This is a genomic window from Mesorhizobium sp. CO1-1-8 (genome assembly GCF_020164875.1).
Classification (GTDB): Bacteria; Pseudomonadota; Alphaproteobacteria; order Rhizobiales; family Rhizobiaceae; genus Mesorhizobium.
In genome coordinates this window covers 400,748-631,433 of record NZ_JAIUGZ010000002.1, presented here as the reverse complement: position 1 = coordinate 631,433, position 230,686 = coordinate 400,748, and the positions used below count along the sequence as shown (strand labels likewise).

200 protein-coding genes, 2 tRNA genes, 3 pseudogenes and 1 riboswitch (1 of these 206 only partly in view) are annotated in these 230,686 nt (G+C 61.6%); of the genes and pseudogenes, 89 read left to right on the top strand and 116 right to left on the bottom strand.

Annotation, left to right across the window (positions count from 1 at the left end):
- Both LB558_RS06325 and LB558_RS06320 read right to left on the bottom strand, forming a co-directional pair.
- Nucleotides 1–473: the 5' portion of a DMT family transporter gene (locus LB558_RS06325; protein WP_224696760.1), read on the bottom strand. It extends 430 nt beyond the left edge of the window; 473 of the gene's 903 nt are visible here — the first part of the coding sequence; its start codon is at nucleotides 471–473; the stop codon falls past the left edge of the window.
- A 71-nt stretch (nucleotides 474–544) separates the two neighbouring features.
- Entirely contained in the window at nucleotides 545–2,851 is a 2,307-nt protein-coding gene (locus LB558_RS06320) for a xanthine dehydrogenase family protein molybdopterin-binding subunit (protein WP_224696713.1), read from the bottom strand.
- A gap of 156 nt (nucleotides 2,852–3,007) precedes the next feature.
- Between LB558_RS06320 and pepN the strand changes: the two genes are divergently transcribed.
- From pepN to LB558_RS06300, 4 genes are all read left to right on the top strand, one after another.
- Complete coding sequence (pepN, locus tag LB558_RS06315) at nucleotides 3,008–5,653, top strand: aminopeptidase N (RefSeq protein ID WP_224696712.1); 2,646 nt, start codon at nucleotides 3,008–3,010, stop codon at nucleotides 5,651–5,653.
- 173 nt (nucleotides 5,654–5,826) lie between these two features.
- Nucleotides 5,827–8,148 (top strand): PAS domain-containing sensor histidine kinase, encoded by a 2,322-nt coding sequence (locus tag LB558_RS06310; protein WP_224696711.1) that lies wholly within the window; start codon nucleotides 5,827–5,829, stop codon nucleotides 8,146–8,148.
- 55 nt (nucleotides 8,149–8,203) lie between these two features.
- Nucleotides 8,204–8,515, top strand: coding sequence for a type II toxin-antitoxin system prevent-host-death family antitoxin (locus LB558_RS06305; RefSeq protein WP_224696710.1), 312 nt, complete (start codon nucleotides 8,204–8,206; stop codon nucleotides 8,513–8,515).
- The gene (locus LB558_RS06300; protein WP_224696709.1) at nucleotides 8,512–8,949 is read left to right on the top strand and encodes a type II toxin-antitoxin system PemK/MazF family toxin; all 438 of its coding nucleotides are present in this window, start codon (nucleotides 8,512–8,514) and stop codon (nucleotides 8,947–8,949) included. Before LB558_RS06305 ends, LB558_RS06300 begins: the two co-directional genes overlap by 4 nt.
- A 58-nt stretch (nucleotides 8,950–9,007) precedes the next feature.
- Here LB558_RS06300 and LB558_RS06295 read toward each other — a convergent pair whose 3' ends face one another.
- The 13 genes from LB558_RS06295 to LB558_RS06235 all read right to left on the bottom strand — a co-directional run bounded on the left by LB558_RS06295 (nucleotide 9,008) and on the right by LB558_RS06235 (nucleotide 24,342).
- Nucleotides 9,008–11,956: a bifunctional [glutamine synthetase] adenylyltransferase/[glutamine synthetase]-adenylyl-L-tyrosine phosphorylase gene (locus LB558_RS06295; protein ID WP_224696708.1), complete on the bottom strand. Its 2,949-nt coding sequence runs from the start codon at nucleotides 11,954–11,956 to the stop codon at nucleotides 9,008–9,010.
- On the bottom strand, nucleotides 11,956–13,431 hold the full coding sequence (locus LB558_RS06290; protein WP_224696707.1) for a sensor histidine kinase: 1,476 nt from the start codon (nucleotides 13,429–13,431) through the stop codon (nucleotides 11,956–11,958). The genes LB558_RS06295 and LB558_RS06290 overlap by 1 nt, the downstream gene beginning before the upstream one ends.
- A gap of 131 nt (nucleotides 13,432–13,562) precedes the next feature.
- Nucleotides 13,563–14,237, bottom strand: coding sequence for a response regulator transcription factor (locus LB558_RS06285; RefSeq protein WP_023812818.1), 675 nt, complete (start codon nucleotides 14,235–14,237; stop codon nucleotides 13,563–13,565).
- 349 nt (nucleotides 14,238–14,586) lie between these two features.
- The gene (locus tag LB558_RS06280; protein WP_224696706.1) at nucleotides 14,587–16,140 is read right to left on the bottom strand and encodes a Do family serine endopeptidase; all 1,554 of its coding nucleotides are present in this window, start codon (nucleotides 16,138–16,140) and stop codon (nucleotides 14,587–14,589) included.
- Between the two features lie 341 nt (nucleotides 16,141–16,481).
- On the bottom strand, nucleotides 16,482–16,946 hold the full coding sequence (locus tag LB558_RS06275) for a cytochrome c-type biogenesis protein (protein ID WP_127257305.1): 465 nt from the start codon (nucleotides 16,944–16,946) through the stop codon (nucleotides 16,482–16,484).
- Entirely contained in the window at nucleotides 16,943–18,934 is a 1,992-nt protein-coding gene (locus LB558_RS06270; RefSeq protein ID WP_224696705.1) for a heme lyase CcmF/NrfE family subunit, read from the bottom strand. Before LB558_RS06270 ends, LB558_RS06275 begins: the two co-directional genes overlap by 4 nt.
- A gap of 32 nt (nucleotides 18,935–18,966) precedes the next feature.
- Nucleotides 18,967–19,410 (bottom strand): cytochrome c maturation protein CcmE, encoded by a 444-nt coding sequence (gene ccmE / locus LB558_RS06265; protein WP_224696704.1) that lies wholly within the window; start codon nucleotides 19,408–19,410, stop codon nucleotides 18,967–18,969.
- Nucleotides 19,411–19,417: 7 nt separating this feature from the next.
- Entirely contained in the window at nucleotides 19,418–20,557 is a 1,140-nt protein-coding gene (ccmI, locus tag LB558_RS06260; RefSeq protein ID WP_224696703.1) for a c-type cytochrome biogenesis protein CcmI, read from the bottom strand.
- A gap of 93 nt (nucleotides 20,558–20,650) precedes the next feature.
- Nucleotides 20,651–21,088 carry a hypothetical protein gene (locus LB558_RS06255; RefSeq protein ID WP_224696702.1) on the bottom strand — a complete coding sequence of 146 codons (438 nt, stop codon included), beginning with the start codon at nucleotides 21,086–21,088 and terminating at the stop codon, nucleotides 20,651–20,653.
- Nucleotides 21,089–21,272: 184 nt separating this feature from the next.
- Nucleotides 21,273–22,706, bottom strand: coding sequence for an ATP-binding protein (locus tag LB558_RS06250; protein ID WP_318011610.1), 1,434 nt, complete (start codon nucleotides 22,704–22,706; stop codon nucleotides 21,273–21,275).
- Nucleotides 22,690–23,355 carry a response regulator transcription factor gene (locus tag LB558_RS06245; RefSeq protein ID WP_127292569.1) on the bottom strand — a complete coding sequence of 222 codons (666 nt, stop codon included), beginning with the start codon at nucleotides 23,353–23,355 and terminating at the stop codon, nucleotides 22,690–22,692. Before LB558_RS06245 ends, LB558_RS06250 begins: the two co-directional genes overlap by 17 nt.
- A 101-nt stretch (nucleotides 23,356–23,456) precedes the next feature.
- Nucleotides 23,457–23,759 carry a hypothetical protein gene (locus LB558_RS06240; protein WP_224696758.1) on the bottom strand — a complete coding sequence of 101 codons (303 nt, stop codon included), beginning with the start codon at nucleotides 23,757–23,759 and terminating at the stop codon, nucleotides 23,457–23,459.
- 175 nt (nucleotides 23,760–23,934) lie between these two features.
- On the bottom strand, nucleotides 23,935–24,342 hold the full coding sequence (locus LB558_RS06235) for a DUF3168 domain-containing protein (RefSeq protein ID WP_224696701.1): 408 nt from the start codon (nucleotides 24,340–24,342) through the stop codon (nucleotides 23,935–23,937).
- A 281-nt stretch (nucleotides 24,343–24,623) separates the two neighbouring features.
- On the opposite strand from LB558_RS06235, the gene LB558_RS06230 reads away from it, so the two are divergent.
- Nucleotides 24,624–25,412, top strand: a complete 789-nt coding sequence (locus LB558_RS06230; RefSeq protein WP_224696700.1) for a 2-keto-4-pentenoate hydratase — start codon at nucleotides 24,624–24,626, stop codon at nucleotides 25,410–25,412.
- Here the strand turns inward: LB558_RS06230 and LB558_RS06225 are convergent.
- From LB558_RS06225 to LB558_RS06205, 5 genes are all read right to left on the bottom strand, one after another.
- On the bottom strand, nucleotides 25,409–26,212 hold the full coding sequence (locus LB558_RS06225; protein WP_224696699.1) for an ABC transporter permease: 804 nt from the start codon (nucleotides 26,210–26,212) through the stop codon (nucleotides 25,409–25,411). The genes LB558_RS06230 and LB558_RS06225 overlap by 4 nt on opposite strands.
- Nucleotides 26,212–27,045: an ABC transporter permease gene (locus tag LB558_RS06220; protein ID WP_224696698.1), complete on the bottom strand. Its 834-nt coding sequence runs from the start codon at nucleotides 27,043–27,045 to the stop codon at nucleotides 26,212–26,214. Before LB558_RS06220 ends, LB558_RS06225 begins: the two co-directional genes overlap by 1 nt.
- A 25-nt stretch (nucleotides 27,046–27,070) precedes the next feature.
- Nucleotides 27,071–28,186, bottom strand: a complete 1,116-nt coding sequence (locus LB558_RS06215; RefSeq protein WP_224696697.1) for an ABC transporter substrate-binding protein — start codon at nucleotides 28,184–28,186, stop codon at nucleotides 27,071–27,073.
- Nucleotides 28,187–28,256: 70 nt separating this feature from the next.
- Entirely contained in the window at nucleotides 28,257–29,351 is a 1,095-nt protein-coding gene (locus LB558_RS06210) for an ABC transporter ATP-binding protein (protein WP_224696696.1), read from the bottom strand.
- Nucleotides 29,352–29,471: 120 nt separating this feature from the next.
- Entirely contained in the window at nucleotides 29,472–30,368 is an 897-nt protein-coding gene (locus LB558_RS06205; RefSeq protein ID WP_224696695.1) for a LysR substrate-binding domain-containing protein, read from the bottom strand.
- Between the two features lie 84 nt (nucleotides 30,369–30,452).
- On the opposite strand from LB558_RS06205, the gene LB558_RS06200 reads away from it, so the two are divergent.
- The 6 genes from LB558_RS06200 to LB558_RS06175 all read left to right on the top strand — a co-directional run bounded on the left by LB558_RS06200 (nucleotide 30,453) and on the right by LB558_RS06175 (nucleotide 38,385).
- On the top strand, nucleotides 30,453–32,048 hold the full coding sequence (locus tag LB558_RS06200) for an amidohydrolase (protein ID WP_224696694.1): 1,596 nt from the start codon (nucleotides 30,453–30,455) through the stop codon (nucleotides 32,046–32,048).
- Between the two features lie 28 nt (nucleotides 32,049–32,076).
- Nucleotides 32,077–33,009: a dimethylarginine dimethylaminohydrolase family protein gene (locus LB558_RS06195; RefSeq protein ID WP_224696693.1), complete on the top strand. Its 933-nt coding sequence runs from the start codon at nucleotides 32,077–32,079 to the stop codon at nucleotides 33,007–33,009.
- Nucleotides 33,010–33,282: 273 nt separating this feature from the next.
- A complete protein-coding gene (locus LB558_RS06190; protein WP_224696692.1) occupies nucleotides 33,283–34,722 on the top strand; it encodes an FAD-binding oxidoreductase in 1,440 nt (479 codons plus the stop codon).
- A 242-nt stretch (nucleotides 34,723–34,964) separates the two neighbouring features.
- Nucleotides 34,965–37,118: a transglycosylase domain-containing protein gene (locus tag LB558_RS06185; protein ID WP_224696691.1), complete on the top strand. Its 2,154-nt coding sequence runs from the start codon at nucleotides 34,965–34,967 to the stop codon at nucleotides 37,116–37,118.
- A gap of 120 nt (nucleotides 37,119–37,238) precedes the next feature.
- Nucleotides 37,239–37,823, top strand: a complete 585-nt coding sequence (locus tag LB558_RS06180; RefSeq protein ID WP_224696690.1) for a DUF1214 domain-containing protein — start codon at nucleotides 37,239–37,241, stop codon at nucleotides 37,821–37,823.
- Nucleotides 37,816–38,385 (top strand): DUF1254 domain-containing protein, encoded by a 570-nt coding sequence (locus LB558_RS06175; RefSeq protein ID WP_224696689.1) that lies wholly within the window; start codon nucleotides 37,816–37,818, stop codon nucleotides 38,383–38,385. Before LB558_RS06180 ends, LB558_RS06175 begins: the two co-directional genes overlap by 8 nt.
- A 37-nt stretch (nucleotides 38,386–38,422) precedes the next feature.
- Here LB558_RS06175 and LB558_RS06170 read toward each other — a convergent pair whose 3' ends face one another.
- The gene (locus LB558_RS06170) at nucleotides 38,423–38,611 is read right to left on the bottom strand and encodes a hypothetical protein (protein ID WP_224696688.1); all 189 of its coding nucleotides are present in this window, start codon (nucleotides 38,609–38,611) and stop codon (nucleotides 38,423–38,425) included.
- 210 nt (nucleotides 38,612–38,821) lie between these two features.
- Between LB558_RS06170 and LB558_RS06165 the strand changes: the two genes are divergently transcribed.
- Nucleotides 38,822–39,859: a hypothetical protein gene (locus tag LB558_RS06165; RefSeq protein WP_224696687.1), complete on the top strand. Its 1,038-nt coding sequence runs from the start codon at nucleotides 38,822–38,824 to the stop codon at nucleotides 39,857–39,859.
- Here the strand turns inward: LB558_RS06165 and LB558_RS06160 are convergent.
- From LB558_RS06160 to LB558_RS06150, 3 genes are all read right to left on the bottom strand, one after another.
- Nucleotides 39,837–40,184 (bottom strand): DUF1491 family protein, encoded by a 348-nt coding sequence (locus LB558_RS06160; protein ID WP_224696686.1) that lies wholly within the window; start codon nucleotides 40,182–40,184, stop codon nucleotides 39,837–39,839. The two genes, LB558_RS06165 and LB558_RS06160, sit on opposite strands and share 23 nt — an antisense overlap.
- A gap of 199 nt (nucleotides 40,185–40,383) precedes the next feature.
- The gene (locus LB558_RS06155; RefSeq protein ID WP_224696685.1) at nucleotides 40,384–41,181 is read right to left on the bottom strand and encodes a peptidoglycan-binding protein; all 798 of its coding nucleotides are present in this window, start codon (nucleotides 41,179–41,181) and stop codon (nucleotides 40,384–40,386) included.
- The gene (locus LB558_RS06150) at nucleotides 41,156–42,889 is read right to left on the bottom strand and encodes an MFS domain-containing histidine kinase (protein WP_224696684.1); all 1,734 of its coding nucleotides are present in this window, start codon (nucleotides 42,887–42,889) and stop codon (nucleotides 41,156–41,158) included. The genes LB558_RS06155 and LB558_RS06150 overlap by 26 nt, the downstream gene beginning before the upstream one ends.
- A 535-nt stretch (nucleotides 42,890–43,424) precedes the next feature.
- On the opposite strand from LB558_RS06150, the gene LB558_RS06145 reads away from it, so the two are divergent.
- Together LB558_RS06145 and LB558_RS06140 are read left to right on the top strand one after the other, a co-directional pair.
- The gene (locus LB558_RS06145; protein WP_027035810.1) at nucleotides 43,425–43,778 is read left to right on the top strand and encodes a DUF5330 domain-containing protein; all 354 of its coding nucleotides are present in this window, start codon (nucleotides 43,425–43,427) and stop codon (nucleotides 43,776–43,778) included.
- A 101-nt stretch (nucleotides 43,779–43,879) separates the two neighbouring features.
- Entirely contained in the window at nucleotides 43,880–44,308 is a 429-nt protein-coding gene (locus LB558_RS06140; RefSeq protein WP_127257435.1) for a SufE family protein, read from the top strand.
- A gap of 98 nt (nucleotides 44,309–44,406) precedes the next feature.
- Here LB558_RS06140 and LB558_RS06135 read toward each other — a convergent pair whose 3' ends face one another.
- Nucleotides 44,407–44,832: a MucR family transcriptional regulator gene (locus tag LB558_RS06135; RefSeq protein WP_224696683.1), complete on the bottom strand. Its 426-nt coding sequence runs from the start codon at nucleotides 44,830–44,832 to the stop codon at nucleotides 44,407–44,409.
- 444 nt (nucleotides 44,833–45,276) lie between these two features.
- A complete protein-coding gene (locus tag LB558_RS06130) occupies nucleotides 45,277–45,645 on the bottom strand; it encodes an SH3 domain-containing protein (RefSeq protein WP_224696757.1) in 369 nt (122 codons plus the stop codon).
- 180 nt (nucleotides 45,646–45,825) lie between these two features.
- Here LB558_RS06130 and LB558_RS06125 point away from each other — a divergent pair, with 180 nt between their 5' ends.
- From LB558_RS06125 to LB558_RS06115, 3 genes are all read left to right on the top strand, one after another.
- Nucleotides 45,826–47,949: a S9 family peptidase gene (locus LB558_RS06125; protein WP_224696682.1), complete on the top strand. Its 2,124-nt coding sequence runs from the start codon at nucleotides 45,826–45,828 to the stop codon at nucleotides 47,947–47,949.
- The gene (locus tag LB558_RS06120) at nucleotides 47,946–48,572 is read left to right on the top strand and encodes a LysE family translocator (RefSeq protein ID WP_224696681.1); all 627 of its coding nucleotides are present in this window, start codon (nucleotides 47,946–47,948) and stop codon (nucleotides 48,570–48,572) included. Before LB558_RS06125 ends, LB558_RS06120 begins: the two co-directional genes overlap by 4 nt.
- Before the next feature lie 158 nt (nucleotides 48,573–48,730).
- Nucleotides 48,731–49,138: an SET domain-containing protein gene (locus LB558_RS06115; RefSeq protein ID WP_224621034.1), complete on the top strand. Its 408-nt coding sequence runs from the start codon at nucleotides 48,731–48,733 to the stop codon at nucleotides 49,136–49,138.
- Here LB558_RS06115 and LB558_RS06110 read toward each other — a convergent pair.
- The 4 genes from LB558_RS06110 to LB558_RS06095 all read right to left on the bottom strand — a co-directional run bounded on the left by LB558_RS06110 (nucleotide 49,135) and on the right by LB558_RS06095 (nucleotide 52,272).
- Nucleotides 49,135–50,085, bottom strand: coding sequence for a cytochrome c (locus tag LB558_RS06110; protein WP_224696680.1), 951 nt, complete (start codon nucleotides 50,083–50,085; stop codon nucleotides 49,135–49,137). The genes LB558_RS06115 and LB558_RS06110 overlap by 4 nt on opposite strands.
- A 9-nt stretch (nucleotides 50,086–50,094) precedes the next feature.
- Nucleotides 50,095–50,532, bottom strand: coding sequence for a c-type cytochrome (locus tag LB558_RS06105; protein WP_224696679.1), 438 nt, complete (start codon nucleotides 50,530–50,532; stop codon nucleotides 50,095–50,097).
- Nucleotides 50,533–50,687: 155 nt separating this feature from the next.
- Nucleotides 50,688–51,287, bottom strand: coding sequence for a superoxide dismutase (locus LB558_RS06100; RefSeq protein WP_013532667.1), 600 nt, complete (start codon nucleotides 51,285–51,287; stop codon nucleotides 50,688–50,690).
- Between the two features lie 106 nt (nucleotides 51,288–51,393).
- Nucleotides 51,394–52,272: a branched-chain amino acid aminotransferase gene (locus LB558_RS06095; RefSeq protein WP_224696678.1), complete on the bottom strand. Its 879-nt coding sequence runs from the start codon at nucleotides 52,270–52,272 to the stop codon at nucleotides 51,394–51,396.
- A 157-nt stretch (nucleotides 52,273–52,429) separates the two neighbouring features.
- Here LB558_RS06095 and LB558_RS06090 point away from each other — a divergent pair, with 157 nt between their 5' ends.
- Together LB558_RS06090 and LB558_RS06085 are read left to right on the top strand one after the other, a co-directional pair.
- Nucleotides 52,430–53,092 (top strand): haloacid dehalogenase type II, encoded by a 663-nt coding sequence (locus tag LB558_RS06090; RefSeq protein ID WP_224696677.1) that lies wholly within the window; start codon nucleotides 52,430–52,432, stop codon nucleotides 53,090–53,092.
- Nucleotides 53,093–53,260: 168 nt separating this feature from the next.
- Nucleotides 53,261–54,085 (top strand): L,D-transpeptidase, encoded by an 825-nt coding sequence (locus LB558_RS06085; RefSeq protein WP_224696676.1) that lies wholly within the window; start codon nucleotides 53,261–53,263, stop codon nucleotides 54,083–54,085.
- A 63-nt stretch (nucleotides 54,086–54,148) separates the two neighbouring features.
- Here the strand turns inward: LB558_RS06085 and LB558_RS06080 are convergent, their stop codons facing one another.
- Both LB558_RS06080 and LB558_RS06075 read right to left on the bottom strand, forming a co-directional pair.
- The gene (locus tag LB558_RS06080) at nucleotides 54,149–56,662 is read right to left on the bottom strand and encodes a CoA transferase (protein WP_224696675.1); all 2,514 of its coding nucleotides are present in this window, start codon (nucleotides 56,660–56,662) and stop codon (nucleotides 54,149–54,151) included.
- 16 nt (nucleotides 56,663–56,678) lie between these two features.
- Entirely contained in the window at nucleotides 56,679–58,376 is a 1,698-nt protein-coding gene (locus LB558_RS06075) for a GMC family oxidoreductase (protein ID WP_224696674.1), read from the bottom strand.
- Between the two features lie 191 nt (nucleotides 58,377–58,567).
- On the opposite strand from LB558_RS06075, the gene LB558_RS06070 reads away from it, so the two are divergent.
- Nucleotides 58,568–59,494, top strand: a complete 927-nt coding sequence (locus LB558_RS06070; RefSeq protein ID WP_224696673.1) for a LysR family transcriptional regulator — start codon at nucleotides 58,568–58,570, stop codon at nucleotides 59,492–59,494.
- Nucleotides 59,495–59,654: 160 nt separating this feature from the next.
- Here the strand turns inward: LB558_RS06070 and LB558_RS06065 are convergent, their stop codons facing one another.
- Nucleotides 59,655–61,202, bottom strand: coding sequence for a helicase HerA-like C-terminal domain-containing protein (locus tag LB558_RS06065; RefSeq protein ID WP_127415752.1), 1,548 nt, complete (start codon nucleotides 61,200–61,202; stop codon nucleotides 59,655–59,657).
- 310 nt (nucleotides 61,203–61,512) lie between these two features.
- Between LB558_RS06065 and LB558_RS06060 the strand changes: the two genes are divergently transcribed.
- The 3 genes from LB558_RS06060 to LB558_RS06050 are packed head-to-tail and all read left to right on the top strand — an operon-like array spanning nucleotide 61,513 to nucleotide 65,360.
- The gene (locus LB558_RS06060; protein WP_224696672.1) at nucleotides 61,513–62,955 is read left to right on the top strand and encodes a methylmalonyl-CoA mutase subunit beta; all 1,443 of its coding nucleotides are present in this window, start codon (nucleotides 61,513–61,515) and stop codon (nucleotides 62,953–62,955) included.
- Nucleotides 62,952–65,075 carry a methylmalonyl-CoA mutase gene (gene scpA / locus LB558_RS06055; RefSeq protein ID WP_224696671.1) on the top strand — a complete coding sequence of 708 codons (2,124 nt, stop codon included), beginning with the start codon at nucleotides 62,952–62,954 and terminating at the stop codon, nucleotides 65,073–65,075. Before LB558_RS06060 ends, scpA begins: the two co-directional genes overlap by 4 nt.
- A gap of 60 nt (nucleotides 65,076–65,135) precedes the next feature.
- Nucleotides 65,136–65,360 (top strand): AbrB/MazE/SpoVT family DNA-binding domain-containing protein, encoded by a 225-nt coding sequence (locus LB558_RS06050; protein WP_224696670.1) that lies wholly within the window; start codon nucleotides 65,136–65,138, stop codon nucleotides 65,358–65,360.
- 32 nt (nucleotides 65,361–65,392) lie between these two features.
- On the opposite strand, the gene greA is transcribed toward LB558_RS06050, so the two are convergent.
- On the bottom strand, nucleotides 65,393–65,866 hold the full coding sequence (gene greA / locus LB558_RS06045) for a transcription elongation factor GreA (RefSeq protein ID WP_224696669.1): 474 nt from the start codon (nucleotides 65,864–65,866) through the stop codon (nucleotides 65,393–65,395).
- Between the two features lie 121 nt (nucleotides 65,867–65,987).
- Between greA and LB558_RS06040 the strand changes: the two genes are divergently transcribed.
- On the top strand, nucleotides 65,988–67,364 hold the full coding sequence (locus LB558_RS06040; protein WP_224696668.1) for a TIGR03808 family TAT-translocated repetitive protein: 1,377 nt from the start codon (nucleotides 65,988–65,990) through the stop codon (nucleotides 67,362–67,364).
- Between the two features lie 7 nt (nucleotides 67,365–67,371).
- On the opposite strand, the gene LB558_RS06035 is transcribed toward LB558_RS06040, so the two are convergent.
- Nucleotides 67,372–68,376, bottom strand: coding sequence for an asparaginase (locus LB558_RS06035; RefSeq protein WP_224696667.1), 1,005 nt, complete (start codon nucleotides 68,374–68,376; stop codon nucleotides 67,372–67,374).
- Between the two features lie 124 nt (nucleotides 68,377–68,500).
- A complete protein-coding gene (locus tag LB558_RS06030) occupies nucleotides 68,501–69,667 on the bottom strand; it encodes an acetyl-CoA acetyltransferase (protein WP_224696666.1) in 1,167 nt (388 codons plus the stop codon).
- A 203-nt stretch (nucleotides 69,668–69,870) separates the two neighbouring features.
- Here LB558_RS06030 and betI point away from each other — a divergent pair.
- The 5 genes and pseudogenes from betI (at nucleotide 69,871) to betB (ending at nucleotide 76,153) form a co-directional block, all read left to right on the top strand.
- Nucleotides 69,871–70,460, top strand: a pseudogene (gene betI, locus LB558_RS06025) (choline-responsive transcriptional repressor BetI).
- Nucleotides 70,457–71,986, top strand: a complete 1,530-nt coding sequence (gene betC, locus LB558_RS06020) for a choline-sulfatase (protein WP_224696665.1) — start codon at nucleotides 70,457–70,459, stop codon at nucleotides 71,984–71,986. The pseudogene betI and the gene betC overlap by 4 nt, the downstream one beginning before the upstream one ends.
- Complete coding sequence (locus LB558_RS06015) at nucleotides 71,986–72,987, top strand: threonine/serine dehydratase (RefSeq protein WP_127257244.1); 1,002 nt, start codon at nucleotides 71,986–71,988, stop codon at nucleotides 72,985–72,987. Before betC ends, LB558_RS06015 begins: the two co-directional genes overlap by 1 nt.
- Complete coding sequence (gene betA / locus LB558_RS06010; protein WP_224696664.1) at nucleotides 72,980–74,632, top strand: choline dehydrogenase; 1,653 nt, start codon at nucleotides 72,980–72,982, stop codon at nucleotides 74,630–74,632. The genes LB558_RS06015 and betA overlap by 8 nt, the downstream gene beginning before the upstream one ends.
- Nucleotides 74,633–74,689: 57 nt before the next feature.
- Entirely contained in the window at nucleotides 74,690–76,153 is a 1,464-nt protein-coding gene (gene betB / locus LB558_RS06005; RefSeq protein WP_224696663.1) for a betaine-aldehyde dehydrogenase, read from the top strand.
- Nucleotides 76,154–76,162: 9 nt separating this feature from the next.
- On the opposite strand, the gene LB558_RS06000 is transcribed toward betB, so the two are convergent.
- Complete coding sequence (locus LB558_RS06000) at nucleotides 76,163–78,403, bottom strand: mannose-1-phosphate guanylyltransferase/mannose-6-phosphate isomerase (RefSeq protein WP_224696662.1); 2,241 nt, start codon at nucleotides 78,401–78,403, stop codon at nucleotides 76,163–76,165.
- An 11-nt stretch (nucleotides 78,404–78,414) separates the two neighbouring features.
- The gene (locus LB558_RS05995) at nucleotides 78,415–79,935 is read right to left on the bottom strand and encodes a phosphomannomutase/phosphoglucomutase (protein WP_224696661.1); all 1,521 of its coding nucleotides are present in this window, start codon (nucleotides 79,933–79,935) and stop codon (nucleotides 78,415–78,417) included.
- 191 nt (nucleotides 79,936–80,126) lie between these two features.
- Between LB558_RS05995 and LB558_RS05990 the strand changes: the two genes are divergently transcribed.
- The 5 genes from LB558_RS05990 (at nucleotide 80,127) to LB558_RS05970 (ending at nucleotide 82,447) form a co-directional block, all read left to right on the top strand.
- A tRNA-Pro gene (locus LB558_RS05990) sits at nucleotides 80,127–80,203 on the top strand.
- A 565-nt stretch (nucleotides 80,204–80,768) separates the two neighbouring features.
- A complete protein-coding gene (locus LB558_RS05985; RefSeq protein WP_224696660.1) occupies nucleotides 80,769–81,059 on the top strand; it encodes a hypothetical protein in 291 nt (96 codons plus the stop codon).
- 188 nt (nucleotides 81,060–81,247) lie between these two features.
- On the top strand, nucleotides 81,248–81,463 hold the full coding sequence (locus LB558_RS05980) for a hypothetical protein (protein ID WP_224696659.1): 216 nt from the start codon (nucleotides 81,248–81,250) through the stop codon (nucleotides 81,461–81,463).
- Between the two features lie 6 nt (nucleotides 81,464–81,469).
- A complete protein-coding gene (locus tag LB558_RS05975) occupies nucleotides 81,470–81,913 on the top strand; it encodes a hypothetical protein (protein WP_224696658.1) in 444 nt (147 codons plus the stop codon).
- Nucleotides 81,914–82,102: 189 nt separating this feature from the next.
- Complete coding sequence (locus tag LB558_RS05970; RefSeq protein ID WP_224696657.1) at nucleotides 82,103–82,447, top strand: hypothetical protein; 345 nt, start codon at nucleotides 82,103–82,105, stop codon at nucleotides 82,445–82,447.
- A gap of 33 nt (nucleotides 82,448–82,480) precedes the next feature.
- Here the strand turns inward: LB558_RS05970 and LB558_RS05965 are convergent, their stop codons facing one another.
- The 4 genes from LB558_RS05965 to LB558_RS05950 all read right to left on the bottom strand — a co-directional run bounded on the left by LB558_RS05965 (nucleotide 82,481) and on the right by LB558_RS05950 (nucleotide 87,915).
- The gene (locus LB558_RS05965; RefSeq protein WP_224696656.1) at nucleotides 82,481–84,100 is read right to left on the bottom strand and encodes an ABC transporter ATP-binding protein; all 1,620 of its coding nucleotides are present in this window, start codon (nucleotides 84,098–84,100) and stop codon (nucleotides 82,481–82,483) included.
- Between the two features lie 17 nt (nucleotides 84,101–84,117).
- The gene (locus tag LB558_RS05960; RefSeq protein ID WP_224696655.1) at nucleotides 84,118–85,242 is read right to left on the bottom strand and encodes an ABC transporter permease; all 1,125 of its coding nucleotides are present in this window, start codon (nucleotides 85,240–85,242) and stop codon (nucleotides 84,118–84,120) included.
- On the bottom strand, nucleotides 85,235–86,158 hold the full coding sequence (locus tag LB558_RS05955) for an ABC transporter permease subunit (protein WP_013532691.1): 924 nt from the start codon (nucleotides 86,156–86,158) through the stop codon (nucleotides 85,235–85,237). Before LB558_RS05955 ends, LB558_RS05960 begins: the two co-directional genes overlap by 8 nt.
- A 164-nt stretch (nucleotides 86,159–86,322) precedes the next feature.
- Nucleotides 86,323–87,915: a peptide ABC transporter substrate-binding protein gene (locus LB558_RS05950; protein ID WP_224696654.1), complete on the bottom strand. Its 1,593-nt coding sequence runs from the start codon at nucleotides 87,913–87,915 to the stop codon at nucleotides 86,323–86,325.
- Between the two features lie 369 nt (nucleotides 87,916–88,284).
- Here LB558_RS05950 and LB558_RS05945 point away from each other — a divergent pair, with 369 nt between their 5' ends.
- Both LB558_RS05945 and LB558_RS05940 read left to right on the top strand, forming a co-directional pair.
- On the top strand, nucleotides 88,285–88,740 hold the full coding sequence (locus LB558_RS05945) for a TadE/TadG family type IV pilus assembly protein (protein ID WP_224696653.1): 456 nt from the start codon (nucleotides 88,285–88,287) through the stop codon (nucleotides 88,738–88,740).
- A complete protein-coding gene (locus tag LB558_RS05940) occupies nucleotides 88,741–90,522 on the top strand; it encodes a TadG family pilus assembly protein (protein WP_224696652.1) in 1,782 nt (593 codons plus the stop codon).
- Nucleotides 90,523–90,533: 11 nt separating this feature from the next.
- Here LB558_RS05940 and LB558_RS05935 read toward each other — a convergent pair whose 3' ends face one another.
- The 10 genes from LB558_RS05935 to LB558_RS05890 form a co-directional block, all read right to left on the bottom strand.
- Nucleotides 90,534–92,156, bottom strand: a complete 1,623-nt coding sequence (locus LB558_RS05935) for an alpha-glucosidase family protein (RefSeq protein WP_224696651.1) — start codon at nucleotides 92,154–92,156, stop codon at nucleotides 90,534–90,536.
- Complete coding sequence (gene glgX, locus LB558_RS05930) at nucleotides 92,143–94,158, bottom strand: glycogen debranching protein GlgX (protein ID WP_224696650.1); 2,016 nt, start codon at nucleotides 94,156–94,158, stop codon at nucleotides 92,143–92,145. Before glgX ends, LB558_RS05935 begins: the two co-directional genes overlap by 14 nt.
- Before the next feature lie 151 nt (nucleotides 94,159–94,309).
- Nucleotides 94,310–95,938: an alpha-D-glucose phosphate-specific phosphoglucomutase gene (locus LB558_RS05925; RefSeq protein WP_224696649.1), complete on the bottom strand. Its 1,629-nt coding sequence runs from the start codon at nucleotides 95,936–95,938 to the stop codon at nucleotides 94,310–94,312.
- Between the two features lie 3 nt (nucleotides 95,939–95,941).
- Complete coding sequence (gene glgA / locus LB558_RS05920) at nucleotides 95,942–97,387, bottom strand: glycogen synthase GlgA (protein ID WP_224696648.1); 1,446 nt, start codon at nucleotides 97,385–97,387, stop codon at nucleotides 95,942–95,944.
- A 3-nt stretch (nucleotides 97,388–97,390) separates the two neighbouring features.
- The gene (glgC, locus tag LB558_RS05915; protein ID WP_224696647.1) at nucleotides 97,391–98,656 is read right to left on the bottom strand and encodes a glucose-1-phosphate adenylyltransferase; all 1,266 of its coding nucleotides are present in this window, start codon (nucleotides 98,654–98,656) and stop codon (nucleotides 97,391–97,393) included.
- A 52-nt stretch (nucleotides 98,657–98,708) separates the two neighbouring features.
- Entirely contained in the window at nucleotides 98,709–100,922 is a 2,214-nt protein-coding gene (gene glgB / locus LB558_RS05910; protein ID WP_224696646.1) for a 1,4-alpha-glucan branching protein GlgB, read from the bottom strand.
- 105 nt (nucleotides 100,923–101,027) lie between these two features.
- Entirely contained in the window at nucleotides 101,028–103,496 is a 2,469-nt protein-coding gene (locus tag LB558_RS05905) for a glycogen/starch/alpha-glucan phosphorylase (RefSeq protein WP_224696645.1), read from the bottom strand.
- 237 nt (nucleotides 103,497–103,733) lie between these two features.
- Nucleotides 103,734–104,543: an ATP-binding cassette domain-containing protein gene (locus LB558_RS05900; protein WP_224696644.1), complete on the bottom strand. Its 810-nt coding sequence runs from the start codon at nucleotides 104,541–104,543 to the stop codon at nucleotides 103,734–103,736.
- Nucleotides 104,519–105,580: an ABC transporter permease gene (locus LB558_RS05895; RefSeq protein WP_224696643.1), complete on the bottom strand. Its 1,062-nt coding sequence runs from the start codon at nucleotides 105,578–105,580 to the stop codon at nucleotides 104,519–104,521. Before LB558_RS05895 ends, LB558_RS05900 begins: the two co-directional genes overlap by 25 nt.
- Nucleotides 105,581–105,739: 159 nt before the next feature.
- Nucleotides 105,740–106,717 carry a sugar ABC transporter substrate-binding protein gene (locus LB558_RS05890; protein WP_395316708.1) on the bottom strand — a complete coding sequence of 326 codons (978 nt, stop codon included), beginning with the start codon at nucleotides 106,715–106,717 and terminating at the stop codon, nucleotides 105,740–105,742.
- Between the two features lie 267 nt (nucleotides 106,718–106,984).
- Between LB558_RS05890 and LB558_RS05885 the strand changes: the two genes are divergently transcribed.
- From LB558_RS05885 to LB558_RS05870, 4 genes are all read left to right on the top strand, one after another.
- Nucleotides 106,985–108,211 (top strand): ROK family transcriptional regulator, encoded by a 1,227-nt coding sequence (locus tag LB558_RS05885; protein ID WP_224696642.1) that lies wholly within the window; start codon nucleotides 106,985–106,987, stop codon nucleotides 108,209–108,211.
- Nucleotides 108,211–108,657 carry an RbsD/FucU family protein gene (locus LB558_RS05880; protein ID WP_224696641.1) on the top strand — a complete coding sequence of 149 codons (447 nt, stop codon included), beginning with the start codon at nucleotides 108,211–108,213 and terminating at the stop codon, nucleotides 108,655–108,657. The genes LB558_RS05885 and LB558_RS05880 overlap by 1 nt, the downstream gene beginning before the upstream one ends.
- Nucleotides 108,654–109,577: a carbohydrate kinase family protein gene (locus LB558_RS05875; RefSeq protein ID WP_224696640.1), complete on the top strand. Its 924-nt coding sequence runs from the start codon at nucleotides 108,654–108,656 to the stop codon at nucleotides 109,575–109,577. The genes LB558_RS05880 and LB558_RS05875 overlap by 4 nt, the downstream gene beginning before the upstream one ends.
- A 260-nt stretch (nucleotides 109,578–109,837) precedes the next feature.
- A complete protein-coding gene (locus LB558_RS05870; RefSeq protein WP_224696639.1) occupies nucleotides 109,838–110,980 on the top strand; it encodes a DegT/DnrJ/EryC1/StrS family aminotransferase in 1,143 nt (380 codons plus the stop codon).
- A 14-nt stretch (nucleotides 110,981–110,994) separates the two neighbouring features.
- On the opposite strand, the gene cysQ is transcribed toward LB558_RS05870, so the two are convergent.
- Genes cysQ through cysD form a run of 3 tightly spaced genes read right to left on the bottom strand, consistent with a single transcriptional unit; the run spans nucleotide 110,995 to nucleotide 114,642 of the window.
- The gene (cysQ, locus tag LB558_RS05865) at nucleotides 110,995–111,786 is read right to left on the bottom strand and encodes a 3'(2'),5'-bisphosphate nucleotidase CysQ (RefSeq protein WP_224696755.1); all 792 of its coding nucleotides are present in this window, start codon (nucleotides 111,784–111,786) and stop codon (nucleotides 110,995–110,997) included.
- Between the two features lie 10 nt (nucleotides 111,787–111,796).
- Nucleotides 111,797–113,734 carry a sulfate adenylyltransferase subunit CysN gene (cysN, locus tag LB558_RS05860; RefSeq protein ID WP_224696638.1) on the bottom strand — a complete coding sequence of 646 codons (1,938 nt, stop codon included), beginning with the start codon at nucleotides 113,732–113,734 and terminating at the stop codon, nucleotides 111,797–111,799.
- A 2-nt stretch (nucleotides 113,735–113,736) separates the two neighbouring features.
- Nucleotides 113,737–114,642, bottom strand: coding sequence for a sulfate adenylyltransferase subunit CysD (gene cysD, locus LB558_RS05855; RefSeq protein ID WP_027035869.1), 906 nt, complete (start codon nucleotides 114,640–114,642; stop codon nucleotides 113,737–113,739).
- A gap of 487 nt (nucleotides 114,643–115,129) precedes the next feature.
- On the opposite strand from cysD, the gene LB558_RS05850 reads away from it, so the two are divergent.
- On the top strand, nucleotides 115,130–116,455 hold the full coding sequence (locus LB558_RS05850; protein ID WP_224696754.1) for an O-antigen ligase family protein: 1,326 nt from the start codon (nucleotides 115,130–115,132) through the stop codon (nucleotides 116,453–116,455).
- On the top strand, nucleotides 116,452–117,387 hold the full coding sequence (locus LB558_RS05845; RefSeq protein WP_224696637.1) for an NAD-dependent epimerase/dehydratase family protein: 936 nt from the start codon (nucleotides 116,452–116,454) through the stop codon (nucleotides 117,385–117,387). Before LB558_RS05850 ends, LB558_RS05845 begins: the two co-directional genes overlap by 4 nt.
- A 32-nt stretch (nucleotides 117,388–117,419) precedes the next feature.
- Here LB558_RS05845 and LB558_RS05840 read toward each other — a convergent pair whose 3' ends face one another.
- The 3 genes from LB558_RS05840 to LB558_RS05830 form a co-directional block, all read right to left on the bottom strand.
- On the bottom strand, nucleotides 117,420–117,959 hold the full coding sequence (locus tag LB558_RS05840) for a sugar transferase (RefSeq protein WP_224696636.1): 540 nt from the start codon (nucleotides 117,957–117,959) through the stop codon (nucleotides 117,420–117,422).
- A 122-nt stretch (nucleotides 117,960–118,081) separates the two neighbouring features.
- Nucleotides 118,082–119,017: a glycosyltransferase family 2 protein gene (locus LB558_RS05835; protein WP_224696635.1), complete on the bottom strand. Its 936-nt coding sequence runs from the start codon at nucleotides 119,015–119,017 to the stop codon at nucleotides 118,082–118,084.
- Between the two features lie 33 nt (nucleotides 119,018–119,050).
- Nucleotides 119,051–121,039 (bottom strand): nucleoside-diphosphate sugar epimerase/dehydratase, encoded by a 1,989-nt coding sequence (locus LB558_RS05830; RefSeq protein ID WP_224696634.1) that lies wholly within the window; start codon nucleotides 121,037–121,039, stop codon nucleotides 119,051–119,053.
- A gap of 319 nt (nucleotides 121,040–121,358) precedes the next feature.
- Between LB558_RS05830 and LB558_RS05825 the strand changes: the two genes are divergently transcribed.
- The 12 genes from LB558_RS05825 to LB558_RS05770 all read left to right on the top strand — a co-directional run bounded on the left by LB558_RS05825 (nucleotide 121,359) and on the right by LB558_RS05770 (nucleotide 131,867).
- Nucleotides 121,359–122,246, top strand: a complete 888-nt coding sequence (locus LB558_RS05825; protein WP_224696633.1) for an ABC transporter permease — start codon at nucleotides 121,359–121,361, stop codon at nucleotides 122,244–122,246.
- Between the two features lie 134 nt (nucleotides 122,247–122,380).
- Nucleotides 122,381–122,953 carry an ABC transporter ATP-binding protein gene (locus tag LB558_RS05820; RefSeq protein ID WP_224696632.1) on the top strand — a complete coding sequence of 191 codons (573 nt, stop codon included), beginning with the start codon at nucleotides 122,381–122,383 and terminating at the stop codon, nucleotides 122,951–122,953.
- Between the two features lie 100 nt (nucleotides 122,954–123,053).
- The gene (locus LB558_RS05815) at nucleotides 123,054–124,073 is read left to right on the top strand and encodes a glycosyltransferase family 2 protein (protein WP_224696631.1); all 1,020 of its coding nucleotides are present in this window, start codon (nucleotides 123,054–123,056) and stop codon (nucleotides 124,071–124,073) included.
- Nucleotides 124,074–124,697, top strand: coding sequence for a class I SAM-dependent methyltransferase (locus LB558_RS05810; protein WP_224696630.1), 624 nt, complete (start codon nucleotides 124,074–124,076; stop codon nucleotides 124,695–124,697). It begins immediately after the preceding gene.
- Nucleotides 124,698–124,797: 100 nt separating this feature from the next.
- On the top strand, nucleotides 124,798–125,634 hold the full coding sequence (locus LB558_RS05805) for a hypothetical protein (RefSeq protein WP_224696629.1): 837 nt from the start codon (nucleotides 124,798–124,800) through the stop codon (nucleotides 125,632–125,634).
- Between the two features lie 22 nt (nucleotides 125,635–125,656).
- Nucleotides 125,657–127,012, top strand: a complete 1,356-nt coding sequence (locus LB558_RS05800) for a hypothetical protein (protein WP_224696628.1) — start codon at nucleotides 125,657–125,659, stop codon at nucleotides 127,010–127,012.
- 126 nt (nucleotides 127,013–127,138) lie between these two features.
- Entirely contained in the window at nucleotides 127,139–127,378 is a 240-nt protein-coding gene (locus LB558_RS05795) for a hypothetical protein (protein ID WP_224696627.1), read from the top strand.
- Nucleotides 127,359–128,291 carry a glycosyltransferase gene (locus LB558_RS05790; RefSeq protein WP_224696626.1) on the top strand — a complete coding sequence of 311 codons (933 nt, stop codon included), beginning with the start codon at nucleotides 127,359–127,361 and terminating at the stop codon, nucleotides 128,289–128,291. Before LB558_RS05795 ends, LB558_RS05790 begins: the two co-directional genes overlap by 20 nt.
- 29 nt (nucleotides 128,292–128,320) lie before the next feature.
- Nucleotides 128,321–128,722 (top strand): GtrA family protein, encoded by a 402-nt coding sequence (locus LB558_RS05785; protein ID WP_224696625.1) that lies wholly within the window; start codon nucleotides 128,321–128,323, stop codon nucleotides 128,720–128,722.
- A gap of 2 nt (nucleotides 128,723–128,724) precedes the next feature.
- A complete protein-coding gene (locus tag LB558_RS33105) occupies nucleotides 128,725–129,453 on the top strand; it encodes a methyltransferase domain-containing protein (RefSeq protein ID WP_412033438.1) in 729 nt (242 codons plus the stop codon).
- Nucleotides 129,454–129,473: 20 nt separating this feature from the next.
- Nucleotides 129,474–131,336, top strand: coding sequence for a hypothetical protein (locus tag LB558_RS05775; RefSeq protein ID WP_224696624.1), 1,863 nt, complete (start codon nucleotides 129,474–129,476; stop codon nucleotides 131,334–131,336).
- Between the two features lie 378 nt (nucleotides 131,337–131,714).
- Nucleotides 131,715–131,867 carry a hypothetical protein gene (locus LB558_RS05770; RefSeq protein ID WP_224696623.1) on the top strand — a complete coding sequence of 51 codons (153 nt, stop codon included), beginning with the start codon at nucleotides 131,715–131,717 and terminating at the stop codon, nucleotides 131,865–131,867.
- Here LB558_RS05770 and LB558_RS05765 read toward each other — a convergent pair.
- From LB558_RS05765 to LB558_RS05725, 9 genes are all read right to left on the bottom strand, one after another.
- Nucleotides 131,859–135,329 carry a glycosyltransferase family 2 protein gene (locus LB558_RS05765; protein WP_224696622.1) on the bottom strand — a complete coding sequence of 1,157 codons (3,471 nt, stop codon included), beginning with the start codon at nucleotides 135,327–135,329 and terminating at the stop codon, nucleotides 131,859–131,861. The genes LB558_RS05770 and LB558_RS05765 overlap by 9 nt on opposite strands.
- Nucleotides 135,326–136,228 carry a dTDP-4-dehydrorhamnose reductase gene (gene rfbD / locus LB558_RS05760; protein ID WP_224696621.1) on the bottom strand — a complete coding sequence of 301 codons (903 nt, stop codon included), beginning with the start codon at nucleotides 136,226–136,228 and terminating at the stop codon, nucleotides 135,326–135,328. The genes LB558_RS05765 and rfbD overlap by 4 nt, the downstream gene beginning before the upstream one ends.
- Complete coding sequence (rfbB, locus tag LB558_RS05755) at nucleotides 136,225–137,295, bottom strand: dTDP-glucose 4,6-dehydratase (protein ID WP_224696620.1); 1,071 nt, start codon at nucleotides 137,293–137,295, stop codon at nucleotides 136,225–136,227. Before rfbB ends, rfbD begins: the two co-directional genes overlap by 4 nt.
- A 22-nt stretch (nucleotides 137,296–137,317) precedes the next feature.
- Complete coding sequence (gene rfbC / locus LB558_RS05750; protein ID WP_224696619.1) at nucleotides 137,318–137,872, bottom strand: dTDP-4-dehydrorhamnose 3,5-epimerase; 555 nt, start codon at nucleotides 137,870–137,872, stop codon at nucleotides 137,318–137,320.
- Complete coding sequence (gene rfbA / locus LB558_RS05745; RefSeq protein WP_224696618.1) at nucleotides 137,873–138,754, bottom strand: glucose-1-phosphate thymidylyltransferase RfbA; 882 nt, start codon at nucleotides 138,752–138,754, stop codon at nucleotides 137,873–137,875.
- Nucleotides 138,755–138,898: 144 nt separating this feature from the next.
- Nucleotides 138,899–140,230 carry an O-antigen ligase family protein gene (locus LB558_RS05740; RefSeq protein ID WP_224696617.1) on the bottom strand — a complete coding sequence of 444 codons (1,332 nt, stop codon included), beginning with the start codon at nucleotides 140,228–140,230 and terminating at the stop codon, nucleotides 138,899–138,901.
- Entirely contained in the window at nucleotides 140,227–141,486 is a 1,260-nt protein-coding gene (locus LB558_RS05735) for a hypothetical protein (protein WP_224696616.1), read from the bottom strand. The genes LB558_RS05740 and LB558_RS05735 overlap by 4 nt, the downstream gene beginning before the upstream one ends.
- Nucleotides 141,374–143,752, bottom strand: coding sequence for a GumC family protein (locus LB558_RS05730; RefSeq protein WP_224696615.1), 2,379 nt, complete (start codon nucleotides 143,750–143,752; stop codon nucleotides 141,374–141,376). The genes LB558_RS05735 and LB558_RS05730 overlap by 113 nt, the downstream gene beginning before the upstream one ends.
- A gap of 29 nt (nucleotides 143,753–143,781) precedes the next feature.
- Nucleotides 143,782–144,387, bottom strand: a complete 606-nt coding sequence (locus LB558_RS05725; RefSeq protein ID WP_224696614.1) for a polysaccharide biosynthesis/export family protein — start codon at nucleotides 144,385–144,387, stop codon at nucleotides 143,782–143,784.
- On the opposite strand from LB558_RS05725, the gene LB558_RS05720 reads away from it, so the two are divergent.
- Nucleotides 144,380–144,538, top strand: coding sequence for a hypothetical protein (locus LB558_RS05720; RefSeq protein WP_224696613.1), 159 nt, complete (start codon nucleotides 144,380–144,382; stop codon nucleotides 144,536–144,538). The two genes, LB558_RS05725 and LB558_RS05720, sit on opposite strands and share 8 nt — an antisense overlap.
- 25 nt (nucleotides 144,539–144,563) lie before the next feature.
- Here LB558_RS05720 and LB558_RS05715 read toward each other — a convergent pair.
- The 14 genes and pseudogenes from LB558_RS05715 to LB558_RS05650 all read right to left on the bottom strand — a co-directional run bounded on the left by LB558_RS05715 (nucleotide 144,564) and on the right by LB558_RS05650 (nucleotide 158,535).
- Nucleotides 144,564–145,312: pseudogene (locus tag LB558_RS05715) on the bottom strand (tyrosine-protein phosphatase).
- Between the two features lie 181 nt (nucleotides 145,313–145,493).
- Entirely contained in the window at nucleotides 145,494–145,985 is a 492-nt protein-coding gene (locus tag LB558_RS05710) for a hypothetical protein (RefSeq protein ID WP_224696612.1), read from the bottom strand.
- 158 nt (nucleotides 145,986–146,143) lie between these two features.
- The gene (locus LB558_RS05705; protein WP_224696611.1) at nucleotides 146,144–146,470 is read right to left on the bottom strand and encodes a hypothetical protein; all 327 of its coding nucleotides are present in this window, start codon (nucleotides 146,468–146,470) and stop codon (nucleotides 146,144–146,146) included.
- A gap of 696 nt (nucleotides 146,471–147,166) precedes the next feature.
- Entirely contained in the window at nucleotides 147,167–148,273 is a 1,107-nt protein-coding gene (locus LB558_RS05700) for a Fic family protein (RefSeq protein WP_224696610.1), read from the bottom strand.
- A gap of 98 nt (nucleotides 148,274–148,371) precedes the next feature.
- Nucleotides 148,372–148,806 (bottom strand): hypothetical protein, encoded by a 435-nt coding sequence (locus tag LB558_RS05695; protein ID WP_224696609.1) that lies wholly within the window; start codon nucleotides 148,804–148,806, stop codon nucleotides 148,372–148,374.
- Nucleotides 148,807–148,863: 57 nt separating this feature from the next.
- Nucleotides 148,864–150,006, bottom strand: a complete 1,143-nt coding sequence (locus LB558_RS05690) for a glycosyltransferase family 4 protein (protein ID WP_224696608.1) — start codon at nucleotides 150,004–150,006, stop codon at nucleotides 148,864–148,866.
- Nucleotides 150,003–151,160, bottom strand: coding sequence for a glycosyltransferase (locus LB558_RS05685; protein ID WP_224696607.1), 1,158 nt, complete (start codon nucleotides 151,158–151,160; stop codon nucleotides 150,003–150,005). Before LB558_RS05685 ends, LB558_RS05690 begins: the two co-directional genes overlap by 4 nt.
- A complete protein-coding gene (locus tag LB558_RS05680) occupies nucleotides 151,138–151,947 on the bottom strand; it encodes a class I SAM-dependent methyltransferase (RefSeq protein WP_224696606.1) in 810 nt (269 codons plus the stop codon). Before LB558_RS05680 ends, LB558_RS05685 begins: the two co-directional genes overlap by 23 nt.
- A 5-nt stretch (nucleotides 151,948–151,952) precedes the next feature.
- Entirely contained in the window at nucleotides 151,953–152,729 is a 777-nt protein-coding gene (locus tag LB558_RS05675) for a class I SAM-dependent methyltransferase (RefSeq protein WP_224696605.1), read from the bottom strand.
- A complete protein-coding gene (locus LB558_RS05670) occupies nucleotides 152,722–153,990 on the bottom strand; it encodes a hypothetical protein (protein WP_224696604.1) in 1,269 nt (422 codons plus the stop codon). The genes LB558_RS05675 and LB558_RS05670 overlap by 8 nt, the downstream gene beginning before the upstream one ends.
- A complete protein-coding gene (locus LB558_RS05665; RefSeq protein WP_224696603.1) occupies nucleotides 153,987–154,799 on the bottom strand; it encodes a glycosyltransferase family 2 protein in 813 nt (270 codons plus the stop codon). The genes LB558_RS05670 and LB558_RS05665 overlap by 4 nt, the downstream gene beginning before the upstream one ends.
- A gap of 115 nt (nucleotides 154,800–154,914) precedes the next feature.
- The gene (locus tag LB558_RS05660; RefSeq protein WP_224696602.1) at nucleotides 154,915–155,940 is read right to left on the bottom strand and encodes an NAD-dependent epimerase; all 1,026 of its coding nucleotides are present in this window, start codon (nucleotides 155,938–155,940) and stop codon (nucleotides 154,915–154,917) included.
- Nucleotides 155,940–157,214: a nucleotide sugar dehydrogenase gene (locus tag LB558_RS05655; RefSeq protein ID WP_224696601.1), complete on the bottom strand. Its 1,275-nt coding sequence runs from the start codon at nucleotides 157,212–157,214 to the stop codon at nucleotides 155,940–155,942. Before LB558_RS05655 ends, LB558_RS05660 begins: the two co-directional genes overlap by 1 nt.
- Before the next feature lie 43 nt (nucleotides 157,215–157,257).
- A complete protein-coding gene (locus LB558_RS05650; protein ID WP_224696600.1) occupies nucleotides 157,258–158,535 on the bottom strand; it encodes a sugar transferase in 1,278 nt (425 codons plus the stop codon).
- Nucleotides 158,536–159,045: 510 nt separating this feature from the next.
- Between LB558_RS05650 and ppdK the strand changes: the two genes are divergently transcribed.
- The 3 genes from ppdK to LB558_RS05635 all read left to right on the top strand — a co-directional run bounded on the left by ppdK (nucleotide 159,046) and on the right by LB558_RS05635 (nucleotide 163,855).
- Entirely contained in the window at nucleotides 159,046–161,724 is a 2,679-nt protein-coding gene (gene ppdK, locus LB558_RS05645) for a pyruvate, phosphate dikinase (protein ID WP_224696599.1), read from the top strand.
- 118 nt (nucleotides 161,725–161,842) lie between these two features.
- The gene (locus LB558_RS05640) at nucleotides 161,843–162,946 is read left to right on the top strand and encodes a glycosyltransferase family 9 protein (RefSeq protein ID WP_224696598.1); all 1,104 of its coding nucleotides are present in this window, start codon (nucleotides 161,843–161,845) and stop codon (nucleotides 162,944–162,946) included.
- A 168-nt stretch (nucleotides 162,947–163,114) separates the two neighbouring features.
- A complete protein-coding gene (locus tag LB558_RS05635) occupies nucleotides 163,115–163,855 on the top strand; it encodes a polysaccharide deacetylase family protein (protein WP_224696597.1) in 741 nt (246 codons plus the stop codon).
- 39 nt (nucleotides 163,856–163,894) lie between these two features.
- Here the strand turns inward: LB558_RS05635 and LB558_RS05630 are convergent, their stop codons facing one another.
- A complete protein-coding gene (locus tag LB558_RS05630; protein WP_224696596.1) occupies nucleotides 163,895–164,284 on the bottom strand; it encodes a DUF427 domain-containing protein in 390 nt (129 codons plus the stop codon).
- Nucleotides 164,285–164,426: 142 nt separating this feature from the next.
- The gene (locus LB558_RS05625; RefSeq protein ID WP_013532740.1) at nucleotides 164,427–164,783 is read right to left on the bottom strand and encodes a hypothetical protein; all 357 of its coding nucleotides are present in this window, start codon (nucleotides 164,781–164,783) and stop codon (nucleotides 164,427–164,429) included.
- Nucleotides 164,784–164,966: 183 nt separating this feature from the next.
- On the opposite strand from LB558_RS05625, the gene LB558_RS05620 reads away from it, so the two are divergent.
- Both LB558_RS05620 and LB558_RS05615 read left to right on the top strand, forming a co-directional pair.
- Nucleotides 164,967–166,595: a fatty-acid--CoA ligase gene (locus LB558_RS05620; RefSeq protein ID WP_224696595.1), complete on the top strand. Its 1,629-nt coding sequence runs from the start codon at nucleotides 164,967–164,969 to the stop codon at nucleotides 166,593–166,595.
- An 81-nt stretch (nucleotides 166,596–166,676) separates the two neighbouring features.
- Nucleotides 166,677–167,462: a DUF1499 domain-containing protein gene (locus tag LB558_RS05615; RefSeq protein WP_224696594.1), complete on the top strand. Its 786-nt coding sequence runs from the start codon at nucleotides 166,677–166,679 to the stop codon at nucleotides 167,460–167,462.
- Between the two features lie 31 nt (nucleotides 167,463–167,493).
- On the opposite strand, the gene LB558_RS05610 is transcribed toward LB558_RS05615, so the two are convergent.
- The gene (locus tag LB558_RS05610) at nucleotides 167,494–168,402 is read right to left on the bottom strand and encodes an MBL fold metallo-hydrolase (RefSeq protein ID WP_224696593.1); all 909 of its coding nucleotides are present in this window, start codon (nucleotides 168,400–168,402) and stop codon (nucleotides 167,494–167,496) included.
- A 124-nt stretch (nucleotides 168,403–168,526) separates the two neighbouring features.
- Here LB558_RS05610 and LB558_RS05605 point away from each other — a divergent pair, with 124 nt between their 5' ends.
- The 5 genes from LB558_RS05605 to LB558_RS05585 all read left to right on the top strand — a co-directional run bounded on the left by LB558_RS05605 (nucleotide 168,527) and on the right by LB558_RS05585 (nucleotide 173,511).
- A complete protein-coding gene (locus LB558_RS05605) occupies nucleotides 168,527–169,117 on the top strand; it encodes a biotin transporter BioY (RefSeq protein WP_224696592.1) in 591 nt (196 codons plus the stop codon).
- Between the two features lie 490 nt (nucleotides 169,118–169,607).
- On the top strand, nucleotides 169,608–169,952 hold the full coding sequence (locus tag LB558_RS05600; RefSeq protein WP_024503642.1) for a VOC family protein: 345 nt from the start codon (nucleotides 169,608–169,610) through the stop codon (nucleotides 169,950–169,952).
- A gap of 126 nt (nucleotides 169,953–170,078) precedes the next feature.
- Nucleotides 170,079–170,153, top strand: a tRNA-Gln gene (locus LB558_RS05595).
- A 225-nt stretch (nucleotides 170,154–170,378) separates the two neighbouring features.
- On the top strand, nucleotides 170,379–172,469 hold the full coding sequence (locus LB558_RS05590) for an O-antigen ligase family protein (protein ID WP_224696591.1): 2,091 nt from the start codon (nucleotides 170,379–170,381) through the stop codon (nucleotides 172,467–172,469).
- 169 nt (nucleotides 172,470–172,638) lie between these two features.
- On the top strand, nucleotides 172,639–173,511 hold the full coding sequence (locus LB558_RS05585; protein WP_224696590.1) for a phytanoyl-CoA dioxygenase family protein: 873 nt from the start codon (nucleotides 172,639–172,641) through the stop codon (nucleotides 173,509–173,511).
- An 86-nt stretch (nucleotides 173,512–173,597) separates the two neighbouring features.
- On the opposite strand, the gene LB558_RS05580 is transcribed toward LB558_RS05585, so the two are convergent.
- Complete coding sequence (locus LB558_RS05580; RefSeq protein WP_224696589.1) at nucleotides 173,598–174,497, bottom strand: LysR family transcriptional regulator; 900 nt, start codon at nucleotides 174,495–174,497, stop codon at nucleotides 173,598–173,600.
- Between the two features lie 128 nt (nucleotides 174,498–174,625).
- Between LB558_RS05580 and LB558_RS05575 the strand changes: the two genes are divergently transcribed.
- The 5 genes from LB558_RS05575 (at nucleotide 174,626) to LB558_RS05555 (ending at nucleotide 179,935) form a co-directional block, all read left to right on the top strand.
- Nucleotides 174,626–176,263: an ABC transporter substrate-binding protein gene (locus LB558_RS05575; protein WP_224696588.1), complete on the top strand. Its 1,638-nt coding sequence runs from the start codon at nucleotides 174,626–174,628 to the stop codon at nucleotides 176,261–176,263.
- A gap of 650 nt (nucleotides 176,264–176,913) precedes the next feature.
- On the top strand, nucleotides 176,914–178,116 hold the full coding sequence (locus LB558_RS05570; protein ID WP_224696587.1) for an alpha-2,8-polysialyltransferase family protein: 1,203 nt from the start codon (nucleotides 176,914–176,916) through the stop codon (nucleotides 178,114–178,116).
- A gap of 77 nt (nucleotides 178,117–178,193) precedes the next feature.
- Nucleotides 178,194–179,075 carry a hypothetical protein gene (locus LB558_RS05565; RefSeq protein ID WP_224696586.1) on the top strand — a complete coding sequence of 294 codons (882 nt, stop codon included), beginning with the start codon at nucleotides 178,194–178,196 and terminating at the stop codon, nucleotides 179,073–179,075.
- A gap of 91 nt (nucleotides 179,076–179,166) precedes the next feature.
- Nucleotides 179,167–179,535, top strand: a complete 369-nt coding sequence (locus tag LB558_RS05560; RefSeq protein WP_224696585.1) for a hypothetical protein — start codon at nucleotides 179,167–179,169, stop codon at nucleotides 179,533–179,535.
- Between the two features lie 184 nt (nucleotides 179,536–179,719).
- Complete coding sequence (locus tag LB558_RS05555) at nucleotides 179,720–179,935, top strand: hypothetical protein (protein ID WP_224696584.1); 216 nt, start codon at nucleotides 179,720–179,722, stop codon at nucleotides 179,933–179,935.
- A 257-nt stretch (nucleotides 179,936–180,192) separates the two neighbouring features.
- Here the strand turns inward: LB558_RS05555 and smc are convergent, their stop codons facing one another.
- The 3 genes from smc to LB558_RS05540 all read right to left on the bottom strand — a co-directional run bounded on the left by smc (nucleotide 180,193) and on the right by LB558_RS05540 (nucleotide 185,167).
- A complete protein-coding gene (smc, locus tag LB558_RS05550) occupies nucleotides 180,193–183,654 on the bottom strand; it encodes a chromosome segregation protein SMC (protein ID WP_224696583.1) in 3,462 nt (1,153 codons plus the stop codon).
- A 105-nt stretch (nucleotides 183,655–183,759) separates the two neighbouring features.
- A complete protein-coding gene (locus LB558_RS05545) occupies nucleotides 183,760–184,503 on the bottom strand; it encodes a DsbA family protein (RefSeq protein WP_224696582.1) in 744 nt (247 codons plus the stop codon).
- A gap of 163 nt (nucleotides 184,504–184,666) precedes the next feature.
- Nucleotides 184,667–185,167: a DUF721 domain-containing protein gene (locus LB558_RS05540; protein WP_224696581.1), complete on the bottom strand. Its 501-nt coding sequence runs from the start codon at nucleotides 185,165–185,167 to the stop codon at nucleotides 184,667–184,669.
- Between the two features lie 53 nt (nucleotides 185,168–185,220).
- On the opposite strand from LB558_RS05540, the gene mutY reads away from it, so the two are divergent.
- Both mutY and LB558_RS05530 read left to right on the top strand, forming a co-directional pair.
- Complete coding sequence (mutY, locus tag LB558_RS05535; RefSeq protein ID WP_224696580.1) at nucleotides 185,221–186,378, top strand: A/G-specific adenine glycosylase; 1,158 nt, start codon at nucleotides 185,221–185,223, stop codon at nucleotides 186,376–186,378.
- Nucleotides 186,371–186,982 carry an HAD family hydrolase gene (locus tag LB558_RS05530; protein WP_224696579.1) on the top strand — a complete coding sequence of 204 codons (612 nt, stop codon included), beginning with the start codon at nucleotides 186,371–186,373 and terminating at the stop codon, nucleotides 186,980–186,982. Before mutY ends, LB558_RS05530 begins: the two co-directional genes overlap by 8 nt.
- 66 nt (nucleotides 186,983–187,048) lie before the next feature.
- Here LB558_RS05530 and LB558_RS05525 read toward each other — a convergent pair whose 3' ends face one another.
- Nucleotides 187,049–188,182, bottom strand: a complete 1,134-nt coding sequence (locus LB558_RS05525) for a site-specific DNA-methyltransferase (protein WP_023808585.1) — start codon at nucleotides 188,180–188,182, stop codon at nucleotides 187,049–187,051.
- Between the two features lie 175 nt (nucleotides 188,183–188,357).
- Between LB558_RS05525 and LB558_RS05520 the strand changes: the two genes are divergently transcribed.
- The gene (locus tag LB558_RS05520; protein WP_224696578.1) at nucleotides 188,358–189,047 is read left to right on the top strand and encodes an HAD family hydrolase; all 690 of its coding nucleotides are present in this window, start codon (nucleotides 188,358–188,360) and stop codon (nucleotides 189,045–189,047) included.
- Nucleotides 189,048–189,201: 154 nt separating this feature from the next.
- Here the strand turns inward: LB558_RS05520 and LB558_RS05515 are convergent, their stop codons facing one another.
- On the bottom strand, nucleotides 189,202–189,663 hold the full coding sequence (locus tag LB558_RS05515; RefSeq protein WP_224696577.1) for a cupin domain-containing protein: 462 nt from the start codon (nucleotides 189,661–189,663) through the stop codon (nucleotides 189,202–189,204).
- Between the two features lie 109 nt (nucleotides 189,664–189,772).
- Between LB558_RS05515 and LB558_RS05510 the strand changes: the two genes are divergently transcribed.
- Entirely contained in the window at nucleotides 189,773–191,335 is a 1,563-nt protein-coding gene (locus LB558_RS05510; protein WP_224696576.1) for a winged helix-turn-helix domain-containing tetratricopeptide repeat protein, read from the top strand.
- 103 nt (nucleotides 191,336–191,438) lie between these two features.
- Here LB558_RS05510 and LB558_RS05505 read toward each other — a convergent pair whose 3' ends face one another.
- Nucleotides 191,439–192,164: a hypothetical protein gene (locus LB558_RS05505; RefSeq protein ID WP_224696575.1), complete on the bottom strand. Its 726-nt coding sequence runs from the start codon at nucleotides 192,162–192,164 to the stop codon at nucleotides 191,439–191,441.
- A gap of 129 nt (nucleotides 192,165–192,293) precedes the next feature.
- On the opposite strand from LB558_RS05505, the gene thrC reads away from it, so the two are divergent.
- From thrC to LB558_RS05485, 4 genes are read left to right on the top strand one after another with little or no spacing between them, the layout of a single operon-like run.
- Entirely contained in the window at nucleotides 192,294–193,691 is a 1,398-nt protein-coding gene (gene thrC, locus LB558_RS05500; protein WP_224696574.1) for a threonine synthase, read from the top strand.
- Between the two features lie 14 nt (nucleotides 193,692–193,705).
- On the top strand, nucleotides 193,706–194,998 hold the full coding sequence (locus LB558_RS05495; protein WP_224696573.1) for a M16 family metallopeptidase: 1,293 nt from the start codon (nucleotides 193,706–193,708) through the stop codon (nucleotides 194,996–194,998).
- A 15-nt stretch (nucleotides 194,999–195,013) separates the two neighbouring features.
- Nucleotides 195,014–195,610, top strand: a complete 597-nt coding sequence (locus LB558_RS05490) for a GNAT family N-acetyltransferase (protein WP_109662289.1) — start codon at nucleotides 195,014–195,016, stop codon at nucleotides 195,608–195,610.
- A gap of 3 nt (nucleotides 195,611–195,613) precedes the next feature.
- Complete coding sequence (locus LB558_RS05485; protein WP_127257114.1) at nucleotides 195,614–198,502, top strand: EAL domain-containing protein; 2,889 nt, start codon at nucleotides 195,614–195,616, stop codon at nucleotides 198,500–198,502.
- 10 nt (nucleotides 198,503–198,512) lie between these two features.
- On the opposite strand, the gene LB558_RS05480 is transcribed toward LB558_RS05485, so the two are convergent.
- Nucleotides 198,513–199,121, bottom strand: a complete 609-nt coding sequence (locus LB558_RS05480; protein WP_224696752.1) for a YqgE/AlgH family protein — start codon at nucleotides 199,119–199,121, stop codon at nucleotides 198,513–198,515.
- 170 nt (nucleotides 199,122–199,291) lie between these two features.
- Here LB558_RS05480 and LB558_RS05475 point away from each other — a divergent pair, with 170 nt between their 5' ends.
- The 3 genes from LB558_RS05475 to LB558_RS05465 all read left to right on the top strand — a co-directional run bounded on the left by LB558_RS05475 (nucleotide 199,292) and on the right by LB558_RS05465 (nucleotide 201,222).
- Nucleotides 199,292–200,098, top strand: a complete 807-nt coding sequence (locus LB558_RS05475) for a protein-disulfide reductase DsbD domain-containing protein (RefSeq protein WP_224696572.1) — start codon at nucleotides 199,292–199,294, stop codon at nucleotides 200,096–200,098.
- A gap of 85 nt (nucleotides 200,099–200,183) precedes the next feature.
- Nucleotides 200,184–200,666, top strand: a complete 483-nt coding sequence (locus LB558_RS05470) for a peroxiredoxin (RefSeq protein ID WP_224696571.1) — start codon at nucleotides 200,184–200,186, stop codon at nucleotides 200,664–200,666.
- Nucleotides 200,667–200,745: 79 nt separating this feature from the next.
- Nucleotides 200,746–201,222, top strand: coding sequence for a DUF2938 domain-containing protein (locus LB558_RS05465; protein WP_224696570.1), 477 nt, complete (start codon nucleotides 200,746–200,748; stop codon nucleotides 201,220–201,222).
- 135 nt (nucleotides 201,223–201,357) lie between these two features.
- On the opposite strand, the gene rnhA is transcribed toward LB558_RS05465, so the two are convergent.
- The 12 genes from rnhA to coxB all read right to left on the bottom strand — a co-directional run bounded on the left by rnhA (nucleotide 201,358) and on the right by coxB (nucleotide 210,929).
- On the bottom strand, nucleotides 201,358–201,888 hold the full coding sequence (rnhA, locus tag LB558_RS05460; RefSeq protein ID WP_224696569.1) for a ribonuclease HI: 531 nt from the start codon (nucleotides 201,886–201,888) through the stop codon (nucleotides 201,358–201,360).
- A gap of 11 nt (nucleotides 201,889–201,899) precedes the next feature.
- Nucleotides 201,900–202,862 carry a homoserine kinase gene (locus LB558_RS05455; RefSeq protein WP_224696568.1) on the bottom strand — a complete coding sequence of 321 codons (963 nt, stop codon included), beginning with the start codon at nucleotides 202,860–202,862 and terminating at the stop codon, nucleotides 201,900–201,902.
- 5 nt (nucleotides 202,863–202,867) lie between these two features.
- Entirely contained in the window at nucleotides 202,868–203,878 is a 1,011-nt protein-coding gene (gene ispH, locus LB558_RS05450; protein ID WP_224696567.1) for a 4-hydroxy-3-methylbut-2-enyl diphosphate reductase, read from the bottom strand.
- 88 nt (nucleotides 203,879–203,966) lie between these two features.
- Complete coding sequence (locus LB558_RS05445; RefSeq protein ID WP_224696566.1) at nucleotides 203,967–204,722, bottom strand: SURF1 family protein; 756 nt, start codon at nucleotides 204,720–204,722, stop codon at nucleotides 203,967–203,969.
- A complete protein-coding gene (locus LB558_RS05440; RefSeq protein WP_224696565.1) occupies nucleotides 204,719–205,123 on the bottom strand; it encodes a DUF983 domain-containing protein in 405 nt (134 codons plus the stop codon). Before LB558_RS05440 ends, LB558_RS05445 begins: the two co-directional genes overlap by 4 nt.
- Nucleotides 205,124–205,126: 3 nt before the next feature.
- The gene (locus tag LB558_RS05435) at nucleotides 205,127–205,618 is read right to left on the bottom strand and encodes a L,D-transpeptidase family protein (protein WP_224696564.1); all 492 of its coding nucleotides are present in this window, start codon (nucleotides 205,616–205,618) and stop codon (nucleotides 205,127–205,129) included.
- A 90-nt stretch (nucleotides 205,619–205,708) separates the two neighbouring features.
- Nucleotides 205,709–206,590 carry a cytochrome c oxidase subunit 3 gene (locus tag LB558_RS05430; RefSeq protein ID WP_127257091.1) on the bottom strand — a complete coding sequence of 294 codons (882 nt, stop codon included), beginning with the start codon at nucleotides 206,588–206,590 and terminating at the stop codon, nucleotides 205,709–205,711.
- A gap of 1 nt (nucleotide 206,591) precedes the next feature.
- Nucleotides 206,592–207,224, bottom strand: a complete 633-nt coding sequence (locus tag LB558_RS05425; RefSeq protein WP_224696563.1) for a cytochrome c oxidase assembly protein — start codon at nucleotides 207,222–207,224, stop codon at nucleotides 206,592–206,594.
- Complete coding sequence (locus tag LB558_RS05420; protein ID WP_013532777.1) at nucleotides 207,224–207,382, bottom strand: hypothetical protein; 159 nt, start codon at nucleotides 207,380–207,382, stop codon at nucleotides 207,224–207,226. The genes LB558_RS05425 and LB558_RS05420 overlap by 1 nt, the downstream gene beginning before the upstream one ends.
- A gap of 2 nt (nucleotides 207,383–207,384) precedes the next feature.
- Nucleotides 207,385–208,329, bottom strand: a complete 945-nt coding sequence (locus tag LB558_RS05415) for a heme o synthase (protein ID WP_224696562.1) — start codon at nucleotides 208,327–208,329, stop codon at nucleotides 207,385–207,387.
- Nucleotides 208,330–208,404: 75 nt separating this feature from the next.
- Complete coding sequence (gene ctaD / locus LB558_RS05410; RefSeq protein ID WP_127257087.1) at nucleotides 208,405–210,057, bottom strand: cytochrome c oxidase subunit I; 1,653 nt, start codon at nucleotides 210,055–210,057, stop codon at nucleotides 208,405–208,407.
- 38 nt (nucleotides 210,058–210,095) lie between these two features.
- The gene (coxB, locus tag LB558_RS05405; RefSeq protein WP_224696751.1) at nucleotides 210,096–210,929 is read right to left on the bottom strand and encodes a cytochrome c oxidase subunit II; all 834 of its coding nucleotides are present in this window, start codon (nucleotides 210,927–210,929) and stop codon (nucleotides 210,096–210,098) included.
- On the opposite strand from coxB, the gene LB558_RS05400 reads away from it, so the two are divergent.
- The 4 genes from LB558_RS05400 (at nucleotide 210,847) to LB558_RS05385 (ending at nucleotide 214,341) form a co-directional block, all read left to right on the top strand.
- On the top strand, nucleotides 210,847–211,344 hold the full coding sequence (locus LB558_RS05400) for a hypothetical protein (protein WP_224696763.1): 498 nt from the start codon (nucleotides 210,847–210,849) through the stop codon (nucleotides 211,342–211,344). The genes coxB and LB558_RS05400 overlap by 83 nt on opposite strands.
- Before the next feature lie 27 nt (nucleotides 211,345–211,371).
- Entirely contained in the window at nucleotides 211,372–211,926 is a 555-nt protein-coding gene (locus LB558_RS05395; protein WP_013532781.1) for an invasion associated locus B family protein, read from the top strand.
- Nucleotides 211,927–212,083: 157 nt separating this feature from the next.
- Nucleotides 212,084–213,496 (top strand): metalloprotease TldD, encoded by a 1,413-nt coding sequence (gene tldD, locus LB558_RS05390; protein WP_224696561.1) that lies wholly within the window; start codon nucleotides 212,084–212,086, stop codon nucleotides 213,494–213,496.
- Nucleotides 213,497–213,681: 185 nt separating this feature from the next.
- Nucleotides 213,682–214,341, top strand: a complete 660-nt coding sequence (locus LB558_RS05385; protein ID WP_224696560.1) for a transglutaminase-like cysteine peptidase — start codon at nucleotides 213,682–213,684, stop codon at nucleotides 214,339–214,341.
- A 17-nt stretch (nucleotides 214,342–214,358) separates the two neighbouring features.
- On the opposite strand, the gene LB558_RS05380 is transcribed toward LB558_RS05385, so the two are convergent.
- A complete protein-coding gene (locus tag LB558_RS05380) occupies nucleotides 214,359–215,600 on the bottom strand; it encodes a class I SAM-dependent RNA methyltransferase (protein WP_224696559.1) in 1,242 nt (413 codons plus the stop codon).
- Nucleotides 215,597–216,361 carry a TlyA family RNA methyltransferase gene (locus LB558_RS05375; protein ID WP_224696558.1) on the bottom strand — a complete coding sequence of 255 codons (765 nt, stop codon included), beginning with the start codon at nucleotides 216,359–216,361 and terminating at the stop codon, nucleotides 215,597–215,599. Before LB558_RS05375 ends, LB558_RS05380 begins: the two co-directional genes overlap by 4 nt.
- 326 nt (nucleotides 216,362–216,687) lie before the next feature.
- Here LB558_RS05375 and LB558_RS05370 point away from each other — a divergent pair, with 326 nt between their 5' ends.
- Both LB558_RS05370 and LB558_RS05365 read left to right on the top strand, forming a co-directional pair.
- The gene (locus LB558_RS05370) at nucleotides 216,688–217,683 is read left to right on the top strand and encodes a sterol desaturase family protein (RefSeq protein WP_224696557.1); all 996 of its coding nucleotides are present in this window, start codon (nucleotides 216,688–216,690) and stop codon (nucleotides 217,681–217,683) included.
- Complete coding sequence (locus LB558_RS05365) at nucleotides 217,680–218,831, top strand: GNAT family N-acetyltransferase (protein WP_224696556.1); 1,152 nt, start codon at nucleotides 217,680–217,682, stop codon at nucleotides 218,829–218,831. The genes LB558_RS05370 and LB558_RS05365 overlap by 4 nt, the downstream gene beginning before the upstream one ends.
- 88 nt (nucleotides 218,832–218,919) lie before the next feature.
- Here the strand turns inward: LB558_RS05365 and LB558_RS05360 are convergent, their stop codons facing one another.
- The 6 genes from LB558_RS05360 to LB558_RS05335 form a co-directional block, all read right to left on the bottom strand.
- Nucleotides 218,920–219,213 (bottom strand): hypothetical protein, encoded by a 294-nt coding sequence (locus LB558_RS05360; protein WP_224696555.1) that lies wholly within the window; start codon nucleotides 219,211–219,213, stop codon nucleotides 218,920–218,922.
- Between the two features lie 148 nt (nucleotides 219,214–219,361).
- Nucleotides 219,362–221,275, bottom strand: a complete 1,914-nt coding sequence (gene dxs / locus LB558_RS05355) for a 1-deoxy-D-xylulose-5-phosphate synthase (RefSeq protein ID WP_224696554.1) — start codon at nucleotides 221,273–221,275, stop codon at nucleotides 219,362–219,364.
- A 142-nt stretch (nucleotides 221,276–221,417) separates the two neighbouring features.
- Complete coding sequence (locus tag LB558_RS05350) at nucleotides 221,418–222,338, bottom strand: pirin family protein (protein ID WP_224696553.1); 921 nt, start codon at nucleotides 222,336–222,338, stop codon at nucleotides 221,418–221,420.
- A 40-nt stretch (nucleotides 222,339–222,378) separates the two neighbouring features.
- On the bottom strand, nucleotides 222,379–222,645 hold the full coding sequence (locus LB558_RS05345; protein ID WP_027035955.1) for a DUF2277 domain-containing protein: 267 nt from the start codon (nucleotides 222,643–222,645) through the stop codon (nucleotides 222,379–222,381).
- A gap of 110 nt (nucleotides 222,646–222,755) precedes the next feature.
- Nucleotides 222,756–223,007 (bottom strand): exodeoxyribonuclease VII small subunit, encoded by a 252-nt coding sequence (locus tag LB558_RS05340; RefSeq protein WP_013532792.1) that lies wholly within the window; start codon nucleotides 223,005–223,007, stop codon nucleotides 222,756–222,758.
- Nucleotides 223,008–223,010: 3 nt separating this feature from the next.
- On the bottom strand, nucleotides 223,011–223,937 hold the full coding sequence (locus tag LB558_RS05335) for a histone deacetylase family protein (protein WP_224696552.1): 927 nt from the start codon (nucleotides 223,935–223,937) through the stop codon (nucleotides 223,011–223,013).
- A gap of 178 nt (nucleotides 223,938–224,115) precedes the next feature.
- Nucleotides 224,116–224,298: riboswitch (cobalamin riboswitch) on the top strand.
- Nucleotides 224,299–224,300: 2 nt separating this feature from the next.
- On the opposite strand from LB558_RS05335, the pseudogene bluB reads away from it, so the two are divergent.
- Nucleotides 224,301–224,927, top strand: a pseudogene (bluB, locus tag LB558_RS05330) (5,6-dimethylbenzimidazole synthase); the annotation flags it as partial.
- A gap of 170 nt (nucleotides 224,928–225,097) precedes the next feature.
- On the opposite strand, the gene LB558_RS05325 reads toward bluB, so the two are convergent.
- Both LB558_RS05325 and LB558_RS05320 read right to left on the bottom strand, forming a co-directional pair.
- Entirely contained in the window at nucleotides 225,098–226,081 is a 984-nt protein-coding gene (locus tag LB558_RS05325; RefSeq protein WP_224696551.1) for a hypothetical protein, read from the bottom strand.
- A 288-nt stretch (nucleotides 226,082–226,369) separates the two neighbouring features.
- Nucleotides 226,370–226,978, bottom strand: a complete 609-nt coding sequence (locus LB558_RS05320) for a TetR/AcrR family transcriptional regulator (protein WP_127257063.1) — start codon at nucleotides 226,976–226,978, stop codon at nucleotides 226,370–226,372.
- Nucleotides 226,979–227,099: 121 nt separating this feature from the next.
- On the opposite strand from LB558_RS05320, the gene LB558_RS05315 reads away from it, so the two are divergent.
- A complete protein-coding gene (locus LB558_RS05315; protein ID WP_224696550.1) occupies nucleotides 227,100–228,323 on the top strand; it encodes an MFS transporter in 1,224 nt (407 codons plus the stop codon).
- Nucleotides 228,324–228,364: 41 nt separating this feature from the next.
- Here LB558_RS05315 and ribB read toward each other — a convergent pair whose 3' ends face one another.
- Both ribB and aroC read right to left on the bottom strand, forming a co-directional pair.
- Nucleotides 228,365–229,465: a 3,4-dihydroxy-2-butanone-4-phosphate synthase gene (ribB, locus tag LB558_RS05310; protein ID WP_127268178.1), complete on the bottom strand. Its 1,101-nt coding sequence runs from the start codon at nucleotides 229,463–229,465 to the stop codon at nucleotides 228,365–228,367.
- 111 nt (nucleotides 229,466–229,576) lie between these two features.
- The gene (gene aroC, locus LB558_RS05305) at nucleotides 229,577–230,677 is read right to left on the bottom strand and encodes a chorismate synthase (protein WP_224696549.1); all 1,101 of its coding nucleotides are present in this window, start codon (nucleotides 230,675–230,677) and stop codon (nucleotides 229,577–229,579) included.
- Nucleotides 230,678–230,686 lie beyond the last annotated feature (9 nt).

Below are 230,686 nucleotides of genomic sequence, written 5' to 3'. Positions count from 1 at the left end.
GCCGCGACAAGAGCGGCCATGACGCCAAGCACTTCCTGGTCGTCGAGCGCTTCGTCGGAACTCAGCAACGTCAATTCCGGCCAGGAGATGATCAGCACGCCGACCAGGCCGACCGCGACCGCACTCCAGCGATAGACACGGATGGCCTCGCCGAGGAAGATGGAGCTGAACACCACCACCAGCAGCGGCTGCGCATAGTTCAGCGTGATCGCTTCCGGCAGCGGCAGCCGGGTCAACGCGAAAAAGCCGAGCCCCATGGCGCAGACGCCGACCAGGCCGCGGGCGATGTGGTTGAACGGACGCTTGGTGGTGAAGGCAGTGCCGAGTTCTTTCCTGAAGGCCAGGAAGGCGATGATCGGGAAGATGGCGAAGAAAGAGCGGAAGAAGACAATCTGGCCGGCAGGAACCGTGCCTGCGGCTTTGATGCAGGTCTGCATGCCGACGAAGACCGCCACCGACACGATCTTGAACATGATCCCGGGAAGCGTGTCGTGCCGGCCGGCATCATCGCTGGCTGTGGCCGAGGGGCTGCCGGGGCCTGCTGTCACGCTCCCGACGCTTCCCGGATCGTCGCCCAGATACGCGCCGGCGTTGCCGGCATGTCGATGTGTTTGACGCCATAAGCGCGCCAGAGCGCGTCGGTCACCGCATTGAGTGCCGCCGGGGTCGAGCCGATGGTGCCAGCCTCGCCCGCGCCCTTGATGCCGAGCGCATTGGTGGTCGAAGGCACGTTGCGGGTCTCGAAATGGAAGAACGGGAAATTGTCGGCGCGCGGCATGGCGTAATCCATGAAACTCGCCGTCAAAAGCTGTCCGTCCTCGCCATAGATGGTGTCCTCGGTCAATGCCTGGCCGACACCTTGCACGACGCCGCCATGCACCTGGCCGGCGAGCAGGATCGGGTTCACGGTGACGCCGAAATCGTCGACGATGGTGTAGCGGACGATCTCGGTCGCGCCGGTGTCGGGATCGATCTCGACCTCGCAGATGTGGGTGCCGTTGGGATAGGTGCATTCGTCCTGCACGAACTCGCCAAAGCCCTTGAGATCGTCTGATGTCTTGGCGGCCTTGGCGATGGAGGAAAAATCAATCGAGCGATCGGTGCCGACGATGCGGGCAACGCCGTCGGACAATTCGATGTCGCCGGCAGAAGCCTCCAGTTCGTCGGCTGCGATGCGCTTGATCTTGTTGGCCAGATCCTCGCCCGCGCGGGAAGCCGATACACCCCCCAGCGGAATGGAGCGCGAACCGCCGGTGCCGCCGCCGGCCTTCAATTCATCGGTATCGCCCTGGCGGACATGGATCTTGTCGATGTCGAGATTGAGCTTTTCCGACAGGAACTGCGCATAGGCGGTGGCGTGCCCTTGTCCGTTGGTCTGGGTGCCGATCTTCAGCGTCACCGTGCCATCGCCATTGAGTTCGACGAAGGCCGGTTCGGAGCCCGGAAAGGCACAGGCCTCGATATAAGTCGCCATGCCGAGGCCGCGGATTTTTCCGCTGGCCTTCGATTGCGCCAGCCGCTCAGGAAACGCTTTCCATTCGGATTGCTCAATGGCGCGCTCCATATGGCCTTCGAATTCACCTGTGTCATAGAGGCGGCCGGTTTGCGTCCGGTAGGGAAATTGCTCCGGCCGGATGAAGTTACGGCGGCGTATCTCCTCGACAGGCAGGCCGAGATCGTGGGCGCAGGCATCTACAAGCTTTTCCAGCAGGAACGCTGCTTCCGGTCGGCCGGCACCGCGATAGGCATCGACCGGGCAGGTGTTGGTGTAGAGGCCGGTCACCGAGACGTCGAGCGCCTGGATATCGTAGACACCGGTCGACATGGTGACGCCGATATAGGGGATGAACGGGCCGTATTGCGAGATATAGGCGCCGATGTTGGCGAGCAGGTCCACCTTCATACCGAGAAAGCGGCCGTCCTTGTCCAGCGCCATCTCGGCCGTGACGAAATTGTCGCGGCCTTGCGCGTCGGTCAGAAAGTGTTCCGTGCGGTCGCCGGCCCATTTCACCGGGCGGCCCAGCCGCTTTGCCGCTTCCAGCACCAGCGGATATTCGCGGTAGACGAAGCTCTTCGGCCCGAAACCACCGCCTACATCAGGCGTGATGACGCGCAACTGGCCTTTCTTGATCTTGAACACGCTGGCCAGGATATACTGCATGGAGTGCACGCCTTGCGACCCGGTGGTCAGCACGAAGCGCTTCTCCTCGACGTTCCATTCGCCGATCGCGGAGCGCGGCTCCATGTAGTTGCACACCAGCCGGTTGTTGACGAACTCGATGCGGGTGACATGGGCGGCCTTGGCGAAAGCCGCTTCGGTCTTTTTCTTGTCGCCCATGTGGTAGCTGAAGGCGCGGTTGGAACCAAGCTCCGGCCAGACCAGCGGCGTGCCTTCGGCCAATGCCGTTGCCGTCCCGGAGGCCGCGTCTTCGCCGTCATAGTCGACGTCGATCAGTTCGGCGGCATCCTGCGCCAAGGCTCGGCTGTCGGCGACGACGAAGGCAACGGCATCGCCGACATAGTTGACGCGGTCGCGGCATAGGATCGGGATGTCGCGCGTCGGAGCCTTGGTGCCGTCCGGCTGTTCCTGCATGACGCCGGACTTGAGATCGCCGAGATGAGCCAGGTCCTTGGCGGTCAGCACCAGATGGACGCCAGGCGCTGCCTTCGCCGCCTCGGTCGAACCGATGGTGAAGCTGGCCTTGGCGACCGGCGAGCGCAGGACATAGCCATGCAGGACGCCAGCCGGCTGGATGTCGTCGGTATAGCGGCCCTGGCCCTGGATGAAGGCGGCATCCTCGCGCCGCAGCACGGATGCGCCCATGCCGAATTTCGGTGTGACGACGGTCATGGATGCCTCGTGATGATGACAGGAGAAGGAACGCCTGAAATAGGCATTGCCTCAGTTTTGTCGAGGGGCCGTTTCGTGTAAAGAGCGCGGACTTCAAATTTCTTGGACCAGCGGACACAATCCGCCGCCAACGCAATCGACAGGAAAACCCACGGAATGCGCACGGACACCGGCCAGGTCTTCAAACTCGAAGACTATCGCCCCAACGACTACCTCATTCCGAAAACCGACCTCACCTTCCGCCTTTCGCCAGACGCGACGCGTGTCACCGCCGTACTCACGATAGAGCGCCGTGACGACGTCTCCGTGTCGGCACCGTTGGTGCTCGACGGCGACGGGCTGACGCTCAAGCGCATCGAGATCGACGACAAGAAGGTAAAACCGGCGGATCTGCTGGCAACGCCTGACCAACTGACCATCCTCAAGCCGCCGGCGGCGCGTCGCTTCCAGTTGCTCATCGAGACCGAGGTGGCACCGGCGGGCAACGAAGCCCTGATGGGCCTCTACCGCTCAAGCCATGTCTACTGCACGCAATGCGAGGCCGAGGGCTTTCGCCGCATCACCTATTTCCTCGATCGTCCCGACATCCTGTCCGTCTACACGGTGCGCATAGAGGCAATGCGTGACGAAGCGCCGCTCCTCCTGTCCAACGGCAACTCGGTCGACAGAGGCGACCTCGGCGACGGCTGGCACTATGCTAGTTGGCACGACCCTTTCCCCAAGCCATCCTATTTGTTCGCGCTGGTCGCCGGCAATCTCGGCCAGCTTGCAGATAGTTTCGTCACGCTATCGGGCCGCACCGTCGAACTCGGCATCTATGTCGAGCCCGGCAAGGAGAAGCTGGCCGGCTACGCGATGGATGCTCTGAAGCGGTCGATGAAATGGGACGAGGAGGCGTTCGGCCGCGAATACGATCTCGACGTCTTCAACATCGTCGCCGTGTCAGACTTCAACATGGGCGCGATGGAGAACAAGGGCCTCAACATCTTCAACGACAAATATGTGCTGGCCGACCGGGAGACCGCGACGGACGCCGATTTCGCCAATATCGAGGCGATCATAGCGCATGAGTATTTCCACAATTGGACAGGCAACAGAATCACTTGCCGCGACTGGTTCCAGCTCTGCCTGAAGGAAGGCCTGACGGTCTTCCGCGACCACGAATTCTCCGCCGACCAGCGCTCGCGCGCGGTCAAGCGCATCGCCGAAGTGCGCACCTTGCGCGCCCACCAATTTCCCGAGGACCAGGGCCCGCTGGCCCATCCGGTGCGGCCGCGCCGCTACCGCGAGATCAACAATTTCTACACCGCGACGGTGTACGAGAAAGGCTCCGAAGTGGTGCGGATGATCCGCACAATTCTCGGTGCCGACGTCTTTCGCGCCGGCATGGACCTTTATTTCGAGCGGCACGACGGTGACGCGGCGACGATCGAGGATTTCATCAAGGTGTTCGAGGATGTGTCCGGCCGCGACCTGTCGCAGTTCGCGCTCTGGTATCATCAGGCGGGAACGCCGAACCTGACGATCAGTTCGACGCACAATCCGGCGGCGCAGGAGTTCACGCTCGAAATCGAGCAGTCGGTGCCGCCGACACCCTCCGAAAGCCGCAAGCGGCTGATGCACATCCCGCTCGCTTTCGGCCTGATCGGCGCCGGCGGCAAGCCTGTGCCGTATAGTGGCGTCGAGGGCGCCAGCGTCGAGGACGGCGTCATCCATATCCGCAAGCGGCGCCACATGGTGCGGTTTTCAGGCGTCACTGAGCGCCCGGCCGTGTCGCTCAACCGCGGCTTTTCGGCGCCGGTGACATTGTCCGTCGAGCAGAAAGCCGACGACCAGTTCTTCCTCGCCCGCCATGACAGCGACGCCTTCTCGCGCTGGCAGGCCTTCAACACATTGCTGACCGATGCATTGATCTCGGCCTTCCGCGAGATCCTCGGCGGCAAGCAGCCGGCCTTTGCGCCGCGGCTGATCGACCTCGCCGGCAGCATCGCCGGTGACGAGGCGCTGGAGCCGGCCTATCGGGCGCTGGCGTTGGCCCTGCCCGGCGAAGCCGACATTGCCCGCGACATCGGCAGGAACATCGACCCCGATGCCATCTATGCGGCTCGCGAGGCACTGGCGTTGGCGATCGGCAGTGCGAACCGGGACGTTTTTTCGGGCCTCTACCGCGGCCTTGCCGACAAAGACGCGTTCAGCCCCGACGCGGCGAGCGCCGGACGACGCGCCTTGCGCAACACCTTGCTGGATTATCTGTCGCTGCAGCCAGGCGGTGCGGCCCTCGCCGCCGGGCATTTCCAGTCCGCGACCAACATGACCGACCGCGCGGCAGCACTTGCCGTGCTCGCGCATCGTCACCACGGTTCGCCCGAGGCGGTCGAGGCGCTGGCGGCTTTCGAGGCGACCTATGGGTCCGACCCGCTGGTCATGGACAAATGGTTCCAGATCCAGGCCAGCGTTCCGGGGCCACAAACCGTCGACACCGTGAAGGCTCTGACCAATCACCCGGCCTTCTCGATGGGCAATCCGAATCGAGTTCGCTCGCTGATCGGCACCTTCTCCAGCGCCAACCAGACCGGCTTCCATCGTGCTGACGGCGAAGGCTACTGGTTCTTTGCTCAGACTGTGCTTGAGGTTGAAAAGCGCAACCCGCAAGTGGCGGCAAGGCTGGCGACGGCGCTCAGATCCTGGCGTTCGCTCGAACCTTTGCGGCAAGCCAAGGCCAGGGAAGCGCTGCTGTCGATCGCCGGCGCCGAAAGCCTGTCGGCGGATCTGCGGGATATCGTCGAGCGCACGCTGGCATAAGCGAGCGCCCGGCAAGAGGCATTGGCCGCTTCGGCGTTATTTTAGTCTATTTTTAATCTTTTTTGGCCGGACCACTGGACAAGGCGAATCACCTTTGATTCTTTACTGACGATTCGGAAGTGCGGCGTTTGCCGGATCACCAAGCAGCATAGGCAATTCGGGGAGTGCCATTTATGGCGAAGGCGGACGCGTGGGGCGCGCCCGGAGGGACGGTTTTTGCGCATCGCGAGACGCGCGGCGACGGTCTTGCCGGGAATACGCGGCTCATCGCCGAACCGGCCTACCGGCGGCTCCTGGCCGCCGAGCCGTTGCTGCGCCGATCGATACCCGTCCTCATCATCACCTTCCTGATCGTCATCGCGGCGCTGCGCGTGCTGTCGCTGATGAACGAGCGCGACGATGTCGAGCGCAATGCCAAGGCGATCCTGACGCTGGCGGCGGGCCAGCTGGCCAGTTCGCTCGCCACCACTTCGGAAACAGTGCCCGGCGCCATACAGGATCTGCTGGAGACCACCAGCCGTCAGGGCGCGATGGGCCGCAGCCATGTGCTTGTCATCACCGACAGCGCTTTCAAGATCGTCGCGGTGACGCCTCGCTCCATGCCATGGCAGGGCCATTCGCTCGACGGCCTCGTCGAGGGCGGCCAGCCCTTGTTCATGTTCGGTGATCGTGCCGGCGTCATGGATGTTAACATCGACGGACGGGATTGGTACGCAGCGGTCAGCCTGGCGAATGGCGGAAAGGGCGCATCGGCGGCCCTGGTGCCCCAGGACGCGGTTTTCGATGCCTGGCGCAAGACTGTTTCGCTGAACGTCACCCTGTTCGTGCTGACGGCCGGTGTGCTGATCGTCATCCTCTATGCCTATTTCGGCCAGGCGGCACGTGCGCAGGCGGCTGACCGCATCTACCTCGAAGCGCATCAGCGCATCGACATGGCCCTGGTTCGCGGCCGCTGCGGCCTGTGGGACTGGGACATGGTGCGCGGCAAGATGTACTGGTCGCGCTCGATGTATGACATGCTCGGCTACAAGCCCTGCGAAACGATGCTGTCCTTCGGCGAGGTCGACCAGATCATCCATCCCGAGGACGGCGACCTGTTCGAGCTCGCCAACAGAATCGTCGCACGCGAGATCGATCACATCGACCAGGTGTTCCGCATGCGCCATGCCGACGGCCAATGGGTATGGATGCGCGCGCGGGCACAGGTCATCGATCCGGAAGCCCCGGAGATCCAGCTGATCGGTATCGCCGTCGATGTCACCGAACAGCGTCATCTGGCGCTGCGTTCCGAGGCTGCCGACCTTCGCCTCAGAACGGCGATCGAGAACATCAACGAATCCTTCGTGCTGTGGGATTCGGCGCAGCACCTGATCATGTGCAATTCCAAATACCAGCAGGACAACGGGCTTTCGGACCGCGACGTGATGCCGGGTACCGCGCGCGCGGCGCTGGAAGAACGCATGCTGGCCTTTGCTTCCGAACGGCGGCTTGCCCACACCAGCGGCCTGCAGGGCGGCGCCACTTTCGAGCGGCAGCTGGCCGATGGCCGCTGGCTGCAGGTCAACGAACTGAAGACCCGGGACGGCGGCATCGTCTCGGTCGGTTCCGACATCACCCAGATCAAGCTGCACCAAGAGAAGCTGGTCGACAGCGAGCGACGGCTGATGGCAACGATCCACGACCTCAGCCTCGCCCGCCGGGCCGAAGAGGAGCGTTCGCGCGAACTGGTCGACCTCAACCGCAAATACATGAAGGAAACCGAACGGGCCGAAGCGGCGAACCGGGCCAAATCCGAATTCCTGGCCAACATGTCGCATGAGTTGCGCACGCCGCTGAACGCGATCATCGGCTTCTCCGAACTGATGGAACAAGGGCTGTTCGGCCCGCTCGGATCGGAGCGCTACGAGGAATATGCCACCGACATCAACAGTAGCGGCAAATATCTCCTGGGCGTCATCAACGATATTCTCGACATGTCCAAGATCGAGGCCGGCCAGTTCTCCCTGGACCGGGAAGAGATCGACCTCGGCCCGCTGATCAGCGAAACCGTACGCGTCGTTTCGCTGCAGGCGGCGCAAAAGGCCATCACCGTGGAAACGCGCATTGCCGATGCGCTGACGCTGGTCGCCGATCGCCGTGCGATCAAGCAGATCGTCATCAACCTCTTGTCCAATGCGGTGAAGTTCACCGGCCAGGGCGGCCACATATCGGTCAGGGCCCGCAACACATCCGGCGCGCTGGTGCTGACGATCGAGGACAATGGCTGCGGCATCCCCAAGGAGGCGCTCGGAAAGCTCGGACGGCCCTTCGAACAGGTGCAGAACCAGTTCTCCAAGAGCCATGCCGGGTCCGGCCTTGGCCTTGCCATCTCACGTTCGCTGGCCGAGCTTCAGGGCGGCGCGCTGAAGATCCGGTCGAGCGAAGGTGTCGGCACGATCGTGTCGGTGCGCATCCCGGTGAAGAAGGCCGCGCCGGCGATCAAGGTTGCAGCGTGAATATTCATCACCATTCCAGGCTGGATCACTCCTCACAAGCACGAGGCGAAGTGTTTTGACAAAACTATCTATTTTATCTATCTTGGATAAGAAAGAGAGAATTGTCATGCGAGTGACTTCAACAGAATTTCAGCAGAATGTCGGGCGCTTTCAGGACGCGGCCCAGCGCGCGCCGGTTGCAATCACAAAGAATGGCCGGACCCACACGGTACTTCTGTCGGCGGCGATGTTCGAGGTGTTAGTCAAGGGACGAGTCGCCCGTAACGCGGAAGAGCTGGACGATGAGACGCTGAACGCCATCGCCGAAAGCGCCGTACCGAGCGAATATGCCGGGCTCGATGCGATGCTCAAAGACTGGACACCGTGAGCCTGCCCAAACCTATCCCGGGTCTGATGATTTCCTATTCGTACCTTTGGGTGAGAGAACACCAAAAAGGTACGGAGGAAGGCCGCAAAAGCCGGCCATGTGCCATTGTCGCCGCTCGCCGGGTCGTGGAGGGCCGTGAAGTCATAACGGTCGTTCCGGTCACACACTCGCCACCGGCTGATCCTGCCGATGCAGTAGAAATACCTGCGTCACTCAAAGCCCATCTCGGTCTCGATGACGCGCCATCATGGGTTGTCGTCACCGAAACCAATGATTTCCTCTGGCCGGGTCCCGATCTCAGGCCCGTAGCGGGGAGCAAACCGTCCCGGTTCGACTATGGCATGCTGCCGCCGCGTTTCTATGCCTATCTGCGCGACCGGATTTTGCAGTCTCACGCAAGCCGAGCGCTCCAGCAGATTCGGCGAACAGAGTAGCTGCATGAGACTGGAAGACCACGAACGTCTTCGATTCCAACGGACGATCGCTTCACCGTCATCCCGCACGAAGCAAAAGGTCGAAGTCCTTCCTGACCTTCTGCGATGTCTCCTTGAGGTGTGCTTCCAGCACACCGAAATCCGGCAGGTCGGTCACCGCCAGAAGCAGATCCGAAAGCCCCGGCGGAACATCGTCACGCTCAAAGGCTCCGGTGAGGCACAGCCGCGTCATCTGGGTCAGCGCCAGATAGAGTGCGTAGGCGTCGCCAAGCTCTTGCCTGATCCCGGCATCGGCGAAGCCCGGTGCGAGGCGCGACAGGATCTCGGCCGTGCCGGTAACACGCGGCCCGGCCCCCACCTGCCCGGTGATGACAGCCACCTGGGCGATGAATTCGAGATCGATCAGGCCGCCGGGGATCAGCTTGATGTCCCACAGGTCGCGCGGCGGCTTTTCCTTCTCGATCATGGTCCGCATGTCCGCGGACTCGGCTTTCACTTTTGCCGTATCGCGCGGCTGGTCCAGCACCGCCGCCACTTCCGCTTCAACCTCGCCGCACAGGCTGGCATCGCCGGCAATGGCGCGGGCGCGGGCCAGCGCCATGTGCTCCCAGGTCCAGGCCTCCTGGCGCTGGTATTTCTTGAAGGCATCGATATGGGTGGCCACAGGACCCTTGTTGCCGGATGGCCGCAGGCGCAGGTCGAGTTCGTAGAGCACGCCCTCCGCCGTCGGCGCCGACACGGCCGCGATCAGCCGCTGCGTCATGCGGGTGTAGTAATGCGAAGGCGCCAGCGGCTTGTCGCCATCGGACTCTTCGGCATCCGGCGCGTGGTCGTAGAGCAGGATCAGGTCGACATCCGATCCGGCGGTCAGCTCGCGGCTGCCGAGCTTGCCCATGCCGAGCAGCGAAACCACGCCGCCGGCAATGGTGCCGTGGCGCGCCGCGAACTCGGCCGTCACCGCCTGCAACGCAGCCTCGATGGTGAGATCCGCCAGATCGGAAAAGGCGCGGCCGGCGCGCGCCGGATCGATCGAGCCGGCGAGCAGCCGGACGCCGATCAGGAATTTGTGCTCGGAGGCAAAGATGCGCAGCCGGTCGAGCACGTCTTCATAGAGCCGGTCACCCTCGACAAAAGCGGAAAGCCGCGCCGACAGATAGGCGCGGTCCGGTAGCTCCGTCAGCAAGGCCGGGTCGAGCAGACCATCGAAGACATGCGGCCGGCGGGTGATGATCGCCGCCAGCCGGGGCGCGGCACCCATGATCGTCGCCATGAGCTTCAGCAGGGCGGGATTGGACTGCAGCAGGGAAAACAGCTGGATGCCGGCCGGCAGGCCGGCGAGAAACTCGTCGAAGCGCATCAGCGCTTCGTCGGCCCGGCGCGTCTGGCCGAAGGAGCGCAGCAGCGCCGGCGTCAATTCCGTCAGCCGCTCGCGTGCCTCCGCCGACTGCGTGACACGATAGCGGCCGAAATGCCAGCCTCGGATGACGCGGCAGATGTCGCTTGGCCGCTGAAAGCCGAGGCCGTGCAAGGTCTGCAGCGTATCGGGATCGTCGACATCGCCGGTGAAGACGAGATTGCCGATGCCTGTCGAAAGTTCGGGGGCTGTTTCGAACAGTGCCGCGTAGTGGCGTTCGACCTGCTGCAGCGAGGCGCGGAACGCTTGGGAAAAGGCAGAGGCATCGGCAAAGGCGAGCATGCGGGCGATGCGCTCCAAGCCTTCATCATCCTCCGGCAGCGTGTGCGTCTGCTCGTCGGCAACCATCTGCACGGCATGTTCGACGCGGCGCAGGAACCAATACTGGCGGGCCAGCGCGTCGCGCGCCTCAGCGGTGATCCAGCCCCGTGCGGCGAGCTGGCCGAGCATCGGCACGGTCTCGCGGCCACGCAATTCAGGGAAGCGTCCGCCGGCGATGAGCTGCTGGGTCTGGACGAAGAACTCGATCTCGCGAATGCCGCCGCGGCCGAGCTTGACGTTGTGGCCCTTGACCGCGATTTCGCCATGGCCCTTGTGGGCATGGATCTGGCGCTTGATCGAATGGACGTCGGCAATCGCCGCGTAGTCCATGTATTTGCGCCAGATATAGGGCTGGAGTTCCTTGAGGAAGGCAGCGCCCGCAGCCAGATCGCCGGCCACCGGACGTGCCTTGATCATGGCGGCGCGCTCCCAGTTCTGGCCGCGCGCCTCATAGTAGCGCAGTGCAGCCTCAACCGGGATCGCCAGCGGTGTCGAACCGGGGTCGGGGCGCAGCCTCAGATCCGTGCGGAAGACATATCCATGCTCGGTGCGGTCCTGCAGGATGCGCACCAGGCGGCGCGTCAGGCGCGAAAACAATTCGGTGCCGTCGAGCGGGTCGACGACCGCTGGTGCTTCCGGATCGAAGAAAACCACCAGATCGATGTCCGAGGAGAAATTCAGCTCATGCGCGCCGAGCTTGCCCATGCCGAGCAGGATCCAGCCCGACTGTTTCGACGGATTGCCGATGTCCGGCAGTTTGAGTTTGCCCTGGCTATCCGCGTCGCGCAGCAGGAAGTCGACGGCCGCACGGGTGCAGGCGTCGGCGAGGTCGCTCAACCGCCGCACCGTCAGCGCCGTTTCGGCCTCGCCGGCAAGATCGGCCAGCGCGATCAGGAAATGCGCCTCCGCCTTCCACTGGCGCAACTCCATTATCAGGCCGGATTCCGAAAGGGTCTCTGCCAAATGCGCCTGGTCGATGGCGGCGCCGATCGCTTTCAGCCGAGCCTCGACGGGCTGGTCGAACAGCCCATCCAGGATTTGCGGACGGCGACGTGCCATATCGCGCAGGAATGGCGACAGATCGAAGACGGCGGCGAGGAAATCCTGGCCCTCCCCTTTGCCGGCCATGAACTTGGCCAGCCGCGTCAACCCTTCTTCACGTGCGGCGGAAGCGATCTCAGCCAGTTCCAGCCGCGCACGGTCTTTGTCGAGCGGGGCAAGCCTGGCAGCCGGCTTCAGCAGCCAATCTTTCGCCCTCGCAGCCGTGCTCATCAGTGACCCTCCCGTGCTGGGAAACTCATGACCACGGATAATCCAGGATTGCCAGGCAAGAGTTCAAGCCGGCCATTGTGGAATGTCATGACCGCTTTGGCGAGGCTGAGGCCAAGACCGGAACCTGGCTGCGAACGGCTCTTCTCCAGCCGCACGAAGCGTTCAGTCGCACGCGCGCGGTCACCATCGTCTGATATGCCGTGGCCATTGTCGGCAACCGACAGGCGGACGTCCGCACCGGCTCGCTCAAGCGTGACGCGCACCGCCGGCTGGGCGGTGGCGCCGGTCGAATATTTGATGGCGTTGTCGACGATGTTCGACAGCGCCTGGCCGATCAGTTCGCGGTTGCCGTTGACGGACACTGCCTCGCGCACGTCTGCTTCCAGCGACACACCTGCCTCTTCCGCCACCGGCTCGTAGAGTTCAACGACATCGCGCACGGCCTCCGCCAGATCGACGCGGTTGGTGTTCTCCGAGGAGTAGCCGGCCTCCAGCCGGGAAATCATCAGGATGGCGGTAAAGGTTTTTATCAGTTGGTCCGACTCGGCAATGGTGCCTTCCAGCGCCTGCCGGTAGTCGGTGGGCTTTTGCTTGCCCGAAAGCGTCGCTTCGGCCCGGTTGCGCAACCGGGTCAGCGGCGTCTTCAGATCATGCGCGATGTTGTCGGAAGCCTGCTTCAAGCCGTCGTTGAGCGTGGCGATCCTGGCCAGCATGGCATTGAGATTTTCGGAGAGCCGGTCGAACTCGTCGCCAACCCCCGTCACCGGCAGCCTGCCCGACAGATCGCCGCCCATGATGCGACGGCTGGCTTCCGACACGCTGTCGATGCGCTTCAGCGCGGCGCGGCCGACAAAGAACCAGATCAGCAATCCGCCCAGCCCCATCATGCCGAGCGCCAGCATCAGCGCACGGCGGATGACCGCACGAAACCGTTCCGGCTCGCCGAGGTCGCGGCCGACCAGCATGATCATCTGGTTCGGCAGCCGCAGCACCAGCGCAATGGCGTTGTGACCCTTTTCGCCCTGCGCCTGCGCATCGTTCTGCTCGGATGGGGCACTGCCCTGCTCGGCGGGCAGATTGCGCAGACGCTCGAGTTCTCCCTCGCCAAAGCGCTGGTAGGAGAAAGGGCTGCTGGTCCAACCTTCGGTTTCGAGAACGCCCGGTTCCAGGCTCTGCACATTGCCGGTCAGAATCTGGCCGTTGGCGTCGGCGATCAGATAGAGGTTGGCGCCGGGCTGGCGCGAGCGCGCCTCGACCACACGGACCAACACCGGCAGGCCGCCGCGTTGATAGGCGCGGGCGAGGCCGAGCACCTCGTCATTGATGGTGTCCTGGGTCTGCGCGGTCAGCATGCGCGCCGACAGCGAGGTCATGTAGAAGACGAGCGCCACCGCGCAGAGCGCGAAGAGCAGGAAGTAGAGCGCCGAAAGCCGCGCTGCCGTCGTCTTCATGATGGCTGGCACGGAAAGAGCCATGCTGCCGCCTAGATCAGCATGGCGTCTGGTTGAAACGTCATTCTGACCCATCTCTTTGTTGGATCATGATCTCTGGACAAACGGAACCCGTTTGTCCGAGAAAACCGGTTCCCACTTTTCGGGATCATACTCTAGCCGCTCTTCAGCATATAGCCGGCGCCGCGAACCGTATGCAGGATGGGCTTGTCGAAGCCCTTCTCGATCTTGCCGCGCAGCCGGGAGACATGGACGTCGATGACATTGGTCTGCGGATCGAAATGGTAGTCCCAGACATTTTCCAGCAGCATTGTGCGCGTCACCACCTGGCCGGCATGCCGCATCAGATATTCGAGCAAGCGGAATTCACGCGGCTGCAGCGTTATCTCGCGTGACGCACGGCGGACCGAATGCGACAGCCTGTCGAGTTCGAGATCGCCGACGCGGTAGACGGTTTCCGCTTCCTTGGCACTGGCGCGCCGGTTCAGCACCTCGACGCGGGCCAGAAGCTCGGAGAAGGCATAGGGCTTTGTCAGGTAATCGTCGCCGCCGGCGCGCAGACCCGTGACCCGGTCATCGACCTCGCCGAGCGCCGACAGGATCAGCACCGGCGTCGTGTTGCCCCTGGACCGGAGACCGGCAATGACCGACAGGCCGTCGCGACGCGGCATCATCCGGTCGATCACCATCACGTCGTAGTCGCCGGCGTCGGCGAGCGCAAAGCCGGTTTCGCCGTCACCGGCGACATGCGCGGTGTGACCGGCCTCGGCAAAGGCTTTCTGCAAGTAATCCGCAGCCTCGCGATCGTCTTCTATGACGAGAATCTTCATAGGGCTGTTATACGCGATTTCGCCGGAAGGTTGAGTGGCAGACATCTGCATTGTGGCCTTTGCCAAAGCGCATCGCGATCAAGATCGCTCGAAGCAGTGCGCGATAAAGCTGCTCGCCGCCGATGTCGTTGGCATCGGATCGCTGAAGCGCTTTTGAAAGTGTGCGGCAGCGGGCGATGGGAAGCCCGCTGCCGCCGGGGGAAGACGCGATGACTGACTAACGCGCGCTCCTCCATGCTTTCCCGTACGGCGGTTCGGGGTGTTGAAACCGGCGTACTGGAAAAGTCCAACTTGCCGCCGGAACGCCCTCACCCACCTAGGAAGGGCCGAGAACGCTCCGGTGCCGACCTCAGCCCTTGGCGACGGGCAGCGCGACGAAACGATTGGTGTCGTCGCGGGTGATCTGCATCAGCACTGCCTTGCGGCCGGATTTGACCGCTTCGGTCATCGCCTTGGTGACGTCGTCGGTGCCGTTCACTTCGGTCGAATTGACCGATGTGATGACGTCGCCCGGCTGGATGCCGCGATCGGCGGCATCGCTGTCGGGATCGACGTCGGTCACCACCAGTCCCTTGCCGTTTTCGGACTTGGTGACGGTCAGGCCGAGATCGGCCAGCGTGTCGGGCTTTGCCGGGGCGGCAGGCTGCGACTGGTCGACAGAGGCCTGCTTGTCGCTCAAGGGCAGTTTGCCGAGATCGACCTTGACCGTCTGGCTCTTGCCGTCGCGCCACACGGTGACATCAACCGACTTGCCAGGCGAGTAAGCGCCGATCAACCGTGCCAGTTCCTTCGGCGAAGCGACGTCCTTGCCGTCGACCTGGGTGATCACGTCACCGGCCGTGATGCCCGCCTTCTTGCCGGGACCATCGTCCTGGGCGCTGGAAACCAGTGCGCCGTTATTGGACTTCAGACCAAGCGACTCAGCGATGTCGGAGGTGACAGGCTGGATTTCGACACCGAGCCAGCCGCGCTGCACGGAACCGCTCTTCATCAGGTCCTGAACGACCTGCTTGGCGGTCGAAGCGGGAATGTCGAATGCGATGCCGACGCTGCCGCCGGACGGCGAGAAGATCGCGGTGTTGATGCCGACGACCTGGCCGTTGAGGTTGAAGGTCGGGCCGCCCGAATTGCCGCGGTTGACCGATGCGTCGATCTGGATGAAGTCGTCATAAGGGCCAGCGCCGATGTCGCGGCCGCGGGCGGAGACGATGCCGGCGGTGACGGTGCCACCAAGGCCGAACGGATTGCCGACGGCCACCACCCAGTCGCCGACGCGAACCTTGGAGTCATCGGCGAAGTCGACATAGGTAAACTTGCCGACGCCGTCGACCTTGAGCACGGCGAGATCGGTGCGCGGGTCGGTGCCGATCAGCTTGGCGTCGAGTTCCTTGCCGTCATTCATCACTACGGTGAAGGCCGAGCCTTCCGAAACGACGTGGTTGTTGGTGACGAGATAGCCGTCATCCGAGATGAAGAAGCCCGATCCCTGGGCAACCGGCCGCGGCTGGTCGTTGTTGCGGTCGCGGTGGCTGAAGCGCCTGTTGCCGCCACCCTGGCCGTCCTGGTCACCAAAGCCACGGAATTCCTTGAAGAAGCGGCGCAGCTGCGGATTGTTGGGCAGGTTGTTCATGCCATCCTGGTCGTCGGACGGGTCGGAGCCGTCATCGGCGGCCGGGCTGATCTTGGCCTTGACCTTGACGCTGACAACAGCGGGAGAAACGCGCTCGACGACATCGGCGAAGCCAGGTACCTGCGGCGCCTCGACGCGCACGGCATCGGCCAGAACAGGGCTGGTTCCGCTGGTCAGCGCGCCGACGCCGATCGCACCGGCCACAGCGACAGATGCGACGGCAGCCAGGAGACGCTTGCGGGTGACGGAATATGAATTGGGGGCAATGTTCATGGATTCTATCCTCTTTCAAACGGACGCTGCTTGATCGGCATCCTCAGGAAAAGAGAATTAGAGCGGCACACATTACAGCGCCATTTCCGACGCATGAAACTTTGGTAATGTTTGGGGGGCAGCGGACGCACAAACTCCCTGGCTGCGATGTCCGATGTGCTATCTTGTACACAACTCAGCACAAGGCTTTCATAAATGACGGCAAGCAGGGCCTTGGCGACGGCCAGGCCGAATAACAGGCACCTATGGGAAGTTCATCGGCCGCCTGCCCTACATCATTGCCTATGAGTTGCGCCCGATCGCGTCACGTCGCGGGACTGGCCCTCGGAGGAATGGCCGAGCTAATTGCCTAGTATCTTGTCCAGCGCCGCCTGTTCCTCAGTGGTCAGCGCATTGGTTGCCGTCGAGCGGCGCGACCTCGCGGTCAGCACGATGAAAACGCCTCCCACCAGCAACAGCAGGACCGGCGTGCCCCACAGCAACGCATTGCGCAGGTCGAAACGCGGCTTCAGCAGCACGAACTCGCCGTAACGCGACACCACGTAATCCATCACCTGCTGGTCGGTGTCGCCGGCGACGAGGCGCTGGCGCACAAGGACGCGCAGGTCGCGAGCAAGGTCGGCATCGGATTCGTCGATCGACTGGTTCTGGCAGACCATGCAGCGCAAGCCTTCCGACAGCGCCCGAGCCCGCGCCTCAAGCGCTGGATCAGGCAGCATCTCGTCAGGCTTCACCGCCAAGGCCGTGCCGGCAAAAAACAGCGCCAGCAGCAGGATAATGGAGGCCAGCGACAGCCGTGCGTTCATGGCAGGGTCGCGGATGGCACCGCGCTCGCCTGCTTGCGCCGCCGCGACGGCGCGCCGACGCGCAGGCGCCGGTCCATCAGCGACATCGCCGCGCCCGCCATCATCATCAGGCCGCCGCCCCAGATCAACGTCACCAGCGGCTTCCACCACAGACGGACGACGACGGAACCGTCCTTGCCCTCGTCGCCGAGCGAGATGTAGAGCTGCGAGAAACCGATCGTCCTGATGCCGGATTCCGTCGTCGTCATCTGCCGCACCGGATAGAACCGCTTGGCGGAGCTGATTTCGCCGACCGGACTGCCGCTGACGCCGATCAGCTCGAAGCGGCCGCGATCCTCGCTGTAATTCGGTCCCTGGGCCGGATAAAGCCCGACGAAACGCAGCGTATGGCCGGACAGTTCTACGGTCTCACCGGCATGCATCGACAGGATCTTCTCGGTGCCGAAGCAAAGTGTGCCGACGATGCCGAGCGTGGTCAGGCCGAGACCGAGATGAGCGAAGGCGGTGCCGAAGACCGAGCGCGGCAAGCCGAGCAAGCGCCGGACCATGATCCCTGCTGCGACGGTCCGAAAGCCGGATTTGACGGCAAGATCGGTGAGCGCGCCAAGGATCAGCCAGACGGCAAGGCCTACGCCAAGGGCTGCGAACACCGAGGCGCCGTCGATGAACAGAGCGGTGACCAGCGTCGCCAGCAGCGCCGCTGCAAAGGCCACCATCAGGCGCTGCGCGACGGCGAAGACATCGCCGCGCTTCCAGGCCAGCAACGGCCCGAACGGAACCACGAGCAGCAACGGCACCATCAGCGGTCCGAAGGTGAGATTGAAGAACGGCGCGCCGACCGAGATCTTGTCGGCTGAAAAGGCTTCGACGGCGAGCGGATAGAGTGTGCCGACGAGGACGGTCGCCGTCGCCGTCGTCAGGAACAGATTGTTGAGGACGAGCGCCCCTTCTCGGGAAATCGGGTGGAACAGGCCGCCGGTCGTCAATCGGGAAGCACGCAGCGCAAACAGCGCCAGCGAGCCGCCGATAAACAGCGTCAGGATGCACAGGATAAACACGCCCCGCGTCGGATCGGTGGCAAAGGCGTGCACAGAGGTCAGCACGCCTGAACGCACGAGGAAGGTGCCGAGCAGCGACAGCGAAAAGGTCAGAATGGCGAGCAGCAGCGTCCAGATCTTCAGCGCCGAGCGCTTTTCCATGACGATGGCCGAATGGAGCAGCGCGGTGCCCGCCAGCCATGGCATGAAGGACGCGTTCTCGACCGGATCCCAGAACCAGAAACCGCCCCAGCCAAGTTCATAGTAGGCCCAGTACGATCCCATGGCGATGCCGCCGGTCAGGAACATCCAGGCGACCAGCGTCCACGGCCGCACCCAGCGCGCCCAGGACGCGTCGATGCGGCCTTCGATGAGGGCGGCGACCGAGAAGGAAAAGCAGATCGAGAAGCCGACATAGCCGAGATAGAGGAACGGCGGGTGGATGGCGAGGCCGAGATCCTGCAGGATCGGGTTGAGATCGCGGCCTTCGATGGGCGCCGGGTTGAGCCGGATGAACGGATTGGACGTGGCCAGGATGAACAGGAAGAAGGCGGCGCCGATGGCGCCTTGCACCGCAAGCACATTGGCGCGCAGCGTCGCCGGCAGGTTGGAGCCGAAAGCTGCGACAAGGGCGCCGAAAAAGGTCAGGATAAGCACCCAGAGCAGCATCGAGCCTTCATGATTGCCCCAGGTTCCGGTGATCTTGTAGATCAACGGCTGCAAGGAATGCGAGTTTTCCCACACGCTTGCCACCGAGAAATCGGAGCTTGCATAGGCACTCGCCAGTGCTGCGAAAGACAGCGCCGTCAAGGCAAAGCCGGTCACGGCGACCGGACCGCCGACGGCCATGAGGCGCTGGTTGTTCAGGCGCGCGCCGAACAGCGGCACGACCGTCTGCACCAGCGAAAGCGCAAACGCCAGGACGAGGGCGAAATGTCCGGTTTCAACCATGCCCGTGATCCACTGTCGCTCTCCTGCCGGAGCTATTCACGCTTGCTCTCCTGCCAGACGCCCTTGGCCTTGAGGCCGTCCGCAACCTCCTTGGGCATGTAGCGCTCATCATGCTTGGCCAGCACGCTATCTGCAACAAAAACCCCGTCCGGGCCGAAAGTACCCTCGGTGATGACGCCCTGCTCCTCGCGGAACAGGTCGGGCAGGATGCCGGTGTAGGTGACCTTGACCGATTTGTGCGTGTCGGTCACGGAAAAGGCGACCGTGGCCCCCTGCCCGCGCTGGATCGTGCCTTTTTCGACCAATCCACCCAACCGGATGCGCTGGCCAGGCTGGACACTGGCGGTGGTGAGATCGGCCGGCATATAGAAATAGGAGGCCTTCTGGCCAAGCGCGTAGAAAGTCAGCCCGGTCGCGGCACCCAGGAAGACCAGCCCGCCCGCGATCACCGACAATCGTTTCTGCTTGCGCGTCATGTCTGTTCTACTCCGTCGCCGCAAGCCCAAGCGAAGCGGCAAAGGCGGTGAATTTCTTTGCCTGGTCACTGTCGGCTCCAAAGACGGCAATGGCGCGACCGAGCGCCTCACGCGCCTGATCGGCCTTGCCGAGCACGACATAGGAACGAACGAGCCGCATCCATCCTTCCGGGTCGCGCGGATTTTGCCGCAGTTTGTCGTCGAGGCCGGCGACCATCGTATTGATCATGATCTCCCGATCCTGCGGCGACATCGAGGATGCGGCGTCGACATCGCCGGCATCGGGACCGTTGGTGGCGCCTCCGGAAGCGACGTCGGAGCTTCCGGATTTAGCGAGCGCCTGCTCGACGGCACCGCGCCATGGCGAGTCCGGCGGCAATCTGCCCAGCATCGCCTGCCATGCCGTGGTCGCTTCCTTGGCGCGCCCCTCCTGCGCCAACGCCATGGCCAGGTAGAAACTCGCCTTCGCATTGGCCGGATCGAGCTTCAAGGCTGCCTCGAAAGCATCCTGGGCATCGGCCGAGACAATGCCGCCTGCCGCGCTGGCGATCGCCTCGCCGAGACCGGCCTGGCGAACGGCGCTGTCGCCATCGAGCCGAATGGCGTTGCGATAGGCTCCCGCCGCGTCGGAAAAGCGCTGCATGCGCAGATAGACCGGTGCGAGCACGTCCCAGCCCCTGCCGTCGGCAGGATTGGCGGCCAGGTGGGCTTCGGCCCGCGCCACAAGCTCGTCGACCGAACTGTCGGCGGGATTCTTGGCCAACCGCTCGCTGAGCGGTTGCGACGGCAGGTCGGGAGAGCCAAGCTTGACATAGAGCCCCCAGCTGACCAGCGGCACCGCCAGCACGGCTACGGTTGCCACCAGCCTTGCGGTGGCCGACGCGCGGCCCGCGGTTGCGCCGCCGACGGTACGCGCATTGTCAAGGCGAAGGATGCGGCGAGCGATCTCGGCGCGGGCCTCGGCGGCTTCTGCCGGCTGGATCAAGCCACGCGCGGCGTCGCGGTCGAGCTCGGACAACTGGTCGCGATAGACTTCGAGATCATGTTCGCCGCTGGAAGACGCGCCCTTCACGCTGGCGGCCAGCGGCAACAGCACCGCCAGGCTTGCACCCAGCGTGAGAATGGCGGCTATGACCCAGAACAGCATGGTTCTTCCAATAACGGCAGAGCTCTGCCGTGCCAACAGATGCATGCTGCGACGCTTTGACGACGCCAGCCGCCAACCATCGGCAGACGGTCGTCAGGTCAGCGGCGTCCAGCTGCCATCGGCGTTGCGGCAAGCGGTTCCGCGCGCCGTGACTCCGGCGCCGCCGGAAAACACCGTCTGCGTGTACTGGCGGCAGTCCTGCGAACCGACGCGATAGGGCTGGGCCGGAACCACCTCGCCGTAGCGCGAAGCCTGGGAGCCCTTCCACGTCACCTTCTGGCCGCTGGTCGTGTATTCCAGCGCTTTGTACTCAGCCTCGAGCGCGCTGCGCTTCTCGGTCTCGCTGAGACCGTTGCCGATCGCCCCGCTGATGAGGCCGCCGCCCATCGCCGAAATGATCGTCGTGGTCACCTTGCCGCTGGAAGGAGGTGTCGAGGCCGGTGTCGCAGCCACGGTTGGACCCTTGCCGCTCAAGGTGGTGCAGCCGGAAACAGCCAGCAATGCGGAAACAAGAGCGACGCGAATCTTCATGCCAACAACCGGTTTTCTTGAGTTGGAGCCTGCCATGGATGCGCCGGGGGCCGCGTCATCGAGAAGTCGGCGTGGCCATAGTATTGATATTTGTCGGAAATTTGGCCGCCGGCCGCTGCGGGACCAATGGACATGCCGCCAATAACATCTCCCGTCCCTCTATGTCGATTGGCTCCGGTCAACATCACTGAAGGCTCCGCAATCGCACCACCGCCTTCAATCCGCCCATACCGGACCGTTCGAGCGCCAGAACGCCTCCATACTCGTTGACGAGGTCTGCGACAATGGCCAGGCCCAGACCTGTTCCGGGCTTTGTCTCGTCCAGACGCCGTCCGCGCTTCAGCGCCTCGCGCGCCTTGTCCTCGGGAATACCCGGACCGTCATCCTCTATGCCGATCTCGAACAGGCCGGCCGGGTCGTCCTTGCCGGTCAAGGGCACGACCGAGACCTGCACCGCGCTCTTTGCCCATTTCAGCGCGTTTTCAAGGAGATTGCCCAGCAGTTCCTCAAGGTCCTCGCGCTCGCCGGCGAAGACGATCTCGGCCGCCGGCAGCGACAGCGACAGATTTGTCTGCGGATTGAGCTTCTGCAGAACCCGCACCATGCGCTGCACCAGCGGCGTCACCGGCGTGCGGTAGACGACGCTGTCGCGTTGCGCCGCGACACGGGCGCGCTGGAGATAGTGCTCGACCTGCTTCTGCATGGAAGCGGCCTGTTCGGCAATCAGCTGTCCTTTGGCGCCGCCAAGCGCCCGGCCCTCGTTGAGCAGTACCGCCAGCGGCGTCTTCAGCGAATGGGCGAGATTGCCGACCTGGGTTCGAGACCGCTCGACGATGCGCCTGTTGTTTTCGATCAACGCATTGGTTTCGTTGGCAAGCGGTTCGATCTCGGCCGGGAAGCGGCCGTCGAGCCTCTGGGCGGTGCCTTCGCGCACCATGGCGAGCGCATTCCTGACCCGGCGCAGCGGCTGCAGGCCGAGCAGGATGGCGATCGCGTTGATGGCGATCATGCCGACGCCGAACAGGCTGAGATAGGTCAGAAGCCGGCGCTGAAAGGTAGCAATTTCCTGTTCTAGCTCGCTCTGGTTGCCCATGACGCGGAAACGCGCGGCCCGGTTCTTGGCGTCGAGAACGAATTCGCTCTCGAACACTTCGAGTTGCTCGCCGTCGATGCCTTCGGCCGCGTAGCTGCGCTGGAAGCTGGCGTTGAACGGCACCTCGGCAACGCTCGGTGACGGGATCGTCGTGGTCATCGACGACGAGTGGAGATCGCCATGCACGCCCTCCGAAGCGGGCTCGACCGACCAGTACCAGCCTGAATTCGGCTCCGAGAACCGAAGGTCGCCGAGATCTGGCGCACCAGTCAGCGCACCGCTGTCGGAGATGCCGATCGAACCGATGAGGTTGAACAGATGCGCCGAAAGCAGGCTGTCGAAGCCGCGCTCGCTGGCCTGGCGGTAGAGCGTGGTGATCAAGGTGAAGATGACAACGAGCGTCACGATCGCCCAGACCGTGGAAAAGGCGATGACGCGGAACGTCAGCGAACGCGGCCACAAACGCAGCGAAAGCGGCGTCCTTGCGGTTGGTTTGAGCGGTTCCGAGTTACGCCTCCGGCTCACGCATGCGGTAGCCCATGCCGCGCACGGTTTCGATCATGTCGATGCCCATCTTCTTGCGCAGCCGCCCGACAAACACCTCAATGGTGTTGGAATCGCGGTCGAAATCCTGATCGTAGAGATGCTCGACCAATTCGGTCCGCGAGACGACCTCGCCCATATGGTGCATCAGATAGGCAAGCAGGCGAAATTCGTGCGACGTCAGTTTCAGCGGCATGCCGCCGACATCGGCCTTGGAGGCCTTGGTGTCGAGGCGCAGCGGCCCGCAGGTCAGTTCGGACGAGGCATGGCCGGCAGCGCGCCGGATCAAAGCCCGCAACCTTGCCAGCACCTCCTCGATGTGGAACGGCTTGGTGACGTAGTCATCGGCGCCTGCATCGATGCCGGAGACCTTGTCGCTCCAGCGGTCGCGCGCCGTCAGGATCAGCACCGGCATCTTGCGGCCGCCGCGTCGCCAGCGCTCGACCACACTGATGCCGTCCATCTGCGGCAGGCCGATATCGAGCACGACGGCGTCGTAGGGCTCGGTGTCGCCGAGGAAATGGCCTTCCTCGCCGTCGAAGGCGCGGTCGACGACATAGCCGGCGTCGACCAGCGCATCCGATATCTGCCGATTGAGATCCTTGTCATCTTCGACGACGAGTACGCGCATGCGGAGTTCGATACCTGTTGAAGAGCTTTGTCAGATTGAAGACCGGGGCAGATATAGGCCGATTCCGGCGGCCTGGGAAACGTAGCCTAAGGTTGATTGGATCAGTTCAGCGGAACGACGATTTCGGAACGGCGCGGACGTTGTCCGTCCTTGCCCGGAACGAGCACGACGATGACACAGACAGGCTGACCGCCGCGCGTCGATTGCGAGGCTTTGGCCAGCGTTCCGCCATTCTGCTCGGCCACCTGCTGGCCGATGGCGTAGCAATCGGACGCCGCCAGTACGATCGGACTGGCCAGCTCGGGCGGCGCGATGACCGGCATCGCCATCGCCTGCGACGCGAACAGCCCGGCAGCACAAAGCGCCAGTTTCGCGGTTCGGAAGTGGGAGCGAAGCGTTTTCATGACCGGCGTTGTAACGCATCGGTGCTGAACGTGAAATGAACGGTGAACGCCGCTGGAAACATCCTCGCCACACCCCTGCAACACGAGACAGTCAACCTGGAATTTCACCGCCTCGAACAGGTGAAATCCCGCGAAAGTCCAGTCTAGACTCCGTTTTGACCATATTGAAAGCGCATCAGGCATTTTCCTGCGTTATCGCGCGAAAACGCAGCAGCCCGTGATGCACGAGCAGATCCTCGTCGTGGCGAGCTTCGGCAAATTCCAGCGACAGTCGTGTCTGGCCGCGCGGGCCAATCACCAATGCTGCGTCGGCAAGGCGCGCCTGGATGGCGGCCATGATGGCAAGCGTTTCGGCATCGCCATGGGCTTTCGACCAGACATGCAGCGTAATCAACTGATCGTCGGTGTTCTCGGTGCCCGTATCCCAGTTAAAAGCGGAGGTATGGCCCCAGGTCACGTACGGAAAAGCGGCATTGTCGGTTGGCCGTTCGAGCAATCCGGCGCCGCCCAGCAAGGCCGACAGCGATGCATCGCTTTTCAGCCTGAGAAACAGTGCCTGCTGTAAATCGCCTGGCGCGGTCATCGTCTTTTCCTCCGGTTCCTGCGCTTTTCGGAAGCCTGTCCGCATGCTGCATGTTCTGACAGATATAGCCATTCGACGCGCGGAGGCGATGGCGATTCGTCACCGGAATGATGGATGCCGATGATCTCGAAGGGGCGACTTTGCCAACACCATCGTCGGCGGGCACCGCGCCGTGAACATGGACTCTCGATTCCTGGTTACATATTCTCGCTCCGTACAGCGTCGCATGACGCAATGTTCCTTGCCGTTTTTGATCCACGAAGCAATTTCGGAAGCTGATGATGCTCGATGCAGAAAAGACCAGGGCTGCGTCGCGGTTGTTGGTAAGCCACTGGGACAAGGGCACCCGTCTCGACGCCATACCCGAGGAGTTGCGCCCACAAACACGGCTCGAAGGCTACGCCATCCAGTCGCATGTCATGGATCGCTCGGCGGCCCCACTTTTCGGCTGGAAGATTGCCGCGACCAGTCTGGCCGGACAAAGGCACATCAACGTCGACGGCCCGATGGCCGGACGTCTCCTGGCCGAGAAAGCGGTGGAGGTCGGCGGGACCGTTTCCCTGGCGACGAGCAAGATGCGCGTGGCCGAGATCGAGTTCGCTTTCCGCTTCGGCCGCGAGCTGCCGCCTCGTCCGGCACCCTATGAAATCGCCGAGGTGATGGAAGCCGTGGCGACCTTGCACCCGGCGATCGAAATTCCGGACTCACGGTATGACGATTTCTGCGCCGTCGGGGCGCCGCAGCTCATTGCGGACAATGCCTGCGCCAATCTGTTTGTCATCGGCGAGGCGGCAGAAGACGACTGGCGCGACGTGGATCTTGCAAAGCACCCGGTGGCCGCGTCCGTGTCCGGAGGGTCGCAACACAGCGGATCGGGAGCAGCCGTATTGGGCGATCCTCGCATCGCGCTTACCTGGATTGTCAATGAACTATCGGGGCTGGGCATAGCACTCCAGCCAGGACAGGTGGTGATTACGGGAACCTGCGTGACGCCGATAGGCGTCGAAGCCGGCGACGAAGTCACCGGCGATCTAGGCAGGTTTGGCCGCGTCTCGGTTCGGTTTGTCTAGGCTCCGCGCTGCCTGGCCACGAAACTGCGCACCGCCAGCACCAGAACGGTTATGATGATCAGGATCACCGAGAGCGCGGCGATCGCCGGGTCGATGTTGTCGCGCAGGCCCATCCACATCAGCCTGGGCAGCGTGATGGCGTTGACCGAGGTGATGAACAAAGTGACGCCGATTTCTTCCCAGGACAGGACGAAGGAGAGAAGTGCGGCGGTGACGATGCCGAACTTGATGTTGGGCATGATGATGCGGGTGGCGCGCTCCCACACAGTGGCTCCTAAGCCCCGGGCGGCAAGGTCGATGCGGCGGTCGAGCTGGCTGAGCGAGACCAGCATCAGCACGGTGGCGAAAGGGACGGTCATCACCGAATGGGCCATGGCGACGCCCAGCCAGGTGTCGTAGCCGAAGAACGCGCTGAAGCCCGAGATCGAGGTCAAAAGGAAGTAGAGCGTGATCGCCGAGACCACCGGCGGCACGACCATCGGCAGCAGCACGAAGCCGACAAGGGCCGCGGTGAAGCGCGGCTGGAACATCCACACGCCGAGGCTGAAACACAGTGCGAGCACGGTTGAAAAGGCGCTGCTGACGACACCGATACGGATCGAGAGCAGGATCGATTGGAGCCAGCGCGGGTCCTCGACCAGCGCCCGGTAGTGGCGCAGTGACAATTCGCCTGATGGCATAGCCAGCATGCGGCTCGGCGTCAGCGACACCGGGATGACCGCGAGCAATGGCATCAGCAGGAAGAGCGCCACGAAGGCGGCGATGATCAGCGAGACAGGACCGGGGCGGTAGGTCGGCATCAGATCAACTGCTTTGGTCTGACATAACGGAACAAAAGCGCCATCAGCGCGCCGACAAACAGCACCAGCACGACGCTGATCGCCGCCCCCAGGCCCCAGTCCGGGCTCTGGAAGATCCTGAGATAGATCAGCTCGGCGATCATGACGCTGCGGCCGCCGCCGAGGATCGCTGGCGTGACGAAGAAGCCGAGCGAGAAGACGAACACGATCATCGCCGCGCCGATGATGCCGGAGCGCGTCATCGGCACGAACACCGTCCAGAAGGTGCGCATGCGGCTGGAGCCGAGCCCGCGCGCGGCCAAGAGCACGCGGTCGTCGAGGCTGCGCATGGCCGATGCCAGCGGGAAGACGGCGAAGGGAATGAGGAAATGCGTCATGCCGACGATGACGCCGAATTCGTTGCGCACCAGCGCCAACGGTTCGGAAATGAAGCCGATCGCCTGCAGCCAGGTGTTGATCAGGCCGCGGTTGGACAACAACGCCACCCAGCCGAAGGCACGGGTCAGCACGGAAATCCAGAAGGGAACGAGAATGCAGAACTCGGCGATCAGGCGCTGTGCCGGGGTTCCACGCACCCAGACGACGGTGATGGCGTAGGCAGCGGCCACCGAAACCACGGTGACGACCGCGGCGATGCGCAGCGTGCGAATGAAGACCGATTGCACCAGATCGTCGGTGATCAGAGCGTTGTACTGGCCGAGCCCCGGCGTCGGCAGCGTAAAGCTCCATTTGACGACGCCGAGGAACGGCCAGGCATAGGCCAGGACAAGAAACAGGAGCAGCGGCGCCACCAACAGCGCCGCGCCCATCCTGTCGGAGAGATAGGATCTCATTTCGACCCGACCATCCCAGCCCTGGTCAGGCCGAGATGATCTTGGTGTATTCGTCGAGCGCCGGCCCGTAGTTCTTGGCGTACCAATCCATATCGAGCGCGATCTGCTTCTTCATGTTCTCCGGATCGACCGGGTTGATGCGCTTCTTGTCGGCGGGGATCAGCGCGTCGGCAGCCGGGTTGGCGGGACCCTGGCCGAGCTTGTCGAACATGACCAGCTGCTTTTCAGGGTCTTGGGCGCTGGCGATGAACTTCATCGCCGCGTCCTTGCCGCCGGGGTTGTTCTTGAGCACGGCCAGCGCGCCGGGCGAGATCAGACCCTGGTCCCAGATGAATTTGATCTTGCCGCCCGAATCCTGCTCGATCAGTGAAGCGCGGGTCGACCAGACGATCGCCATCGAGGCCTCGCCGTTGAGCAGCACGCTCTGGCTTTCGGCGCCGCCGCCCCAATAGGCAACGACGTTTTCCTTGAAGGCGGCGATCTTGTCATGGGCCCGCTTGAGGTCGAGCGGGTAGAGCGAGGCAGGCGCGATGCCGTCGGCCAGCAGCGCCGCTTCCCAGCTCGACACGCCCCATTTGTAGAGCGAGCGCTTGCCGGGGAATTTCTTCACGTCAAAGAAATCGGCCATGCCGGTCGGCGCGTCCTTGCCGTACTTCTCGGAATCATAGGCGATGACATAGGAGAAGAAATAGGTCGAGGCGGCGTATTCCCAGCCAAAGCCGGGCCGCATCTTCTTCTTGTCGACGATGTTGTAATCGATCGGCTCGAGAGCCCCTTGGGCGCCGAGCGTGATGGCCGAGAAAGGGTCTACGTCGACGAGATCCCAGGTCGGCGCGCCGCTCTTGAACTGCGCGGCGATGGCGCCTTCGGTCGGGCCTGAGCCGTCCATCTTGACGGTGATGCCGGTGTCCTTGGTAAAGGCCTGGCCGTAAGCGGCGTCATAGGCGGTGATGGCGTCACCACCCCAGTTGACCAGCACCAGTTCCTTGGCCTGCGCAAAGGCACCGGTCGAGCGCAGCAGCATCGGCGTGCCGGCCAGCACGAGTGCCGCCAACTGCGTGAACTGCCGGCGCGAGATTTCGCCGCGACCCGCCCTGGCGGACAGGCTTTCGATGACTTGTTTCTTGGTGTCGTTTGTCATGTCAGTTCCCCTTTTTTGTCGTTGATAATACCGGAAAGGCGGTGCTGCTGATATATCGCCGCACCGTTCGTCATTGCCCTCCATGCGGAAGGAGGAAACCCTTTTCCGCCGGCCAGGTGAGCCAGACGGAGTTGCCCTTGCTCAACGCCGCGGCAGCCACCTCGTTGGGCACAGAGACCGTGACCTTGGCGCCTTGCCGAGTCGTCAGGTCGAGCCGCGTTGCCGCGCCGAGATAGGTGGAGTTGGTGGCGGTAGCGGCGATGCCATTCTCACCATCTGCCGCCTCGCCCGATATCGACATGTATTCGGGCCGGATCGCCAGGATGGCATCGCCGCGCACCAGTTCGGCCTTGCACGCCATGCTGATCGCGCGGTCTTCGCACAGGCCGGTCGAGCCGTTGCCGGCGGGCTCAACCCCCTTCAGCGGCAGCATGTTGATCTCCCCGAGGAACTCGGCGACGAAGCGGTTGTCAGGCCGGTCGTAGACCTCGTCGGGCGCTCCGACCTGCAGCAGTTTGCCGTGGTTGAAGATGGCAACGCGCGACGACAGCGCCAGCGCTTCGCTCTGGTCGTGGGTGACGAAGACGAAAGTGGTGCCGGTCTCCTGGTGCAGCCGCTTCATCTCGGCCTGCATCTGCCCCCGCAGGCCCTTGTCGAGTGCGGAAAACGGCTCATCGAGCAACAGCACGCCCGGCTCGAACACCAGCGCACGGGCCAGCGCCACGCGCTGCTGCTGGCCGCCCGACAGTTGCGCCGGTAGTTTTTTCTCGTGGCCCTTGAGGCCGACACGCTCGATCATCTCGCCGACACGGCGCTTGATCTCGGCGGCCGATTTCTTGCGCACCTTGAGTGGGAAGGCGATGTTGGCTTCGACACTCATATGCGGAAACAGCGCGTAGCCCTGAAACACCATGCCGGCGGCGCGTTGCTCGGCCGGTCGGTCAGTGATGTCGACGCCGTCGCTGAACAGCTTGCCCTCGGTCGGCGGCACGAAGCCGGCAAGGATCATCAGGAAGGTGGTCTTGCCCGAACCGGACGGCCCGAGCAGGGTCAGGAACTCGCCACGACCGATATCGAGCGACAGATTGTCCAGCGCACGGAACGAGCCGAAGCTCTTGCCGATCCCGATTGCCTTGATCTCTGCGGCACGGCCGGGTTGCTGCATACTGCCCTTTCCCTAACGCTTGTCGAAATCGTAGGCACGGTGCCGGCTCACCGCAACCGAATAGTTTTCGCGTGATCGGCAAATTCCATTCATCTATGGCGAGATGGCGCCGCCCTGCCCTCAATATGGCAGAATGCGGTTCTCCTGGAGTTTCGACCGCAGCCATCCCGCGAATGCTTCCAGCACCGGATGCGAAGCCTTGGCGTGTTCGGAGACCAGGAAATAGGAGCGCGGCGACTTGATCGCGATATCGAACGGCCTGACCAGCCGGCCCTCGCTCAGTGCCCGACGGCTGGTCAGTTCGTCGCCCATGGCGATGCCCTGGCCGGCAATCGCCGCCGAAAAGACGAGGTTCATGTCCGAAAAGAAGATGCCGCCCTCAATATCGGGGTTTTCCACTTTGGACAGCGCCAGCCAGCGCGCCCAATCCTCGGTGTCATCGAGATGCAGCAGGTTGGCGCGCAGCACGTCCGACGGCCGGGAGAAACCGCCGATCTTGTTGAGCAGCGTCGGGCTGCAGAGCGGCGTGAACGAGATTTCGCAGAGCGGTTCGACCGCCCGGTTCGGCCAATTGCCGACACCGAACGCAATGAAGGCATCGGCATCGGCGTTGCTGACATCGTCGAGCCGGCGCGGCGTCAGGATGCGCAGCGCCACGTCAGGATACATCTGCCGGAACTCGCCGATATGGGTGCACAAGAACAGCGAGGCGAAGCCGGGCGTGCAACTGATGGCGAACGAGCCGCCGACTCCCGTGCCGGCATCGCGCGTCACCGCATCGCCAAGAACGGTGAGCGCCTTGCGCACGTCGCTGGCGTAGCGCTGGCCGCGCGGCGTCAGCGCCACGCCCTTGCCGATGCGTTCGAGCAGGTCGAAGCCGAGGTCGCGCTCCAGCAGGCGAAGCTGATGGCTGACGGCGCTGCGGGTCAGGTGCAACTCGTCGGCGGCGCGCCAGACGCTGCCGTGGCGGGCGAAGCTGTCGAGCGCGCGCAGCGCTTGTGTCGATGGTATACGCAAGGAGCCTCAGGTGAACCGAATTTGCACGAACCGGGAAAACATATCACTTTTTAGCGAACCGCTTCACTGCTTTCTTCTCATGCCATGGAGAAACCGGTGGCCACCTCGGCGCAAGCAACCGCCCTTGCCTGTCTCGACGGCATCCAGCCGTTGTTGTCCGCGTGGACACGCACCATCTTCGATTACGGCGAGACCGCGTGGCGGGAGTATCAATCCGCCGCCTGGTATGTCGAGCGACTGAAACTCGAAGGCTTTTCCGTCGAAGAAGGCTCCGGCGGCATGCCTACCGCTTTCTGCGCGCATTGGACCAACGGCCCCGGCCCGACCATCGGCATGTACGCTGAATACGACGCGGTGCCGGGCAATTGCCAGGATGCCGCTACGGTCGAGCGTCCGCGCCGGGGACTTGGCAACCAGGCCGGCGGCCACACCGACCCGCATTCCGGGCTGGGCATTTCGAGCCTCGGCGGGCTGCTGGCGACCAAGGCGGCGATGCAGCGCCACGGCATATCCGGCACGCTGCGCTTCACCGGCGAGCCGGCGGAAAAGGTGCGCGGGTCGAAGCCGATCCATGCCGCCAAGGGTTATTATGACGGCCTTGCCGGCATGATCTCCTTTCATCCGTTCTACATGCTGCCGCTCTGCAACACGGCGCGCTGGGACACGCATTGCGGCGCGGCCTACGCGATGATCTATCGCTTCATCTGCGACCAACCGGAGCGCTGGGCGCTGGCTCCGGGTGCCGCACCCATTCCGCAAGCACATTCGGCGGCGCGCGCCCCAGGCGCCAACGACGCATTGATGATGATGTACATGGCCTCCAAGGCTCTGCGCGATTCCATGCTGCCGCACCAGGGCGGCTGGTCGATCAGCGAGGCGATCCTGACTGCCGGTCAGGCGACCGCCGACAATTTGCCGGCGGGGTTGGCCGAGATCCAGTACATGATCCGCGTGCCGACGCTTGCCATGGCCGAGCAGGTCACCGCGGTACTCGACCGCAATGCCGAGGCGGCGGCAGCGATGAGTGGTTGCCGCACCGAGCGGCATTGGGTGTCGAAGTCACGACCGGGACTTGCCAATCATGCGATGGCCGAGATCGCCTATGAAGCACTGTCGACGGTCGGGCCGCCGCGCTGGGACGAAGACGCCAAAGCCGTCGCGCGCGAAATACAGGTCAATGCCGGACGCATGGCGAGCGACGAGCCGTTTATCGAAGAGCTGGAGCGCCTGATCGAGCCGCAGGCAGCGGAAGCGATCCTGCGCCGCGACCTGCCGCCCTCGCAGGTCAATTCGACCTCCGACGATTATACCGATATGAGCTGGCATACGCCGACGGCGCGCTTCTATGTCGCCCGCCCGGCGCTGCGTTCGGAGACCGGCTACCCCTACCCGTCATGGGCAATGAATGCGTTGGGCGGTATTCCCGCCACCATCGACCCGATGGTGGCTTGCGCCTCCCGCACGATTGCGTTCGCCGCCCTTCGCCTGCTGGAAGACCAGACCGCCCGCGATGCGGCGATGAATGAATTCGTCGCTCGCACCGGCGGCGGAATCGGTGGCTCGAACTGGATCGCGCCGCTCTGCGATTACGAACCACCGATCCATTTCCGTTGGCCGGAATATGTCACCACCCCGCGCGGACGGGACTGGTGGATACCGAGCATTCCCCAAGCCAAATGACCGCTGATCTGATCACAAGGAGCACCCCATGACCGTTCATGACCGCATTGTCGCCGAGCCGTTTTCGCTGCAGCGCCGGAACCCCGCCGGCGGCACCAAGCCGCTGACCGTCTGGGGCTTCGCCAACGAGACCGACGTCCTGACGGACGTGCTGCTCGGCTCGCCCAATTTCCTGCGTCATCTGTCGACCAGTTCGCTGTCGCGAAAGCATCTGCGCGAGGCGCCCTGCAACGTCCAGATCGCACAGGCGCAGCATAAGGACCTTGTCGCCGCCTACGAGCATTTCGGCGTCAACATCCACTGGCACGAGCCGACGCCGGAACTGCCGATGCAGGTCTATTCCCGCGATTCCAGCGTCATGACGCCCTACGGCGCCTTTATCACCGCCATGGCCAACTGGTGGCGGCGCGGCGAAAACTATGCCGCGATCCGCACTTATGAAAAGCTCGGCATCCCGATCTACGACATGGTCACGGCGGGTACGTTCGAGGGCGGCGACTTCAACGTCATCGAGGATGGAGTCGTGCTGATCGGCTGCGGCGGCGCCCGCACGCAGGAAGAAGGTGCGCGCCAGGTACAGGCCTGGTTCGACAAGGAGGGCTGGGAAACCCGCATCGCCTTCATCGACGAATATTACGTCCATATCGACCTGATGGTGGTGCCGATCGCCGAAAAGCTGACCGCCGTCTGCCTCGCCTGCACCGAACCCGGTATTGTCGACTGGCTGAAGGGCAAGGGCCACGAAATCATCGACGTGCCGTTCCAGGACACGATGGCGCTCGGCTGCAACTTCATGTCGCTTGGAAAAGACCGGGTGATCGCGCCGACCTCCAGCCAGTCGCTGATCGGCCAGCTCAAGGCCCGCGGTTTCGAGGTCGCGGCCGTCGACATGAGCGAGATTTCGAAGACCGGCGGCGGCATCCACTGCATGGCGCAGGCGCTGAAGCGCGAACCGGCCTGAGGAGTGAGATAGCGCACGCTGCTTCGTTCACATTCGCATCGGCATGATCGGCATCCTGGCTGCCGAGTGTGCAAGGTGCGCGTGCAAACCGGCTGAGATGGCCGGCTGGCGGTACTATGTGGCCGAGCCAATGCAATTCACTACATCGGCTGCGGACGCCCGCTTGAGTGCCGCAACGCTGGCCGATGCGAAACTTGCACGATAGCTAATATAAGCGCACAGTAACAATGTTTTTTGGGAGGGGACAGCTCATCTGCAAATCGGGAGGAAACCATGAACACCATGAGCCTCACCACGCTTGAACGCGGCAAAACGACAATCGACGCCGCAGCCCTGGAAGCCTTTTCGGCACAATTGCGCGGCAGAGTGCTGAGCGAAGGCGATGCCGCTTACGACGAAGCACGGACTGTCTGGAATGCCACGGTCGACCGACGGCCCGGGCTGATCGTGTGCTGCGTCGGCGCTTCCGATGTCGTCAGTGCCGTGAATTTCGCCAGGGAGAACAGGCTTCTCGTCTCCGTGCGCGGCGGCGGCCACAACATTGCCGGAAGTGCGGTCTGCGACGGTGGCCTGATGATTGATCTGTCGTTGATGAAGTCGGTGCGGGTCGATGTCTCGGCGCGGCGGGCGTGGGTCGGTCCTGGCGCGACGCTTGCCGATGTCGACAAGGAAACGCAGGCCTTCGGGCTGGTGGTACCGACCGGCATCAACTCGACCACCGGCATATCCGGCCTGACACTGGGAGGCGGCTTCGGCTGGATCACCCGCAAATTCGGCCTGACCATCGACAATCTTGCCTCCGCCGATGTGGTCACCGCCGACGGTAAACTGCTACGCGCCAGCCAGACCGAAAATCCGGACTTGTTCTGGGCGCTGCGCGGCGGCGGCGGCAATTTCGGCGTCGTTACGGCATTCGAGTTCCATCTCCATGAGTTTGGACCGCAAGTGTTGGCGGGGCTTGTCGTCCATCCCTTCGCCGATGCCGAAAAGGTGCTGCGGGAATATCGCAAGGCGCTCGAAACCGCTCCTGACGAGTTGACCTGCTGGGTGGTCATGCGGCAGGCTCCGCCGCTGCCCTTCCTGCCCGCGGAGTGGCATGGCAAGGAGGTTCTGGTTCTCGCCATGTGCTATTGCGGCGACATCGACGCAGGCGAAAAGGCGACGCAAAAACTTCGAGCCATCGGCACGCCCATTGCCGACGTGGTTGGCCTTAACCCATTCACCGGCTGGCAGCAGGCGTTCGATCCGCTGCTCACGCCCGGCGCCCGTAACTACTGGAAGAGCCATGACTTCACCGAGTTTTCCGAGGAGGCGGCTGCGGTCGTCACGGGGGCAATAGCCAAGCTGCCGGGACCCGAATGCGAAATATTTATCGGCCAAGTCGGCGGCGCGGCAGGTCGAGTCAAGGCGGACGCAACGGCGTTTCCACAGCGCAGTTCGCATTTCGTCATGAACGTTCACGCCCGCTGGCGCGAACCGGCGATGGACAAAGCCTGCACCGACTGGGCTCGTGCAATCTACGAGGCGGCCAAACCTTATGCCGCCGGCACCGCCTATGTGAACTTCATGCCGGAGGACGAGGTCGACCGGGTCGAAGCGGCCTATGGTGGCAACCATCGGCGGCTTCTGGAAATCAAGCAGCGCTACGACCCATTGAACCTGTTCCGCATGAACCAGAACTTGCGTCCGAAGGAAGGCCTGCGAGCTGCTTGAGGCGCGCCCGTGCTGCAGTCATAAAAAGCTCACGTCGCCGCTGGAGGCGCGGGCTTTTGCTGTCACATACTGTTGGCGCCGGGTTGTATCCCCGGCCGGACCCATCAGCAACAAACCCGCCGCTGTGTCTTCGACGCCCTTGTGAGTGCTGAAAAAATGGAGGAATAGTCTTGCGGAATGCATCGCCCTGAATTTGCCGGTTTGCGGTTCTCAGGTCGTGCAATTGCCTAGCCGGATTTCGAATGGCCAGTCCTGAACCGCGCAAGAGAAGAGGTCCGATCGCCGCCCGGCTGCTGGCGCTCGACGCGTGGATCGATTCCTCGCTCTACGAGATCGGTTTCAAGGCGCGCCAGTTCTGGGAATCCGCGACGATCTTCTCGCGGCGCTTCCGCGTCAACGGCTGGCGCCGTGGCATCATCGAACTGTTGAGCGAAGGTTTTACGCTCGGCGCCGGCGGCATCGTGGTGATGCTGGCGCTGGCCATTCCGGCTTTCCAGGACACGGCCGGCGACTGGCGCGCCCAAGGCGACTTCGCCGTCACCTTCCTCGACCGCTACGGCAACGAGATCGGCCAGCGCGGCATCATCCAGCGCGATTCCGTGCCGGTCGATGAGATGCCCGATCACGTCATCAAGGCGGTGCTTGCCACCGAGGATCGCCGCTTCTTCGATCACTACGGCATCGACGTACTGGGCCTTTCACGGGCGATCTTCGAGAATGTGCGGGCGAATTCCGTCGTCCAGGGCGGCTCGAGCATCACCCAGCAGTTGGCCAAGAACCTGTTCCTCACCAATGAGCGCACGCTGGAGCGCAAGATCAAGGAAGCTTTCCTGTCGCTGTGGCTCGAGGCCAATCTGTCGAAGAAAGAGATCCTGCAGCTCTATCTCGACCGCGCCTATATGGGCGGCGGCACGTTCGGCATCGAGGCTGCCGCCGACTTCTATTTCGGCAAGAGCGTCAAGGACCTGAACCTGGCCGAGGCGGCGATGCTGGCCGGCCTGTTCAAGGCGCCGACCAAATATGCGCCGCACATCAACCTGCCGGCAGCGCGCGCGCGCGCCAATGTGGTGCTGTCCAACCTTGTCGATGCCGGCTTCATGACCGAGGGGCAGGTCTTGCAGGCAAGGCTGCACCCGGCCGATGTCGTTGACCGCGGCGAACAGAAAAGCCCTGACTATTACCTCGACTGGGCATTCGACGAGGTCAAGAAGATCGCCAAGCCGGGCCAGCACTCGCTCGTCGCCCACACGACCTTCGACGCCAACATCCAGAAGGCGGCGGAAGAATCGGTGGAGTTCCACCTGCGCCAGTTCGGCAAGGAGTATAACGTCACCGAGGGCGCGGTCGTGGTCATCGAGACCAACGGCGCCGTGCGCGCCATCGTCGGCGGCCGCGACTATGGTGCCAGCCAGTTCAACCGCGCCACCAAGGCGCTGCGCCAGACCGGCTCGTCATTCAAGCCCTATGTCTACGCAACGGCGATGGAACACGGCTTCACTCCCAACTCCATTATTTCCGGCGGCCCGATCAGCTGGGGCAGCTGGTCACCGCACAATTACAATGGCGGGTCGGCGGGTAACGTCACCTTGATCATGGCGATGGCCAAATCGATCAACACCGTGCCGGTGCGGCTGGCCAAGGACCATCTCGGCATCGGCCCAATCAAGGCCATGGCCGAGGCGATGGGTGTGGAATCGCCGATCGAAGCACATAAGACGATGGTTCTCGGCACCTCGGGCATGACCGTGATGGACCAGGCGACGGGCTACAGCGTGTTCGCCGAAAATGGCTTTGCCGGCTCCCGGCACGGCATCAGCCAGCTCGTCACCCGCACTGGCGAGGTGGTCTATGATTTCGCCAAGGATGCGCCGCCGCCGCACCGGGTGCTGTCGGAACAGGCGCTGAAATCGATGAACACCATGCTGGCGGCAGTGCCGGTGATGGGCACGGCGCGGCGGGCTCAGCTTCCCAACATCGTCGTCGCCGGCAAGACGGGCACGACGCAATCCTACCGCGACGCCTGGTTTGTCGGCTTCACCGGCAACTACACGGCGGCGGTATGGATGGGCAATGACGACTTCACGCCGACCAAGAACATGACGGGTGGCTCGCTGCCGGCGATGGTGTGGCAGCGCCTGATGGTCTACGCGCATCAGAATATCGACCTCAAGCCGATCCCGGGCATCGACAAGCCCTTCGTCGATGAGGAGATCGCTGCAAAGGCCGAGGAAGCACAGAAGAAGAGCGACGATCAGGCTGCGGCCGATGCAGCCGCCGAACGGCCGCCGGTGCTGTCCAGCCGCACGACCCAGACGCTGCGGGACATGACCGGGCTGTTCCAGTCGGCGCCCGTCCTCAGTACGCCTCAACCGCCGGAGACGCTGTCAGCGCTGTGATCTTTCCGACTGGGCAGGTCTTTCCGACTGGTCCGGGGCGGCAAATCCATCGGCCCGCTTGCCACAAGCCCCCACGCCGCGATATCCCCGAACGGCAACTCTTCGTGTCCCCGGCCCCTCATGCTCAAAACTGCCTTCCTGACGCTGCTTTCGCTTGCCATAGCCATCGTCGGCGGTGGCGGCAGCGTCTGGTATGCGCTGAAAGTCCAGGATGGTGTTGGCGCCATCAGGATCGGCCAATGGACGGCCTTTCCTGATATCGGCACACCGTCCGCCGATCCCTATTCCAAGGCCCGCGTGGCGCGCGAGGGTGTGCTTGCGCTCGGCCGCGCCGAGGGGCTGTCCTTCGTCGCCGAGCGAGACGCGGCCGGCGCCGAGCTCAAGCGCGAATGCACCTACACAATCGAAGGTGGATTTCCGACGGCGCGGTTCTGGACGCTCTATGCCGCCGACCAGTCGCTCAGCGTGGTCGAGACCGGCAAACCCCGGCTGGCTGCCCTGCAATCCTATGGCGTAGTGCGCCAGGCCGACAATTCGGTGATCATTTCCGCCGGCCATCACCCGATGCCGGGCAATTGGCTGCTGACGGACGGCTTCGGCAGGATGTATTTCGTGCTGACCTTCTACGACACGCCGATCGCCAGCAGCACCGGCCTGTCGGACGTCTCGCTGCCGCGGATCGTAAAGGTCGGCTGCGATGCGTAGTTTCTATGCTGCAATGCGCGGACTTTTGCATGCTGTCCTGCTCGGCCTGCTCGGCGGCGGCATCGTGCACATCGCCGTGCTGCTTCTGGTGCCCGAGTTTTCCGAACGCGACGCCTGGTCGCGGCTGTCCATGGCGTCGGATCTATACAAGATGACGCGACTCGATGCCGAGGCCGGTGACGCGCCCGTGGTGAAATCCGTCGACCCGCTGTTTTACGCGACGGCCTGCCGGTTCGATCTGGGCGAAGGCATGGTCCGCGTCAAGGCACCTGGACATGTCCCGTTCTGGTCGGTGTCGGTCTATGACCGCAGCGGCCACAACATCTATTCCTTCAACGACCACACAGCGACCGGCGGCGTTCTGGATGCCGTCGTGCTGACGCCGGCGCAGATGATCGACGTGCGCAAGGACCTTCCCGAGGACCTTCAGGGAGCGATCTTTGTCGAAGCGCCGATCGAGGAAGGCATCTTCGTCATCCGCGCCTTCGTGCCCGATGACAGCTGGAAGCCGATCGTATCGCGCTTCTTCGAGCAGAGTTCCTGCCAGCTGCAGGACTTCTAGAGACGATCCCGGACTGTTGGTCCGTGGCCGCCGAAACTCAGTGATGCGGAACCGGTTTCGTGTGCGGTGATCCCGGCTTGTCGGGGTCGACCGGCCGCACGTCGCCGGCGCTTGACCGCTCATAGCGGATGCCGGGAAAGATGATCACCGCCGCCGGCATTTCGGCGGTTTGCTTTGCTCTGGTGTTTGGTGCCGTACGCGGCACGAAAGACAGTACCATGCCCATGGTTCGCGCATTCCTCTCGGTTTCCCCGGAGCACAACGCAACGCCTCCAAATGTCATTAAGGCCGGCAGAGGGTTAACGGAACGCTAACGGATCGTCGCTAACTTGATCTTTGTTCTAAGGTCAGGAAGTCCTGACCGGGGCGCTCGCGAAACCGGCACAGTCCCGGTCGAGCGCGGCCAAGTTTTGTGTCGAGTACAGGCGTATCCTTCGTGTCATCTTCGGACTTCAGGCAAATCGCGGTACGAAAAGACTCGGGTAAGGCCGAAAGGCTGTTCCGCGCCGCGGTGTCGGCGTTCTGCTCGCTCACCCGCCCTTCACGCCGCGAGATCGGTCAACTCGAAGACCTGACGCTGCCACTGTTCAATGACGTGTCCGTCGAATCTCGCCGTTACGTGGCAGCCGCCCTTTCCGAATGCGAATACGCACCCGCCGCCCTGGTGCGCCGTCTTTGCGAGGAACCGGTCGACATTGCCGCGCCGCTGCTCATCCGCTCACGCGCCGTCAGCGACATCGATCTCATCGCCCTGATCGGGCGGCATGGCCTGCCGCATGCCCGTGCCATCGCGCGCCGCAAGGGCTTGAACCCGACCATTGCCGACCTGATCAGGGCCCTCGAGAGGCCAACCCTGGTGCGCGCGCCGGACCCGGATGCGAACGCCGCCGCGGCAGACAAGATCGCGCCAGCGAGCGCGGAAACCGCCTCCGGCGAGCCCGCCCGGGAACAGGCGCTCGGAATCGCGGCCGAGAATGCACGGAGCAGGCTGCGCTCGATGATGCGCACCGGCGACGAGGCGACAGCGACGGGCGCCGACCCTTTCAAGGGCGCCGACACCTATGTGAAATTGCGCGAGACAGCTCTGACGGGAAACGCCGCGTTCTTCCAGACCGCGCTCGCCGATGCACTCGATATCGATTTCAAGATCGCGCGATCGCTCACAGCCAACCAGAATTATGCCTCGCTGCTTGCCGCCTTGCGCTCGCTCGACCTTAGCGAAGACAGGGCCTTCCTGATCGCGGTTGCCGTCTATCCCAGCCAGTTCCCGCATCCGCAGGCCATCCGGACTTTCCTCGACCGCTACCGGCTGCTGCATCTCGAGGCGGCCCAGGACAAGATGCGGTCGTGGAGAGCGGAAACCCTTTCAAGGGTGGTTCGCGGCCCAGCACCTGCCAACAGCGATACACGCACCGCTTCGAACAGCGACGATGCGGCGGCTTCGTCCGACCTCAGGGCGTCTTCACGGAAATAAGCTCCTCGACGGGCACGGTGCCGGCCTCGATCTCGACCACCCAGATGTCGGGATCGAATCTTTTCTCCCTTTCCAGCCTGGCGTCGAGCACCGCGGCATCCTCGCCGGCTCCGAGCAGAGTGAAAAACCGGTCGTCGGGCTTGGCCGAATCATAGCTTGTCTGCGGCGCCGGCCCGAACAGGGCAACCTCACCCAGCCTGCCCCGCGCCAGGACGAACACCGCGCCGGCCTCGGTCGCGCCGCGCTTGACCACGGCGGCAAATCCACCGGCGCTGAAAACCCGGCGCAACAGGGCCGAGACCCACAGATCCGATGTGACACGCATGAGAAAACTCCGCGAATGCATGCCGCCCAAAAGTGGGTCCCGGTTTTGGGACAACGGCATGCATGAAAACAAGGCAGGCGGCTTCTCTAAAGTAGTTTGCCGTTTCAAGGAAACGCGATTCCGGACGAAACACCGTTTCACACTTTCCTGGAATTGCTTTGTCGATATTTCCGCCGCTGGGCGAGCCGTCGTTCAGCCGTCAGTTGGTCAGGCCGATCTCGCGCATCTTGACGTAGACGATCTCATCGGGCTCGCCGGTCTGCGGCAGCCCGAACAGCGACTGGAATTCCTTGATCGCCGCTTTGGTGCGCGTGCCGACGACACCATCCAGCTGCATGTCGTCATTGCCGAACGCCTTGAGCCCGGCCTGGATTTTGACGATGCGGGCATCGGGCGCTTGCGTCGCGGCATCCGCCTGCCCGGAATTTGTCTGTCCTGAACCTGTCTGCAAAGACACCGGAACGGCGGCCGGCATATCCGGGCGCGGCTGCGGCCTGGGTACGACGGAAGCGGTCTTCGGCGTCGCGCCCAGTTGATCGAGCAGAAGGGCGTCGATCTCGCCGGACGTGTTGAGCCCGACCTTCTGCTGATAGTCCTGGATGGCCTTGCGGGTGTTGGGTCCGGAAATGCCGTCGACCGTTCCCGAATAGAAATCGAGATCCTTCAATATGCCCTGCACCTGCTCGACAACCGGATCGCCCTTGATCGGCGCCGGCGCGCCGGATGGCCGCACGATGTTGAATGTCGTCTCCGGTTCGTCGGGCGTCGCGTGCGGAAAGCCCGCAATGCTGCGGGTCGCGAAAAATGCGCCGGCATGCGGGAAAGGCTGGTACCACAGGGCATTTGCGGAGACGTAGAACAGCGTCACCAGGAATGCCGTCGAGCCGCCCACCAGGACAGGATTGCGCGAGATCATGCCGCCGACGGCGACAGCGCCGTCCTGAAAGGCATTGCTGCGGCGCTTGACCGCCTTAGCCGGTTTTGCGGAGCGAGCCATCTCTGTCCCCTTTCGCCATCGCCACAGGCATGATCAGCACGCCGGCCTTCTCCGCCTGATGTCCCTTCGGTCCGTTCACCGGCAGGCTGATGGTCACCGTGGTGCCCTCGCCCGGCATGCTTTCGATGGACATCGTGCCTTCGTGCAGCGCCACCAGGCCCTTGACCAGTGAAAGGCCAAGACCTGTCCCCTCGAAACGGCGGGTATAGTCGTTCTGGATCTGCATGAAGGGCTTGCCGAGATTGGCGAAATCCTCCTCGGCGATGCCGATGCCGGTGTCCCTGACCCAGAAATGCAGGCGCGAACCGATCCGCTTGGCACCGACGACGACGTCGCCGCCGTCGGGAGTGAACTTGATCGCGTTGGAGACCAGGTTGATGAGCATCTGCTGCACGGCGCGCCGATCGGCATTGATGTCGCCGGCGTCCGGCGCGATCTGCGCCTGCAGATCGATGTTCTTGGCCTGCGCCTGCAGTTGCATCATCGACTGGCACATGTCGACCGCTTCCGCGAAGCGGAACGGCTCGGGTTCGGTCGCATAGACGCCCGATTCAATCCTGGACACGTCGAGTATCGAGGTTACGACGGCGAGCAGATGCTGACCCGAATCCCGTACCAAGCCGACATATTCCTTCTGACGCGGATCCTTGAAGGCGCCGAACATCTCATGCAGCAGCATATCCGAGAAGCCGATAATGGCATTCAACGGCGTGCGCAGTTCGTGGCTGACCACTGCCAGGAAGCGCCCCTTCGCCACCTCGGCGGATGCGGCCGCCTCATTGGCCGCCGCGAGATCCTCGCGCAGCCGGGCGATCTCGTCATTCTCCCGCAGGACGAGCGTGAAGACGTCACCCTGTTCCTCACCACGCACCAGATCAAGCGAGAACGGCCGGTAATTGTCGGCCGTCAGGCTATTGCCATTCTGAGGCAGCCGGATGCGCAATTCGAGCCGGCGCGACAGTGCGCCGTCACGCATGTCGGCCATTGCGCTGAGATAGGAAACGCGATCCGACAGATGGACGCGATCGAAGAGGCCGTTTCCGGACAGCAGTTCGGGCGGCAGTTTCAAAAGCGTGCGGGCCTTTGACGACGCGTCCAGAACCTCGCCATGACGGGCAACGCGCAAGACCACCGCATCGATGATGTCTTCGAGCCGGTCGGCAGTGTCGAGCACATCAGCCGCATGGGCCGTGTTTCGAAATGCCGACGCGCGCGGGATCAGTGTAAGCGTCCAGGCCAACGGCACCAGCCAGTGCCACGTCGCGATCTGTGCTCCTGCGAACGGGAACACGGTTCCAGCCAAAGGCTGAGCCAGGATGGCGACAGCGGCCGATACGGCTCCCCACAGTGCTGCACGCCGCGAGGTGCCTATCCACCAGGCTTCGAAAGGCAGCGCCACGACAAGCATGGCGACAGGCGAACTCAGCCCCCCTGCGGCGGCAATGAGACTGCCGAGAGAAATGCCGGCCAGCACCAGGGCGACCCAACTCGCTATCGCCATCTTGCCGGTCGCCGCCACCAGCAGGGCGACGAACCAGCACAGGCCGAAGGCGGCGAAGATGGCGGCCATTGTGACGGCGACGCCCATGCCTGACGTGACCAGCGTGACCGCAGCGCCGGCGACAAAGAAAGGGGCGGCGAGCATGACGCCGATGAAGCGGCGCTGGCGCTCGCGGTCGCTCCGCCCAAGGATGGACGGATGGACCATACGTTCGCAACCGGCGGCAATCGCACCAGGCAATTCAACGTATCTGGCCTTGATTGAACTCAACTCAACGCACTCGCACTTGTCGTGGACAGCTCTGCTTTGCAGATGGTTCTGGTTGGCTTTGAAACTCGCATCCAGCGTTTAAGGAATGGATAAGGCAGGGCCGCCCAAGGCTCGGCCTGCGGCAAATATCGGGATGCCGGCGGCCGAAAGCACGAGCAAATGCAGCCATAGTAAACGGAGAGTTATCCGGCGACGGCACCCATCGGCTGGGCGCACACGGCATCTGGATTTCCGTATTTCAAGAAAAATACAGGAAAATCATGGGGATATATGGTTATTTGTTGTTAAGGAAAATCACTCGGATTTGAGACAAATCGATTGCAGAACGGTTCGTTTCGAATTTGCCTAAAATTTGAGGAAAATTCTCTCTTTGCCCGCAAGCCGTCCTTTGCGCCTGTGTGCCAAGATCCTGCCTACAAAAGAGGTCATGCCATATGGATGCATGATCCGGTCACGACGAGAGGGCAAGGGCATGGTCTTCCTCATAAGAATGGCTTTCTGGTTTTCCCTGGTGCTGCTGGCGCTGCCGCTGGCTGTCGGCCCCGATGAATCGGGCCGCGAAAGCGTCGGACCGATCCAGGCCTTGTTTGCGGCACGCGAAGCGGTTGGCGATATCGCCGGCATTTGCGAACGCAAACCCGATGTCTGCGAGACCGGCAAGTCGGCGATGCACACCATCACCGCCCGCGCCAAGGAGACCGCCAAGATCGCGGCAGCGATGATGGACGACAAGTCCGCTGCCGGCCCCGACACGTCGACGATGACCGGCAGCCTGCCCGAAGAAATCGTCTTGCCCGAGACCGTCAACCTGCCGCCTCAGAATTAAGCCGTCTCGACGGCGCGCCGCGGGCTGTCTGCCCTATCGGGGCCCGCGGTGTCCTTGTTTTTTCCGTGACGCGGAGCCGCCGCGTGACTATATCCGGCATTATGGCCACGACGATCCAGACGATCCGCGACGATTTTTCGTTCCTTGAGGAATGGGAAGACCGCTATCGCTATGTCATCGAACTCGGCGAGGCGCTGCCGCCATTTCCCGACGAGCAGCGCAGCCCCGCCAACAAGGTGCCGGGATGCGTCAGCCAGGTCTGGTTGACCACGGAACGCGGAACTGGAGCCGACCCAGTCATCACCTTTACCGGCGATTCGGACGCTCACATCGTGCGTGGGCTGGTCGCGATCATGCTGGCGCTGTTTTCCGGCAGGACCGCCAGCGAAATCCAGAAGACCGATGCGGAAGCCACATTGAAAGAACTCGGCCTCGACGAACATCTGTCGCCGCAGCGCGCCAACGGCCTTCGCTCAATGGTCAAGCGCATCAAGCGCGACGCCGAGGCAGCGCTCAAACAGACCGCCTGACGCTTCCAGACCCGATTCGTGCGTCGCGGCTCGCAAAATCAAACGGCGCCCGAAGGCGCCGTTGATGTCGATCCGATCTGGAATTGCTCTGGCAGCGATTACCGCGCTTTGCGCTTGCGGCCGAGACCCATCTTCTTGGCGAGCTGAGACCGGGCAGCCGCATAGTTGGGTGCGACCATCGGATAGGTCGGATCGAGGTTCCACTTTTCGCGATACTGATCCGGCGTCAGGTCATAGTGGGTCATCAGGTGGCGCTTCAGCGATTTGAACTTCTTGCCATCTTCAAGGCAGACGATGTAGTCGTCATGAACCGACCGCTTCGGGTTGACCGCCGGCTTCTGCTTGTCGGCAGGCGGCTGTTCGGCGGTTCCGCCCACACGCCCAAGCGCAGCATGGACATCGGATATCAGGCTCGGCAATTCGCCGACCGGCACGGGATTGTTGCTGACATAGGCGGCCACCACATCGGCGGTCAATTCGATCAGCGCATCGCTGTTTCTGGAAGGTGTTTCGACAATATCCATGGTCTTCTGGCCCCAACAAGAGTTACATCGATCTGCGCCCTTTTTTACAAACAGGGCATCGCACGAATTTTGTGCAGGTAGAGTTTCTACGATTCGTGTCGCGGGCACATCAATGAGCGTGCAGACCAAGTAAGTCAATTCTCCCCTTGCGCTATATTGAACGATATTGATCAATTATTCCGAGATCAGCTTCAATCTTTCGTGCATTGTGTAATTTATCGATATTTCGCGCTCCCGCCGGCGGTGGCTGACGCTACGTCAGCTCGCCGTTACATTCGTGGCAACTCACGAAACGGGTTTTAATGTTTGATCTTGCTTCGCTATCGCTCGAGCAATATTGGTTGTTGACATTTGTCAACAAAACCACAGGTTGTCGTGGTCATACGCAAGCAATCAGGCGACATTCCTGTCATCCAACCGATCGGCTGATTGCCGCCGCGTCAATCAATGCGGGGTGATGTATTTGCCATAGGCCCAGCCGGTGACGAAATTGCCGTTCTGGGCCGGATCATGCCAGACTTCGCACCAGCGATAGCGAATCTTTTGTTCCTGCTTCCATGCCGGCTGGGTGGCGATGTCGAGCAGGTTTATTCCGCCGGTGCATCGCCCGGTCATCTGCAGAGCGGTCCCGTTCGGATATCCCGCCTGCTTCTGGGATGTTCCCGAAGGGTATTTGCGTACATTGAGCGTGTCGCCGAACGGCACATTGGCCACTTGCCAAGCCGCGAATACGGTCGCATGAGACTGGCCGGCAAAGGCCAGAGTTAGCGAAGCAACGGCGAAAGCCGCAGCAGTGCGAGACCAAATAGTCATCATCTCTCCTCCCGGCTCATCTCCTGGAGCCGACACAACCCATACGCGCCGGCTCTTGAACCTGCCCTGATCGGCGTGTTCATTTGCCATTCAAGATATTTCTCCATTCGAGATGCTCCATTCAAGATACTGGCCCTTCAAGATACTGGCCCATTGAAGATACTGGCAAAGCGAGACGCAATGACCAAGACATCCATATTTCCGATCGTCAGCCCGCCAACGCCCGAGAAGCGGCCGGTTTCCGACACGCATCACGGCATCACGCGAACCGACGACTATGCCTGGCTGCGGGCCGACAACTGGCAGGAGATGTTCCGCGACCCGTCATTGCTCGATGCGGCGATCCGTGCAGAACTCGAGGCGGAGAATACATACCAGTCGAAGCTGATGGCCGACACGGTCGAACTGCAAAAGCAGCTTTTCAAGGAGATGAAGGGCCGTATCAAGGAAGACGATTCTTCCGTGCCGATGAAGGATGGACCCTATGCCTACGGCTCGTCCTTCAAGCTTGGTGGCGAGCAGCCGCGCTATTTCCGCATGCCGCGCGACGGCGGTGCCGAGCATATTCTGCTCGATGGCGACGCGGAGGCCGCGGGCAAGGCCTATTTCCGTCTTGGCGGCGTCGACCATTCGGCCGACCACGCAAGACTGCTGTGGGCATTCGACGACAAGGGCTCCGAATTCTACACGCTTCGCGTGCGTGACCTTGCCGACGGCAGGGAACTTGCGGACCAGATTCCCGACACTGGCGGTTCAGGTGTCTGGAACGCCGGCAATGACGGCTTCTTCTATACACGTCTCGACCCCAACCACCGCCCGTCAAAGGTGCTGTTCCATGCACTCGGCGACAGCCCGCAAAGCGACCGGCTGATCTATGAAGAAACCGATCCCGGCTTCTTCATGAATGTCGACGGCACCCGCAACAACGAGTGGATCATGATCGGCATCAACGATCACGAGACCTCGGAATACCGCCTGATGCGCGCCGACGATCCGTTTGCCGAACCGAAACTGGTGTCGCCGCGCGAGATTGGCCTTCAGTACGAGCTGGAAGAAGGTGGCGATATCTTCTTCATCCTGACCAACGCCGACGGCGCCAAGGATTTCAAGATCATGACGGCACCAGCGAGCGATCCCGTGCGCGCCAACTGGCAGGAACTGGTGCCGCACGAGCCCGGCCGGCTGATCCTGTCGGTAATCGGCTTCAGGGACCACATGGTCCGGCTCGAACGCAAGGAAGGCCTGCCGCGCATTGTGGTGCGCGACCGTATTAGCGGCGAGGAGCATCTTCTGTCCCTCGACGAGGAGGCCTTTTCGCTCGGCCTGTCGGGTTCCTATGAGTACGACACCGAGATCATGCGCTTCTCCTACTCGTCGATGACGACGCCGGCGCAGGTGTTCGACTACAATATGCGCACCCGCGAGCGGGTGCTGCTGAAGACCCAGGAAGTGCCGTCCGGCCATGATGCGGACCACTATGTCACGCGGCGCCTGATGGCGCCGGCCAGCGATGGCGAACTGGTGCCGATCTCGCTTTTGCACCATCGCGACACGCCGCTGGACGGATCCGCACCTTGCCTGCTTTACGGCTACGGCTCCTATGGCATCACCGTGCCGGCCGCCTTCAACACCAACTGGTTCTCGCTGGTCGACCGTGGCTTTGTCTTCGCTATTGCTCACGTTCGCGGCGGCAAGGACAAGGGCTATGGCTGGTACGATGATGGCAAGCGGGAGAACAAGATGAACACGTTCACCGATTTCATCGCCGTCGCGCGCCATCTGGTCACGGAGCGTTACACGGCGCATGACCGTATCGTCGCGCAGGGCGGTTCGGCCGGCGGCATGCTGATGGGTGCCGTCGCCAACATGGCGCCGGATTGTTTTGGCGGCATCGTCGCCGAGGTTCCCTTCGTCGATGTGCTCACCACCATGCTCGATGCGACCCTGCCACTGACGCCGCCGGAATGGCCCGAATGGGGCAACCCGATCGCGTCCGCCGACGACTACCGGACCATTGCCGCCTACTCGCCCTATGACAATGTCGCCGATCATGACTATCCGCCGATCCTGGCGCTGGCCGGTCTCACCGATCCGCGCGTCACCTATTGGGAACCGGCCAAATGGGTGGCCCGGCTGCGCGATCGCAAGAGCGGGAACAATCCGGTTCTGTTCAAGATCAACATGGATTCCGGCCATGCCGGCGCTTCCGGCCGGTTTTCGCGGCTGGAAGAGATCGCCTACACCTATTCCTTCGCGCTGAAAGTGATGGGCAAGGCGCAGCTTACGGGAGCAACCAACAAATGATCGACCTCACCACCCTGATCGCTTACATCGCGGTCGTGCTCGGCTTCGTCTTCATTCCAGGTCCCGCCACCCTGCTGACGATCGCCCGGGCAACGAGTTCCGGAACCAAGGTCGGCATCGCAACGGGCGCCGGGATCGCTGCCGGCGATGTTTTTCACACCGTCATGGCGATGATCGGCATATCGGCGATCATCGCCGCGTCGGCGACGCTGTTCAGCGTCATAAAGTACATCGGCGCAGCCTACCTGATCTATCTCGGCGTTCGCGCGATCATGGAGAAGACACCAGCCAACCCGGCCGCCGGCGCGCTTGCGATCTCTGCCGGCAAGGCGTTTCGACAGGCTGTCCTGACCGAAGTGCTCAACCCCAAGACCGCTCTGTTCTTCCTCGCCTTCCTGCCTCAGTTCGTGCGGCCTGAAAACGGAACGGTGATGCTTCAGATGGCCGCGTTGGGGGGCATCTTCGTCGTACTGGGCCTTTCCAGCACGGTCGTCTTTGCCGTGAGCGCTGGCCGGCTCGGCACGTTCCTGCGCCGAAATCCGTCGGTGTTACGATTGCAGGGCAAAGTTGTCGGTGGCATCTACTGCGCTTTGGGCGTTCGTCTGGCGCTGCAGCAACGCTGACTCCAGACGATGATCGACGCGCCCTTTCCGAAGGGCTGGGTGATCAGGATTTTTTGAAGTTCCCGTTGCTCATTTTTTCTCGCAATTGCGATGACCGCGCGCTACCCAGTGCGCGGCTTTTCCCGGCCTGACAGCCTCCAATCGCGTAAGGGTCCATTATGCTGCTCGTCGACGTCTATCTCGACAAATCGCCTATCCAGGGGATCGGCGTCTTTGCCAAGAACCACATTCCTCGCGGCACTCTGATCTGGAAGCTGGACCCAAGGTTCGATCGGCTCATCGAGGTCGAGACTTATGAGCGCGCGGCCGGCCCGGTGAAGAGTTATCTCGATCGCTATTCCTATCCCGACCGCCGCGATCCGAACTACATCGTCTTCGAAGCCGACGACGCGCGCTATATGAACCATGCCGACGAGCCGAACTGCGACGTCTCCTCACCCGAGGAGAGTTTTGCGCTGCGCGACATCGCGCCTGGCGAAGAGCTGACCTGCAACTACAACCATTTCTTCGAAACGGGCTTCGATTTTCTCGGCGACCGCCACCTGTCATCCGCAGACTCGGTCTAGTTCGCCGTCTTCTTACGGGCCGGATAACCGTTTGGATGCGCCGGGATCGTCTTGAGATAGGCGGCGATGGCCGCACGGTCCTGCGGCGTCAGTTCGGCTATATTCCGCTGGACGTCTACCATGGCGCCGCCGACGGAATCGAAATCTGGCGTGAAGCCGGTTTCGAGATAGTTGGCGATGTCAGCCTCCGACCAGTCGCCTAGACCGCCCTCGCCCGACGTGATGTTTGGCACGACGCCGCTGCCTTCGGCGGCCACGGCGCCCGCCAGCCACTCGTTCTTCTTCGTGCCGCCGGCAAGATCGCGCGGCGTGTGGCATTCGCCGCAATGGCCTGGCCCCTCGACCAGGTAGCGGCCTGATATCACAGGATCAGGCGTGCCTTCGGGGAAGGCAACGACCGGCTGATCGCTGAGGTAAAGCAGTTTCCACAGGCCGATGCCGCGGCGAATATTGAAGGGAAAACCGAGCGAATTTGCAGCAGCCTTGCCAGCGACGGCCGGCAGCGTCTTGAGGAAGGCATAGAGATCGCCAATGTCGGCCGGATTCATGCGCGCGTAGGAGGCATAGGGAAACGCCGGATAGAAGTGTCGGCCCGAAGGCGACACGCCCTTCAGCATGGCATTGGCGAGGTCCTCGACAGACCATGCGCCGATGCCGTCCTTGGTATCTTGCGAAATGTTGGGCGGCACGAAGGTTCCGAACGGCGTCTTGAGTTCGAGGCCGCCCACGAGTTGAAGCCGCGCGTCGCCCTGTGAGCCCGGCTTTGCATGGCAGGATGTGCAACCGCCGGCATAAAAGATGCGCTTGCCCCTGGCTGCGTCGCCAGGACCAAGCTTGGCCAGGGTTTCCCTGTCGACCCTCACCGGCGCCGACAGGACCCACCCGGCAACCGCGCCGACGCCGCCCAGAATGACGACGGCGCCGACAAGTTTTTTCAGCCATGCCATGGCTGGTGATCAGCCCTTCTTAATTCTGTAGCCTTGATGGCAGGTGCCGCAGTCGGAGCCGATAGCGCCGACTTGCGCCTTCAGCGCGTCGGCATCGGCGGGAGCCGCAGCGACTGCAGCCTTGACGTCGGCGAGATATTTGTCCTCGGCTGCCTTGAAGCCAGTCATGTCTTCCCAGATCTTCGGCGAGGCCGTGGTGTCGCCGGTGTCGCTGCCGGCCGGGAACAGCGCATCGGCATCGAATTTCTCGGCATTCGCCTGCAGCGCCTGAAGTTGCGTCAGCACAGCCGCCGCATCAAAGGGCTCCTCGCCCTTGACCACTTTCGACAGGCCGCCGACAATCTTTCCGCGTTCCTTCATCAGTGCCTGCCGGTCGAGTATCGGGTCGGCAAAAGCCGCCGAGGCCGCGAGTGCGAGCATAGAGATGGCGATAACAAGCTTTCTCATTCAGTTGGCTCCATGATGAAGGCATTTCAGGACAGGACGTTAACGGATGCCGTAGGAAGAAAATTCCCTTCCCCGGACGACTTTTGCCGGACCTTTGCGCTTAGGGGACGCAGAAAAGAAAAGCCCCGGGTGCTACCGGGGCTTCTGGAAATTGATCACTTCGCCTTTTCGTACAATTCCAGCACGTGATCCCAATTGATCAGGCTGTCGACGAACGCTTCGAGATATTTCGGCCGGGCGTTGCGATAGTCGATGTAGTAGGAGTGCTCCCAGACATCGACGCCAAGGATCGGCGACGCGCCATGAACGAGCGGGTTCTCGCCGTTCGGCGTCTTCGAGATCGCCAGCTTGCCATCCTTAACCGAGACCCAGGCCCAGCCGGAACCGAACTGGGTCGTGCCGGCGGCAATGAAGTCGGCCTTGAACTTGTCGTAGCCACCGAGATCGCTATCGACTGCCTTCTGCAGGGCGCCCGGCAGCTTGTTGCCGCCGCCGCCTTTCTTCATCCACTTCCAGAAATGGATGTGGTTGTAGTGCTGGGCGGCATTGTTGAAGAGGCCGGCATTCTTGCCGAACGACTGCTTGACCACCTCTTCGACCGACAGATCGCCCAAACCGGCCTCGGCGGCGAGCTTGTTGCCGTTATCGACATACGCCTTGTGGTGCTTGTCGTGGTGATATTCCAGCGTCTCTTTCGACATGTAAGGCTGCAGGGCCTCATAGTCGTAAGGCAGAGCGGGCAATTCAAAGGCCATGGATAGTACTCCCTCGTGGAAAAATCCGGTGTCGATACCGGACTAAGATAGGTCTGGAATGGGTTGGGACAACTCCGGATGAGGCGTCGATCGCCTTTTTATCCGCTCAAGCGGCGGAAGTCGAATGCGCCCAATCCCAATAGAGTTCGCGCGCCTTCTTGGCCACCGGCCCGGGTTGCAGATTGCGATCCTCGATACGCGTGACCGGCACCACCTTGGAATGGTTCCCGGTCGAAAAAATTTCGTCAGCTTCGAGGAAATCACGCACCGACAGCGTCTTTTCCGTGGTCTTGAAGCCGTACTCGCCAAGCAGCGTTATGGTGCGCGAGCGGGTGATGCCAGACAGGAAGGTGCCGTTCGGCGCCGGTGTAAAGACGTGACCGTCCTTGACCAGGAAGATGTTCGAGGTTCCGGTCTCGGCGACATTGCCAAGCATGTCGAGCACCATTGCGTTGTCGAAGCCGCGCATCTTGGCTTCGAGAATGGCACGACCGTTGTTGGGGTAGAGGCAGCCGGCCTTGGCGTTGGTCGGCATGGTTTCGATGGTCGGGCGCCGGAACGGCGACACCGTCACCGAAAAGCCGGTCGGCGGGATCATCGGTGATTCATAGAGGCAAAGGCAGAAGCGGGTCGAGGCGGGATCGGCCGGCACGCCCATATAGCCGCCATGCTCGGCCCAGTACATCGGCCTGATATAGACCGCCGTCTTGCCGTCGAACTTCTTCAACCCATCCCACGTCAGCCCAACGATCTTGTCGGCGGTCATGTTCGGCTTGAGGCCGAGCGCAATCGCCGAGGAATTCACCCTGGCGGCATGAAGCTCGAGGTCGGGGGCGACACCTTCGAACCAGCGGCCGCCGTCGAACACGCTGGTGCCGAGCCACATGGCGTGGCTGCGCGGCCCCAAAATGGCGACGTTGCCCTCGTGCCAATCACCATCGACGAAAGTCCATGTCGCGGATTGTGCCGCAGCCGCCAGTGTCATCGTGTCGTCCCGTCTCAATCGGTCTCGTGTGACAGCCATTGGAAGATGCTTTGGCGGGCGCCGTCAACCGGCATCATGGAGTTTTGTTGAGGCCAGCGCCGGGGCGCGATGCAATCAAAGCTTGCACCTTGTCGCGCCTGCCCTCAAAACTGTTGTCATGCAATACGCCGCCTATGTCTTCGACGCCTATGGCACGCTGTTCGACGTGCATGCCGCCGTGCGCCGCCATGCCGACCAAATCGGACCGGACGGCCAGTTGTTGTCTGAGATCTGGCGTGCCAAGCAGCTCGAATATTCCTGGGTACGCACGCTGATGGGCGCCTATGCCGATTTCTGGCAGCTGACCGAACAGGCGCTCGATTTCGCCTTGCGCAAGGTTCCTTCGGCAGACCCCGGCCTCAAGGCGACATTGCTGGACGCCTACTGGCGGCTGGATTGCTATCCGGAAGTGCCGGCCGTGCTCAAGGCGCTCAAGGCTTCGGGAGCGAGGCTGGCGATCCTGTCCAACGGCTCGCCCGAAATGCTGCAAGCCGCAGTCAAGTCCGCCGCGCTCGACCAGGTTCTGGACGATATCTATTCCGTCGATACGGTGCGGCGCTTCAAGACCGATCCGGCGGTCTACGACATGGTCGCCACTGGCTGGCGCCTCTACCCCGGCGCGGTTTCCTTTCAGTCCTCCAATCGCTGGGACATTGCAGGCGCCACCAAATTCGGCTTCCGCACGGTGTGGATCAACCGTTCCAACCAGCCCGAAGAATACCGGGACTTCCCGCCGACCCTGATTCTCCCCTCACTGGAAGCTCTGGTGCCGGGTAGCTAAGACCTGTGGCTCTTGCGCCACAGTGGCGGCACAGTCACAGCTTCGCCTTTGTTTGTCCACCTTCAGGCCAGAATCGGAACCGCCTATCGCCCCAGGTGTTGTCAGCCACCAGCGCAACGGTCGGCGCATTGACGCTTTGTTGCGATTTGAGACTTAAAGAAGGCAACCATGTCCACAACCGAAATCGAATCTTTTCGCCTGAGCCGTCGCGGCTTTCTCAACGCCGCAGCCCTGGGCGCCGCTTCGATCGCGGTTTCGGCATGCGCCACCACCGGGTCCGGGCCGGTCGAGCCGCCGCCGCCAACCTATATCGAGCCCCCTCTCGCCGACTATGTGACGATGTACGCCGCGGTCAATGATGGCGGCTTCGATTTGCCGGCCATCCCCGTCGACAAGATCGATCCGCAGTTCCTGCGTCAGATCGTTCCCGACCCGACGGGACAGAAGCCGGGAACCATAGTCGTCGATACCACCGGCCACTTCCTTTATCTGGTCCGTCCAGGCGGTCAGGCGATACGCTACGGTGTCGGCCTTGGCCGTGCCGGCTTCGAATGGTCCGGCGACGCCGTCGTCCAGTGGAAGCAGAAATGGCCGAAGTGGACGCCGCCGGACGAAATGATAGCCCGCCAGCCGGAACTGAAACCCTACAGCGCCGACAATGGCGGCATGCCCGGCGGCCTGAAGAACCCGCTCGGCGCACGCGCGCTCTATCTGTTCCAGGGCAATGTCGACACGCTCTATCGTCTGCACGGCTCGCCGGAGTGGCGGTCGATCGGCAAGTCGGTCTCGTCAGGCTGCGTGCGTCTGATGAACCAGGACATTATCGACCTCTATGACCGCGTGCCGTCGAAGACGCCGGTCGTCGTGACCAGCGACGCCAGCCAACCGATGGTGGCGACGGCCAACCGACAGGCGATCCCGATCGACGCCGGCGTGCCGGACGGTTCGGTGCTGCTTGGACCGGTCAAGGCGATAACGAATTCGATTTTCTGAGCTGGTCGAGATCCAAGGCGGCGAACCACGCCGCCTTGAGGTTTGAGCCGTTGGTGTCTGTTTTCAGCCTGGCAAATAGGCTCTGCTCCAGGAAAGACTGGCGGCACCTGACTTCAGCATTCTGTCGATTGCAGCATCGTCATAGCCGACGGCAGCGAGAACGGTGCGTGTCGAGGCGCCGTATTTCTCGGCCGACGCAAGCGCATAGACCTTCCCCTCGCTGGGCCGGACGGCGAAGGGATCAAGTTGGGTCACCGTGTGACCGCTCGGGTGAGCCGGGAAGACGGAGAATGAGTAACTGCCATATTCGGTACCAGGACTGCCGTCCGCCATCCTTGCGTTCTGGCTGCGGATCGTCTCAATGTTCTCGCAAGGCGATGCACCGATATCAGCGTCGACAAGGCGCTGTTGCCAAATCTCGGCCGGTTCGGTCATGAATATCTTGGCCAGATGGGCCTCCCGGTCGGGCTTCGGTATCGAAGCCAGCCCTGTCAACCCCTCTACCGTCTCGAAGCGCGGCAAGTCTGCGTCCGACGCACATAGCAGGATCGAACCACCGGATGCCGTCTCGTAAAGCCGGGACAATGGGTCAAAACCTTTTGTTTCGCGGCCCGCAGGCTCGTCGAATGGTCGGCGGCCCTCATAATCGTAGCAGAAGGGGATTTGTGCCAGCCCTGTCAGCGCCGATAGCGACGTGCGTGGCCGGCCAACAACGCCGGTTGTGGATTTCTGGAAAAGCGCGGCTGCCACGCCGAGAGCGGCGCCAAAGCCGCACATGACATCGATGGTGCCGACATGGGCATGTTCTTCCGGCGTCTGCATCGATCCCCCAAACCGAAGCATGATGCCGGTCGCCGCCTGGACCAGGTCGTCATAGCCAAGATAGTCGGTGCGCGGTCCGACGCGGACGCCACTGAAGCAATCGAGCTGACAGAAAATTGCGTCGGGGTTGAGCGCTCTCATCCCGTTGAGGTCGAGTCCCATGACCTCGACCTGACGGTCGGTGGCGTTCCAGACGACGATATCCACGGACCTGAGCAGCCTCTCGAACGCCTCGCGCCCCTCAACCGTTGCGATATCCAGCAGCGCGGATTTCTTACCGCGCATGTGGGACATGCCAAAAATCACCGTGTTCCAGCAGTCGTAGAACGGTTTTGCCGGATCGATCTTGATCACCTCCGCGCCGAAGCGAGCGAGGTAAGCGACCGAGTGCGGGCCTGCGATGACGTTGCAGAGGTCGAGTATCTTGATGCCGTCGAGCCAGCCGACCGAGGCATTGGCGGTTGGGACAGGCGGTGGCGGCCGTTTCACTTCAGCCAGCCTTGCCCGGGCCTCGGCCACGGTTACCCAACTGCGCGGCATCGGGTTCAGCATGGCTTGGGCACTTTCCTGCAGCCACACCATCGGCCCCGGCTGGATCATGCGGCCGAGTATGGGATCGTCGACCTCGATCATCAGGCCAGCTGCCCTGGCATGATCGTCTGCGATCCATTCCTGCAGCCAACGCTGCGGCGCTCCCGGAAACAGCCCCTCGCCGAAAATGTGCTCCCATTGCGCCGCGGTGCGGGTCAGGAAAACCGCCTTCATCCTTGCGGCAATCTTGTCGGCCCAGAACTTCGGCAAGGGATAGACGCCGAGCGACACGTCCGATGACCATTCCGAGACGGAAAGATAGGTGTCGTCTTCCTCGCGGAGCCCTTCACTCACGAGTTCATCGTAAAGGCCGAGAGTCTGCAGGCAGCGTTTGGCGTGGTTCTTGTGGCTTGGGCAGACGACGTAGAACATCCGCCCGTCGCCGCACATGTAGCTGCGATAGAAGGGGTCGAGGAATTCCTGCAAGTCGCCGTAGGACATGTCCATCGGTAGACCTTCCTCGCGGCGCCGTTCGATCTCCCGTTCGCGCTGCGTCTGATAGCGAAGCGGATAGTCTTCGATCCTGATGGAGTTGTAGGACAGTCCCTCCATCACTGCGCTGGCGAGCGGCACTTCGATATGGTCGCCGTGTCCGGTCCGCTGGCGGCTTTGAAGAGCCAGAACGGTTGCGGAAGCCGCGAGCATGCTGCCATAGGCCGAGGCTAGGGGCAGTGGCGAAAAGGACGGATTGATTCCCATCAGCACCCGGTTGAGGCCCATGTCCGTGAAGACGCCTGACGAGGCCGCGATAACGGTCTCGAAGGCGCGCCAGTCGGCGCGCAGTTGATCGTTCGAGGCGAAGCCGGGGATCGATACCGTGATCAACTCGGGGCGGGCTTTTCGCAGCGCTTCGAAGTCGATGCCGAGCCGGGCCAGGACCTTGGGCCTGAAATTCTCGATGACGATGTCGGCCTCGGCAACCAACGCATTCGCCTCGTTCAAGCCCGCAGCGGTTTTCAGGTCGATCGTGACGCTCAACTTGTTGCGGTTGAGAATTGCATTGGCCGGATTGTCCCAGAGCGGACCCTCGGGGGGATCGACATGAACGACACTCGCGCCGAGATCGCCCAGGATCATCGCCACCGCAGGACCAGCGATATACTGCCCGAAGTCGATGATCCTGATGCCGGACAGCGGCAGTGCCGAACGCGAAATCGATGTCATGGCGGTGATCTCTTGCTCAGTGTCCGTATCGCTGCGCGTCGTCGATGATCCAGCGCGCCGCCTTTTCGGCGATCATCATCGTGGGAGCACTGGTGTTGCCGCTGGTGATCGTCGGCATCACGCTGGCGTCGACGACCCGCAAACTCTCGATGCCGCGGACACGCAGCCGACTGTCGAGAACAGCCATCCCGTCATCGTTACGCCCCATCCTGGCGGTTCCCACGGGATGGAAGATAGTGTTTGCGATGTCGCCCGCGAGTTTCGCGAGATCTTCATCGCTCTGGAATTTCACGCCGGGCTTCCATTCGACCGGATTGTATCTTGCAAGTGCCGGCTGGCCGACGATCGACCTGATCTGCCTGATGCTGTCGGCGGCAATCTTGCGATCTTTCTCGGTGCTCAGATAATTCGGGGCGATGGCGGGCGCTTCCCCGCGCTGAGCGGAGCGGACCCGCACACTGCCGCGACTGGTCGGATTGAGATTGCAGACGCTGGCGGTGAAGGCCGGGATGGTGTGCAGAGGTTCGCCGAACGCGTCGAGACTAAGCGGCTGCACATGATATTCGAGATTGGCATGCGCCTCGCTTGGATCGGAGCGTGTGAACGCGCCGAGCTGCGATGGCGACATGCTCATCGGTCCGGTGCGCTTCAAAGCGTATTCCAGTCCGATCATCGCCTTGCCGGCAAGACTGTTGGCAAGCGTGTTGAGCGTTCTGGCATTGGTGACCTTGAAGACGGCGCGTATCTGCAGGTGATCCTGCAAATTTTCTCCAACACCTGGGAGATCGAGCTCGACATCGATACCGGCACCGCTAAGAAGCGCGGCCGGACCGATGCCCGAGAGCTGCAATATGTGCGGAGAGCCAATCGCCCCGGCCGACAGAATGACCTCACATTTCGCCTGGGCCGACACTTGCTGGTTGCGCCTGTGGAGGAACAGCCCCGTGCACCGCTTGCGCCCATCCGGCGCGGTTTCGATGCACAGCCTGTCGACTTCGGCCTCGGTCCAGATCACTAGATTGCGGCGATGGCGGATCGGCCGCAGGAAAGCTTTCGACGTGTTCCACCGCCAGCCGGACTTCTGGTTGACCTCGAAGTAACCGACACCCTCGTTGTCGCCGCCGTTGAAATCGGAAGATCGGGGGATGCCCGCCTGAACGGCGGCGGCGGTGAAGGATTCGAGAATGTCCCATTTGAGACGCTGCTTTTCGATGCGCCACTCACCGCCGTGGCCATGCATGTCCGAGAACCGGCTATTGTCACCGGTGGCGGGGTCGGCGCCGTTGTCGAGGCGATAGTGATCCTCATGCGCCATAAAGTCCGGCAGCGACTTCTCCCATGACCACTCGCCGTCGCCGGTGACTGCAGCCCATTGATCGTAGTCCCGAGACTGGCCGCGCATGTAGATCATGCCATTGATCGAGGAGCAGCCACCCAGGACCTTGCCCCGGGGATAACGCAGGGAGCGGCCGTTGAGACCCGCCTCGGGCTCGGTGTTGTAAAGCCAGTCGGTACGCGAATTGCCGATACAGTAGAGGTAACCCACGGGAATGTGAATCCAAGGGTAGCTGTCGTTCCGGCCAGCCTCGATCAACAGGACCCGCCTGGCGGGATCGCTGCTGAGACGGCTGGCAAGCAGGCAACCCGCCGACCCGGCGCCGACCACTATGTAGTCGAAAACGTCAATATCCGAGCGAACGCCGCGCGCCTTCATTCCCGTCAACCCTCAGCGAAATGCGATGAACAGCAGCGCCGCGCCGCGTTCACAAGGGCACAATAAGCCGGATGTTTCTTATAATTCTCGTCGCTCGCGACCATCATCATCATGCCTCCCATGCCAAAATGCGGCTATCCGCTTGTTGAATCCAATGATAAATTGAAGAAACGATTATAACGGAAATTTATATGGACCATCTGGATTTCAGGCTGGTGAAAGCGTTCGTCACTGTGGCGCAGGAAGGTAACGTTACCAAGGCGGCCGAACTGCTGAATCGCACCCAGCCTGCCGTCAGCCTTCAGCTCAAACGGCTCTCTCAAGACGTCGGAGTGACATTGTTCCATCGGACCGCCGGCGGACTGGAATTGACGCGCGATGGGGCGCTGCTTGCGGCTAAAGGCCAGCAGGTGCTGGCTCAGGCGGCCGAGTTCAGACAGACCGCCAGGCATCTCAGCACGAAGCTGCGTGGCAAACTCAGGATCGGTACGATCATCGACCCTGAATTCACCCGCCTAGGCGCGTTTCTGCAGGCTCTCGCCGAAAGCGGCCCGGGCATGGACACGGAACTTCGGCAAGGCATGAGTGGCGAGGTCGCCATCCGGCTGAAGCGAAACGAACTGGATGTCGGCTTTTTTCTCGGCGATCTCGATGATTTTGGCACCAGCACCTATGCCGCCGATACGCAATCCGAGGCCCAGTTCTTCATCAAACCATTGTCACGCATGACATATCGCGTGGTGGCGCCGCCCGGCTTTGCCGGCATGGTGGCAGGGCGGGACTGGAAGGAGCTTGCTGAGCTTCCTTGGATCGGCACTCCATCGGAATCGGTCCATAACAGGCTGCTCGCGAAACAATTTGGCGGCCTCAAGCAGAATATCGTCGCCCTGGTCGACCAGGAAACCTCGATGCTGGCGATGGTTCGTACCGGCCTCGGGCTAAGCCTCTGCCGGGAATCGATCGCGCTTAATGAACGACAGGCGAACGGCCTGGTTATCGCAGACAGGGTCAAGCTGGAGACCAGCCTGGGTTTTGCCTGCTTGTTCGCGCGGCGATCCGATCCAAATGTCTCCCTGGCCTTTGACGTCATCGGGCGAATCTGGCGCGATGAACATTAGACGCACCAACTCCAGCTCAGCGCCCAAGCAGCCGATCGTCTTGAGCCGGTTGACGTGATCCTACACCCACGTTCGGCTGTCTTGCCGACGGCCTTGAAGCCGCCGGTCCGGTCGCCTTCGAAGGCGACCGGCCGACATGGGCCACGCGTCCGAGCGCTGCTTACCGACCCCTCGACAAGCTCCCCAATATCCCGCGCACGATTGCCCGGCCGACCGATGAGCCAACCGAGCGCACCACCGACTTGATCGCCGCCTCGGCCACGGTCTGGCGGTTGGACGGGCGCGGTGCAGATGTGCGCCTGCCACCGGATTGCGGCGCGGGATCGTCATTGCCGAAGCCCGGAATGGTCCAGCGCGAGCCGCCGCTGCCGGCCTGCTGGGCCTGCTCTTCGGCATCCTGCGCGTCCTTGGCCTTTTTCTGCAGCATTTCGAAAGCCGATTCGCGATCGACGGCCTGATCGTACTGGCCGGCGACCGGGCTTTCCTGGATCAGCTTTTGCCGCTCAGCGGCTGTTATGGGTCCAAGCCGCGAGGATGGCGGGCGGATCAGTGTCCGCTGCACCATGGACGGAACACCCTTGGCCTCCAACGTCGAGACCAGCGCCTCGCCAGTGGCAAGCTGTGTAATGGCGGTCATGCAGTCGAAATCGGGATTTGGCCGGAACGTCTCGGCTGCCGTCCTCACTGCCTGCTGCTCACGCGGCGTATAGGCGCGCAGCGCGTGCTGGACGCGATTGCCGAGCTGGGCCAGGACTTTTTCAGGGATATCCAAAGGGTTCTGCGTGACGAAATAGACGCCGACGCCTTTCGAGCGGATCAGGCGGACCACTTGTTCGACGCGATCGATCAGCACTTTAGGTGCTTCGTCGAACAGAAGATGCGCCTCGTCGAAGAAGAACACCAGCTTCGGCTTGTCGGGGTCGCCGACTTCCGGCAGCACCTCGAACAGTTCGGACATCAGCCATAGCAGGAAGGTCGCGTAGAGCCGCGGATTCATCATCAGCTTGTCGGCGGCAAGCACGCTGATGGCGCCGCGTCCGTCGCGGGTGGTGCGCATGATATCGGCGATACGCAATGCCGGTTCGCCGAAGAAGTTTGCGGCCCCCTGCTGTTCGAGGACCAGCAGCGTGCGCTGGATAGCCCCGACCGATGGCTTCGTCACGTTGCCATAGCGCGAGCCGATCTCGTCGGCGCGCTCGGCGATGTTGGCCAAGAGCGCCTGCAGGTCCTTCATGTCGAGCAGCAGCAGGCCCTCCTCGTCCGCAAGGCGGAAGGCGATGTTCATGATGCCTTCCTGCGCCTCGGTCAGGTTCATCAGGCGCGACAGCAACAACGGCCCCATTTCCGAGACCGTGGCGCGGATCGGATGACCCTGCTCGCCGAACAGGTCCCAGAAGATAACGGGGAATTCCTGGAAGTCATAAGGATCGAGCTTGACCTGCTCGGCCCGCTTGACGAGGAAATCCTGTGCCGTGCCCATCATCGCGATGCCCGACAGATCCCCCTTGATGTCTGCGCAGAACACCGGCACGCCAGCGTTGGAAAATCCTTCGGCCAGGATCTGCAAGGTGACTGTCTTGCCCGTACCGGTGGCGCCGGTCACCAGGCCATGACGATTCCCATATTGCAGCAACAGTTGCTCGGCACGCTGATAGCTGTCGTCGGGCTTGCGGCTGGCGCCGATGAAAATGCTGGTGTCGTCAGCCATATGTCCGGTCTCCGCAAACTGATGTGTCTAAAGCCAGTGGCCTTGCCGCAGGTATAGTGAGGCCATTGCACAGCGACAATGCCATTCATCCAAATCGGGGGCCATTCGTCCAAATCCAGGCCATTCGTCCAAATCGGGTTTTTGGAGCTTGCGGATTTTGCCGCTGTTTGGCAATCGTCGTCCACGCGGACCGACCTATATCTGATGGATCGAAGCCGGTCTCTGAAAGCGATTGCATTGCGATATCGGACCGGGGACCGTAGACTGAACCACTCCCGGCTGGTGCGGCCGCATGAAACGAGGAGGACGGATGGGCGCCGGAGCCTTGATCCAGGACGTGGAACCCGAGAACGCCGAGCGTCAGCGATGGCTCGCCTTGGCGCAAAAGGCATTGGCAGGCGCTTCCTTCGAGGAAAAGCTGGTCTCGCACAGCGACGACAACATCCGTATCGAACCGCTCTACGACCGCAGCACCGCGGCGGAACCGATCGTACGCGCAAACCCGAAATCGCCATGGATCGTCAGCCAGCGAGTCGACGATCCGGACATCGACCGCGCCAGAAACCAAGCGCTGGAGGATGTGGCACAGGGCGCCACGGGATTGTCGCTGGTCTTCGAAGGGGCGCCGAACGCGTTCGGCTACGGCTTGCCGAGAACGGCGGAGGCGTTGGAGGCGGTGCTGGACGGCATACCGCTCAACCGCATCCAGGTTCGCATCGACGCCCATCCCTGGAGCCGCGCCGTGGCCGACTGGCTGGTCGCGTTCCTGAGCAAGCGGCGGTCGGACCCGGCAAAACTCAACCTCTCCTTCGGCATCGATCCGGCGGCGATCTTCGCGGGAACCGGTCGGCTGCGTATGTCGATCGAGGCGCTGCAGGCCTCTATGCCGCAGTCGCTGGCGCATTTCTTCGCGATGGGCGTTCCGGGCGTGCTGCTGGAAGCTGACGGGCGCGTGTTCCACAATGCCGGCGCCACGGAAGCGCAGGAACTTGGCATCATGCTGGCTTCAGCTGTCTCCTATCTCAGAATGTTCGAGACGGCGCGGCAGCCGCTTGTCTATGCTGCGCCTCATATCGGTTTTGCGCTCAGCGTCGACCAGGACCAGTTGCTGTCGACGGCCAAGATACGGGCACTGCGCAGGCTATGGGCGCGGGTGCAGGAGGCTTGTTCGATCCCGACATCCACCGCCAATATCCATGCCGAGACGTCGTTTCGCATGATGACGGCGATGGATTCGGAGACCAACATCCTGCGCACCACCATTGCATGCTTTGCCGCGGCATTCGGCGGCGCCGATTCGATCTCCATCCTGCCGCACACGATCGCGCATGGTCTCCCGGCTGGCTTTGCCCGTCGTGTTGCCCGCAACGCGCAGCTGATCATGGCCAATGAAAGCCATATCGATCATGTCACCGATCCCGCCTATGGTTCCGGCGCTGTCGAGGCGCTGACCGCGGAATTGTGCGAGTTGGCCTGGGCGGAATTGCAGACGATCGAAGCCGAGGGCGGTGTCCTGTCCAGCCTTCAGGACGGACACATCCAGAAGCGCGTCCACGCAGCGGCGGAGCAGCGCAATGCAGCCTACCGCACAGGCGAACGGGCCATCATCGGCACCACGCTCTACCCATCGAAAGACGAACGCCCGGTCGAGACGCTGGCGGCGGAACGGCGACCGGCCTTCACCGAAGGCGTTGCCGTCTGCGAGGCTCTGTTTCCAGTCCGCATCGACCAGGCGATCGGAGCCACCTCTTGATCCCGGATTTCGGCCAGATCGGCTGGGTCCCGCCACGCCGCGCTCCCGTGGAGGTCAAAGGCCAGCGGACCACGCCGGAAGGGCTCGTCGCCAAGCATCTGTACAATCAAAGCGACCTCAAGGGGTTGCCGCATCTCGACACCTATCCCGGCCTGCCACCCTTCGTGCGCGGCCCCTACCCGACCATGTATGTCCAGCAGCCCTGGACGATCCGGCAATATGCCGGTTTCTCGACCGCCGAAGATTCCAACGCCTTTTACCGGCGCAACCTTGCCGCTGGCCAGAAGGGGCTGTCGGTCGCCTTCGATCTCGCGACGCATCGCGGCTATGACAGCGATCATCCGCGCGTTGCCGGCGATGTCGGCATGGCGGGCGTCGCCATCGATTCCATCCTCGACATGCGGCAGCTCTTCGAGGGCATTCCGCTCGGCGAGATGACGGTATCGATGACGATGAACGGCGCGGTGCTGCCTATCATGGCGCTTTACATCGTCGCGGCGGAAGAACAGGGCGTTGCGCAGAAGGATCTCGCCGGAACCATTCAGAACGACATTCTGAAGGAGTTCATGGTCCGCAACACCTACATCTATCCGCCGAAACCCTCGATGCGGATCGTGTCGGACATCTTCTCGTACACGTCGAAGAACATGCCGAAGTTCAATTCGATATCGATCTCCGGCTATCACATGCAGGAGGCCGGCGCGACGGCCGACCTTGAGCTCGCCTACACGATCGCCGATGGTATCGAATATGCCCGCGCCGGCGTCGCGGCGGGCCTCGACATCGATCGCTTTGCGCCGCGCCTGTCCTTCTTCTGGGCGATCGGCATGAACTTCTTCATGGAAGTCGCCAAGCTGCGGGCTGCGCGCCTGCTGTGGGCGACCTTGATGGAGAAGAATTTTTTGCCCAAGGACGAGCGTTCGCTGTCGCTGCGCACCCATTGCCAGACCTCGGGCTGGTCGCTGACGGCGCAGGACCCCTACAACAACATCGTCCGCACCATGATCGAGGCGATGGCCGCTACGCAGGGGCACACGCAGTCGCTGCACACCAATTCCTTCGACGAGGCGATGGCGCTGCCGACCGACCATTCGGCGCGGATCGCCCGCAACACGCAGCTCATCCTGCAGAAGGAATCCGGCACCACGCGCATCATCGATCCGTGGGGCGGCTCGGCCTATCTCGAACGGTTGACGCATGACCTGGCGGCGCGCGCGCTTGCCCATATCGAGGAGGTCGAGGCGCTCGGCGGCATGGCCGCCGCGACTGAACAAGGCATTCCCAAGCTGCGCATCGAGGAAGCCGCCGCGCGCACGCAGGCGCGCATCGATTCCGGCGAGCAGATGCTGGTCGGCGTCAACGCCTATCGCCCCGAGACCGACATCGAGGTCGACGTGCTGAAAATCGACAATGCCGAGGTCAGGGCCCGGCAATTGTCGAAGCTGCAACGGCTGAAGGGCACACGCGACGTCGGCGCGGTCGAGAGCGCGCTCGATGCGCTTACCCGTGCCGCGCAAGGCAATGAGAACCTGCTGGAGTTCGCCATCCGCGCCGCGCGTGCCAATGCTACGGTCGGTGAAATCTCGTTTGCGCTGGAGAAAGTCTTTGGCCGCCACGTCGCCACGGTGCAGACCATTTCCGGCGTCTATCGCAAGGCTCTCGGCGATAATTCCGTCGTCGACGGCCTGCAGGACAAGCTTGAAGCCTTCGAGAAGAAAACCGGCGGCAAGCCGCGCATTCTCGTTGCCAAGATGGGACAGGACGGCCACGACCGTGGCCAGAAGGTCATCGCCACGGCCTTCGCCGATCTCGGCTTCGACGTCACCGTCGGCGCGATGTTCCAGACACCCGACGAGATCGCCAGGCTGGCGGTCGCACAAGACGTTCATATCGTCGGCGCCTCGTCGCTGGCGGCGGGACATCTGACGCTGATCCCCGAACTGCGCGACGCGCTGAAAAAGCTCGGCCGAGGCGACATGCTGATCGTCGCCGGTGGCGTCATTCCACCGCAGGACTATGATGCGGTGCTGCAAGCAGGCGCGGCGGAAATCTTCCCACCGGGCACGGTCATTCCGGAGGCGGCGGACCGTTTGCTGGAACGGCTGCTGGCCAGGGAGTAGGGATGCTGCATCTCTAGAAAGGTTGTGCTAGACTAAACATGCAACCAAGGCGCAGTAACCGTGAAGACGATCATCCACAAACTCGACGACGGATCAGACGCCCTGATCTTGCCACGGGAAATGCTGGACAGCTTGAACCTGCAATCGGGCGATCAGCTCCAGATCATCGAAACTGATGACGGCATCATTTTAAGACCGGTCGCCGGCAGGTTCGAACGGCAGATGAAGGCCGCACGTGAGGTCATGGACAAGTATCAGGTCGGGCTTCAGAAACTCGCCAAATGACCCGCCAATCAATGCTGCGGATTTGAGACGTTCTAGCTCTCGGAGAGCTTGACGATTTCCCATTCCTTGCCGTTGACGCTGGCCACGTCGCCGACCTTCTTGCCGAACAGGGCCACGGCCATCGGCGACACATGCGAAATGCTACCCTTGGCGGGATCAGCCTCGTCTTCGCCAACGATTTTCCAGTGCACCTTCCTGCCGTCGTCGCCCTCGATCGTGACGCCCATGCCGAAGCGTACCAGGTCGCTGCCCGGCTCCGGCACGGAGAGCTCGGCGCTTTCACGCCGGGCGGTCCAATAGCGCAGGTCGCGCGACACGACCGCGATACGCTCGCGGTCGGCTTTCCGTTCGGCCTTCGCCAGGAGATCGCGCAGATCGGCCAGATTTTCCTCGATCTGCGCCAGGCCGCGTTCCGTCACCAGATTGCGATGCTGGCTGACCGGCCGCTCACCGACACCGGCGATGGCATTTTCGCTGTCTTCCTCACGGGTGAAAGCTCTGCTCATTTCCTGAACTTAGGCGCGGAAAGGCTGCTCGACAAGCCATTGTCGTTTCCGTCGAGAGGAGAGGCAGACCGTCTGGCACGATTCCTGCGACGCCAAGGTTGAACGCTGGGATTCTGTGCCGATGTTGAACAGACGAACGCTGCTGACCGGAACCGCCGGCTTCGCCGTCATGGGCCTTGCGCTCGGCAAGGCGGGCGCTGCCAGCCTGACCGGCATCGAGAAAGCCTCGATGCGCGGCTCGATCAATGCCACCGAACTCGGCGTGCAGCCCGGCACATCAGACGATCAGAGCAGGGCCTTCGCCAAGCTGGTGCGCGATGCGAACGATCGCGACATGCCGGTGTTCCTGCCGCCCGGCACCTATGTCGTGTCCAACCTCTCGCTGCCCAGCCGCGTGCGTCTTTCCGGGGTGCCGGGCGCGACGCGCATCGTTTACGGCGGTGACGGCCACCTGTTCATGACTGAGCAGGCCGACCATATCGAACTTAGCGGGCTGGTCTTCGACGGTGCAAGCCGTTCGATGGGCGATTATGCGCAAGGGCTGCTCGATCTGCGCCGTATCGCGCACCTCGTCGTCGACAATTGCCAGATCACCGGCAGCGGCAAGAACGGACTGGCGCTGGAACACGCGGCGGGCCGGGTCGAGCGCTCGGACATATCGGGGGCTGCCGATGCCGGCATCTATTCGGTCGAGGCCGGCGGACTGGCGATCACGGGCAACGCCGTCTCCGACTGCGCCAATGGCGGCATCCTCGTGCACCGCTGGCAAGCGGCGGAAGACGGCACCATGGTCACTGGCAACCGCGTCCAACGCATCCAGGCGCGCAGCGGCGGAACCGGACAGAACGGCAATGGCATCAATGCATTCCGGGCCGGCAATGTCGTCATCTCGGGCAACATCGTCTCGGACTGCGCCTTTTCGGCGATCCGGGCCAATAGCGCCAGCAATTTGCAGATATCGGGCAACACCTGTTCGCGCTCGGGCGAAACAGCGGTCTATTCCGAATTCTCGTTCGAAGGCGCCATCATCAGCAACAACATCGTCGACGGTGCCGCCAACGGCATCTCGATCGTCAATTTCAACGAAGGCGGCCGTATGGGCGTCTGCTCGGGCAACATCGTGCGCAATCTGTCGACCAGCGGCCCCTACCCCGCCGACTCGCCGGGATTTGGCGTCGGCATCGGCGTCGAAGCCGACACCACCGTTTCCAACAACGTCATCGAGAACGCGCCGCTCTATGGCATGCAGATCGGCTGGGGCCCGTATCTGCGCAATGTCGTGGCCACCGGCAACATAATCCGCAAGGCAGGAACCGGCATCGTCGTATCCGTCGTCGAGGGTGCAGGCACGGCCATCATCTCCGACAATGTCATTGACGGCGCGCAGAATGGCGCGGTTGTCGGCCAGCGCTGGGCGGAGCCGGCGACAGGCGATCTCGCCTCGTCAGACGGTAGCGGCTATGCGCATCTGACCGTCGAGCGCAATCACATCAGTTGAGGCCGGTTTAGTTCAAGGCCGCGGTGGGCCTCAGCGCCCCGACCTTGGCACCGTTCCGGCTTTCGATCGGCGTGTTTGCCAATTCGAGCAGCTTCGCCGCCAAGACCTCGTCGGCACGAAACAGTTTGGCAAGGACGGCGGCAACCATGGCTTCGCCAGCGCGGCCGGCGCCATCATCGCATTTGAGCGCAATGCCGAGGCCAAGTTCCGGAATTGCGGCACAATGGACGCCTTCGGCGCCGCCCTTCGTGAAAATCCGCCCTGGTGCGGCCTCCATCAACGCGACGTCTTCGCGGCCGCTGCCGGCAACGAAGAAGGGCTCGGCCATGCAGGCGGAAAGCAGCCGCTTTGCAGCCTTGGCTCGCTCTGGGCCAAAACCTGATGTCGTGGCCATGCGGGCAAAGCCGAGCGCGAAGCTCCTGAGCGGCACCGCATAGGTTGGGATCGAACAGCCATCGATGGCACGCTGGTCCGCGCCATGGACAGCGCCCGTCACCGATTGCATGGCATCGCGGACCATCTCCTGCAGGTCGTGTCCCGGCTTGACATAGCCGCGGTGGGCAATGCCGGCGTGGACGCATGTGCAGAGGAAGCCGGAATGCTTGCCGGAACAATTGTTGTGCAATGCGTTCGGCGAGCCGCCGGCGCGGGCGAGTGCAATCTCGGCGTCATGATTGGACGGCCAATGCGTGCCGCATTCGAGCGCTGATCCGTCCAGCCCGGCCTTGGCCAGCATGGATCGCGCAAGGTCGACATGTGCCGGCTCGCCCGAATGAGACGCACAGGCAAGCGCCAGCTCGCGGTTGCCGAAACCATAGGCATCCGCCGCCCCGCTTTCGACCAGCGGCAAGGCCTGGATCGCCTTGACCGCCGAGCGCGGAAATACCGGCTTGGCCGTATCGCCGATCTCCCAGACCGGTTTGCCGTCGGCATCGAAGACCGCGACCGAGCCGCGATGCGCGCTCTCGACGATCGCGCCGCGCAACACTTCGATCAGAACCGGATTTGTCATGAACCCTCCCGCTAGCGCATGACCTCAAAAATCGGACCCGATTTTCGAGGTCATGCGCAAAATCAAAGTGTTACAGCGTCCTTTGCGCGCCCCAAAAGGCGCGCGGCGCTGTAGTGCGGGCGGTTTATCTGATCCGGTCGAGAATGGAAACGTAGTTGGCGACCGCTGCACCGCCCATATTGAAGATGCCGCCAAGTTTTGCACCCTGCACCTGGATGCCGCCGGCCTCGCCGACAAGCTGCATGGCGGTCAAGACATGCATCGATACGCCTGTGGCGCCGATCGGATGGCCCTTGGCTTTCAGCCCGCCGGATGGATTGACCGGCAGGCGACCATCCTTGGCCGTCGTGCCGTCGAGCGCCAGTCTGGCGCCCTCTCCCGGCTTGGCCAGACCCATCGCCTCATATTCGATCAGTTCGGCAATGGTGAAGCAGTCATGCGTTTCGACGAAGGAGAGATCGTCGAGCGTCACGCCGGCGTTCTTAAGCGCCCGAGTCCAGGCCTGCTCGCACCCTTCGAAGGTCAGGATGTCGCGCTTCGACATCGGCAGGAAATCCTGCACATGCTCGTTGGCGCGGAACGCAACGGCACGACGCATCTTCAGCGCCGTCGCGGTGTCAGCGAGGATAAGGGCAGCGGCACCGTCGGAGACCAGCGAACAGTCGGTGCGCTTCAGGGGACCGGCGACGAACGGGTTCTTCTCGCTCTCCTGGCGGCAGAACTCATAGCCGAAATCCTTGCGCATCTGCGCATAGGGGTTGTCGACGCCATTCTTGTGGTTCTTGGCGGCAATCATCGCCAGCGCGTCCGACTGGTCGCCATAGCGCTGGAAATAGGCCTGCGCGATCTTGCCGAAGACGCCGGCGAAACCCGCCGGCGTATCGCCGTCCTCGGGCAGATAGGACGCCTTGAGCAGGTTCTTGCCGATCTCTGGCCCCGGCGTCGTCGTCATCTGCTCGGCGCCGACCACCAGCACGATGCGGGCGGCATTGGCGTCGATGGCGCGGATGCCTTGGCGGACCGCCGCCGATCCGGTGGCACAAGCGTTCTCGACGCGCGTCGCCGGCTTGAAGCGCAGCCGGTCGTCGGCCTGAAGCACCAGGCTGGCGGTGAAATCCTGCGCCGAAAAGCCGGCGTTGAAGTGGCCGAGCACGATTTCGTCGACCTCGTCGGGACCGATGCCGGCATGGTCGAGCGCGTCCGTGGCCACCTTGACGATGAGGTTTTCGAGCGTTTCGCCCTCGAGCTTGCCAAAGCGCGAATGCGCCCAGCCAACGATGCATGCGGTCATGGCGGTCTCCATCCTTGGCGCCAGCCTAGCCGTGTGGGCTCAGGGCGCACGTCGCGTCTATTGTTCAAAGATAAACAATCGTGTCGGCTTCGTGAAGGGCTTGAGGCGGACAATCGCTTGGTACAGCCGAGATCGCGGCCGATTTTTTTGTTGATTGACGCGTCAATAAAAAATAATCCTGTTTCTCAAAGGATCATGGCGAGATGCCGAAAATCGGAATGGAACCGCTGCGCCGCAAGGCGCTGATCGACGCGACGATCTCGGCGATCGGCGAGCGCGGCTCGCTCGACGTGACCATGTCCGAGATCGCCGGACGCGCCGGGGTTTCGTCGGCCCTTGCCCATCACTATTTCGGCGCCAAGGACGAGTTGTTGCTGGCGACGATGCGGCCATCCTGGCCGAACTGACCATCGACTTGCGACGCGCCCTTCAATCGGCTGCCACCCCGCGCGAAAGGGTCTCGGCGGTGGTCGCCGTCAACTTTTCCGACATCCAGTTCCAGCCGGAAACCATCGCCGCCTGGCTCGCCTTCTACGTCGAGGCGCAGAAATCATCGGCCTTGCGCCGGCTGCTCAAGGTCTACGCGCGGCGGCTGCATTCGAACCTGATGAGCGGGCTGACCGGCATCCTGCCCAGAGCCGAAGCCGACCGCGCCGCCGAAGCGACCGCGGCGATGATCGACGGGCTCTACATCAGGCGGGCGCTGAAAGACGGCGTGCCTGATGCCGCGACCGCGATCGCGCTGGTCGAGGACTATCTTGAAACCAAACTCGGCGAGCGGCGCAAAAAGTGACAATTAAGCGACCCAATTTTCTGATCGTCATGGTCGATCAGCTCAACGGAACCCTGTTTCCGGACGGCCCGGCGGAGTTTCTGCACACACCGCACCTGAAAGCGTTGGCCGCGCGTTCGGCGCGCTTTGCCAACAACTACACGGCCTCGCCGCTCTGCGCGCCGGGCCGTGCTTCGTTCATGAGCGGACAGTTGCCGTCGCGCACCGGCGTCTATGACAATGCGGCCGAATTCGCCTCATCGATCCCGACCTTTGCCCATCATTTGCGCGCCGCCGGCTACTACACCTGCCTGTCGGGCAAGATGCATTTCGTTGGGCCGGACCAGTTGCACGGTTTCGAGGAGCGGCTGACCACCGACATTTATCCTGCCGATTTCGGCTGGACGCCGGATTACCGCAAGCCCGGCGAGCGTATCGACTGGTGGTATCACAATCTGGGCTCGGTGACCGGCGCAGGCGTCGCCGAGATCACCAACCAGATGGAGTATGACGACGAGGTCGTGTTCCTTGCCACGCAGAAGCTCTATCAACTTTCGCGCGAACAGGACGATGCGAACCATCGGCCCTGGTGCCTCACCGTCTCGCTGTCGCACCCGCACGATCCCTATGTCGCGCGCAAGCAATATTGGGATCTCTATGAGCATTGTCAGGCGCTGGACCCGGAAACCGGGTTCATCGCGCATGACGAGCAGGATGCGCATTCCCGGCGGCTGTACCACGCCAGCGACTATCCTTCTTTCGAGATCACGCCGGAACAGGTGCGTCGTTCGCGGCGCGGCTATTTCGCCAACATCTCCTATGTCGACGACAAGCTCGGCGAGATCCTGGACGTTCTCGAGCGCACCCGCATGGCCAACGACACAATCATCCTGTTCTGCTCGGATCACGGCGACATGCTCGGCGAGCGCGGCCTGTGGTTCAAGATGAGCTTCTTCGAGGGCTCGGCGCGGGTGCCGCTGATGATTGCCGGCAAGGGCGTTCACGCCGGGCTGATCGAGACGCCGGTTTCCAATCTCGACGTGGCGCCGACGCTTTGCGACCTCGCCGGCATCGACATCGCTGCGATCGCGCCGTGGACCGACGGCCAGTCGCTGCTGCCGCTCACCGAGGGCGTTGAACGCACCGCGCCGGTGTTGATGGAGTATGCAGCCGAAGGGTCCAACGCGCCTTTGGTGGCGATCCGCGACGGCAGATACAAATTCGTCCATTGCGAGCTCGATCCGCCGCAACTGTTCGATCTCGAAGCCGATCCGCTCGAACGGGTCAATCTGGCCGACGACCCCGCCAATGCGGGCCTGGTGGCGGCCTTCATGGACAAGGTCGAGGCGCGCTGGGACATGGCCGGCTTCGATGCTGCCGTGCGCGAAAGCCAGGCGCGCCGCTGGGTCGTCTATCCGGCGCTGCGCAACGGCGCCTACTACCCCTGGGATTTCCAGCCGCTGCAAAAGGCGTCCGAGCGTTACATGCGCAATCACATGAACCTCGACAATCTCGAAGAGAGCAAAAGGTATCCGCGAGGCGAATGATGTCAGACCTTCTCGTCCCCTCCATCGACCACCTCAAGCAGGCCTATGCCGTCACATCCAGGGCAACGCAGATCACGCCGCTGCTGGAATCGACAGCACTGGCCAGGGAGACGGGGGCGGCCCGCGTCTTCATCAAGCCGGAATCGCTGCAATGGGCCGGCTCATTCAAGGTGCGCGGCGCGTATTGGCGCCTGAAGCAGCTTTCAGCTGACGAAGCGAAGAAGGGCGTCGTTGCCTACTCCTCCGGCAATTTCGCGCAAGGGCTGGCGGCCGCCGGCCAGGCGCTCGGCATTCCCGTCACCATCGTCATGCCGATCGACGCACCGGCCGCCAAGCGTGACGCCACAGCGGGCTATGGCGCGCGCGTCGTGCTAACCGACCATGGCGAGCGCGCGCGAGAGGAAGTCGCCGCCGCCAAGGCACGTGAGATCGCTGAAACCGAAGGCTTGGCCCTGCTGCATCCCTTCGACGATCCGGAGATCGTCGCCGGCCAAGCGGGCGCCGGCCTCGAGGCGCTCGACCAGCTCGCCGCCAAGAACGCCAGCGCCGACCTCTTGTTCTGCTCGGTCGGGGGTGGTGGGCTGATCGGCGGCGTTTCGCTCGCGTTCCACTATCTGTCGCCCGTCACTGAGATCATCGGCGTCGAGCCGGAGGGTTTCAATGGCATGGGCTCCTCGCTGGCACATGGCAGCATCGAGACGATGCCGATCGGGCCGAAATCGATCTGCGACGGTTTGATGTCGCGACGGCCGGGCGATGCTCCGTTTGCCGCGGTGCAGACGGCAGGTGTTCGCGGCATCACCGTCGATGATCAATCGGTGCGGCGCGCCATGCGGATCGCCTTCGAGCGCATGAAGCTGGTGCTCGAACCATCGGGGGCGGCATCGCTCGCAGCACTGCTCGGCGGCAAGGTGGATGTGAAGGACAAGACCGTCCTTGTTGTTGCTACCGGCGGCAATGTCTCGCTCGCCGATTTTATGGCGCATATGAACCATGCTTGAAGCAGATTTCGTCATCATCGGCTCCGGCTCGGCCGGCTCGGCCATGGCCTATCGCCTGTCCGAGGACGGCAGGCATTCGGTCATCGTCATCGAATTCGGTGGCACCGATATCGGACCGCTGATCCAGATGCCGTCGGCGCTGTCGATCCCGCTCAACATGAGCCTCTATGACTGGGGCTTTGCCAGCGAGCCGGAACCGCATCTCGGCGGCCGCGTGCTGGCGACACCGCGCGGCAAGGTCATCGGCGGCTCGTCCTCGATCAACGGCATGGTCTATGTGCGCGGCCACGCCCGTGACTTCGACCATTGGGCCGAAGAGGGTGCGGCCGGCTGGGGCTTCGCCGACGTGCTCCCCTATTTCAGGCGCATGGAAGACTCGGACGGTGGCGAGGATGGCTGGCGGGGCAAAAGTGGTCCGCTGCATGTACAGCGCGGCTCGCGCCGCAATCCGCTCTACGGCGCCTTTGTCGAGGCCGGCCGCCAAGCCGGGTTCGAACTGACCGACGACTACAACGGCTCCAAGCAGGAAGGGTTTGGGCCGATGGAGCAGACCATCAACGGCGGCCGCCGCTGGTCGGCGGCATCAGCCTATCTGAAGCCGGCGCTGAAGCGCAAAAATGTGAGTCTGGTCAGGGGCTTTGCGCGGCGGGTGATCATTGAGAATCAGCGCGCCATCGGCGTCGAGATCGAAGCTCACAAACAGATTCAGGTCGTTAAGGCGCGACGTGAGGTGATCGTCGCCGCGTCGTCGATCAATTCGCCCAAGATCCTGATGCTGTCCGGCATCGGCCCGGCCGAACATTTGCGCGAAAACGGCATTCCGGTGGTGGTCGACAGGCCCGGCGTCGGCCGCAATTTGCAAGATCATATGGAACTCTACATCCAGCAGGAATCATTGCTGCCGATCACGCTCAATTCGGTGCTGAATCCGTTCTCGAAAGCGCTCATCGGGGCGCAGTGGCTGTTCCTCAAGACCGGGCTTGGCGCTACCAACCATTTCGAAGCGGCGGCCTTCGTGCGCTCACGTGCAGGCATCGACTACCCCGACATCCAGTACCATTTCATCCCTGCCGCTGTCCGCTATGACGGCAAGGCGGCGGCAAAGTCGCACGGCTTCCAGGCGCATGTCGGGCCAATGCGCTCGAAGTCGCGCGGCTCGGTGACGCTGCGCTCGCCGGACCCGAAATCGAAGCCGGTGATCCGCTTCAACTACATGTCGCATTCAGACGACTGGGCGGAGTTCCGCCACTGCATCCGGCTGACGCGCGAGATCTTCGGCCAGTCGGCGTTCGACCTCTATCGGGGCAAGGAAATATCTCCGGGCAGCCACGTGCAGTCGGACGACGATCTCGACATCTTCATCAGGGATCACGCAGAGAGCGCCTACCATCCTTGCGGCACCTGCAAGATGGGCCGCGCCGACGACATGATGAGTGTCGTCGATCCGGAGTGCCGGGTCATCGGCGTCGAAGGATTGCGGGTCGCCGATTCCTCGATCTTCCCGCGCGTCACCAACGGCAATCTCAATGGACCCTCGATCATGACCGGCGAGAAGGCTTCCGACCACATCCTGGGCCGCACGCCGCTGGCGCCGTCCAACCAGGAACCATGGATCAATCCGCGCTGGCAGGCGTCGGACAGATAGAGCATGATCGTGTGACTGCACGATCCGCATGCCGCGAAAGACAATCTGGAGACTTCCATGCGCGCTCAGCCCACGGCATCGCACTATGTCAACGGACGCTACATCGAGGACGAAGGCGGCGCGCCGCTGCCGGTCATCTATCCGGCAACCGGCGAGATCATCGCCATGCTGCGTTCGGCGACGCCGAACGTGCTGGAGCTCGCCGTCGAGGCAGCCCGCGCCGCGCAGCCCGCCTGGGCGCGGCTGAAGCCGGTCGAGCGCGGGCGCATCCTGCGCCGCGCCGCCGACATATTGCGCGCCCGCAACGCCGACCTCGCCCGCATCGAGACGCTGGACACCGGCAAGGCGATCCAGGAAACGCTGGTGGCGGACGCCCCTTCGGCGGCGGACTGCCTTGAATATTTCGGCGGTGCGGTTGCCGCCTACAATGGCGAGTCGGTCGATCTCGGCGGACCCTTCGCCTACACAAGGCGCGAAGCGCTCGGCGTCTGTGTCGGCATCGGCGCCTGGAACTACCCGATCCAGATAGCCGGCTGGAAATCGGCACCGGCACTCGCCATGGGCAATGCCATGGTGTTCAAGCCATCGGAAAACACGCCGCTTTCAGCACTCGCACTGGCGGAGATCTACAGCGAGGCCGGGCTGCCCGACGGGCTGTTCAACGTGGTGCAAGGCTATGGCGATGTCGGCGCCGGCCTCGTCGGCCACGATGTCGTCGCCAAGGTCTCGGTGACCGGCTCGGTGCCGACCGGCCGCAAGGTGCTGTCGCTGGCTGGCTCAAGAATGAAGCACGCTACGATGGAGCTCGGCGGCAAGTCGCCGCTGATCGTCTTCGACGACGCCGACATCGAGAACGCCATCGGCGGCGCCATGCTCGGCAATTTCTATTCGACCGGGCAGATCTGCTCCAACGGCACGCGGGTCTTCGTGCAGAGCGGCATCCACGACCGTTTCGTCGAGCGCCTGATAGAGCGGACCAAGAAAATCCGCATCGGCGACCCGCTCGATCCCGAAACCCAGATAGGGCCGCTGGTCTCCAAGGCGCAGCACGACAAGGTGGTCGGCTATATCGAGGTCGGCAAGCAGGACGGAGCTGTTCTCGCCTGCGGCGGCAACGTGCCTTCGCTGCAGGGTTTCCAGGGCGGCTTCTTCGTCGAGCCGACGGTGTTCACCGGCGTCACCGATGGCATGCGTATCGCCCGTGAAGAAATTTTCGGACCAGTGATGAGCGTGCTGAAATTCGACGGCGAGGATGAAGTGATCGACCGCGCCAACGACACCGAATTCGGTCTTGCTGCCGGCGTCTTCACGCGCGACCTGCCGCGCGCCCACCGCGTCATCGCCGAGTTGCAGGCCGGCACCTGCTGGATCAACGCCTACAATCTGACGCCGGTCGAAATCCCGTTCGGCGGCTTCAAACAGTCAGGTATCGGACGTGAGAATTCACTGGCGGCGCTGGCGCTCTATTCGCAACTGAAGTCGATCTATGTCGAGACGGGCGACGTGGCGAGCCCCTACTGATCGAGCCCTCTACGCCTTCGGATCGGCCGTGCTGTCCAGATACTGGGTCAGCGCGCAGACCAGATGATAAAAGATGCTGGCCGGCACGTCCGATGCAAGCGAGCGGCCGCGCTCATCGATGCGGTCGATCCACAGGCCGAGCGGCGCCGGATCGATGTGCCAGCGGAACAGCCGGCCGACGCGCGCTTCGATCTCAGGCTTGAGATCAGGGCCGCCCGAACCGTCCAGCGCGATCGCCGCCTTCACCGCTTCGGCCTGCGGCCAACTGCGCGATATCAGGTCGAGCGGCAGGGCCTGCCTGGAGACGGCGCCATAGGCAAGGCCGGTGGCGCGGTTGAGCCCATTGGCGACGGCTGAGGCGTAGAGTTTCCTGGCAAAGCCGCTCAACTCGGCCTGCCCGCTACGCGCGGCGAAATCGACCAGCAGCGAGGCCCATTCGAAGTGATGGCCGGGTTCGGTCCATGAGCCTTTCTCTCCGGCGGAGGGTTTCCATTCGGCGTCGAAATACTCGCCAAGCGTCCAGCTTTCCGGATCGAAGAAATGACTGCGGAAGAGGTCGATGATACGCGCCGCGCGGCGCAGGTGCGCGCGCTCGCCGGTCGCCTGGTGCCAAGCGAGGAAGGCCTCGAGCAGGTGCATATGCGGGTTGGAGCGGCGCTCGCCTTTGCCGTCCGATGTCTCAAGGAAGCCGGTCATGCGGCTGTCTTCGAGATGCGCATCGAGAAAGGCGAAGGTTTCCTCGCCGAGGCGCAAGGCGTCGGCATTGCCAGACATATGCGCATGCGCCAGTGCCAGGAGGACGCAGGAATGATCGTAGGCATCCTCGGTGGCGTCGGCGACCGAACCGTCGACATTCAGCGTCCGAACCCAGCCGCCTTTGTCGGTGCGGCCCTTGCTGGCCATGAAGGCGATGCCGTGGCTGATCAGCCGGTCGGCCGGACCGTCCCAACCGCGCGCCCGGGCGACGGCGAAGGCATAGACCTGCCTTGCCATGGTGCGCATGCGCTTGGGCTTCATCAACGGCGAAGCGTCCAGGCCAAGCGCTTCGTGAAAACCACCATGGCGTTCGTCGACGCCCGATGTCGACCACAGCGGCAAGGTCTCCTGAAACAGCCAGTGGTGCACGCGCCGCCGCCAGGCCCCGCTTTCGATGACGCGGTCATGCGCCGGCGTGAACCTGGTTTCCAGGCGACCCGATTTTTCAAGCTGCTCGACGATCTTCTTGACGTGTTGGCTGTGGCTGACGGGAGCGACGAAGGTGGCATCCGATGTCGAAACGATGGCGATGTCCTTCATGCCGATCGCCGACAGCAGGCGGCCGTCGCTGCGGATGTAGGAATTCTGGCAATCGATGGCGACGACATCGCCGATGATGACATTGCCCCGGTCGTCCGCGGGGCCGACATCGAGCAGCGACTGCCATGAGCCGAGATCGTTCCAGCGGAAGCCGGCCGGCACCATCGCGATGTCTTTTGCCCGCTCCATTATGGCGTAGTCGATCGAGTTCGACGGAATGGCGGCGTAGAGTTCCAGCGGCATGTAAAGGCCGGACAGATCCGATGTCGCTGCCTTGTAGGCTGCTTCGGTGGCCTGCCAGATATCCGGCTGGAACGCTATGAAAGCGTCACGCATGGTGCTGGCGCGAAACAGGAAGATGCCGGTGTTCCAGTAGAAATTTCCGGCCTTGAGATAGCTCTGCGCAGTCGCAAGATCCGGCTTTTCGACGAAGCGCGACACGCCGAAGATGCCGCCGCTTTCGGCCGCGACCTCAATATAGCCGTAGCCGGTCTCTGGTTGCGTCGGCTTGATGCCGAACACCACCAGCCCGCCCTCGCGTGCAGCCTGCGTACCTGCTTCGACACTCTGCCAGAATTGGCGCGGGGTCGATATCTCGTGATCCGACGGCACCACCAGCACCAGGCTGTCGCCGAACTCGGACAATGTGCGTAGCGTCGCCAGTGCGACGGCGGCGGCTGTGTTGCGTCCGGTCGGCTCGAACAGCGGCCCGCCGCCGGCGAGGTCGAGGCCGGCAAGATCGGCGTGGACGCGATCGGCATGGCGCTCCGCGGCGATCAGGAAGATCGGCGTTTCGCCCTCCGGCCGGGCCGTCAGCCGACGCAAGGTCTTGGCCAGCATCGAGCCGTCGCCCGACAGGTCGTGGAACTGCTTGGGATTGTCCTCGCGCGACAGCGGCCACAACCGCGAGCCGACGCCGCCGCTCATGACAAAACTGACAATCCGCTCGGTCATTCAACTACCATTCAAAAGGTCTGGTTGTAGGCGCCCACCTCGGGGCTGCGGCGCAGCACGGCGTCGACAGCCTCGAACATCTCCCGTCGACGCTGCGACGACACCGGGCTTTCGACGACCACGACCAGTTCCGGCTTGTTCGACGAGGCGCGCACCAACCCCCAGGTGCCGTCATCGGCGACGACGCGCACGCCGTTGACGGTGATGAGGTCTGCGATCTTCTGGCCAGCGAAAACCATTCCATCCCGCTTCATGGCCTGAAAATCGGCAACCACCCGCTCGACAACGCCATACTTCACATCGTCCGCGCAGTGCGGCGACATGGTCGGCGTGCCGAAGGTCAGCGGCAGCGCGCGGTAGAGATCGGCCATCGAACTGCCGGGACTGCGATCCAGCATCTGGCAGATGGCGATGGCGGTGACCAAGCCGTCGTCGTAGCCGCGGCCGATCGGCGGGTTGAAGAAGAAATGGCCCGACTTTTCGAAACCGGCGACGGCGCCAAGCTCCGCGACGCGGCGCTTTATGTAGGAGTGGCCGGTCTTCCAGTAGTCGGTGACGGCGCCGCTGGCGCGCAGCACGCTGTCTGTGTTGAACAGGCCGGTCGACTTGACGTCGACGACGAAGGTCGAGCCCGGATGCAGGCTGGAGATATCGCGCGCCAGCATCACACCGACCTTGTCGGCAAAAATCTCATTGCCCTCATTGTCGACGACGCCGCAGCGGTCACCGTCGCCATCGAAGCCAAGGCCGACATCGGCTCCAGTCTCCAGCACCTTCTCCCTGATGGCATGCAGCATCTGCATGTCCTCGGGATTGGGGTTGTAGCGCGGAAAGGTATGGTCGAGGTCGACATCGAGCGGGATGACCTCGCAGCCGATGCGCTGCAGCGCTTGCGGCGCGAAAGCCCCGGCGGTGCCGTTGCCGCAGGCGACGACCACTTTCAGCTTTCGGGCGATGCGCTTGTCCTTGGTCAGATCGTCGAGATAAGTGGCGCGAAAATCGCGGACGAAATCGTAGGAGCCGCCGCCGACGAGATCGAAATCACCGGCCAGCACGATCGCCTTCAGCGCGCTCATCTGTTCCGGTCCGAAAGTCAGCGGCCGCGCCGCACCCATCTTGACGCCGGTCCAGCCATTCTCGTTATGCGAGGCGGTGACCATGGCGACCGAAGGCACGTCCAGTGCGAACTGGGCAAAATAGGCCGTCGGCGACAACGCCAAGCCGATGTCCCTCACCCGTGCGCCCGCGGCCATCAGGCCCGACACCAGCGCCAGTTTGATCGACAGCGAATAGGAGCGGAAATCATGCCCGGTGACGATATCGGGACCGGCACCGACACGGCGGATCAGCGTGCCAAGCCCCATGCCAAGTGCCTGGACGCCGACCAGATTGAGCTCCGGCAGTTGCGCGGAGCCGGGATGGCCGAACCACCAGCGCGCATCATATTCGCGAAAGCCGGATGGCTTGATCAGCGCTTCGGTTTCGAATTCGAAACTGTTGGGCCGTGCGTCGCCAACGATGCTGAAGGACAAGACTGGAAAACTCCGAATGGCGGAAATTACGAGTTGTCGAGGGCGCGGCTTAGCACAGAAGGCTTTAAGCCACGTTTATCCCGTGAGGGGATCCGAGCCTTTTCGGACTATGCTCGACGAAATGCGACAGAAGTGCTGCCATGCCGCTTGCAGGAACGAAGTGTGGCGGCTATAAGCCCGCGGTCTGGTCACGGAGTGTAGCGCAGCCTGGTAGCGCACCTCGTTCGGGACGAGGGGGTCGCAGGTTCAAATCCTGCCACTCCGACCAGAAAAAACAAAGAGTTAGCGCATCCCGACTTCGGCGCTCCACCTGCTCCTTGAGCGAGATTACTCGCGTCCCCCGCCAGTCGGATGAGCGAACTCCTATTCGCCGTGCCTCTGCGGCCGGTCGACAGCGATGCCTGTTGCACTGGACAGTACCCAGACGGCCTCAACCGGCCGCCTGATGCTTTCGTACGTGCGGATAGATTCCGGAAAACGTATGCGCGTCCCGCTCAGCGGAGGCCAAAAAAGCTCAAGATCGCTATCACGATGACCACAGCTCCAACGAGCCAAACGATATTGTTCATGATCTCTCTCCTGTTGCCCGAGGGAAGCCCGCGCCTCTGGCAGAGAACGCGGGCCGACCAGCCTTTGCCGACTGATCTGCAGCAGACACCAAATCGTGATCCCGGCTGCGAGAAATAAAACCATCAGGCACGCCTAATGTTCCGTCGTTTGACGAGAGCCAGCGATGACCAGTGAACATTCGGGTCGATGCCGGACGATCGGAACCAAAGCAATCAAGGGCAGTTATCCAACGAAGGGCTAATTAAGAACTTGGAGAAATTGCAATGAAAACAATGATCATGTGCGCGTTGGCGCTTTCCATTGGACTGCCCGTTATGGCTTCGGCAGCCGAAGCCGATGTGGTTGTTAGAACCCATCATCGACATCACGGCAGCGTCAAGATCATCAACGAAGACGGCCAGCGCTTGCACCACCGCCGCCATGGTACCATGGCGTTCTATGACCATGGGCGCCGGCATCATCACCGCGATACCGTTGTCGTGACAGGTTCCGTCTCCACCCATCGCCATTACCATCGGCACCATCCCGTGGTGATCGAGAACGACGGGTACTGACCACAGATCTCCGGCCCGATTCTTGATGGAGTCGGGCCACTTTTGGGACTCATGCTTTTGCGGCGCCGTCGCCCCCCGACCAGACTTAAGTCCGAACCCTGCCCGACCGAAGTCCAGGTTGGAAACGTCTGCCCTTGCTCCAAATTCGGGTGGCGGGAAAAGTGATCAATGAAACTAAGAGCAGCAGCATGTCCAACCGTGAAACCAAAAGGTCCCATGCCCTGAGCATGCGCATGACAGAGATCAGGGCCAGGATGCAGGAAGCCCGGATTACCGAAGACGAGATGAAGACCTTCCAGAAGGTCGCGGCCATCATGGAGGGCGGCGAGGGGCGAATCGAGGTTGATGACCTGATTGCCGCGTCATTCCTCACCGACACGCTGCTGAACAGCCAGAAGCGTTAAGCGACCATGCCGACGATTAGCAGGCTTTTTGATTCCCCCGCCGATGCGGCGCGGGTCGCCAGCGACTTGGTGACGGCCGGAATTCCTCGCGTACAGATCGCGATCATCGGGCCTTACAATGACGAGGCGGGATCTCTTCGGGTTTCCGCTTTGGGATCGTTACTTGGCGCTGCCGCCGGCGGGTTGGCCTGCCTGAGCGCCGTTGCGGCCTATGGCATCAATCCTGTTGCTGCGAGCGTATTGCCAACAGCGGTGGCTGGCGCGGTGTGTGGCGGCGTTGCCGGCGGTCTGTTTGGAACATTCGCCATGGCCGCCATAAAGGCGGATGATCAGGACGTTGCCGAAGGGGTCATTCTGGTGACGGCGCATGTCGATGAAAATGACACCGACATCGCTCAGACAGTGCTCGGCGGTCGCCCGCCGTCGGCGTTCGTGGCCGAAGCAGCGTAGGAAAAGCTGCCCCGACGTCGCCGGAACCGGCAGATAGCAATTCCAGTGGCTGAAATGTTCCTGCGTCGGCCGAAAAAGGCCGGGCCCACTGGGAGGTTTCTTCGCGGCCGCATATTTTGACGAAAAGGTCCGTCGGCTTTAGGGTCGATGGACCTGATGGAGTCAGTGAAACGGCGGGCCGAGTGCGACATGAATTTGAATTCAACCACAGCCCCGCCCTTGATTCTTGTGATGACGCTGGTTCTCGTCGCTGGCTGTTCATCGCTCGGCAGAACCGTGGATCCAGCGAAATACGATTCGATGACGTGTACCGACCTCAACAGTGCGATGGGAGACGTCGCCCGTGACATCTCGCAAACGGCAATCACGCGCGGCAAGGTCGCCAACACCAATGTTCCACGCTGGCTGCTCGGCGGCTCACGCGTGAAGACGGCGGTAGCCAACCGTGAAACAGCCAGGATCGACCGGCTTAAGCAGCAACAGGATGCCATTGCCGCTGTGCGAGCGCGCAAGTGCCCGAGGTCCGCGAATTGAGCGGGCAGCCAATGCCTCGGTGCGGAGCCCGGTTCAGGCGCTCAGGCGAAATCGCGTCACGTCGATCGCGGCGGCCATCAGCGTCTGTGTGTAGGCGTGCTGCGGATTGCTGAAGATCGCCTCGGTCGGTCCCTCCTCGACGATCTTGCCCTGCTTCATGACGATGATGTAGTCGGCCATGGCGCGCACGACCGACAGATCGTGGCTGATGAAGAGGTAGGACAGTTCGTGGTCCGCCTGCAGCTTGCGCAGCAGTTCGACGATCTGTTTCTGCACAGAGCGATCTAGCGCAGAGGTCGGCTCATCCAACACCACCAGCCTGGGCTTCAGTATCATGGCGCGGGCAATGGCGATGCGCTGCCGCTGGCCGCCGGAGAATTCGTGCGGGTAGCGATTGCGTGCGTTGGGGTCGAGGCCGACCTCGCGCAAGGCCTCGACCGCGCGTTGATCACGCTGCTTGCCCGAAAGATCAGGCTCATGCACCAGAAGCCCTTCGGTGATGACCTGACCGACGGTCATGCGCGGCGACAGCGAGCCGAACGGGTCCTGAAAGACGAGCTGCATCTGGCGCCGCAGCGGCCGCATCGCCTGCCTGTCGGCTTGGGAAATATCGCGATCGCCGAAACGGATGAGCCCGTCGCTCGGCAACAGCCGCAGCAAGGCGCGGCCGAGGGTCGACTTGCCCGAGCCCGATTCACCAACGATGCCGATGGTCTGGTTGCGCTGCAGCCGGATGGAGATGTGATCGACGGCACGCAGCATCAGCGGTTCACCAGCAAGAAACCCGCCGCCGATCCTGAACGTCACTTCGACATTCCTGCCTTCGAGCAGCACTGGAGCATTGGCGGGCGGCGGCGCCTTGCTGCCGGTCGGCTCGGCCGCCAGCAGCATTTTCGTGTAGGCATGCTGTGGGTTGACGAAGATGGCCTCCGCCTCCCCCTCCTCGACAACCTCGCCTTGGCGCATGACATAGACCCGATCGGCAAAGCGGCGCACGATGCCAAGATCGTGGGTGATGAAGACGATCGCCATGCCGAGCTTGCGCTGCAATTCGGCCAGAAGCATCAGGATCTGCGCCTGTATGGTCACGTCGAGCGCCGTCGTCGGCTCGTCGGCGATGAGAATGTCGGGATCGTTGGCGAGCGCCATGGCGATCATGACGCGCTGGCGCTGGCCACCGGACATTTCGTGCGGATAGGATTTCATCCGCCGCTCGGGATCTGGAATATGCACCAGCCGCAAAAGCTTGAGCGCCTCTTCGTGCGCCTCTGCGGCGTTCAGGCCCCGATGCCGTCGGATCGGTTCGATCAGTTGGTTGCCGATCGAATAGAGCGGATCGAGCGAGGTCATCGGCTCCTGGAAGATCATGCTGATCTTGGCGCCGCGGACCTTGTTGAGTTCGTATTTGCTCAGAGTCAGAAGGTTGCGGCCGCGATAGTCGACACTGCCTGTCGCTTCGCCATTCGATGCCAGCAGGCTCATCGCCGCCATCATCGTCTGGCTCTTGCCGGATCCGGATTCGCCAACCACGGCAACGGTCTCGCCCGCATTGACGTGGATGTTGATGCCTTTCACCGCCTCGACCATGCCGTCGAGCGTGCGGAAGCGGACGCGCAGGTCCTTGACGCTGAGGATCGTTTCGGAAGCAGCCATCTCAGCGATCCCCATCTTTATCGATCTCTCGGGTCCAGTGCGTCGCGCAGGCCATCGCCGACGAAGTTCAGCGCGAACAGCGTCGAGACGAGGAAGAAGGCGGGAAACAGGAGCAGCCAGTTGGCGGTGCCGATGTTCTTGGCGCCGACCGAAATCAGCACGCCCCAGCTGGTCATCGGCTCCTGCACGCCGAGCCCGAGAAACGACAGGAAGCTTTCCAGGATGATGACCTGCGGCACCAGCAGCGTCATGTAGATGACCACCGGGCCGAGCAGATTGGGGATGACGTGGCGCAGCAGGATGCCGCGCTGGCCGACGCCCATGGCTTCCGCCGCCTGGACATATTCCTGGCGGCGGATCGACAGCGCCTGGCCGCGCACGATGCGCGCCATGTCGAGCCACAGCACGGCGCCGACGGCCAGGAACATCAGCACGAAGTTGCGGCCGAAGAACACCACCAGCATGATGACGAAGAAGATGAAAGGCAAGGAATAGAGCACGTCGACGATGCGCATCATCACCTCGTCGACCTTGCCTCCGGCAAAACCGGCAGCGGCCCCGTAGACCACGCCGATGACCACCGCCACGACGCCCGCGAGCAGGCCGATGGCCAGCGATATGCGCCCGGCCATCAGCGTGCGCGACAACAGGTCCCGGCCGGTGTTGTCGGTGCCGAACAGGAAATATTGCTGCTTGATCGAGGCGCTCATCGTCACTTCGAGACCGTCGGCCGACTTGCTCTCGATCCTGGTGCCGTCAAAGGCATCGGAGCGGTCGAGATAGCGGATGTTGCGGTCGTCGATCGGCCTGGTCGACTTGACGGTGACGAAGATCTGATTGCCTTCCTGCCGCCATCCCTTGATGTCGACCCGCATGCGCTTGATCGCTTCGGTGAGCGCCGTCTCGATCATGTCGGCCTTCGGATAGGCTGTCAGGCTTGGCGGCATGCGCACGTAGTCGGCATAGATGGTGGTGTATTGATGCGGCACGAACCACGGCCCGAACACGCTGATGATACCGATCAGGGCAAGGTAATACAGGCTGAACATGGCGGCGCGATTGGCCTTGAGCCGCGCCCAGGCATCCCCCCAGAGCGAACGGCCGATGACGGTGGAGGCGGCTGTGGCTGTGATGTCAGTCATAGCGCACCCTCGGATCGACGACCGCGTACATGACGTCGACGATCAGGTTGAAGACAATGGTAAAGATGGCGATCACCACCACCGTTCCCATCACCAGCGTGTAGTCACGATTGAGCGCAGCATCGACGAAATAGCGGCCGACGCCCGGAATGGAGAAGATCGTCTCGACGATGACCGAGCCGGTCAGCAATGCCGCCGCCGCCGGACCGGTGAAGGAGACGATCGGCAGGATGGCACCGCGCAGCGCATGCTTGACCACCACCGACCAGTCGGACAGGCCGAGCGCGCGCGCCGTGCGGATGTGGTGGGACCGCAAGGATTCGATCATCGAGCCACGCATCAGCCGGGCGACGATGGCGATCTGCGGCAGAGCGAGCGTCAGCACCGGGCCGACCTTGTTGATGAAAGCGCCATCGCCCCACCCACCGATCGGCAGCAGCCTCCAGGTCAGCCCGAACAGGAGCTGGATCACCGGCGCGATGACGAAGGTTGGGATGGTGCTGCCGGCCGTCGCCAGCGCGATCACCGTATAGTCGCCAAGCTTGTTCTGGTTAAGCGCCGCAATGGTGCCGAGCACGGAACCGAGCAGCAGCGCCAGGACGAGCGCCGAGGCGCCGAGTTGAACCGAAATGGGCAGCCCCTTGGCGAACAGTTCGGTGACGGTGAAATCCGGCATGTTGTAGCTCGGACCGAAATTGCCGCGCAACAGATTGCCGAGATAGTGGACGAATTGCAGCCAGAGCGGATCGTTGAGCCCGAACTGGGCTTCGAGATTAGCCCTGATCTCGGGACTGAGCCCCCGCTCCTGGTTGAATGGACCGCCCGGCGCGACGCGCATCAGGAAAAACGCCATTGTCACGATGACGAACAGCGTTGGAATGGCGGTCAGAAGCCGCCGTAATACGTATCGCAGCATCGGTGCCCCGCTTGATCCAGAGCCGCGCGCATCCAGTTGGACGGCCGCGCTCTAGCTTTCAAATCTTCGCACCGACATTGCCGAAATCGAATTCCGATACCCGGGCCGATGCGATGGCAAACCACCGCCACCGCGCCTGGAGGCGCGGTGGCTTTGGCCAGGGTTTAGTCCTTGCTGACGAAGCGCGACGGATGCACATCCATCACGTTGTCGACGAAGCCATGCAGCTTCGATGACACGATATCGTGGTAGCTGTAATAGAGGAGCGGTATCTGGCCGACGTCGTCGACCAGGATGCGTTCGGCGTCGGCCAGTTCCTTCATGCGCTGTTCGGGGTTGCCGCCGGCGGCGGCCGCCTTGTCCATGGCCGCTTCATAGGCCGGGCTGTTGTAATCCGAATAATTGTTGCCGCTGGCCTTGCGCGAGATGCCAAGGAAGGTTTCCGGATCCTTGTAATCGGCAATCCAGGCGGCACGTGCCAGATCATAGTCGCCCTTCTGCTCAAGGAAGGAGTAGTGGGTCTTGGTGTCGGTGTTGAGCAGCGTGACGTCGACGCCAAGCGGCTTCAGCTGTTCCTGGATGGCCACGGCAGTGTTCTTGTGGTTCTCCGAAGTGTTGTAGCGGATTTCCATCTTCAGCGGCTTTTCGGGCGTATAGCCGAGTTTCTCGAGGATCTTCTTGGCCGCATCCTCGCGGTCGATCTGCGGCATGTCGGCGTATTTGGCCATTGCCGGCGTGTAGCCCTCGATGCCGGGGGGCACCATCGAATAGCCGGGCAGCATCGAGTTCTGCCAGACTTTTTCGGCGAGGAAGTCGCGGTCGATCGCCATCGAGATGGCGTTGCGCAGTTCGACATTGTCCCACGGCGCCTTGTCGGTCTTGATCGCATAATAATAGGTGCCGAGATACGGTCCGACGTGGATCTGGTCGCCAAACTTGGTCTTGAGATCGGCGAGCTGTTCAGTCGGGAGGTCGTCGTAGCTGTCGAGTTCGCCGGCTTCGAAGCGCTTCATCGCCGACGAGCGGTCCTCGGTCGGAATGTAGTTGACGACATCGAACTTGACCGTCGCCGCGTCCCAGAATTTCGGATTCTTGACCAGCTTCATGTGATCGTTGGGGACCCACTCAGCCAGCGTGTAGGCGCCGTTGGACACCAGATTGCCGGGCTTGATCCAGTCGGCGCCGAGCTTTTCGATGGAGGCCTTGCTGACCGGATAGGTCGCCTGGTGGGTCAGCATCTCCAGGAAGTAAGGTGTCGGCGCCTTCAGCGTGACCTCCAGGGTATTTGCGTCAATCGCCTTGACGCCCATGTCCTCAGGCTTGCCCTTCTTGGTATTGACATCCTCCGCACCCTTCACCGGATACAGCATCGAGGCGTATTCGGCACCCGTCGCCGGATCTTCCAGCCGGTGGAAGGCATAGACGAAATCGTCCGCAGTCACCGGGCTGCCATCCGACCACATGCCGTCCTTGCGCAGCTTGAACGTGTAGACGGTGCCGTCGTCCGAAACCGTCCAGCTCTCGGCGGCACCAGGAATGAGATTGGCCTTCTGGTCCTGCATGACCAGGCCCTGGAACAGGTCGCGCAAGACATTGGCTTCGTAAACCGTCGAGGTCTTGTGCGGATCGACCGACTCGGATTCAGCGGCGGTGCCCCTGTTATAGACGGTCTCGGCAAAGGCCTGCGTGTAGAACGTCCCGGCCGCCAGCGTCATCGTCGTGGCGAACACAGTCGCCTTCAGCATGTTTTTCAGCATGAAGTTCTCCCTGTCGGCGCTGCTGTTGGCGCGCCTATTAAGTGTTGACGCCCTGGAGCCGATATCTGACCCCTTTGAGCGCGCCGCTGGTTCCCGTCCTGCGGCTCGTGCCCAGACACTAACGCGGAGAATTTTTATTTCAACAGACTCTCTGGGTCACCCAAAGTAAGGCGGACGAAAGCTATGGCGTGGCCGCTGAAACACCAGCCGAAACCAAAAGCTTGACTTGGTTTCTTCACCTCGACGCCATTTTTCACCGCGAATCGGAGCCACGCCAGTTTGCCGGAATGTCTTAATGCGTTCTTAAGCAACCACAGGTTACATTATGATTGCCTTCTATTACAGTTCGATCTCAGACGCGTGGCGGCTATGAGCAACGGAGCAAGTAAATTGCCCAAAATCGCTCAATTGGTGCGAAAATTCCAAGAAGAACGTGGAACTTCCGCGGTTGAATTCGCCTTGCTCTCGCCGATCTTCATTCTTCTTCTGCTCGGAATGGTTGCATATGGTATATATTTCGGCGCCGCCAACTCGATCCAGCAGATCGCGGCGGATGCCGCCCGCACGGCGATTGCCGGGCTGAACCAGACCGAACGCCAGACGCTCGTGGCCAGCTTCGTCACCAACAATGCCGGCGGATATCCCTTCGTGGATGTCAGCAAGCTGACCTACCAGGCTAACGACAGCACGGCCGATGGGAGCCAGTTCGTGGTGGCCATCCAGTACGACGCCCGCAACCTGCCGATCTGGAACCTTTTCCCGGGCATAGCCATGCCCGGAACCACGATCAAGCGCCAGTCAACGATCAGGGTCGGGGGCATCTGAATGCTGCTGCATGCGTGTAATGGGATCGGTCGGCTTGCCCGGCTGATGCTGAGTGACAGGAAAGCGAACTTCACCGTCATGGCGGCATTGAGCGCGCCGGTGGCGCTGGCGCTAGCCGCGGTGGCTATCGACGAAGCCTCGATCTACACCGAGCGCCGCGAAGCCCAGGCAATGGTGGACCTGGCGGCGATCACCGCCGCCTCGAACATGACCAATGTCAACACAGCGGTTGTCACCACGCTGACCGACAACGGCATGCCAGGGGTGGTCGTTCAAAGCTCGGGACAGACGATCGAGCCGGCGGTCGGCAAAACCGTCGTGACGGTCACGCCCGGGCGATATGTGGCATCCGGCGCCAATGTGGGCCAGCGTTTCCAGGCCAGCATAACCCCCTACAATGCCGTCCGTGTCACCCTGAAGAAGATCCCTGCCCGCTATTTCGCGAGTTCGCTGATCCCCACTCCCGTCATCGGCACCCAAGCCACCGCCAGCATGACGCCGCAGGCGACGTTCTCGGTCGGATCGAGGCTCGCCAGCCTCGATGGCGGTATCCTCAACGCACTTCTCGGCGGACTTCTCGGCAGCAACATCTCGCTCAGCGTCATGGACTATAACGCGCTGATCTCCGCGGATGTGAGCGTTCTCTCCTTCGTGGACGGCCTTGCCACACAGCTGAACCTGACCGGCGTGTCGTATTCGGATGTGCTGGCATCTAAGGCGACCGTCGGCCAGATCGCCACGGCCATGGCCAATGTGCCCGGGCTTGGCAATTCGGCCAAGGTCGCTCTGCAGACGATCGCGTCCAAATCGACCAGCACGGTCCAGATCCCGCTCAGCCATCTGATCGATCTCGGCTCCGTCGGCAAGTTGGGCCTCGGCCAAAAGCCGGCCGGCCTTGGCGTCGACGCGAGCGCCTTGGGCATGCTGACTGCCGCCGCCGGACTGGCAAACGGTTCGAAGCAGGTCGACGTCGCCCTCGGCGCCACCATTCCGGGGGTGCTGTCGACCACGCTCGCCATCGCCATCGGCGAACCGCCGCAATCCTCGCCATGGCTGGCGGTTGGAGAAGCCGGCACCGTGGTTCGCACCGCGCAAACGCGCATCAAGCTGCTGGTCACGGTCGGCGTCGGCAATCCAAACCTGGGCGGCGGTATCAGCCTGCTGTCGGTCAAGCTGCCGCTGAATGTCGAAGTGGCCTACGCCGAGGCCAAGCTGACCGACATCAGCTGCCCGACCGGACCCGACAGCCTGAAGGTTACCATTGCCGCGAAGCCCGGCGTCGCCGCGGTGAACCTTGCCGCCAGCGATGCCGATAACAGCCCCACCGCCTTCGCCGATTTCAGCAACCCGCAGTCGTTCTCCGACGCCAACATAGCGGATGTCAGCCTCAATCTGTTGCTGCTAAAAATCCCGCTAATACTGGTGAAGGGGTCGGCGGGTGCCGACATAACCAATGTCAGCCCGACCAACCTGGTCTTCAACAAAACCGAGATCGCCGCCAAAACCATCAAGACGACGCCGACACGGGACATTACCCAGACGCTGACAACATCACTGGTCGACAAGTTATCACTTTCCGTCAACGCGCTGGGTATCCTCGGGCTTGACGTAACCGCCCTGCTCGGCACCGTGAAGCCAGCCGTGACGACGCTTTTGAAAACCGTAACGGCACCAGTCGACACCTTGCTCTATAATCTGCTCGATACGCTCGGCGTTCATCTCGGCGAAGCCGATGTCCGGGTCACCGGCGCGACATGCGGACGTGCCGTGCTGGTGCAGTAACGGTCGGGATATCAGTCGAGCCTGCCAAAAAAGACTCCGAGCGCTGGCAGCAAAAGCTCGGCCTCGACGACCGCGGCATCGCCACCAAGCTTCGCAACCGCTCGGATGTCCCCGGGCAACGGCCAACTGGCCGGTCCCCCGGCTAAATTGAAGACACAGAGCAGTCTTTCGCCGCCGCCCTCGCGAATGAAAGCGAGCAGGTCACCCGCGGCGTCGAGAAAGCGGATCGAGCCTGATACCAGCGCCTCATGCACCCCGCGCAAGGCCAGCGCAGCCCGATAGGACGCGAGCACCGAGGCCGTGTCGGCATTCTGGACATCGACCGCGCGGGCGCGATGGCTGGGCGGTATCGGCAGCCACGGCCTGGCCGTGGAGAAGCCTGCATTGTCGGCGCCGGCCTCCCAGACCATCGGCGTGCGACACCCATCCCTGCCCTTGACGCCCGGCCAGAAGCGGATGCCAACGGGATCGCGCAGATCCTCATAGGCCAGCTCCGCCTCCTCCAGACCCAACTCCTCGCCCTCATAGAGGCAGATCGAGCCGCGCAGGCAGGTGAGCAGCATGATCGAGAATCTTGCGACCGCATCGGGATCGCTGTCCGGCCTTGTCCAGCGGCTGACATGGCGCACCACGTCGTGGTTGGAGAACGCCCAGCAGACCCAGCCGTCGGAGACGGCCGCCTCGAAGGCTTCGACGCAGCCACGCACATGCGCGGCCGAGAACTGCGGACCGAGCAGGTCAAAGGTGTAACACATATGCAGCTTGTCGCCGCCTGAGGTGTAGGCCGCGAGCGTCTGCAGCGAGCGGCCTTCATCGCCGATTTCGCCAACCGCCGCCCGATCCTCGTACTCATCGAGCAAGGCTCTGAAGCGACGGAGGAATGCCAGGTTTTCCGGCTGCGTCTTGTCGAACAGATGCTCCTGATAGAGGTAGGTGTTGGTCTCGTTGTTGGTGCCGGCGACGCTCGACGCCAGGGGCGGATTGCTGCGCAGCCAGCGGTCGTGGACATAGTAATTGACCGTATCGAGCCGAAAACCATCGACGCCGCGCTCCAGCCAGAAGCGCACCGTGTCGAGAAGCGTGTCCTGGACCTCCGGATTGTGGAAATTCAGATCGGGCTGCGAGGCAAGGAAATTGTGCATGTAATATTGCCGGCGGGTCGAATCCCATTCCCAGGCCGGGCCACCGAAGACGGAGAGCCAGTTGTTGGGCGCGCTGCCATCTGGCTTGGTATCGGCCCAGACATACCAGTCGGCCTTGGGGTTATCGCGGCTGGCGCGGCTTTCGACGAACCAGTCGTGCTTGTCGGATGAATGCGACAGCACCTGGTCGATGATGATCTTCAGGCCGAGACGATGCGCCTCGGCGACCAGCGCATCGAAATCCTCGAGCGTGCCGAACATCGGATCGACATCGCAATAGTCCGACACGTCGTAGCCCATATCGGCCATTGGCGACTTGAAGAAAGGCGACAGCCAGACGGCGTCGACACCAAGCGAGGCGACATGGGCGAGCCTCGAGGTGATACCGGCGAGATCGCCGCTGCCGTCGCCGGTCGTGTCCTGAAAGGAGCGCGGATAGATCTGGTAGATGACGCAACCGCGCCACCATCCGGTCTTGTCACTCGCCGCCATTGCGCTTCTCCCTTGTGCCGGCCTGCGCTCGTTCGATCATGAAGATCATCGTCCGCCCGGATATTGGCCGCGAGATATCCACCGCATCCGGCGCTTCGATAGCTGGAGCCCAGAGGAATCCGTCTCGCTCAGGCAAGGTGAACATGCAGGCCCGGCGATCGCCGTTGATAAGCACCGCAAGACGGCGGTCGTCATCGCTGGCGCCGCCCAGGACCATGACAAGACGGTGCCGCTGCGGATCCTGCCAGCTCTGTTCGTCGAGCGCCGCACCTGTCTCAGCAAGCCATGCGACGTCCGGCACCTCCGAACCTGCCGGTGGCTGGCCCGTGAGGAAGCTTGTGTCGGACAGCGCCGGCATCGACCGGCGCAGCCTCGAGAGTTCCGCCGCGTAGCGCTCCAGCGCCTGGTCGCGGCCGGCCCACTCGAGCCAGGTGATCTCGTTGTCCTGCGCATAGGCGTTGTTGTTGCCCTGCTGGGTGCGGCCGAATTCGTCGCCGGCCGTCAGCATGATGGTGCCGCGTGAGGCAAACAGCGTGGCGAGCAAGGCATGCTGATCGTTGAGGCGAGCCGCCAACACGGCCGGGTCGTTTGCATCACCTTCGACGCCGTTGTTCCAGGACAGGTTTTCATTGTGGCCGTCGCGGTTCTGCTCGCCATTGGTTTCGTTGTGCTTGCGCTGGTAGCGCACGATATCGGCGAGCGTCATGCCATCATGGGCGGCGATGAAATTGAGCGTGCGGCTTGCGCCTTGCCTGTTCGCGGCAAACACATCGGACGAACCGGCGAGCCGGGTCGCCAGGGCGCCGACCATGCCGGCGTCGCCGCGCCAGAAGCGTCTGACATCGTCGCGATACTTGTCGTTCCATTCGAGGAAGGGCGGCGGGAAATTGCCGAGCTGATAGCCGTCCGGACCGATGTCCCACGGCTCGGCGATCAACACGCGATCGGCCAGCAGCGCATCGGCGCGCATCGCCCTCAGCAGCGGCGCCTCGGCATTGAATGTGCCCTCGACCCGCCCCAGAATGGGAGCGAGGTCGAAGCGGAAGCCATCGACGCCGGCATCCCTGACGAAATGGCGAAGCGTGTCGAGGACCATTTCCTGGACGACAGGATGGTCGCAAGCGACCGTGTTGCCGGTCCCGGTGTCATTGACCAGCCTGCCTTCCGATGTGTGCCGGTAATAGGTCTGATTGTCGAGGCCGCGCAGCGACAATGTGGGCCCAAGCCTGTCGCTCTCGCCGGTGTGGTTGAAGACGAGGTCGAGGATGACGCCGATACCAGCCTGACGCAGCACAGCGACCGTGTTTCGCAATTCCATGATGCCGCCCGGCGCCAGGCGCGGATCGAGGGCCATGAACGTCACGGGATTGTAGCCCCAGGCGTTGCGCAGCCCGAGCGGCGGCAAATGCCGCTCGTCGATCGAGGCGGTCACCGGCATCAGTTCGACCGCGCCAACGCCGAGTTTTTTCAGGTGCTCGATAATCACCGGATGAGCGAGAGCGGCAATGGTACCACGCAATTTTTCCGGAACATCCGGATGCAGCATGGTGAAAGCGCGCACCGGCACTTCATATATCAGGCCCCCCGGCTGGAATAGCGACGGCGCAGCCTGCATCGGCTTCTGCAGCGCAGCGGCAATCGCTTTCGGCATCAGCGGCGCGGTATCGGCCCCCTCGCCCCGGCGCTGGGCCAGCCGCCAGTCATAGATGTAAGACCGGTCGATCTCGACGGCATAAGGATCGGTCAGGAGCTTGGCGGGATCGAACCACAGCCCGCGCTCCGGCGCGTAGTCGCCATCGGCGCGAAAGCCGTAGCGGATGCCCTGGCCAAGGCCCGCGACGAACAGCGCATGGACGTCTTCGCCTTCCGGCTGTAGCTCGAGCCGTTCGATTTCCCGCTTGCCCTGCTCGTCGAAGATCGAGACCCAAATCCGACGGGCGGCCTGCGACCACACGGCAAAGCGGATGCCTTCGCTGGTGATGGTGGCACCGAGTGGGGTCATGCGCGCGTCCTCCACCCTCCCCCTCGTGGGGAGGGTCGCGAACGAAGTGAGCGGGCTGGGGGGCGGCGCAGGGAAAGCGCTTTATGAGCGCCCCGATCCGCTACGCGGATCGACCCTCCCCACAAGGGGAAGGGTGAAGCCACAGCCACTCTCAAGTAATCACGCTTGGCTTGGGGCGGCCGGTATGGCTGTGAATCCCGGCAATATCATCGGCCGCGGCAATCAGATCGGCAAGGGCGGCCTGGGTATCGAGATCGTGCCTCGACTTGTCCGGCTCGTAGCGCTCGATATAAACGCGCAACGTCGCGCCCGACGTGCCGGTGCCGGAGAGGCGGAAGACGACCCGCGAACCACCTTCGAAAAGCACCCTGATCCCCTGATGCTCGCTGATCGAACCATCGACCGGATCGTGATAGGCAAAATCGTCGGCGCTGGCGATTGTCATGCCGCGCACGCTGGTGCCCGGCAATGAGCCGAGTTTGGCGCGCAGTTCGTCGACCAGCGCGTTCGCCCGGTCGCTCTCGACCTCCTCATAGTCATGCCGCGAATAGTAGTTGCGTCCGTAGGTCGCCCAGTGCTCGGTGACGATCTGCTTGCAGCTCTCGCCGCGCGCGGCAAGGATGTTGAGCCACAACAGCACCGCCCACAGGCCGTCCTTTTCGCGGACATGGTTGGAGCCGGTGCCGGCACTCTCCTCGCCGCAGATCGTCGCCATGTCGGCGTCGAGCAGATTGCCGAAAAATTTCCAGCCAGTAGGCGTCTCATAGATGCCGACGCCGAGTTTTTCAGCGACACGATCGGCCGCGCCGCTGGTCGGCATCGAGCGGGCGATGCCTTTCAAACCGGCCTTGTAGCCGGGTGCCAGGCGGGCATTGGCGGCGAGCATGGCGACAGAATCCGACGGGGTGACGAAAATGCCCTTGCCGATGATCAAATTACGGTCGCCGTCGCCATCCGAGGCGGCGCCGAAATCCGGCGCGTCCGGCCCCATCATCTCGTCGTAGAGGTGTTTGGCGTGGACAAGATTCGGGTCCGGATGGTGCCCGCCGAAATCCGGCAACGGCTTGAAATTGCGGCAGGTGCCATTGGGCGCGCCGAGCCGGTTTTCGAGGATCTCCTTGGCGTAGGGACCGGTCACCGCGTGCATGGCGTCGAAGCGCATGCGGAAACCCGACTTGAACAGTTTGCGCAAGGCATCGAAATCGAACAGGCTTTCCATCAGCTCGGCATAGTCGGCGACCGGGTCGATGATCTCGACCGTCATGCCGGCGGCCTTGACCGTGCCTACCGTGTCGATGTCGATCGGATCGATGTCGGCGGTTCTGAAGCTCGAAATCGTCTTGGTCTTTTCGAAGATCGCGTCCGTCAGCTTTTCCGGCGCCGGGCCGCCATTGCCGGCATTGTACTTGATGCCGAAATCCTCATGCGGGCCGCCAGGATTGTGGCTGGCCGACAGGATGATGCCGCCAAAGGTCTTGTATTTGCGGATGACATGCGAGGCGGCCGGCGTCGACAGGATGCCGCCCTGCCCGACCATCACCTTGCCGAAGCCGTTGGCGGCTGCCATGGCGATGGCCTTCTGGATGACTTCGCGGTTGTAGAAACGGCCATCGCCGCCGATCACCAGGGTCTTGCCCTTGAAACCGTCGAGCGCGTCGAAGATCGACTGGATGAAATTCTCGGCATAGTGCTCCTGCTGAAAGACAGGCACCTTCTTGCGCAGGCCCGACGTGCCAGGCTTCTGATCGGAGTAGGGTTTGGTGGGGACGGTCCGTATCATGCTTCAGGCAACCCTTTTCGAAAGCAGCGAGCGATAGAGTTCAACGTATTTGTCCGCGCTCTTGTCCCACGACACGTCGGCCTTCATGCCCTGGCGCTGCAGCGATTCCCAGACGGCCGGACTGGCGTGTGCGTCGACGAGGCGGCGGATGGCGTGCAGCAAGGCACCGCCATTGTTGGGTGCGAACTGGAAGCCGGTGGCGACGCCGGCCGAAACGGCGGCCTCATTGGCATCGATGACCGTATCCGCCAGGCCGCCGGTGCGGGCAACCACCGGCACGCAGCCATAGCGCAGGCCGTAAAGCTGCGTCAGCCCGCACGGTTCGAAGCGCGAGGGGATGACGATGGCGTCGCAGCCGCCTTGCATGATGTGCGACAGTCCCTCATCGTAGCCGACGACGACGCCGATGCGGCCGCGATGTCTGGCGGCGGCGGCAAGCAGCGCGCCTTCGAGACCGGCGTCGCCTGAGCCCAGGATGGCCAGCCGCGCACCTGTGGCAACAATGCCGTCGACCACCAGCGCCAGTATGTCCATGCCCTTCTGCCAGGTCAGCCGGCTGACGACGCAGACGATCGGGCTGTCGTCGCGATCGAGGCTGAAACGCTCCTCGACAGCGGCCCTGTTGGGCGCCCGCGCCTTCAGCGTCCCGGCCGTGTAGGTGGAGACCAGATGCTTGTCGGTTTCGGGATCCCAGATCCCGGTGTCGATACCGTTGACGATGCCATAGAGATCGCTGGACCGCATGTTGATGAGGCCGTCGAGGCCCATGCCGAATTCAGCCGAGCGGATCTCCTGCGCGTAGGTCGGGCTCACCGTGGTGATCGCCCAGGCAGCCTGCAGGCCCGCCTTGAGGAAGCCGACGCCGCCATAATATTCGACGCCATCGAGCGCCATCGCCGCGGCCGGCAAGCCAAGCTCGCCGAAAATGCCGGCGCCGAACTGGCCCTGGAAGGCGAGATTGTGGACGGTCATCATCGACGGCACACCGACCGCCTTGCCGTAACGCATATAGGCCAGCGTCATCGCCGACTGCCAGTCGTGAGCATGGACGATGTCGGGCTGGTAGCCCGAGATGGCGCCGCCGGCGATGTCGCCACCGACCTGGCTTAGTGCTGCGAAGCGCCGCCAGTTATCTGGCCAGTCAACGCCGGTCGCATTGCCATAAGGGCCGCCCGGACGGTCGAACAGATGCGGCGCGTCGAGCACGAACAGCTCGAGCCCGGCGAGCTGGACGGAATGGACAGAGGCCTTGCCGCCCTGCAGCAAGGGATATTGCAGCACCGCCCTCTTTTTCTTGAAGGCGGACATTACGGTCGGAAACCCGGGAAGGAGCGTGCGCATGGTGACGCCCTTGGCCGCCAGCGCAATGGGGAGCGCGCCGGTCACGTCGGCAAGCCCACCGGTCTTGATCAGCGGGAAAATCTCGGGCGTGACCGACAGAACCTGCATGCACTACAACCCTAGTTTGTCGATCATGTCCTGCGTAACCAGGCAGATGCCTTTTTCGGAAACGCGGAAGCGCTTGGCGTCGAGAATGGGGTCTTCGCCGACCACCAGCCCTTCCGGTATCCTAACACCATGGTCGATGACCACGCGCTTCAACTTTGCGTTCCGGCCGACATGAACGTCGGGCAGCATGACGACTTCTTCGAGCGTCGAAAAGGAATTGATGCGCGCGCCGGTGAAGATCAGGCTTCTTTTCAGTGAGGCCCCCGAGACGATGCAGTCGCCCGAGACGAGCGAAGACACGGCCGAACCGCGGCGGCCATCCTCGTCATGCACGAACTTTGCCGGCGGCTTCAATTCGGCATAGGTCCAGATCGGCCAGTCGCGGTCGTAGAGGTCGAGTTCCGGGGTGATATCGGTCAGGTCGATATTGGCTTCCCAATAGGCGTCGACCGTTCCGACGTCGCGCCAGTAGGCCTCGTTCTCGGCGGTCGAGCGGACGCAGGATTTGGCGAAGCGGTGCGCGATCGCCTTACCGTGCTGGACAATATAGGGAATGATGTCCTTGCCGAAGTCGCGGCTGGAGCCCGGCTCGGCCGCATCGCGGCGCAACTGCTCCATCAGGAACTTGGTCTTGAAGACGTAGATGCCCATCGAGGCCAAGGCAAACTCTGGCTTGTCGGGAATGCCGGGCGGATCGGCGGGCTTTTCGACGAAGGCGATGATATTGTCCTTGCCATCGACATGCATGACGCCGAAGCCGGTGGCTTCCATGCGCGGCACTTCGAGGCAGCCGACGGTGACATCGGCATTGGCGTCGACGTGCTGGCGAAGCATCATCTCGTAGTCCATCTTGTAGATGTGATCGCCGGCCAGGATGACCATATATTCGGGCCCATAGGCCTCGATGATGTCGATGTTCTGGTAGACGGCGTCGGCGGTGCCTTCATACCATTGCGTTTCCGAGACGCGCTGGCTGGCCGGCAGGATGTCGAAACTTTCGTTTCGCTCGGGGCGCAGGAAGTTCCAGCCACGCTGCAGATGGCGGATCAGGGAATGCGCCTTGTACTGGGTGGCGACGCCGAGGCGTCGAATGCCGGAGTTAAGCGCGTTGGAGAGCGCGAAGTCGATGATGCGCGTCTTGCCGCCGAAATAGACGGCCGGCTTGGCGCGCCGGTCGGTCAGTTCCCTGAGGCGGCTGCCGCGGCCGCCGGCCAATACATAGGCCATGGCATCGCGCGCCAGCGGCTGGGTCCGTTTCAAGTCTGCCATTTCTACCCTCCCAAGTTACTCGATCTCGACATGTTACTCAGTGTCGATGGGTTCAGCCGGCGACGAGCTCGAGCATGATCGTGGACAGCGGCGGCAAGAGCATCGTCGCGGAGATGCTTCCTTCTTCCGCCCGCGCCTCGACCATGCCGCCATTGCCCTTGCCGGAACCGCCATATTCAGAAGCGTCGGTGTTGATGATTTCGCGCCATTTGCCTGATGTCGGCAACGGCACGCGATAATTGTCGCGCGGCACCGGCGTGAAATTGGAAATGACGGCCACCGGGCTGCCGCCCGGCGCGCTGCGCAGCCAGGCAAAAACCGAATTCTGGCTGTCGTCGACGATCAGCCAGGAAAACCCTTCCGGCTCGCAATCGCGGCCATGCAGCGCCGGACGCGAACGGTAGAGATAGTTGAGATCGCGCACCGTCTGCCAGACGCCGCGATGCGGCCGGAACTCCAGCAGGTTCCAGTCGAGCGCGCGCGCCTCGCTCCATTCGCGGCGCTGTGCGAACTCCTGCCCCATGAACAGCAGCTTCTTGCCGGGATAGCCCCACATGAAAGCGTAGTAGGCACGCAACGTCGCGAATTTCTGCCAGTCATCGCCCGCCATCTTGCCGAGCAGCGTGCCTTTGCCGTGCACGACCTCGTCATGCGAGAGCGGCAGCACGAAATTTTCCGAGAAGGCGTAGGTCAGGCCGAAGGTGAGGTCGTTGTGGTGGTGCTTGCGGAAGATGGGCTCCTTGGAGAAATACTCCAGCGTGTCGTGCATGAAGCCCATGTTCCACTTGAAGCCGAAGCCCAGCCCGCCTTCATGCACCGGCGCCGAGACCTTTGGCCATGAGGTCGATTCCTCGGCGATGGTCATGACGCCCGGATGGTGGCCGTAGACCTCCTTGTTCATCTTCTGCAGGAAGCTGACCGCCTCGAGGTTCTCGCGGCCGCCCTTCTCGTTGGGGATCCATTCGCCGGCCTTGCGCGAATAGTCGAGGTAGAGCATCGAGGCGACCGCATCGACGCGAAGTCCGTCGACATGGTATTTCTCGGCCCAGAACAGCGCGTTGTTGACGAGGAACGAAACCACCTCGCGGCGGCCGAAATTGTAGATCGCGGTGTTCCAGTCGGGATGAAAACCCTTGCGTGGATCGGCATGCTCATAGAGCGCAGTGCCGTCGAAATTGGCCAGGCCATGCGCGTCGACCGGGAAATGCGCCGGCACCCAGTCGAGGATGACACCGACGCCGGCGCGGTGGGCGCCATCGACGAAACGAGCAAAGCCGTCGGGGTCGCCGAAGCGGGCCGAGGGCGCATAGAGGCCGGTCGTCTGGTAGCCCCAGGACGGGTCATAGGGGTGTTCGGAGATCGGCATGAATTCGATATGGGTGAAACCGGTCTCGACCACATAGGGGATCAGCCGGTCGGCCAACTCGTCCCATGACAGGAACGTACCGTCGTCGCGAAGCTGCCAGGAACCGGCATGGACCTCGTAGATCGAAATGGCTTCGCGCCGGTGATCGGCATCGCGCCAGAAATTGCGATGCGCCTCATCGCCCCACTCATGCGCCGGCGGCACAGCAACGACCGAAGCGGTGGCCGGACGCAGTTCGGACTTGAAGGCGAACGGGTCGGCCTTCAGTGGCAGTCTCACGCCATCGGGGCCGATGATCTCGTATTTGTAGGGCCGTCCGGCTCCGATGTCGGGCACGAACAGTTCCCAGATGCCGGTGTCGCGGCGATCCCGCATCGTGTGCCGGCGGCCGTCCCATTCGTTGAAATCGCCGACCACCGAGACGCGCCGTGCATTGGGAGCCCAGACGGCGAAATGCACTCCGGAAGCGCCTTCGTGATCAATGACATGGGCGCCGAGCTTGTCGAACAGCCTTAGGTGCGAGCCTTGGGCGATGTAGTAGTCGTCCATCGGGCCAAGCACCGGACCGAACGAATAAGGATCGGTCAGCCACCAGTCGCCGCCAGCGTTCCTGGCATGATAGCGCAGGGGTTGCCGCTTCTTGATCGAGAGCTTGCCTTCGAAAAAGCCGCCATCGTCGCGCCTGTACAATTCACCCGCGATGGTGCCGGTCAGCGTGTAGGCGGTGACGAATTCCGCATTCGGGACAAAGCATCGTGCATACAGGCTCTTGCCAACCTCATGGACACCAAGGACGGCGAATGGATCTCCGTGCGTGCCGGCAACAATCGCCGCAACATCGCTGGCTGGCGCCAGTCCGTCCGGCCCGCTATTCGCAGCGGTCACGCGCGGCTTCTTCATGAGCAGCGTCCCTCCCCGGGCACCAAGTGTTTGTTTTAGGGCTATGAGCTTGGCACTCCAATTCATAGCCCGGGACCACATTGTTCGCGGCCTCATGCAATCACATCAGACAGGCACGTTCCAGATTTCTTTCGCATATTGGCGGATCGTGCGATCGGAGGAGAACCAGCCGACACGTGCAACGTTGCGGATCGCCCTGGCGTACCAGTCGGGACTGTTGCGCCAGACCGCATCGACCTCGCGCTGGGCGGCGGCGTAGGCATCGAAATCGGCGGCAACCATGAACCAGTCGCTGTTGTAGAGACCGTTGATGAGATCGCGGTAGCGCTCCGGATCGTCCGGCGAGAAGACGCCTGACGAAACAGCAGCAACTGCTTGCGCCAGCTCGGATGATCCCTCGATGACGGCGCGCGGATCGTAGCCATTGTTGCGCCGCTCGGCGACCTCGGCGGTGGTCAGGCCGAAGATGAAGATGTTGTCGTCGCCGACGCATTCCTTGATCTCGACATTGGCGCCGTCGAGCGTGCCGATGGTCAACGCGCCGTTCAGCGCGAACTTCATGTTGCCGGTGCCCGACGCTTCCATGCCGGCGGTCGAGATCTGCTCGGACAGATCGGCAGCCGGCATCATGATCTCGGCCAGGCTGACATTGTAGTTCGGCACGAACACCACCTTCAGCAAACCGCGCACGGCCGGATCGCGGTTGATGACCTTGGCGACGTCGTTGGCGAGTTTGATGATCAGCTTGGCATTGTGGTAGCTGGGCGCCGCCTTGCCGCCGAAGAATTTCACGCGCGGCATCCAGTCACGCTCGGGATGCGAGCGGATCTGGCCGTAGAGGGCGATCGCCTCGAGGATGTTCAGAAGCTGGCGCTTGTATTCGTGGATGCGCTTGATCTGGATATCGAACAGCGCCGAGGGATCGACCTTGATGCCGAGCCGATCGGCGACGAGGTTGGCCAGCCGCGCCTTGTTTGCGCGCTTGACGGCGGCGAACTTGTCGCGAAAGGCGGCATCGTCGGCGAAGACATCGAGATCCTTGATGGCATCTATGTCGTCGAGAAAACGGTCGCCGATCGCCTCACGGGCGAGCGACGTCAGCCCGGGATTGCACTGGATCAGCCAGCGCCGCGGCGTGATGCCGTTGGTCTTGTTGTTGATGCGATCGGGATAGAGCTTGTGGAGGTCGGCGAACACCGTCTCTTTCATCAGGTCGGTGTGAAGCGCCGAAACGCCGTTGATCGAGTGCGAGCCGACAAAGGCCAGATTGCCCATGCGCACCCGGCGGTCGCCATTTTCCTGGATCAGCGAAATGCGGCCGATCTGCTCGTCCGAGAACTGGTCGGAGGCACGCGCCTCCAGAAGCACCTCGGCATTGATGGCATAGACGATCTGCATGTGGCGCGGCAAAAGCCGCTCGAACAGCGGCACCGGCCAGCTTTCCAGCGCTTCGGGCAGCAGCGTGTGGTTGGTGTAGCCGAAGGTGCGCTTGGTGATATCCCAGGCGAGGTCGAAATCCATGCCGTGGACATCCATCAACAGGCGCATCAGCTCGGGCACAGCGATGGCCGGATGGGTGTCGTTGAGGTGGATCGCAGCCTTGTCGGGCAGCGACTTCAGGTCGCCATATTGGCTGAGATGGCGCTGGACGATGTCCTGCAGCGAGGCGGTGGAGAAAAAGTACTCTTGCCTGAGCCGCAGTTCCTGCCCGGCCTTGTGGGAATCGGCGGGATAGAGCACACGCGACAAGGCATCGGCCTTGTTGCTTTCGGCAAGCGCGCCGATGTGGTCACCGGCATTGAACTTGTCGAGCAGGATCGGATCGACCGGCATGCCCGACCAGAGCCGCAGCGTGTTGACGCGATTGGCCCGCCAGCCCACGACGGGCGTGTCATAGGCGACGGCCAGGACATGCTCGGTCGGCTTCCAGACATGGCGCTCGAGACGCCCGTCCTTCGAGGTGATCGATTCTACCGAACCGCCGAAACCGACCTCGAACGAGCGCTCACGGCGTTCGAATTCCCACGGATTGCCGTGATCGAGCCATGTCTCAGGCAATTCGACCTGCCAGCCGTCGTGAATCTCCTGGCGGAACATGCCGTTGGCATAGCGGATGCCGTAGCCATGCGCGGGAATGTCGACAGTCGCCATGCTTTCCATGAAGCAGGCCGCAAGCCGCCCAAGGCCGCCATTGCCAAGTGCGGCATCCGGCTCGAGTGCGGCGATGAGATCGAGATCGACGCCCAGCGACGACAGCGCCTCGCGCATGTTGTCCATCAGGCCCAGATTGGAGAAGGCATCGCGCATCAGGCGGCCAATGAGGAATTCCAGCGACAGATAGTAGACGCGCTTTTCCTTCTGGTCGTAGGCCTCTTTCGTCGCCTGCATCCAGCGATCGACGATCCGGTCGCGCACGACCTTGATCGAGGCGGTCAGCCAGTCGTACTGGGTCGCGACGGTGGTATCCTTGCCGACCCTGTATTTGAGGGCCACCAAGACTTCACGTGCGAGTGTTTTTGGATCAGGATTTTCGAGCAGTGGAGGAAGGGGTTCGGATGTCATCGCGCTCGTCATGATGCCTCTCGTGCGGTTGCCATGATCATACCGGCTTTCATCGCTCCTCCCAGCCCATGCTAGCCGATACCGCTATATATTCAATCGATTTAAACAAGCCGAACCGGCTTGCCCCCTGCGGCAATTTGGCAATTTGGAAGTGTGACGCGCCAAGACGGTCGGCGCGACGCGCTTCAAATTCCTGTTCCGTGCATGTCGTTGTTTCCCAAACCGCTACGCACTTTTGGGCGACCTGCATCACGCCGCCAGTGCTGCCTCGGGCGGAACCTTTGCTCCGGTCATGAAGGCCACGGCATCGGACATCGTATATTGCTTGGGATCGATGACGCAGAGGCGACGGCCCAGCCGATGGATGTGAATACGGTCGGCCACTTCGAAGACGTGCGGCATGTTGTGCGAGATCAGCACGATCGGCAGGCCGCGCTTCTTGACGTCGAGGATCAGTTCGAGCACGCGACGGCTTTCCTTGACGCCAAGGGCGGCCGTCGGCTCGTCCATGATCACCACACGACTGCCGAAGGCGGCCGCGCGCGCCACCGCAACGCCCTGCCTTTGGCCGCCCGAGAGAGTTTCCACAGCCTGGCTGATGTTCTGGATGGTCATCAGGCCAAGCTCGGTAAGCTTGTCGCGGGCGCGCTTTTCCATCGCCGGACGGTCGAGCATACGAAGCCAATCGCCCAGAAAGCCCGGTTTGCGGATTTCGCGGCCAAGGAACATGTTGTCGGCGATCGACAGCGCCGGCGACAGTGCCAGATTCTGATAGACGGTCTCGATGCCGGCTTCGCGGGCCTCCATCGGCGATTTGAAGGCGACCGGTTTGCCTTCAAGCCGGATCTCGCCTTCATCGGGTACGGCCGCGCCGGAAATCGCCTTGATGAGCGACGACTTGCCGGCGCCATTGTCGCCTATGACGGCGAGGATTTCGCCGGGGTAGAGGTCGAAGTCGGCATTGTCGAGAGCGGTGACACGGCCATAGCGCTTGACCAGGCCACGCGCGGTGAGGATGGGTTCCTGGGTCATGGTCATGCCGAAACCTTTCTGATCCATTGGTCGACTGCCACGGCGCCGATGATCAGCACACCGGTGAGCAGCACCTTCCACTGCGGATCGGCGCCCAGCATGTTGAGGCCCATGGAGACGACGCCGACGATCATCGCGCCGAACAGCGTGCCCAGGATCGAGCCGCGTCCGCCGAAGAGGGAAATACCGCCGATCACCGTCGCGGTGATCGCCTGGAGATTGTAGTCGGTGACGGCGGCTGACGGCGAGATCGAGCCGTTGCGGCCGATGGAGACCCAGGCAGCGAAAGCGGCGATCAGCCCGGCAAGGGTGTAGACCGTCATCAGCACCTTCTTGGTCTGGATGCCCGACAGCTTCGCCGCCTCCTGATCATCGCCAACGGCGTAGACATGGCGGCCCCATGCCGTGTGATTGAGCACGTACCACAGGACCATAACGAGCACGACGGTGGCAATGACACCGAGCGTCAGCACCGCCGTGCCGACCTTGAAACTGATGGCAAAGAGATGCAGCAGCGGCGCCTGGGTGTCGACGTCGGTGTCGCGGATCGTCTCGTTGGCCGAATAGATGAAGTTCGTGGCCATGACGATGTTCCAGGTGCCAAGCGTCACGATGAAGGGTGGCAGCTTCATGTAGGCGACAAGCACCCCGTTGAGCAGACCGCAGGCCGCGCCGGCAGCAAGCCCGATCGCCACTGCGAGCGTGCTCGGCATGCCGTAGCTGACGGCGCAATTGCCCATGATCACCGCGGAAATCACCATGATCACCCCGATCGACAGGTCGATGCCCGCGGTCAGGATGACCAATGTCTGTGCGGCACCCAGAATGCCGATGATGGCGATCTGCTGCAGGATAAGCGTCAGCGTGTAGGACGAAAAGAACCGCCCACCGATGGTGATGCCAAAGACGATGATCGCCAGAACCAGGACGATCAGCGGCACCGCGGCCGGCGTCGAATGCAAGAAATGCTGGATGCGCTTGACGGCTGATTTGTGCTCGTCAAAAGCAGCAACGCTGGTGTCGCTGCTCGAGAGAACCTTCTCGAATTCCTGAGCTTGAGCCATGTTTACTCCCCGTAGGCTTCAGCCAAACGCCGACGCCAGTCCACGCCTTTCCGGTCTGCTGCCGGGATTGTTCGCGGTCACGCGAGCCATCGTCCACCCGAAGCGGCCGGGGATCAAGCCCCGACCGCTCAGGTTCCCTGGATGCCTGTCAGACCGACATCAGCCCCAGCACTTGGCGAGGCCTTCCTTGGTGTCGATGGACTTCACGCCGGTGGCCGGCTTGTCGGTCACCAGGTTGACGCCGGTGTCGAAGAAGTTCTTGCCTTCGGTCGGCTTCGGCTTGGTTCCGTCCTTGGCAAAAGCGGCGATCGCCTCGATGCCGAGTGCTGCCATCTGCAGCGGATATTGCTGCGAAGTCGCGCCGATGACGCCTTCGGCCACCGACTTCACGCCGGGGCAGCCGCCGTCGACGGAAACGATCAGCACCTGGCTTTCGAGGCCGACAGCCTTGAGCGCCTGGTAGGCGCCGACAGCGGCGGGCTCGTTGATGGTGTGGATGACGTTGATGGTGTTGTCCTTCTGCAGGAGGTTCTCCATCGCCTTGCGGCCGCCCTCTTCGTTGCCGTTGGTGACGTCGTGGCCGACGATGCGCGGATCGGTCTCGTCGCCAATCTTGTTGGGATCCTTCACGTCGATGCCGTAGCCCATCATGAAGCCCTGGTCGCGCAGCACATCGACGGTCGGCTGCGAAGGAGTCAGGTCAAGGAAGCCGATCTTGGCATCCTTGGCCTTGTCGCCCAGCGTGGCCGCTGCCCAGGCACCGATCAGCTTGCCGGCTTCGAGATTGTCCGTCGCAAAGGTCGCGTCAGCGGCGTCGATCGGATCGAGCGGCGTATCGAGCGCGATCACCAGCAGGCCGGCATCGCGCGCCTTCTTCACGGTCGGCACGATACCCTTGGTGTCGGATGCGGTGATCAGGATACCCTTGGCGCCATCGGCGATGCAGCTCTCGATGGCCGCGACCTGGCTCTCGCTGTCGCCGTCGATCTTGCCGGCATAAGTCTTGAGGTCGACGCCGAGTTCCTTGGCCTTCGCGGTGGCGCCTTCCTTCATCTTGACGAAGAAGGGATTGGTGTCGGTCTTGGTGATCAGGCAGGCGCCGACACCGGCCGCGGATGCGGACGAGGCAAACGCCATCAGGCCCAGGCCCGCGGCGGCAAACACGGTCGATTTCAACAGTTTTGTATTGGTCACGATCTTCCTCCCAGTGGAACCATTCCGATGCCGGCCAACCGGCACCTGCAGCGCATCCAACGAAATTCTCCCAGCGTGGACGCTGCCTCAACAGACACCAGGCCGAAGCCTCTGTCAATAATTAAATCACTCTTATTTATTATTGACAGCCTTGCTTCGTTCACCCATTCTGGCCCAAAAGCATTGAGGGGAAACGACGGGAGGAACAGGGTGGAAACGGCCATTGCGAGGCACGGTTCGCCCGAGGTGAATGACAGTCTCATTCACCGCGGCACCAACCAGAGCGGGATGCGCGACCACAATGAGCGGTTGGTGCTGTCGCTGGTGCGCCAGCACGGCAGCCTGGCAAAATCCGACATCGCCCGCATGACCGGACTTTCGGCGCAGACGGTTTCGGTCATCATGCGCGAGCTGGAGGAAGAAAGCCTCCTGCTGCGCCAGGCGCCGTTGCGCGGCAAGATCGGCCAGCCCTCCATCCCGATGGCGCTCAATCCCGAAGGCGCTTTCTTCATCGGCCTGAAGATCGGCCGCCGCAGCGCTGAACTGGTGCTGATCGATTTCCTTGGCAATGTCCGTTCGATGCTGCAGCATTCCTACCGCTACCCGGCGCCACGCGAGACGGTGGACTTCGTCAGCAACGGCATGCGGCAGATGCGCGGCGCGCTGACGCCCGCGCAAGACAAGCGCATCGCAGGGCTCGGCATCGCCATGCCGTTCGAATTGTGGAACTGGGCCGATACCGCCGGCGCCCCGCGCGACGTGATGGACGAATGGCGTCACCGCGACATCAGGGCCGACATCCAGGCGCAATGCGATTTTCCGGTCTATTTGCAGAACGATGCCACGTCGGCCTGCGGCGCCGAGCTCGTCTTCGGCCAGGCGGGGGCAGCGCGTGACTTCGTCTATTTTTATATCGGCGCCTTTGCCGGTGGCGGCATCGTGCTGAATGGCCGCCTTTTCGGCGGCCCGACCGGCAATGCCGGTGCACTCGGCTCGATGCCGGTGCCAGGGCCCGACGGCAAGCCGACCCAGCTGATCGACGTGGCGTCCATCGCCATGCTCGAAAAGGCGCTCAACGCGCGCGGCGTCGAGGCTTCGCATCTGTGGACCTCGCCGGAAGACTGGGGCGAGATCGGACCCGAACTGGACGACTGGATCGCCAGCGCTTCGCAAGCCCTCGCCTACGCCATCGTCGCCGCATCCTCGGTCATCGATTTCGAGGCGGCGGTGATTGACGGATGGATGCCGAAGGCGGTGCGCCGCCGGCTGGTCGACGCCATCATCGCGGCCATCGCCACGATCGACGGCGAAGGTTTGAAGCTGCCCGCCGTTCGCGAGGGAACCGTCGGCATTCATGCCCGGGCGCTCGGCGGCGCCAGCCTGCCACTTTCCGAACGCTTCCTGATCGGCGCGACGACGATTTCCAGGAGCGCCTGATGCTGATCGGAATCCCGGCGCTGCTTGGTCCGGAGCTTCTGGCGATCCTGCGCGGCATGGGCCATGGCGACGAAATCGCCCTTGTCGACGGAAATTATCCAGCCGAGCAACAGGCAACCCGGCTGGTCCGAGCCGACGGTCACCACCTCATCCCGGTGCTCGACGCGATCTTGAGCGTGCTGCCGGTGGACGACGCCGTGCCGGAGGCCCTATTTCGCGCCTCGGTCAAGGGCGACCCCTCGCTTGCCGATCCCATCCACCGTGAGATCGAGGCGATCTGCGCCCAACGCGCGCCGGGCCGCAAAGTGGTTGCGCTGGCCGGCGCCGACTTCTATGCACGGGTCAAATCGGCGCATGCCATCGTCGCGACAAGCGAGCCGCGGCTCTACGCCAACATCATCATCCGCAAGGGCGTGATCTATCCGCCGGAGACCAGGAAGCCATGATCCTCTGCTGCGGCGAAGCCCTGATCGACATGCTGCCGCGCACGACGACAGCGGGCGAGCCGGCCTTTGCGCCTTATGTCGGCGGCGCCGTGCTCAACACGGCGATCGCGCTTGGCCGGCTCGGCGCGCCGGCCGGCTTCTTTTCCGGCCTGTCTTCGGATCTGTTCGGCGGCCAGTTCCGGGATGCGCTGGGGGCGAGCAAGGTCAGCTCCACCTATGCACACACCTCGCCACGGCCGACCACGCTGGCCTTCGTCAAGCTCACCAACGGCCAGGCGACGTACACTTTCTATGACGAGAACACCGCCGGACGCATGCTGACCATCGACGATTTGCCGCAGCTCGGCAACGAGATCGAGGCCATGCTGTTCGGCGCCATCAGCCTGATCTCCGAGCCCGCCGGCAGTGCCTATGAAGAGTTCATGCGGCGCGAGCACGAAAGCCGCGTCATGATGCTCGATCCCAACATCCGGCCGAACTTCATCCCGGACAAGGCTAAGCACCTCAGGCGCATCCGCGCCATGATGGCGATGGCCGACATCGTGAAACTGTCGGACGAGGACCTGAATTGGTTCGGCGAAGCGGGCTCGCATGAGGATGTCATCCGCAACTGGCTGGATCGCGGCCCCAAGCTGATCGTCGTCACCCATGGCAGCGAAGGCGCCGTGGGCTACACCAGGGATTACGCCGTCACGGTGATGCCGGAAAAAGTCGAGGTGGTCGACACGGTCGGCGCCGGCGACACGTTTAATGCCGGCATCCTCGCCTCCTTGCATGAGCAAGGCTTGCTGACGAAAGCGACGATTTCCGGCCTGTCGAAACACGCCATCCACAAGGCGCTGGCGCTCGGCGCCAAGGCTGCAGCGGTCACGGTGTCACGGGCCGGCGCCAATCCGCCCTGGCGGCATGAGATCGCCTGAGCAACGCTCAACTTAAGTTGAGCCAGTCGATCACTTTATGTTTCGCAGGACCGATCCTATGGATTATAAAAGCAAGATCGTGCCTGACGAAGCCCGGATTTCCGGCATCTCGCGAAGGTCCGCCGGGAATACAGGTAACAGGCTGCGACACCTAGGCAATTTGCGGCTCGGCGTGTCCGGCTTTCTCGTCAGGGGCAACTCTGGTACCAGCGGGCCGTTATCTGGCTAAACCGCCTGGTTAAAACCATTTTGAGGCCGACATGCAGTTCATCGATCTTGGCGCGCAGCGCGAACGAATCCGCGACCGGCTGAAGGCCGCGATCGACCGTGTCGTCGACGAGGGCCGCTATATTCTTGGCCCGCAAGTCACCGAATTCGAGAATAAGCTTGCCGCCTATATCGGCACCAAGCATGTCGTGGCCTGCGCCAACGGCACCGACGCGCTGCTGTTGCCGCTGTTTGCGGCCGGCGTCGGCCCGGGTGACGCGGTGTTCGTGCCGAGCTTCACCTTCGCCGCCACCGCCGAAGTGGTGGCGCTGGCCAAGGCAGAGCCGGTGTTCGTCGACGTCGACCCGCATAGCTATAACATCGACATTGCCAGCCTCGAAGCGGCCATCGCCATGATCAAGAAGGAAGGAAGGCTGAAGCCGAAGGCTATCATTCCTGTCGATCTGTTCGGCCTTGCCGCGGACTACGAGGCGATCATGGCGATCGCCAACCGCGAAGGGCTGATGGTGATCGAGGATGCCGCCCAGTCGATGGGCGGCTCGCTCGACGGCAAGATGTGCGGTGCTTTCGGGCATGTCGGATCGACCAGCTTCTATCCGGCCAAGCCGCTTGGCTGTTACGGCGACGGCGGCGCGATGTTCACCAATGACGATGCGCTGGCCGAACAGCTTCGCTCCTTCGCCTTCCATGGCAAGGGCGAGACGCAGTACGACAATGTCCGCGTCGGCATCAACTCGCGGCTCGACACGCTGCAGGCGGCGATCCTGATCGAGAAGCTGGCCATCCTAGAAGACGAGATGGTCGCCCGCCAGGTGGTGGCAAAGCGCTATGCCGATGGGCTTGGCGACGTCGTTACCGCCGCCCGCAATCTGGACGGCAGCCGTTCGGCCTGGGCGCAGTATGCCATCGAGACGCCGAAGCGCGACGGGCTGAAGGCGCATCTCGGCGAAAAGGGCATTCCGTCGGTCATCTATTATGTGAAGCCGCTGCATGCCCAGGTCGCTTATCGTGACTACCCGCGCACGCCGACCGGCCTTGCCGTGTCGGAAGACCTGCCGAAGCGGATCCTGTGCTTGCCGATGCACCCTTATCTCAGCGAAGCCGATCAGGACCGGATCATCGAGACGATCCGCAACTATATCGGCTCGAATTCGGCGCAAGCCGCGGCAGAGTAAGCTGCGGACCCTTTTCAGGCGGGGCTGACCCCTGCCCTGCCGCTGGCAATGAAATGCGGATTGGCGAAGTCCTCGTCGTCGCTTTGCCTGCGCTTGCCATAAACCAGAGGTTGGCCGTCGAGCGTGCGCGTCATGCCGCCGGCGGCGCGCAGGACAGCGTCGCCTGCCGCCGTGTCCCATTCCATGGTGCGGCCGAAGCGCGGATAGACATCAGCCTCGGCACTGGCGAGAAGGCAGAATTTCAAGGACGAACCGACCGAAACGATTTCGGCGGCACCGAGGTCGCGAATATAGGCCTCGGTTTCGGGCGTGTTGTGGGAACGGCTGGCGACGACGGCCAGCGACGTCGCGGCCGTTCTCACCGAGATCGGCCGGCGGCCGACGATCTGGTAATCCCTATCGATTTCGAGTGATTCCGCCCTGCCCGGCTGGCCGGAAAAGAAGCGCCCTGTACAGGGCGCAAAGACGACGCCGACTTCCGGCACGCCATTGCGAACCAGCGCTATGTTGACGGTGAAATCGGTGCGGCGGTTGACGAACTCCTTGGTCCCGTCGAGCGGATCTACGAGAAAGAAAGCTCCGCCGAGATCCGGCGGCACGATGCCGGCGGAAGCTTCTTCCTCGGCCACGCAGGGGATATCGGGAAATGCGGCACGCAGTCCGGCGAGAATGATCTTCTCGCTCTCGCGGTCCGCCTCGGTCACCGGCGAGGCGTCGGACTTGCGGTCGACCGCACAGCCGGCGTGGAACACGCGCATCACCTCACGCCCGGCCGCCAGGGCCAGGCGCTCGAAGATTTCAAGCATCAGCCTGTCGTCAGATGCCGCCGCCGCTGTCGTATTGGTCTTCGGCAATGTCGCGCTCGTTCAGCCAGTGTTCCAGGGCGTCTACCATCTCTTCGGCCGATTTGCCGAGTGTCTGCAGATGGATCTCCGGGGTTTCCGGCGCTTCATAAGGGGAATCGACGCCGGTGAAATTCTTGATCTCGCCATTCAGCGCGCGCGCATAGAGGCCCTTCGGATCACGCCTGGCGCATTCCTCGAAGGGCGTGTCGACGAACACCTCGACGAATTCTCCGTCGGCCATCAATTCGCGCGCCATGCGCCGCTCGGCGCTGAACGGCGAAATGAACGAAACAATGACGATCAACCCGGCATCGGCCATCAAACGCGCCACTTCGGCGACGCGGCGAATGTTCTCGACGCGATCGGCGTCGGTGAAGCCAAGATCGCGATTGAGACCGTGACGGACGTTGTCGCCGTCCAGGATATAGGTGTGACGGCCGGTGGCGAATAGCTTCTTTTCGAACAGGTTGGCGATGGTCGATTTGCCGGATCCCGACAGCCCGGTGAACCAGAACACAGCAGGCCGCTGGTTCTTCATGTCGGCGCGCACGCGCTTGCCGACATCGAGCGACTGCCAATGAATGTTTTCGGCACGGCGCAACGAGTGGAGGATCATGCCGGCGCCGACCGTGGCGTTGGAGATACGGTCGATCAGGATGAAGGCGCCGGTGGTGCGGTTTTCTGCGAAGGGATCGAAGGCGATCGGCGTCCGCGTCGAGATGTTGCAGATGCCGACTTCGTTCATTTCGAGCGACTTGGCCGCTTCATGGGCAAAGTCGTTGACATTGATCCGATATTTCAGGTCGGTGACGGTGGCGCTGGTCTGGTCGGTCTCGGTGCGCAGGATGTAGGAGCGGCCGGGCAGCAGCGCATGTTCGTCGAACCAGACGATGTTGGCGGCGAACTGGTCGGCGACCTGCGGCCGTGCGGCCGGCGAAACCAGCATGTTGCCGCGTGAGATTTCGACTTCGTCGTCGAGGACAAGCGTGACGGCCTGGCCGGCGGAGGCCTGGGCGAGATCGCCGCCATAGGAGACGATGCGCTTGACGCGCGAGGATTTTCCGGACTTGGCGACAACGATCTCGTCGCCGGGTGCAACCGAGCCGGACGCGATCGTGCCGGCAAAGCCGCGAAAATCGAGATTGGGTCGATTGACGTACTGGACCGGGAAACGGAACGGCAGTTCGACCATCGCTTCGTCGACCGACACGGTTTCGAGATGCTCTATCAGCGTCGGACCGGAATACCATTCCATGCTTCCCGAGCGGCGGCTGACATTGTCGCCATAACGGGCCGACATCGGGATCGGCACAATGGTCTGGAAACCGAGATCGCGCGAAAATTGCCCGTAGTCTTCGATGATCCGGTCGAAAACCGCCTGATCGAAATCGACAAGATCGATCTTGTTGACGGCCAGAACGACATGGCGGATGCCGAGCAGCGAGGCGATGATCGAATGCCGCCTTGTCTGGCGAAGCACACCCTGCCGGGCATCGATCAGCACGATCGCCAGATCGGCGGTCGAGGCACCGGTCGCCATGTTGCGGGTGTATTGCTCGTGGCCGGGTGTGTCGGCAACGATGAACTTGCGCTTCGGCGTGGCGAAGAAACGGTAGGCGACATCGATGGTGATGCCTTGCTCACGCTCAGCCTCGAGACCATCGACCAGCAGCGCGAAATCGATGTCGTCGCCCGTCGTGCCATGCTTGCGCGAATCGCGTTCGAGCGCGGCGAGCTGGTCCTCGAAAATCTGCTTGGTGTCGGACAGCAAGCGCCCGATCAGCGTCGACTTGCCGTCATCGACGGAACCGCAGGTCAGGAAGCGCAGCAGCGACTTCTTCTCCTGCGCCGCCAGATAATCGCGAACGCCGTCGGTGGGGGCGAGGCTCTTTGCCATGATGTGGCGCATGGTCAAAAGTATCCCTCGCGCTTCTTCTTTTCCATCGAGCCGGCTTCATCGCGATCGATCAGGCGACCCTGCCGTTCGGACGTGCGTGCCGTCAGCATTTCGCCGACGATGGCCTCCAGCGTGTCGGCATCCGATTCGATGGCGCCGGTCAGCGGATAGCAGCCAAGCGTGCGGAAGCGCACCAGCCGGTTCTCCACTGTCTCGCCGGGGCGCAGTTTCATGCGCTCGTCGTCCCGCAGGATCAGCATGCCGTCGCGTTCCACCACCGGCCGTTCCTTGGCGAAATAGAGCGGCACGATCGGGATACTTTCCTGCAGGATGTACTGCCAGATATCGAGTTCGGTCCAGTTCGACAGCGGAAAGACGCGGATCGATTCACCCGATGCGATGCGGGTGTTGAATATCTTCCACATCTCGGGGCGTTGGTTCTTCGGATCCCACACATGCTGGGCGTTGCGGAAGGAAAAGATGCGTTCCTTGGCGCGCGATTTCTCCTCGTCGCGACGAGCGCCGCCAAAGGCCGCATCGAAACCGTATTTGTCTAGCGCCTGGCGCAGCGCCACGGTCTTCATGACATGGGTGTGGGTGTTCGAACCATGGTCGAACGGATTGATGTTGTCGCGCACGCCGTCTTCGTTGACATGGACCAGGAGATCGAAGCCGAGTTTCTGCGCCATCTGATCGCGAAAGGCGATCATCTCGCGGAACTTCCATGTCGTGTCGACGTGAAGAAAGGGGAACGGCGGCTTGGCGGGATAAAATGCCTTCATCGCCAGATGCATCAACACGGATGAATCCTTGCCGACCGAATAGAGCATGACCGGCTTGGCAAAGGCGGCCGCAACCTCGCGGAATATATGGATGGACTCGGCTTCAAGCCGCTGAAGATGCGTAAGCGCTGTTGTCATGGACTGTGAGCGTTCTCTCGTGCCTTTATAACAGAAGGCCATGCCTCAAATCGTCGAGCTTCTTGCGCCGGTTCAAGCCTTGCTTCTGACAATCTCTGTCGTGCCGGCGTTCTAGCAGATCGCTGTTGTCAAGAACAATGCTGGACTGGCCCCGCGGCACACGGTTCGGGAATGAATTTTCCACGGACACCTGAAAACCCGGAAATTCCTGCTCGCAAGCTCAACAGCTGAGAAAACGCGGGAAAAATATTGCTTGAATAGATCAGCCGCGGCCCGCCGCGGATCTTCCTTGATCGATCGGCCCCGGCTGCCGATTTTTCAGGGGCAATCGGCTCCGACACACTATCGAAAAGGGAGCCCAGCCGCTATACCAACCTCGGGAAGCGGGCAAGTGCATCATGAGGCATGGGCAATTTCGAGGCGAGCGCATTCACCTTCGCTAAACAAGATCCGCCGCATGAAACTTCCCGAAAATAGCGAGCCAAAATTGAGTCGGCTTTCATCCGTAAGACAGCAATTCACGCCTTCGCGGATCAATATCTACTTCTCCATCATTTGCTTCTTTTTTCCACCGGTTCTCGGCTCGGTGGTCAGCTTTGTGTTCAATGGAGGAGGCCTTTCGTCCGCCCTGCTGATTGCTTTGGGGAAAAGGCGCTTCAACGCCGACCGGCCCATGATCTGGATGACGGTCGCGATCTATGCCTACTGCGCCGCCAATCTCCTGGCGTCCATCGTCAACAACTCGTTCGTCCGGGATGCGCCACATCTTATCCCACTCGTCACCTTCCTGTTTTTTCCCGTGTCCTATTCGACCTGGAGCATCACGCAGAAAACCACGCTTGCCCGCATCGTCGTGCTTTCCAGCATGGCCGCCTGCTATGTCGCGCTGCTCATGGCCGTCATCCAGCAATATTGGATTGGCGTCAGGGCCGAGGGAGGAGCCGGAAATCCGATCGTCTTCGCAACCGTCGTCTGCCTTGCCGTGGTGATGTGTGTGGCTGGCGCCTTGTCCAGTATTGAGCAAGCCCGGACACCCCTCTTCTACGCGACACTGGCCGGGACGATCGCCGTTATCTATTCCGGCTCGCGTATCGTCTGGCTGGCACTGCTGATCGCCGGCATCGCCGTCATGCTGATCAACCGGCACAGACTCAGAGGCAGGAATGCCGTTCGCCTGCTGCTGCTGCTGGCGGCGGTCGGCGTCGTGATCTCCGCTTCCAGCTTCCAGGCGATATCCGGGCGGGTCGACTTTTTGCGCTCCGATTGGGGTGCGCTTGGAGCCAGCGGCAACTACGACACCTCGTTGGGAATACGTGTTGCGCTTTGGGAGATCGGCCTCAAAGCATTCCATGACATGCCACTGTTCGGGCACGGTGTGGGTGCAACCCAGCTTCTGATCAAGCAGGGCTTTCATGAGCAGTTCGCGATGGACACAGGCTTCAACCATTTCCACAACGGCTTCCTGACCGCCTTGGTGCAAGCAGGAATTCTAGGCGCCGTGGCGCTGGCAGCGATCTTTATCGTTGCCGCGGGAAATGCCGCCCGGATCTTGCGAAACAGCAGCGATCCGAACGAGCGGTTCGGCGCCACCATGATTGTCGTCGTGGTGATCACCTATCTGACGGCCGGAATGACGGGCATCCTGGTCGGCCATGACATTCTGGACTCGGTGCTGATGGTCTTCCTGGTGAGCGGAACATATCTCGCCTCCGGACGCCATGTTCCCTTGTTGGAAGAGCAGGCGCGTGCACCACTGATGGATGAGCGAGCGCTTCCATCAGTCACGAAAGAGCTGTTTCGGGCACGGCCATGAAGGTTCTGGTCACGGGCGCGACAGGTTTCATCGGGCGTCTTGTCGTGCGCCACCTTCGCGAAGCCGGTGCCGAGCTTCGCCTCGCCTCCCGCCATCCCGAGAGGCTTGGTTCGGAGAACGAGGCTGTGCCGATGCCCGGCTTCGATGCGCCGGCCGCCGCCTTCCTGGAACTGACCCGGCATATGACTGACGTCGTCCATTGCGCCGGCCTCAACAATGATCAGGGAAATGCAACCGAAGCCGATTACCAGGCGGCCAATGTGGAACTGAGCGCAAGGCTGGCGCATGCAGCGGCCACCCAGATAAGCGGACGTTTCATTCATCTGTCCTCGATCCGAGCGGTGATCGGCGCGCACGTCAGCGCAACGATCGACGAGGACACGCTTCCTGCCCCACAATGCGCCTATGGACGCTCGAAGCGCGAAGGCGAGATCAAGGTTTTGGACGCCTACGCGTCACACGGCCGCTCCGACGCCGCCGTGTTGCGCCTGCCTCCGGTTTATGGAAGCGGCATGAGGGGAAATCTGGCAACGCTGATACGCCTTGCCAATACGCCGCTGCCGCTGCCGACGGGTGCCTTGACCGGAATCCGCTCGCTGATGTCTTCCGAGGCCGCGGTGCGAGCTGTGTCGCACCTGCTCAGCCATCCGGGTTCCCTTCGTCCGATCTATGTCGCAGCGGATGTGCCGCCGATCGCCGTGGAAGCCATCATCGCCGCCTTTCGCAGGGGTTTCGGACGGCCGATGCGCCTGATGACCGTACCCGCAGGCCTGATGCGGCCGGCCGCGACCATGCTGGGCAAGCAGGCGTTTTGGGATAGCCTGACCGCGAGGCAGATATGCGATCCCGCCCTTCTGGTATCGCAGGGATGGGCGCCTGAAGCCGACCCGCTGGGGCGGCTGGCAGAGCTCGCGCGGCTCGGTAAGTCGTAGCTTCCTATCCCACTTTTGGTATCGTGGTCTGCTCAGCTTCGGTAGAGCGTCCCAAACAGGATCCGAAGGTCAAGCCAGAACGACGCGGTGCGGAGGTAGGCAGCATCCATTTCGGCCAAGAGCTCCGGGTTAGACATGTCGATGCCCCTGATCTGGGCCAGGCCTGTTATGCCCGGCAGCGCCGCCAAAACCCCCAACCGTCTGCGACACTCGATCAATTCCGTTTGGGTCGGCAGGCAGGGGCGCGGCCCGACCAGGCTCATTTCACCCTTCAGGACGTTCCAGAATTGCGGCAACTCATCGAGCTTGAACTTCCGCAAGACTTTTCCTACCGATGTCACGGAATCCGCCGGCGCCTCATGCGAGGGTAGGGACGGCGTCCCGACATACATCGTGCGCAACTTGTGGCAGCGGAAAAGCCGACCGTCACGGCCGACCCGCACCTGTGAAAAAATAGCCGGGCCCGGCGACGATGCCCGGACGGCAAGGACGGTGAGCGCCAAGACAGGAGATGTCGCCACCAACAGCAGAGCCGCACCGGCAAGATCGAAGATTTGCTTGGCTGCCTTCATGAACGGCCGATAGTGCTCCCTGCCGAAGTCCCGAGGCAATGCCGCAGGCCAATGCCGTCAATCCGATCGACGTAGCATGAGCCGATCTCCCGACCAAGCGCGCCACGCAGCCGTCGCAATGTTCAGATGCGCCCCAGGATGAAGGCGAGATAGAGCCCCAGGTTTCCGGAAACGGTCTGCCGATAGACGCCGCTTTGGCGCAAGCCTGCCAAGCGGCGGAAAAGACCGCCGTCGCGCCCGCGGGTGAAAAGGTCGAGGCACGCCATCGCGTCCTCGGTCAGGAGATCGCGATTGACGGCGAGACCGTCCAGGTTGAGGTCCGTCCAGCCGGCGAATTCCCCCTTGAACAGGCGGCCAAGCCGGGACACCCTTGCCTTCCAGGACACGTTGGCGCCGACCAGGTTTGCCGCGTGCTGCCGGTAGCGCACCAGCGGCCGCGGATCGTAGCGAACGATGCCGCCGGCTGCGGTCACGATGAGATAGGCCCACCAGTCGTGGCTGACGAACCCGGTCCGCGTGGAGGCCCTGGCCAGCAGGTCGCGTGCCACCGCGTTGAGCAGGATGGTGTTGCCGCCGGCGATGCTTTGCACAAGCGCGTTGCGAAAGGTTGGCGGCCGGGCAAACAGCGGCGAATGGCCGACAAGGCTTCCTGTTTCCGTCATGGTCGCGGTCCGCGAGCAAAACATCAGCGGGGTTTTCGCATCCTGGGTCCGCATCCAGCTGATAGCGCTCTCCAGCCTGTCGGGTTCCCAGACATCGTCCTGATCGCAGAAGGCATAGCAGTCCGCCTCGATGCGTCGATCGACGATCATGGAACGGAAATTGGCGGCGAAGCCTTGCCGCGGCCCCTCTACGAGCGTCATTCGACCCTTGGGCCGCCAGCGCGATCTCCATATCTCGATGATGGCGGTCGTGCCGTCGACGGAGCCATCGTCGGATATCCACAGGTCGACCAGAGGGTGCGACTGCGCGAGCAGGGACTGCAGCTGCTCCTCGATGAAGGCGGCGCCGTCTTTCGTGCCCATCAGGACCGCGATGCGCAGATCATCTTTGCTCACGAGCAAGATCGCTTTCTGAATTCTGAACCGGGCCTAGCTCGCCTGCCCCGCCGTTTTCGGGATCGCGCCCTGATGAGGGCTTGCCCTGGCCTTCTTGGCGCGGTCGAGACCTGCCAATGCGGCGAGCGCGGCAGCCTTGTCCTGGTTTTTCGCCGACTGCTGCAGCGCCGTGAGCGCGATCTGGACATCCGACCATTCCACGACGTCCGTGCTGAGGCCAAAAATCTTCGAGATGCCGAGTTCGACGAGTTCCTCGTCTTCGCCATGCAGCGTTTCGTGGAGCTTTTCACCCGGCCTTATGCCGGTGAACCGGATCGCGACGTCCTTGTATGGGCTCTTTCCGGACAAGCGGATCATCGTTTCGGCCACTTCAAGGATCGGCACCGGCTTTCCCATGTCGAGCATGTAGACGGCGTAATCGTCTCCGCTCTGCCGCGACGCGGCATCGGCCGCCGACATGATGACGAGATCGACGGCTTCGGCCACGGTCATGAAATAGCGTGTCATGCGCCGGTCGGTGATGGTGACGGGCCCGCCGGCCTCGATCTGCGCCTGGAATATGGTCGCCACCGAACCATTGCTGCCGAAGACATTGCCGAACCGCACTGCAATGAACTTGGTGGCCGGGCGACGCCCGCCCGTCTCGCCTGCCGGCGTGCCATGCAAGGCGCTGATGATCTGTTCGGCGGCCCGCTTCGTCATGCCAAGCACTGACGAAGGATCCACCGCCTTGTCGCTCGATATCAGGACAAATTGCGCAACTCCGCACTTGGCGGCAACTTCGGCACAGACGAGCGTTCCGAAGATATTGGTCTGGATGGCCGAATCCCAGTTTTCCTCAAGCAGCGGAACGTGCTTGAGCGCCGCGGCATGAAAGATTATGTCCGGCCGGAATTCCGTGACGACACGCATTATCTGGCGCCGGTCCGCGACATCGACGATGCGGACCTTGAGGCGGTCGTGGTCCTTCTCGTCAACATACTGGCTCAACTGGAAAATGCCGAACTCGGAGTTGTCGGCGACCAGCACCGCCTCGGCTCCCAGTTCCAGCGACCGCCTGACCAGCGTCTGGCCGATCGAACCGGCACCGCCGGTCACCAGAACGCGTTTGCCCCCGACAAAGGCGCCGATGCGCTGGATGTCGGCCGCGACCGTCGGACGGCGCAGGATCGTCTCCATCTCGACGGTGTCGAGAACCAGCTTTCCGTGCTGTTCCAACTCCGAAAGGCCTGAGAACTGCACGACATTTATGTCGCCGTGCCGGGCAATGCGCACAAGTTCCGAATAGTCCTCGATCTCGTGCTCGGCGCCGCTGCCGAAAATCAGCAAGTCCAGGCTTTTGGTGCCGGTCGCATAGTCCTCCAGGACATCGATCAGGCGCGGCATGGTCGCCACCACGGGAACACCTTGAATCCGCGTGCCCAACGGTGCGCCGCGCTCGGTCGCCATGATGCCTGCGATGGAATAGTCCGCCGGTTGCGCCGTGCGGGTGAAGCGAATAATCAGGTCGGCCTCGTCGAGCCGGCCGACGAACAGAGCTCGCTTGGCCTGCCTGTTGTCGGTCTTGCGGCTCACAATCCCCCAACTCGCGCCGTCACGCAGGAAGCGGTAGAACAGCCGGGGTGCCGATATGATGGTGAAGGAGACGAGGAAGAAGACGATGAACTGACGCTCGTTGAGCCCCGCCACCGGCCGGTAAAAACGCAGCAGCAGCGACGCCATGTAAAGAGTGAACGTCAATATCGCGCAGCTCTTCAGGATGTTGAAAAAGTCCGGCGTCGAGGCGAAGCGCCAGACGGTGGTGTAGAGGCCACTGTAGCGGAACAGCAAATGGCTGATGACGACGATGCCCGCCCATGTCGCCAGACCCTCCTTGGAGAGCGCTTCGAACGAAAGATTCGACCGCGAAAGGATAAGGCTGAGTGCCACGGCGACCAAGACCATGACCACGTCCTGGACCATGATGAAGGCGCGCCGCATCTGTGGCCTGAGCCCGAACACAGCTTCTAGGTGGGGATTCATTGGACGGCACTAGACTCCAGGCTCAAGGGCATCGACACCAGCTAGGTGCGAACACGAAGATACTTCGCGACCAATCACCTTACTCAAGTGTCATCCCCGGCCCCCGCCGTCCTGTATCGCATACTTCGGGGGCGAGGGCATAGCCAGAGGTTTTTTCGGACAAGAGGCGTCCAGTGGAGAACATGGATCTTGCTCGGGCGATTGCCGCAAAGTCAACATTACCAAATGCTAATAGATAAGCCACGCAACATCAGCATGCGTTCAGTTTTGCCGCAGTTGACTCCGCTTCCCACCGCGTTAGGACGCAATGCGTTGCCATATGCCCATCGAAATGGCTATTAGAGACGGGCTTGGTGGTTCGCTATGGCCAGCGAAGAATAATGCGCCAGAACAACGGATTGCGATACTCCCAGCTATGATTGCGGCACTAAACGGCGCTTTTGACGATATCTCAAAGGCCATGAGATTACACCGGGTCTGGATCGCGCTTGCCCATGAGGACATCGGCGACCAGCACAGACGCACGACGCTCGGCCCGCTTTGGATGCTGGTCAACTATTTCGCTTTCGTCGGCACATTTGCCTTTGTTTTCGTGACCAAAGACGCCAGCAACCCAAGCTATATAGCCTATGTGGCCATCGGCATGCTGGTCTGGTTCTATCTCACCGAGACCATCACCATGAGCGTGTCGCTCTTCCAGCGAGAAGCGAGCTTCATTCAAGGCACGACGCTGCCGTTGTTCGTCTATGTGATGCGATTGACGATGCAATGCATCATCAGGGCTGCTTATTCGTTGGCGGGTTGCGTTCTTGTTCTGCTGCTGGGCGGTTACGGGATCAGCACGAATTGGCTGCTATCGCTGCTGGGTTTGCTGCTCATCATCTTGGCAACGCCTGCATTCGTAACGGTTTTTGCGTTCTTGGGCGCTTTCTTTCCCGATAGTGAGTTCATCGTCGGGAATCTGATGCGGGTAGGCATGTTCTTCACGCCGGTCTTCTGGGTCTATAGCGGTCAGGAAGGCGTCCAAAAGTATGCCTATCATTGGAACCCCTTCACCTATTTCCTGGAGGGCGTGCGTGAGCCGATCACGGCCGGCATATTTCCGACGCATGCATTGGCCGTGGCTGGTTACATCAGTCTCGGCCTATGGGCTCTTGCGTTGCTGTTGCTGGGCCGTTATCGCAAACGCATCGTTTTCCTGATCTGAGTTCCATGACATCCATCCAACTGAACAATGTCAGCCTCGTTTATCGTCTGTTCGAAAAATTGACACTTTCGGCGCCTGGCCGGCGTCGCAGCGCTCTTGGCGGCAACATAGCCAAGTCGGGCACCAAGCAGGTCGTGCAGGCGCTCGACGATGTCAGTTTCGAACTCAAGGCAGGCGACCGGTTGGGCCTTGTTGGCCCGAATGGCGCCGGCAAGACGACGCTGCTCAAGGTTCTATATGGAATCTATCAGCCGTCGGGTGGCACGATATCGATCGCGGGCAAGGTCGATGCCCTGTTCAACATCAACATAGGGTTTCGCCCCGAGGCCACCGGGCGCAGGAACATCGTGCTGAGAGGATTGATCAGCGGCTGGACGACGGCCGAGATCGAAGAGAAGATGGAAGAAATAATCGATTTCAGCGAACTGGGTGACTTCATCGACCTGCCGTTCAAGGCGTACAGCCAGGGCATGGCGGCGCGCCTGGCATTTGCGGCGGCGACCACGCTCGAGCCCGAAATTCTGCTGATGGATGAATGGATCGGCGCCGGCGACGCATCGTTCCAGGAAAAAGCCAAACAACGGATGGACCAACTGGCGGAAAAGGCCGGCATCATCGTATTGGCCAGCCACGACGATGCGCTCATCGAGCGCGTTTGCACGAAGAAAATGACGCTTCGAGCTGGGCGGATCGAGTCCCTGGTCTAAAAGCCGCCTAGCGATCAATTGGCTTGATATCCAAAGTTCTTCGGGTCCATGCCGTAAATGGCAGCCAGCCGGTCTTAAGAAAAAAAGAGAAGAGGGTGGATTGTCAAAGCTTATCATCCAGATCCCATGCTTGAATGAGGAGGGGACGCTCGCCGTCACGCTTGCAGACCTTCCACGTCAGGTCGAGGGTTTCGACCAGGTAGAGTGGCTCGTGATCGACGATGGCTCCACTGACCGCACAGTGGAGGTTGCCCGGGAAAACGGGGTGGATCACGTGGTCTCGCTGCCCCACAATCAGGGGCTTGCCAAAGCTTTCATGACCGGCATTGAGACCGCGTTGAAACTCGGCGCCGATGTTGTTGTCAACACCGATGCGGACAACCAGTACGATGCCTCCTGCATTCCCGATCTCGTCCGCCCGATATTGGAGAAAAAGGCCCTGATCGTCGTCGGCGCAAGGCCGATCAGCGAGATAGAGCATTTTTCTCCCGTCAAGAAATTCCTGCAGAAGCTTGGAAGCCTGGCCGTCAAGCTTGCCAGCGGCACGACGGTTCCCGACGCGCCGAGCGGTTTCCGTGCCATCCACCGCGACGCGGCTATACAGCTCAACGTCTTCAACCGCTACACCTATACGTTGGAAACCATCATCCAGGCGGGTCGCAGGAACATTCCGATCACTTCCGTGCCAATCCGTGTGAACGGCGATCTTCGGCCCTCGCGGCTGGTCAAGAGCATACCAAGCTATGTCCGGCGCTCCCTGATAACGGTCGTGAGGATCTTCGTCGTCTATAGCCCGCTGCGCTTCTTCTCGGTGTGTGCGGCCATAGTCGCCACACCGGGTTTGATCATGATCGCCCGGTTTCTTTTCCACTACCTGAGGGGCGAAGGCAGCGGCAACATTCAGTCCCTGATTCTCTCCAGCGCCTTGCTTGCCCTTGCTGGCATCCTCGCCATGAGCGGGATCCTTTCCGAACTGATCGCGGTCAACAGGCAACTGCTTGAAGAAATCAGGATCAGGCAATTGCAGCAGGAGCATCGGGAAAATGCGTTGATCCGCTCGCTTTCGGTAAATCGCGAAGATTCCAAGGTTCAGGCAGGTAAAATAAGCGGAATAGTGTAGATGAACGAAGCGCCAGCAGCCTACGATAACGTCCCGGGCAACTACTACGACAAATACAATACCCGGAATCCGATCGCACGATATCTCATGGGCGGCTTTCTGGGCAGTTTCGATATTTTGACGGCGAAGACAGGCGTCCGCAACGCTTACGAGGTCGGCTGCGGCGAGGGAAATTTGTCCATTCGCCTTCATGATCGGGGGTGGAATGTTCGCGGCAGCGACCTGGAATCCGTCAGTGTTTCAGAGGCTAATGAGCAATGCACGAAGCGTGGGCTGGAGCCGATATTTGAAACACGCTCGCTTTTCGACCTGACACCGGAAATCGCTTCGGCCGAACTGGTGATCTGTTGCGAGGTTCTCGAGCATATCCCCGATACCGAACAAGCGCTTGCGATACTCAAATCGCTTGCCAAGCCTTACCTTCTTGTCAGCGTGCCACGGGAGCCTGTCTGGCGGGCACTTAACATGGCCAGAGGTAAATACATCCCAAGCCTTGGAAATACCCCAGGGCATATCCAGCACTGGTCATCCGCATCCTTCATCAACCTGCTGAGCAAATCTCTGGAGGTCGTGGAGGTCCGCAAACCGCTTCCTTGGACCATGGCCCTTTGCCGTTGTGACTGAGACAATGCAGACGGCACCATCGGCCAAAAGCAGAAAGCTGAATTCAATAATTCGCGCTGGGGGTCTGATTGTCAGCCTTGCCGCGCTTGTCTTCGTCGGATTGGCGATCCATCGCTCCTTCGGCGACCTGCAACGACAACTCATCTCGCCGCTTTTCTTGATCGCCATACCGGGCTGCGCCCTTGCCTATGCCGTCATCCTGCAACTGGTGGGGATCGCCTGGTATCGCTTCCTGGTTGCCGTTGACGGGCCGTCGCTTGGGTTGGGTCGTGCGCTTGGCATTTTCGGGAAGACGCAAATCTACAAATACCTGCCGAGCAACGTGATGCATATGGTTGGCCGTTTTGCCCTCGCCCGCAATGCCGGAGCATCGAACAAGGCGCTTGCCTTTGCCCAGATAGGGGAATTGTCCATCATCGTCCTTGCCGCAGGAACGTTGGCCGCCTTGCTGGCGTGGCCGGTTTTCCAGGATGCATATGCGCGCTATGGGCTCGATAATCCTACATTGATTGCGGGATTGATCGCCGCTGGTTTTTTGGCACTTGCGATTGGCACTGTGCTTTTGTTCCGCTTTAGGGTCGCCGGCATCGGGGGCAGAGCGCTTGTCGCGTCCGCCGAAGCTTTTCTTCTCTATGCACTGTTTTTCATTGGCAACGGGTTGCTGATCGTTGCGCTTTCCAGGACCCTGAACGATGCGGGGCACGTGGCCGAGCTGGTCGGCATAGGAGCGGCTGCCTGGCTCATTGGCTTTGTCGTTCCGGGAGCGCCGGGTGGGCTTGGGGTGCGTGAAGCAGTTCTGATCATGGGGCTTACCGCCGCGGGCCTGCCGCCTCCAGCGGCAACCGCAATTGCTCTCGGCAACCGGCTGGTCACCGTTCTTGGAGACTGCCTGGTCGCCCTGGTGGAATTGATATTGCAAAAGGGGAAGAGCGCATGAACACGCAAGGGGGGAAGCACCCGTGCAAGACAACCATTTGTCGTGGGTATCGGGGATGCGAATCCTTTTCGACAGACACAACACGACGCTGTGGAGTGAAGACGTGACAGCGTATCGGGACAGGCTTGAATCGGCCGCGCCATGGGTAGTGTTGTGGTTCGTTTTCACGTCCTATTATCTGTGGTGGTCATCTTTCGTCACGATGGTCGAGCACCCAGACGAACCTTACCACATGATGTATATCATGGATGTGTTCAACGGGCGTTGGATACCAGATTATTCAGATGGTGCCAGCGCGTCATATCTTGAGCATCCAGCGCTTTACTATACACTATTAGGAAAATTTTCTGCAATCCTCGCGCTGGCGGGTGTTGAAGTATCACGATCATTGCAATTGGCAAATTATATCATCGGCGTAGCGACCGTATCGGCTCTCTTTGCATTTGCTCGGGCGGTCGCGTCGAGCTTGCTTGCAGCGCTAGTTGCAACGATATGTGCGATGACGATCCCCTACCTCATGTATCTGTTCACTGGTGTAAACAACGACAATCTGGCGACTTTGCTAGTGGTCACTGTCGCCTGTCTCAGTGCCAAATTCTACGTCACAAGAAACCATCGGTTGTTTGGTCTGGCGGTAACCGCAGCCCTGATTGTCGGCCTGGTAAAGGTGACTGCGCTTGTCCAGGCCGGTGCCATCCTATTGCCAGGTGCCTTTATCCTCCTGAGGGAGCGAGGCATGCAGGCAGTCATCGACGTACTCAAGATGCCCTCTGTGCTGATAACCTTGGTTGTTGTGTTCGGGTACTATCTGACAATCATGGCGGTGTACGGCGAGCCGTTTCCAACACCAGTTGACTTTTTCGAAATGGCTCTCCGTGCAGCCCCAGCGATGTTCGCCCAAGACCGGATGACATTGTTACAGTATCTGGATAAATTCCGGATGGATATGACCATTCAATCTTCCGGCATCTACTCCCATGTTGTCTATCAATATACAACATCGGGACTTAGCTTTTGGCCGCTAGCTTATTTATCTAGCTTTGCCGTTGTTGCCGGCGGGATGTTGTTCGATCGGTTCAGATTGATTGCGATATCGCTACTTCTGGCTCTGCTAAGTTTCGCGGCACTCCACATAGCAACTATGTACGGGGCACATTTAGAGACCGGATACACCGGAGGGCTGCAATTCCGCTACTACTTGCCACTTCTGACCCTGTTCATCGCTGCATCCATCGGCGCGGTGTCGTGGATTTCATTGCCAAACTCGGCAGCCGCCAGTCTAGCCGTATTTGCACTCTTCGCCTTCGTTACCCACGACGGGCGGCGATACACGATGCCAGCGTTCATAGACGCGAGAACGCCAGCAATTCCGCAATAGAAGACGGCGCGCGTCCTCATCATGACCGTGGATTGAGACTTCCGCCGCTGCACCAGCGAGGGAGCCTGCGTGACAGGGTCTTTACCGGCTGCTAACGTCCGCCCCGCATTGATTTTAGAGGAAATAATGGACATTCTAGACGCATATATCGCAACTGCGCCAAGCGCCCAAAATGCAGTCGATATTTTCAAAGACGAATGGTCGTCCAAATTTCCGGCGTCGGCCGGGGCGACGACAACTCCTGGGACCGCCGTCCTTTTTGAAGACCGGCGCATCGAGTGGCTTTCGAAAACCATCGAGGGATTTTCCGGCAAGCGCATTCTGTTGCGAGAAAATGACCAGCGCCATGATCAGCAAGAATCGTGAACACAAAGTAGCAGTACTTGTTCCCTGCTATAACGAGGAGTTAACTATTTCTGACGTAGTTCTTAGCTTCAAATCACATTTGCCCGACTCCGATGTGTACGTTTATGATAATAATTCGAGCGATGAAACTTATAATACGTCTGTTCGCTCAGGAGCGATTGTACGCAAAGAAAAAAATCAAGGAAAAGGCAACGTTGTTAGACGAATGTTCAGCGATGTCGAGGCGGATATCTATATCTTGGTTGATGGGGACGGTACTTATGACGCATCTGTAGCCCAACGTCTAATTGATGAACTCTGCTCCGGCCCTTATGACATGGTAAATGTCGCGCGTGTGCCTGAGAATTCCGACGCATATAGAAGCGGCCATGAATGGGGGAACAAGCTCCTAACCGGCCTCGTTCGACGAATTTTCGGCGAGGCAACTACCGACATGCTATCCGGATACAAGGCGTTTTCGCGGCGCTATGCTAAATCGTTTCCCGCCCTATCAACCGGATTCGAGATTGAAACCGAACTTGTAGTTCATGCGCTCGATCTGCGTTTACCTCAATCAGAGATCACAGCGCCATACCGCGAACGACCAGTTGGTTCCGCGAGCAAGTTGCGGACCTACAGTGATGGCTTGCGAATACTGCGTTTGATCGGCTTCCTCGTGAAGGAGGAGCGGCCGCTTGCCTTCTTCTCTATTGTCGCGGGTATTTTGGCGATGCTCTCCCTGCTCATTGGCGGGTCTGCCATCATCGAGTTTATGGAAACCGGCCTCGTACTGCGCTTGCCAAGAGCGGTTCTCGCGACGGGCATCATGGTTTCCGCGTTGCTCTCGCTTTCCAGCGGCTTCATTCTTGATACCGTTACGCGCGGCCGGCGCGAGGCGAAGCGCTTGGCCTACCTCCGGTATCCGGCGCCATGATCCACAGCAGGCGTGTCCAGGCGAATCACATGAGGCAGCGCATTAGAAAGCTTCCCGATTTCCTCGGCGTGGGGGCTCTTGGGTTCGCAGTCGATGCCATTGTATTCTTCGGATTGACACTCTTTTTTTCCACTCAATACTGGCGCGCGCGGATCATTGCCTCCGTTGTTGCGATCGCCGCAACATGGGCGGTCAATCGAGTTGCTACTTTTTCGGCATGGCGCGTCTATACCGCATTTGCTGAGTTTTTGCGTTACCTGGTGGCGAGCTCTGTTGGAGCAGGAGCCAACCTTGCCGTGATGTCCGTAATTGCCCCCTACGACGCGAATCTACGGCACGTTCCTGCCTATTGTGCGGGCGCGGCCGTTGGTCTGGTGGTCAATTTTCTCCTCTACAACATGTTTGTCTTTCCCGGCGACAGGAAGGCGTAACGATGCACGCGGCAACCAATGGAGAGGATGTTGTGAACAAGATGGATGATAGTAGGGGTAACATTGACTCCATTTACTATCGAGATGGTGTGAATAATTCATTTTCCATGCGCCTTCTACAACGCGCACGTATGTCGATGATGAATCTGTTCATGCAAGAATTAGCCCCAGGCGATACTTCCCGAATCTTGGATATTGGCGTTTCCGACGACGAGAATGACGGGGCAAATTTCCTTGAGAAACACTACCCGTGGCAACACAATATCACTTGTGTTGGTCTGGGTGATGGAAGGGAGGTCGTCTCCAAGTACCCGAAAGTCCACTTCAAGCAAATACGCGCTGGAGAAAGGTTGCCCTTTGAGGATCAGAGCTTTGACATCGCGTGTTCCAACGCGGTAATAGAGCATGTTGGGGGGGCTGCGCAGCGGACCGAGTTCATTTCCGAACACCTCAGGGTGGCAAAAAAGGTCTTTATTTCTTTTCCTAATCGTTGGTTCCCTGTTGAGCACCACACAGGTCTTCCGTTTTTGCACTATACTCCCCGACTCTTTAGAACCTTACTCAACGGAACCAGATACTCGTACTGGACGAACCCAGAGAATATGGACTTTCTAGACGGCCGATCCATTATGAAAGACTGGCCCAAAGATGGTAGAAGTCCGGGCGCAATAATTAACACTGGTATATCGCTCGGCATTTTCAGCTCCAATTGCGCCGTTATTGTACGATAACTCAAGAATCCTACGGCTTTGTGGAGCGTATCCTGGCAGGAAAAATCACGGCGGGGGATACTATGGAGTTACAGAAACGGAGCTTGCTTGCGCTCAGTTGGACTGAAGCGCAGACCGCGCGGGTGCTCCTGATTTCGCTTCTTGCAGTTGCTGCCGTCTATGTCGGATTGGCGCTCACCCCGTCGCACTATGCGATGGGCCTGCAATATCTTGGCTCGCATGCAAGGCCCTTGCTTCTATCAGCTCGCCCCATTCGATCGGACGAATGGATCGTCCTGACGCCACTATTTCAAACTGCCGTCCGAGGCGGCTTTTCGACCTTCAACCAGATTTCCCCTTATCACGAGTCCCTGAAAGGGTTCTGGGCTCTGCCTATTTTGGACTGGTCTCTTGTCTTCAAGCCGCAGCTTTGGGGCTTTTGGGTCTTGCCGCCCGCCTATGCCTACTCTCTGTATTTTGCCGTGCTTTGGACTGCGTTTTTAGCTGGATACACCATCCTTTTGCGGCAACTTGGTACCGATTTGTGGATCGCGGTGTTCGGTGCCGGCTGTCTTTTCTGCTCCCATTTGGTGCAGGTGTGGTGGACGTCACACGGCGCGACATTTGCTTTCGCTCCCTGGCCGCTAATAGCATTTTTGCTTCCAATTCGTCCGTGGCTGAAACTGCCGCTTCTTTTCTGGTCCTGCGCTGTCTGGGTGTTCAGTTTCGTTTACCCCCCTTTCATGATCCCCGCAGCCTTTTCGCTGGGAATACTGCTGGTCGCCTTCCGACGTGATATGATCACGCTTGCGAATGTTGCTGTCGCAGTTTTGGCGGTCGCCTGTCTTGGCATCAGTTTTGTTTTGTATTTCAGCGATCTGATTCAGATCATGCAGGCGACTGTCTATCCTGGCCAAAGGGAAATATCGGGCGGTGGCGTCAACGAAATGAGGTTGCTCGCCTATCTTTTTCCTTTTTTTACGACGGTACGTTTCTCACCGTTGCTCGCAACTAACGAATGCGAGGTTGCGGTTGTTTCGACCCTCCTGCCTCTGACGGTGCTCGTTTTCGTCAACTATCGGTCATTGGCTGAAACCTTGAGAAACAACTTCGTTTCTTTCGGGGTGGCAGGACTGGGTTTGATTTTGATGTTTGCGTGGATGACGCTGCCGATACCTTCCGGTATTGGAAAGATCCTTCTATGGAACAAAGTTCAACCTGGTCGTATGGTCTGGGGATTTGGTTTGCTTTTTACCATATCTATAATTATTATTGCATCCAAGTGCGTCTTTGTAATTTCAAAAGAGCGAATTGCGGCTTTTTTTCTAATTATGGCGACGACTTGGGTTTTATCAAAGGTTGGGCTTACTTGGATATCCGGGGGGGCGGACAAAAAGATTCTAGATGCCTTGGTGCGTGGGTACTTCGAATGGATTGCAATTGTTCCATTTATTGTGAGCGCCGGATATGTCTGGTACCTCGGTCGGCCGACAGAAAACAGTGGGCGGATATTATTTGGTTCTGCATTTATTTCTGGCGCGATTACGTTCGGAATGTTCAACCCTTTTCAGCAGGCCTTTCCGATTTTCGACATTCCGGAAACGCCTTTCCTGACCGCGCTTCGCGAGCAGGCAAAAACCAATCCTAACGGATGGGCCGTCATGCCTGGCATGTATGGCGCTCTGTTCTCTGGCGCGGGCGTGCCGGCAATCAATCACACGCTCACTGCACCGCAGCTTTTGTTCTTCCGGCGGGTGTTTCCCTCACTGCCGGAAGCAGCGTTTAATCTTGCATTCAACCGGTATGCGCACATCATTCCAACTGACGTCCCGGAGCCCCGTTCGCCTTCGCCCGATCAAACTTGGGTTCCGATCGAGGCGTTTAGAGCCAAAATACCAGACTAGCGCGGCTCATCGAGAGCCGGGTTTTGCCTCGATTTGTTAGCACTGCTTTGGCAGATTTTTGGCGACGGCGAGTTTTTGGAATTCCCGAGAGAAAGCTTGCGTGATTCATATGAGGTCGGCCTGTGGAGAGCCGATCACGGATGTGGACGGGCAGCCGATCTCGAGCACTGATACGATCTTCCTCTGGACGCGCGACTACAACGGCTCGCTGCGCACCCGAAAAGATTTGGCCAAGCAGTTCGAGAACTGCCGTACCAGATCGCGATCAGCAGCAAGTCATATACGGGATCCAGACGCAACTATCAGGAGGCGCTCAAATGGGCCGGCTTCTGCGGCGGCGGTAAGCCTTGGGCATTCTGGCTTACCCAGGATTCCCTGATGCGGGCGATTGCCAATTTCGGCTTCGCCGAGGAGGCGATCGAATTCGACCACCCGGACCATCTGAATGGCCCGGCATTGGCACTGGTAGCCGCAAAATGTGAGTTAAATAGCCTGAAGCCCGGCCATCGCCATTTTCCGATATCAGCTTAGCGAGAAATCTTCGCGCCCTCTGGTCAAGTTCGGCGAATAGAAAGGATCACGCTCGATGAGCTCTTTCCATCGTCCTTGCATATACGCAACCTCACTGTGGAAGCGTGCCATTTTTTCCGGAGCAGCATCAATGCCGCGCGAGACGCTTTCGAGATGGTAAAGCTCGGCGTAGGGCGTCCAGACGTTTGAATAGCCGGCTTCCCTGACTTTCAGACAAAGATCCACATCATTGAAGGCGACCGTCAGGTCGATCTCATTGAGGCCCCCGACTTCTTCGAACACGCTTTTGCGGATCAGCAGACAGGCAGCCGTTACAGCGGAGAGGTTCTGCAGGACCTTCAGCCTGCTAAAATAGCCCGGATGATGGCGGGGGAAATGCTTATGCGAATGATTTGCAATACCGCCCAATCCAACAATCACCCCGCCATGCTGAATCGTATCATTGGCATAGTAGAGCTTGGCGCCGACGCAACCCACATCCGGCTGAGCGGCCCAGGAGACCATTTCCGTCAGCCAGTCCGGCGAGATCACCTCGATGTCATTGTTGACGAGGCCGATGATCGAGCCCTTCGCTTTTCCCACGGCGAAATTGTTGATCGCGGAATAATTGAACGGCTTGTCGTAGTCGAGCACACGAACATTCTTCGTTTTCTTCAGTTCGCTGAAATAGGCAAGCGTTTCCTCTTCCACCGAGCCGTTGTCGACCACCAGAATCTCGTAATTCCCGTAGGTGGTCTTTTCTCGAATGGACTTCACACAGTTGCGAAGGAGTTCAACCTTGTCGCGCGTTGGGATGATCAGGCTCACAAACGGCTGCGGTTCGGGGACGAGAAGCCGAAGACGGTAACTGGCTGTGCCCGGACCTTCCTCAGCTTTCGCCGGAATATTCATGCGTTCGACATGTTCTTCCAGCGCACGCAACCCAGCCACATAGGCGTAGCTCTTTTGCGAGCCGCCAAGCGCCGTCGAGCCTTCCACCGCGCGCCAATGGTAGAGCACCTTCGGAATGTGCCTAATTCTCTCAGGGTCAATGCGCTCGAAGACGCGCAGATTGAGGTCATAGTCCTGGCTGCCCTCGAAGCCGGGGCGCCAGCCGCCGACGGCGCGGATATTTTCCGCCCGGTGCACGGTGAGGTGATTTAGATAGTTCTGTGAGCGGAAAAGCTCCCGCGAGAAGTCCGGCTTGAAACAGGGGTCATAGCGCCTGCCTTCCGCATCGATCTTGTCTTCGTCGCTATAGATCAGTTCTGCATCAGGGTGACGATCGGCTTCCAGCACGATTTCGGCCAGCGCATGCGGACGGAGAAGATCGTCGTGGTCGAGCAATGCAACCCACTCACCGTTGACCAGCTCCAGGGCAGAATTGGATGCATGCGAGATATGGCCGTTCGTGTCGCGAAAAACGATTTTGATGCGCTGATCACGTTTCGCATACTCGTTCAAAACGCGCCGCATATAGGGTTTCGTCGAGCAATCGTCCGCTATGCACAACTCCCAGTTCTCATAAACCTGGGCGCGGACGCTGTCGATCGCTTCCCGCAAGAGCTCCTCCGGGGTGTTGTAGACCGGCATCAGCACTGAAATAAGCGGCCTGTTGTCCAACTGGGCCAACCGTTGCCTCAAATCCGCAACGTCGTGTTCCGTTGGCGTATCGTTGAGCGCAATCCACCTCTCATACGTAACGCTGCCCGGTGGACCCAGCGCTTCCGTCGACCGGAGCATGGCCGCAAATCCCCGAAGGCCGCCTTGCCTTAAGATTTTTATGCCACGATCCGTAGACCGCACGAGCGTGCCAGGGCTTTTCACCTGGCGGGCGACGACTCTCCCAATGAGGGAAGCATAATATTCAATCCGGCCGAGCCGACGGAGACGCACACGGCCAATAGCAATCTTGACAGAGCCTTCACCCGGATCGACACGCAGTTTCTGAGCACCGGAGTCAAGCGAAAACACGGCCACGGCCGGGCTCTTGCCATTCAAACGAAATCGCAGATCGATCCGCTCAATTTCGTTGTAGCCCTTGCCGCTATCGACATAGAGGTGCGCGTTAGTCAACGCGTCCGCTTCAGCTGAGACGTGCACGCTAAGCCTGTAGTGTCCGGGGGGCAATGGCCGGGAGCCCGGCCAGACGAGTTCGAACTGCGGATCATCGCCTGTTATTGTCCACTCCGTCGCCCCATTGCCCAAGGGCACGCCTTCCAAGTGATGAAGTGCGTTGAGCGTAATGGTCCGACCGGCATAAAGAATTGCGCTAGTTGGGGGTGACACAAACCTCTTCCAGACCGACCGATACCGCCAGGTCCGGCTGCTATGAACCAATTCGATTTCGTGATTCAACGCGGCCATCTGCCGGTCGCGTTCCTGCAGCGTATCTTCGCGCTCCTGCAACTCACGCCGAAGCGCCGCGATGTCCCGGTCCCTTGCGGCATGGGCCGACTCCAGCGCTTGAGTAGCCGCGCGGAGATGCTCGCGGTCCACCGTCAGCGCAGCGATCTCACCGGAATAAGCCTCGATGCGTGCTTCCTGGCTTACCACCAACGCCCTGTTGGTTTCGATTTCCGCTTCCATGGTCGTCGTTCTCAGCGACCATGGGTTTCCGGTTTGGTCAGTCGCCTTGCTCCTCGTCTCGTCGAGAGCAATCATGCCCTCATCGGCGAGCGCGACCTGCCCGTGCACGCTGCGTGCACCCAGGACGTTTTCCGGAATTGGCAGCTTCGTTACAATGCAAAGCGAGTTCAAGAACTCGACGGAATGAACCGATGCGAGAGAAGCTTCGTTGAATGCGACTTGGTGCCTGTCGGCGAAAGTCGCCAAGGCATCGACCCGACGGCGATCCAGTCCCCAATGCTCATGGTTGACCACATCAAGCAGGCGCTTGAAAAACGACATCGAGGAAAGCGGATCGTAGAGACCGCCCTCGAACTCCTGCCAATAACTGCAATGTAGATCTTCGGCGATGTACATGCCCCCTTCGGAAAGGTGGGGGAAATACCGCGCGAACGAGCGTATTATATCCGAGGACAGGTGCGATCCGTCATCAATGATAATATCGAATTTTTTCGACCGCGAAACGATATCGCGCTCGACTTCATCAGTGTTGGCATCACCTATGGATATCTCGATCCTCTTGTCGTCGAAAACAAGATTTCCGCAGTCGGAATTTATATCGCAGCCAAGAATGAGTTCCGCATTGGGGAAATATTTCTGCCATATCTCCAGGGAGCCGCCGTTCTGAACTCCGATTTCCAGGATTCGAACCGGCCTGTCTCGATACTTTGAAAAAATATGGTCATAGGTGCCGAGATAGATCGACCATTTATCCGACACTTTGCCGCGATGCGCGTCGTACAGGTCACGAAGTGAAACGTCCTGCTTTGCAGGCCGCGCCTTTTTCGCTTTGGCGCGTGCCTTGCCAGCAGGCATCGCATCGCGCAGGGTCTCGGGTGAAGGATGCTTGTTCATGCCGTCAATGCCTGTTTCGTCTCACCGGCCAGGAGCCGGCGCACCACCGCCTCCGTCGATTGACGCCAGTCCGGTGCGTTCCAGCCAAAGGCGGAGGCGAATTTCGCGCTCGACAGAAGGGAATTGGCGGGGCGGCGCGCCTTGGTCGGATAGTCCATCGTAGCAATGTCCCGTACCCGCGCCCAAGGACCACCAAACACGCGGCTCGTGTCCAGGATGTGACGGGCAAAGCCGCTCCAGTTGGCCTCGCCGGTTCCCGCCAGATGATAGATGCCGGATGTGGCGGCGCCCTCGTGCAGCTGTCCCGCCGCATGCAGGATTGCGTCGGCGATATCAAGTGCCGATGTTGGATTTCCCCACTGATCGGCCACCACCGCGATCTCGTCGCGGTCGGCCGCCAGCCGCAGCATGGTCTTGACGAAATTCTTGCCGAACGGGCTGTAGACCCATGCCGTGCGCAGGATCAGATGGCGCGGATTGGCCGATGCAACCGCCTGCTCGCCGGCAAGCTTGGAGGCGCCATAGACGCTGCGCGGTGCGGTGGCGTCGGTCTCGACATAGGCACCAGGGGCGGTGCCGTCGAAGACATAGTCGGTCGAAAGATGGATGACGGGAACGCCCAGACGGGCCGCGGCTTGCGCCACCTTGCCGGCGCCGACGGCGTTCACCGCGAATGCCAGATCGGGCTCGTCCTCGGCCTGATCCACCGCCGTGTAGGCGGCAGCCGACACGACGATATCAGGCTTCGCGGCCGCGATGGCTTCGATCACCGTGTCGGGTCTTAAAAGGTCGAGTTGCGGACGGCCAATGGCGACGACCTCAACGCCGGCGGCCGCCTGGCCGGCCTCCACAAGGCTTGCCGCGACCTGCCCGTCGCGTCCGGTGACAACAAGCCTCACGCCGCCCCCTTGCGTGCTTCGCCCAGCCGTTCACCGGCATAGCGCTGCTCGCGGATTGGTCCCCACCACCATTTGTTGTCGAGAAACCAGTCGACGGTCTTGGCGAGGCCACTGTCGAAATTCTCATTGGGCGCCCAGCCCAGGTCCCGGCCTATCTTCGAGGCGTCGATGGCATAGCGGCGATCGTGACCGGGGCGGTCGGTGACGAAGGAAATCAGGTCGCGATAGCTCTTGCCCCCTGCCCGCGGCCGCCTGCTGTCGAGCAGATCGCAGATCGTCTCGACGACGCCAAGGTTCGTCCGCTCGGAATTGCCGCCGACATTGTAGCTTTCGCCCGGCAGTCCCCTGGTCGCGACAAGTTCCAGCGCCCGCGCGTGATCCTCGACGAACAGCCAGTCGCGCACATTGGCGCCGGCGCCGTAGACCGGCAGCGGCTTTTCATCGAGCGCATTGAGGATGACCAGCGGGATCAGCTTTTCGGGAAAGTGATAGGGCCCGTAATTGTTCGAGCAATTGGAAAGCACGACCGGCAGGCCATAGGTTTCGTGCCAGGCCCGCACCAGATGATCCGAGGCCGCTTTCGAGGCGGAATAGGGCGAGGATGGCGCGTAGGGCGTTTCCTCGACGAACATGCCGCCATCGAACGGAAGATCGCCGAACACCTCATCGGTCGAGACATGATGGAAGCGGAAATGGCTCTTCCTGTCTTCGGGCAGGCCGCGCCAGTATTCCAGCGCGGCATTGAGCATCTTGTAGGTGCCGACGATGTTGGTCTCGATAAAGGTGCCCGGCCCATCGATCGAGCGGTCGACATGGCTCTCGGCGGCAAGGTTCATGACGATGTCGATATCGTCGCGCCGGAGAATGTCGAGAACAGCCCTTTCGTCGCAGATATCGGCCTGCGCGAAGCGATAATTGTGTGCGTTCTCGATCGGCCGCAGCGAGGCCAGGTTTCCCGCGTAGGTAAGCTTGTCGAGATTGGTCACCCGATAGGCCGGGTTGGCGCACAGATGCCGGCACACCGCCGAACCGATAAAGCCAGCACCGCCCGTCACCAGAAAATTCATGCCGCTGTCCTCACGCAACCCATCAGGCGAACACCTCGGCGGCAGCCAGCAGCGGCGCCTTGAGGTCCTTGTCCGAGAGCTGGAACCCGCCGCTCAATGACGGCCACTCGATGCCGATGTCGGGATCGTCGAAACGGATCGACCGGTCATGCGCCTGCGAATAGGTATCGGTCACCTTATACAGAACCTCGGTGTCGGGCACGAGCGTCACGAAACCGTGCGCGAAGCCTTTCGGCACCAGAATCTGGTTGCCCTTTTCGGCCGACACTTCGAGAGCGACCCATTTTCCGAAGGTTTTCGAACCGCGGCGAATGTCGACCGCGACATCGAGAATGCTGCCCCGGATGACGCGCAGCAGCTTGTCCTGGGCGCGCGGCGGAAGTTGGTAGTGAAGCCCTCGCAAGACGCCCGCCGCGGCGGAATAGGAATGATTGTCCTGCACGAAAGCCAAGTCTATGCCGGCCTGCGAAAAGCGCTCGGCATTGTAGGTTTCCACGAAGAAGCCGCGCGCGTCGCCATGTCGCTTCGGAACGATTTCCAGCACGCCATCGATGCCAAGGGGCCTGACCTCCAACACCTAGCCCTCCGACAGGTCGACGACACGCCGGCGCAGATAGGCGGCATATTCATTCTTGCCCAGATGGTCGGCGCGACGCAGAACCTGGTCAACAGTCAGCCAACCCTGTTCAAAGGCGATCTCTTCGGGACAGGCGACCTTGATGCCCTGGCGGTGCTCGATGGTGCGCACGAAGGACGAGGCCTCATGCAGGCTGTCATGCGTGCCGGTGTCGAGCCAGGCAAAGCCGCGCCCCAACCGATGCACATGCAACTGGCCGCGCTCGAGGTAGACGTTGTTGACCGCCGTGATCTCGAGCTCGCCGCGCGCCGAGGGACGGATGGCAGGGGCGATGTCGACGACGTCATTGTCATAGAAGTAGAGACCGGTGACCGCCCAGTTGGATTTCGGCACCTGCGGCTTTTCCTCGATCGTCAGCGCCGTTCCCGTGGCCTTGTCGAAGGAAACCACGCCATAACGCTGGGGGTCCTCGACATGATAGGCGAACACCGAAGCCCCCTTTTCGCGCGAAGCAGCGTCGCGGCAAAGCTGCGACAGCCCATCGCCGAAATAGATGTTGTCGCCGAGGATCATCGACACGTTGTCCTTGCCGATGAAATTGCGGCCGATGATGAAGGCTTCCGCCAGCCCGTTGGGCTGCGGTTGCTCGGCATAGGACAGGTCGAGGCCGAACTCCGATCCATCGCCAAGCAGATCGCGAAAAACCGGCAGGTCACGCGGCGTCGAAATGATCAGAATTTCCCGGATACCCGCGAGCATCAGAACGCTCAGCGGATAATAGATCATCGGCTTGTCGTATATCGGCAGAATCTGCTTAGAGACAGCTAACGTTAGTGGATAAAGACGCGTTCCACTGCCTCCAGCAAGGATAATTCCTTTCAAGAAGCTCTCCTTGACATGCCTGAACCCCCCGGCCCTAGCCGCCCGTGCTTAGGTTCCATGCAATGGCTTGTCAATCTCGGCGTTCGGCAAACGACCGGGCCAGATTCGGCGCCAAATCCATGGCCAATTCCAGGCTACGCTTTGCTATCGTCTTGCCAAGGCCGGCCTGACGGGAACAAGCAGATTGTCATCATGGGCGGCGGTCGACTCGCCTCTTTGGCTCAACCGCTCAGCAAGTCCCTTGTGAAAGATAACGCCATTCATATAGGCGAAGGTCATCGCCAGCGCCGCCGTTCGCAAGGGATAATCGACCAGGGAATGAACGAGAAGAAACGATACGGAGAGAAACGCCATTTTCTGCAGCGGATCTCGCCGTACCGTAAGGGAAAACGCAAAAAGCAATATCAAGTAGGCTGCGACCAGAAAGACAACAGGAGCGCCACCTTCAAGTGCCAATTCCAGATAATCATTGTGGGCGTGATTGACGTAGGGCTTGAAGATCATCTCTCCCTTTTCGTAAATCTGGTAGACTTTCGGAAAACTACCAAAGCCCACGCCCGTCGCCCAGTTCTCTTCAATTCCCGCGATCGTCGTGCGGGCAAATTCGGCCCGTCCAAAGGCAGGGTCAACCACCTCCGCATCGATCTTCGTCCACGCCCCAATCGTGTAGAGCGAAAGCCCGATGAAGACAGCGGGTATTCCATACCCGCCCAGCCTCGAGCGCGCGGACAGAAAGACAACTGATACTATGGTGATCGCCAGCCCTATCAGAATACCGGCGCGTGAACCGGCGGCCAGAAGCAACAGCAGCAGCGTTATCAAGCCGAGCGACCCGGACAGAAGGTGCCCGCGAAACAGGCCGTAGTAGACAACGAAGGGGATGGAGACGAAGAGCAAAGCTGAAAAATGGTTCTGGTTGGCAAACAGCCCCGCATTGATCGTGAACGGCAACAAACCCTGTATGGCAACCGTATCGGAGAGCGAATACTGGATCGCCGCAGCCAGTCCGTTACAGATGACACCCATGAAAAAGAAGGGCAGAAGGCCGTAGACCTGATCTGGGCGCAAGCGGGTGACGCTCAGAAAGAATGCAGCCATCGCCACGAAATACAACAGACACTCGATCGTACGTCCCACGCCGACGCTGACGAAACGCAGCCCGGTCTCACCGCTCAGCCACGGATTTGCAAGTAGAACCTCAGGCCGCAATCCGCTCAACAGGGCGGCGGGCAGCGGCACGATTTGAAAACAGAACACGGCAAGGCCCAGAGCAAGCAACCACAGGGCCGAGCGAGGGATGCCGTGCCCCGACGGCCTTGAAAAGACGGCCGCGGCCGAGACGATCGCCGCCACCTCGATCAGCGCTTCGGTGTAGAGACCGCTCGCGGTGCCGCCGCCAATCAGCACCGACAGGAAAAGAACCGACCCAAGCAGATATTTTTCCCATTCCGTGGACCGGGTTGACCGCTCTCTCAAGATGAAACTCTTTCGATGCTCAATTTGTGCATGACCAGCGTGCCAACGTACCGAAATCGCCAGCTCTCAGCGATGGCAGCTGTTTCCAGCCGCAACAATTGCATGGGACACGCGCTTGGTCCGATCGCGAAATCCAGGCTCAACTGCCGCCGATTGAATGTGCCTTCCGGAATGTTGAACCGAGCTATTTCGCCCGCCGGATCCGCGCATCTGATGGACCAGAACAACTGCTTGGGCAGCTTCAGGTTTCTCGCGGAGGCGATCAGGGAAATCCTGTAGGAGCCGGGTGGCAGTTCAACATATTGCTGGAGCGCGGCGTTCTTCACCGGCGTATTCAAAAACCGCACGGTCGCTCCGCTATCGCTTTCGCCGACATTCCCCGACCCGGCAAAGGTAATTTCCAGACCGGACCGGTCGTGAAGCTGCCAATCGAATGGCTTGCCACTGCGGACCGGCTCGAAGCCGCCGTTGAAAATGTAACCGCCCCACGTCCGCTCCTGATCGGACAGGCTGAACAGGAACAGCCGATAGGCCGCCTCGTATTCCTTCTGCCGGATGTACCCGTTGATTACGGCAGACAATTCCTTCGATGTCGGTGGTGAGCTCGATCCGGCAAGGTCAAGCAACAGTTGATTTGCGACGCGCAGGCCCCGCGGATCCTTCCCAAGGGCGGAGAAAAGATTGGATCTCCACGGCGCCTCGATCCTTAAGGCTGCCAGGACAGCCTGATATCCGTCCGGGTTTGAAAGAATAGCCGGCAAGCCCGCCGCAATGACTGGAAATCTGTCGGGCCACCGGCGCAGCAACGTGTCGAACTCGGCAACGGCCTTTGACAGATCGCCCACCTCGATCGAACGATCGATCGATCTCTGAAGCGAATGGATTTCAGTCTTGGACAGCTTTCGAGCCTGGTCGAAGAGTTCAAAAGCCGCGTCTTTCTCGCCTTGTCGATAGTCAATCTCGCCGATCAGGCTGTAAAGCCGGGCATCCGCGACATTGAAACGAAGCGCGCCCTTCGCCTTTGTCGCCAAGACGTCGAGATCAACACCGTCGCCTGTTTCGCTCAACCGACCGGCAATTTCACCTATCAAGGCATCTATGTTCAACGGATCGAGCGCAAGCGAGACCGCCGGCGTTTCCGACTCAAGAAGCCGACTTAGCCCTATCGACGAAACCGCCAACACCAGAACGGAGGCGACGAACCAAACGCCTGAACGCCGGAGATTTCGCGTGAGCGGGCTGGCCTGCTCCGTCATCGACTTTGCCCTCAATTTTCGGGGTACTCGCGCCATAGTCGTAATACTGGTAGTTCATGTATTTATAGCCGTAATTGTAATCGAACTTGTTGACCGTAAATTTCGACATCGCCGCTCCGATCACATTCGCACCGGCTGAGCGCAGACGCTTGAGTGCGGTTTTGGCTGACTTGCGTGTGACCTGATTGGTCGAAACGACCATCAATGTGCCTTCGGCAAGCCGGCTGAGGATTGGTGCGTCGGACAGACCGACGACCGGCGGGGCGTCGATGATGACCAGATCGAAGCGTTTTCCTAGATTGGTCAAGATCAACGCCATCTTCGGCGACGAGAGCAGGTCGGCCGGATTCGGCGGAATCGTTCCGGACGTCAGCACGGTGACATTGGGGTATTTCGTCGGTCTGAAAATGCCCGGCAGATCGTCTTTGCGAACAGTATTCGTCAGCAGGTTGCTCAACCCGATCGCATTGTCGAGGCCGAACAGCCGGTGCAGGTTGGGTTTGCGGAGATCTCCGTCGACAAGCAGAACCCTTGCGCCGAGTGCCGCGAAATCCTGGCCAAGCTTGAACGACGTGGTCGACTTGCCTTCCGACGGTTCCGAACTGGTCACCAGCAGCGATCGCGGCGCGCCCTCCGCACCGGAGAACTGCAGCGATGTTCGCAGCGAACGATAGGCCTCGGAGAGCCCGGATTTTTGATCGGCGATGCTGGCTATGAGTTCGCGGTCACCGACAAGCGGCAGGATGCCGAGCATCGCCAGCCCCAGCTCTTTCTCGATCTGCTCCGGATTTGTGAAAGTGTTGTTCAGCAACTCGATAGTGTAGATGATCGATGCAGCCAGGGCCATGAAAAGTGCGAGAGCGACTGCCAGATTGATGCTCAGACGTGGAGAATAGGGGGCGGTGGGCAGCGACGCGAAATCGACTACCGCAGCGCTTTGCGTTTTGAGCTCCGAGCTAACGCCGACTTCATTCAGCTTGGCGATAAGGCTGTCATACTGCGACCGATTGGAGTCGACTTCGCGCTTCAGGATCGTGTATTTGATATTCTTGTCATTGAAGACGACCTGCTGCCTCTCCATCTCCGCGAGCTTGGACTTGAGGTCGGCTTCCTTGTTCTGCGCTTCCTGATATTTCAGCCGCAACGAATCGGTTATCGCCAGCATGCCGTTGTTGTAGAGTCGCTGCAGTTCCTTGATCTGCGATTGCAATTGCTGCATTTCCGGAAAGCCGGGTTTCAGGATGCCCAATTTCTGCTGATACTGGCTGGTCAGGTCCGCCAGTTTATCGCTAAGCTTCTGCAGACCTTCGCTTTCCAGAACCGGACCGAGGCTCGACCCGCGGCCCTTTTCTATCTGATCGACCACCCGCCCCGCATCAAGACGCTCCTGGATTGCCGTGGCCAGGGCGGTGTTCAGGGCTTCGATGTTCGAGCCGATCAGCGATTTGTCGTCGCCGGTAACCGTGATGCCGGCATCTTTTGCATAGGTGACCAGTTCCTCTTCGGAGGTCTGCAGCTTTTGCTTCACCTGCAAAACCTGTTCCTGGATGAACTGCCGTGCCAGATCGGAGGTCTCGCTGGTCTGATCGAGACGTTGATCGATAAAACTCTGCGCGACCTGATTGGCAACGTCGCTTGCATATTTCGGCTTTTGATCGACGAAGGTGATCGATAGCAGGCTTGTATTGGTGACCAGATTGACCGTCAGGTCTTCCTGGATGCGCTTGATGGCAATTGCCTCGCGCTCTTCGGGCGTTTTCTCCTCAATGGAAGGTGATTTGGACATCCCGAACGCACGGTAAACAATATTGCTCGGGGAAAAGCTCGGCGTCGGAAACAGAAAGTCCGGCTTTTCGCCAAGCCCAAGCTGGAACACCACCCGCTGAGCCAATGCCCGGCTCTTCAGCTTCTCCCGCGCGGTCAGGAAGGCCCGGACGTCGCTGTTTTCGGAAACAACCTCAATGTCCTGAAACACTTTTGCCGAAGGCACCAGAACTTCGAGCTGTGTCGTCGCCTGATACTTTGGTGTCTGCATCATCGTCACGATAACGCCGGCAACGAGCCCGGCCGCCGCCATCATGACGATCAGCCAGCGATACTGGACGATGTATAAAAGCAGCTTGAGCGGGTTGAACCCCTCATCCTGGCCCGCATAGTCGCGACCATAGGGACCGTAGTTTTGCGGCACGTCGTAATAGGAGTCCGCGGACAGGGCCTGGCCATGTCCGGGTCCGGCAAGTTGGGGCTGCCTGTTGCGATCGAGCATGCGCGAGGTGATCCTGGGGTTGTCCGTGTCTACGGAATGACCGCAATGCGGGCAGCGCTGGAGGCGAGGCCCAGCGCATCCTTCAAATTGTTCATCGCAATTTTCGACTTCGAAGCGAAAACGACCACCACGTCGCCGCCGTAGATGCGCGGGTTGCGGTTCTTGCCGGCGCGGATTTCCTCGACATTGTAATTTGCGACCAGCTTGTTTTGGCCGACATTGCGATAGACGAAGACCTTGCCGGCATCACCGACCGGATTGAACCCTCCGGCAAGGGCAATCGCGTCGAGCAAGGAAGCGCTGCTGGACACCGGATAAATGCCGGCCTTGTTGACTTCACCATCGACCGTGATGCGCTGGCCAATCGATTCCTTGACGAAAATCGTCACGTCAGGTGACTGCAAGTACTTTTCACCATAGGCAGTCTCGATTTCCTTCTCGAGCTGACGAACGGTCTTGCCGGCTGCAGTCATGGTTCCAATCAGCGGAAGCGAAATCTGCCCGCCCGCGTCGACCTGAACTGTTCTGTTCAAATTATCGACCTGAAACACACTGACCTCGAGCACATCGTTGGCAGACAGCGGCTGCTCGCTGCCATTCTGGGTATTCTGCGGCGGCGGAAGATCCTTGACCACCTGGAGCGTACCACCGCCAGAGAGCGCCGATGAAGACGCCGTCGGCTGCAGCGCATCGACAGAACTGGTGGAGGACGTCGATGTCGACGAAGTGCTTGCGCAAGCAGATATCGCTAGCGATGCGAGCAAAGCGGGCACGGTGCCTGCATGACTTCTTGCAAGATCGAAAATGCCCATCAAAGAGCCCCGCTCTTGAACAACCGGCCCAATCCGCCAAACCGCCCCGCACTGCTGCCGCCCGATTTTCTCGCGCTTTGCTTTCCGATGGGGACGAGCGGCCGATTCTGCAATATCGCGTCCGGGCGTTTCACTGCCATGTTGTAAGCCTCATCTTCCCCACACCGGTTCGCGATGGCGACAACCGCCTGCGAAAGCCCTGGCCGGCGCCGGCTGGCGCCATGCGTATCGGAGGCGACAATATCCACCTTGCCCTCATCCAGCAGCTTCTCCGAGTAGTAGAGCGCCGTACGTCCAAAGGCCCCGTCACAGAATCAGCCGTGAGCTGAATAAGGCAGCCTAGCGTATTCAACCTCTCGATGACGTCGTAATTCGCCTTGATCCAGGTCAACCGTTCTGGATGAGTGAGGATCGGCACGAAGCCGGCGCCTATGAGACGGGCGGCGAAGTCTTCAAGGCGCGGAGGCAGTATGTGATGTGGCGGTTCGAACAGGAAATAGCGGGATCCGTTCAGAGTCGGCACCGTACCAAGCCTCAATCGATCGGGTAGATCAGGCGCGAGATGAACATCAGCGCCAACGTATAGGGTAAGCGGTATGGCAGCGCGATGAAGCTCCAGTTCCAACGCCTGAACAGCCTCGGCAATGTTTGGCGTGGCGTTCTCATAAACCCCAGGCATCACATGCGGCGTACACGCCATATGCGTTGTACCGTCGGCCACTGCCAGCCGTGCCATCTCCAGAGACATGGCCAAGTCAGGAGAACCGTCATCGAGACCGGGCAGGATATGTGAATGCAGGTCGATCATTGGCGTTTCTGGTTGAGCGGAGGCAAAGCTTCGCCTCGACAAAATAGAAATGCGTCACCCGCATGAAGGCGAATGACGCATTTGACAAATTTACACAAAACAACGGGGGGCCATATCCCGCTTATCGGCTGACCGCGTCGTCGTCATCCTGCAGGCCGATAATAAGGGCGGTGGCACCACCGACGGCGGCGCCGCCCAAGAGAACCGGCAGCATGCCAGGTCCTGAGCTGGCGGGTACGATCGTCGCAGTTGGTGTCTCAAGCGAAACGCACATGCCGCCTTCGATAGGGTCGACCTTAACGGTGGCATTGGCTGGAATATCGAGCGCGCAATTGGCTCCGATAGCCAGCGAAGCAGACGCCTGCGCCCCGGTCATGATGCGCGCGCCCGCATACACCGGCGCCTCGGCATCCACCCCTGCATAGCCGCCGGCCTGGGACATCTGGACATCACCCCGGACCTGCGTAAGACGACCTATCGCGTCTGCGGACGCCGGCACGGTCACAAGACAGGAACAGGTTTGCTGAGCTACAGCCTCGGGCGCGGCGAACAGGACGCCCCCTGCGACGAATGCAACAAAAGCAAAAGCAGCTTCGAACCGACGGTAACTCATTATTTTTACCCCACCAAAACATGCAACTCGCCCTGTTGGTACGAATCACGCCCTCTCCACCCAAGCAATAGAGCAAATGGTTAACGAACCCAATAAACTAGCCCGCCCGCCGACCAATCCAGCCCCTTCGCCACAGCGCCAACACCGCTATATCCTCGTCAGCGGCTGACGCCGTTGTCATCATCCTGCGTCGCCGCGAGCACGCCAGACGTCAGAAGTGCGCCGGCGAAAATCGCTTCCGGCGGACCGAACCCGGCGCCGCTACCGGAGGGCTGAATAGCAGCCGTCCGCTCAGAGCCGACAAGCTTGAGGCAAATGTTGTTGCCAAGGCGGGAAACGTCGAGGCTCGAATTGGCCGAAACCTCCAGATTGCAGCCGCCGACCAGAACGGAGGCCGCGCCCTTGGCGCCGACCACCACACGGCTGCCGAAATCGAGCGCGCTTCCAACCTTGGCAGCGCCATAGCCCGCCGCCTGCGACACCATCACATCACCGATAGTGGAATGGATGGATCCGATCGGGTTTGCCGAACCTTGATAGGGTGTCGCGCAGATGCACGAAGCATCCTGGGCAAACGATGAAGCTGAACCAAACCCGATTGACACGACAAATACGGCAAGCGCAGTTTTAACCACAAGGTTCATCAGTCTTCGATTCCTTCTTGCTGCACCACTTCAGGCGCACCCAGTCAAAGGCAGTGCATCAGCGCGTACCAGTTTTTGGCCACAATTCCAACCTGTTTCGCGCGCGCGAGGCGATTTAAGCTGATGCGTGTCTGTCCGAGCACAGTACTTTAGCTAGATCGCATTAATAACTTTCGACTACCTGTCACAGGTTTCTTATTATCGTGCAAAAATTTGAGGTCTCCTTTCCGCGGGACTGGCCTTATAAGCTCTATAAGAATTGACCAAGTTGAGCGCGCCAACCCTTTCGCCAACCAACCTAATATATTGAATTATCGATACGTTTCGGTGTGGATATTCCTTGATGGCAGCCCCGCGATTTCGACCATTGGCCGTGTTGACAGCATGTAATTGGAGATCGGCTCGATACCAATCGCGGCCAACGGGGTAGACGGCCGGCTCGGCTACCCATTCCTACTCTCTCGGCCATAGAGATCTGGCTCCATGACCCCACCTCGATCCAGCTCACCAAATCGGTGTGCCGCAGACTTAGAGTCTCTATCGCTTATTTCGGCCGTACCACGTGCCCTTGCCGGTTCCATGTTGGGCCAGATGGTTCGCTTCCACCAGAACGGCTAGGTGTTTTTTGACGGTGTTTCGGTTTGCGCCTGTCAGGTTGACGATCTCGCTGATGGTTATGCGCCCGCGTTCCTTGATGGCTTCAACGATTTGAAAAGAGAGTTCGGGCAACGTGCCGAGCACAAGACGTTCCCGCTCGATTTTTTTCTCAAGCCGCCGCTTTTGCTGCTGAAGAGCGCGCAGGAAATACACAGCCCAAGGTTGCCAATCTGGCTTCGGGCTGCGGATCGTTTTCTGGGTCTGGCGTAGTGCCAGATAATAGCCTTCCTTGCTGTTCTCAATCACGCTTTCGAGGGAAGAGTAGGGCACATACACGTATCCGTTGCGCATCAGCAGGAGCGTCGTCAGAACGCGCGACAACCTTCCATTGCCATCCTGGAATGGGTGTATCTCCAGAAACACCACTGTGAAGATTGCGACGACGAGCAGAGGGTGGAGGCTTTGCTCGCTAAGTGTGTTGCGAGTCCACTCGATAAGCTCCTTCATCCGCTTTGGTGTATCGAGGGGCGTCGCCGTTTCGAAAATGACGCCAATCTCTTTCCCGTCGGCATCGAACGCACTGACATTGTTGGCGAGTGTCTTATATGCGCCGCGATGGCGCTCGTCCTTGTTGCTGAACGCCAGCAGGTCACGGTGTAGCTGTGTCAGGTGGTTTTCGGTCAGATCAATCGCATCGAAATGCGCGAAGATCATTTCCATGACCTGTGCATATCCGGCGACTTCCTGCTCGTCTCGGGATTCAAAGAATTTGATGTCGAGGTTGGCGAGCAGCCGCTCTACTTCGCCGTCAGTGAGCCTGCTTCCTTCGATACGGGTAGAAGAGCCAATGCTCTCGATGGTCGCAACGCGGCGCAAAGCCGATAGGCGCTCTGGCGCGAGCGCTCCCAGCGCTCGCCAAGCGCCTTTGAATTCGTCGATCTCCGAGACCAAGGCAAGGATTTCGGGGTAATGTGTAAGGAACCGATCTTCAGAGTCATACCCAAAAATATACCCAAAAATACCCAAAAACTCAAGAACCGACGTCACCCAATAAAAGACCCATAAATACCCAAATGCAGGAACCGGTCGGCCGGGGTCAGGACATATCCATTCATGTCGCCGCAAGAGCACCCAGTCCGTACCCTTCAGCAAGGTTTGTACGTTGCGCCGGCCTGAACCGGCTGGCCGCAGAGAATTCCGCCCTGCGTGAGTATGGTAGCCAAATCTTCCCCCTCAGCGGTCAAGCACTGCACAACAAGGGTATCGCCAATCCTGGAAGCGATCTTGCCGTCGCAAGGTGTTCCGGCACCGACAGGTTTGCAGGCCAGGACGAGCCCCTGATAGTCTCGGCGCGCCGCTTCCGTCACCAGGAGGCGCATAGCCTGAGGCCTGGAAAACGCCGCCCCGCATAGCAGGATCTTGCGACCGCCGACACGCAGATCATCGACCGATGGAATGGCGAGCTTGCCGTCAAACGGCTTGAGCGCGGCTACCGGCTTCGCGGGGGACGGGCCGTCCTTCTGCATCACGATGACGCCCAGAAAGCCAACACCAAACAAAACAGCCACGACGGCAAGCAACGCTATGCTCCTGACTGACAAAACCATCCTCCATCCGACCCTGTGCGGCCGGTCCGCTCATTTCGTCGCAAGGGCGTTCAGTCTTTCTATCTGCCGCATATACTTCTCGATGACGATCGTTTCCGAAAACTGCCGCTCGACCTTGTTTCTGCTCTGGGCCCCCATCCTGTCCCTGGACGAGCCGTCCAGCCGCGCAAACTCGACCATCTTGCTCGCAAGGTCATCAGGGTCCCTCACCTTGCATAGGAAGCCATTGACGGCGTGGTCCACCACTTCCCTGCATCCTGGCACATCGGTTGCGATCAGCGGCTTGCCCATCGCAGCCGCCTCAAGCAGCGAGCGCGGCGTTCCCTCCCTGTAGGAGGGCAACACGACACAATCGGCGGCACGCATGAAAGGCCGCACATCGTCGGTGGAGCCGAGATATTCGACCAATCCCTCACCAACCCATTTCTCCACGTGCTCGCGGCTGACCGCGGTCCGGTTTTCGACATCAAGAAAGCCGAGTAGCTGGAAACGCACTCCGGGCACCTCACGGCAAACCCGACGGGCCGCCGTGATGAACTCGCCGACACCCTTGTCCCAGAGAAGCCGGGCCACGAGAAGAAAGACGATGGCGCCAGACCCGGTGCGCGCTTCGGGCGACGGGGAAAAACGCACGAGGTCGATCCCGGAGCCAGGCAAAAGCGCGGTTCGATCCTTGCGAACCAAGCGTTCGTCGACGAACAGCATCCGGTCATCGTCATTCTGGAAGAAAACCATTTTGGAACGGGCCAACGCCACCCGGTACAAGGCCTTGGCAATCCTGAGCAGCAAACCACCGCGGACGAACGCCGTCCCCAATCCCGAAATGTTGTTGATAACGGGAATGCCGTTTAGATTGGCCGCGATGGAGCCGAACACGTTGGGCTTGATCGTGAAGCCGACAAACGCCAGCGGTCTCTCGCGCCGCAAGAGACGCCAGTAGCGCCACAGAAGGACCAAATCCCGCAACGGTGACGTGCCGGAATTGTCCATGTCGAGTTCGACATAGCGGCAGCCCATGGCCGCAATCAGCGAAGAATACTCGTCTCTCGGCGCGATCACGACCACGTCATAGCCACGGCTCCGCAGCGCCTCGATCAGTCCCTTGCGGAAATTGACGACATTCCAGGATGTGTTTATCGAGACGACTATCTTGTTGCGAGCAACGGGGGTCATCTCTGCCCACCCGGATATGACGACGGCGCTCTCAACAGCATATCCGCAAACCGATCCGGCGATCTTTCCGACAAGGTCTTTCCGTACAAGGCCGACCGATCGCCGCCCTGAATGACCTTCACCAGTGCTTCCGCAATTTCCGACGCGCCAAAGCTGGCTGAAATCTCCAGCCCCGACAGCATGTCCAGATCTCCCGCACAGGGGGTGGTGACGATGCCGGGAATCCGGCAAGCCATCATCTCCAGAAGGACGTTGGGAAATCCTTCCGTCGCCGACGTGAGCATGCCGGCACGCGCTGCGCGAAACAGCGGAAACGGGTTGTCTCTCTGGCCGAGCAGATTTAGTCGCGAGGCCAGATCAAGCTTGCCGGCGCGGGCTCTCAACTCCGCTTCCATGGGTCCAGAGCCAACCATGGTCAGCTCATAATCCTCGCCGGTCCTTCGTCTGACCTCGGCCAGCACATCAACCGCGATCGTCGGACGCTTCACATCGATCAGCCGGCCGCACCAGACTATCTGTGGACGGCGGGAAAGTATCTGGGCATCGTGCCGGGACAATGCTTCCATGGACATTTTGACGATGAGATCTTCGTCGACCGGGTTGGGCAAAGTACACAGCTTGGCGATTGCTCGCGGGGGCAATACGTCACGCAGGCGTTCATTCATATAGCTCGTTTGCGCGACTATCATGTCCTGGCTGCCATAGGCAGCGTAGAGCGCCTTGTAAGCGAGCGCGCGAGGACCCTTGAAGCGGTCCAGAAGCACCGTGGACTCGCGGGCGACCAGCCTGTCGCTGCGGAGAAGTCCAACGCTTCGGGCGGCAGCCAGAAACGAGTTTACCCGTGCGTGGCTCGAGAACACCAAATCGTACCGATGCCGGATCAGCCGCGGGGCGAGCAAAAACTCGCTCATGGCCTTACCGCCGCCAAAGCCGTAGCTGCACCGAATTCCGTCCTGGTGTGATCCAGCGGCCTCGCCCGCCCCCTGGCCACCCAAGAAGCCGATTTCGACGTCCCAGTCGGGTCGCTTTGCGAGTGCGCGCGCAACAAGTTTCAGGATGGTTTCGGCACCACCTCTTCTGTCGAGCGGAATGGCGATCAGCGCGAGCTTCCTTTTCATGAGCCGCGGGAACTCACTGTTTTCGCCGAAAGACATAGGCGTAGGTTTCAGCGGCATCCTTGCGGAGAAACAGGGCCGAAACGCCTAACCAGATGCGCCAAGCAAGAAAGGCCGGCACGAAAAAATAGAAGTAGGAGCTTTTCCAGAACAGACGGCGCTCGACAAGTTCCAAGTCGTTCCGCTTTGCAATTGTTTCGACGTCACTGGGCAAGCACTTGTCGTAGAAGGCCGGAAACCCGTCATGACCCATGCCCTTTTCAGGATAGATCGCAAACAGCAGCCGTCGTTTCATCCCCTCCGGCAGGACCCGATTCAATCTGGCAAAAACGGCGTTGCGCGAGGGCGAGAAAATGGCAACCACGCCTCCCGGCTTCACGCAACTGGCAATGCCGCGCAAGGCACCCTCGCCATCGCGGACGTGTTCGAGCGTGGCCTGGCAAATGACGACGTCAGCATCGCCCCTCCCCCTAAACGAGGTAAGGTCCGCTTCAATCTCCTCATCGTATATTCCACGTGGTGCTTTCAACAACTCTTCCGCGTCGAGATCGAGCCCAATGACAAAAAGCCCCAGGCGCCGCTTCTCCGAAAGGCTGACGAACGGCCTGGCACCACCGCCAAGATCGTAAACCCGTGCGTTTGAGGTAAGTAAGGGAGGTGCTATCTCCGTCGCAAAGGTCCGGTTGCCGTCGATGCGAAGGCGCCGCGGCAGAGCTCTGTCCAGGAACTCGGAAATGACCACGTTCGCGCGAACAAACTTTCGCAATATCGACACAGCTTCACCACCGGTTTCGTTTGGCGATCTGCGCCCACTCGGATTTGACATCCGCGCTATATCCTGTGGAAGACGTAGAGCCGCGTATGATGCGAAAATGGGCCGAGCAACCGGTCCGCGGCAGCACGCAAACCTCTCAGGATTCCATTCTTGCTGTCGTACCAGGCCTGCATCGGCTTGGAGAAAAATGTCTCGTCCTTCAGCCCCTTGAAGCCTCCCCTTGGCTGTGATTCCAGAAGCTTGAAGCCGTGCTGTTCGAAACTGGAAACAATCGAAGACGGCCCAAGAACGAACTGGTAAAATCCGGCCTGTTCACCTGAAAACCTGGGATAGAGACCCATTCTGATCTTCAAGCGTCGGAGAGGAGAAATGCTCGGCACTGTCACGAAGGCAACTCCTCCAGACCGGATGATGCGCCTCATCTCCAATGCGATCTCATCGTAACCGTCGAAGAAGTGCTCGATCACCCCCAAAGACCACACCCCATCGAAGAATTCGTCCGCGAAGCCCGTTGCTCGAACATCCCCCACGGTCACTTGCAAATGGGGCGCGGCACGGTTCACCATCCCCACGGTCTTCTGCGCGAAGTCGATCCCGTAGGCGGAAAAGCCTGCCTGGTGGAGGCCATGGACCGTATTGGCCAAGCCACATCCAGCGTCCAGAACCTTGGCTGATCCGGTCAGATATTGCTTGGTGGTTTCAACGACAAAGCGATCCGGCCTCAAGACAATCCCTTCGGCCCAGTGAGAATCCCAATAGTCGTCATCAGCCACCGTGCCGACATGGACGATGCGTCTGTTTTTCTCGTCGTAAAATGCTTTCTTCTCATTCATTTCTGGCATCCGGCCCGACCATCAAAACGGTGCCCTGTTTCGCACCAGGCCCTTGGTCTGCAATCACATTCCTCAATGCGAAAAAGGAACAGGCAGCGGCAACGACATATCCGAACAAAAATGCCATTTCGCTGCCAAGCGGCACCCGCCACCAAAGGCCCAATGCCGCCAGACAACAGCAAGCCAACGCCCCTATCGCGTAGGAGTAGGTCAACGTCATCGCTTTGCTCGACCGAAGCGCAAACGGATCGATGACCACTTTTTTCGTCCTGTTGACCAGAACAGCACAAGAAACGATCCCGAACACCACAGGGTCAAAAGACTTCCCCAGCCATCCGGAGGCATGGCCCGAGAAAAACAGGCCAACTATTCCGGCCGCAGCCGCGGTCGCAAAAATGAGTGCGATGGCCGCTCCCTCGAACAGTCCGCGCCGAAACTCCCTGACGTTTCCATTTGCGGCACTCAGAAACGCCCTGGGCACGAAAACGAAGCTGGCCGCATTCATGAAGAAGCCGACGGACCGTTGTGAAAGATCGACACAAAACGAGAAGACGCCGAGATGGGTCTCGGAGCCAAGCAACAAAACAATGTATCGAATGCCGACAAACACGCCGCTCTCGGCCAGATTGCTCAACACAAATCCCAAGCCTGTGACCAGAGACCCGGCAAGATAGGAAAAGCCAGGTCGTCTCAGATTCATAGGTCCCAGGAAGGCAAATGAAATCAGCGCTCCAACGAAATAACTGAGCGAAAAGGCTGCAAGAGCCGAGCCAACTTTCGCATCTCCGGCAAGCAGGATTATGGCTCCTGCCTGGTATGCGACCGCCTGGCCAATCGCCGACCAACCGTATGCCCACAAACGCAGTTGTGACCTCAAAATCTCTTGAAGTGCGGTGTGCAAGCCGAAAGAAACAATGATGGTCGCGGCAACGGTATTGCCAAATCCCAGCCACGTCAGCGCCAGCCCAGCCAGGACGGCAAACAACGCCACAACTGCCAGCACGGTCAAAATGGATGATACGTACTCTCTACCCATTCCCGCAGCATGCATTTTTGCGGAAACCGGCATTATCGAATAAGTAGCGAAACCAAAAACAAGTGTCGAAATAAATGAAACTGTCGCAATCGTCGTGCTGAAAATACCGTACTGTCCAGTCTCCAGATGGCTCCCTATGTACAGCAACGTCGCTATGTTCAAAAGACCAGGAACAATTCGTATTACGATGGCTTCCACCAACTTCCACAAGCTGGCTTCTTTCATGAAGTCACCCGCACGAATGACCTCTTGAGCAAGAACGGGAAACTCAAGACACCAAAGCTCAAACAGGCAAGAACCGCCTTGCCCAGGAACCGAACCGACTGATATCGTCCAAGCCAGAATGCCCTGATGTAGTTCAAGTTCAGCAACAACATCGGGTATGCATTTTGCCGCTGAAGAAGCCGAATCCTTGCCGTCATTCCCTCCGGCAAATATCGTTTTCGTCCAATCTCGACATTGACACAGATAACGTCGTATTCGATCGCCAATCTGGACCAGAGAAGAGATGTTGGAACACGGCGGAACCGCCCCGCTGGGGGCACGGCAACCCGTTTGAGCAAAGGAGTTCTGATCACCTCCTTCTTGTCGCCGACCACCCGTTCGTCGGCCCGCATCTTTATCAGGTTTGTCCGTTCCGACGGAAACGGCTCTGCTGCCGTCTCTGGGTGACCAAGAGCCATCGAGAACACAAAACCGGCAATCTTCTCATCGACACCTCTCCGCGAGAGGTGTTCACAGACTTCCGGCAAGCGATCGGTGAAGAGATCGTCGTCATCGTCGAAGACCATGCAATAGTCGCCAGTGGCGGAGGCAATCGCCGAAAACATCGCGCGGCCTCTGCCGTTATTCGGGCCAGTGGTGACCACCAAACTGGCATCGCGAGACGCGATTTCCGCAAGCGCTTCATTCGTTCCGTCGGTCGAACCGTCGACATGAACGCATATCTGCAATGAACAGTCCGCACGCAACAGTTGCTGAACCAGCGCCGCAACGCGATCCCGCCGATTGAACGTGGGGATGCAGACGCTCAATAGCGCCTGGGACTGCAATGGATTGCAGACTGCCTGTTTGCGAGCCGTACCGATTCCATCTGCTCCTGGTTACGTGATCATGGGACAGCGCGGATCAGCCGGGAAACGCCGAGCTTTATTTCCGCGCAAAATACGCCTTGTACCACTCGACAAACCGGCCGACGCCCTCGGTCACCGTCGTCGTCGGGCGGTAGCCGACCGCCTGCTCCAGCGCCGAGGTGTCGGCAAAAGTATCGGGCACATCGCCGGGCTGCAGCGGCAGCAGTTCGACGATGGCTTTCCTGCCAAGCGCGTTTTCCAGCGCCTCGACATAGGCGGTCAGCTTCACCGGGTTGTTGTTGCCGATGTTGAAGATGCGCCAGGGGGCGCTGCTTGTGGCCGGATCGGGACGGTTGGAGTCCCAGGCGGCATTGCCCGTGGCCGGACTGTCGCTGGCGCGGATCACGCCTTCGGCGATGTCGTCGACATAGGTGAAGTCGCGCGTGTGGTTGCCGTTGTTGAACAGCTTGATCGGCTCGCCGGCAAGGATGTTCCTGGTGAACAGGAACAGCGCCATGTCCGGGCGCCCCCATGGGCCATAGACGGTGAAGAAGCGAAGCCCGGTCGTCGGCAGCCCGAACAGGTGGCTGTAGCTGTGCGCCATCAGCTCGTTGGCGCGCTTGGTCGCGGCGTAGAACTGCAGCGGGTGGTCGGCCGGCCTGTGCTCGGAAAACGGCATGTCGGTGTTGGCGCCGTAGACACTGGACGTGCTGGCATAGGTCAAATGCGCAACGGCGCTGTTGCGGCAGGCCTCCAGCATGTTGGTGTAGGCGATGATGTTGCTTTCGACATAGGCATGCGGGTTTTCCAGGCTGTAGCGAACCCCGGCCTGGGCGGCGAGATGGATCACCCGGTCGAATGCGTGCTCGGCAAAGCAGGCGTCGACCACGCTCTTGTCGGCGAGATTGCCGCGGATGAAATGATAGCCGGCATTGGTCTTGCGGCTCGCCTCGTCCAGCAGCCGCAGCCTCGCCTCCTTGATCTCCGGATCGTAGTAGTCGTTGACATTGTCGATGCCGACGACCTCGTCACCGCGCTCCAGCAGCCGCTTCGCTACGTGATACCCTATGAAGCCGGCCGCGCCGGTGACCAGAACCTTCATCAGAAACGCCCATCCGTGACATGCCTGGGGAACAGACCCTTGATGTCGTAGATGACGCCCGGGTTTTTGCAAAGCGCCAGCAGTCCGTCGACGCCCAACGCGCGGAACTGCCTGTGGCCGACGGCCACGATAACGCCGTCATAGCGGTGGTCGGGAATGTCCTTCATGCTCGCTACGCCGAAGGCACGCGCGCATTCCTGCGCGTCGACCCAGGGGTCCCATATGTCGATGCCCGCATTGTATTCCTTCAGGTGGGCAACGATATCGGCGACCTTGGAATTCCTCAGGTCCGGACAATTTTCCTTGAAGGCCGCGCCCATCACCAGAATCCGGCTGCCAACGACAGGTATTCCCTTGCGCATCATCAGGCGAGCCGTCTGATCCGCCGCGTGCTGGCCCATGCCGTCATTGATACGGCGGCCGGCAAGAATCACCTCCGGATGATAGCCGAGTTCCTGGGCCTTGTGGGTGAGATAGTAGGGATCGACGCCGATGCAGTGGCCGCCGACGAGACCAGGCGTGAAGCGCAGGAAATTCCATTTGGTGCCGGCGGCCTCCAGCACTTCGGACGTGTCGATGCCGAGCTTGCCGAAGATAAGCGACAGCTCGTTCATCAGAGCGATGTTGAGGTCCCGCTGGGTGTTCTCGATAACCTTGGCCGCTTCGGCGACTGCAATGCTCGAAGTACGGTGCGTGCCTGCCGGCACGATCGAGGCATAGAGCGCATCGATACCTTCGGCGGCTTCCGGCGTCGAGCCGCTGGTGACCTTGACGATCGTCTGCAACCGATGCTCGCGGTCGCCCGGGTTGATGCGCTCGGGACTGTAGCCGAGGAAGAACCCCTCATTGTAGCGCAGGCCCGAATGCTTCTCGATCAGCGGCGCGCACACCTCTTCCGTGCAGCCGGGATAGACGGTCGATTCGAAGATCACCACCGCGCCTAGCGAGATGACCTCACCGACCAATGTCGATGCCATGATCAACGGTTTCAGATCCGGACGGTTAGCCCTGTCGATCGGCGTCGGAACCGTGACGATGAAAATCCCGCAATCGCGCAGATCGGCCTTGTCTGTGGTGAATGTCAGCCGCGACGCAGCACTGATCTCATCACTGCTGGCTTCCAGCGTATGGTCGTCACCACACTTCAGCGCGTCCACCCTCGATTGGTTGATGTCGAACCCGACGACATCCCTGGTGGCGCCAAAAGCGACCGCCAGTGGCAGGCCGACATAGCCAAGCCCGATGATCGCTATTTTCCTGGAGGCGAGATCCATCTGCTTCCTGCGCTTGCTATTCCAGAGCCCTGCTTCGCATTGGTTATCGCGCACCAAAGCCGGTAAGTATCGTTTTCATTGTCTTGAGGGTTATCAAAACGTCTAACCAAGGCGAAAAGTTCTTTATGTAATAGAAATCATAGTGCAATTTTTCCATAACGTCATCGACGGCAGCCACATGCCCCTGATTGACTTGTGCCCACCCACTTATGCCTGGCCTGACGATATGCCTGTAGCGATAGAATGGCAGCTCAGCCTCGTACCACTGTGACAGCACGACAGCTTCCGGTCGCGGTCCGATCCAACTCATTTCGCCACGCAGGATGTTGATGATCTGCGGCAGTTCGTCGATCCTGGATTTTCGCAGGAAACGCCCGACTCGGGTGATGCGATCATCGTCGTGCCTGGTGATCGCCCTCTCCTTGTCGCTGGCGGCGCCAGAGTGCTGGCGCATTGAGCGAAACTTGTAGACCGTGCAGATCTTGCCCCGGTAGCCCATGCGTTGCTGGCGAAACAGCGCGGGACCATCGGAATCCAGCCGGATCAGCAGCGCTATCAACGCCAGAACGGGGGAAAGAACGATAATCAAGACAAGTGCCGAGACCCAGTCGACCGCCTGCTTGATCTTGAGATAGGCTTGGTTCGGATTGAGCGAACCCAGCGTGTTTTCCGACAGATGCTCGATCTCGACGCGACCGGTCAGCGACTCGCTGACCTGTTTGACGTGGTATACGGGCGTTCCCGAAAGGGCTCGATCCGCAATGTATCGTTCCCATTCCGCGCCAAGATCGGCACGCAGATCAACGACCACGCCGCTGGCTCTTTCAATTATCGTACTGGTCGTCTTGATCCAAAACCAATGCACACCCGGTAACGCCTTGAGGCGCTCGACATCTCCGCCGGGAACCACGACGAGCCGGTACGGATCGAGACGCCGCGTCAACAGGCTCAGGCCGAAATACCAGAGCGTGGACTGTGTGAAGCTGGCGGCGGCTTGAAACCGGCTGTACTCGAATCGAAAAAAGAAGATGGTCAGGAAAACAGCCCCGTATGACAGGGCAAATGTCGGCAAGATGTAACTTGCCGCGGCCACGCCCGGGAAATTTCCGATGCGGCGATAGGATAAGAAGCCCACAAGGTGCGCGATGACCGCAGCGGCTACTGTTACCTGAAGATTGGCCGAATAGATAAACTCAGGATTGAAGACAATCCGGATGATCGCCGGCGCAAAAATCGCGAATGTCAGTCCGCCCAGCAGTTGAAACCGAATCCTGAACAGGAAGTGCCGGCTTCCGACAATAGTCGACGCTGCGACATTCAATGTCTTCCCCCCTCCCCGAGGCTGCCGTGTCGGCGACAGACCAGCGCGATAGTGCATCTGACCTGCTCGCGCACAAAAACGAATCGGACGTCTCGCCCCCCGGCGATTCGATACAGTCGGAGACCAAGAGCTACGACAGCGCGGCTGCGCCAGCAAGCATCTATTTCTCAGATCAACAGTTCGGGAAAGTTTTGATCAAATGCATTGTTTGATTCAATTGAAAAGCTATCGCCTGCAGCGCGCCAACGCCGGACGATAGGGCGAATAATGCGATGTAATTTCCAGCACCGCTCCGGCGATCAATCCCTTGGTAAGTCGCTTGGGAGCTGGGCCGACCGTTTCAAAGCCACCGCATCCTGGGGCACGGCTTTGCTTAATCGATTGTAGTGGCCGAGCGGCTTTGCCGACGCCTTGCCTTTCGCACTGCAGCATCATATCGCTCCAAGGACGGACCGGCGGAACTTTCCGTTTCGCCAATCTTTCCAATCTCCTGCAACCGGAGAGCGATGCATGACCAAATGGGTTTTCACCTTTGGCGATGGTGCGGCGGAAGGCCGTGCCAGCGACAAGAATCTCCTGGGCGGCAAGGGCGCCAACCTGGCCGAGATGTGCAGCCTGGGGCTGCCGGTGCCGCCGGGCTTCACCATCACCACGGAGGTCTGCAACGCCTATTACGCCAATGGCCGCACCTATCCGGCCGGGTTGGAAGCCGATGTCGCGGTCGCGCTCGATCACATTGGCCGGCTCACCGGCCGTCGGTTTGGCGACCCGTCGAAACTGCTGCTGGTGTCGGTGCGTTCGGGGGCTCGCGCCTCGATGCCCGGCATGATGGACACCGTGCTCAATCTCGGCCTGAACGACGAGACGGTCGAGGCGCTGGCCGCCGATTCCGGCGACGCGCGCTTTGCCTATGATAGCTACCGCCGCTTCATCCAGATGTATTCCGATGTCGTCATGGGCCTCGACCATGAGGTGTTCGAGGAAATCCTGGAGGACCAGAAAGGCGGGCTCGGGCACGAGCTCGACACCGAACTGACGGCGCTCGAATGGCAGGGCGTCATCGCGCTCTACAAGGCCAAGGTCGAGGAAGAACTCGGCAGGCCGTTTCCTCAGGATCCGCATGAGCAGCTCTGGGGCGCCATCGGCGCCGTGTTCTCGAGCTGGATGAACAACCGCGCCATCACCTATCGCCGCCTGCACGACATTCCCGAAAGCTGGGGCACGGCGGTCAACGTCCAGGCCATGGTGTTCGGCAATATGGGCGAAACCTCGGCCACCGGCGTTGCCTTCACTCGTAATCCGTCGACCGGCGAAAAGATGCTCTATGGCGAGTTCCTGGTGAACGCGCAGGGCGAGGACGTCGTCGCAGGTATCCGCACGCCGCAGAACATCACCGAGGCGGCGCGCATCGCAGCGGGCTCGGACAAGCCGTCCCTGCAGAAGCTGATGCCGGACGCGTTCCAGTCGTTCGTCACTATCTCCGACAGCCTGGAAAAGCACTATCGCGACATGCAGGATCTCGAATTCACCATCGAGCGCGGCAAATTGTGGATGCTGCAGACCCGTTCCGGCAAGCGCACCGCCAAGGCGGCGCTGAAAATTGCCGTCGAGATGGCGCAGGACAGGTTGATCACGAAAGAGGAGGCGGTCGCCCGTATCGACCCGGCCTCGCTCGACCAGCTGCTGCATCCGACCATCGACCCCAAAGCCGCGCGCGATGTCATTGGCATTGGCCTGCCAGCGTCGCCCGGTGCCGCCACCGGCGAGATCGTCTTTTCCTCCGGCGACGCCGAGGAATTGAAGACGCAAGGCCGCAAGGCGATCCTGGTGCGCATCGAAACCAGCCCTGAGGATATTCACGGCATGCATGCGGCTGAAGGCATCCTGACCACGCGCGGCGGCATGACCAGCCACGCCGCGGTGGTGGCGCGCGGCATGGGCAAGCCTTGCGTGTCGGGCGCCGGCTCGCTGCGCGTCGACTACAAGGCCGGCACGCTGATGGCGATGGGCTCGACCTTCCGCAAGGGCGACATCGTCACCATCGACGGCGGCAATGGCCAGGTGCTGAAGGGCGCCGTGCCGATGCTGCAGCCCGAACTTTCCGGCGATTTCGCCGCCATCATGGCGTGGGCGGACGCGGTGCGTCGCATGAAGGTGCGCACCAATGCCGAAACGCCGCTCGACGCGCGCATGGCGCGCTCCTTCGGCGCCGAAGGCATCGGCCTTTGCCGCACCGAGCATATGTTCTTCGATGGCGACCGCATCGTCGCCATGCGCGAGATGATCCTGGCGGACACTGAAAAGGACCGGCGCGCCGCACTCGCCAAGCTTCTGCCCATGCAACGCTCGGACTTCCTCGAACTGTTCGAGATTATGGCCGGCCTGCCGGTGACGATCCGCCTCCTGGATCCCCCGCTGCACGAATTCCTGCCCAAGACCGAGGAGGAGGTGGCCGAGGTCGCCGCCGCCATGAAGGTGTCGCCGGACAAGCTCAGGCAGCGCACCGAGGCGCTGCACGAGTTCAACCCGATGCTCGGCCATCGCGGCTGCCGCCTGGCCGTCTCCTACCCCGAAATCGCCGAGATGCAGGCGCGGGCCATTTTCGAGGCGGCCGTGGAGGCCGGCAGGAAGGCCGGCGCCCTGGTGGTCCCCGAGATCATGGTGCCGCTCGTCGGCTTGGTGAAGGAGCTCGACTACGTCAAGGCGCGCATCGATGCGGTTGCCAAGAGCGTCATGGAGGAAACCGGCATCAAGATCGACTACCTCACGGGAACCATGATTGAGCTCCCCCGCGCCGCGATCCGTGCCCATGTCATTGCAGAGTCAGCCGAATTCTTCTCCTTCGGCACCAACGACCTGACCCAGACGACCTTCGGCATCTCGCGCGACGATGCGGCCTCGTTCCTGGAAACCTATCGCCAGAAGGGCATTATCGATCAGGACCCGTTCGTCTCGCTCGACATCGACGGCGTCGGCGAACTGGTGCGCATGGCCGCGCAAAAGGGCAAGGCGACGCGGCCCGACATCAAGCTCGGCATCTGCGGCGAACATGGCGGCGATCCGGCCTCGATCCGCTTTTGCGAAGAGGTCGGCCTCGACTACGTGTCCTGTTCGCCCTATCGCGTGCCGATCGCCAGGCTGGCGGCCGCGCAGGCAGCGGTGCTGGTTGCGAAAACAGGCCGCGGATAGGATCCATCCAGCTTACCGTTTTGTAAGGCAATTCACGCGAACGTGCTGGCGGCGTCGCGTAATCTCGACATTGTTCCTGCCCAATTTGCGGCCATCCGCAAATTGCTCCCGGAAACAGATGCTTCAGATTTCTCCCGCGCCGTTCCACTCGATCCTGGTCATTCAAACCAAGTTCATAGGAGATCTCGTCCTCGCCTCGGCGCTCGCCAAAAACCTGCGGCTCGAATTCCCCGGCGCCAGCATCGTCTTTCTATGCGAGGCCCGTTTCGAGAGCTTCGTCATGGCCCATGGTATCGCTTCCGAGGTGGTCCCATTCAGGCGCGACCGCATGCGCGGAACGCCCTTGGAGCGCGGGAAGGAGCTCTACGCCATGGTGCGGGCGTTGCGGCGCTTCCACTTCGACCTGACCATCGACCTGACCGATTCGAAGACGTCGCGCATCGTCACCGGGCTCGTCAAGGCAAAGACCCGTGTCGGTTATAATCCTCCCGAAAGACCCTTGCGTATGCTGGAGCGGCAGCCCGCCAACGTCTTTGCCAAGCCGTACGGCTTTGATGGCCAGCATTTCCTGTACCGCTACCTCTCGCCGCTCGAAGCGCTCGGCATCGAACTTCGTACGGTGATTCCGAACCTTCAGCCGCTGCCATTGGAGACGGCGAAAGCATTGGCGCTGCTGGGTGAGCACCATCTGCGGCCAAACGCCTTCATCGCCGTGCATGCGGGTGCAAGCTTCGAGGGGCGACGTTGGCAGCCGGAGCGGTTTGCCGCAGCGATCGTCGAGATCGCCGGCGAGACCGGCCTGGACGTCGTCCTAGTGGGCGGCCCGGACGAGCGCGAGACCGCAGAACGCATCGTCGCCAGGACCGCGCCGTCGGTCGTCAATCTCGTCGGCGACCTATCGCTTGAAAGCCTGCTGGCGGTGTTGAAACAGGCCCGGCTGTTTCTCGGCAATGAGAGCGGCCCGATGCACATGGCCGCAGCCACCGGGACCCCGGTTGTCGGGCTGTTCGGTCTGACGGAGCCGTCGCGCTGGGGTCCCGTCGGCGTGCCCAGCATCTCGCTCCAGCCGCCGATGCCTTGCGCCTGCATCGCCGAGGACCTCTGCCGCGCGCCGGATCCCAGCAAGGCATGCTGCGTTTGGGGCCTGGAGGTCAAGCCTGTGGTCGACGCGGTGCGCGAGGTTCTTTCGCGCACCGAAATGAAGCTGGAACGCGCCATCTGAGATCATGCCTCGCATGCACGACTCTCGAGGCGGTGGAATGACCCCTTCGCCACAGGAACGGTCACATTGTCGCGTGGAGCGCTTTTCTGCTATGCATCATCCCGATTTCCGCCTTCATGCGGGTCTTTGGGAAGCCTGCTTGAAATGACGGGTCAGGAAATCGGTTTGATGCACCTGCTGCAAAAAAATCTCTGCATGATCGCCATGTCATTGGCGATGGTATCCGCCGGTCATGCCGCGCCGCTCGTCGAGCCGACGCTGCACATCAAACCGCAGGCGAGCGGCGCCGGCCGTGTGGCACTCACGCTCGACGCGTGCGGTGGACAGACCGACAACCGGATCCTTTCGGCGCTGGTGGACAACAAGATCCCCGCCACCATTTTCGTGACCGGCATCTGGCTGAAGCGCAATGCCGCCGCCGTCGAGATCATGCGGGCGCATCCCGATTTGTTCGAACTGGAAAATCACGGCGGCCACCACATCCCGGCGGTAGACACGCCGCGGAAAATCTACGGCATCCGCAGCGCCGGCAGCCCGGACGCGGTGCTGGCCGAGGTCGAATCGGGAGCCGCCGCTCTTGCCGGGACCGGCGAGCCGGCGCCGAAATGGTTTCGTGGCGCAACCGCCGAATACAGCCCGTCGGCAATCGCCATGATCCGCAAGCTTGGCTTCAAGGTCGCGGGTTTCTCGGTAAACGGCGACGGTGGCTCTTTGCTCGGTGCCAAGGAAACCGCGCGGCGCATCGCGGCGGCCAAGGACGGCGACGTCATTATCTCGCATATCAACCAGCCGACCCATGCGGCCGGCGAAGGCGTGGTGCAGGGGCTGCTGGCGCTCAAGGCCAAGGGCTTGACCTTTGTGCGGCTCGACGATGCCGAAGGCATCGGCAATAATGGCACGACGGAGTGAGTGGCCAGCCGAGCGTATCTCAATGCCTTCGGTGTTGGCTCAGTCCGGTTTGGCTTCGATCGTGACCTTGCTGGCGTAGAATGCGCCGTGGTTGCGGATTTCAGCCATCTCGTCGAAAGGCCGCTCGTATGCCCACATGGCGTTGTGACCGGTCTCGCCGGCAGGCAGCACGCTCCAATAGCTTGCATCGCCCTTGTAGGGGCAATGGGTCGAGTGGTCGGTGCGGCCAAGCTTGCCGAAATCGATGTCGGCGAACGGAATGTAGAAGGCCGCCGGATAGGGAGCCTCGGTCAGCACCTTGGCCTTCGCTGTTGAAGCGATGACCACGTCTCCGGCACGCACGGTAACGGTGCCGGCATAGGGCTCGATGGTGATGACTTTTTCCGGGTTGCGTTGGAAACCGGGTGCGGGGTTGGCGATCTGGTCCATGCGGGGGCTCTCCTTGCGTCAACTTTAAGTGTGTTGCGCAAGCGCATTGCGCAAGCCGCTATCGCCATCCAGCACGCAAAACTCGCCGGGCCGACGCCGATGGATCACGCCTTGGAATCCTCGGGATACTTGCCGTCAGCTGTCAGGCGGCGGCCTTGAACACGTCCATGAGACCGGCATAGGCGGCAGCGATCCCGGCGACCGGGTTGCTGCTTCTCGATACGGTCTCGACCTTCAGGGAACCACCACCGGTCGGCAAGGTAAGCAGCAGGAACTGGCGGTTTCCGCCATCGCCGACTGACGCGGCCGCGACGTGCTGGTCCTCGCCCTGGTTCTGGACACACATCTTGAACAGCAGCGTGCCGCCGACCGCTTCCAGCGCGCCGCCGACAACTTCAACAAATTCATCCTCGGAAACAGTCTTTGTGTCCGGCACCAGATCGGCCAGACTTTCGGCAAGCGTACTCTCGAGAGCCTTGTCGTCGAGTTGCGCGTCCATGCGAACCTCTTTCAGTCGCCAATCGCACCCCTTTGCCCGTTAACGAAACTTAACGCCGACGATGGCCGGATTGTGGCGGTTTCCCACCAATGCGGCGCTCGGTGGTGCTGGCGGCTGGACAATCCGCCGGTTCGCTTCACAATAGCCCGAAAAGAACAATGCAAAAGCGTGAGGGAGGACCGAATGCTGGGACTGATGCAGGAATGGCCGCTGCTTTGCCATAAGCTTATCGACAATGCCGAGCGGCAGCATGGCGTGCGCGAGATCGTTTCACGGTCGATCGAGGGGCCGATTGTGCGCACCACCTACGCCGACATCCATCGTCGCGCCCTGAAGGTCGCCCAGCGGCTGGAGCGCGACGGCTATGGGTTGGGCGACCGCATCGCGACGCTGGCCTGGAACACCGCCCGCCATATCGAGGCCTGGTACGGCATCATGGGCATCGGCGCCATCTACCACACGCTCAATCCGCGGCTGTTTCCCGAGCAGATCGTCTGGATCATGAACCATGCCGAGGACAAGGCCGTCTTCGTCGACCTGACCTTCGTGCCGCTGCTCGAGAAAATCGCCGGCGCCGTAAAATCGCTGAAACAGGTGATCGTGCTGACCGACAAGGCGCATATGCCGCGCACGACATTGCCCAACGCGGTTGCCTATGAAGACTGGCTTGACGAGGCAGATGGCGACTTCGCCTGGAAGACCTTCGACGAAAGCACCGCCGCCGGCATGTGTTACACGTCCGGGACCACGGGCGACCCCAAGGGCGTCGTCTACAGCCACCGTTCGAACGTGCTGCATGCCATGATCGCCGCCATGCCCGACGCCATGGGGCTGTCGTCGCGCGATACGATCCTGCCTGTCGTGCCGATGTTTCACGCCAATGCCTGGGGCCTTGGCCAGAGCGGGCCGATGATCGGTGCCAAGCTGGTCATGCCCGGCTGCAAGATGGACGGCGCCTCGATCTACGAACTGCTCGACACCGAGAAGGTGACCTTCAGTGCCGCCGTGCCGACCGTCTGGATGATGCTGCTGCAGCATCTGGAGGAGACCGGCAAGAAGCTTCCCTATCTCAACAAGGTCGTCATCGGCGGCTCGTCCTGCCCGCGCGCGGTCATGACGAAGTTTCAGCAGAACTACGATGTCCAGGTCATCCATGCCTGGGGCATGACCGAAATGTCGCCGCTCGGCACGCTGTGTACCCTGAAGCCGGACTATGAGGGTCTTGAAGGCGAAGCCCGGCTCGATGTCCAGCAGAAACAAGGCTATCCGCCGTTCGGCGTCGAGATGAAGGTGACCGACGACGACAACAATGCGCAACCCTGGGACGGCAAGACATTTGGGCGCCTGAAAGTGCGTGGGCCGGCCGTTGCCCGCGCCTATTATGGCGGCGCCGGCGTAGAGCAGTTCGACGAGGATGGCTGGTTCGACACCGGCGACGTCGCCCACATCGACGCCGGCGGCTATATGCAGATCACCGATCGCGCCAAGGACGTCATCAAGTCCGGCGGCGAATGGATTTCGACCATCGACCTCGAGAACCTGGCTGTCGGTCACCCCGATGTCGCCGAGGCGGCAGCCATCGGCGTTCAGCATTCGAAATGGGGCGAACGGCCGCTGCTGGTCGTCGTCCGCAAACCGGGCAAGGAACCGAGCAAGGCCGATATTCTCGACTTCATGGACGGCAAGGTGGCCAAATGGTGGATGCCGGACGATGTCGCCTTCGTCGGCGAAATTCCGCACACCGCCACCGGCAAAATCCAGAAGATCACCTTGCGCCAGCAGTTCAAGGATTATCGCCTGCCGACGGATTGACGGGAATGTTGTGTCTTTCGGCTTCAAGCCGCTGCCAAAAGGTTCTAAGTCTCCGTTCGGGTTGGGGTGGTGCGGCGATCGATGGCAAGTATTCCTGAACGGCAAACGTCGAGGGCGGCCGGATGGTCGCGGCGCACGGCCGCTTTTTCGTTGGTGCTGCTGCTGACGGTCTTTGTCGGTCATCGCTTCGATCTCGTCGAAACACCGGTCTTTCTGTGGGTGCTCGGCATTGTCGCGCTGCTGGCGGCGATGGCGCTGTTGTTTGCCGGGTTTGCCTTTTCGCGGCTCTGGAATTTCGGCGACCGCGGCGGTCGCGACCTGACGGTCGGCGCGCTGCTGGCGCTGCTGGTGCTCGCACCCTATGGCGTCGCCGCCTACTGGGCGACAATCTATCCGCCGCTCAGGGACATCTCGACGGATTTCGACGAACCGCCGGCGCTCGACGTGAGCGACCGCACGAAGGATATGAACGTGCTTGCGCCGTCGACGCCTGGGGAACAGCGGCTGCAGACCGATAGCTATCCGCTGGTCAGCGCACGCAGCTACGACCTGCCATTCGAGACTGTCGTCAATGCCGTCGAAACCGTGCTCGACCGGCGCGACTGGGATCTATCGGAGCCCTATCCAGATCTCGCCGGGCAAAGCGACGTGACCATCACCGCAGTCGCCAAAGGTTTCGTGATCGGTCTTCCAGCCGATGTGGCGATCCGCGTGACCGACGATGGCGATACGGTCGTCGTCGACATGCGGTCAGCTTCGCGATACGGCCGCTACGACCTCGGCGACAACGCCGCGCGCATCACCGAATTCCTGGCGGAACTCGACCAAGAAGTCGCCGGTCAGGTTGGCGCCGCGCCGACCGAATAAGGCATCGGCACCCGGCAACGGTCCAGGTGGCCTATCCGGCCGACGTGAAAATGCCGTCGATGGCCGGTGCGGCATCGGTCACAACCAGGCCGCGCGCCGTCAGATCCTCGAGATGGGCTAGCACCGACAATCCGGCGGCGCCATGCAGCCGCGGATCGGTGTCGCGATAGATCGCCTTGACCATGTCGGGAATCGTCCGGTCGCCCTCTCTGACCCGCTCCAGAATGGCGCGCTCGCGCATCTTGCGATGCGTCTTCAGCCCGCGCATGAAGGCACGCGGTGCCGTCACCGGCCCGCCATGCCCGGGCAGCAGCAAGCGGTCCCCGCGTTCGATCAGCCGGTCCAGCGAGGCCATATAATCGGCCATCGCCCCATCCGGCGGGGCGACGATGGAGGTTGCCCAGGCCATGACATGATCGGCCGAAAACAGGATGCCGGTTCCTTCCAGCGCAAAAGCCGCGTGATTGGCGGTGTGGCCTGGGGTCAGAACCGTCCTGATCGACCAGCCGTCGCCCTCGACCGCCGCGCTGTCGGAAAGGGCAATGTCGGGAACGAAAGCCATGTCGGCACTGGCGTCGAGCGCATTGGTTTCGCCGATATGCAGGGCTCTTGCCGGCCGGTGCGGCCCCTCGGCCAGCACGATGGCGCCGGTGCGCTCTTTCAGCCGGGCCGCCAGCGGGGAGTGGTCGCGATGCGTATGGCTGACGAAGATATGACTGACCGGCCGGCCTGCGATCACCTCGAGCAGGGTCCGTAGATGCACCTCGTCATCCGGCCCCGGATCGATCACCGCCAGCGTATCGCGGCCAATTATGTAGCTGTTGGTGCCGTGGAAGGTGAAAGGGCTTGGATTGCGGGCCGTGATGCGCTGGACATCGGGCGCGACGTTCACCCCCTGGCCATAGGAGGGGTCGAAGCCGGTGTCGAATTTCAGTGCCATGGCGGATGCATCGGTGCCTTGTTTCGGGAAACGGCAAAACCGATTGCCGCATAACACGCAAGCCAATATAGGAGGATGTGAGGCCGCGAACATCGGAGTGCGGCAATCGGATTGGGGAAATACCATGGCAATTGCAACTACGATGCGTCCGCTTGTTTCTCTGGCTCTGCCGCAAAATGGCGCGGCACGGCTGGCAACGCAGCTTTTCCTGGCCATCGCCGGAACGCTTGTGCTGACCTTGTCGGCCAAGACCAAGGTGATGCTCGGGCCGGTCGACATTTCGATGCAGACGCTGGCCGTGCTGCTGATCGCCGCCGCTTTCGGCATGCGTCTCGGCGTCGCCACCCTGCTGCTCTACATGGCGGAGGGCGCCATGGGCTTCCCCGTCTTCCAGAGCACGCCTGAAAAGGGCCTCGGCATTGCCTACATGCTCGGCTCGACCGGCGGCTATCTCGCCGGCTTCGTGGTCATGGCGGCAATTGTCGGCTGGGCCGCGGATCGCGGCTGGGACCGTCATCCGATCAAGCTTTTCAATGCCATGCTGGTTGCCGAAATCGTCATGATGGCGATGGGTTTCGCCTGGCTGGCAGCGCTGATCGGCCCGGAAAAGTCGTGGCAGTTCGGCGTCGTGCCGTTCATCGTCGGCGATCTGATCAAGGTGGCTCTCGCGGCAAGCCTGGTGCCGGCCGTCTGGACGCTGCTCAAGCGCGGCTGAAGCGCGCAATCGAGGAAACGGCCAGGGGCAATCAAACCCCTGGCTGGGCGGTGTGACTGGCGGATTTCCGGTCTGGTGCCCGCCAAGTATATCACTCAGGTTCCGGAAGCGGCTTTGGAAACAGCACGTCCATCGTGGACGAGGTGCTGCTTTGAAGCAGCGAACAACCCGCGCGCAATGCCTGCGATGCGCTGAACGCGAAGGAACTGAACGTTGCCGCCTTGTCGCAACTTACAGTCCGGTTGAAAGACAATCACCATCTGCCGCCTTAACCAGCCATGCTGGCGAGGCATGCAGGTGCGGTTCTGGGCCGCTCTTCATTGGTCAAGGAACGTTTTGAAGCAATCCGAAACTGTTCCTGCCTGAAGACGTGAGTTCCACAGAAGCAAGTTATGACGAGGTCGCCGTCACGCCCACGCCAGGATGCGGCAAAAAGACTTGCTATGTCAGGGATTCTGGAGTAGAACATAGAGTGAACAAAGAGGTGGCTATGAAACTGTCCGGAAAACTCGACTACCTGGAAATGCCGGCTACGGGCGGGACGCTGGACCGGCTGAAGGCCTTCTACAGTGCCGCCTTTGCCTGGTCGTTCACTGACTATGGGCCGACCTATTCGGCCTTTGCCGAAGGCCTGGACGGGGGTTTTCAGGCCGACGCCGCCGAAGCGCCATCAAAGCCGTTGCCGGTGCTCTACAGCAGGGATTTGGAGGCGACCCTCGACGCTGTCGAAAACGCCGGCGGCACCGTCGTCAAACCGATCTTCGCGTTCCCTGGCGGCCGCCGTTTCCACTTTGCCGATCCGGCCGGCAACGAGATGGCGGTGTGGTCCGAATAGCCAGCTCGTCCTGTCTGGCGGCGTTGCTTTTGCTGCCCAAACAGGCGTTCTCACCACCATTCATGGGCATTGTGCTTTTCGGCTGCTCTGCTAATAACGCGCCGCACAAGCGACTCTGACGGCAATTGGGGCGTCGCCAAGTGGTAAGGCATCGGTTTTTGGTACCGACATTCCCAGGTTCGAATCCTGGCGCCCCAGCCATCCCGCTCGGGTCCGTTCCGGACACATAGGACCCGAGAGTACCTTTGCGATCTTCCAACGAGTCCGGCGGCTAGGAATTCTATTGCGTCATAAGTTCGGTAGAATCCACGCCATCACTGCGAATTGGGACACCACTTGCACATGATCTGGACAGTGTCGCCTTGAACATCTCCTTCTTTCCATACATAGGTCGGCAGGTGGGTGGCGGCTCAACATGGAACTTCAATGAACCTTCCTATCTTCGCCATCAACCTCGATCGCGAAACCCAGCGCTGGAGCGAATTGCTCGCCAGCGCCGAAGCGGCAGGCCTGACCTTGCAGCGCATTGCGGCCGTCGACGGTCGGGCGCTTGCTGAAAAAGACTGGACGGAGATCGATCTGCCAGCCGCGCGCAAGCTGAGCGGGCGCGACATCCTTTCCGGCGAATATGCCTGTTACCGCAGCCATATCCAGGCGCTGGAAACGTTCCTGGCCGGCGGCAGCGCCCATGGCCTGATCGTCGAGGACGACGTCCTCTTCAGCGAAAACACCATGCGGCGCATCGAGGCCATCATCGCGGCGGTGCCGGATTTCGACGTCATCAAACTGACCAACCATCGGATCAGCTTCTTCATGCGCGCCGTCGAGACGGCGGAAGGCGACGAGATCGGCCGTGCGCTGCATGGCCCGCAAGGCTCGGCCGCCGCCTATCTGGTGACGCGGGAGGGCGCGCAGGGTCTATTGTCGGCGCTTGCCGTCATGAAAATGCCATGGGACGTCGCGCTCGAACGCTTTTGGGATACTGGCCTGAAGGTCTATTCGGTCCGCCAAAACGTGCTTGGCTTCGCCGCCAGCAGTGAGATCTCGGGCATAGCCGGTCCTTCGGGAAGCTACAAATCCGCAAGGCTGGGCGGGCCGAGCCGGCTACGTGCCGGGGTGTTGCGGGCCAGCGACGAGCTGCGTCGCCTGCATCATGTCCTGCTGCGGCCCCCTTTGCCGCGAGATATCCTGGATGATGCCAAGGACAACGCGCCGCGCCACATCTTGCTTGTGTTGCTTGCGGCACTCGCCATTCTTGCCTTGGCCTCCGCGGTGTGGCGCGAGGCCGACACCTACCGCTATGCGGGCCTCGCGTTGGCCTTGGTCGCGCTCATCCGCTGGTTCAGAGTGGATTTGTGGACCTACAGCAAACCGCTGATCGGTTGGGTCGGCTTCCTGTGTCTGGGTTGGTCGCTCTACGTCTTCATCAGGCTGGCCATCGTCTATTTCGGCACCCACCAGTTGGGTGGCGCCGAAGGCATTTACATGTTTCCGCTGTTCTATGCGACGACCGGCTTCGCGTTTCTGCTGTTTGTCAGGCAGCCCGCACGGCTCGTGCTCTGGTTCATGATCCTCAGCCTTGTCTTCCTGGCGGCGGACACCTTCTATTCGGACATGTTTCAAGGCATCCAACCGGCCCCGTGGCTTTTCAACAATCCCATCCACGCGTCGGTGGCGGCCGGTTTCATCTTCCTCTGCACGCTGCAATTCATGGCTTACTCGGCCCAGAGAACGGACCTTAGGAAAGCAACCAAGAACCTGTATTGGGTCCTGTCGACAGCCGTACTGCTGCTTGCCCTCGTCAATATCATCGAGATGCGGTCAAAGGGCGTGTGGCTTGCGCTTGCCCTCGCTCTGCTCTTGTTGTTGGTCATGACCCTGGCGAGAGGCCATCGCCGCGAACTGTTGGTTTCGGGTGGCGTGCTGGTGATCGTGGCGGCAGGGATTGTCGCAGCACACAACATCTTCTCGTCCACCGCCGACGATACCATGGCGTTCGTCAAAACCTTGGTTCCGGATGTATTCAGGCAGGGGGTCCTCCCCGCCTTCGACAGCGCCATCGCGAGCGACGCGGTTCCGCTTGCAGCCAAGGAAAGGCTGATGCTGTGGGCGGATGCGATCAATATCTGGAAACGCCACCCGATCTTCGGAGCCAGTTCCAGCTGGCTGACCGAATGGGAAAACAGAACCTATCATCCCATGATCTTCAACGTCTTCCACAACGGTTATCTGGAGATTGCCGTGCGCTATGGTGTGGTCGGACTGGCATTCTTTGCCTTTCTCTACACCTGGTCGGCCAGGCAGGTTCTGCTGGCCATGCGAGCCAAGCTTGTCGCTCCGGCCGCATGGTCCTGCTACATCTCCACACTGGTCTTCTTCGCCCTAAGCATCCTTACCAATTCCAACAACCGGCTGGCGATGGGTGAGGCCTTCATGTGGTTTGCAGCGGCATTCGGCTTCTATTGTTTTTATGTTCGCCAGCAGAAAAACCTCGTCGCGCCGCGAACCTATTTTTAGGGCCTGCCGGCACAGCACGTATCGGACCAGCCGGTTGCGACCAATGCACCTTTGACGCCCCGCTCAATTTCCCGATAATCGGGAAAGTCGATGCCAGAATCCACGGCTTATCGCCGGCAGCCCCTTCGTTACGATCGACGATAGATCACAGACAGGGGTTGTCACGGACATGCTGACGGACAGGCAGGCACGCGAAGCGGTTGAGCAGTACCGCGAGGAAGGATACGCGGTCGTTCGACAATTCGTCGACGGCGACGAGATGATCCGGCTGAAGAACGAAACCGATGCTGTCTATGCCGAAGGCCTCAAGCATCACGCCACCTTCCGGCACGGCAACCTGAATTTCCAGATCCTGCCTGAAACGGACTTTGGCCAACGCTATGTGCTGCAGGCTTACTGGTTTTCCTGGATCAATTCCTATTTCGAGCAGTTCCGCCGCAATCCCGACTATCTGAAGCTGCTCGAGGGCCTGATCGGCCGCGACATAAGGCAGATCGCCCAACAGCTGCACTGGAAGCCGCCCGGCGCCAATGTCACGGGTTATCGCTTCCACCAGGATCTGCGCTTCCGTAACCAGGCCGCCTTCGACAATGTCGCCGACGCCACCGTGACAACAGGTCTCGCGGTCGATCGGGCGACGCTGGACAATGGCTGCCTTCAGGTCGTGCCTGGCAGCCACAAGCTCGGCTATCTCGGCCTGTCGGACGAGGGAACCGGCGAGTTGATGAAGGGCCTGACCGCGGAGGAGGAGTTGCGCAAGGTGGGCATCGACCCGGCGACCATCGTTCCGCTGGTGCTGGAGCCGGGCGACCTTGCTTTGTGGGGGCTGCTTACCGTGCACGGCTCCTCGCCCAACAAGTCGCAGCACGACCGGGCCTTTGCACTGTCCAGCTATGTGCGGGCCGATACGACGCAACGTGGCGAATGGGCGTTCAGGGACGGTGTTTCGGTGCCGCTCGGCAAGGCGCCGGCACTGTGCAAATACGAAAAGCTCTTCGAGGAGCCGGGACCGATGTACGACACCACCGCCTGGTGGAAATGACGCTGCCGCGTCGGGCGACGGGGGCAGAGGGGGCTTGGCGTTCGCGCCAGGCCCCCGACGGCGTTGGCCGGCAATCGGGCAGTATTTCAGGCGGTGAAGTCGGCCGACAGTTCGCGGATCAGGAAATCGACGAACGCGCGCACCTTGGCCGCAATATAGGTGCGGTGCGGATAGAGCGCGTAGATCGGGCTGGAGCCGGGGCGAAACTCATCCAGCTGCACTTCCAGCCGGCCGTCCCTGATCGCAGCGTCGACCAGCAGGCTGGGCAGGTTGCCGATGCCGAAACCGGCGGTGGTCATCTGGTAGGCGGCCTCGACGCTGTTGGTCGAGATGCGCCCGCCGACAGCCGCATCGAAAGGGCCGTCTGGTCCGATGAAAGGCCATGTGCCAAGGCGCTTGGCGAAATTGCTCAGCACGCAGTAATGGCTTGCCAACTCATCCGGGTGGACCGGGCGGCCGTTTGCGTCCCAATAATCGGGCGTGGCGCAGACATAGTTGCGGACCTCACCAAGCCGGCGGGCAATCAAGGCAGAATCTGCCTGACCGCCGAAGCGGATGGCGACATCGTAGCCTTCTTCGACAATGCCGACGACATAACGCGCGGTGAGGTCGAACTCGATCGTGGTGAGCGGGTTCTCTTCGAGGAATTTCGGCACCAGCTTGGTTATGCGGGTGTGGCCCAGAACGTTGGAGCAGGAAACCCGGATCAGACCGCGCGTCTCCTTGTGCAAGCCGCGCGTCGAATCCTGCAGTTCGGAAATGTCGTCGAGCAGGCTGCGGGCACGCGGAGCATAATCGCGACCCGCCTCGGTGAGGCTGAGGCGTCTTGTGGTGCGATTGATGAGCCGGACGCCGAGGTCGTCTTCCAGTTCCTTGATGGTGCGGCTGACGGCCGTCGTCGACATGTTGAGATCGCGCGCCGCCGCCGACAGGCTGCCCAGCAGGCAGACCCGATCGAACACCCGCATCGCCGTCAGAAGATTCATCTTGCCTTCCCCTCGCCATCGCGGCCCCGCCGCCATCGGCTGCGTCCTGTAGAAAACAGCGCCCAGCAACGAGGCGGCAAGGGCATTCCACCGAATTTGGGCGTAAAATCAACAATGGGAGAACCGATATGACATCCAGACTTCTTCATCCGGCGATCGGCACATTTGCGAAAGGCGCGAAGAGCGGCGCGCTTGGCCGCCGCGAGTTCCTGGCGCTGGCCAGCGCCTTCGGCGCCAGCTCGGCGATTGCCTATGGGCTCATCGGTCAGCCGGTCCCGGCACGGGCCGAGGAAGCCGCCCAACCTAGGAAGGGCGGCGTGCTGCGTGTTGCGATGCAGGTGATGGAGTTGGAAGACCCGCGCAAGTTCAAGGTGTCGCAGATGGGCAACATCGCCATGCAGTTTCTCGAACCGCTGGTGCGCTGGAAGCCGGATTTCACCTTCGAGCCGGTGCTGCTGCAGAGCTGGGAGATCAATGAGGACGCCACGGAATATGTGCTCAAGGTGCGCCCGGGGGTGAAATGGTCGAACGGCGACGATTTCACCGCCACGGATGTCGCCTTCAACATCACCCGCTGGTGCGAGAAGGATGCCGCCGGCAACTCGATGGCGGGGCGCATGACCGCCCTGATCGATCCCGACACCAAGGTGGCGCGCACTGGTGCCATCGAGGTTCGCGACGACCACACCGTGGCCCTGAAACTGTCGCAGCCCGACATCACCATCATCCCGGCGATGACCGACTACCCGGCATTGATTGTCCACCACACCTTCAATCCGAAGGCAGCGCCACTGTCGGCCAACCCCGTTTCCACGGGTCCGTTCGAGCTTAAAAGACTCGATGTCGGCGTTGCTGCCTCGGTGCGCAAGCGGCCGGACGGGTCGTGGTGGGGCGGCGAGGTGTTCCTCGACGGCATCGACTGGACCGACTACGGCACCGACTCGGCCGCCACCGTCTCCGCCTTCGAATCCGGTGAGATCGACCTGAACGGCCAGACGCAGTCCTATGACGTCGCCATGCTCGACAGGCTGGGCCTGAAGAAAAGCGAGATCGTCACTGCCGCCACCCTGGTCTCGCGCTGCAACGTCAACGCCAAGCCCTATGACGACAAGCGCGTGCGCAACGCCATACAGCTTGCGGTCGACAACGAAGCGGTGCTGCAACTGGGCGCCGACGGCATGGGCATCGTCGCGCAGAACGATCATGTCGGACCGATGCATCCCGAACACGCCGACCTGCCGCCGATCAAACGTGATCCGGCCCGGGCCAGGGCATTGCTCGAGGAAGCCGGCCAGCTCGATTTCGAGTTCGATCTGATCTCGGTCGAAGCCGATTACCGCAAGGAAAGCTCCGATGCCGTCGCCCAGCAGATGCGCGACGCCGGCTTCAAGGTGAAACGCACCGTCATCCCGGAATCGGCGTTCTGGAACGACTGGACGAAGTATCCGTTCGCGACGACCAATTGGAACGCCCGACCGCTCGGCATCCAGACCTATGCGCTTGCCTATCAGACCGGTTCGGCATGGAACGAGACAGGGTTCGCCGATCTCGACTTCGATGCCAAGGTCCACAAGGCCAACGCCATCGCCGATCCGGAGCAGCGCCGTGCGGTGATGAAGGAACTGCAGGTCATGCTGCAGGATTCCGGCGTCATCGTTCAGCCGTACTGGCGAAAGCTGTTCTGCCATATGAAACCTGCCTTGATGGGCTACCAGATGCATCAGGCCTATGAGCAGGATTTCACACGGGCCTGGCTCGCCGCCTGATCGCGGGCGACCCCTCCGACGGACGGCGCATTTTCCGGCGCCGCCCTTCGCCTGCTCACCGGGAAAGTTGCGCCGAAGCGGTCGGCATCAAGCGCGTTCGAGGGGCAGTGCGGGCTTCGCATCGGGCATAATGCGCAGATGCGGCCACACATGCCCTGCCTTGTCAGGTCGGCCGGGATCTCAGGCCGCCGCACCGGACCGGCCGGCACATCAAGCGTATGAAACATTCTGGTTTCTGCGTCTGTCATCATCAAGCTCCGGTTCATGGCTGGAGCTTACTTTTGACTGGGGGAAGCAAAACCCGCTTTCCCGAGCAACGACCTTCCCGAAAACCGGGAGAATTCGTGCTCTTGGCGCCGACAGGGAACCGAAGCAGCAAGCCTACCCGCATGAGCGGTCTGCCGCACCGGGTGTTTTTGCCGGATCCCAACAGGTCTCTGCCGCTCAGTGGAAGTGAATTCGCCTGCCTATTGTGCGGAACTCCAGCCTGTCTTGGACGTTAGACTCGCCATCTGCAAGATATTTCCTGTTGACGCGATAGGCAGTATTATGAAGCGGGTGAGACGCCCACACACGGCCTGTCGGACATGAAGCAATTTTGAGATCGCGGTACATGCTGCGTTATTTCGATCCGATCTGGAGATCTTAAATTGCCAGCTCGAATATGCTGCGTCTTTGGCAGCTGGCAATTGCTCAGCCTGGTTGCCTCACTTCGCCAATCAACAATGGATGGAAGCTCCCAGGCGGATCAGGAGCATGAGGACTATCTCCTGCTTTATGAAACGGCCGGCGTTTCCGAGTATTTCAAGACCGGTCTTGCTGAACTTGCGTCTACAGTATGGACCTGGAAACGGATCATATGGGCATACGACCTTCTGACGTCCGAGCGTAAATATGGGCAGCTGCAAATTTTCCGGATCCATCGTCTGATCCGAGCCACAATTGGTCTCGACGCGGGTTCCGCAGTTGAGATCTGGGCCTGCTTCGTTAACCGGCCATCGGAAAAAATACTGCTGGACTCATATCCAGAAGCCGAGATCGTTTTGTATGAGGATGGCTTGACGTCATACCTTCCATTCGAAATGTCGACCATGTCACGACCGCCAGGCACCAGGTTTCGACGGCGCATCACCGGAGCCTTGATTGCAGGACTCTCTACAATTTCACCGGCATTCCGGTTGAGGAAGGCGGCCGACAAGATAGAAAGACGCCATCTGAGACGGGTGACAAAGTTTTATTCTTTGCTTCACGAAATCCCCATTCATGATGCTCTGGAGAACGTACCAAGATTCCAGGTCGGCGCTTCACTGATGCGCGATGTAATAGATGAAGCTTGCAGGGGTGCGCTTTCCGGCGGCAATGAACATTGCCGTGCGTCAGCCAACCCACGGATACTGCTGCTAGGGCAGGCATTGTCGCGAAACGGCATAATGTCGTACGGGCAGGAGGCGGCGATCTATAGATGCATTGCGGAGCAGATCGTCGAGAGGGGATATGACGTCGTTTGGAAGGAGCATCCCAGAATAAGCACGCCCTTCTTTCCCGAATTGCTGGATACGGTTGGTAATGTGACGGCCGACGCCGGCAACAGGATCATGGAAGCAAATCTTCCACACATATATCCGATAGAACTCGTCGCATCCCGGATGAACATCGTTGGCTGCGTCTCGGGCACATCAGCTGCCCTTCTTTACCTGAAGTGGCTTTACGGCATCAAAACATACACATTTGCGGATACACTGGTCCCCCTGATGACTGGCGCAGATATTCTAATGAGCGAAATGGTAAAAGCCCATACGGAGCCCTTTTCAACGCTCCAATCTTTGAACGAGACGCAGACAGGGATCCGTTGAAAGGCGGCATCCCGAACAGGTTGAACACGATCCTCTCTGAATCCAAACTCAGGCAAACTCGATCTGGGACACTATCGATGTCAAAGCCGCTTTCAGTCCTTCAACGAGCCACCAAGGCCGACGTTCGATCGGAGCCGTTTCCACACATCATCCTGCGCGACGCCCTTCCCCTCGATCTATACCAGGAATTGGCCGACACGTTTCCCGCTCCGGAAGCGCTCGAAATCGATACGCGCCGCAACAACACCAGATGGGACTATGAGGCCCACCGCGTCCAGTCGAACGAAGCCGTGCCGCAAATATGGCGCGATTTTATCGCCTACCATGTATCTCAAGGATTTTTCGACGAGTTCGCCGACCTGTTCTACGACGATATTCACAAGCTTTATCCTGATTATTACCCAGATTATGAACGCCTCAAGAATATGAAGGCGGGCATCAGGTTTAGTGACACCTATGCAACGCGCGACATACTGATGGATGCGATGCTCAGCGGGAACACGCCGGTAACCAATGCCGGATCGGTGCGGACAAGCCACGTCGACAATGGCGACAAGCTATTTTCTGGCCTGTTTTATATGAGGCCGGAAGATTATGATGCCGTTGGCGGGGACCTGACAATTAGTCGCTTCAAGTCCAAATACGCTACGCTAGAGGCCAAAGCGACACTCTTCAATGATGCATATGTCGACGACACCCATTTGGAGTGCGTCGAAACAGTTAAATACGACAAGAACATTCTTGTATTGTTCATCAATTCGATTGAATCGGTCCACGGAGTCACAGTCCGCCAGCCCACCAACAAATCCCGGCTTTTCGTCAACCTGGTTGGAGAAGTCGAAAAGCCATTCTACATCAAAGGAAAAAAGATACGGCCGCGCTATGTCCCGGCGCATCAAAACCAGGATGAAGAGGAACAGACCTGGCTCAAAAGGCTCAAGCAAAAATTGCGGCTTTGAAATACAACGCCGTCGACCCAGGTTTCAGCCTGTACCGCCAATTCCGAGCCGGATACGACCTTCCCGGCGGCCAGGCAAAGATTGGAGCAGAATGAGATTTTATCCAGCCGCCGAACGGATCGCTTTTTTCGGCACGCTTGTCGCTGTTCTTGTCCTTGCGCTGCTGCCTATACCCCGGCTCGAGGAGTACGGGATCGATATCGGTTTCCGGTCCGACAAGCTGAACCACGCCAGCGCCTTTGCCGTCATGACTTTCCTTGGAGGGCTCGGCTGGCCCGATCGCAAGACAAGGCTGATCGTCTTCCTCGCCATGGTTGGAGCGGCGATCGAGGTCCTCCAGGGCACGGCGCTGATACGGCGCGATCTGGATGTGTTCGACTGGGTTGCCGATTGCGCCGGCATCGCATGCGGCCTCGTGGCCGTGATCGGTGTGAACTGGATCTTGCGGCGCCGAGGTTGAGCCTGTTCTGAAGCCTTATGTGCACGGCGCCGATAGCCACAGGAGTTCGCCCTCGGTTCCATTGACTCGGCGAAAGCGGATTGCAACGATCCGATCCGAGAGTGGGCGGTTTTTTCTACCTTGGCCGGACAGATGAAGCTTCGGGCGTGGCACCGAGGAGGCGCACCATCAGCATTGAGGGACGATGACGATCAAGATCAGGCTTCCGGGCGGTGTGTTGAAGGTCAAGCAACGTCATGAGTTGCGGCGGCGGGAGCACAAGGGCGAAGTCCCAGTCTGGCAGTTTGGCAAATATTTCATCATCTCGTGGCCCAGGACAATTCCTGATCGACCCTCCAAGAGATCGAACACTGACGAGGAGCTTGAAATGAACCTTCCATCGACTGGAGAAGGCACGTAAGCTCCATGCATCATGGCTTTGCGAATCAGATTGCCGGGAGGCACACTGAAGGTGAAGACCTACCGCGAACTGCGTGATCGCGAGCGGGATCGCAGGGTGCCTGTGCTGAAACTGGGATCACTCTATTTCGTCTGGTCCCCGGCCAAACATCATTCGCACAGGCACAGTCCACGGCCCTGACATTTTTGCCGGGCGAAAACCGCTTGCACACTTTCCTGAATTGCTCCGGAGCAGCCCATTCGCAGGCGCGACCTGGGTCAGCTTGCCTCGCGCATCGCTTCGGCCGCCTGCAGGTCGACCGACACCAGTTGGCTGACGCCCTGTTCGGCCATGGTCACGCCGAACAGCCGGTTCATGCGCGCCATGGTGATCGGGTTGTGGGTGATGATGACGAAGCGCGTCTCGGTGGTGGCGGCCATTTCGTCCATCAGGTTGCAGAAGCGCTCGACATTGTGGTCGTCAAGCGGCGCGTCAACTTCGTCGAGCACGCAGATCGGCGCCGGGTTGGTCAGGAACACCGCGAAGATCAGCGACATCGCCGTCAACGCCTGCTCGCCGCCGGACAGCAGCGTCATGGTCTGCGGCTTCTTGCCGGGCGGGCGGGCCAGGATTTCGAGGCCGGCCTCGAGCGGATCGTCAGACTCGATCAACTGCAATTCCGCCGTGCCGCCGCCGAACAGATGCGAGAACAGCCGCTGGAAATGGCCGTTGACGACGTCGAAGGCGGCCAGCAGCCGCTCACGGCCTTCGCGGTTGAGGCTCTGGATCGCCTGCCTGAGCTTGCGGATCGCCTCGATGATGTCCTCGCGCTCCGACACGATCGCCTCCAGGCGGTCGGATAGCTCCTTCTGCTCTTCCTCAGCGCGCAGATTGACGGCGCCGAGCCGTTCGCGCTCGATCTTCAGCCGATCGAGCTGACGCTCGATCTCGGCCATCTCAGGGATCGGGCTGTCAGCCTCAAGACCGGTATGGCGAATAACCAGATGCGGTGGTGTGTTCAGCGTCTCCTGGATGCGCGCCTCGACCTCCAGCCGGCGTTCGTCGGCCGCGGTCAGCCGCTCTTCGGCGCGAACGCGGGTCTCGCGCGCCTCGGCCAGGAACTGGATGGCGCCGGTGGCGGCCTTGTCCAGTTCGGATTGCCGGTTCTCCGCTTCCTGCAGACGGTCGGCGGCCGCCTTGCGCAAGGTCTCGGCCTCGGTGAGCTGCGACAGCAAGGCACGCCGCTTGGCGTCGATTTCATCGGGAGCATCGGCCAGCCGCTCGCGTTCGGCCTCGGCCTCGGCCTTGCGTTCGCCAAGCGATGCGATCTGCGTCGAGGCATTTTCGGCCCGTTCCAGCCAGTTGCTGCGCTCGGCGCCAATGGCATCGAGCCGGCGTGCGCGCGCCTCGGCTTCGCGCCGCAGCCCCTCATGCACCGCACGCGCATCGGCAAGCGCGGCGCGGTCGCGGGCGACATTGGCCGAGGACTGTTCGAGCTGCAATTGCAGATCGCCTAGATCGGGCGCGTCCTGCAGCAGCATTTCCGCCTCGGCGAAGGCGGCCGAAATCTCCTCATGGCTGTCGACGATGCGGGCGCGCGCTTCATCCAGCGCGGCGCGCCGGCTCTGCAATTCGCCGCCGGCCCTCTCGGCCTCAGCCAGCGCGTTGCGGGCAGCGTCCAGCCGATGCTGTGCGTCACGACCGGCCTGGCGCGTGTTGCGCTCGGCCTCGCTTGCCAGGCGAAGTGCCTGTTCGGCCTCTCCCAGCGCCTCTTCGGCCTGGCGCAGGACGAGCGTCGCCTGTATCGCCTCGGCATCGAGCTCAGCCAGCCGGTTCTTCTGCGCCAGCCTTTGTGCTGCGGCGGTCGGTGCGTCGGCGCTGGCGGTAAAGCCATCCCAGCGCCAGAGCGCGCCCTCGCGGCTGACCAGCCGCTGGCCGGGAGCAAGCAGCGGCTGCAACCGGCGGCCGTCGCCGACGGCATCGACGATACCGATCTGCGCCAGGCGGCGGGCGAGCTGTGCCGGCGCGTGGACCACGCTGGCCAGGCTTTTGACGCCTTCCGGCAGAGCCGCGTCGCCGGGCTGGATCGCGCTTTCGCCCCAATGCACCGGCGCGCTGCGGTCGAGCGGCACGTCGAGGTCTTCGCCAAGGGCCGCACCCAGCGCCGTCTCGAAACCGCGATCGACGCTGATCTGTTCCAACACGGCCGGGAAGAGATCGCCACTGGCGGCGTTCAGGATTTTTGCCAGCGTGCGCGCTTCGGTTTCGATCCCTGCCAGCTCGGCCCTGGCATCCTGAAGCGGTGGCCGGGCAGCGCTTTCGGTAGCGCGGGCATCGATGACCAACTGCTCGGCCTCGGACACGGCAGCCTCGGCCTCCTCCAGCAGCGCCATGGCTTTTTCGACCAGCACGCGCTTCTCGGCCGGATCGGGCAAGCCAGCGACCTTGGAGAGTATCTCCGACAATTCCCGGTCGACATCGGCAAGCTGACGCGCGAAACGGTCGCGGCGCTCGGCGGTGTCGCGCAGCGTCCGCTCGATCTGGTTGCGCGAGGCGGCAGCCTCTGCCCGTTCCGCGGTCAGCGCGGCGAGTTTGGCTTCGCTTTGTGAAAGCGTCGATGCAGCCTGTTCGAAAGCAGCGTGGGTCGTGGCCTCGCGCTCGGCGGCACCAGCATTTTCCGAATTGAGTGCCGCCTCCTCGGTGCGCAGGCGCTCGAGAATGTCCGCATTGTCGCGCACCATGCGCTCTTCACGCGCGATATCGCCGTCGAGCTGTTGGAGCCGGCGCTCAAGTTCGCTCTGGCGAGCGCGGATGCGGCCGGCTTCCTCTTCGATCTGCGACTTGGCAATCGACAGGCGCTGGAAGGCAGCGGCGGCGGCGGCTTCCGCGTCGCGCAGGTCCGGCAGCCTATGAGCGCCGATGCCTTGCTCCCTGGCGGCGGCCATCTGGGCTGCGGCGCGGTCGCCGACAAGGGCTGTCGCAACCGCCAGCGCCGAACGCGCCTCGCCTTCCTGGGTCTTGGCCAGCGTCCAGCGCAGGTGCAAGAGCGTTGCTTCGGCCTTGCGGATATCGGCCGACAGGTTCTTGAAGCGCGAAGCCTGGCGCGCCTGGCGCTTCAGGCTTTCGATCTGGCTTTCCAGCTCGCCGACCACGTCGTCCAGTCGTTCCAGGTTCTGCTCGGCCGCCTTCAGCCGCAGTTCTGCCTCGTGGCGGCGGGTGTGCAGGCCGGAAATGCCGGCCGCCTCTTCGAGCAGCGCGCGGCGTGCCTGCGGCTTGGCCTGGATCAGTTCGCCGATGCGGCCCTGGCCGACCATCGATGGCGAACGCGCGCCGGTCGACTGGTCGGCGAACAGAAGCTGCACGTCCTTGGCGCGCGCTTCCTTGCCGTTGATGCGGTAGAGCGAGCCTGCTTCGCGCTCGATGCGGCGCGACACCTGCAGTTCATCCGCATCGTTGAAGGCAGCGGGCGCCGAGCGATCACTGTTGTCGAGGAAAAGCGTGACTTCGGCTGTGTTGCGGGCGGGCCGAGTGCCCGAACCGGAAAAGATGACGTCGTCCATGCCGGACGCGCGCATGTTCTTGTAGGAGCTTTCGCCCATCACCCAGCGCAGCGCCTCGACCAGGTTCGACTTGCCGCAGCCGTTCGGCCCGACAATCCCGGTCAGTCCGCGTTCGATGACGAACTCGCCGGGCTCGACGAAGGACTTGAAACCGAGAAGGCGAAGGCGCGAAAACTTCATTCGCGCCGCCCATTAAGGGGATTTCCGTGGTTTTGCGAAAGGAATTCGCGGCACGACAAGAAGCCGCGCACGCCGAAGCGCCGCCGCCTCAGGGCTGACTGGACGTCAGAGCAGAGGGTCGATGATGGCCGACATTTCCTCAATCGACATCGCCCCCTTATAGGTCTTACCGTTGATGAAGAAGGTCGGTGTCGAGTCGACCTTGAATTCATTGGCGCCGCGCTTTTGGACCGATCTCACATCGTCCAGAAGTTTCTGATCCGTCAAGCAGGCCTCGAACGACTCCTGTGTAAAACCGGCGAGCTTCGAGATTTGCAGCAGCGCATCCTTGGTATTCTGGACGCCAACCCAGTTCGCCTGCTGCCTGAACAGGACGTCGACCATGGGGTAATAGTTATCCTTGGCGCAGCGCGCCAGCATAAAACCGGCTTCGGCGCTCGGATCGAACGGGAATTCGCGCAGGATGTAGCGGACCTTGCCGGTGTCGATGTACTTGGTCTTCAGGTCCGGAAAGGTGGTCTCGGCGAAATGCGCGCAGTGTGGGCAGGTCATCGAGGCGTATTCGACGATGGTGACCTTGGCGTCGTCCTTGCCAAGCTGCTTGTCGGGCAGCGCACCCGGCTTCATCAGTTCCGCCATATCGACGGTGCCCTGGGCCTCAGGCGCGGTAGCTGCGGCCGGCGTGACCGGCTTTGCGGGAGCGGCCGGCTCAGCGGGCTTCACATCCGCGGCCTTCGCCTCCTCGCCAGAGTCGCTGCAGGCGGCGAGCAGGGCCACCGCCGGAATGGCGGCCAGCGAAGACAGGAGGTTTCTGCGAGACAAGCTTTGGCCGAACGGGGGACGGTTCATACGAATCACCTGACAAGGGTTGGATTTTGCAATGCAAAGGCACGAAAAGGCGAGAGTTGGCGCGAATTAAGGCATCTCGATCCCCAATCCAATCGCGAAACCTGACAAGGGCGATCACGAATGCGAGATATTGACGACGAATCCATGACTTTCTTCGAGACGTCTATGATCTTCTCTCCCCAATAATGGTCGCGCCAAGTTTCTCCAGCGAGGCGCGCAGTTCATCATGATCGACCAGGCCGACAGTTCCCGACAATTTCGTCTTCTCAGCCGCCGTCAGCGGTCTCAGGGCCGGTTTGCGCCTTCCTTTGTCGGTTGTCACCGGCTTCTGCAGGATCCTGATGCGGTTGATGGCGGTGAAGCCGAGGAAGGCGTTGACCCGGTTGATGATCTCGCCCGTCTCATGCTGCAGATGCAGTGCCGCCATGCCTTCGCAGGCAATGACCAGCACGGCCGGCTCGAACGGATCGTCCTCATGCATACGGCGCGGCCACTGGATTTTTTCGGGGCGCGAGTGGCTGGCCAGCCGTGGGCCGGCGATCTCGTCCCATGACTGGACAAGGCCGATCGAAAATCCGGCCCGCTTGCGCAGCACCGGATCGAGAATCCTGGTCGCGAGATCACTGACCGGGACGGGATTGCCGTAGGGCGTTCTCCCTGCCATGTACGTCCTCCAGCGACGACCCAGCAGATACCGGCCAGGCCAATACAAGATCAATGGCATCAGCAGACCAGACCCGCAAGACCGCATCCGGGGATAGTGGCACAGCTGCATCCGGTGTCAGCGACGATATCGCATCCCGCCTGCTCGGCTGGTACGATGTGCATCACCGTGAGTTGCCGTGGCGCATCACACCAATTGAGCATGCGCGCGGCGTGCGGCCTGATCCCTACCGCATCTGGCTCTCCGAGGTCATGCTGCAGCAGACCACCGTCGAAGCGGTGAAGGCTTATTTCCGGGTTTTCGTCGAGAAATGGCCCAATGTCGAGGCGCTGGCCGCGGCGCCCACCGAGGACGTGATGAAGGCCTGGGCCGGGCTCGGCTACTACTCCCGCGCCCGCAATCTCAAGGCCTGTGCCGATCTTGTGGCTGCGCGTGGCGGCCGGTTTCCCGACACGGAGACTGGTTTGAGAGAACTGCCCGGCATCGGCGCCTATACGTCGGCGGCCATCACGGCGATTGCCTTCGACCGCCCCGCCGCGGTTGTCGACGGCAATGTCGAACGCGTCATCTCCCGGCTGTTTTCGATCACAACCCCGCTCAGCGAAGCCAAGCCCGAGATCCGCGCCCATGTCGAGCGCATGGTGCCCGGGACAAGGCCCGGCGACTTCGCCCAGGCGATGATGGATCTCGGCGCCACCATCTGCACGCCACGCCGGCCACGCTGCATGCTGTGCCCGCTGCGCGAAGACTGCGACGCCGTCGTTTCAGGCGATCCCGAGCACTTCCCGGTGCGCCTGCCTAAGGCCGACAAGCCGCAGCGGCACGGCGCTGCCTTTGTCGCCGTGCGAGCCGACGGCGCGATCCTTCTGCGCAAACGGGCGGAGAAGGGCTTGCTCGGCGGCATGACCGAGGTGCCGACGACGGGCTGGACCGCGCGGATCGATGGGGCAACCACGGAAGCGGCCGCGCCCTTTCCCGCCGACTGGCGGCATGCGGGCCGCATAGCGCATGTCTTCACGCATTTCGCTCTCCAACTTGAAGTCTTTCACGCTCACATCAAAGGTGATGCGCCCGATGGGCATTTCTGGTCGCTCGCTCACGAGATTTCCGGCGAGGCGCTGCCGACTGTCATGAAAAAGGCAATCGAGGCTGCGATACCCGGCGCGACGAAAAAGCCGTCGCCACACAGTGCAAAGAGGCCCCATGACTGAAATACGCCACATCGTTTTCGACATCGGCAGAGTGCTGATCCACTACGATCCCAACATTCCGTTCAGCCGCCTCATTCCGGATGCCGAAGAGAGGAAGTGGTTCTTCGACAATGTCTGCACGCATGACTGGAACATCGAGCAGGATCGCGGCCGCACATGGGAAGAGGCCGAGGCGCTGCTGATTGCGGACCATCCCGATCAGGCGGAAAACATCCGCGGTTTCCGCCGCCACTGGCACGAGATGGTGCCGCATGCCTATGACGACAGCGTCGCCATCATGGTCGGCCTGATCGAGAGCGGCCACGACGTGACCATGCTGACCAATTTCGCCAGCGACACGCTGGCCGAGGCACGCGAACGCTTCGATTTCCTCAATCGTCCACGCGGCGTCACCATCTCGGGCGAAATCGGTCTGATCAAGCCGGATCGCGGGATCTACGATCATCACGTCGCCGCCTTCGGCCTCGAACCGGCCGCGACGCTGTTCATCGATGACAGCCAGAAGAATGTCGACGGCGCCAAGGCGGCGGGCTGGCAGTCGGTGCTGTTCACCGATGCGAAGACGCTTCAAGCAGACCTTGAACGCCTCGGAATCAGGGCGTGATTTGAATCGCTTCCAGCGATCCGTTGAGCTTTTGAATCAACGGAATTCGAAGCAATTGGCAGGGGTTCAGGCCCCTGCCCGCTCCATGCCTAGCCGTGCGATGCGGCGAAGCTCGTCGATCGGGGTCAGGCCGCCGCTGCGCTCATAATGCCAGAAGGTCCAGCCGTTGCAGGCATCCAGCCCCTGCACTTCGGCGCCGATCTTGTGGATCGAGCCGGCGCTGTCGCCGATCGCCACCGTGCCGTCGGCGCGCACCTTGGCCGCCCAGCGCTTCTTGGCATCGTAGAGCGTCGCGCCCGGCATCATCAGGCCGGTGTCGATCAGGCTGACAAAGGCGACGCGCGGCTCGGCGCGCTTGCCCGTGAGAACGGTCAAGTCGGCCTCTTCCAGCGGCCGCACCGCGTCGATGCGCTCGTTGGCGGCGTCGATATAGGCCTGCTCGCGTTCGATTCCGACGAAATGGCGGCCGAGACGCTTGGCCACCGCGCCGGTGGTGCCGGAGCCGAAGAAGGGATCGAGCACGATGTCGCCCGGTTTGGTCGAGGCCATCATGATGCGGGCAAGCAGCGCTTCCGGCTTTTGCGTCGGATGCAGCTTGTCGCCATTGTCGTTCTTCAGCCGCTCGCCGCCGGTGCAAATCGGAAACAGCCAGTCGGAGCGCATCTGGATGTCGTCGTTGGACGCCTTCATCGCTTCGTAATTGAAGGTATAGCCTTTGCCCTTCTGATCGCGCGTAGCCCAGATCATCGTCTCATGCGCGTTCTGGAAACGGCGGCCACGGAAATTCGGCATCGGGTTGGTCTTGCGCCAGACCACGTCGTTGAGGATCCAGAAGCCAAGATCCTGCATCTTGGCGCCGACACGGAAGATGTTGTGATAGGAGCCGATGACCCAGATGGTGCCGTTGGGCTTCAGCACCCGGCGCGCCGCCAGCAGCCAGGCACGCGTGAAAGCGTCATAGGCCTCGAAACTCTCGAACTGATCCCAGTCGTCGTCGACGGCGTCGACCTTCGACTGGTCGGGGCGGTGCAGGTCGCCGTCGAGTTGCAGATTATAGGGTGGATCGGCGAAGATGACGTCGATCGACTTTTCGGGCAGCCGGTCGAGCGCGGCGACGCAGTCGCCCTTGAGGATCGTGTCCAGCCATTCGGATTGCTGGGGAGCGTGGGATAGCTCGTCGAGAAGACGCACGGCAGACATTCTGACACCCAGGGCACGCGTTACTGTTTACTCTCCGTTATGGTTACCGATCAGCGTAAATATTCCGTGAAGGCCAAGGGACGGGCGTGGCGAATTTGCGAAGGCGGCCCTGTTGGTGTATGCCGCGCCGCCTGAGCCTTCCGAGGCCACCTCGCCCTCCCATTGTCGGATCACCATGCCCCAGCCAGACCTTGTCATCTTCGATTGCGACGGCGTGCTCGTCGATTCCGAAATCATCGCCGCCCGCGTCGAGGCGGAGCTGCTGACCTTGGCGGGATATGAAATATCGGCCGAGGAACTCGCGGAGACCTATGCCGGGCTGACCTTCAAGGACATCATGATACGGGTCGAGGAGAAATCCAGCATTCCGTTCCAGGTCTCGCTCATCGACCGCGCGGAAGAGCTGGTCGACCGCAAACTGCGCAGCGACGTCCGCGCCATCGATGGGGTACGCGAGGCGGTCGCCGCGGTCACGGTGCCGCGCTGTGTCTGCTCGAATTCACGCTCCGAGCGGATCGAATTCATGCTGGAGAAGGTGCATCTTTTGCCGTATTTCACCGACCGGATTTTTTCGGCGATGGAAACACCGACCGGGAAAACGAAACCGGCGCCGGACGTGTTCCTGTTCGCGGCGGAGAAACTCAGCGCCAACCCGGCGAACACTTTCGTTATCGAGGATTCCGTGCACGGCGTCCACGGCGCAAGGGCGGCAGGCATGCGGGTGATCGGCTTCACCGGAGCCGCCCATAGCTATCCCGGTCATGCCGACGCGCTGACCGAAGCCGGGGCCGAGACGGTCATCCGCCGCTGGGCGGAGCTGAAAAGCGTGATCGCGGCGCTGTCGGAGTGGTCGGAAGACGCTTAGGGCCACTCGCCGGAAACTCTGCTCGCGAAGATTTTCCGGCGCTTCCGACCTTCGCTTGACCGGTGTCGTTCTCGAAAGCGTGTCCGGGGCGGCTCGCGGAAGAAAGTCCGAACTTTGAAAAGCTCCGAGCGGCCATCGAAGTCTGGTGACGAGCCTACGCGCGTGTTGTCAAAGTCGAGAGCTGGTCGGTGTCGTAGCGATTTCGCAGATCGGCGAGCGCTTTTGGATCCGGCGCACCCTGCGCCGCAAGTCTGGCGAGATCTTCGAAATAATGCTCATGGCCAGGTGGAGAAACGGTCATCAGTACGCGAGCCGGTTTCTCGCTGACATTGGTGATATTGTGCGGCACCCCCGGCGGGATGAACAGAAAGGTTCCAGGCGTGGCGTGGATCGTCTGGTCGCCGAAATGCCACTCACACTCGCCGTCGAGCAGGTAGAAGGTCTCCTCCTGCACCCGGTGCACATGCCGCCCGGTGGCGAATTGCGGCGGGATCGTCCAGTCGAACATGCTGGTGTGCTTGGTGTTCTCGCCGGTTACGAGGAAAGCCATGGGATGACCACGCAACATGACGCCCTTCTTCTCATCGGGCCTGCGGATGAAGGCATTGGCGCTCATATGACCCTCCTTTGGCTGGGCGCATGCTTCTAACAAGCATTTGTGCAACGTCGGCCGTTCGTGGCGGAAAGTCGTGAATCCGTTCCCAAAAATTTGCTAAAAGACTCTGATGACCGTAAGGGGCGACCTCTACCAGTTCGGCCCGTTCCGCCTCGATCCGGAGGTGGGCATTCTATTTTGCTGGGGTGAGCCGACCAAACTTGGGCAACGCGCCGTCGCGCTGCTGCGCCTGCTGATCCAGAATGCGGGCGTTCCCGTATCCAAGGACGCGCTGATCGAGGCCGGCTGGGGCGGATTGGCGGTTGCCGATAACAATTTGACGGTTCAGATCGCAGCCTTGCGCCGCGTCCTGGCTGATACTGCGAATGTCGAGAGCTGGATCGAAACATTGCCGCGCCGCGGCTATCGCTACGTCGGTCCGGCTGTCACCAGGAATGTTCCTGATGCCTCGGCTGCCGTCCGCGCCGCTTCGGCACCGACCTTGCCTGAGAAGCCTTCCATCGCGGTCCTGCCGTTCTCCAACTTGAGCGGCGATCCGCAGCAGGAGTACTTTGCCGATGGAATGGTTGACGACATCATCACAGGCCTGGCACGCATCAAGTGGTTGTTCGTCATCGCACGAAACTCGACCTTCGCCTACAAAGGGCGCGTCGTGGACGTGAAGCAGGTCGGTCGCGAGCTTGGCGTTCGCTACGTCCTCGAAGGCAGTGTGCGCAAGGCCGGCGGTAATGTGCGTGTTACCGGGCAAATGATCGATGCATCGACCGGTGCGCATGTATGGGCCGAGCGCTACGACCGCAGCTCCGAAGACATCTTTGCGCTTCAAGACGAGATCGCGCTGTCAGCAGTGGGCGCAATTGCGCCGAACGTGCGGAAAGCCGAAATCGAACGTGTCAGGCGGAAGCGGCCTGACAGTCTCGATGCCTACGATCTCGTGCTGCAAGCCCAGCCCGACGTCGATTCAGGCATGCCGAGGCAAGTGACCAGAGCGCTGCTGTTCCTTGACCGTGCTATCGCACTCGAACCGACTTATGCGCTGGCGCATGGCAATGCCGCGATGTGCCACCATTGCCTGTTTCTTCGCGCCGGGTTGCAGGAAGTCAACCGTGCTTCTTCGATCCGTCACGCCCGGTCTGCCGTTGTCCATGGACAGGACGATGCGCTCGCGCTGACTTGGGCCGGGTTTTCCATCGGAATGGATGCCCACGATCGCGCCGCTGCATTCACCGCATTTGAAGCTGCCCTCGCCATCAGCCCGTCATCGGCGCTGACCTACATTCTCGGCAGCGTCATCCTCGGATGGAGCGGCGAAGCTGAGCGCGCGATAGAATGGAGCGAGCAGGGAATGCGGCTAAGCCCGTTTGATTCGTGGACTTGGGCGGCATTTGATGCTCAAGCAATGAGCCATTTGCTGCGCGGCCGTTACGAAGAGGCTTGCCGTGCGGCCTACAAGTCAGTTCAAGCCAACCCGGCGCATAGTATCACTTACGTGCAATTGGCCGCCGCGCTGGCCAACCTTGGCCGATTGGATGAAGCGATGGCGGCAGCCGCTCGCGTGCTCGAGCTTCAGCCTGGCTTTCGCTACAGCCGCCAGTTCGCAGGCGTGAATTGCGCGCCCGCGCTCGCGGAGGCTCTTGGAAACGCACTACGACGCGCAGGACTGCCTGAGTAGTTCGATTGACTGCGTGGGTCTTGGTCGGCCAGCGATATCGCCGGTGTCCCCTGCATGTGACGATGCGCCTCGGCAAACTTGCCGCCAGTCGCCTGGGCTTCGTTCAGTTCGTTGCCGCGGCTTTCTTCTTCTTGCCGCCCGGCTTCTTGCCGGTATCCATCGGCGCGGTTTCATCGTAGCCGGCATAGGCCTGATAGTCCTGCGCCGTCGGCTCGGGCACGACGACATTGGAATCGGTGAAGACGAACTGCGTGGCGGCCGACGGATCAGTGACCTGAACCTGATACTGGTGGAGCTGCGAATAGAGGACCTCGGTGCCATGCATCACGGCCGTGCGGATAGGCATGGTGATGGTGCCTGGAGAAAACTTCGGTCCGGGGACAATCTTGCCTGCGACCGCGATCTTCATCGTCAGCTGGCCGTTGGCACGGCTGCAGTCGCGTGTCACGTCGCTGACCGATGCCTGGTAGATGATGTTGGCCGATTCGTCGGGCGGAGTTGCAGCCGCGGCGTCAGCCTCGGCCTGGGCCGCGGCATCCTGCGCGGCGTCGCCGGTCTTCTTGATCCTGGGCTTGGGCTTCTGAGCCTCCTTGGAATAGGTGTTGAAGAAAGCCGTGCCGTCCCGCACCGTCACCCTGGGACAATAGGCCTGCAACTGGCTGGCCAGTATCTTGGGATCCTGCGGCGGCGGTGGCGCCGTTGGATCCTTCTTGCCTATGCCGAGGTTCAGGATGCCATTGTCGCCCGATTGGCAGCCGGCGGCGGCAAGCATAAAGCCGGTGAGCGCAAGACCCGCCAAAAAGCGACCACTGAATGTACGAAACGCCATGAAACTGCACTTCCCTCTCGCAAAGCTGGTGACGTATATCAACCGCGCGGCAAAAATGCGACTGAGCCAGCGCAGAAATTAACCACCTTGCGGTGGACGGAAAAAGCCAGGCAGTAACGGAATTGTGACATGCAATATGTGAGTACCCGCGGGGAAGCCCCCGTTCTTGGATTTTCCGACGCCGTGCTGGCTGGGCTGGCGCGCGACGGCGGGCTCTACGTGCCGCGCGAGTGGCCACAGTTTTCCGCCGCCGAGATTCGCGCCATGCGCGGCCTTGCCTATCCCGACCTCGCCATCCGCGTGCTGTCACCGTTCCTTGGCGACGAGATTCCGGCCTCCGTTTTCGAGCGGCTGGTGCGCGAAGCCTATGCCACCTTCCGCCACGAGGCCATCTGCCCGCTGGTGCAGACCGGCCCCAACACCTTCATCCTGGAACTCTTCCACGGGCCGACGCTCGCCTTCAAGGATGTAGCGATGCAGCTTCTGGCCCGGCTGATGGACCATGTGCTTACCGAACGCGACCAGCACGCCACCATCGTCGGCGCCACCTCGGGCGATACCGGCGGGGCGGCCATCGATGCCTTTGCCGGTCGCAGCCGGACCGACATCTTCATCCTTTTCCCGCATGGCCGCGTCTCGCCGGTGCAGCAGCGGCAAATGACGACGTCGACGGCTGCAAATGTCCATGCGCTGGCGATCGAAGGCAATTTCGACGATTGCCAAGGCCTGCTCAAGGACATGTTCAACGATCACGGCTTTCGCGACCGGGTGGCGCTTTCGGGCGTCAATTCGATCAACTGGGCCCGCATCATGGCCCAGATCGTCTATTATTTCTCCTCGGCGCTTTCGCTCGGCGCGCCGGACCGGCCGGTTTCCTTCACCGTGCCGACCGGCAATTTCGGCGATATCTTCGCCGGCTACGCCGCCAAGAAGATGGGCTTGCCGATCGATCGGCTGGTCATCGCCACCAATGACAACGACATCCTGGCACGGACCTTTTCGACCGGCGAATACCGCACCAAGGGCGTCTTTGCGACCACGTCGCCCTCGATGGATATCCAGGTGTCGTCGAATTTCGAACGCCTGCTGTTCGAGGCCTCCGGTCGTGACGCGGCGACCGTGCGGCGCTACATGGACGGTCTGAAGCAGTCCGGCGCTTTCACCATCGAAACCCGGCAAATCGCCGGCATGCGGTCCGAATTCGACGCCGGCCGCGCTGATATGGACGAGGTCGCCGCGACCATCCGCTCGACGCTCGCGGCCAGCAACTATCTGCTCGATCCGCATACCGCGGCCGCCGTGCATGTCGCTGCAGGCAAGGCGTCAGGCGCCGTGCCGATGGTGGTGCTGGGTACCGCGCACCCGGCAAAATTCCCGGCGGCCGTCGAAGCCGCCAGCGGCGTGTCGCCCGCACTGCCCGTATGGCTAGGGGGATTGATGACATCGGAGGAAAAATACACGGTACTTCCATCCGACCTGAAAATGGTGGAAGATTACGTCGGCCGCCGCGCGCGGGCGGCGCGTTAGGGAGTAATAGCCATATGGGTGTTGAGGTAAGCCGTCTGTCGAACGGCCTGACAGTCGCCACCGAAACCCTTCAAAGCATCGAATCGGTTGCCCTTGGTGCCTGGGTCAAGTCGGGTGCCCGCAATGAACGTGACGACGAGCATGGCATGGCCCATCTGCTCGAGCACATGGCGTTTAAGGGCACGAGAAGGCGGAGCGCCTTCGAAATTGCCTCGGAGATCGAGGACGTCGGCGGCGAGATCAACGCCGCCACCAGCGTCGAGACCACCTCCTACTATGCCAGGGTGCTCTCCGACGATGTGCCGCTGGCCGTCGACATTCTTGCCGACATCCTGCAGGAGTCCGAATTCGACCCGCAGGAACTCGAACGCGAACAGCATGTGATCCTGCAGGAGATCGGCGCCGCGCACGACACGCCCGACGACATCGTTTTCGACCGTTTCACCGAGACGGCGTTTCGCCACCAGACCATCGGCCGCTCGATCCTGGGCACCCCGGAAACCGTCAAATCCTTCACCTCGAAGCAGTTGCACGATTTCATCGAACGGCAGTATGGCGCCGAGCGCATGGTGATCGTCGCCGCCGGCGACATCAAGCACGACAATTTCGTGCGCGAGGTCGAAAAGCAGCTCGGCGGCTTCCGCAGCAAGGCCGACAGCACCATACCGCAATACGCACAATATGTCGGCGGCGACTTCCGTGAGGACCGCGACCTGATGGACGCGCAGATCGTGCTGGGGTTCGAGGGTCGTGCCTATCATGTGCGCGACTTCTATGCCTCGCAGGTGCTGTCGATGATCCTCGGCGGCGGCATGTCGTCGCGCCTGTTCCAGGAGGTCCGCGAGAAGCGCGGCCTGTGTTATTCGGTCTATGCCTTCCATTGGGGCTTTTCCGACACCGGCGTCTTCGGCGTCCATGCCGCGACCGGCCAAAGCGACATCGCCGAACTGGTGCCTGTCATCATCGACGAGTTGCAGAAGGCCGGCGAGAAGATCCTGCAGGAAGAACTCGACCGCGCGCGCGCCCAATATCGCGCCGGGCTGATCATGTCCGCCGAAAGCCCGGCCAGCCGGGCTTCGCAGATCGCACGGCAACTGCTTCTGTTCGGCCGGCCGATCGCCAAGGAGGAACTGATGGAACGGCTGTCGGCGCTGACGATCGAGCGGCTGACCGATCTGTCGTCGCGTTTGTTCTCGACCAAGCCGACGCTCACCGCTGTCGGGCCTGTGGGTACGCTGGCGCCCTACGAGGCGATCCTCGAATCGCTCGCGGGCACGCAGACCACGGCCCGCAAGCTCGCCGTCTAAGCCCCTCAAAGCGCCATGTTCGCGCTCCCTTTCTTTCGCCGTGACCTGCCGGCACTGAAAGGCGACCGCGTCACGCTGCGCGTGCCGTTCACCAATGACTATCGCGAGTGGGCGGCGGTGCGCGGGGAAAGCCGCGCCTTCCTCGAACCATGGGAGCCGCGCTGGACTCCCGATGAACTCGACCGCACAGCGTGGCGGCTGCGCATCAGCCGCTACCGCGAGGATTATGCGCAAGGAACCGCGATCGCCTTCTTCATCTTCGAGAGGAGCAGCGGTAAGCTTGCTGGCGGCATCACGCTCGGCAACATACGCCATGGCGTCTCGCAGAGCGGCCATGTCGGCTACTGGATCGGCGAGCGTTTCGGCGGCCGCGGCCTGATGACCGACGCGGTCAAGGTGGTGGCCCGCTTCGCCTTCGATACGCTGAGGTTGCACCGGATCGAAGCGGCCTGTATTCCCGACAATATCCGGTCGATCCGCGTGCTTGAAAAAGCCGGATTCCGGCGCGAAGGACTTCTGCGATCGTATCTCAGGATCAACGGCATCTGGCAGGACCACTACCTCTACGCCCGGATCGCGGACGATCCGCCGGGCGTTGGAACAAAGGACTGATTTTTGACGAAATTCCTGCGCAACGGGCCGCTGTTCGCCATTGTCCTCGCGACACTCCTGACGCTGTGGGCGGCATCGTCGGCCTTCGCCGTCGAGCCGATCAAGATTGCCCGAGACGACGTCGCGCTCGACCTTTCCGGCGCCGTCGAGATCTACCGCAACCAGGGCGAGAATTTCCAGGTGTCGACCGCGCCGGGTCCGGACGGCATCGTGCGGCGCATCGAGGTCGAGGCCAATGATGCCCGTTCGACCGGCGACTGGGCTGTTTTCGCGCTCGCCAACACCACCGACCAGCAGCTCGACCGGCTGATCGTCGCACCGCATTTCCGCCTGGTGAATTCCGGCATCTTCTGGCCGGACCTCGGCTCGACCCGCATCGCGGCCATCACGCCCAGCGAGGGCTTCGCGCTCGACCGCCAGACCAGCCCCGATGCCGACGTTTTCCGGGTGACGCTGAACCCCGGCACGGTGATCACCTTCATCGCAGAACTGGCCTCGCCGAAGCTGCCGCAGGTCTACCTCTGGGACCCCGAATCCTACAAGGACTCGGTCAATTCCTACACGCTGTTTCGCGGCATCGTCATCGGCATCGCCGGCCTGCTGGCGCTTTTCCTGACCATCCTTTTCGTGGTCAAGGGAACCTCGATGTTCCCGGCGACCGCGGCGCTTGCCTGGGCGGTGCTGGCCTATATCTGCGTCGATTTCGGCTTCCTCAACAAGATCATCGAGATCTCGCCCGGCAACGAGCAGATGTGGCGAGCAGGAACGGAGGTGGCGCTGGCGGGAACCTTCGTGGTGTTCCTGTTCGCCTATCTCAACCTCAACCGATGGCACGGCCATTTCAGCTATGGCGCGCTGGTCTGGATCCTGGGACTGGTGCTGATCGCCGGCGTCGCCATCGTCGATCCGGCGGTCGCTGCCGGCATTGCACGGCTGTCCTTCGCCGCCACCGCACTGACCGGGCTCGGCCTGATCATCTTCCTCGGCATACGCGGCTACGACCGTGCCATCATGCTGGTGCCCAGTTGGGTCATGGTGCTGTTGTGGCTATGCGGATCGTGGATGGCGATCACCGGCATGCTCGACAACGACATCGCCCAGCCGGCCCTGGGCGGCGGCCTGATCCTGATCATCCTTCTGATCGGCTTCACCGTTATGCAGCATGCTTTTGCCGGCGGCGCGCTGCATCAAGGCCTGTTCTCCGACCTCGAGCGGCAGGCGCTGGCGGTGGCCGGATCGGGCGACACGGTGTGGGACTGGGACGTGCTGCGCGACCGCGTCGTCACCAAGCCCGACGTCAGCATCCAGCTCGGACTGGCGCCGAACAGCCTTGGCGGTGCGGCGCGCAACTGGCTGCCGGTGCTGCATGCCGACGATCGCGACACCTTCCGCACGACGCTCGACGTGGTGCTCGAACACCGGCGCGGCCGGGTATCGCAGAATTTTCGCCTGCGCGGCGCCGACGGCCACTATCACTGGTTTTCGCTGCGCGCGCGCCCTGTCATCGGATCCGACGGCGAGGTCATCCGCTGCGTCGGTACCATGGTCGACGTGACCGAGCAGAAAAAGTCCGAGGAAAGGCTGCTGCACGATGCCGTTCACGACAATCTGACCGGTCTGCCGAACCGCGAATTGTTGATGAATCGGCTGGAAGCGATCATCTCGATCGCGCGCACCGAAGAGAAGGTGCGGCCGACCGTCTTCGTCATCGACATCGACCGTTTCAAGCAGGTCAATGACGGGCTCGGCATCTCGGCCGGCGACACCATCCTCTTGACCATCGCGCGTCGCCTGCACCGGCTGCTCAAGCCGAAGGATTCGCTGTCGCGCTTTGCCGGCGATCAGTTCGCGCTGATGCTCTTGTCCGAACAGGACCCGGCCCGCATCGCCGCCGTGGCGGATGCCATCAAGCATGCCATCAACAATCCGATCACCTTTGCCAAGCGCGAGATCGTGCTGACCGCGTCGATCGGACTGATCACCTGGAATTCGCCGCAAATGTCGGCCGAGGACATGGTCAAGGACGCCGAGCTTGCCATGCACCAGGCCAAGCGCTTCGGCGGCGACAGGATCGAGCCGTTCCGTCCGGCTTTCCGCACTGTCGGCACCGACAGGCTGCAGTTCGAATCCGACCTGCGCCGCGCCATCGAGCGGCGCGAATTCACGCTTGCCTACCAGCCGATCGTGCGGCTCGAGGATGGCAGCGTCGCCGGCTTCGAAGCGCTGCTGCGCTGGGACCATCCGCGCCGCGGCATGATCCCGCCGGCGGATTTCATCCCGGTCGCCGAAAGCTGCGGGCTGATCGTGCAGCTCGGCCTGTTTGCCATGCAGCAGGCGGCGGAAGACCTCGCCAGCTGGCAAAAGCAGATCGGCGACGCGCCGCTGTCGGTCTCGGTCAATTTGTCCAGCCGCCAGTTGATCCGCCGCGACCTGGTTAGCGACGTCCGCTCGGTCATCGCTCGGGCCAATCTGAAGCCACGCTGCTTCCGGCTGGAGCTCACCGAATCGCTTGTCATGGACAATCCCGAGCAGACCGCCCATGTGCTGACCAAGCTGAAGCAGCTCGGCATCGGCCTGTCGCTGGATGATTTCGGCACCGGCTATTCCTCACTGGCCTATCTGACCCGTTTTCCCTTCGACACCATCAAGATCGACAAGAGTTTCGTCGACGACAACACGCCCAAGCGCGCGGTGCTGCTGAAATCGATGGTCAACATGGCGCATGAACTCGGCCTGTCCGTCGTCGCCGAGGGCATTTCGGACGAAAGCGATGCGCTGGAGCTGCGCCAGATGGGCTGTGAATATGTGCAGAGCTTCATGTTCGGTGCGCCAATGCCGGGCGACCAGGTGCTGAAGACGCTGAAGGAACAGTATCCGCTGACGCAAGCGTGAGAGGTTCAGACTAGGCGTGTCCGGCCGCCAAGCTGAGATGGGCAATGTCGATGCCGATCGAGGCGAGGATCCGGTCGTATTTGCGCTCGATATCGGTGTCGAACAGAAGCTCGGCATTGGCCGGACATGTCAGCCAGCCATTTTCGGCGATCTCGGTCTCCAGCTGGCCGGCGCCCCAGCCGGAATAGCCGAGCGCCATCAGCGCATGACGAGGCCCGCGGCCGGACGATATGGCGCGCAATATGTCGACGGTCGCGGTCAGGCAGATGTCGTCGGAAACGGTCAGCGACGATTCCACCCGATAGTCTCCAGAATGCAGGACGAAGCCCCGGCTGCGGTCCACGGGGCCGCCATTGCGCACGACGAAATCACGGGCCTGCGCCGGCAGGCGGATCGCCTCCTGCTCGTTCATGATGCCCAGTTGCACGAGCAGGTCCGGAAACAGCATCTGCTGCGTCTGGTTGATGATCAGGCCCATGGCGCCTTCATCGGAGTGTGCGCAGACATAGATGACCGAGCGCGTGAAACGGTCGTCCTTCATGCCAGGCATGGCAATCAGGAACTGATCGTCGAGAAAGCCGCGACTGGCGACCGTCTTCTTGTGGCGCAACAAGTCCATGAAGGGAGCGTAACGCGTTTCCAAAGCGCCGAAAAGATGCGCCGTGCTGGATTCGACCAAAGCCTGTGGCGTCGGCTCGAACATTCTCCTCCCTCCAAGTCACGCAAATATGATACCGGCAAGGCCATGAAATCATTGCGTAGCCACGAACGGACGCTCAAATCACCGCCATGCGAAGCTTGAAAATCCTGCTGCTCGGCGCCGCCATCGGATCGGCAACCGCTCTTCCCGCTGCCGCCTCTTCGTCGGCGTGGTACAGCAGCGAAGGCGGCAAGGTCCGGCTGGTGACATCAGGCAAAGCCGATGATGCCGGCCGCATACAGGGCGTTCTCGACATAGCGCTCAAGCCCGGCTGGAAGACCTACTGGCGCGATCCGGGCGACGCGGGCGTGCCCCCGCAACTCGACATTTCAGCCAGCACCAACATCGCCGACGCCGCTCTGGCATTTCCTGCCCCCCAACGCCATGACGACGGCTATGGCAAATGGGCAGGCTACAACTATCCGGTTTCTCTGCCGGTGACATTCACGCTGGCGACGCCGAACCAGCCGGCAGTGATCGATGCCGACATCTTTCTCGGCATCTGCGAAACGATCTGCATTCCGGTGCAGACGCGGCTGACGGTCGACCCCGCCTCCGATCCGGACAATGCCGAGGACGCCGCGCTGGTGAAGGCGAGTTTTACGGCACTGCCTGCGCCCGCGAGGTCCGATTTCGGCATCAATGTGCTGCCGGGCGACCACGAGACGCTGATTGTCGAGGCGAGCTTTCCCGGCGATCCGGCGGCGGCGGATTTCTTCGTTGCCGGCGAGCGGGACTACATGTTCGGCACCCCGGCCCGCAGCGAAAAGGACGGCAAGCTGATTTTCACCGTGCCGATCCTCGATCGCCCGTCGACGACACCGACGGACGGCGGGCTTCACTACACGCTGACGAGTTCGGCGGGCGCGGTCGAAGGGGTTCTGCCTTTCCCTTGATCCAGCCTGTCCGAACGGTTGCAGGAAGCCGTTGAGTTCGCTACGCAAAGACACGTCCTTCCCGATTTTCCCAAGCGAGGAATCCATGACCATTTCCGTTGGCGACAAGCTGCCTGACGTGATCTTCAAGACGATGACCGACGACGGCGCCAAGCCGATCACCGGGACCGAGATCTTCTCTGGCAAGAAGGTCGTTCTGTTTGGGGTTCCCGGTGCCTTCACGCCGACCTGCAGCAACAACCATTTGCCCGGCTATCTCGAGAACCATGACGCCATCCTGGCGCGCGGCGTCGACACCATCGCCGTCGTTTCGGTCAATGACGTCCATGTCATGGGCGCCTGGGCGCGCTTCACCGGCGGCGAGGGCAAGATCCTGTTCCTCGCCGACGGCAGTGGCGATTTCGCCAAGGCGGTGGGCCTCGACAATGACCTTTCCGCCGGCGGCATGGGGCTGCGTTCGAAGCGGTTTTCGATGATCGTCGACGACGGCAAGGTCACCGCGCTCAATGTCGAGACCAAGCCTGGTGTCGACGAGTCCGGCGCGGCTCATATTCTGGGACAGCTCTGAACTTCAGCGCGGCGTCGGGCGGGGACCGCAACCGCGATGGCGCTTGTCGTTCATGGCTTGCTTTGGGGGGATCCTGGCGATGTTTGACATCTTCTGGCGCGCTATCGCGATCGGCATCGGCGCCACCGTGGTGATGGATATCTGGGCCATCTTCCTGCACAAGGCGTTCGGCCAACAACGGCCGAACTGGGGGCCGGTCGGTCGCTGGGTCTGGCATCTCCGTGACAAGGTCTTCCACGACGATATCGGCGATGCCGCACCGTACGCGCATGAAAAGGCGCTGGGTTGGGCCTTTCACTATTTTGTCGGCATCGTCTACGGCATCATCCTGGTGGTGCTGGCCGGAGCGGGCTGGCTTGCCGCGCCGACATTCCTGCCGGCCTTCATCCTCGGCATCGTCACCGTCGGCGCCGGCTGGTTCCTGCTGGCACCCGGCATGGGCGCCGGTTGGGCCGCCTCGAAGCGCCCCAACCCGATGCTGATCCGTGCGCTGAACCTGGTGTCGCATACGGTGTTCGCACTCGGGCTTTGGGGCACGGCGCTGCTGATCCGATAAGGGTCTACAACTGCGCTGGCCAGCCGATCGGCAGCCAGCACCAGACAACGCGATGCGCGCCGATATCGTAGCAGTTGCCGCCGCCCGCCGGCTGATCCGCTTCTTCGGACCTGAGAGCCGCGCCGCTCCGGAAATTCAATAGCTCTGGGTGGAGCGCCGCACTTTCGCGATTGCCGGTTGTTTGGCCGGCGCAGCAGGCTTTGGCGCTGCTGCAGGCCTGAACGGGCCTTTCTTGAACGGCGCCATGCCTTCGCGCGCGAGTTCGTCGGCGCGCTCGTTCTCGACATGGCCGTCATGGCCCTTGACCCAGTTCCAGGTGACCTTGTGGCGCTTGTTGGCCTCGTCGAGCGCCTGCCAGAGTTCACCGTTCTTCACAGGCTTCCTGTCGGCGGTCTTCCAGCCGTTCTTCTTCCAGCCGTGGATCCACTTGGAAATACCGTCCATGACATATTTGCTGTCGGTGTGAAGGTCGACAACGCAAGGTTCCTTCAGCGCATTCAGCGCCGAAATAGCGGCCAACAACTCCATGCGGTTATTGGTCGTCTCGGCCTCACCGCCGGAAAGCTCCTTGGTGGTGCCGTTAAAGCGCAGGATCGCGCCCCAGCCGCCGGGGCCGGGATTGCCCGAGCAGGCGCCGTCGGTGAAGATCTCAACCTGTTTGCTCATGATACCCCATATCAGGCCAATCCATATTCCGAAGGAGATTTGATCGCCCGGTGGAACCGCATCCTCCTGATGTATTCGGTCGGATCGCGTTTCATCACCAGCCCGCCATCGGGAACGGTCAGCCAGTCGTACAGCCGGGTCAGCATGAAGCGCAACGCCGAACCGCGCGCCAGCATCGGCAGCGCAGCCTTTTCCTGGCCGCTCAGGGGCCGGAGGCTCTGGTAGCCGGCGAGCAGCGCCTTGCCCTTGGTGAGGTTGAAGGAAAAATCCTTCTCGAAACACCAGGCGTTGAGACAGGTGGCGACATCGTAGGCGTAGAGGTCGTCGCAGGCGAAATAGAAATCGATCAGGCCGGAGAGCCTTTCGCCAAGGAAGAAAACGTTGTCGGGGAAAAGGTCGGCGTGGATAATGCCTTTGGGAAGGTCTTTCGGCCAGTTCCGCTCGAAACCGGCGAAGTCGGCATCGACCTCGGCCGCAAGCCCCGGCTCGACCTCGTCGGCGCGGTCGCGGGCTGCGTCCCAGAGCTTGCGCCAGCCGTCGATGGCCAGTGCATTCGGACGCGTCATCGAAAAATCGGCGCCGGCCAGATGCAACTGCGCCAACGCCTTGCCGACCTCAGCACAATGCGTCGCCGTTGGTCGCCGCAACGAAAGCCCTTCCAGGAAGGTGATGATGACCGCCGGCCGGCCGGCGAGCGTGCCGATGACGCTGCCGTCATGCGCGGTCACCGGCAGCGGGCAGGACACGCCCTTGTTGGCGAGATGGCCCATCAGCCCGAGGAAAAACGGCAGATCCGCCTTCTCGACGCGCTTCTCATAGAGCGTCAGGATGTAGGAGCCGCTCGAGGTGTGCAGCAGAAAGTTGGAGTTCTCGGTGCCTTCGGCGATGCCCTTGTAGGACAGGAGATCGCCGACCGGATAGTGCTTCAGGAATGCGCCGAGTTCGCCTTCCGCAACGTCGGTATAGACCGCCATGTGCCTTACGCGGCTCCATTGACGAAGGCCATGTCGGCCCGCGTCAGTTCGACATCGCGCAATACCCGCATGACCGGAAAATCCTCCGTTTCCGTGGCCGTGATGGCCAGGTCGATCGTGACATCGAAGCGTTGCCGGAACGCGTCGATGATCTCGTCGACGATGATCTCGGGCGCCGAGGCGCCGGCCGACAGGCCGAGCGTCGAAATGTTGCCGATGTCATTCCACGGAATCTCGGCGGCGCGCTGCACGAGAAGCGACATGGTGGCGCCTGCACGCTCCGCCACTTCGACAAGTCGTCGCGAATTGGAGGAATTCGGCGCGCCGACGATCAGATAGAGATCGGCGCCCGGCGCGGTGTCCTTGACGGCTTCCTGGCGGTTGGTGGTGGCATAGCAGATCGATTCCGCCGCCGGCGCCTGCAGGGCCGGAAAACGGTCTTGCAACGCGCGGATGATGCCGGCTGTATCCTCGACCGACAGCGTGGTCTGGGTAACAAAACCGAGCGCCTGCGGATCGGCGGGCGCAAGCTTGGCGGCGTCGGCTTCGGTCTCAATCAGCGTCACCGCTCCGTCCGGCAGCTGGCCCATGGTGCCGATCACCTCGGGATGCCCGGCATGGCCGATCAGGAGCACATGGCGACCAAGCCGCTGATGGCGCATCGCCTGCTTGTGGACCTTTGACACCAGCGGGCAGGTAGCATCGAGATAGAAGAGATTGCGCGCCTTCGCATCCGCAGGCACCGATTTCGGCACGCCATGCGCCGAGAACACGACGGGCGACTGCCGATGTTCGTCCGGGATCTCGGAGAGTTCCTCGATGAAGACGGCGCCAAGGCTTTGCAGCCCCTCGACGACGTAGCGGTTGTGCACGATCTCATGACGGACATAGACCGGCGCGCCATATTTCTTCAGCGCCAGCACGACGATCTGGATGGCACGGTCGACACCGGCGCAAAAACCGCGCGGCTGGCAGAGCCGGATCGTCAGAGGTGGTTTGGTGGTTGTCTGAAGCATTAAATCCGGGCCGGTTGATCAAAGCCGAAATGAGGTGCGCACCCCTGCCCTGTCAAGGGCATCGGTAGAAAGGGGGCGTCGCCCGCGTTCATTCCTCTTTCGCAGGGCGGCGAAGCCGCAGGATGAGCACGGCGGCGAGCGCTGCGGCGAGCCCGTACCAGGTGACAGCATATTGCAGATGGCTGTTCGGCAGGTCGATGATGGTGACGCCGCCAACCGGCAATCCGCCTGGATTTGGAGTCTTGTCTGCGTCGATGAAGATCGGCACCAGCGCAGCACCCGCCGGCAGACCGGCGCTCGCAGCCATCACGTCGCGATCCTTCCAGTAGAAGATGTTCTTCGCCACGTCGTTGTCGGGAAGCATCATCGACGGCTTCGACGGCAGGGGGTTGCGAGCGAGCCCGGTGACAGTCACTCTGCCAGTCACCTGTCCCCTGGCGCGCTTGGCGGCGTCCTTCAGATCGTAAGGCACGAAGCCGCGATTGATCAGGACGAAGCGGCCGTCGTCGAGTGCCAGCGGCGTGTAGACGTTGAAGCCGGCGTCACCTTCCCAGGTCGCGTAGAAATGGCGTTCGCCTTGATGCAGGAACGTGCCGGTGACGGTGACAGGCGTATAATCGACATCCCCGGTGGCGGCGAACTCTTTCTCGACCTCAACCAACGGCAAGGGCGCCGAATGAGTGCGATGGTCGATGGTCTGCAGAAGGCCTTCCTTCCAATACAGGCGCTGCACCTGCCAGGTGCCGAGCGCCAGCAGGATCAGGAACAGCACAAGGCCAAGGCCGAGCAGCAATGCCGATCTCGGCCGCGAACGACCGTCCGTCTTAGCGGAAGCCTCGCTCATTCGCCGCGATCCAGCCGGCCCTCGGCCGCTTTGTTGCGGTATTGCAGCGTCAGCAGAACGCCCTTGATCAGCCGCAGCGCCGTCAGGCACAGCACCACAGCGAGCGGGATCCAGACCAGCAGATGCAGCCAGAGCGGCGGGCCGAGTGTGACTTCTACCCAGAGCGCCAGGCCGACAATGAGGAAGCCGATGATCAGGATCACGAACACCGCCGGCCCGTCGCCGGCGTCAGCGTAGGAATAATCGAGGCCGCAATTGACGCAGCGCTTGCCGACGGTGAGGAAGCCGGAAAACAGCCGCCCCTCGCCGCAGCGCGGGCAGCGGCCGTGCAGGCCAGCTGAAATCGGGTCGATCGGAGGCCAGATCGCCCTATCTTCACTCGTGGAAGCGTCATCGCTCATTGCTTACCGCTCGATTTCGATCGGTGTGCCATCGGCCACCAGCGTCCAGATTTCGTCCATGTCGGAGTCCGTAACCGCAATGCAGCCATCGGTCCAGTCGACCAATTGAAGCAGCCAGCCCCACCAGCCATAACCATTCGGTTGGCCATGGATCATGATCATGCCGCCCACGTCGACATTGCGCGCCCTGGCGGCGGCCTCATCGTCGGCATTGGGGTACGAAATATGGATCGACCTGTGCGCGATGCTGTTGGGGTTGCGCCAGTCGAGGACATAGTTCCCCTCGGGCGTGCGTTGATCGCCCTCCTGGTGCTTATGCCCGACAGGATCGCCGCCGAGCGCGATGCCGTAGTTTCGCAGGACCTTGCCGTCGCCGATCAGCTCCAGCCGGCGTTCGGCCTTGTGGACACGCACCAGGTCCACCTTCTCGCCGGCAAAGGCCGGGAGTGCCGCGATCATCAATGCGCAAATGGCCCGGAAAATTGTCAGCCGCATTGGCTATCGATCGGCGATCATTGCGCCGAAAAGAAGAAGGCGGCCACGTCGCCGCGGCCGCCTCCAGAAATGAAAATCCCCTAGGGCGGATCAGTGGCCCTCGATCACCGCGCCAACCGATCCCCAGACGTAGATCGAGGCGAACAGGAACAGCCAGACCACGTCGACGAAGTGCCAGTACCAGGCGGCCGCCTCGAAGCCGAAATGCTGCTTGGGGGTGAAATCACCCTTCATCGCCCGGATCAGGCAGACCAACAGGAAGATGGTGCCGATGATGACGTGGAAACCGTGGAAGCCGGTCGCCATGAAGAAAGTGGCGCCATAGATGGAATCCTTGAAGGCGAACGGAGCGTGCATGTACTCGTAGGCCTGCACCATGGTGAACAGCATGCCGAGGCCAACGGTCAGCACCAGGCCGTTGATCAGCCCCTTGCGATCGCCATGGATCAGCGAATGGTGCGCCCAGGTGACCGTGGTGCCCGACAGCAGCAGGATGACGGTGTTGTAGAGCGGCAAATGGAAGGGATCTAGAACCTCCATGCCCTTCGGCGGCCAGACACCGCCGGTAAACGCGGTGCGAGCATATTGCTGGACTTCGCTCGGAAACAGGCTGGCATCGAAATAGGCCCAGAACCAGGCAACGAAGAACATCACCTCCGAGGCGATGAACATGATCATGCCGTAGCGCAGATGCAGCGACACGACACGCGTGTGATGGCCCTCATGCGCTTCCTTGATCGTGTCCGACCACCAAGCGAACATGGTGTAGAGGATGATCACGAGACCGATGAAGAACAGCCATGGATTGGCGATGTTGAAGCCGAAGATCGGGAACGAGCCGCCCTTCAGGTACTCCATCAGGCAGACGCCGCCAAAGGCGGTGACAAGTGCGCCTACCGATCCCAGAAAAGGCCACGGGCTCGGGTCGACGAGATGATAGTCATGCTGTGGTTTTGCGTGCGCGTCTGCCATATCAACCCCCGAGATTTGCTTCGGTATTCGAAATTGTCTTGCTATTGCCATCGGCCGGCTCCGAGGAGGCGACCGGCTTGGTCTTCTCGACCGGGAACATCGTGTAGGACAGCGTGATCGTCTTCACGTCCTTGAGCTCCGGCACGTTGACGATGTCGGGGTCCACGTAGAACAGGACCGGCATGTCCAGCGTCTCGCCGGGCTTCAGCGTCGTGTCGGTGAAGCAGAAGCACTCGACCTTGTTGAAATAGGGTCCCGCCAGTTCAGGCTGCACGTTGAAGGTGGCGCGGCCGGTCACGGGACGATCAAACTTGTTGGTCGCCTGATAGTGCGCCTGCACGGTCTCGCCGATCTTCATCGTCATCGAGCGCTGGACCGGCTGAAATTCCCACGGCACACCAGCGATGTTGGCATCGAAGCGGACGGTTATCTCGCGGTCGAGCACGCGGCCGGCATACTGCTTCTCGGCACGTTGCGTCGTGCCGCCATAGCCGGTCGCCTGGCAAAACATCTTGTAGAGCGGCACCGCGGCATAGGCCATGCCGATCATGCCGGTGAAAAAGGCGAGGCAGACAGCCGCGACGATGACGTTGCTGTTCTTGCCCGCCGTTTTTTTGGACGTCTCGACGCTCATCACATCGTGCCAAGATTGTGGCCGAACTTCACGATCGTCGCGATGTAGAAAATGACCACCAGCAGCGCCAGCGCCACGCCGATGGCGATGGAACGGCTGCGCTGCGCCTTTTTCTGACGCTCGGTCAACGTGACGGTCTCGAGCTTTTCCTCGATCATGGTCATGCTCCACCCATGGCAAGCGCGCGTTCGACAACGCTGTCGGCCAGATAGGCAGCGAAGATGGCAAAGAGATAAAGCAGCGAATAGGCGAACAGGGCCTTGGCCGGTTTCATGACGCGGTCATCGTCGGCCATGCCAAGCACTTTCCAAGCGTACCAGACAAAACCGACTCCCAGCAGCAGGGCGGCCACGCCATAGAACGGCGTGGTGTAGCCAAGCAGCCACGGCAGCACGCCGACCGGGGCAAGCACCAGCGCATAGGCGAAGATCTGGCGGCGCGTCGAAGCGTGTCCGGCGACATTCGGCATCATCGGGATGCCGGCCTTGGCGTAGTCCTCGGACTTGAACAGCGCCAGCGCCCAGAAATGCGGCGGCGTCCACAGGAAGATGATCAGGAACAGGACAATGCTCTCGAGGCTGACCGTCCCGGTCGCCGCGGCCCAGCCGATCACAGGCGGAATGGCACCGGCGGCCCCGCCGATGACGATGTTCTGCGGCGTCCAGCGCTTCAGCCACATCGTGTAAACGACGGCGTAGAAAAAGATGGTGAAGGCCAGCAGCGTCGCCGCCAGCCAGTTGACCAGCACGCCGAGCGTCATCACCGACAGCACCGACAGCACCAGCCCGAAGGTCAGCGCTTCGTGCGGCTGGATGCGGCCGGCCGGGACCGGGCGGCTGGCGGTCCTGGTCATCACGGCGTCGATGTCGGCATCGTACCACATGTTGAGCGCGCCGGAGGCGCCAGCACCTATCGCAATAGCCAGGATGGCGATCACCGCCAGCAGAGGGTTGATGGTCACCGGTGCGGCGACTAGGCCGACAAAGGCGGTGAACACCACCAGCGACATGACGCGCGGCTTCAGCAGCGCGAAGAAATCGCCCGCCGTCGCTTCCGACATGCGAAAGCCCGCTTCGTCAATCAATGGGTCGTCGACAAGGGCCATGCGTACTTAAGTCCATCATCCGTTGGCCAAAACCGCCGGCGGACCGGCGGTTTCGTATTTGAGCGGGCAGCCGCCTTACTTGATCTTCGGCAGCTGTTCCCACTGGTGGAAGGGCGGCGGCGAAGGCAGCTGCCATTCGAGCGTCGTTGCGCCCTCGCCCCACGGGTTGGCGCCGGCGATCCGCTTCTTCTGGAAGGCCTCGAACACGCCATAGAGGAAGATCAGGACGCCGACGGCCGAGATATAAGAGCCGATGGACGACACATAGTTCCAGCCGGCAAACGCATCGGGGTAGTCGATGGTGCGGCGCGGCATGCCGGCGAGACCGAGGAAGTGCTGCGGGAAGAAGATCAGGTTCACGCCGACGAAGGTGACCCAGAAGTGGGTGTTGGCGATGACGGGCGAATACATGTAGCCGGTCATCTTCGGGAACCAGTAGTACCAGCCGGCGAAGATGGCGAAAACCGCGCCCAGCGACAGCACGTAGTGGAAGTGGGCGATGACGAAATAGGTGTCATGCAGCGAGCGGTCGAGGCCGGCATTGGCCAGTTGGACGCCGGTGACGCCGCCGATGGTGAACAGGAAGATGAAGCCCAGCGCCCACAGCATCGGTGTCTTGAACGAGATCGACCCGCCCCACATCGTCGCGATCCAGGAGAAGATCTTCACGCCTGTCGGCACCGCGATGACCATCGTGGCGAAGACGAAATAGCGCTGCGTGTCGAGCGACAGGCCGGTCGTGTACATGTGATGGGCCCAGACGATGAAGCCGACGGCTCCGATCGCCACCATGGCATAGGCCATGCCGAGATAGCCGAATACCGGCTTCCGCGAGAAGGTCGAGATGACGTGGCTGATGATGCCGAAGCCCGGCAGGATCAGGATGTACACTTCAGGGTGACCGAAGAACCAGAACAGGTGCTGGAACAGGATCGGGTCGCCGCCGCCATCTGGCGCAAAGAAGGTGGTGCCGAAATTGCGGTCGGTGAGCAGCATGGTGATGCCGCCGGCCAGAACCGGCAGCGACAGCAGGAGCAGGAAGGCGGTGACCAGCACCGACCAGGCAAACAGCGGCATCTTGTGCAGCGTCATGCCAGGCGCGCGCATGTTGAAGATGGTGGTGATGAAGTTGATGGCGCCGAGGATCGACGACGCACCGGCAATGTGGATCGACAGGATCGCCAGATCCATGGCCGGCCCAGGCTGACCCGAGGTCGACAGCGGCGGATAGAGCGTCCAGCCGCCACCGACGCCGAAGGCACCGGGCGCGCTCGGCACGAACATCGAGGTGAGCAGCAGGATGAAGGCCGGCGGCAGCAGCCAGAAGGAGATGTTGTTCATGCGCGGGAATGCCATGTCGGGCGCGCCGATCATGATCGGAACCATCCAGTTGGCGAAACCGCCGATCAGCGCCGGCATGACCATGAAGAAGATCATGATCAGGGCGTGCGCGGTGGCGAAGGCATTGTACATGCTCTTGCCGCCGTCGATCGCGGCGTCACCGTTCATGCCATAGACCATCTGCGCCAGGCCGCTGAAGATCTGGATGCCAGGCTCCTGCAGTTCCATCCGGATGGCGACCGACAAGGCGCCGCCGATGATGCCGGCCATGATCGCGAAGATCAGGTAGAGCGTGCCGATGTCCTTGTGATTGGTCGAATAAACCCAGCGGACCCAGCCGTGATAAGGCTTGTGGTCGTGCCCGTCGTGAGCTGCAGCGTCTGCCATGTTCCGCTCCGTTCCCTAAATCTTGCTAACCCGCGGCATCAGTTGCCGGCGGCCGCTACCTTGTTCTGGCCGTCGACCTCGGCCATCAGCGTCTTGTTGGCGCCGGGCAGATCGGTCTTGGCTGCCGCCAGCCAGGTCTTGAACTGCGCATCGGATACGACACGGATGGCGATCGGCATGAAGGCATGATCCTTGCCGCAGAGCTGCGAGCACTGACCGTAAAAGATGCCTTCCTTCTCCGCCTTGAACCAGGTCTCGTTGGTGCGGCCCGGAATGGCGTCGATCTTGATGCCGAACGACGGCATGGCAAAGGAGTGGATCACGTCGGTCGCGGTGACGAGCACGCGGGTCATCGTGTTGACCGGCACCACCAGTTCGTTGTCGACCGCGAGCAGGCGCGGATAAACCTTGCGGTCCTCCTTGCCGGCGCCGGCCCGATCACCGTCCTGGAGGATCGCGGAGTTGAAGGAGAGCGTGTTCTCGGTCTGGTACTCGTAGTCCCAGTTCCACTGGTTGCCGGTCGCCTTGACGGTCAGCTTTGCTTCCTCCGGCGGCGTGTATTGCGCGGTCAGCAGCTGGAACGAGGGAATTGCCAGGCAAAGCAGGATGACGACCGGACCGACAGTCCAGATCACCTCGATCAGCGTGTTGTGGCTGGTCTTGGACGGAATCGGGTTCGCGCTCGCACGGAATCTGACGATGCAATAGGCGAGAAGAAGCAGCACCAGGATGGTGATAGGGACGATGAACCACATTGTGTAGTTCCCGAACCACTCGATCTGCCGCATCATGTCGGTCGCCGGCGCCTGGAAGGTTGTCTCCCAGTTCTTGGGCTGGTCGGCATGGGCGGATGCGCCGGCGAAAAACGTGATAGCGGCACAAGCACTTAGAAACTTGGCACTTGCTGGAACCTTGGCGTTTGCCAGGAAATTTCTCATCGCCCTCATCGTCTCCCAGTTCCTCGCTACGGTACCCACGAGAATAACGAACAATGCCGGGACGGGAATCCCGACAGTTTCAAGCTGGTTCAAACCATACTCTTTTTCCCTCCGCAAGAAAGGAGCGGACGAAACCGTGCGGCATTTTTGCGCGCAAGCCCGGATGTGCCTTTGGGGGCAGCCGCGGCAGCACCGAATCGCCAACATCGAGCCCACAGCAGAATTCCCGCGGGCCGCACGTGCCGAACGTCGCAATTCGGGCGAAATTGGCAGGGAAAAGCGCCGTATTGGCTTTTTCGGGGCAGACCTGGTGCGGTCTCGTCCTTTACTTGGCTTTGGCGCGGCTTAAAGTGCCGTGATTCGCAATGGAGCCGTCATGAATTACTGGCTTTCGAGAAACTCTCGGTTTTCGAGAAACTGGGCGAAGGTCATCTTTTTCGCCGCCCTGTCTGGCATCGGCTTGTCCGCGATCGTGTCCGGCACGGCGAACGCCGCGCAGCCAAGCGGTACCGTGCGCTCGACGCATGGCGCATGGTCGATCATCTGCGACACGCCGGCCGGCGCCACCTCGGAACAATGCGTGATGATGCAGAACGTCGTGGCCGAAGACCGTCCGGAGATGGGACTCTCGGTCGTCGTGCTGCGCACCGCCGACAACAAGGCGGAGATCCTGCGCGTGCTGGCGCCGCTCGGCGTGCTTTTGCCCAACGGGCTTGGCCTCAATGTCGACGGCAAGGATATCGGCCGCGCCTATTTCGTGCGCTGCTTCCAGGACGGCTGCTATGCCGAGGTCATCCTCGAAAAGCCACTTCTCGACACGCTGAAGACCGGCACGTCGGCCACCTTCATCGTCTTCCAGACCCCGGAAGAAGGCATCGGTATCCCGGTTGACCTCAAGGGTTTTGCCGACGGCTTCGCCGCGCTCCCCTGACAGCCCGGCGACGTCATCGGCTTCATCAACCAGAAGTGACATCGACGGGCTGCTGGCAAACCGCTTTTGTCTTCACAATGCGGCAGAACGATTGTCTCGGCGCACCTTCGCGCCTACATCGTGGCAAGGACCCATTCCTCCTGTGAACGGACGCGCCATGAACAGCCTGATCGGCCAATTCAACATTTCAGACGATCGCATCAAGCAGATCGTCGCTGAGACCATCAACGGCGCCGATGACGGCGAGCTGTTCCTCGAATACAGCGAGAGCGAAGCGCTGATGTTCGACAATGGCCGGCTGAAGACCGCCAACTTCAACACCGACCAAGGGTTTGGCCTGCGTGCGGTTGCCGGCGAAGCCAGCGGCTATGCCCATTCCAGCGACCTGTCCGAGGCGTCGCTGCTGCGCGCGGCCGATGCCGTTTCAACCGTCAAGGGCGGTTATTCCGGCACGCTTGCCGCCGCACCCGCCCGCACCAACCGCCATCTCTATGGCGAAGAGAACCCGATCCCCTCGCCTTCCTTCGAGGCCAAGGCAAAGCTCTTGCAGGAAATCGACGCCTGGCTGCGCGCCGAGGATCCGCGCGTGCGGCAGGTTTCGGCCTCGCTCGCCGCGTCCTGGCAGCATGTCGAGATCGTGCGCGCCGACGGCCAGGTGGTGCGCGACATCCGCCCGCTGGTCCGCATCAACGTCTCCGTCGTTGTCGGCAATGGCGACCGCCAGGAGAGCGGCTCCTATGGCATGGGCGGCCGCAAGGCGTTTGGCGAATTCCTGGTCGAGGACAGCTGGAAGCACGCCGCCAAGGAGGCGCTTCGGCAAGCCCTGGTCAATCTCGAGGCCATACCGGCGCCGGCCGGCACTTTCGACATCGTCTTGTCCAGCGGCTGGCCGGGCGTCATGCTGCACGAAGCTGTCGGCCATGGGCTGGAAGGCGATTTCAACCGCAAGAAGACCTCGGCCTTCGCCGGCCTGCTCGGCCAGCAAGTCGCCGCCAAGGGCGTGACCGTCGTCGACGACGGCACGATGCCCGAGCGGCGCGGCTCGCTGACAGTCGACGACGAAGGCACGCCTTCGGCCCGCAATGTGCTGATCGAGGACGGCAAGCTGGTCGGCTACATGCAGGATCGCCAGAACGCTCGGCTGATGGGCATGAAGGCGACCGGCAACGGCAGGCGCGAAGGCTACGCCCACCAGCCGATGCCGCGCATGACCAACACCTACATGACATCAGGCGACATGGAGCCGGACGAAATCATCGCCTCGGTCAAGAACGGCATCTATGCCGTCTCCTTCGGCGGCGGCCAGGTCGACATCACCTCCGGCAAATTCGTCTTCGGCTGCACCGAGGCCTACATGATCGAGAACGGCAAGGTGACGCAGCCGATCAAGGGCGCCATGCTGATCGGCAACGGGCCGGACGCCATGCACCGCGTTTCTATGATCGGCAACGACATGAAGCTCGACACCGGCATCGGCATGTGCGGCAAGGCCGGACAGGGCGTGCCCGTCGGCGTCGGCCAGCCGCATTTGAGGATGAACCAGATGACGGTGGGCGGCACACGGGTTTGAGTGGCCGACGTGCTCCGCGACCCTGATGGGGTCCGGCCCCAATACGGCATTTTTCAGCTTAAATCCCCGCTGATACCTTGAAGTGAACACAATCGGCATTAGGAAATTGTTAAGTGTTTAACTGCCTGGGCTGCCGTTTCCGCACGAACGCAGTGCCAGCCCCTCTGGTTGCGGTGGTGTTGGCAATGCGGCATTCCCCCGGCGTCCTGACCTCCTCGTTCCTGCTTGGCTTCGTTTCGTTGATTGGCGCGACATCGCTGCAAGCCAGTCCTGCGGCGGCACAATCGACATTGTTCAAGTCGCGATCGACGCAATCTGCCGCAGTTGGTGGAAGCACCAGCGTCCCCTACGGTTGGGTCGATTTTTGCCATCGCCGGCCAAAGGAGTGCAAGGTGCCCGCTCTGCCGGCCGCGAATATCAAGCTGACCGCGCAGAACCTGCGCATCCTCAAGCGGATAAATCAGAAGGCGAACAGCGCCATCAAACCCGTCAGCAATTTCGATCACTGGGGTACGATGGCGGATCACTGGGACTATCCGGTGGATGGCAAGGGCGACTGCAAGATCTACGCGCTGTACAAGCGCAAGCTTCTTCTGGAAGCGGGTTTCCCCCGGCAGGCGTTGCTGATGACCGTGGTGCGCGACCTGGACAATGAAGGCCACACCATTCTGACGGTGAAAACCGACAAGGGCGATCTTGTCCTGGACAATCTGGTCAACGAGATCAGGCCCTGGAACGCGACGGGCTATTACTTCGTGAAACGCCAGTCGCAGCAGAACCCAAACACCTGGGTGTCGATCAACCAACGCGGCGGCACGTCGAAACGACTGTCGCCAAGCTCGTAGGAGCCGAAGCCTCCCGGCTACCGTCTCTTCTTCGGCTTCTCCAGCAGCGCCACCGCTTCGACATGCGGCGACCACAGGAATTGGTCGATCGGCGTCACGCTTTTCAAGACGTAGCCGCCATCGAGCAGAATGCGCAAATCCCGCGCGAGCGTCACCGGATTGCATGACACCGCGGCGACGTAGGGAACATCCGAGCGGGCGATCTGCTTCGACTGGTCCTCGGCGCCGGCGCGTGGCGGGTCGAACACCACGCCGTCGAAGGCATTCAATTCCTTGAACGTCAGCGGCCGGCGGAACAGGTCGCGGCGTTCGCCCGTCACCCGCTTCAGGCCACTGGCGAAGCGCGATCCCCGGTCGAGCGCCGAAAGGGCTGGTGCATCGCCCTCCACCGCATGGACTTCAGACTTCGCGGCCAGGCGCAGAGCAAAACTGCCGCAACCGGCGAAAAGATCCGCCACCTTCTTGGCACGCTTCAGATGCCCGCCGACGATATCGGCCATCGCCTGTTCGGTGGCCTCGGTTGCCTGCAGGAACGCGCCCGGGGGCAAGGCGACAGCGACGCTGCCGAACATCACCACCGGCTTTTTCGGCTCGATGATGATTTCGTCATCGATGGACAGCCTGGCAAAGCCCTGCGCCATGACGAAATTGGCCGCGATACGGCGCTGGTGCTCCCCGAGCTTGCCGGATTCGTGAACCGCGACATCAAGCCCCGAACCGGTCACGGTGACCGTCATGCGGAACGATTTGGTGGTGGCGCAGACCAATTCGGCGAGCGCCTTCAAGCGATCGAGCGCGGCAACGATCTCCGGCAGCGAGATCGGACATTCCTCGATCGAGATGATCTCCGGCGACAGATGGCGATGGAAGCCGAGCAGCATGCCTGTATCGGTGCGCCGGGCGGCAAGCACGACACGGCGGCGCGTCTGCGGCGCGCAGGCGACCAGTTCGCCGATCTCGCAATCGATGCCTTTGCCCTTCAGGGTGTGCGCCACCTTTTCGCGTTTCCACTGGCGATAAGCTTCGGCTTCGAAATGCTGGAGCGCGCAACCGCCGCATTCGGTGAAATGGCGGCAGGCGGGATCGATGCGCAGCGGAGAGGCTTCCAGCACCGCCATCAACATGGCGCGATCCCGTTCGCGCGCGGCGGTGACCGTTTCGCCGGGCAGTGTGAAGGGAATGAACAGATCGCCTGTCTCGGTCTCGGCGATGCCGTCGCCCTGGGCGCCAAGTTTCCTGATGCTGAAGCGCGCGCTCATCGGTCCTTGATCCCACCGAGCAGGAATTCGCGATTGCCGTCGCCGCCCTCGATCGGCGACAAATGCAGCCCCAGCGAGCGCCAGCCGGGAACGGAGTCCAGCCAATCCTGCAGCAGGCCGGCGACACGGGAGGCGTCGTAGGGGTCTTTCAACAGACCACCCTTGCCGATCGCATCACGGCCCGCCTCGAATTGCGGCTTGACCAGAAAGATGGCCTTGGCGCCAGCCTTCGCCAGGCCAAGCGCCGGCGGCAGCGCCAGTTTCAGCGAGATGAAGCTGACGTCCGACACGATGAAATCCGGAATACGACCGGCAAGATCGGCGACGGTGAGATCGCGAGCATTCAGGCCCTCGATCACCGTCACACGCGGATCTCCCCGAACATCAGGGTGCACCTGACCATGCCCGACATCGATCGCGGTGACATGGGCAGCTCCACGCTCCAGCAGAACCTGGGTAAAGCCGCCGGTCGAGGCGCCGATGTCGAGCGCCTCGCAGCCGGCAGGATCGAGGCCAAAATGGTCGAGCCCACCGATCAGCTTGAGTGCCGCGCGCGACACATAGCCTTGCGCCGGATCATCGATGGTAACGTGGCATTGCGGCAAAACGCTCTGGCCGGGCTTGCGCGCAATGACGCCGTCGGCGGTCACCGTGCCACGCTCGACTGCGTCGCGGGCACGCGAACGGCTGGCAAACAGCCCGCGCTGGACGAGCAGGTCGTCGAGCCGCAGGCGTGCGCTGGCTGGCAGAGGCGAATTCATCGGCCTTCATGGCGAAAGCCGACGACGATGGCAAGAGCGCCAGCCGGAAGCATTTCGGCCTCCGTTCCCATCATCACGCCCAGCATCTTGAGCTGCGACGATGGTGAGGCGTTCCGTCCCGCCGACCATCCTTATGAATATCCATGCGTTACGCGCGTTGAGACGGATGACCGCCGAAGCATGAGGTCTCGCCGCCTGCGGACAAATACCAAAAGCCTAGAAAGCCTCATGCTTTCTTAACCAATTTTCATCGCATTTGCTTGAGGACTTCAATGTTATGACCGCGACGACCGGAAAACCCGGATAAAGAGGCGGCAACCTTGGAAATGGCCAGCGATATCGTCTACAAGGTTCTTGACCGGATTTCCGGCGCCGGCCTGCTGGCGACCGGACTTCTGTTGCTGACTGCTTTGGTCAGTGCCCTGTTCGCCTACTGGCGCACGGTCGAGAAAAAGAGCTGGAAAGAGTTCTTCGAGTTCGCGGTTCCCCATGAGGTCATTACACATCCTTCGGCGAAAGCCGACCTTTTGTTCTGGGTGACGCGGAAGGCGCTGATGCCATTCCTCATGCTGCCCGCCGGCGTCGTCTTCGTCAGCGCCGTCGGCTATGCGACGAACTGGTTGTTCTCCACGCTGCTGGCAATCCAGCCGCCCCTGATCGAAGGGCCGGCAGGGCCGGTGACGGTGACGATCTTCACCATCACCATGCTGCTTGCCTACGACATTTCGTACTATCTCTATCACGTCGCCCAGCACCGCTACCCGGTGCTCTGGGAACTGCACAAGGTCCACCATTCGGCCGAGGTGATGGTCGGCATCACCAAGGATCGCGTCCACCCGCTCGACGAATTGATGAACCGGGCCTGGGACGGCGTCATTCCCGGCATCTGCTTCGGCATCTGGTCGCTGGTGTCGCTGAACCTCGTTGAGCTGACGGTCTTCGGCGTCAACGTCTACATCATACGCAACATCCTGATGATGGATTTCGTCAGGCACACGCATTTCAAGATCTCGTTTGGACCGCTGAACAATCTGATCCTGTGCCCGCACTGGCATCAGTTGCACCACAGCACCGACCCTCGCCATTACGACAAGAACTTCGGGCTGCTCTTCTCGTTCTGGGATCGGCTCTTCGGAACTCTGTGCGTTCCGAGACCCGACGAGGACTTCAAGTTCGGTTTGATCGAACGCAACGTGCGCGACTACCAGTCGCTCGCAGGCCTGTACGTCATGCCGCTGAAGCGGATGTGGCGACAGATCGCCAGACACTTCCGCACAAATAAGCCCGAACCACAGCAATCGCCGCAAAGGGGGAAGCCATGAACGGACCCGCCGTGTTCCGGATGCCGCGAACGCACCGGATCGAAATTGCTACCTCGTCAGCGCGGTTGGCAGAAATCGCGCCCGCCTGGGCAGCGCTCTGGCAACGTGCCGGCGGCCTCGTTTTCCAGCATCCCGACTGGATCTCGGCCTGGTGGCACACCACACCGCATCAGGACCGTCGCGGTCTCAGGATCGGCCTGGTCTGGAGCGGCGAGCGCCTCGAGGCCGTCATTGCGCTCGCGACCTTCTGGCGCTCGGGCATCCGTATGCTGGAATGGGCGGCGAAGGATCACTGCGATTATGGCGACGTCCTGCTTGCTCCCGATGCCGAGCCACAGATCCTGCCGCAACTCTGGCAACATATTCTCGACGATGGCGGCTTCGATCTTGCCTACCTCAATCGTCTTTTGCCCGATGCCCGATTCCGGACCCTGCTCGGTCCCGCCGCGCCAGGCCAAGGCAGCATCTTGCAGCCGAGCCACCGCAGCGAGGTCAGCTATCGAGTTTCCAGCGCCGGACAACGCGGCGCACAATGGTTTGAAAGCCAGTCGAAGAAAACCCGGCAAAACTATCGCCGTGGCTACAAATTCATGGAGGAAGGCGGCGCGCTGCGTTTCCGCCTGATGGATGCGCACGAAGCCCGCGAGCCGGTGCTGGAGCGCGTCGCGGCGCTGAAGCGGCTGTGGCTTGCAAAACACGGCCGCGTTTCGGACCTCTTCGACGAAGGTTCCCCCGCGCTGGCGGCACTGATCTCCGTTCTGGCAGGGCTTGGGTTGCTGCGCATCTTCGTGCTCGAACGCGAAGACGAGATCATCGCCATCTCGATCAATTTCGAGCAGCATGGAACGATGATGGCTTTCGTCACCACCTATGATCCGGCCTTCGAACGGGCCTCGCCGGGCATGGTCTTGATGATGGATTACATCCAGTGGTCGTTTGACCGGGGCTTGACCACGATCGACTTTCTCTGCGGCGGCGAGGATTTCAAGCGCCGCTTTGCGACGCATTCGGTGATCTTGTCGTCAGTGGTGGGTGGACGAAACCTGCGCGGACGCCTTGCCGCCCTGGCAGACCGAGCCCGCCACGCGGCGCAATCCTGGCGTCCCGAGAAACCGGCGCAACAAGCGGAGCTGGTGGCGGCGGAGTAGCATTGCCGACGCTTTTTTGATCACCCGCACAGCGGCAAGCACGATGAAACGATCGGGCAATCCCGATCGAGGCTTGCTGGTCTCCGGCTCAGAATACGCTTCGCGAAACCGGGCGCTCGACGGCTGGAGACAAGCCATCCTCACGCCCTCCCGAAGCTTGCTCGCGTGCAGGCTCGATGGCAACCGCAGGCGCGGGAACAGGGGCCGGCAGAACCACCAATTGCGGCACCTGCTTGAAGGAAAAGCCGCCGCGGATGTCGCCCATCTTGCCGGCGACGATGCCCATGACCGCCTTTTCGAGGCTGCGATCATAGCGCGTTTCGGCTGTGGCCGGCGCGACGATGACGGTGCAAAGCACTACACCGCACAGAAGCGTTTTCATTGTTGTTATCTCCCTGCCTGATCACGATCTAGCAGGGCGCCATTGAAAAACGGCCAACAGACACGGTAAGCAAAGCGCCAAACGGCAGCGTAAACAACGCGTTAAGATCGTTGGCCGGCAAACCGATTCAAGTCATTGAGACTTTGATTCAGGCGCGCTGGGCGCGAACCGTATGCCCGAGCGCGACGAACACGGTGCGCACGATGCCGGCAGCATCGAGCCCGGCATCGGCATACATCTTTTCCGGCTTGGCGTGGTCGGTGAACGCGTCGGGCAGTACCAGCGGGCGCACCTTCAGGCCGCTTTCCAGCAGGCCTTCATGGGCGAGGAACTGCAGCACGTGGCTGGCGAAGCCGCCGACGGCGCCCTCCTCCACCGTCACCAGAACCTCATGCGAGCGGGCCAGCCGCCGGATCAGATCCTCGTCGAGCGGCTTGGCGAAACGGGCGTCGGCGACCGTGGTGGACAACCCGGCAGCCCCCAGCTCCTCGGCGGCGATCAGGCAATCCTGCAGCCGTGTGCCGAAGGACAGCAATGCTACCTTGGTGCCCTCCCTTACGATGCGGCCCTTGCCGATTTCGAGCACAGAGCCACGCTCCGGCATGTCGACGCCAACGCCATTGCCGCGCGGATAGCGGAAGGCGATCGGCCCGTCATCATAGCTTGCCGCGGTGCGTACCATGTGGCGCAGCTCCGCCTCGTCCGCGGCCGCCATCACCACGAAGCCGGGCAGTGTCGCCAGGAAGGTGGTGTCGAAGGCGCCGCAATGGGTCGAGCCATCGGCGCCGACGAAGCCGGCGCGGTCGATGGGAAAGCGCACCGGCAATTTCTGGATGGCGACGTCGTGGACGACCTGGTCGTAGGCGCGCTGCAGGAAGGTGGAATAGATGGCCGCGAACGGCTTGTAGCCTTCGGTGGCAAGGCCGGCGGCGAAGGTCACCGCGTGCTGTTCGGCGATGCCGACATCGAAGGTGCGCGACGGGAACGCTTCGCCGAACAGGTCGAGACCGGTGCCGCTCGGCATGGCGGCCGTGACGGCGACGATACGGTCGTCCTCGCGGCCCTCCTGGACCAGGCTTTCGGCGAACACCTTGGTGTAGGCCGGTGCGTTGGCCGGCGCCTTGGCCTGCGCGCCGGTGATGACGTCGAACTTGTTGACGCCGTGATATTTGTCGGCGGCGGCTTCCGCCGGCGCATAGCCCTTACCCTTCTGGGTGACGACATGGATGAGCACCGGGCCTTCGCCATTGTCACGGACATTTTTCAGGACCGGGATCAGATGCTCTAGATTGTGGCCGTCTATCGGGCCGATGTGATAGAAGCCGAGTTCCTCGAACAGCGTGCCGCCGGTGACGTAGCCGCGCGCATGCTCGACCGCCCGGGTGATCGCACGGTCAGCGCGCTTGCCGAGATAAGAGGTCAGTTTCTTGCCGAAGTCGCGCAGGCCGGCATAGGCCTTGCCCGAGGCCAGACGCGCCAGATAGGCGCTCATCGCGCCGGTCGGCGGCGCGATCGACATGTCGTTGTCGTTGAGGATGACGATCAGCCGTGCATCGAGCGCGCCGGCATTGTTCATCGCCTCGTAGGCCATGCCGGCAGACATGGCGCCGTCGCCGATGACGGCGATGACATTGTTGCGGCCGCCGGAGAGATCGCGGGCGGCGGCCATGCCGAGGCCAGCCGATATCGATGTCGAGGAGTGGGCGGCGCCGAAGGGATCGTACTCGCTCTCGGCGCGGCGGGTGAAGCCGGACAGGCCGCCTTCCTGGCGTAGTGTGCGGATGCGGTCGCGGCGGCCGGTCAGGATCTTGTGCGGATAGGCCTGGTGGCCGACATCCCAGATCAGCCGGTCGTCGGGGGTGTTGAAGACATAGTGCAGCGCCACTGTCAGCTCGACCACGCCAAGCCCGGCGCCAAGATGACCACCCGTGCGCGACACGGCGTCGACCAGCTCGGCGCGAAGCTCGGACGCCAATTGCGGCAGTTCACTCTCGGCAAGCGTGCGCAGGTCGGCCGGGATGCGGACCTTGTCGAGAAGCGGCGTATGCGGCGTTGCGTTCACGGTGCTCGGGCTTTCGGTTGATGGGCGAAATAGGCCGCCGGCTGGCGAAAGTAAATGCGTGTCAGTGACGCGGATCAGGCCGTGGTCTTTTGTTTCTACGCATGTCGTTTCCCCAGAACCGGGCCACCTTGGGCGACAGGCATCAGCTTTCCGGCAGCGGAATAAACTCTTCCTCGTCTCCGGGAACGATGTCGAAGCGGCCCGTCTTCCACTCTTCTTTCGCCTGTTCGATACGCTCCTTGGATGACGAGACGAAATTCCACCAGATATAACGCTTCGAACCAAGAGAGGCGCCGCCGAACAGCATGAAATGCGCCCCGGTCTGCGACGACACGACGATCTCGTCACCGGGACGGAACACCAGCAGCCGTTCGGCTGGGAACACATCACCCGAAATCGAGACCTCGCCCTCCAGCGTGTAAATGGCGCGCTCTTCCGCATCGGCAGGGATTTTCACGCTGGCGCCGGGCGCCAGGCGCAGGTCGGCGTAGAGCGTCTCCGAGTCGGCTCTGACCGGGGACCGCAACCCCTGGAAATCGCCGATGATGATGCGCCCGTTGACGCCTTCGGCATCGATCTCGGGAAGCCTGAGCGCTCCTGTGTTCTCGAACACAGGAGCCACCTCTTCCTTGTCGTCCGGCAGCGCCAGCCATGTCTGCAGGCCGGATACCGACATCGGCGCGCCACGCAGTTCCTCCGGCGTACGCTCCGAATGGACGATGCCGCGGCCGGCGGTCATCAAATTCACGTCGCCGGGCTGAATGACCATTTCGGTGCCGAGTGAGTCGCGGTGCCGGATCTTGCCGTCGAACAGATAGGTGACTGTCGACAGTCCGATATGCGGATGCGGACGGACGTCGAGCGCCTGGCCGGCCCGCAGGATCGCGGGACCCATGCGGTCGAAGAAGATGAACGGCCCGACCAGCCGCCTTTTTGCCGTCGGCAGGGCACGGCGCACCTGAAAACCACCGATGTCCTTGGCGTTCGGGATGACCATCAGCTCGATCTGGTCGCTGGCAAAGGCGTCGCCTGCCTCAGGGTCTTTCCCGGGGAAGAAGCTCATGGAATCTCCTTGTCAGCGTCCAATGGCTGCTTTGACGGCATTAGGCGAACCGGATGGCTGCCTTTGCCCGCAGCTTGGCCGCCACCTCTTCGCGATTACGCGGATGCTGATGGGTTTCCAGGGAATCGAGCAGTTCGCGCGCCGAGGCCGCGATGGCTTCGACGGCATGGTCGAAGGCGTGCTGGTTCTGCTTCGAGGGCCGCGTCGTTCCGCTCAGCTTGCGGACGAACTGAAGAGCCGCGTCGCGCACCTCGTCATTGGTTGCCGGTGGATCAAAATTGAACAGGGTCTTGATGTTTCTGCACATCGCTTCCGTATCTCCTCTTGTCCTTGAGCTGTTTCAATCGGAACGAGTCATATCCTCGATCATGATCATGTCCAAAAACCGGTGAGGCGAGCCATCGTTCGGACCGGGCCTCAATCCGCGTCGAGTGGCTCCGTTCCAACCGGCTTGCCGTCGCGCGACAGCCTGATCTTCTCGACCTTGTCCTCGGCGGCCTTCAGCAGCCGATCGCAATGCGCCTTCAGCGCCTCGCCACGTTCATAGATCCGGATCGACTGGTCGAGCGGCACGTCGCCACGCTCCAGATCATCGACGATCTTCTCCAGCGCATCGAGTGCCTGCTCGAAGCTCATCGCCTTGACGTCTTCGTTGGTCTCACCAGCCATCATTCATCCTTTCATCAGTCGCCCGACATGGGCGGCGACCGAAAATGCCAATCCCTGCAGATCGTAGCCGCCCTCGAGCAGGCTGACGAGCCGGTTGCCGCTGTGGCGTGCGGCGCGCTGCATCAGCTGGCCGGTCGCCCAGTCGAAATCATCCTCGGTCAGATTGATTTCGGCCAGGGGATCGCGGTGATGCGCGTCGAACCCCGCCGAAATGATAATCAGGTCGGGCGCGAAATTGTCGAGCGCGGGCAGGACGCGCGACAGGAAGGCATCGCGAAACACCTCGCTGCCGGTCTGCGGCGCCAAAGGCGCGTTGACGATGTTGCCGGCGCCCGTTTCGTTCTTCGCTCCGGTGCCGGGATAAAGCGGCATCTGGTGTGTCGAGCAATAGAGCACCGACGGATCGTTCCAGAAAATATCCTGCGTGCCATTGCCGTGATGCACGTCCCAATCGACGATGGCGACGCGCTCGACACCGTGTTTCTTCTGCGCATAGCGCGCCGCGATCGCCGCCGTGTTGAACAGGCAAAAGCCCATCGCCGTGGTTTTTTCGGCGTGGTGGCCAGGCGGCCGGGCGGCGACGAAGACATTGTCGGCGCGGCCCGAAAAGACGTCATCAACGGCGGCGTTGGCGGCGCCGATCGCGGTGATCGCCGCTTGCCAGCTCTTCGGACTGGCAGTGGTGTCGGCATCGATGCGGGCAATCCCCTCGTCGGGGATGGCGGCGCGCACGCGGGCGACGAAATCGGCGGGATGCGCGTAGAGGATGGTGGCCTCGTCGCCTTCCGGCGCCTGGATACGATCGAGCCCGGCAAAGGCTTCCTCATCGAGCACGCGCTCGATGGCACGCAGGCGGTCGGGCCGCTCGGGATGTCCGGGCGGCGTGAGATGCTCGAGGAAGATCGGATGGGTGTAGAGACGGGTGGTCATCGTCCTAATCTAGTGACCCGGATCGACAAAGGCCATGCACGGGCGGCCGATGACTGGGGAAAATCGCGACTGCGTCCATTCGCGTCGCCGCAGGCATTGGCCTCGCCGGCGCTTCGGCGTAAGGTCCCTGGTACTGCCTGGTGCCCGCCTGTCTGTTTGTTTTAGCCGCATTCTGCGACGCCAAGTGATTCCACTTGGCTGCAAATGCTCTGGCGGGAGAATCGGGAACACGGTTGAACTCCGTGGCGTGCCCAACGCTGTGAGGGGGACCGCGCCGGTAAATGCCACTGTCGATGACGGGAAGGCACCGGACGCGGGTTGATCCCGAGCCAGAAGACCGGCCTGGCAGGCATCGTCATCCGCATGGTCAGGCGGGTGGCATGGATTGCAATCGCAAGGGGACGAGCGATGCCGGAACATATGACCGCTGCCATTGACGATGGATTTGACCAGAATGCGCGCGATGCGGTCTATCGCGCCATGTTCACGCGGCGTGACGTGCGCAGCCATTTCCTGCCCACCGCGATCGATGACGACGTGCTGGCGCGGCTGCTGCTTGCTGCCCATCACGCGCCATCGGTCGGCTTCATGCAGCCATGGAATTTCATTGTCATTCGTGACATCGAGCGACGCGAAAGGGTGCGCGACCTGTTCCTGGCCGCGCGCGAGCAGGAACTGCCGGCGATCGAGGCGGAAAAACAGGCGCTGTACCGCAAGCTCAAGCTGGAAGGCATCTGCGAGAGCGCGCTCAACATCTGCATCACCTGCGATCGGCAGCGCTCGAAGGGTTCGCCGCTGGGACGCTGGCACAATCCGGAGATGGATCTCTACAGCACCGTCTGCGCGGTGCAGAATTTCTGGCTGGCCGCGCGTGCCGAGGGCGTTGGCGTCGGCTGGGTGAGCATCATCGAGGCTGCGGCGCTAAGGCGGCTGTTGGCCATTCCGGATCACGTAACGCCGGTCGCCTATCTCTGCGTCGGCCGTGTTTCCGAGTTCGCTCCCAAACCGGACCTTGAAACGCACGGCTGGGGACGGCGGCTGCCGCTGCCGGAGCTGATCATGAGCGAGACTTTTTCCGGGCAAGGCGAGACACAGCTCAAATCCACCGTGGCGCGCCTCAACACCGTTTCTGCCGCACCAGACACCATCCGCCCAGCCGATCAGGGTGTCGCGCCGGCCGTGCCCCAGCGCGAACCGCCGAAGGAGGCCAGCGCCTTGTCCTTGAGCTCCCTGAACTTCGACGACGCCTCGGCCAGCCGGGCGTCCCAGGCCGGATCCGGCATCTGGCCCGCGATGGTCTTGAAATAGACCTGCATCAGGCAGGCGATGGCAAAGGGTTCAATGAACGCCGCCTTGAATGCCCAGGCGAAGACGATGGCGAGCACAAAAGCCCACCCGGCGAGTTGGCCAGGCATCAGGAACAGAATCGCACCGGCAGGCGCCAGCATCATCAGAAAGATGATGAACGACACGCCCCACATGATGACCGCCAGCCAGACGGCGTTCTTGACCATGACCTTGCCGTTCTGGGCATAGAGCACGACGCCTTGGCGCGCCGTCTCGAAGGGCGAGGCTGAATTGATGCGGATGTTGTAGCCGAGGATGATCTCGTCGACATAGGTCAGCGACAGGCGGATCACCGTATTGATGAAGGAGACCAGGCCGCTCAGGCCCGGGATCGGCAGGAAGGCGGCGATACCGCCGAGCACGCCGGTGATGGCGCCGATGGCACCCTTGACGAGTTGGTCGACGGCGAAAAGGATGTTGGCCTCGGCAAAACGCTGGGTGACGATATCCTTGGCATAGGCGATCTGATCCTGACCGCCGGGAATGTCGCGGCCGTCGATCAGATGAACCATGACGGCGATGTGGCCGGCCTTGACGATATAGAGGATGTATTCGCGGATCCAGTAGACCGCGATCGAGACGATACCGAAACCGACCACCCCACCCCACAGGGCAAAGGACGGCGACCCGTCGGGATCAGTGGAGATATGGCCGACGCCATAGCCGACCGAAGCGCCGGTGCCGGTCGCCATGATGTAGGCCAGCGTGATGCCGAAATAGACGATCATGCGAAAGACGATGAAAGGCCAGGTCCGCATCATGATGGACACCGACCGGCCGACCTCAAAATCCCACATGTGCCCCGAATCTCCGCCTCAGAGATGGTGGAAGAGGATGAACTCAACCCGGCGATTGTCAATCGCCGGCCCCTGACGCCAAAGGGCGACGAATTTGGGGTAACGGTTTCTTTCGGAGCCTTTCGCCGGCGCGGTGGCTGACGAGCATCAAACGAAAAACCCGCCTGTGCGGCGGGTCACTGGCGCAAATCAGCACCATGGACGAATATGTACCTTAGCTGAGGGCACGGTGTCAAGAAAAAATTCCTATCGCGAACAGCTGCCGGCACGAAAGCTCCGGTGGAAACTTCAATTCGACTGCGGATCCGGCTTCTTGAGCAGGCCTTCGAGCAGTTGCTTGAACGCCGTCACCACCTTCTTCGACGTCGCTTCGGGGTCGTTCGAATTGGCGATCCGTTGCGCTGCCTGGCTGCTCGCTCCGTTGATCAGCCGCGAGGCAGTCTCGGGGTCGAGGCTGGAGACAACGACCCCCTCCTCCTGCAGCGCGGTCAGATGGTCGGTCATTGAAGCGATGCATGCACTGCAATTCGGCCATTGCGCTGGATCTCCCAGCACGGCCGGGCCATCCCGAAACATGATGCGCTGGATTTCCGGCTCCAGCGCCATCTCGATATAGGTCGAGCACTCGTCGACGAAATGTTGCCAGCGGGTCGGCGCTCTCGACGCGACCTCGTTGATGCGCGCCGCCATCTCGCCGTCAATCTGCGCTATGACCGCCTGCAGAAGCCCCTTCTTGTCGCCGAAATGATGATAGAGCGCGCCGCGCGTCAGCCCGGCCGAAGCGGTGAAATCATCCATCGAGGCTTCCGCATAGCCTGTTGTGCCGAAGGCATGACGGGCCGCCGCGATCAGCTTTGCGCGCGTCTCGGCGATCATCTCCTTGCGGGGTCTGTGCATGGCTTCTGGCCCTATTCACATACGTAACGTATGCCAATGGACATACGCGACGTATGCTATATCTACTGATCATACGCTCCGTATGTAATTGTCCGATCGTCCTTTGTCGAGGAACCAACCGATGCAAAATCCCTACGCGGAAATCTTTCGTGCCCCCGGCGCCAAGGGCTTTGCGGCCGCCGGCTTCATAGCGCGTCTGCCGATCGCCATGGCGCCCATCGGCATCGTGGCGATGCTGTCGCAGACGCGTGGCGAATACTGGCTGGCCGGAGCCGTCTCGGCGACATACGCGCTGGCCAACGCCTTCGTCGCGCCGCAGATATCGAGACTGGTGGACCGCCTGGGCCAGACACGAATCGTGGTGCCCACCACCATCATCGCGGTGCTGGCTTTCGCGGTCCTCATAGCAGCGGCCAACCAGGACTGGCCGGTGTGGACGCTGTTCGTGTCGGCACTGCTGGCCGCCGCCATGCCAAGCATACCAGCGATGGTGCGGGCGCGCTGGACAGAGATTTTCCGCGGCCGGCCGCAGATGAACACCGCATTCGCCTTCGAGTCCGCGGCCGACGAGTTGGTCTACATCGCCGGGGCATCGCTGTCGGTCGGCCTCAGTGCCGCCGTGTTCCCGGAAGCCGGTGTTCTGGTGAGCACATTATTTCTCGCATTCGGATCAGCGGCCTTCATTCTGCAACGCTCGACCGAGCCGCAAGTGCGGCCGGTGAACCATGCCTCAAGCGGCTCGGCGATCCGCCTGCGGCCGGTTCAGATCATCACCCTCGCCCTGATCTTCATCGGCGCAACCTTCGCGACGACGGAAGTGACCACCGTGGCGATCACGAAGGAGCTTGGCCAACCGGGCGCCGCCAGCCTTGTCATCGGCGTTTATGCTCTGGGATCGTTCGTGCTCGGCATCATCGTCGGCGCGCTCAGCCTGAAGGCGCCGCTGCAACGCCAGCTCGCTATCGCCGTCGCCCTCGTCGCGCTCGGCACGCTGTTGCCGCTCACCGCCGACACCGTGCCGCTGCTGGCGCTGACCGTGTTCATAAGCGGTGTGGCGATCTCGCCGACCTTCATCACCGCCTTCGGCCTGATCGAACGGCATGTGCCGGAGGCGATGCTGACCGAAGGCATTACCTGGGTCATGACCGGCATCGGCATCGGCATGGCGCTGGGCTCGTTCGCGGCCGGCGCGGTGGTCGACGCGTTCGGGCCCCAGAGCGGGTTCTGGGTCTCGGTGGCTTCAGGCACGATCGCGCTGGCCACGGTGCTGCTTGGCCAGCGCAACCTTGCCACGACTGAGTGCGAGATGGACGGATGCCAAGCAGCTGCGATTGCCGCGGAATAATCAGATAGCGCCCGGTTTCGAGCCGGGCGGTATCGGCCTGCTCAGAGGATCTCGGTCTTGGCGATATGGATGCCAAAACCTTCGAGGCCGACATAGTGGCGTTCGCGCGAGGCGATCAGGTTGATCGAGGAGATGCCGAGATCCTTTAGGATCTGGGCGCCGAGCCCAATCTCGCGCCACTCGTTTTCGCGGCGGCGCGCCTCTTCGTGATCCTCGCGGTCGCCGCTGGCCGGCCGCTTGCGTTCCTGATGCGCAACACCGACGGAGCCTTCTCTGAGATAGACGATGACGCCGCGCCTGCGCTCGCCCATTGCCTTCATGATGGCGTCCAGCCGGTGGCTGGTGCCGAAGACATCGGTCACCACATCCTCGGAATGCAGACGCACCGGCACCTCCTCGCCGTCGCGGATGTCGCCGAAGACGATGGCGACGTGATGCATGGAGTCCCACGGCAGCGTGTAGGTGAAGACCTGTGCCTTGCCGCCGAGCGTGTCGATTTCCGAGCACGCGACGCGTTCGACCAGCGTTTCCTTGCGCTGCCGGTAGGCAATGAGGTCGGCGACCGAAACCTGCTTCAGCCCATGCTCCTCGGCGAAAGCCTGCACCTGCGGGCCGCGCTTGACGGTACCGTCATCATTGACCAGCTCGGAAATGACGCCGACCGGCGGCAGGCCGGCGAGCTTGCACAGATCGACCGCTGCTTCGGTATGGCCGGAGCGCATCAGCACGCCGCCTTCGCGCGCGATCAGCGGGAAGATGTGGCCGGGCCGGACGAAATCCGAGCCACCGACATTGCCGTTGGCAAGATTGCGAACGGTCAAGGTGCGATCTTCGGCCGAGATGCCCGTCGTGGTGCCATGCTTGAAATCGACGCTGACGGTGAAAGCAGTGGTATGGGCGGAATCGTTGTCGGCGACCATGGGCGCAAGGTTCAGCCGCTTGGCTTCTTCGCGCGGCATCGGCGTGCAGACGATGCCGGAGGTGTGGCGCACGATGAACGCCATCTTTTCGGGCGTGCAGTGGACGGCGGCGACGATCAGGTCGCCCTCGTTCTCGCGCCCGTCATCATCCATGACGACGACGATCTCGCCGCGTTCGAAAGCACGCAGGGCTTCGACGATTTTCTTCTGGTCGTAAGGCATGGGTACTCGCTTCGCTCGCAGGGAATTAAGGGAGTAGGGCAGTACGGGAGTAGGGCAAAGCAAAAAGATTTGGCTGGCCGGGCTAAGAGCGCAACATATTCCCCTATTCCCCTATTCCCTCCCCGTCTGTCCCCGATGCCGCAGATAGTGGTCGGCGATCGCACAGGCAACCATTGCCTCGCCGATCGGCACGGCGCGGATGCCGACGCATGGATCGTGGCGGCCCTTGGTCATGATCTCGACGTCCTTGCCGTCCTTGTCGATCGACTTTCGCGGCGTCAGGATCGACGAGGTCGGCTTGACGGCGAAACGGGCGACGATTGCCTGGCCGGTCGAGATGCCGCCGAGGATGCCGCCGGCATTGTTGGACAGGAACACCGGCTTGCCGTCATTGCCGATGCGCATCTCGTCGGCATTCTGCTCGCCGGTGATGCGGGCGGCCTCGAAGCCGTTGCCGATCTCGACACCCTTGACGGCGTTGATCGACATCAGGCCGGACGCGATGTCCTGGTCGAGCTTGGCATAGATCGGCGCGCCGAGGCCTGCCGGAACGCCGTCGGCGACGATCTCGATCACCGCACCGACCGAGGAGCCCGCCTTGCGGATGCCGTCGAGATACTGCGTGAAGACAGGAACGGAAGCCGGATCGGGGGTGAAGAACGGATTGTCGGCATCGCCGATGAAATTCCAGTTCCAGTTGGCGCGATCGATGGATTTTTCGCCCATCGACACCAGCGCGCCGCGCACCACCACGCCGGGCACCACCTTGCGCGCCAAAGCACCGGCTGCGACCCGCGCCGCGGTCTCGCGAGCCGAGGAGCGGCCGCCGCCGCGATAATCGCGCACGCCGTATTTGACGTCATAGGTGTAATCGGCATGGCCGGGCCGGTATTGGCGGGCGATCTCGCCATAATCCTTCGAGCGCTGGTCGACATTCTCGATCAGCATCGACACCGGCGTGCCGGTGGTGATCATCGTCTCGCCGTCCTCGTCAAGGATGAAGCCTGACAGCACCTTCACTTCATCCGGTTCGCGACGCTGCGTCACGAAACGTGACTGGCCCGGCCGGCGCTTGTCGAGTTCGGCCTGGATGTCTCGCTGAGTGAAGCGGATGCCAGGCGGACAGCCGTCGACCACGCAGCCGAGCGACGGGCCATGGCTTTCGCCCCAGGTGGTGACGCGGAAAAGGTGGCCGAACGTGTTGTGAGACATGAAATGACC

Excerpts from the sequence above, each read along its gene's own strand:
- LB558_RS06320 (WP_224696713.1), bottom strand. The coding sequence starts at position 2,851 with ATGACCGTCGTCACACCGAAATTCGGCATGGGCGCATCCGTGCTGCGG.
- pepN (WP_224696712.1), top strand. The coding sequence starts at position 3,008 with ATGCGCACGGACACCGGCCAGGTCTTCAAACTCGAAGACTATCGCCCC.
- LB558_RS06310 (WP_224696711.1), top strand. The coding sequence starts at position 5,827 with ATGGCGAAGGCGGACGCGTGGGGCGCGCCCGGAGGGACGGTTTTTGCG.
- LB558_RS06295 (WP_224696708.1), bottom strand. The coding sequence starts at position 11,956 with ATGAGCACGGCTGCGAGGGCGAAAGATTGGCTGCTGAAGCCGGCTGCC.
- LB558_RS06290 (WP_224696707.1), bottom strand. The coding sequence starts at position 13,431 with ATGGCTCTTTCCGTGCCAGCCATCATGAAGACGACGGCAGCGCGGCTT.
- LB558_RS06285 (WP_023812818.1), bottom strand. The coding sequence starts at position 14,237 with ATGAAGATTCTCGTCATAGAAGACGATCGCGAGGCTGCGGATTACTTG.
- LB558_RS06280 (WP_224696706.1), bottom strand. The coding sequence starts at position 16,140 with ATGAACATTGCCCCCAATTCATATTCCGTCACCCGCAAGCGTCTCCTG.
- LB558_RS06275 (WP_127257305.1), bottom strand. The coding sequence starts at position 16,946 with ATGAACGCACGGCTGTCGCTGGCCTCCATTATCCTGCTGCTGGCGCTG.
- LB558_RS06270 (WP_224696705.1), bottom strand. The coding sequence starts at position 18,934 with ATGGTTGAAACCGGACATTTCGCCCTCGTCCTGGCGTTTGCGCTTTCG.
- ccmE (WP_224696704.1), bottom strand. The coding sequence starts at position 19,410 with ATGACGCGCAAGCAGAAACGATTGTCGGTGATCGCGGGCGGGCTGGTC.
- ccmI (WP_224696703.1), bottom strand. The coding sequence starts at position 20,557 with ATGCTGTTCTGGGTCATAGCCGCCATTCTCACGCTGGGTGCAAGCCTG.
- LB558_RS06255 (WP_224696702.1), bottom strand. The coding sequence starts at position 21,088 with ATGAAGATTCGCGTCGCTCTTGTTTCCGCATTGCTGGCTGTTTCCGGC.
- LB558_RS06245 (WP_127292569.1), bottom strand. The coding sequence starts at position 23,355 with ATGCGCGTACTCGTCGTCGAAGATGACAAGGATCTCAATCGGCAGATA.
- LB558_RS06240 (WP_224696758.1), bottom strand. The coding sequence starts at position 23,759 with ATGAAAACGCTTCGCTCCCACTTCCGAACCGCGAAACTGGCGCTTTGT.
- LB558_RS06235 (WP_224696701.1), bottom strand. The coding sequence starts at position 24,342 with ATGACCGCGCCAGGCGATTTACAGCAGGCACTGTTTCTCAGGCTGAAA.
- LB558_RS06230 (WP_224696700.1), top strand. The coding sequence starts at position 24,624 with ATGCTCGATGCAGAAAAGACCAGGGCTGCGTCGCGGTTGTTGGTAAGC.
- LB558_RS06225 (WP_224696699.1), bottom strand. The coding sequence starts at position 26,212 with ATGCCGACCTACCGCCCCGGTCCTGTCTCGCTGATCATCGCCGCCTTC.
- LB558_RS06220 (WP_224696698.1), bottom strand. The coding sequence starts at position 27,045 with ATGAGATCCTATCTCTCCGACAGGATGGGCGCGGCGCTGTTGGTGGCG.
- LB558_RS06215 (WP_224696697.1), bottom strand. The coding sequence starts at position 28,186 with ATGACAAACGACACCAAGAAACAAGTCATCGAAAGCCTGTCCGCCAGG.
- LB558_RS06210 (WP_224696696.1), bottom strand. The coding sequence starts at position 29,351 with ATGCAGCAACCCGGCCGTGCCGCAGAGATCAAGGCAATCGGGATCGGC.
- LB558_RS06200 (WP_224696694.1), top strand. The coding sequence starts at position 30,453 with ATGGAGAAACCGGTGGCCACCTCGGCGCAAGCAACCGCCCTTGCCTGT.
- LB558_RS06195 (WP_224696693.1), top strand. The coding sequence starts at position 32,077 with ATGACCGTTCATGACCGCATTGTCGCCGAGCCGTTTTCGCTGCAGCGC.
- LB558_RS06190 (WP_224696692.1), top strand. The coding sequence starts at position 33,283 with ATGAACACCATGAGCCTCACCACGCTTGAACGCGGCAAAACGACAATC.
- LB558_RS06185 (WP_224696691.1), top strand. The coding sequence starts at position 34,965 with ATGGCCAGTCCTGAACCGCGCAAGAGAAGAGGTCCGATCGCCGCCCGG.
- LB558_RS06180 (WP_224696690.1), top strand. The coding sequence starts at position 37,239 with ATGCTCAAAACTGCCTTCCTGACGCTGCTTTCGCTTGCCATAGCCATC.
- LB558_RS06175 (WP_224696689.1), top strand. The coding sequence starts at position 37,816 with ATGCGTAGTTTCTATGCTGCAATGCGCGGACTTTTGCATGCTGTCCTG.
- LB558_RS06170 (WP_224696688.1), bottom strand. The coding sequence starts at position 38,611 with ATGGGCATGGTACTGTCTTTCGTGCCGCGTACGGCACCAAACACCAGA.
- LB558_RS06160 (WP_224696686.1), bottom strand. The coding sequence starts at position 40,184 with ATGCGTGTCACATCGGATCTGTGGGTCTCGGCCCTGTTGCGCCGGGTT.
- LB558_RS06155 (WP_224696685.1), bottom strand. The coding sequence starts at position 41,181 with ATGGCTCGCTCCGCAAAACCGGCTAAGGCGGTCAAGCGCCGCAGCAAT.
- LB558_RS06150 (WP_224696684.1), bottom strand. The coding sequence starts at position 42,889 with ATGGTCCATCCGTCCATCCTTGGGCGGAGCGACCGCGAGCGCCAGCGC.
- LB558_RS06145 (WP_027035810.1), top strand. The coding sequence starts at position 43,425 with ATGGTCTTCCTCATAAGAATGGCTTTCTGGTTTTCCCTGGTGCTGCTG.
- LB558_RS06140 (WP_127257435.1), top strand. The coding sequence starts at position 43,880 with ATGGCCACGACGATCCAGACGATCCGCGACGATTTTTCGTTCCTTGAG.
- LB558_RS06135 (WP_224696683.1), bottom strand. The coding sequence starts at position 44,832 with ATGGATATTGTCGAAACACCTTCCAGAAACAGCGATGCGCTGATCGAA.
- LB558_RS06130 (WP_224696757.1), bottom strand. The coding sequence starts at position 45,645 with ATGACTATTTGGTCTCGCACTGCTGCGGCTTTCGCCGTTGCTTCGCTA.
- LB558_RS06125 (WP_224696682.1), top strand. The coding sequence starts at position 45,826 with ATGACCAAGACATCCATATTTCCGATCGTCAGCCCGCCAACGCCCGAG.
- LB558_RS06120 (WP_224696681.1), top strand. The coding sequence starts at position 47,946 with ATGATCGACCTCACCACCCTGATCGCTTACATCGCGGTCGTGCTCGGC.
- LB558_RS06115 (WP_224621034.1), top strand. The coding sequence starts at position 48,731 with ATGCTGCTCGTCGACGTCTATCTCGACAAATCGCCTATCCAGGGGATC.
- LB558_RS06110 (WP_224696680.1), bottom strand. The coding sequence starts at position 50,085 with ATGGCATGGCTGAAAAAACTTGTCGGCGCCGTCGTCATTCTGGGCGGC.
- LB558_RS06105 (WP_224696679.1), bottom strand. The coding sequence starts at position 50,532 with ATGAGAAAGCTTGTTATCGCCATCTCTATGCTCGCACTCGCGGCCTCG.
- LB558_RS06100 (WP_013532667.1), bottom strand. The coding sequence starts at position 51,287 with ATGGCCTTTGAATTGCCCGCTCTGCCTTACGACTATGAGGCCCTGCAG.
- LB558_RS06095 (WP_224696678.1), bottom strand. The coding sequence starts at position 52,272 with ATGACACTGGCGGCTGCGGCACAATCCGCGACATGGACTTTCGTCGAT.
- LB558_RS06090 (WP_224696677.1), top strand. The coding sequence starts at position 52,430 with ATGCAATACGCCGCCTATGTCTTCGACGCCTATGGCACGCTGTTCGAC.
- LB558_RS06085 (WP_224696676.1), top strand. The coding sequence starts at position 53,261 with ATGTCCACAACCGAAATCGAATCTTTTCGCCTGAGCCGTCGCGGCTTT.
- LB558_RS06080 (WP_224696675.1), bottom strand. The coding sequence starts at position 56,662 with ATGACATCGATTTCGCGTTCGGCACTGCCGCTGTCCGGCATCAGGATC.
- LB558_RS06075 (WP_224696674.1), bottom strand. The coding sequence starts at position 58,376 with ATGAAGGCGCGCGGCGTTCGCTCGGATATTGACGTTTTCGACTACATA.
- LB558_RS06070 (WP_224696673.1), top strand. The coding sequence starts at position 58,568 with ATGGACCATCTGGATTTCAGGCTGGTGAAAGCGTTCGTCACTGTGGCG.
- LB558_RS06065 (WP_127415752.1), bottom strand. The coding sequence starts at position 61,202 with ATGGCTGACGACACCAGCATTTTCATCGGCGCCAGCCGCAAGCCCGAC.
- LB558_RS06060 (WP_224696672.1), top strand. The coding sequence starts at position 61,513 with ATGGGCGCCGGAGCCTTGATCCAGGACGTGGAACCCGAGAACGCCGAG.
- greA (WP_224696669.1), bottom strand. The coding sequence starts at position 65,866 with ATGAGCAGAGCTTTCACCCGTGAGGAAGACAGCGAAAATGCCATCGCC.
- LB558_RS06040 (WP_224696668.1), top strand. The coding sequence starts at position 65,988 with ATGTTGAACAGACGAACGCTGCTGACCGGAACCGCCGGCTTCGCCGTC.
- LB558_RS06035 (WP_224696667.1), bottom strand. The coding sequence starts at position 68,376 with ATGACAAATCCGGTTCTGATCGAAGTGTTGCGCGGCGCGATCGTCGAG.
- LB558_RS06030 (WP_224696666.1), bottom strand. The coding sequence starts at position 69,667 with ATGACCGCATGCATCGTTGGCTGGGCGCATTCGCGCTTTGGCAAGCTC.
- LB558_RS06015 (WP_127257244.1), top strand. The coding sequence starts at position 71,986 with ATGTCAGACCTTCTCGTCCCCTCCATCGACCACCTCAAGCAGGCCTAT.
- betA (WP_224696664.1), top strand. The coding sequence starts at position 72,980 with ATGCTTGAAGCAGATTTCGTCATCATCGGCTCCGGCTCGGCCGGCTCG.
- betB (WP_224696663.1), top strand. The coding sequence starts at position 74,690 with ATGCGCGCTCAGCCCACGGCATCGCACTATGTCAACGGACGCTACATC.
- LB558_RS06000 (WP_224696662.1), bottom strand. The coding sequence starts at position 78,403 with ATGACCGAGCGGATTGTCAGTTTTGTCATGAGCGGCGGCGTCGGCTCG.
- LB558_RS05985 (WP_224696660.1), top strand. The coding sequence starts at position 80,769 with ATGAAAACAATGATCATGTGCGCGTTGGCGCTTTCCATTGGACTGCCC.
- LB558_RS05980 (WP_224696659.1), top strand. The coding sequence starts at position 81,248 with ATGTCCAACCGTGAAACCAAAAGGTCCCATGCCCTGAGCATGCGCATG.
- LB558_RS05975 (WP_224696658.1), top strand. The coding sequence starts at position 81,470 with ATGCCGACGATTAGCAGGCTTTTTGATTCCCCCGCCGATGCGGCGCGG.
- LB558_RS05970 (WP_224696657.1), top strand. The coding sequence starts at position 82,103 with ATGAATTTGAATTCAACCACAGCCCCGCCCTTGATTCTTGTGATGACG.
- LB558_RS05965 (WP_224696656.1), bottom strand. The coding sequence starts at position 84,100 with ATGGCTGCTTCCGAAACGATCCTCAGCGTCAAGGACCTGCGCGTCCGC.
- LB558_RS05960 (WP_224696655.1), bottom strand. The coding sequence starts at position 85,242 with ATGACTGACATCACAGCCACAGCCGCCTCCACCGTCATCGGCCGTTCG.
- LB558_RS05955 (WP_013532691.1), bottom strand. The coding sequence starts at position 86,158 with ATGCTGCGATACGTATTACGGCGGCTTCTGACCGCCATTCCAACGCTG.
- LB558_RS05950 (WP_224696654.1), bottom strand. The coding sequence starts at position 87,915 with ATGCTGAAAAACATGCTGAAGGCGACTGTGTTCGCCACGACGATGACG.
- LB558_RS05945 (WP_224696653.1), top strand. The coding sequence starts at position 88,285 with ATGAGCAACGGAGCAAGTAAATTGCCCAAAATCGCTCAATTGGTGCGA.
- LB558_RS05940 (WP_224696652.1), top strand. The coding sequence starts at position 88,741 with ATGCTGCTGCATGCGTGTAATGGGATCGGTCGGCTTGCCCGGCTGATG.
- LB558_RS05935 (WP_224696651.1), bottom strand. The coding sequence starts at position 92,156 with ATGGCGGCGAGTGACAAGACCGGATGGTGGCGCGGTTGCGTCATCTAC.
- glgX (WP_224696650.1), bottom strand. The coding sequence starts at position 94,158 with ATGACCCCACTCGGTGCCACCATCACCAGCGAAGGCATCCGCTTTGCC.
- LB558_RS05925 (WP_224696649.1), bottom strand. The coding sequence starts at position 95,938 with ATGATACGGACCGTCCCCACCAAACCCTACTCCGATCAGAAGCCTGGC.
- glgA (WP_224696648.1), bottom strand. The coding sequence starts at position 97,387 with ATGCAGGTTCTGTCGGTCACGCCCGAGATTTTCCCGCTGATCAAGACC.
- glgC (WP_224696647.1), bottom strand. The coding sequence starts at position 98,656 with ATGGCAGACTTGAAACGGACCCAGCCGCTGGCGCGCGATGCCATGGCC.
- glgB (WP_224696646.1), bottom strand. The coding sequence starts at position 100,922 with ATGAAGAAGCCGCGCGTGACCGCTGCGAATAGCGGGCCGGACGGACTG.
- LB558_RS05905 (WP_224696645.1), bottom strand. The coding sequence starts at position 103,496 with ATGACGAGCGCGATGACATCCGAACCCCTTCCTCCACTGCTCGAAAAT.
- LB558_RS05900 (WP_224696644.1), bottom strand. The coding sequence starts at position 104,543 with ATGGATCAGAAAGGTTTCGGCATGACCATGACCCAGGAACCCATCCTC.
- LB558_RS05895 (WP_224696643.1), bottom strand. The coding sequence starts at position 105,580 with ATGGCTCAAGCTCAGGAATTCGAGAAGGTTCTCTCGAGCAGCGACACC.
- LB558_RS05890 (WP_395316708.1), bottom strand. The coding sequence starts at position 106,717 with ATGGCGTTTGCCTCGTCCGCATCCGCGGCCGGTGTCGGCGCCTGCCTG.
- LB558_RS05880 (WP_224696641.1), top strand. The coding sequence starts at position 108,211 with ATGCTGATCGGAATCCCGGCGCTGCTTGGTCCGGAGCTTCTGGCGATC.
- LB558_RS05875 (WP_224696640.1), top strand. The coding sequence starts at position 108,654 with ATGATCCTCTGCTGCGGCGAAGCCCTGATCGACATGCTGCCGCGCACG.
- LB558_RS05870 (WP_224696639.1), top strand. The coding sequence starts at position 109,838 with ATGCAGTTCATCGATCTTGGCGCGCAGCGCGAACGAATCCGCGACCGG.
- cysQ (WP_224696755.1), bottom strand. The coding sequence starts at position 111,786 with ATGCTTGAAATCTTCGAGCGCCTGGCCCTGGCGGCCGGGCGTGAGGTG.
- cysN (WP_224696638.1), bottom strand. The coding sequence starts at position 113,734 with ATGCGCCACATCATGGCAAAGAGCCTCGCCCCCACCGACGGCGTTCGC.
- cysD (WP_027035869.1), bottom strand. The coding sequence starts at position 114,642 with ATGACAACAGCGCTTACGCATCTTCAGCGGCTTGAAGCCGAGTCCATC.
- LB558_RS05845 (WP_224696637.1), top strand. The coding sequence starts at position 116,452 with ATGAAGGTTCTGGTCACGGGCGCGACAGGTTTCATCGGGCGTCTTGTC.
- LB558_RS05840 (WP_224696636.1), bottom strand. The coding sequence starts at position 117,959 with ATGAAGGCAGCCAAGCAAATCTTCGATCTTGCCGGTGCGGCTCTGCTG.
- LB558_RS05830 (WP_224696634.1), bottom strand. The coding sequence starts at position 121,039 with ATGAATCCCCACCTAGAAGCTGTGTTCGGGCTCAGGCCACAGATGCGG.
- LB558_RS05825 (WP_224696633.1), top strand. The coding sequence starts at position 121,359 with ATGCCCATCGAAATGGCTATTAGAGACGGGCTTGGTGGTTCGCTATGG.
- LB558_RS05810 (WP_224696630.1), top strand. The coding sequence starts at position 124,074 with ATGAACGAAGCGCCAGCAGCCTACGATAACGTCCCGGGCAACTACTAC.
- LB558_RS05795 (WP_224696627.1), top strand. The coding sequence starts at position 127,139 with ATGGACATTCTAGACGCATATATCGCAACTGCGCCAAGCGCCCAAAAT.
- LB558_RS05790 (WP_224696626.1), top strand. The coding sequence starts at position 127,359 with ATGATCAGCAAGAATCGTGAACACAAAGTAGCAGTACTTGTTCCCTGC.
- LB558_RS05785 (WP_224696625.1), top strand. The coding sequence starts at position 128,321 with ATGAGGCAGCGCATTAGAAAGCTTCCCGATTTCCTCGGCGTGGGGGCT.
- LB558_RS33105 (WP_412033438.1), top strand. The coding sequence starts at position 128,725 with ATGCACGCGGCAACCAATGGAGAGGATGTTGTGAACAAGATGGATGAT.
- LB558_RS05770 (WP_224696623.1), top strand. The coding sequence starts at position 131,715 with ATGCGGGCGATTGCCAATTTCGGCTTCGCCGAGGAGGCGATCGAATTC.
- LB558_RS05765 (WP_224696622.1), bottom strand. The coding sequence starts at position 135,329 with ATGAACAAGCATCCTTCACCCGAGACCCTGCGCGATGCGATGCCTGCT.
- rfbB (WP_224696620.1), bottom strand. The coding sequence starts at position 137,295 with ATGAATTTTCTGGTGACGGGCGGTGCTGGCTTTATCGGTTCGGCGGTG.
- LB558_RS05735 (WP_224696616.1), bottom strand. The coding sequence starts at position 141,486 with ATGACGGAGCAGGCCAGCCCGCTCACGCGAAATCTCCGGCGTTCAGGC.
- LB558_RS05730 (WP_224696615.1), bottom strand. The coding sequence starts at position 143,752 with ATGCTCGATCGCAACAGGCAGCCCCAACTTGCCGGACCCGGACATGGC.
- LB558_RS05710 (WP_224696612.1), bottom strand. The coding sequence starts at position 145,985 with ATGAGTTACCGTCGGTTCGAAGCTGCTTTTGCTTTTGTTGCATTCGTC.
- LB558_RS05705 (WP_224696611.1), bottom strand. The coding sequence starts at position 146,470 with ATGGTGTCGCAGGCGGCGGGCTATGGCGCTGCCAAGGTTGGAAGCGCG.
- LB558_RS05690 (WP_224696608.1), bottom strand. The coding sequence starts at position 150,006 with ATGACCCCCGTTGCTCGCAACAAGATAGTCGTCTCGATAAACACATCC.
- LB558_RS05685 (WP_224696607.1), bottom strand. The coding sequence starts at position 151,160 with ATGTCTTTCGGCGAAAACAGTGAGTTCCCGCGGCTCATGAAAAGGAAG.
- LB558_RS05680 (WP_224696606.1), bottom strand. The coding sequence starts at position 151,947 with ATGTCAAATCCGAGTGGGCGCAGATCGCCAAACGAAACCGGTGGTGAA.
- LB558_RS05675 (WP_224696605.1), bottom strand. The coding sequence starts at position 152,729 with ATGAATGAGAAGAAAGCATTTTACGACGAGAAAAACAGACGCATCGTC.
- LB558_RS05670 (WP_224696604.1), bottom strand. The coding sequence starts at position 153,990 with ATGAAAGAAGCCAGCTTGTGGAAGTTGGTGGAAGCCATCGTAATACGA.
- LB558_RS05660 (WP_224696602.1), bottom strand. The coding sequence starts at position 155,940 with ATGAAGGTTCTGGTCACCGGCGCGGCCGGCTTCATAGGGTATCACGTA.
- LB558_RS05655 (WP_224696601.1), bottom strand. The coding sequence starts at position 157,214 with ATGGATCTCGCCTCCAGGAAAATAGCGATCATCGGGCTTGGCTATGTC.
- ppdK (WP_224696599.1), top strand. The coding sequence starts at position 159,046 with ATGACCAAATGGGTTTTCACCTTTGGCGATGGTGCGGCGGAAGGCCGT.
- LB558_RS05640 (WP_224696598.1), top strand. The coding sequence starts at position 161,843 with ATGCTTCAGATTTCTCCCGCGCCGTTCCACTCGATCCTGGTCATTCAA.
- LB558_RS05635 (WP_224696597.1), top strand. The coding sequence starts at position 163,115 with ATGCACCTGCTGCAAAAAAATCTCTGCATGATCGCCATGTCATTGGCG.
- LB558_RS05630 (WP_224696596.1), bottom strand. The coding sequence starts at position 164,284 with ATGGACCAGATCGCCAACCCCGCACCCGGTTTCCAACGCAACCCGGAA.
- LB558_RS05625 (WP_013532740.1), bottom strand. The coding sequence starts at position 164,783 with ATGGACGCGCAACTCGACGACAAGGCTCTCGAGAGTACGCTTGCCGAA.
- LB558_RS05620 (WP_224696595.1), top strand. The coding sequence starts at position 164,967 with ATGCTGGGACTGATGCAGGAATGGCCGCTGCTTTGCCATAAGCTTATC.
- LB558_RS05615 (WP_224696594.1), top strand. The coding sequence starts at position 166,677 with ATGGCAAGTATTCCTGAACGGCAAACGTCGAGGGCGGCCGGATGGTCG.
- LB558_RS05610 (WP_224696593.1), bottom strand. The coding sequence starts at position 168,402 with ATGGCACTGAAATTCGACACCGGCTTCGACCCCTCCTATGGCCAGGGG.
- LB558_RS05605 (WP_224696592.1), top strand. The coding sequence starts at position 168,527 with ATGGCAATTGCAACTACGATGCGTCCGCTTGTTTCTCTGGCTCTGCCG.
- LB558_RS05600 (WP_024503642.1), top strand. The coding sequence starts at position 169,608 with ATGAAACTGTCCGGAAAACTCGACTACCTGGAAATGCCGGCTACGGGC.
- LB558_RS05590 (WP_224696591.1), top strand. The coding sequence starts at position 170,379 with ATGAACCTTCCTATCTTCGCCATCAACCTCGATCGCGAAACCCAGCGC.
- LB558_RS05585 (WP_224696590.1), top strand. The coding sequence starts at position 172,639 with ATGCTGACGGACAGGCAGGCACGCGAAGCGGTTGAGCAGTACCGCGAG.
- LB558_RS05580 (WP_224696589.1), bottom strand. The coding sequence starts at position 174,497 with ATGAATCTTCTGACGGCGATGCGGGTGTTCGATCGGGTCTGCCTGCTG.
- LB558_RS05575 (WP_224696588.1), top strand. The coding sequence starts at position 174,626 with ATGACATCCAGACTTCTTCATCCGGCGATCGGCACATTTGCGAAAGGC.
- LB558_RS05565 (WP_224696586.1), top strand. The coding sequence starts at position 178,194 with ATGTCAAAGCCGCTTTCAGTCCTTCAACGAGCCACCAAGGCCGACGTT.
- LB558_RS05560 (WP_224696585.1), top strand. The coding sequence starts at position 179,167 with ATGAGATTTTATCCAGCCGCCGAACGGATCGCTTTTTTCGGCACGCTT.
- LB558_RS05555 (WP_224696584.1), top strand. The coding sequence starts at position 179,720 with ATGACGATCAAGATCAGGCTTCCGGGCGGTGTGTTGAAGGTCAAGCAA.
- smc (WP_224696583.1), bottom strand. The coding sequence starts at position 183,654 with ATGAAGTTTTCGCGCCTTCGCCTTCTCGGTTTCAAGTCCTTCGTCGAG.
- LB558_RS05545 (WP_224696582.1), bottom strand. The coding sequence starts at position 184,503 with ATGAACCGTCCCCCGTTCGGCCAAAGCTTGTCTCGCAGAAACCTCCTG.
- LB558_RS05540 (WP_224696581.1), bottom strand. The coding sequence starts at position 185,167 with ATGGCAGGGAGAACGCCCTACGGCAATCCCGTCCCGGTCAGTGATCTC.
- mutY (WP_224696580.1), top strand. The coding sequence starts at position 185,221 with ATGGCATCAGCAGACCAGACCCGCAAGACCGCATCCGGGGATAGTGGC.
- LB558_RS05530 (WP_224696579.1), top strand. The coding sequence starts at position 186,371 with ATGACTGAAATACGCCACATCGTTTTCGACATCGGCAGAGTGCTGATC.
- LB558_RS05525 (WP_023808585.1), bottom strand. The coding sequence starts at position 188,182 with ATGTCTGCCGTGCGTCTTCTCGACGAGCTATCCCACGCTCCCCAGCAA.
- LB558_RS05520 (WP_224696578.1), top strand. The coding sequence starts at position 188,358 with ATGCCCCAGCCAGACCTTGTCATCTTCGATTGCGACGGCGTGCTCGTC.
- LB558_RS05515 (WP_224696577.1), bottom strand. The coding sequence starts at position 189,663 with ATGAGCGCCAATGCCTTCATCCGCAGGCCCGATGAGAAGAAGGGCGTC.
- LB558_RS05510 (WP_224696576.1), top strand. The coding sequence starts at position 189,773 with ATGACCGTAAGGGGCGACCTCTACCAGTTCGGCCCGTTCCGCCTCGAT.
- LB558_RS05505 (WP_224696575.1), bottom strand. The coding sequence starts at position 192,164 with ATGGCGTTTCGTACATTCAGTGGTCGCTTTTTGGCGGGTCTTGCGCTC.
- thrC (WP_224696574.1), top strand. The coding sequence starts at position 192,294 with ATGCAATATGTGAGTACCCGCGGGGAAGCCCCCGTTCTTGGATTTTCC.
- LB558_RS05495 (WP_224696573.1), top strand. The coding sequence starts at position 193,706 with ATGGGTGTTGAGGTAAGCCGTCTGTCGAACGGCCTGACAGTCGCCACC.
- LB558_RS05490 (WP_109662289.1), top strand. The coding sequence starts at position 195,014 with ATGTTCGCGCTCCCTTTCTTTCGCCGTGACCTGCCGGCACTGAAAGGC.
- LB558_RS05480 (WP_224696752.1), bottom strand. The coding sequence starts at position 199,121 with ATGGACTTGTTGCGCCACAAGAAGACGGTCGCCAGTCGCGGCTTTCTC.
- LB558_RS05475 (WP_224696572.1), top strand. The coding sequence starts at position 199,292 with ATGCGAAGCTTGAAAATCCTGCTGCTCGGCGCCGCCATCGGATCGGCA.
- LB558_RS05470 (WP_224696571.1), top strand. The coding sequence starts at position 200,184 with ATGACCATTTCCGTTGGCGACAAGCTGCCTGACGTGATCTTCAAGACG.
- LB558_RS05465 (WP_224696570.1), top strand. The coding sequence starts at position 200,746 with ATGTTTGACATCTTCTGGCGCGCTATCGCGATCGGCATCGGCGCCACC.
- rnhA (WP_224696569.1), bottom strand. The coding sequence starts at position 201,888 with ATGAGCAAACAGGTTGAGATCTTCACCGACGGCGCCTGCTCGGGCAAT.
- LB558_RS05455 (WP_224696568.1), bottom strand. The coding sequence starts at position 202,862 with ATGGCGGTCTATACCGACGTTGCGGAAGGCGAACTCGGCGCATTCCTG.
- ispH (WP_224696567.1), bottom strand. The coding sequence starts at position 203,878 with ATGCTTCAGACAACCACCAAACCACCTCTGACGATCCGGCTCTGCCAG.
- LB558_RS05445 (WP_224696566.1), bottom strand. The coding sequence starts at position 204,722 with ATGAGCGAGGCTTCCGCTAAGACGGACGGTCGTTCGCGGCCGAGATCG.
- LB558_RS05440 (WP_224696565.1), bottom strand. The coding sequence starts at position 205,123 with ATGAGCGATGACGCTTCCACGAGTGAAGATAGGGCGATCTGGCCTCCG.
- LB558_RS05435 (WP_224696564.1), bottom strand. The coding sequence starts at position 205,618 with ATGCGGCTGACAATTTTCCGGGCCATTTGCGCATTGATGATCGCGGCA.
- LB558_RS05430 (WP_127257091.1), bottom strand. The coding sequence starts at position 206,590 with ATGGCAGACGCGCACGCAAAACCACAGCATGACTATCATCTCGTCGAC.
- LB558_RS05425 (WP_224696563.1), bottom strand. The coding sequence starts at position 207,224 with ATGAGCGTCGAGACGTCCAAAAAAACGGCGGGCAAGAACAGCAACGTC.
- LB558_RS05420 (WP_013532777.1), bottom strand. The coding sequence starts at position 207,382 with ATGATCGAGGAAAAGCTCGAGACCGTCACGTTGACCGAGCGTCAGAAA.
- LB558_RS05415 (WP_224696562.1), bottom strand. The coding sequence starts at position 208,329 with ATGGCCCTTGTCGACGACCCATTGATTGACGAAGCGGGCTTTCGCATG.
- ctaD (WP_127257087.1), bottom strand. The coding sequence starts at position 210,057 with ATGGCAGACGCTGCAGCTCACGACGGGCACGACCACAAGCCTTATCAC.
- LB558_RS05400 (WP_224696763.1), top strand. The coding sequence starts at position 210,847 with ATGTCGGTCGCCGGCGCCTGGAAGGTTGTCTCCCAGTTCTTGGGCTGG.
- LB558_RS05395 (WP_013532781.1), top strand. The coding sequence starts at position 211,372 with ATGAATTACTGGCTTTCGAGAAACTCTCGGTTTTCGAGAAACTGGGCG.
- tldD (WP_224696561.1), top strand. The coding sequence starts at position 212,084 with ATGAACAGCCTGATCGGCCAATTCAACATTTCAGACGATCGCATCAAG.
- LB558_RS05385 (WP_224696560.1), top strand. The coding sequence starts at position 213,682 with ATGCGGCATTCCCCCGGCGTCCTGACCTCCTCGTTCCTGCTTGGCTTC.
- LB558_RS05380 (WP_224696559.1), bottom strand. The coding sequence starts at position 215,600 with ATGAGCGCGCGCTTCAGCATCAGGAAACTTGGCGCCCAGGGCGACGGC.
- LB558_RS05375 (WP_224696558.1), bottom strand. The coding sequence starts at position 216,361 with ATGAATTCGCCTCTGCCAGCCAGCGCACGCCTGCGGCTCGACGACCTG.
- LB558_RS05370 (WP_224696557.1), top strand. The coding sequence starts at position 216,688 with ATGGCCAGCGATATCGTCTACAAGGTTCTTGACCGGATTTCCGGCGCC.
- LB558_RS05365 (WP_224696556.1), top strand. The coding sequence starts at position 217,680 with ATGAACGGACCCGCCGTGTTCCGGATGCCGCGAACGCACCGGATCGAA.
- LB558_RS05360 (WP_224696555.1), bottom strand. The coding sequence starts at position 219,213 with ATGAAAACGCTTCTGTGCGGTGTAGTGCTTTGCACCGTCATCGTCGCG.
- LB558_RS05350 (WP_224696553.1), bottom strand. The coding sequence starts at position 222,338 with ATGAGCTTCTTCCCCGGGAAAGACCCTGAGGCAGGCGACGCCTTTGCC.
- LB558_RS05345 (WP_027035955.1), bottom strand. The coding sequence starts at position 222,645 with ATGTGCAGAAACATCAAGACCCTGTTCAATTTTGATCCACCGGCAACC.
- LB558_RS05340 (WP_013532792.1), bottom strand. The coding sequence starts at position 223,007 with ATGGCTGGTGAGACCAACGAAGACGTCAAGGCGATGAGCTTCGAGCAG.
- LB558_RS05335 (WP_224696552.1), bottom strand. The coding sequence starts at position 223,937 with ATGACCACCCGTCTCTACACCCATCCGATCTTCCTCGAGCATCTCACG.
- LB558_RS05325 (WP_224696551.1), bottom strand. The coding sequence starts at position 226,081 with ATGTGGGATTTTGAGGTCGGCCGGTCGGTGTCCATCATGATGCGGACC.
- LB558_RS05320 (WP_127257063.1), bottom strand. The coding sequence starts at position 226,978 with ATGCACAGACCCCGCAAGGAGATGATCGCCGAGACGCGCGCAAAGCTG.
- LB558_RS05315 (WP_224696550.1), top strand. The coding sequence starts at position 227,100 with ATGCAAAATCCCTACGCGGAAATCTTTCGTGCCCCCGGCGCCAAGGGC.
- ribB (WP_127268178.1), bottom strand. The coding sequence starts at position 229,465 with ATGCCTTACGACCAGAAGAAAATCGTCGAAGCCCTGCGTGCTTTCGAA.
- aroC (WP_224696549.1), bottom strand. The coding sequence starts at position 230,677 with ATGTCTCACAACACGTTCGGCCACCTTTTCCGCGTCACCACCTGGGGC.